Annotated in this window: 206 protein-coding genes and 3 pseudogenes (1 of these 209 cut by a window edge); 116 read left to right on the top strand and 93 right to left on the bottom strand. The window is 72.5% G+C overall.

All coding sequences use genetic code 11. The features are described 5' to 3' along the window. Positions 1-1,011, top strand: partial view of an NAD(P)/FAD-dependent oxidoreductase gene (locus tag FB558_RS24050; protein WP_142058998.1) — the 3' portion only. Its footprint begins 126 nt before the window's first position; 1,011 of the gene's 1,137 nt are visible here — the last part of the coding sequence; the start codon falls outside the window, past its left edge; it ends in the stop codon at positions 1,009-1,011. Between the two features lie 27 nt (positions 1,012-1,038). Here the strand turns inward: FB558_RS24050 and FB558_RS24045 are convergent, their stop codons facing one another. Continuing rightward, positions 1,039-1,461, bottom strand: a complete 423-nt coding sequence (locus tag FB558_RS24045; protein ID WP_142057099.1) for a hypothetical protein — start codon at positions 1,459-1,461, stop codon at positions 1,039-1,041. Positions 1,462-1,628: 167 nt separating this feature from the next. Between FB558_RS24045 and FB558_RS24040 the strand changes: the two genes are divergently transcribed. Both FB558_RS24040 and FB558_RS24035 read left to right on the top strand, forming a co-directional pair. Next, complete coding sequence (locus tag FB558_RS24040) at positions 1,629-1,907, top strand: DUF4212 domain-containing protein (protein ID WP_142057097.1); 279 nt, start codon at positions 1,629-1,631, stop codon at positions 1,905-1,907. After that, positions 1,904-3,664, top strand: a complete 1,761-nt coding sequence (locus tag FB558_RS24035) for a sodium:solute symporter family protein (RefSeq protein ID WP_142057096.1) — start codon at positions 1,904-1,906, stop codon at positions 3,662-3,664. The genes FB558_RS24040 and FB558_RS24035 overlap by 4 nt, the downstream gene beginning before the upstream one ends. A 41-nt stretch (positions 3,665-3,705) precedes the next feature. Here FB558_RS24035 and FB558_RS24030 read toward each other — a convergent pair whose 3' ends face one another. The 6 genes from FB558_RS24030 to FB558_RS24005 all read right to left on the bottom strand — a co-directional run bounded on the left by FB558_RS24030 (position 3,706) and on the right by FB558_RS24005 (position 11,007). Further along, entirely contained in the window at positions 3,706-4,965 is a 1,260-nt protein-coding gene (locus FB558_RS24030; RefSeq protein WP_142057093.1) for a M20 family metallo-hydrolase, read from the bottom strand. A gap of 446 nt (positions 4,966-5,411) precedes the next feature. Continuing rightward, positions 5,412-7,097 (bottom strand): DUF4091 domain-containing protein, encoded by a 1,686-nt coding sequence (locus FB558_RS24025; RefSeq protein WP_142057091.1) that lies wholly within the window; start codon positions 7,095-7,097, stop codon positions 5,412-5,414. A gap of 6 nt (positions 7,098-7,103) precedes the next feature. Beyond that, positions 7,104-7,913 carry a carbohydrate ABC transporter permease gene (locus tag FB558_RS24020; protein WP_142057089.1) on the bottom strand — a complete coding sequence of 270 codons (810 nt, stop codon included), beginning with the start codon at positions 7,911-7,913 and terminating at the stop codon, positions 7,104-7,106. Positions 7,914-7,922: 9 nt separating this feature from the next. Continuing rightward, entirely contained in the window at positions 7,923-8,879 is a 957-nt protein-coding gene (locus FB558_RS24015) for a carbohydrate ABC transporter permease (protein WP_211366804.1), read from the bottom strand. Next, positions 8,879-10,120, bottom strand: a complete 1,242-nt coding sequence (locus FB558_RS24010) for an extracellular solute-binding protein (RefSeq protein ID WP_142057087.1) — start codon at positions 10,118-10,120, stop codon at positions 8,879-8,881. The genes FB558_RS24015 and FB558_RS24010 overlap by 1 nt, the downstream gene beginning before the upstream one ends. A gap of 35 nt (positions 10,121-10,155) precedes the next feature. After that, positions 10,156-11,007 (bottom strand): phytanoyl-CoA dioxygenase family protein, encoded by an 852-nt coding sequence (locus FB558_RS24005; RefSeq protein WP_142057085.1) that lies wholly within the window; start codon positions 11,005-11,007, stop codon positions 10,156-10,158. A 40-nt stretch (positions 11,008-11,047) separates the two neighbouring features. On the opposite strand from FB558_RS24005, the gene FB558_RS24000 reads away from it, so the two are divergent. The 7 genes from FB558_RS24000 to FB558_RS23970 all read left to right on the top strand — a co-directional run bounded on the left by FB558_RS24000 (position 11,048) and on the right by FB558_RS23970 (position 16,429). After that, positions 11,048-11,923, top strand: a complete 876-nt coding sequence (locus FB558_RS24000) for a helix-turn-helix domain-containing protein (RefSeq protein ID WP_170231504.1) — start codon at positions 11,048-11,050, stop codon at positions 11,921-11,923. Between the two features lie 83 nt (positions 11,924-12,006). Next, positions 12,007-12,414 (top strand): RidA family protein, encoded by a 408-nt coding sequence (locus FB558_RS23995; protein ID WP_142057081.1) that lies wholly within the window; start codon positions 12,007-12,009, stop codon positions 12,412-12,414. A gap of 60 nt (positions 12,415-12,474) precedes the next feature. Then, on the top strand, positions 12,475-12,801 hold the full coding sequence (locus FB558_RS23990) for a PASTA domain-containing protein (protein ID WP_142057079.1): 327 nt from the start codon (positions 12,475-12,477) through the stop codon (positions 12,799-12,801). A 97-nt stretch (positions 12,802-12,898) separates the two neighbouring features. After that, a complete protein-coding gene (locus FB558_RS23985) occupies positions 12,899-13,279 on the top strand; it encodes a HisA/HisF-related TIM barrel protein (protein ID WP_211366803.1) in 381 nt (126 codons plus the stop codon). Positions 13,280-13,294: 15 nt separating this feature from the next. After that, entirely contained in the window at positions 13,295-14,953 is a 1,659-nt protein-coding gene (locus FB558_RS23980) for a DUF4127 family protein (protein WP_211366802.1), read from the top strand. Between the two features lie 209 nt (positions 14,954-15,162). Beyond that, positions 15,163-16,065, top strand: coding sequence for a LysR family transcriptional regulator (locus FB558_RS23975; protein WP_142057076.1), 903 nt, complete (start codon positions 15,163-15,165; stop codon positions 16,063-16,065). A 133-nt stretch (positions 16,066-16,198) separates the two neighbouring features. Then, entirely contained in the window at positions 16,199-16,429 is a 231-nt protein-coding gene (locus FB558_RS23970) for a hypothetical protein (RefSeq protein WP_142057074.1), read from the top strand. A 217-nt stretch (positions 16,430-16,646) separates the two neighbouring features. On the opposite strand, the gene FB558_RS23965 is transcribed toward FB558_RS23970, so the two are convergent. Next, a complete protein-coding gene (locus FB558_RS23965; protein ID WP_142057072.1) occupies positions 16,647-17,114 on the bottom strand; it encodes a hypothetical protein in 468 nt (155 codons plus the stop codon). Between FB558_RS23965 and FB558_RS23960 the strand changes: the two genes are divergently transcribed. Further along, positions 17,095-17,472, top strand: a complete 378-nt coding sequence (locus FB558_RS23960) for a phytanoyl-CoA dioxygenase family protein (RefSeq protein ID WP_142057070.1) — start codon at positions 17,095-17,097, stop codon at positions 17,470-17,472. The genes FB558_RS23965 and FB558_RS23960 overlap by 20 nt on opposite strands. Before the next feature lie 27 nt (positions 17,473-17,499). Here the strand turns inward: FB558_RS23960 and FB558_RS23955 are convergent, their stop codons facing one another. Together FB558_RS23955 and FB558_RS23950 are read right to left on the bottom strand one after the other, a co-directional pair. Continuing rightward, positions 17,500-17,901 carry a hypothetical protein gene (locus tag FB558_RS23955; RefSeq protein ID WP_142057068.1) on the bottom strand — a complete coding sequence of 134 codons (402 nt, stop codon included), beginning with the start codon at positions 17,899-17,901 and terminating at the stop codon, positions 17,500-17,502. Between the two features lie 77 nt (positions 17,902-17,978). Then, positions 17,979-18,287 carry a substrate-binding domain-containing protein gene (locus FB558_RS23950; RefSeq protein ID WP_281288693.1) on the bottom strand — a complete coding sequence of 103 codons (309 nt, stop codon included), beginning with the start codon at positions 18,285-18,287 and terminating at the stop codon, positions 17,979-17,981. Between FB558_RS23950 and FB558_RS45275 the strand changes: the two genes are divergently transcribed. The 4 genes from FB558_RS45275 (at position 18,194) to FB558_RS23935 (ending at position 20,890) form a co-directional block, all read left to right on the top strand. Continuing rightward, the gene (locus FB558_RS45275; RefSeq protein ID WP_142057064.1) at positions 18,194-18,568 is read left to right on the top strand and encodes an SDR family oxidoreductase; all 375 of its coding nucleotides are present in this window, start codon (positions 18,194-18,196) and stop codon (positions 18,566-18,568) included. The genes FB558_RS23950 and FB558_RS45275 overlap by 94 nt on opposite strands. A gap of 451 nt (positions 18,569-19,019) precedes the next feature. Then, on the top strand, positions 19,020-19,142 hold the full coding sequence (locus tag FB558_RS45270; protein WP_281288673.1) for a hypothetical protein: 123 nt from the start codon (positions 19,020-19,022) through the stop codon (positions 19,140-19,142). 122 nt (positions 19,143-19,264) lie between these two features. Further along, positions 19,265-19,792 carry an RraA family protein gene (locus FB558_RS23940; protein ID WP_142057062.1) on the top strand — a complete coding sequence of 176 codons (528 nt, stop codon included), beginning with the start codon at positions 19,265-19,267 and terminating at the stop codon, positions 19,790-19,792. A gap of 243 nt (positions 19,793-20,035) precedes the next feature. After that, positions 20,036-20,890 carry an isocitrate lyase/PEP mutase family protein gene (locus tag FB558_RS23935; RefSeq protein ID WP_142057060.1) on the top strand — a complete coding sequence of 285 codons (855 nt, stop codon included), beginning with the start codon at positions 20,036-20,038 and terminating at the stop codon, positions 20,888-20,890. 60 nt (positions 20,891-20,950) lie between these two features. On the opposite strand, the gene FB558_RS23930 is transcribed toward FB558_RS23935, so the two are convergent. Beyond that, positions 20,951-21,979 (bottom strand): LacI family DNA-binding transcriptional regulator, encoded by a 1,029-nt coding sequence (locus FB558_RS23930; RefSeq protein ID WP_142057058.1) that lies wholly within the window; start codon positions 21,977-21,979, stop codon positions 20,951-20,953. A gap of 124 nt (positions 21,980-22,103) precedes the next feature. Between FB558_RS23930 and FB558_RS23925 the strand changes: the two genes are divergently transcribed. The 5 genes from FB558_RS23925 to FB558_RS23905 are packed head-to-tail and all read left to right on the top strand — an operon-like array spanning position 22,104 to position 26,890. Continuing rightward, a complete protein-coding gene (locus FB558_RS23925; RefSeq protein ID WP_170231501.1) occupies positions 22,104-22,643 on the top strand; it encodes a TRAP transporter small permease in 540 nt (179 codons plus the stop codon). After that, positions 22,640-23,914 carry a TRAP transporter large permease gene (locus FB558_RS23920; protein ID WP_142057053.1) on the top strand — a complete coding sequence of 425 codons (1,275 nt, stop codon included), beginning with the start codon at positions 22,640-22,642 and terminating at the stop codon, positions 23,912-23,914. Before FB558_RS23925 ends, FB558_RS23920 begins: the two co-directional genes overlap by 4 nt. Further along, positions 23,911-24,810: a shikimate dehydrogenase gene (locus FB558_RS23915; protein WP_211366801.1), complete on the top strand. Its 900-nt coding sequence runs from the start codon at positions 23,911-23,913 to the stop codon at positions 24,808-24,810. The genes FB558_RS23920 and FB558_RS23915 overlap by 4 nt, the downstream gene beginning before the upstream one ends. Before the next feature lie 2 nt (positions 24,811-24,812). Then, positions 24,813-25,835, top strand: a complete 1,023-nt coding sequence (locus FB558_RS23910; protein ID WP_170231500.1) for a DctP family TRAP transporter solute-binding subunit — start codon at positions 24,813-24,815, stop codon at positions 25,833-25,835. Continuing rightward, positions 25,832-26,890, top strand: a complete 1,059-nt coding sequence (locus FB558_RS23905; protein WP_142057050.1) for a phosphotriesterase family protein — start codon at positions 25,832-25,834, stop codon at positions 26,888-26,890. The genes FB558_RS23910 and FB558_RS23905 overlap by 4 nt, the downstream gene beginning before the upstream one ends. Here the strand turns inward: FB558_RS23905 and FB558_RS43375 are convergent. Continuing rightward, on the bottom strand, positions 26,859-27,140 hold the full coding sequence (locus FB558_RS43375; protein WP_170231499.1) for a hypothetical protein: 282 nt from the start codon (positions 27,138-27,140) through the stop codon (positions 26,859-26,861). The genes FB558_RS23905 and FB558_RS43375 overlap by 32 nt on opposite strands. A gap of 111 nt (positions 27,141-27,251) precedes the next feature. Here FB558_RS43375 and FB558_RS43370 point away from each other — a divergent pair, with 111 nt between their 5' ends. From FB558_RS43370 to FB558_RS23880, 5 genes are all read left to right on the top strand, one after another. Beyond that, positions 27,252-27,452: a helix-turn-helix domain-containing protein gene (locus FB558_RS43370; protein ID WP_170231498.1), complete on the top strand. Its 201-nt coding sequence runs from the start codon at positions 27,252-27,254 to the stop codon at positions 27,450-27,452. Positions 27,453-27,675: 223 nt separating this feature from the next. Further along, the gene (locus FB558_RS23895; protein ID WP_142057046.1) at positions 27,676-28,893 is read left to right on the top strand and encodes an erythromycin esterase family protein; all 1,218 of its coding nucleotides are present in this window, start codon (positions 27,676-27,678) and stop codon (positions 28,891-28,893) included. Positions 28,894-29,016: 123 nt separating this feature from the next. Beyond that, entirely contained in the window at positions 29,017-29,661 is a 645-nt protein-coding gene (locus FB558_RS23890) for a dihydrofolate reductase family protein (RefSeq protein ID WP_142057044.1), read from the top strand. Positions 29,662-29,695: 34 nt separating this feature from the next. Next, positions 29,696-30,493, top strand: coding sequence for a thymidylate synthase (locus FB558_RS23885; RefSeq protein WP_142057042.1), 798 nt, complete (start codon positions 29,696-29,698; stop codon positions 30,491-30,493). Continuing rightward, on the top strand, positions 30,490-30,963 hold the full coding sequence (locus FB558_RS23880; protein WP_142057040.1) for a dihydrofolate reductase: 474 nt from the start codon (positions 30,490-30,492) through the stop codon (positions 30,961-30,963). The genes FB558_RS23885 and FB558_RS23880 overlap by 4 nt, the downstream gene beginning before the upstream one ends. Here the strand turns inward: FB558_RS23880 and FB558_RS23875 are convergent. Then, complete coding sequence (locus FB558_RS23875) at positions 30,939-31,544, bottom strand: TOPRIM nucleotidyl transferase/hydrolase domain-containing protein (RefSeq protein WP_142057038.1); 606 nt, start codon at positions 31,542-31,544, stop codon at positions 30,939-30,941. The genes FB558_RS23880 and FB558_RS23875 overlap by 25 nt on opposite strands. Positions 31,545-31,611: 67 nt before the next feature. Here FB558_RS23875 and FB558_RS23870 point away from each other — a divergent pair, with 67 nt between their 5' ends. Beyond that, the gene (locus tag FB558_RS23870; protein WP_142057036.1) at positions 31,612-32,637 is read left to right on the top strand and encodes an aldo/keto reductase; all 1,026 of its coding nucleotides are present in this window, start codon (positions 31,612-31,614) and stop codon (positions 32,635-32,637) included. Positions 32,638-32,680: 43 nt separating this feature from the next. Here FB558_RS23870 and nhaA read toward each other — a convergent pair whose 3' ends face one another. From nhaA to FB558_RS23845, 5 genes are all read right to left on the bottom strand, one after another. Beyond that, positions 32,681-33,928 (bottom strand): Na+/H+ antiporter NhaA, encoded by a 1,248-nt coding sequence (gene nhaA, locus FB558_RS23865; RefSeq protein ID WP_142058989.1) that lies wholly within the window; start codon positions 33,926-33,928, stop codon positions 32,681-32,683. 1,160 nt (positions 33,929-35,088) lie between these two features. Continuing rightward, positions 35,089-35,427, bottom strand: a complete 339-nt coding sequence (locus FB558_RS23860; protein ID WP_142057034.1) for a hypothetical protein — start codon at positions 35,425-35,427, stop codon at positions 35,089-35,091. Between the two features lie 89 nt (positions 35,428-35,516). Then, positions 35,517-37,181, bottom strand: coding sequence for a CocE/NonD family hydrolase (locus FB558_RS23855; protein ID WP_142057032.1), 1,665 nt, complete (start codon positions 37,179-37,181; stop codon positions 35,517-35,519). A 101-nt stretch (positions 37,182-37,282) separates the two neighbouring features. Next, positions 37,283-37,885, bottom strand: coding sequence for a nucleotidyltransferase domain-containing protein (locus tag FB558_RS23850; protein ID WP_142057030.1), 603 nt, complete (start codon positions 37,883-37,885; stop codon positions 37,283-37,285). A 194-nt stretch (positions 37,886-38,079) separates the two neighbouring features. Beyond that, complete coding sequence (locus tag FB558_RS23845) at positions 38,080-39,096, bottom strand: AraC family transcriptional regulator (RefSeq protein ID WP_142057028.1); 1,017 nt, start codon at positions 39,094-39,096, stop codon at positions 38,080-38,082. 75 nt (positions 39,097-39,171) lie between these two features. Here FB558_RS23845 and FB558_RS23840 point away from each other — a divergent pair, with 75 nt between their 5' ends. Next, positions 39,172-39,819, top strand: coding sequence for a maleylpyruvate isomerase N-terminal domain-containing protein (locus tag FB558_RS23840; protein WP_142057026.1), 648 nt, complete (start codon positions 39,172-39,174; stop codon positions 39,817-39,819). A 9-nt stretch (positions 39,820-39,828) separates the two neighbouring features. Here the strand turns inward: FB558_RS23840 and FB558_RS23835 are convergent, their stop codons facing one another. After that, positions 39,829-40,452, bottom strand: a complete 624-nt coding sequence (locus FB558_RS23835) for a TetR/AcrR family transcriptional regulator (RefSeq protein ID WP_142057024.1) — start codon at positions 40,450-40,452, stop codon at positions 39,829-39,831. A 45-nt stretch (positions 40,453-40,497) separates the two neighbouring features. Here FB558_RS23835 and FB558_RS45265 point away from each other — a divergent pair, with 45 nt between their 5' ends. From FB558_RS45265 to FB558_RS23810, 5 genes are all read left to right on the top strand, one after another. Further along, entirely contained in the window at positions 40,498-40,626 is a 129-nt protein-coding gene (locus FB558_RS45265) for a hypothetical protein (protein ID WP_281288672.1), read from the top strand. Next, complete coding sequence (locus FB558_RS23825; protein ID WP_211366800.1) at positions 40,626-41,108, top strand: pyridoxamine 5'-phosphate oxidase family protein; 483 nt, start codon at positions 40,626-40,628, stop codon at positions 41,106-41,108. The genes FB558_RS45265 and FB558_RS23825 overlap by 1 nt, the downstream gene beginning before the upstream one ends. Continuing rightward, a complete protein-coding gene (locus FB558_RS23820; protein ID WP_142057022.1) occupies positions 41,105-41,776 on the top strand; it encodes a DsbA family oxidoreductase in 672 nt (223 codons plus the stop codon). Before FB558_RS23825 ends, FB558_RS23820 begins: the two co-directional genes overlap by 4 nt. Next, the gene (locus FB558_RS23815) at positions 41,773-42,450 is read left to right on the top strand and encodes an MBL fold metallo-hydrolase (RefSeq protein ID WP_142057020.1); all 678 of its coding nucleotides are present in this window, start codon (positions 41,773-41,775) and stop codon (positions 42,448-42,450) included. Before FB558_RS23820 ends, FB558_RS23815 begins: the two co-directional genes overlap by 4 nt. 87 nt (positions 42,451-42,537) lie before the next feature. Next, entirely contained in the window at positions 42,538-45,702 is a 3,165-nt protein-coding gene (locus FB558_RS23810; protein ID WP_211366799.1) for a bifunctional cytochrome P450/NADPH--P450 reductase, read from the top strand. 20 nt (positions 45,703-45,722) lie between these two features. Here the strand turns inward: FB558_RS23810 and FB558_RS23805 are convergent, their stop codons facing one another. After that, a complete protein-coding gene (locus FB558_RS23805; RefSeq protein WP_142057018.1) occupies positions 45,723-46,484 on the bottom strand; it encodes an SDR family NAD(P)-dependent oxidoreductase in 762 nt (253 codons plus the stop codon). Here FB558_RS23805 and FB558_RS23800 point away from each other — a divergent pair. Beyond that, complete coding sequence (locus FB558_RS23800) at positions 46,483-46,896, top strand: MerR family transcriptional regulator (protein WP_211366798.1); 414 nt, start codon at positions 46,483-46,485, stop codon at positions 46,894-46,896. The genes FB558_RS23805 and FB558_RS23800 overlap by 2 nt on opposite strands. 139 nt (positions 46,897-47,035) lie before the next feature. Here FB558_RS23800 and FB558_RS23795 read toward each other — a convergent pair whose 3' ends face one another. After that, complete coding sequence (locus FB558_RS23795) at positions 47,036-47,380, bottom strand: YrdB family protein (protein WP_170231497.1); 345 nt, start codon at positions 47,378-47,380, stop codon at positions 47,036-47,038. Between the two features lie 73 nt (positions 47,381-47,453). Beyond that, positions 47,454-48,446 carry an iron-siderophore ABC transporter substrate-binding protein gene (locus FB558_RS23790; RefSeq protein ID WP_142057013.1) on the bottom strand — a complete coding sequence of 331 codons (993 nt, stop codon included), beginning with the start codon at positions 48,444-48,446 and terminating at the stop codon, positions 47,454-47,456. A 157-nt stretch (positions 48,447-48,603) separates the two neighbouring features. Here FB558_RS23790 and FB558_RS23785 point away from each other — a divergent pair, with 157 nt between their 5' ends. After that, a complete protein-coding gene (locus FB558_RS23785) occupies positions 48,604-48,912 on the top strand; it encodes a hypothetical protein (protein WP_142057011.1) in 309 nt (102 codons plus the stop codon). After that, positions 48,909-49,607, top strand: a complete 699-nt coding sequence (locus FB558_RS23780; RefSeq protein ID WP_142057009.1) for a hypothetical protein — start codon at positions 48,909-48,911, stop codon at positions 49,605-49,607. Before FB558_RS23785 ends, FB558_RS23780 begins: the two co-directional genes overlap by 4 nt. Here the strand turns inward: FB558_RS23780 and FB558_RS23775 are convergent. Next, the gene (locus FB558_RS23775) at positions 49,538-50,743 is read right to left on the bottom strand and encodes an FAD-dependent monooxygenase (protein WP_170231496.1); all 1,206 of its coding nucleotides are present in this window, start codon (positions 50,741-50,743) and stop codon (positions 49,538-49,540) included. The genes FB558_RS23780 and FB558_RS23775 overlap by 70 nt on opposite strands. Before the next feature lie 71 nt (positions 50,744-50,814). Here FB558_RS23775 and FB558_RS23770 point away from each other — a divergent pair, with 71 nt between their 5' ends. Next, positions 50,815-51,387 carry a TetR family transcriptional regulator gene (locus FB558_RS23770; protein ID WP_142057006.1) on the top strand — a complete coding sequence of 191 codons (573 nt, stop codon included), beginning with the start codon at positions 50,815-50,817 and terminating at the stop codon, positions 51,385-51,387. Positions 51,388-51,399: 12 nt separating this feature from the next. On the opposite strand, the gene FB558_RS23765 is transcribed toward FB558_RS23770, so the two are convergent. Both FB558_RS23765 and FB558_RS23760 read right to left on the bottom strand, forming a co-directional pair. Next, positions 51,400-52,326 carry an aminoglycoside phosphotransferase family protein gene (locus tag FB558_RS23765; protein WP_170231495.1) on the bottom strand — a complete coding sequence of 309 codons (927 nt, stop codon included), beginning with the start codon at positions 52,324-52,326 and terminating at the stop codon, positions 51,400-51,402. 91 nt (positions 52,327-52,417) lie between these two features. Beyond that, the gene (locus tag FB558_RS23760) at positions 52,418-52,627 is read right to left on the bottom strand and encodes a hypothetical protein (protein ID WP_142057002.1); all 210 of its coding nucleotides are present in this window, start codon (positions 52,625-52,627) and stop codon (positions 52,418-52,420) included. A gap of 206 nt (positions 52,628-52,833) precedes the next feature. Here FB558_RS23760 and FB558_RS23755 point away from each other — a divergent pair, with 206 nt between their 5' ends. After that, entirely contained in the window at positions 52,834-53,256 is a 423-nt protein-coding gene (locus FB558_RS23755) for a hypothetical protein (RefSeq protein ID WP_142057000.1), read from the top strand. Here FB558_RS23755 and FB558_RS23750 read toward each other — a convergent pair. Then, positions 53,241-53,531: a DUF1540 domain-containing protein gene (locus tag FB558_RS23750; RefSeq protein ID WP_142056998.1), complete on the bottom strand. Its 291-nt coding sequence runs from the start codon at positions 53,529-53,531 to the stop codon at positions 53,241-53,243. The genes FB558_RS23755 and FB558_RS23750 overlap by 16 nt on opposite strands. 243 nt (positions 53,532-53,774) lie before the next feature. On the opposite strand from FB558_RS23750, the gene FB558_RS23745 reads away from it, so the two are divergent. Continuing rightward, on the top strand, positions 53,775-54,776 hold the full coding sequence (locus FB558_RS23745; protein ID WP_425468093.1) for an NAD(P)H-dependent flavin oxidoreductase: 1,002 nt from the start codon (positions 53,775-53,777) through the stop codon (positions 54,774-54,776). On the opposite strand, the gene FB558_RS23740 is transcribed toward FB558_RS23745, so the two are convergent. From FB558_RS23740 to FB558_RS23730, 3 genes are read right to left on the bottom strand one after another with little or no spacing between them, the layout of a single operon-like run. Beyond that, positions 54,764-55,567, bottom strand: coding sequence for an enoyl-CoA hydratase/isomerase family protein (locus FB558_RS23740; RefSeq protein ID WP_142056994.1), 804 nt, complete (start codon positions 55,565-55,567; stop codon positions 54,764-54,766). The two genes, FB558_RS23745 and FB558_RS23740, sit on opposite strands and share 13 nt — an antisense overlap. Positions 55,568-55,609: 42 nt before the next feature. Then, the gene (locus FB558_RS23735) at positions 55,610-56,344 is read right to left on the bottom strand and encodes an SDR family NAD(P)-dependent oxidoreductase (protein WP_142056992.1); all 735 of its coding nucleotides are present in this window, start codon (positions 56,342-56,344) and stop codon (positions 55,610-55,612) included. 10 nt (positions 56,345-56,354) lie between these two features. Then, a complete protein-coding gene (locus tag FB558_RS23730) occupies positions 56,355-56,606 on the bottom strand; it encodes an acyl-CoA dehydrogenase family protein (RefSeq protein WP_142056990.1) in 252 nt (83 codons plus the stop codon). A 109-nt stretch (positions 56,607-56,715) separates the two neighbouring features. On the opposite strand from FB558_RS23730, the gene FB558_RS23725 reads away from it, so the two are divergent. The 3 genes from FB558_RS23725 (at position 56,716) to FB558_RS23715 (ending at position 60,554) form a co-directional block, all read left to right on the top strand. Next, positions 56,716-57,330, top strand: coding sequence for a TetR/AcrR family transcriptional regulator (locus tag FB558_RS23725; RefSeq protein ID WP_142056988.1), 615 nt, complete (start codon positions 56,716-56,718; stop codon positions 57,328-57,330). A gap of 65 nt (positions 57,331-57,395) precedes the next feature. Beyond that, positions 57,396-58,181 (top strand): nucleotidyltransferase domain-containing protein, encoded by a 786-nt coding sequence (locus FB558_RS23720; RefSeq protein WP_142056985.1) that lies wholly within the window; start codon positions 57,396-57,398, stop codon positions 58,179-58,181. A gap of 42 nt (positions 58,182-58,223) precedes the next feature. Then, positions 58,224-60,554: a penicillin acylase family protein gene (locus tag FB558_RS23715; protein WP_142056983.1), complete on the top strand. Its 2,331-nt coding sequence runs from the start codon at positions 58,224-58,226 to the stop codon at positions 60,552-60,554. Positions 60,555-60,582: 28 nt separating this feature from the next. On the opposite strand, the gene FB558_RS23710 is transcribed toward FB558_RS23715, so the two are convergent. After that, positions 60,583-61,332, bottom strand: coding sequence for a FadR/GntR family transcriptional regulator (locus FB558_RS23710; protein WP_170231494.1), 750 nt, complete (start codon positions 61,330-61,332; stop codon positions 60,583-60,585). A 24-nt stretch (positions 61,333-61,356) separates the two neighbouring features. On the opposite strand from FB558_RS23710, the gene FB558_RS23705 reads away from it, so the two are divergent. From FB558_RS23705 to FB558_RS23675, 7 genes are read left to right on the top strand one after another with little or no spacing between them, the layout of a single operon-like run. Continuing rightward, positions 61,357-62,484 carry an LLM class flavin-dependent oxidoreductase gene (locus FB558_RS23705; protein WP_211366797.1) on the top strand — a complete coding sequence of 376 codons (1,128 nt, stop codon included), beginning with the start codon at positions 61,357-61,359 and terminating at the stop codon, positions 62,482-62,484. Further along, positions 62,481-63,689 carry a M20 family metallopeptidase gene (locus FB558_RS23700; RefSeq protein ID WP_142056979.1) on the top strand — a complete coding sequence of 403 codons (1,209 nt, stop codon included), beginning with the start codon at positions 62,481-62,483 and terminating at the stop codon, positions 63,687-63,689. The genes FB558_RS23705 and FB558_RS23700 overlap by 4 nt, the downstream gene beginning before the upstream one ends. Continuing rightward, the gene (locus FB558_RS23695) at positions 63,686-64,996 is read left to right on the top strand and encodes an MFS transporter (RefSeq protein ID WP_142056977.1); all 1,311 of its coding nucleotides are present in this window, start codon (positions 63,686-63,688) and stop codon (positions 64,994-64,996) included. Before FB558_RS23700 ends, FB558_RS23695 begins: the two co-directional genes overlap by 4 nt. Positions 64,997-65,000: 4 nt before the next feature. After that, positions 65,001-65,864: an FAD binding domain-containing protein gene (locus FB558_RS23690; protein WP_281288671.1), complete on the top strand. Its 864-nt coding sequence runs from the start codon at positions 65,001-65,003 to the stop codon at positions 65,862-65,864. Continuing rightward, positions 65,855-66,325, top strand: a complete 471-nt coding sequence (locus tag FB558_RS23685) for a (2Fe-2S)-binding protein (protein WP_142056975.1) — start codon at positions 65,855-65,857, stop codon at positions 66,323-66,325. The genes FB558_RS23690 and FB558_RS23685 overlap by 10 nt, the downstream gene beginning before the upstream one ends. Then, the gene (gene pucD / locus FB558_RS23680; RefSeq protein WP_142056973.1) at positions 66,322-68,583 is read left to right on the top strand and encodes a xanthine dehydrogenase subunit D; all 2,262 of its coding nucleotides are present in this window, start codon (positions 66,322-66,324) and stop codon (positions 68,581-68,583) included. Before FB558_RS23685 ends, pucD begins: the two co-directional genes overlap by 4 nt. Continuing rightward, positions 68,580-69,599: an asparaginase gene (locus FB558_RS23675; protein ID WP_142056971.1), complete on the top strand. Its 1,020-nt coding sequence runs from the start codon at positions 68,580-68,582 to the stop codon at positions 69,597-69,599. Before pucD ends, FB558_RS23675 begins: the two co-directional genes overlap by 4 nt. Positions 69,600-69,939: 340 nt before the next feature. On the opposite strand, the gene FB558_RS23670 is transcribed toward FB558_RS23675, so the two are convergent. Beyond that, positions 69,940-72,135 carry a hypothetical protein gene (locus tag FB558_RS23670; protein ID WP_142056969.1) on the bottom strand — a complete coding sequence of 732 codons (2,196 nt, stop codon included), beginning with the start codon at positions 72,133-72,135 and terminating at the stop codon, positions 69,940-69,942. A gap of 287 nt (positions 72,136-72,422) precedes the next feature. Between FB558_RS23670 and FB558_RS23665 the strand changes: the two genes are divergently transcribed. Next, positions 72,423-73,325, top strand: a complete 903-nt coding sequence (locus FB558_RS23665) for an NADP-dependent oxidoreductase (protein WP_142056967.1) — start codon at positions 72,423-72,425, stop codon at positions 73,323-73,325. 29 nt (positions 73,326-73,354) lie between these two features. Here FB558_RS23665 and FB558_RS23660 read toward each other — a convergent pair whose 3' ends face one another. From FB558_RS23660 to FB558_RS23645, 4 genes are read right to left on the bottom strand one after another with little or no spacing between them, the layout of a single operon-like run. After that, the gene (locus FB558_RS23660) at positions 73,355-74,860 is read right to left on the bottom strand and encodes a tripartite tricarboxylate transporter permease (RefSeq protein WP_142056965.1); all 1,506 of its coding nucleotides are present in this window, start codon (positions 74,858-74,860) and stop codon (positions 73,355-73,357) included. A gap of 4 nt (positions 74,861-74,864) precedes the next feature. Beyond that, positions 74,865-75,425 (bottom strand): tripartite tricarboxylate transporter TctB family protein, encoded by a 561-nt coding sequence (locus tag FB558_RS23655; RefSeq protein ID WP_170231493.1) that lies wholly within the window; start codon positions 75,423-75,425, stop codon positions 74,865-74,867. Continuing rightward, positions 75,422-76,405, bottom strand: coding sequence for a tripartite tricarboxylate transporter substrate binding protein (locus FB558_RS23650; RefSeq protein WP_142056962.1), 984 nt, complete (start codon positions 76,403-76,405; stop codon positions 75,422-75,424). Before FB558_RS23650 ends, FB558_RS23655 begins: the two co-directional genes overlap by 4 nt. Next, positions 76,402-77,682 carry a CaiB/BaiF CoA transferase family protein gene (locus FB558_RS23645; protein ID WP_246106712.1) on the bottom strand — a complete coding sequence of 427 codons (1,281 nt, stop codon included), beginning with the start codon at positions 77,680-77,682 and terminating at the stop codon, positions 76,402-76,404. Before FB558_RS23645 ends, FB558_RS23650 begins: the two co-directional genes overlap by 4 nt. Before the next feature lie 125 nt (positions 77,683-77,807). Here FB558_RS23645 and FB558_RS23640 point away from each other — a divergent pair, with 125 nt between their 5' ends. Genes FB558_RS23640 through FB558_RS23630 form a run of 3 tightly spaced genes read left to right on the top strand, consistent with a single transcriptional unit; the run spans position 77,808 to position 80,351 of the window. Next, positions 77,808-78,539 carry a GntR family transcriptional regulator gene (locus tag FB558_RS23640; RefSeq protein WP_246106711.1) on the top strand — a complete coding sequence of 244 codons (732 nt, stop codon included), beginning with the start codon at positions 77,808-77,810 and terminating at the stop codon, positions 78,537-78,539. A gap of 26 nt (positions 78,540-78,565) precedes the next feature. Continuing rightward, positions 78,566-80,011 carry an Nramp family divalent metal transporter gene (locus FB558_RS23635; RefSeq protein WP_142056960.1) on the top strand — a complete coding sequence of 482 codons (1,446 nt, stop codon included), beginning with the start codon at positions 78,566-78,568 and terminating at the stop codon, positions 80,009-80,011. A 19-nt stretch (positions 80,012-80,030) separates the two neighbouring features. Continuing rightward, on the top strand, positions 80,031-80,351 hold the full coding sequence (locus FB558_RS23630) for a hypothetical protein (RefSeq protein ID WP_142056958.1): 321 nt from the start codon (positions 80,031-80,033) through the stop codon (positions 80,349-80,351). A gap of 54 nt (positions 80,352-80,405) precedes the next feature. Here the strand turns inward: FB558_RS23630 and FB558_RS23625 are convergent, their stop codons facing one another. The 7 genes from FB558_RS23625 to FB558_RS23595 are packed head-to-tail and all read right to left on the bottom strand — an operon-like array spanning position 80,406 to position 86,184. Continuing rightward, positions 80,406-80,825, bottom strand: coding sequence for an NUDIX hydrolase (locus FB558_RS23625; RefSeq protein ID WP_211366796.1), 420 nt, complete (start codon positions 80,823-80,825; stop codon positions 80,406-80,408). 33 nt (positions 80,826-80,858) lie between these two features. Further along, positions 80,859-81,647, bottom strand: coding sequence for an SDR family oxidoreductase (locus FB558_RS23620; RefSeq protein ID WP_142056954.1), 789 nt, complete (start codon positions 81,645-81,647; stop codon positions 80,859-80,861). A gap of 22 nt (positions 81,648-81,669) precedes the next feature. Continuing rightward, positions 81,670-82,419, bottom strand: a complete 750-nt coding sequence (locus FB558_RS23615) for an IclR family transcriptional regulator (protein ID WP_142056952.1) — start codon at positions 82,417-82,419, stop codon at positions 81,670-81,672. 34 nt (positions 82,420-82,453) lie between these two features. After that, entirely contained in the window at positions 82,454-83,284 is an 831-nt protein-coding gene (gene kduI, locus FB558_RS23610) for a 5-dehydro-4-deoxy-D-glucuronate isomerase (RefSeq protein ID WP_142056949.1), read from the bottom strand. A 13-nt stretch (positions 83,285-83,297) separates the two neighbouring features. After that, positions 83,298-84,602, bottom strand: coding sequence for a TRAP transporter large permease (locus FB558_RS23605; protein WP_142056947.1), 1,305 nt, complete (start codon positions 84,600-84,602; stop codon positions 83,298-83,300). A gap of 15 nt (positions 84,603-84,617) precedes the next feature. Then, positions 84,618-85,121, bottom strand: coding sequence for a TRAP transporter small permease (locus FB558_RS23600; RefSeq protein ID WP_142056945.1), 504 nt, complete (start codon positions 85,119-85,121; stop codon positions 84,618-84,620). A 13-nt stretch (positions 85,122-85,134) separates the two neighbouring features. Then, positions 85,135-86,184, bottom strand: a complete 1,050-nt coding sequence (locus FB558_RS23595) for a TRAP transporter substrate-binding protein (protein WP_142056943.1) — start codon at positions 86,182-86,184, stop codon at positions 85,135-85,137. Between the two features lie 217 nt (positions 86,185-86,401). Here FB558_RS23595 and FB558_RS23590 point away from each other — a divergent pair, with 217 nt between their 5' ends. The 5 genes from FB558_RS23590 (at position 86,402) to FB558_RS45260 (ending at position 92,745) form a co-directional block, all read left to right on the top strand. Beyond that, positions 86,402-87,367: a bile acid:sodium symporter family protein gene (locus FB558_RS23590; protein WP_142056941.1), complete on the top strand. Its 966-nt coding sequence runs from the start codon at positions 86,402-86,404 to the stop codon at positions 87,365-87,367. A gap of 229 nt (positions 87,368-87,596) precedes the next feature. Next, complete coding sequence (locus tag FB558_RS23585; protein WP_142056939.1) at positions 87,597-88,286, top strand: ABC transporter ATP-binding protein; 690 nt, start codon at positions 87,597-87,599, stop codon at positions 88,284-88,286. Beyond that, positions 88,283-89,500: an ABC transporter permease gene (locus FB558_RS23580; protein ID WP_142056937.1), complete on the top strand. Its 1,218-nt coding sequence runs from the start codon at positions 88,283-88,285 to the stop codon at positions 89,498-89,500. The genes FB558_RS23585 and FB558_RS23580 overlap by 4 nt, the downstream gene beginning before the upstream one ends. 35 nt (positions 89,501-89,535) lie before the next feature. Next, positions 89,536-91,191, top strand: coding sequence for a biotin/lipoyl-binding protein (locus FB558_RS23575; RefSeq protein ID WP_142056935.1), 1,656 nt, complete (start codon positions 89,536-89,538; stop codon positions 91,189-91,191). Positions 91,192-91,257: 66 nt separating this feature from the next. Continuing rightward, entirely contained in the window at positions 91,258-92,745 is a 1,488-nt protein-coding gene (locus FB558_RS45260; RefSeq protein ID WP_142056933.1) for a glycosyltransferase family 39 protein, read from the top strand. Between the two features lie 6 nt (positions 92,746-92,751). Here FB558_RS45260 and FB558_RS23565 read toward each other — a convergent pair whose 3' ends face one another. After that, the gene (locus FB558_RS23565; protein WP_211366795.1) at positions 92,752-93,276 is read right to left on the bottom strand and encodes a hypothetical protein; all 525 of its coding nucleotides are present in this window, start codon (positions 93,274-93,276) and stop codon (positions 92,752-92,754) included. An 18-nt stretch (positions 93,277-93,294) separates the two neighbouring features. Next, positions 93,295-93,765: a hypothetical protein gene (locus tag FB558_RS23560; protein WP_142056930.1), complete on the bottom strand. Its 471-nt coding sequence runs from the start codon at positions 93,763-93,765 to the stop codon at positions 93,295-93,297. Positions 93,766-93,774: 9 nt separating this feature from the next. Between FB558_RS23560 and FB558_RS23555 the strand changes: the two genes are divergently transcribed. After that, positions 93,775-94,842, top strand: a complete 1,068-nt coding sequence (locus tag FB558_RS23555) for a LacI family DNA-binding transcriptional regulator (RefSeq protein WP_211366794.1) — start codon at positions 93,775-93,777, stop codon at positions 94,840-94,842. Positions 94,843-96,066: 1,224 nt separating this feature from the next. Here FB558_RS23555 and FB558_RS23550 read toward each other — a convergent pair. Further along, on the bottom strand, positions 96,067-96,672 hold the full coding sequence (locus FB558_RS23550; RefSeq protein WP_142056928.1) for a hypothetical protein: 606 nt from the start codon (positions 96,670-96,672) through the stop codon (positions 96,067-96,069). A 162-nt stretch (positions 96,673-96,834) separates the two neighbouring features. Then, positions 96,835-97,848: a hypothetical protein gene (locus FB558_RS44690; protein ID WP_246106710.1), complete on the bottom strand. Its 1,014-nt coding sequence runs from the start codon at positions 97,846-97,848 to the stop codon at positions 96,835-96,837. 43 nt (positions 97,849-97,891) lie between these two features. On the opposite strand from FB558_RS44690, the gene FB558_RS44685 reads away from it, so the two are divergent. The 5 genes from FB558_RS44685 to FB558_RS23520 are packed head-to-tail and all read left to right on the top strand — an operon-like array spanning position 97,892 to position 101,731. Continuing rightward, positions 97,892-98,353 carry a cupin domain-containing protein gene (locus FB558_RS44685; RefSeq protein ID WP_246106709.1) on the top strand — a complete coding sequence of 154 codons (462 nt, stop codon included), beginning with the start codon at positions 97,892-97,894 and terminating at the stop codon, positions 98,351-98,353. 49 nt (positions 98,354-98,402) lie between these two features. After that, positions 98,403-99,227 (top strand): PhzF family phenazine biosynthesis protein, encoded by an 825-nt coding sequence (locus tag FB558_RS23535; RefSeq protein ID WP_142056926.1) that lies wholly within the window; start codon positions 98,403-98,405, stop codon positions 99,225-99,227. Between the two features lie 40 nt (positions 99,228-99,267). Continuing rightward, positions 99,268-100,458 carry a Tm-1-like ATP-binding domain-containing protein gene (locus FB558_RS23530; protein ID WP_142056924.1) on the top strand — a complete coding sequence of 397 codons (1,191 nt, stop codon included), beginning with the start codon at positions 99,268-99,270 and terminating at the stop codon, positions 100,456-100,458. Next, on the top strand, positions 100,455-101,285 hold the full coding sequence (locus tag FB558_RS23525; RefSeq protein WP_281288670.1) for a phosphoenolpyruvate hydrolase family protein: 831 nt from the start codon (positions 100,455-100,457) through the stop codon (positions 101,283-101,285). Before FB558_RS23530 ends, FB558_RS23525 begins: the two co-directional genes overlap by 4 nt. Positions 101,286-101,293: 8 nt before the next feature. Beyond that, on the top strand, positions 101,294-101,731 hold the full coding sequence (locus FB558_RS23520; protein WP_142056922.1) for an SRPBCC family protein: 438 nt from the start codon (positions 101,294-101,296) through the stop codon (positions 101,729-101,731). Positions 101,732-101,745: 14 nt separating this feature from the next. Here FB558_RS23520 and FB558_RS23515 read toward each other — a convergent pair whose 3' ends face one another. From FB558_RS23515 to FB558_RS23485, 7 genes are read right to left on the bottom strand one after another with little or no spacing between them, the layout of a single operon-like run. Continuing rightward, on the bottom strand, positions 101,746-103,284 hold the full coding sequence (locus FB558_RS23515; protein ID WP_142056920.1) for an acyl-CoA carboxylase subunit beta: 1,539 nt from the start codon (positions 103,282-103,284) through the stop codon (positions 101,746-101,748). Next, entirely contained in the window at positions 103,281-104,123 is an 843-nt protein-coding gene (locus FB558_RS23510) for an enoyl-CoA hydratase-related protein (RefSeq protein WP_142056918.1), read from the bottom strand. The genes FB558_RS23515 and FB558_RS23510 overlap by 4 nt, the downstream gene beginning before the upstream one ends. Positions 104,124-104,149: 26 nt before the next feature. Beyond that, positions 104,150-105,049 carry an ABC transporter permease gene (locus FB558_RS23505; protein WP_142056916.1) on the bottom strand — a complete coding sequence of 300 codons (900 nt, stop codon included), beginning with the start codon at positions 105,047-105,049 and terminating at the stop codon, positions 104,150-104,152. Positions 105,050-105,058: 9 nt separating this feature from the next. Continuing rightward, complete coding sequence (locus FB558_RS23500) at positions 105,059-106,045, bottom strand: ABC transporter permease (RefSeq protein WP_142056914.1); 987 nt, start codon at positions 106,043-106,045, stop codon at positions 105,059-105,061. Further along, positions 106,042-107,568: an ABC transporter substrate-binding protein gene (locus FB558_RS23495; protein ID WP_170231492.1), complete on the bottom strand. Its 1,527-nt coding sequence runs from the start codon at positions 107,566-107,568 to the stop codon at positions 106,042-106,044. Before FB558_RS23495 ends, FB558_RS23500 begins: the two co-directional genes overlap by 4 nt. Beyond that, positions 107,565-108,542, bottom strand: a complete 978-nt coding sequence (locus tag FB558_RS23490) for an ABC transporter ATP-binding protein (RefSeq protein WP_142056910.1) — start codon at positions 108,540-108,542, stop codon at positions 107,565-107,567. Before FB558_RS23490 ends, FB558_RS23495 begins: the two co-directional genes overlap by 4 nt. Next, positions 108,542-109,537, bottom strand: coding sequence for an ABC transporter ATP-binding protein (locus FB558_RS23485; RefSeq protein WP_211366791.1), 996 nt, complete (start codon positions 109,535-109,537; stop codon positions 108,542-108,544). Before FB558_RS23485 ends, FB558_RS23490 begins: the two co-directional genes overlap by 1 nt. A 140-nt stretch (positions 109,538-109,677) precedes the next feature. Here FB558_RS23485 and FB558_RS23480 point away from each other — a divergent pair, with 140 nt between their 5' ends. The 8 genes from FB558_RS23480 to FB558_RS23445 are packed head-to-tail and all read left to right on the top strand — an operon-like array spanning position 109,678 to position 116,920. Continuing rightward, positions 109,678-110,340 (top strand): TetR/AcrR family transcriptional regulator, encoded by a 663-nt coding sequence (locus tag FB558_RS23480; protein ID WP_142056905.1) that lies wholly within the window; start codon positions 109,678-109,680, stop codon positions 110,338-110,340. Beyond that, positions 110,337-111,674: an acetyl-CoA carboxylase biotin carboxylase subunit gene (locus FB558_RS23475; protein ID WP_142056903.1), complete on the top strand. Its 1,338-nt coding sequence runs from the start codon at positions 110,337-110,339 to the stop codon at positions 111,672-111,674. Before FB558_RS23480 ends, FB558_RS23475 begins: the two co-directional genes overlap by 4 nt. 8 nt (positions 111,675-111,682) lie before the next feature. Further along, positions 111,683-111,907 carry a biotin/lipoyl-binding carrier protein gene (locus FB558_RS23470; RefSeq protein WP_198961651.1) on the top strand — a complete coding sequence of 75 codons (225 nt, stop codon included), beginning with the start codon at positions 111,683-111,685 and terminating at the stop codon, positions 111,905-111,907. 22 nt (positions 111,908-111,929) lie between these two features. Beyond that, positions 111,930-113,126, top strand: coding sequence for a CaiB/BaiF CoA transferase family protein (locus FB558_RS23465; protein ID WP_142056899.1), 1,197 nt, complete (start codon positions 111,930-111,932; stop codon positions 113,124-113,126). Beyond that, on the top strand, positions 113,123-114,151 hold the full coding sequence (locus FB558_RS23460; RefSeq protein ID WP_142056897.1) for a phosphotransferase family protein: 1,029 nt from the start codon (positions 113,123-113,125) through the stop codon (positions 114,149-114,151). The genes FB558_RS23465 and FB558_RS23460 overlap by 4 nt, the downstream gene beginning before the upstream one ends. After that, positions 114,151-114,906, top strand: a complete 756-nt coding sequence (locus FB558_RS23455; protein ID WP_142056895.1) for an SDR family oxidoreductase — start codon at positions 114,151-114,153, stop codon at positions 114,904-114,906. The genes FB558_RS23460 and FB558_RS23455 overlap by 1 nt, the downstream gene beginning before the upstream one ends. A 5-nt stretch (positions 114,907-114,911) precedes the next feature. After that, the gene (locus FB558_RS23450) at positions 114,912-115,697 is read left to right on the top strand and encodes an SDR family oxidoreductase (RefSeq protein ID WP_142056893.1); all 786 of its coding nucleotides are present in this window, start codon (positions 114,912-114,914) and stop codon (positions 115,695-115,697) included. Then, positions 115,697-116,920: an acyl-CoA dehydrogenase family protein gene (locus FB558_RS23445; protein ID WP_142056891.1), complete on the top strand. Its 1,224-nt coding sequence runs from the start codon at positions 115,697-115,699 to the stop codon at positions 116,918-116,920. The genes FB558_RS23450 and FB558_RS23445 overlap by 1 nt, the downstream gene beginning before the upstream one ends. Before the next feature lie 15 nt (positions 116,921-116,935). Here FB558_RS23445 and FB558_RS23440 read toward each other — a convergent pair whose 3' ends face one another. After that, positions 116,936-117,310 carry a sigma-70 RNA polymerase sigma factor region 4 domain-containing protein gene (locus FB558_RS23440; RefSeq protein ID WP_246106708.1) on the bottom strand — a complete coding sequence of 125 codons (375 nt, stop codon included), beginning with the start codon at positions 117,308-117,310 and terminating at the stop codon, positions 116,936-116,938. Further along, entirely contained in the window at positions 117,307-119,274 is a 1,968-nt protein-coding gene (locus tag FB558_RS23435) for a M13 family metallopeptidase (protein WP_142056889.1), read from the bottom strand. Before FB558_RS23435 ends, FB558_RS23440 begins: the two co-directional genes overlap by 4 nt. A 96-nt stretch (positions 119,275-119,370) precedes the next feature. Between FB558_RS23435 and FB558_RS44005 the strand changes: the two genes are divergently transcribed. After that, entirely contained in the window at positions 119,371-119,580 is a 210-nt protein-coding gene (locus tag FB558_RS44005) for a dodecin (protein WP_142056887.1), read from the top strand. A 175-nt stretch (positions 119,581-119,755) separates the two neighbouring features. Here the strand turns inward: FB558_RS44005 and FB558_RS44000 are convergent, their stop codons facing one another. The 4 genes from FB558_RS44000 to FB558_RS23415 all read right to left on the bottom strand — a co-directional run bounded on the left by FB558_RS44000 (position 119,756) and on the right by FB558_RS23415 (position 122,390). After that, positions 119,756-119,893 carry a hypothetical protein gene (locus FB558_RS44000; protein WP_211366790.1) on the bottom strand — a complete coding sequence of 46 codons (138 nt, stop codon included), beginning with the start codon at positions 119,891-119,893 and terminating at the stop codon, positions 119,756-119,758. A 93-nt stretch (positions 119,894-119,986) separates the two neighbouring features. Beyond that, positions 119,987-120,694 (bottom strand): UPF0158 family protein, encoded by a 708-nt coding sequence (locus tag FB558_RS23425; protein ID WP_142056885.1) that lies wholly within the window; start codon positions 120,692-120,694, stop codon positions 119,987-119,989. Beyond that, positions 120,694-121,479 (bottom strand): aminotransferase class IV, encoded by a 786-nt coding sequence (locus FB558_RS23420; protein ID WP_142056883.1) that lies wholly within the window; start codon positions 121,477-121,479, stop codon positions 120,694-120,696. Before FB558_RS23420 ends, FB558_RS23425 begins: the two co-directional genes overlap by 1 nt. 11 nt (positions 121,480-121,490) lie before the next feature. Continuing rightward, positions 121,491-122,390, bottom strand: coding sequence for a TIGR03564 family F420-dependent LLM class oxidoreductase (locus FB558_RS23415; protein ID WP_211366789.1), 900 nt, complete (start codon positions 122,388-122,390; stop codon positions 121,491-121,493). A gap of 88 nt (positions 122,391-122,478) precedes the next feature. Between FB558_RS23415 and FB558_RS23410 the strand changes: the two genes are divergently transcribed. Together FB558_RS23410 and FB558_RS23405 are read left to right on the top strand one after the other, a co-directional pair. Then, on the top strand, positions 122,479-123,519 hold the full coding sequence (locus FB558_RS23410) for a hypothetical protein (protein WP_142056879.1): 1,041 nt from the start codon (positions 122,479-122,481) through the stop codon (positions 123,517-123,519). A gap of 346 nt (positions 123,520-123,865) precedes the next feature. Next, positions 123,866-124,315, top strand: a complete 450-nt coding sequence (locus FB558_RS23405; RefSeq protein WP_142056877.1) for a hypothetical protein — start codon at positions 123,866-123,868, stop codon at positions 124,313-124,315. 913 nt (positions 124,316-125,228) lie between these two features. Here FB558_RS23405 and FB558_RS23400 read toward each other — a convergent pair. Beyond that, positions 125,229-126,242 carry an ABC transporter substrate-binding protein gene (locus tag FB558_RS23400; RefSeq protein WP_142056875.1) on the bottom strand — a complete coding sequence of 338 codons (1,014 nt, stop codon included), beginning with the start codon at positions 126,240-126,242 and terminating at the stop codon, positions 125,229-125,231. A gap of 81 nt (positions 126,243-126,323) precedes the next feature. Between FB558_RS23400 and FB558_RS23395 the strand changes: the two genes are divergently transcribed. After that, positions 126,324-128,579: a WYL domain-containing protein gene (locus FB558_RS23395; protein ID WP_246106707.1), complete on the top strand. Its 2,256-nt coding sequence runs from the start codon at positions 126,324-126,326 to the stop codon at positions 128,577-128,579. A 6-nt stretch (positions 128,580-128,585) separates the two neighbouring features. Here the strand turns inward: FB558_RS23395 and FB558_RS23390 are convergent, their stop codons facing one another. From FB558_RS23390 to FB558_RS23375, 4 genes are all read right to left on the bottom strand, one after another. After that, the gene (locus FB558_RS23390; RefSeq protein ID WP_142056873.1) at positions 128,586-129,851 is read right to left on the bottom strand and encodes an FAD-binding oxidoreductase; all 1,266 of its coding nucleotides are present in this window, start codon (positions 129,849-129,851) and stop codon (positions 128,586-128,588) included. A 119-nt stretch (positions 129,852-129,970) separates the two neighbouring features. Beyond that, positions 129,971-130,549, bottom strand: coding sequence for a GNAT family N-acetyltransferase (locus FB558_RS23385; RefSeq protein WP_246106706.1), 579 nt, complete (start codon positions 130,547-130,549; stop codon positions 129,971-129,973). Continuing rightward, positions 130,546-131,892 (bottom strand): DUF2786 domain-containing protein, encoded by a 1,347-nt coding sequence (locus tag FB558_RS23380; protein WP_170231490.1) that lies wholly within the window; start codon positions 131,890-131,892, stop codon positions 130,546-130,548. The genes FB558_RS23385 and FB558_RS23380 overlap by 4 nt, the downstream gene beginning before the upstream one ends. A 337-nt stretch (positions 131,893-132,229) precedes the next feature. After that, the gene (locus FB558_RS23375) at positions 132,230-133,801 is read right to left on the bottom strand and encodes a Na+/H+ antiporter NhaC family protein (protein ID WP_142056870.1); all 1,572 of its coding nucleotides are present in this window, start codon (positions 133,799-133,801) and stop codon (positions 132,230-132,232) included. A gap of 117 nt (positions 133,802-133,918) precedes the next feature. Between FB558_RS23375 and FB558_RS23370 the strand changes: the two genes are divergently transcribed. Then, complete coding sequence (locus FB558_RS23370) at positions 133,919-134,290, top strand: hypothetical protein (RefSeq protein WP_142056868.1); 372 nt, start codon at positions 133,919-133,921, stop codon at positions 134,288-134,290. A gap of 19 nt (positions 134,291-134,309) precedes the next feature. Here FB558_RS23370 and FB558_RS23365 read toward each other — a convergent pair whose 3' ends face one another. From FB558_RS23365 to FB558_RS43365, 9 genes are all read right to left on the bottom strand, one after another. Further along, the gene (locus tag FB558_RS23365; RefSeq protein ID WP_142056866.1) at positions 134,310-135,491 is read right to left on the bottom strand and encodes a TIGR02679 family protein; all 1,182 of its coding nucleotides are present in this window, start codon (positions 135,489-135,491) and stop codon (positions 134,310-134,312) included. Then, positions 135,488-139,558, bottom strand: coding sequence for a TIGR02680 family protein (locus tag FB558_RS23360; RefSeq protein WP_142056864.1), 4,071 nt, complete (start codon positions 139,556-139,558; stop codon positions 135,488-135,490). The genes FB558_RS23365 and FB558_RS23360 overlap by 4 nt, the downstream gene beginning before the upstream one ends. After that, positions 139,555-140,772, bottom strand: a complete 1,218-nt coding sequence (locus FB558_RS23355; protein ID WP_142056862.1) for a TIGR02678 family protein — start codon at positions 140,770-140,772, stop codon at positions 139,555-139,557. The genes FB558_RS23360 and FB558_RS23355 overlap by 4 nt, the downstream gene beginning before the upstream one ends. After that, positions 140,769-142,301, bottom strand: a complete 1,533-nt coding sequence (locus FB558_RS23350) for a TIGR02677 family protein (protein WP_142056859.1) — start codon at positions 142,299-142,301, stop codon at positions 140,769-140,771. The genes FB558_RS23355 and FB558_RS23350 overlap by 4 nt, the downstream gene beginning before the upstream one ends. A gap of 483 nt (positions 142,302-142,784) precedes the next feature. Beyond that, the gene (locus tag FB558_RS23345) at positions 142,785-143,201 is read right to left on the bottom strand and encodes a hypothetical protein (protein ID WP_142056857.1); all 417 of its coding nucleotides are present in this window, start codon (positions 143,199-143,201) and stop codon (positions 142,785-142,787) included. A 14-nt stretch (positions 143,202-143,215) separates the two neighbouring features. Beyond that, on the bottom strand, positions 143,216-143,977 hold the full coding sequence (locus FB558_RS23340) for a hypothetical protein (protein WP_142056855.1): 762 nt from the start codon (positions 143,975-143,977) through the stop codon (positions 143,216-143,218). A gap of 212 nt (positions 143,978-144,189) precedes the next feature. After that, positions 144,190-146,199, bottom strand: a complete 2,010-nt coding sequence (locus FB558_RS23335; protein ID WP_142056853.1) for a hypothetical protein — start codon at positions 146,197-146,199, stop codon at positions 144,190-144,192. Next, on the bottom strand, positions 146,192-147,010 hold the full coding sequence (locus FB558_RS23330; RefSeq protein WP_142056851.1) for a hypothetical protein: 819 nt from the start codon (positions 147,008-147,010) through the stop codon (positions 146,192-146,194). Before FB558_RS23330 ends, FB558_RS23335 begins: the two co-directional genes overlap by 8 nt. A gap of 42 nt (positions 147,011-147,052) precedes the next feature. Then, entirely contained in the window at positions 147,053-147,763 is a 711-nt protein-coding gene (locus FB558_RS43365; protein ID WP_170231489.1) for a Crp/Fnr family transcriptional regulator, read from the bottom strand. Positions 147,764-147,993: 230 nt separating this feature from the next. Between FB558_RS43365 and FB558_RS43360 the strand changes: the two genes are divergently transcribed. The 7 genes from FB558_RS43360 (at position 147,994) to FB558_RS45765 (ending at position 163,232) form a co-directional block, all read left to right on the top strand. Further along, positions 147,994-148,527, top strand: a complete 534-nt coding sequence (locus FB558_RS43360) for a hypothetical protein (RefSeq protein ID WP_170231488.1) — start codon at positions 147,994-147,996, stop codon at positions 148,525-148,527. A 40-nt stretch (positions 148,528-148,567) separates the two neighbouring features. Then, positions 148,568-148,999, top strand: coding sequence for a hypothetical protein (locus tag FB558_RS23320; protein ID WP_142056847.1), 432 nt, complete (start codon positions 148,568-148,570; stop codon positions 148,997-148,999). A 238-nt stretch (positions 149,000-149,237) separates the two neighbouring features. Beyond that, a complete protein-coding gene (gene mads7, locus FB558_RS23315) occupies positions 149,238-154,661 on the top strand; it encodes a methylation-associated defense system protein MAD7 (protein ID WP_142056845.1) in 5,424 nt (1,807 codons plus the stop codon). Next, positions 154,661-160,036: a helicase HerA domain-containing protein gene (locus tag FB558_RS43995; RefSeq protein WP_211366788.1), complete on the top strand. Its 5,376-nt coding sequence runs from the start codon at positions 154,661-154,663 to the stop codon at positions 160,034-160,036. The genes mads7 and FB558_RS43995 overlap by 1 nt, the downstream gene beginning before the upstream one ends. A gap of 201 nt (positions 160,037-160,237) precedes the next feature. Then, positions 160,238-161,449: a hypothetical protein gene (locus FB558_RS23305; protein ID WP_211366787.1), complete on the top strand. Its 1,212-nt coding sequence runs from the start codon at positions 160,238-160,240 to the stop codon at positions 161,447-161,449. 110 nt (positions 161,450-161,559) lie between these two features. Continuing rightward, positions 161,560-162,657 (top strand): DNA cytosine methyltransferase, encoded by a 1,098-nt coding sequence (locus FB558_RS23300; RefSeq protein WP_142056843.1) that lies wholly within the window; start codon positions 161,560-161,562, stop codon positions 162,655-162,657. Between the two features lie 2 nt (positions 162,658-162,659). Further along, a complete protein-coding gene (locus FB558_RS45765; protein ID WP_142056841.1) occupies positions 162,660-163,232 on the top strand; it encodes a very short patch repair endonuclease in 573 nt (190 codons plus the stop codon). Positions 163,233-163,279: 47 nt separating this feature from the next. Here the strand turns inward: FB558_RS45765 and FB558_RS23290 are convergent, their stop codons facing one another. Both FB558_RS23290 and FB558_RS23285 read right to left on the bottom strand, forming a co-directional pair. Then, positions 163,280-168,643: a DEAD/DEAH box helicase gene (locus FB558_RS23290; RefSeq protein WP_142056839.1), complete on the bottom strand. Its 5,364-nt coding sequence runs from the start codon at positions 168,641-168,643 to the stop codon at positions 163,280-163,282. A 14-nt stretch (positions 168,644-168,657) separates the two neighbouring features. Next, positions 168,658-171,750 carry a hypothetical protein gene (locus FB558_RS23285; protein ID WP_142056837.1) on the bottom strand — a complete coding sequence of 1,031 codons (3,093 nt, stop codon included), beginning with the start codon at positions 171,748-171,750 and terminating at the stop codon, positions 168,658-168,660. A 398-nt stretch (positions 171,751-172,148) separates the two neighbouring features. Between FB558_RS23285 and FB558_RS23280 the strand changes: the two genes are divergently transcribed. Together FB558_RS23280 and FB558_RS23275 are read left to right on the top strand one after the other, a co-directional pair. Further along, positions 172,149-173,291 carry a helix-turn-helix domain-containing protein gene (locus FB558_RS23280; RefSeq protein WP_211366786.1) on the top strand — a complete coding sequence of 381 codons (1,143 nt, stop codon included), beginning with the start codon at positions 172,149-172,151 and terminating at the stop codon, positions 173,289-173,291. Next, complete coding sequence (locus tag FB558_RS23275; protein ID WP_142056833.1) at positions 173,291-173,761, top strand: flavoprotein; 471 nt, start codon at positions 173,291-173,293, stop codon at positions 173,759-173,761. The genes FB558_RS23280 and FB558_RS23275 overlap by 1 nt, the downstream gene beginning before the upstream one ends. A gap of 257 nt (positions 173,762-174,018) precedes the next feature. Here the strand turns inward: FB558_RS23275 and FB558_RS23270 are convergent, their stop codons facing one another. Then, positions 174,019-174,804 (bottom strand): DUF4352 domain-containing protein, encoded by a 786-nt coding sequence (locus FB558_RS23270; protein WP_142056831.1) that lies wholly within the window; start codon positions 174,802-174,804, stop codon positions 174,019-174,021. A 171-nt stretch (positions 174,805-174,975) separates the two neighbouring features. Here FB558_RS23270 and FB558_RS23265 point away from each other — a divergent pair, with 171 nt between their 5' ends. Beyond that, entirely contained in the window at positions 174,976-177,186 is a 2,211-nt protein-coding gene (locus FB558_RS23265) for a DEAD/DEAH box helicase (RefSeq protein WP_142056829.1), read from the top strand. Positions 177,187-177,381: 195 nt separating this feature from the next. Here FB558_RS23265 and FB558_RS23260 read toward each other — a convergent pair. Then, positions 177,382-178,176, bottom strand: a pseudogene (locus tag FB558_RS23260) (transposase family protein); the annotation flags it as partial. Positions 178,177-178,293: 117 nt separating this feature from the next. Then, a complete protein-coding gene (locus FB558_RS23255) occupies positions 178,294-178,959 on the bottom strand; it encodes a class I SAM-dependent methyltransferase (RefSeq protein WP_142056827.1) in 666 nt (221 codons plus the stop codon). A 28-nt stretch (positions 178,960-178,987) separates the two neighbouring features. Here FB558_RS23255 and FB558_RS23250 point away from each other — a divergent pair. From FB558_RS23250 to FB558_RS23215, 9 genes and pseudogenes are all read left to right on the top strand, one after another. Further along, a pseudogene (locus FB558_RS23250) lies at positions 178,988-179,368 on the top strand (ARPP-1 family domain-containing protein); the annotation flags it as partial. Continuing rightward, on the top strand, positions 179,365-180,576 hold the full coding sequence (locus FB558_RS23245; RefSeq protein WP_211366785.1) for an ADP-ribosylglycohydrolase family protein: 1,212 nt from the start codon (positions 179,365-179,367) through the stop codon (positions 180,574-180,576). The pseudogene FB558_RS23250 and the gene FB558_RS23245, both read left to right, overlap by 4 nt. Further along, positions 180,573-180,776: a protein-tyrosine phosphatase family protein gene (locus FB558_RS43990; protein WP_211366784.1), complete on the top strand. Its 204-nt coding sequence runs from the start codon at positions 180,573-180,575 to the stop codon at positions 180,774-180,776. Before FB558_RS23245 ends, FB558_RS43990 begins: the two co-directional genes overlap by 4 nt. A gap of 281 nt (positions 180,777-181,057) precedes the next feature. Next, a complete protein-coding gene (locus tag FB558_RS23240; RefSeq protein WP_142056823.1) occupies positions 181,058-181,477 on the top strand; it encodes a DUF1810 domain-containing protein in 420 nt (139 codons plus the stop codon). A 367-nt stretch (positions 181,478-181,844) separates the two neighbouring features. After that, positions 181,845-182,720 carry a thermonuclease family protein gene (locus FB558_RS23235; protein ID WP_142056820.1) on the top strand — a complete coding sequence of 292 codons (876 nt, stop codon included), beginning with the start codon at positions 181,845-181,847 and terminating at the stop codon, positions 182,718-182,720. 274 nt (positions 182,721-182,994) lie between these two features. Next, complete coding sequence (locus tag FB558_RS23230) at positions 182,995-183,552, top strand: hypothetical protein (protein WP_142056818.1); 558 nt, start codon at positions 182,995-182,997, stop codon at positions 183,550-183,552. Then, on the top strand, positions 183,542-184,015 hold the full coding sequence (locus FB558_RS23225) for a hypothetical protein (RefSeq protein WP_142056816.1): 474 nt from the start codon (positions 183,542-183,544) through the stop codon (positions 184,013-184,015). Before FB558_RS23230 ends, FB558_RS23225 begins: the two co-directional genes overlap by 11 nt. Positions 184,016-184,471: 456 nt before the next feature. Further along, positions 184,472-184,813: a hypothetical protein gene (locus FB558_RS23220; RefSeq protein ID WP_142056814.1), complete on the top strand. Its 342-nt coding sequence runs from the start codon at positions 184,472-184,474 to the stop codon at positions 184,811-184,813. Positions 184,814-184,962: 149 nt separating this feature from the next. Next, positions 184,963-185,259, top strand: a complete 297-nt coding sequence (locus FB558_RS23215) for a hypothetical protein (protein WP_142056812.1) — start codon at positions 184,963-184,965, stop codon at positions 185,257-185,259. A 570-nt stretch (positions 185,260-185,829) separates the two neighbouring features. Here FB558_RS23215 and FB558_RS23210 read toward each other — a convergent pair. The 3 genes from FB558_RS23210 to FB558_RS23200 are packed head-to-tail and all read right to left on the bottom strand — an operon-like array spanning position 185,830 to position 188,982. After that, positions 185,830-186,297 carry a SixA phosphatase family protein gene (locus FB558_RS23210; protein ID WP_246106705.1) on the bottom strand — a complete coding sequence of 156 codons (468 nt, stop codon included), beginning with the start codon at positions 186,295-186,297 and terminating at the stop codon, positions 185,830-185,832. Between the two features lie 28 nt (positions 186,298-186,325). Beyond that, positions 186,326-187,261, bottom strand: coding sequence for an alpha/beta hydrolase (locus tag FB558_RS23205; protein ID WP_142056810.1), 936 nt, complete (start codon positions 187,259-187,261; stop codon positions 186,326-186,328). 5 nt (positions 187,262-187,266) lie between these two features. Beyond that, a complete protein-coding gene (locus FB558_RS23200; RefSeq protein ID WP_281288669.1) occupies positions 187,267-188,982 on the bottom strand; it encodes a flavin-containing monooxygenase in 1,716 nt (571 codons plus the stop codon). 339 nt (positions 188,983-189,321) lie between these two features. Here FB558_RS23200 and FB558_RS23195 point away from each other — a divergent pair, with 339 nt between their 5' ends. Together FB558_RS23195 and FB558_RS23190 are read left to right on the top strand one after the other, a co-directional pair. Then, on the top strand, positions 189,322-190,128 hold the full coding sequence (locus FB558_RS23195) for an SAM-dependent methyltransferase (protein ID WP_142056808.1): 807 nt from the start codon (positions 189,322-189,324) through the stop codon (positions 190,126-190,128). Positions 190,129-190,212: 84 nt separating this feature from the next. Further along, entirely contained in the window at positions 190,213-193,284 is a 3,072-nt protein-coding gene (locus tag FB558_RS23190; RefSeq protein ID WP_142056806.1) for a DEAD/DEAH box helicase, read from the top strand. A 410-nt stretch (positions 193,285-193,694) separates the two neighbouring features. Here FB558_RS23190 and FB558_RS23185 read toward each other — a convergent pair whose 3' ends face one another. The 6 genes from FB558_RS23185 to FB558_RS23160 all read right to left on the bottom strand — a co-directional run bounded on the left by FB558_RS23185 (position 193,695) and on the right by FB558_RS23160 (position 200,205). After that, a complete protein-coding gene (locus tag FB558_RS23185) occupies positions 193,695-194,861 on the bottom strand; it encodes a mandelate racemase/muconate lactonizing enzyme family protein (protein WP_142056804.1) in 1,167 nt (388 codons plus the stop codon). Next, positions 194,858-195,937, bottom strand: a complete 1,080-nt coding sequence (locus FB558_RS23180) for a tartrate dehydrogenase (RefSeq protein WP_142056802.1) — start codon at positions 195,935-195,937, stop codon at positions 194,858-194,860. Before FB558_RS23180 ends, FB558_RS23185 begins: the two co-directional genes overlap by 4 nt. A 91-nt stretch (positions 195,938-196,028) precedes the next feature. Beyond that, positions 196,029-196,496, bottom strand: a complete 468-nt coding sequence (locus FB558_RS23175; RefSeq protein ID WP_142056801.1) for a tripartite tricarboxylate transporter TctB family protein — start codon at positions 196,494-196,496, stop codon at positions 196,029-196,031. Position 196,497: 1 nt separating this feature from the next. Then, complete coding sequence (locus tag FB558_RS23170; RefSeq protein ID WP_142056799.1) at positions 196,498-198,039, bottom strand: tripartite tricarboxylate transporter permease; 1,542 nt, start codon at positions 198,037-198,039, stop codon at positions 196,498-196,500. A gap of 30 nt (positions 198,040-198,069) precedes the next feature. Then, positions 198,070-199,041 (bottom strand): tripartite tricarboxylate transporter substrate binding protein, encoded by a 972-nt coding sequence (locus FB558_RS23165; RefSeq protein ID WP_142056797.1) that lies wholly within the window; start codon positions 199,039-199,041, stop codon positions 198,070-198,072. Positions 199,042-199,107: 66 nt separating this feature from the next. Continuing rightward, complete coding sequence (locus FB558_RS23160; protein WP_142056795.1) at positions 199,108-200,205, bottom strand: tartrate dehydrogenase; 1,098 nt, start codon at positions 200,203-200,205, stop codon at positions 199,108-199,110. A gap of 186 nt (positions 200,206-200,391) precedes the next feature. Here FB558_RS23160 and FB558_RS23155 point away from each other — a divergent pair, with 186 nt between their 5' ends. The 4 genes from FB558_RS23155 to FB558_RS23140 all read left to right on the top strand — a co-directional run bounded on the left by FB558_RS23155 (position 200,392) and on the right by FB558_RS23140 (position 204,912). Further along, on the top strand, positions 200,392-201,297 hold the full coding sequence (locus FB558_RS23155) for a LysR family transcriptional regulator (protein ID WP_142056793.1): 906 nt from the start codon (positions 200,392-200,394) through the stop codon (positions 201,295-201,297). A gap of 116 nt (positions 201,298-201,413) precedes the next feature. After that, entirely contained in the window at positions 201,414-203,780 is a 2,367-nt protein-coding gene (locus FB558_RS23150; protein ID WP_142056791.1) for a DEAD/DEAH box helicase, read from the top strand. A gap of 69 nt (positions 203,781-203,849) precedes the next feature. Beyond that, a complete protein-coding gene (locus FB558_RS23145; protein ID WP_142056789.1) occupies positions 203,850-204,452 on the top strand; it encodes a DUF3558 family protein in 603 nt (200 codons plus the stop codon). A 124-nt stretch (positions 204,453-204,576) separates the two neighbouring features. Further along, on the top strand, positions 204,577-204,912 hold the full coding sequence (locus tag FB558_RS23140) for a hypothetical protein (RefSeq protein WP_142056787.1): 336 nt from the start codon (positions 204,577-204,579) through the stop codon (positions 204,910-204,912). A gap of 389 nt (positions 204,913-205,301) precedes the next feature. On the opposite strand, the gene FB558_RS23135 is transcribed toward FB558_RS23140, so the two are convergent. Further along, a complete protein-coding gene (locus FB558_RS23135) occupies positions 205,302-205,859 on the bottom strand; it encodes a pyridoxamine 5'-phosphate oxidase family protein (protein WP_246106704.1) in 558 nt (185 codons plus the stop codon). Between the two features lie 123 nt (positions 205,860-205,982). On the opposite strand from FB558_RS23135, the gene FB558_RS23130 reads away from it, so the two are divergent. The 3 genes from FB558_RS23130 (at position 205,983) to FB558_RS23120 (ending at position 208,931) form a co-directional block, all read left to right on the top strand. Next, the gene (locus tag FB558_RS23130; RefSeq protein WP_142056783.1) at positions 205,983-207,266 is read left to right on the top strand and encodes a TerD family protein; all 1,284 of its coding nucleotides are present in this window, start codon (positions 205,983-205,985) and stop codon (positions 207,264-207,266) included. A gap of 634 nt (positions 207,267-207,900) precedes the next feature. Beyond that, positions 207,901-208,482 carry a DUF3558 domain-containing protein gene (locus FB558_RS43355; protein WP_170231486.1) on the top strand — a complete coding sequence of 194 codons (582 nt, stop codon included), beginning with the start codon at positions 207,901-207,903 and terminating at the stop codon, positions 208,480-208,482. 113 nt (positions 208,483-208,595) lie between these two features. Beyond that, positions 208,596-208,931: a hypothetical protein gene (locus FB558_RS23120; RefSeq protein WP_142056779.1), complete on the top strand. Its 336-nt coding sequence runs from the start codon at positions 208,596-208,598 to the stop codon at positions 208,929-208,931. A gap of 4 nt (positions 208,932-208,935) precedes the next feature. On the opposite strand, the gene FB558_RS23115 is transcribed toward FB558_RS23120, so the two are convergent. After that, positions 208,936-209,604: a FadR/GntR family transcriptional regulator gene (locus tag FB558_RS23115; protein WP_142056777.1), complete on the bottom strand. Its 669-nt coding sequence runs from the start codon at positions 209,602-209,604 to the stop codon at positions 208,936-208,938. 48 nt (positions 209,605-209,652) lie between these two features. Here FB558_RS23115 and FB558_RS23110 point away from each other — a divergent pair, with 48 nt between their 5' ends. The 3 genes from FB558_RS23110 (at position 209,653) to FB558_RS23100 (ending at position 212,544) form a co-directional block, all read left to right on the top strand. After that, positions 209,653-210,903, top strand: coding sequence for an MFS transporter (locus FB558_RS23110; RefSeq protein ID WP_142056775.1), 1,251 nt, complete (start codon positions 209,653-209,655; stop codon positions 210,901-210,903). A 271-nt stretch (positions 210,904-211,174) separates the two neighbouring features. Continuing rightward, a complete protein-coding gene (locus FB558_RS23105) occupies positions 211,175-212,026 on the top strand; it encodes an alpha/beta fold hydrolase (RefSeq protein ID WP_246106831.1) in 852 nt (283 codons plus the stop codon). Positions 212,027-212,070: 44 nt separating this feature from the next. Continuing rightward, complete coding sequence (locus tag FB558_RS23100; RefSeq protein WP_142056771.1) at positions 212,071-212,544, top strand: GNAT family N-acetyltransferase; 474 nt, start codon at positions 212,071-212,073, stop codon at positions 212,542-212,544. Between the two features lie 3 nt (positions 212,545-212,547). Here the strand turns inward: FB558_RS23100 and FB558_RS23095 are convergent, their stop codons facing one another. After that, the gene (locus tag FB558_RS23095) at positions 212,548-213,618 is read right to left on the bottom strand and encodes a LacI family DNA-binding transcriptional regulator (protein WP_142056769.1); all 1,071 of its coding nucleotides are present in this window, start codon (positions 213,616-213,618) and stop codon (positions 212,548-212,550) included. A 132-nt stretch (positions 213,619-213,750) separates the two neighbouring features. Here FB558_RS23095 and FB558_RS23090 point away from each other — a divergent pair, with 132 nt between their 5' ends. From FB558_RS23090 to FB558_RS23065, 6 genes are read left to right on the top strand one after another with little or no spacing between them, the layout of a single operon-like run. Then, complete coding sequence (locus FB558_RS23090; protein ID WP_142056767.1) at positions 213,751-215,805, top strand: hydantoinase/oxoprolinase family protein; 2,055 nt, start codon at positions 213,751-213,753, stop codon at positions 215,803-215,805. Next, positions 215,802-217,451, top strand: a complete 1,650-nt coding sequence (locus FB558_RS23085; RefSeq protein ID WP_142056765.1) for a hydantoinase B/oxoprolinase family protein — start codon at positions 215,802-215,804, stop codon at positions 217,449-217,451. Before FB558_RS23090 ends, FB558_RS23085 begins: the two co-directional genes overlap by 4 nt. Continuing rightward, complete coding sequence (locus FB558_RS23080; RefSeq protein ID WP_142056763.1) at positions 217,448-218,482, top strand: Gfo/Idh/MocA family protein; 1,035 nt, start codon at positions 217,448-217,450, stop codon at positions 218,480-218,482. The genes FB558_RS23085 and FB558_RS23080 overlap by 4 nt, the downstream gene beginning before the upstream one ends. 32 nt (positions 218,483-218,514) lie before the next feature. After that, positions 218,515-219,639 (top strand): NAD(P)/FAD-dependent oxidoreductase, encoded by a 1,125-nt coding sequence (locus FB558_RS23075; protein WP_142056761.1) that lies wholly within the window; start codon positions 218,515-218,517, stop codon positions 219,637-219,639. A gap of 53 nt (positions 219,640-219,692) precedes the next feature. Further along, positions 219,693-221,030 carry an MFS transporter gene (locus FB558_RS23070; RefSeq protein WP_142056759.1) on the top strand — a complete coding sequence of 446 codons (1,338 nt, stop codon included), beginning with the start codon at positions 219,693-219,695 and terminating at the stop codon, positions 221,028-221,030. Further along, positions 221,030-222,622, top strand: a complete 1,593-nt coding sequence (locus FB558_RS23065) for a gamma-glutamyltransferase (protein WP_142056757.1) — start codon at positions 221,030-221,032, stop codon at positions 222,620-222,622. The genes FB558_RS23070 and FB558_RS23065 overlap by 1 nt, the downstream gene beginning before the upstream one ends. Before the next feature lie 5 nt (positions 222,623-222,627). On the opposite strand, the gene FB558_RS23060 is transcribed toward FB558_RS23065, so the two are convergent. Further along, positions 222,628-223,815: a PTS fructose transporter subunit IIC gene (locus tag FB558_RS23060; protein ID WP_142056755.1), complete on the bottom strand. Its 1,188-nt coding sequence runs from the start codon at positions 223,813-223,815 to the stop codon at positions 222,628-222,630. A 47-nt stretch (positions 223,816-223,862) separates the two neighbouring features. Next, positions 223,863-225,236, bottom strand: coding sequence for an MFS transporter (locus FB558_RS23055; RefSeq protein WP_142056753.1), 1,374 nt, complete (start codon positions 225,234-225,236; stop codon positions 223,863-223,865). A 202-nt stretch (positions 225,237-225,438) separates the two neighbouring features. Between FB558_RS23055 and FB558_RS23050 the strand changes: the two genes are divergently transcribed. Then, the gene (locus FB558_RS23050; protein WP_142056751.1) at positions 225,439-226,953 is read left to right on the top strand and encodes an MFS transporter; all 1,515 of its coding nucleotides are present in this window, start codon (positions 225,439-225,441) and stop codon (positions 226,951-226,953) included. Positions 226,954-227,003: 50 nt separating this feature from the next. Here the strand turns inward: FB558_RS23050 and FB558_RS45760 are convergent. Further along, positions 227,004-227,252, bottom strand: a pseudogene (locus tag FB558_RS45760) (IS1096 element passenger TnpR family protein); the annotation flags it as partial. Between the two features lie 219 nt (positions 227,253-227,471). Between FB558_RS45760 and FB558_RS23040 the strand changes: the two are divergent. Both FB558_RS23040 and FB558_RS23035 read left to right on the top strand, forming a co-directional pair. Beyond that, positions 227,472-230,045 (top strand): AAA domain-containing protein, encoded by a 2,574-nt coding sequence (locus FB558_RS23040; protein WP_142056749.1) that lies wholly within the window; start codon positions 227,472-227,474, stop codon positions 230,043-230,045. A 224-nt stretch (positions 230,046-230,269) separates the two neighbouring features. Further along, positions 230,270-230,686 (top strand): YeeE/YedE thiosulfate transporter family protein (locus FB558_RS23035; protein WP_170231485.1); only part of this gene is annotated, 417 nt, incomplete at its 3' end.

Below are 230,686 nucleotides of genomic sequence, written 5' to 3'. Positions count from 1 at the left end.
CGGATGCGCAACCACCAGCTCGCCACCGGCCAGCGGCTGCGCGCCCTGACGCTGCGTGACCTGCTCAGGGGCACCGGTGTCCGGCTGGTCGTCGACCAGGTCAGCCGCATCGACCCCGGACAGCGACAGGTGGAGCTGGCGAGCGGCGCCGAGCCGATCGGTTACGACCTGCTGGTGTACGCGCTGGGCAGCCAGGCCGATCTGGACGCCGTCCCCGGTGCGGCCGAGCACGCCGTCGCCGTCGCCGACGCGGAGCGGGCAGCCCGCCTGCACGAGCGGATTCGCACCGGATCAACGGTCGCCGTGGTCGGCGGCGGGCTGACCGGCATCGAGGCCGCCACCGAGCTGGCCGAGACCTACCCGGACCGGACGGTGCGGCTGGTCACCGGTGACACGCTGGGCCCCGCGCTGTCCGAGCCCGGCCAGGCTCACCTGTACCGCGCCTTCGACCGCCTCGGCATCCGGCTCCACGAGCACGCGCCGGTCGCCAAGGTCGCAGCGGACGGCCTGCTGCTCGACAGCGGTGAGCAGGTCGGCGCCGACGTGGTGGTGTGGACCACCGGATTCCGGGTGCCGCAGCTGGCGCGCGAGGCCGGGCTGGCCGTCGGGGACAACGGGCGCATGCTCGTGGACGGCACGATGCGATCGGTGTCGCATCCCGACGTCTACGCCATCGGGGATGCAGCGGCCGCCCACAACCCCGATGGGCGGGAGCTGCGCATGGGCTGCGGGCCGGGAGGCCTGGCTGCCGCGTGCGCCGTCCGCGCCATCGGCGACCGACTGGCCGGCCGCACCCCGCGGCAGCTGCGCGTCGAGATCGACGGTCAGTGCATCAGCCTCGGTCGCGGGGACGGGCTCGTCCAGTACGCCAAGAACGACAGGCCGTACGGGCCGATGCTCACCGGCCGCCCGGCCGCGATCGTCAAGGAGGCCATCGTCCGCGGGGCCGGCGGCTTCGGCCTACGCCACCCGAGCCTCGCCCTCGTCGCCGGCAGCCGCGCGTTGACCTGAGGACGCCGCGCACCCGCTCATGGCCGGTCAGCCGGCCGCACGCCCGGCCTTGGAGGCGCGGAACAGGGTGCGGGCGGCGCTGCCGGCGAGGACGCCTCCGCCGACGGTCATGACGAGGCCGGGGCCGGGAACCCAGCCCGCGAAGCCGACCAGGCCGGCGAGGTGCACGACCTGCCAGAGCGGGAGGGCGATGGCCACGACGGCCAGCACCGCAGCGTGGAGTGCGGCGAGCCGATGGGACCGGATGGCGGCGCCGGCCAGGCCGAGCACCGCCGCGTACATCGTCCACAGGCCCGCTCCGCGGATGCCGGACACGTTGCCCGCACCTGTCGCCAGCCAGGGCAGGAAGGCCCCGACGAGGATCAGCAGCGCCGCGACGAGCAGGCGCCTGCTCGCGGGGCTGCGGCGCGTTCTCCCGCGGCCTGCCTGCTGTGGGCCCACCTGCGCCATCCGGCGACCCTAGATGCCGTGACCGCGCGCGTCCACGCCCCCGCTGTCCGTGGCCGGATCGTTGCTCCGTGCCCGATCCGTGTCCTTCGCGGTGTTGACGCCGTGTGCGTGCATCTGCACGCTACCTGTGATCCAGGTCAACCTGTCGGTGATCTCCGGAGGAGCGTGTGGACGCAACGCAGCGTAGAGACTACTGGCGACGCAATCTGCGCCTGATGAGCGTCCTCCTGGCGATCTGGGCGCTCGTGTCGTTCGGGGCGGGCATCGTCTTCGTCGAGCCGCTCAACCAGATCGTGGTGCTCGGGTTCCCGCTCGGGTTCTGGTTCGCCCAGCAGGGCTCCATCGTGATCTTCGTGATCCTCATCGCCGTCTACGTCTGGCGGATGGACAAGCTCGATGCCGAGTACGGGATCGACGAGTACGAGGAGGAGGTCCACCACCCGTGACCCAGATCCAGATCTGGACCCTCGTCTTCGTCGTCATCACCTTCGGCATCTACATCTACATCGCGTACGCGAGCCGGGTGTCGAACACGGCCGGCTTCTACATCGCAGGTGGTGGCATTCCCGCGCCGGCCAACGGCGCGGCGATCGCGGCCGACTGGATGAGCGCCGCGTCCTTCATCTCCATGGCCGGCATCATCGCGTTCACCGGCAACGGCTATGCCGGGTCCGTGTACCTGATGGGCTGGACCGGCGGCTACGTGCTGCTGGCGCTGCTGCTGGCGCCGTACCTGCGGAAGTTCGGCAAGTACACGATCCCGGACTTCGTCGGGGACCGGTACTCCGAGTCGGCACGGCTGGTCGCGGTCGTAGCGGCGGTCGTCATCTCGTTCGTCTACGTCGCCGGGCAGATGTCCGGCGTCGGCCTGGTGTTCCAGCGCTTCCTCGGGGTCGGCACCGTCACGGGCGTCATCATCGGCATGGTCATCGTCTTCTTCTACGCCGTGCTGGGCGGCATGAAGGGGATCACCTGGACGCAGGTGGCGCAGTACACCGTGCTGATCATCGCCTACCTGATCCCCACCGTCGCGATCTCGGTGCAGGTCACCGGGATGCCGGTGCCGCAGATCGGGTTCGGCCAGATCCTCGCCGAGCTCGACGGACTGCAGCGGGACCTCGGGTTCGAGGCGTACACCGAGGCGTTCACCCAGACCAACATGCTCAACATGTTCCTGATCACCGCGGCCCTGATGTTCGGCACCGCCGGACTCCCGCACGTGATCGTGCGCTTCTACACCGCCGCCAGCGTGCGCGCCGCCCGGTACTCGGCGCTGTGGGCGCTGTTCTTCATCGCCCTGCTCTACACCTCGGCCCCGGCCATCGGCGCGTTCAGCAAGCTGAACTTCATCGACCAGATCGCCGGGACCGGCCTCGACGCCACCCCGGGCTGGTTCAACACGTGGCGGGACGTCGGGCTCATCACGGTGGACGACGCGAACGGCAACGGCCTCATCGACTACGGCCCCGACGCCGGTGAGGTGACCGTCAACAACGACATCATCGTGCTCGCCGCGCCGGAGATCGCCGGCCTCCCGGCGCCGGTGGTCGGTCTGGTCGCGGCCGGTGCACTGGCCGCGGCGCTCTCGACGGCCTCGGGCCTGCTCCTCGTCATCTCGTCCTCCGTGGCGAACGACCTGTACTACAAGCGGATCAACCCGCACGCGACGGAGGAGCGCCAGCTGCTCGTCGGGCGGATCGCGATGGGCGCGGCGATCGTCGTGGCCGGTTACCTGGGCATCAACCCGCCGGGGTTCGTCGCCCAGGTGGTGGCACTGGCCTTCGGCCTGGCGTGCGCGAGCTTCTTCCCGATCCTGGTGCTGGGCATCTTCTGGAAGGGGACGACGGCGAGGGGGGCCACGGCAGGCCTGGCAGCGGGACTCATCACCACGATGGCCTACATGCTGTGGACCATCGACATCTACGGCGACGGCGACGGCATCCTCGGCATCCCGGAGACCGGCTTCGGCACGGTGGGCATGCTGATCAACTTTGCGGTCACCATCATCGTCTCGCTGTTCACCCCCAAGCCGTCCGCGGCGATGCAGGAGCTCGTCGAGGAGATCCGCTACCCCGGCAAGAGCCGGCTGGTCGCCGCGCACGCCGAGGGGCACCTCGAGGAGGCAGCCGCGGAGGAGGGGATCATCGACGCGCCTCCGTCGGATCGCGACGAGCCTCCGTCGGACCGGCCAGGGCGCAGCTGACGGGCGAGACGCGCGGATCGGGGGTCGCACGTCGAGCCGGCTCACGCAGAGCGATCGAGCGCGATCAAGGTTTCGGTGTGCACCCGCACCCCGGTGAGGATGTCGTCGAGTTCCGTCCACTCCTCGGGGCAGTGGCTGCGACCCTCCCGTGAGGGTATGAAGATCATGCCCATCGGGCACAGCCGGGCGATGTGCACGGCGTCGTGGGTCGCGCCGCTGGGGATCGCCTCCCAGCCGATGCCGAGTGCGTCGGTGATCGAGGTGATGGTCTGCTGGACGTCGGCGTGCGCCGGGACGCGGTCGTTGTCGACCGACCAGCGCAGGTCGGCGTCGACGCCGAACTCCCCGGCCTGCTCGGTGATCTTCTGCGCCAGCCGCCGCTGCGCGTCGGACAGCCATCCGACGTCGACGCTGCGCATCTCGGCCTGCATGCGGACCCGGGCCGGGACGACGTTCGGCGATCCCGGCTCCGCGTCGAGCCGGGAGGTGGTGGCGACCCCGTGCACTGGCGCTCCGCAGCCCTCCTGGCGCACGGCGAGGACCGCGGCGGCCGCGGCGGCGAGGGCGTCTCGGCGGACGGTCATCGGAGTGGTGCCGGCGTGGTCGGCCCGGCCGATGAAGTCCGCGACGAGCCGTCGGATCCCGGCGATGGCGGTCACGACGCCGATCGCGCTGCCGTGCTCCTCCAGAACCGGGCCCTGTTCGATGTGGAGCTCGAGGTAGCGGTGCAGGCCGTTCGTGGTGAAGTCGCCGGCGGCGCCGAGCACGGCGGAGGGATCGAGCCCGAAGCCGGTGTAGCGGTCGCCGAGCCGGACGCCCTCGTGGTCGACCCGGTCCAGGTGCGCGCGGGTCAGCTCACCGGCGAGGGCCCGGCTGCCCAGGCAGCTGAGCCCGAAGTCGTTGGACTCCTCGCCGAGGAAGTCGACCACGAGCAGGTCGCGTTCGAGGCGGATGCCGTTCTCGCGCATCAGGCGGACCGCTTCGAGCGCGCCGAGCACTCCGACGACGCCGTCGAACCGGCCGCCGGACTCGACGGTGTCGGTGTGCGACCCGGTCATCAGCGCGGGCGCGGACGGGTCCCGGCCGGGGAGCACCCCGATCAGGTTGCCCGCACCGTCGGCGTGCACGTCCAGGCCGGCGCTGCGCATGCGCGCACGCACCCAGTCGCGGGCGGACCGGTAGGGCTCGGAGAACACCGTGCGGGTCCAGCCGCCGCTCTCGGGGGCACGGATGGTGGCCAACTCGGTGAGATCGTCCTTCAGTCGCTCCGCGACCGGGTTCAGGGCATCGGGGCCTGCCATGTGTGCCGTCCTTCGTGGGGTCACGTGGTCCGTCGGCCGGACCGGTCACCGGGTGCCGCGGACGAGGAACCGGCCGCGCCCGTCGGCGCCGACGTACTTCCCGTCCCGGGCGACGTGGCTCCGGGCAGGGTCCGGCCTTCGTGCGGGGTCCCGGCATACCGGACCAGAGAGACGTGGAGCGGTCAAGGGGCGTTCGGGATCGCCCCGTCGGGCTCAGGTGCCCGGACGTCCACTGGCCTCTGGCGTCGACGCGATGGACTCCTCCCTGTACGACGACCTCGCCGAGCGCTACATGGTTCGACCTGCCGAACTACTTCGCGACCGCGCGAGTCACCTTCCGCTGTTCAGGGCGGGGCGTCCGACAGATCGTCGGGCGGCTCGTGCGGTGGCCTCGAGATGTCCTCGGCGCACCGGAAGCGGTGCCGTCGAACGGCCGGAAGCAGCACTCAGGTGCGCGTCCCGTACAGCTCGTGGAGGATGCGGGCGTCGACGGCCAGCCGGGACTCGAGGTAGTGCTCCGGCTCGTAGCTGAAGGCGTCGTAGCGCAGCCCACCGTCCTGGTCGACGTAGGACCGCGCCGTCCCGGCATCGGTGAGCTCGCGCAGCAGCTGCAGTGCGCGGTGGTCGTCCATCGCCTGCGTGAAGACCCGGTAGCGCAGGGACAGCAGCGGGTGGCCGTCCGCGCCGGGATAGACGATGAAGGGATCGCCCGCCGGGAACGCCCCTCCACCGCAGGTGTCCCGGAAGGGGTCGATGCGACGCGTGGAGTCCTGCGCCAGCCAGAAGTTGAACCCCCAGTGCAGGAACCCCGGCGCGCCGGCGACGAAGAGCTGGCGCCCCAGCACCCGGTTGCGCAACGAGGGCAGGCCGATGAACCGGTTGGCGACGTCGCGGTTCTGCGTGACGCAGTGGTAGACCCACGGGCTCGTGCCGGCCTCCAGGAACGGCGTGACGTGGTTGGTGGCGACGATCGGCGTCTGCACGACCCCGTCGCGCACGAACGAGAAGTCGCTCAGCGCGTCGGCGACGGTGGCACCGTGCAGCAGGTCCTCGACGACGGCGCGGGCGCGGCGGTAGTCCTCGAGCATCTCGGCGCGGGGCTCGTCACTGATGTGGAAGAAGACGTCCCCGTCCCAGTGGGCGGCGAGGTAGCGGCGCAGGTCCGGGATCAGCTGCTCGAGGAGGGCCCGGTAGCTGGGGTCGGTCGCCGGCACGTGCCAGCCGAACCGCCGCTCGGTCCCCTCGGAGGTCTCGACGTAGATGGCCGGTGTCGCCCGGGCGCCCCACTGCGTGAACAGGTGGGCGATCTCGAGGGTGCGGATGCCGTGCCGTTCGCACATCCGCAGCCAGCGCTCCAGCCGGTCGTACGTGAACCGGTAGCCGTCGCCGTCTTCGGTGATCTCGATCAGCTGGACCGGGGTGCGGGTGACCCCGACGGCGGTGTCGAGGGGCGGCGTCCACACCGGCGTCAGCAGGGAGTTGGCGCGCATCCGGGCCGCGGCCGCGACGTAGTTGTCGAGCAGTCGCCAGTGCTCCTCGCCGAACACCTCCACCCCGTACTGGTCGGCCAGGCAGTCGGCGTGCAGCCAGTGCGCGTTCACGATGTCCAGCTCGGGCAGGGCCACCGGGTGGACCGCCACCCCGAGCGCGACGCGGTGCAGCAGCCGGCCGTCGTGATCGCTCAGGACCCGCAGGACCACCTCGTGCACGCCGGCCAGGCCTGGGTCGTCCACCCGGACGTCGATCCAGATCGCCCGCCAGTAGCCGATCGCGGGAGGGATCGCCTCCCCGGCGGGGAGGGGCCGCAGCAGGTCCGGGTAGAGGCCGGGGGTGTCGCGCAGGTAGCCCGGGTCGTGCCCGTCGAAGGCCAGCAGCGTCGCCGGTACGAGCTCCACCGCGCTGAGCTCGACGTGGTCGGCCAGGGGCCCCTCGACCTCGATGCGGATCGGCGGCACCGCGCGGAGGCTCTCGGCGGCGGGTGGGAGGAAGGCGATCTGGGCGGAGAGGGTCTCACCGAGGAAGCCGGAGAGCGCGTGCCCCGGCGCGGCAGCCCGGGGGCGTTCGTCGGGGAAGACCTTCTCCAGGCTGTCGAGGGTCAGGAACGTCCAGTCCGGACGCGAGGCGACGGGCACGTGCGGTCATCCTTTCAGGCCGACCGAGGCGACGCCCCGGACGAACTGTCGTTGGAGCAGGACGTAGACGAGGAACGGGACCAGGAACGAGACGGTGGCGCCGGCCATGACGAGGCCGTACTCGGTCACGAACTGGCCCTGCAGGCGGGCGGCGGCCAGCGTCACGGTCTGCATGCTCTCGTCGGAGATGACGACGAGGGGCCAGAGGAAGTCGTTCCAGGTCGTGACGAAGGTGAACACGGTCAGCGCGATGAGCACGGGTCGGATCAACGGGAGGATGATCGAGACGAAGACCCGCATGTCCCGCGCCCCGTCGATCCGGGCGGCCTCGAGGAGCTCGTCCGGAACGCTCGACATGAACTGCCTGATCAGGAACACGCCGAAGGCGTTGATGATCGGCAGGATCAGCGCGATCTGCGTGTTGAGCAGTCCGAGGTCCCGCACGATGGTGAACAGCGGGATGATCGTGACCTGGACCGGGACCATCATGGTCGCGAGGTAGAGCCAGAAGAGCACCTCCGAGCCCGGGAAGGGCTTCTTCGCGAACGCGAACGCGGCGAGCGAGCTGACCACCAGGTTGGCGACGCAGGCGAGGACGACCACGACGATGCTGGTGATCAACGCCCGCCCGAACCCGTAGTCGGTGAACAGGCGCACGAAGTTGTCCAGCCGGAGCCGTTCCGGGTCGAACGCCAGTGACACGGTTTCGGACTGCTGCACGCCCGTCACCAGCATGAAGACGAACGGCAGCAAGGCGACGGCGACGAGCACGAGCAGGGCGAGGTTCGTCGCCGCACCGAGGGATCTCCTGAGCATCGTCGCCTCCTACTTCCGGGCCAGGAGGCGCCGTTGGACCAGCGATGCGGTCAGCACGATCGCGAAGAGGACCATCGCCATCGCCGAGGCGTAGCCCATCTGCATGTTGCTGAACGCCGAGGAGTAGATCGCCATCACGAGGGTGACGGTGCCGCCGCCCGGTCCGCCGCCGGTCATCGTGTAGACGAGGTCGAAGACCTGGAACGACCAGATCGTGCCGAGGATGACCACCAGGACGGTCACGGGTCGCAGCGAGGGAACGGTGATGCTCCAGAACTGCCGCAAGGGCCCGGCGCCGTCCAGTGTGGATGCCTCGTAGAGGTCCTCGGGGACGTCGAGCATGCCGGCGTAGTAGATCACCAGGAAGTAGCCGATGTTCTTCCACACGGTCACCAGCGCGACGACGAGCAGCGCCGTGCCCGGCCTGCCCAGCCAGTTCACCGGGTCGATCCCGACGACGCCCAGGACGGCGTTGACCAGCCCGTCGTCCGCGCCGACCAGGTAGCGCCAGACGCTGCCGATGATCACCATCGATGCGATGACCGGGATGAAGAGGGCCGAGCGCACGAACGCGCCGAACCGGTTGCGGGTGCGGCGCGCGAGCACCGCGGCGATGACGAGGGCCAGCGCCGTCTGCAGCGGCACCGAGATGACCGTGTACAGGAAGGTCTGCCAGAGCGCTGTGCGGAAGGACCCGTCCTGGAGCAGGTAGACGTAGTTGTCGAGGCCGACCCACGACGGTGAGCCGAGGAGCGAGAAGTCCGTCAGGCTGTAGTAGGCCGACATGACGATGGGCGCGACGACCACGACGACCAGGACGAGCAGGCTCGGCGCCACGTACCCCAGGCCCGTGAACGAGCGGTTCGAGTGGGGGCGGACGTCCATCCGCTCCCGCGCGCCACCCCGGCCCGTGGGCGGCCGGTCCGCCGGTCGCCGCCACGGCGCGGGCTTCGCGGAGGTCGCCATCAGCGCTGTGCCAATCGCAGCGCGCGGTCGCCGTCGGCCGCGGCGTCGGCCAACGCCTGCTCCGGGGTCTTCTGCCCGAGCAGCATCTGCTGCAGGTTGGTGAGCAGCGAGTTGTAGACGGCCGGGCTGCCCGCGACGATCGGCAGGTTGTGCATGAGGTCGTCCTGGGCGTAGACGCTCCGGAACTCCGGCGGCGCGACGTACTCCTCGTCGGTGCTCAGCGGCGGGTACTGCGCGAGCTCGTGGAACTGCTCCATCTGCGGCGGTGAGGTGATGTAGACGGCCAGGTCCGTGCACAGCTGCTTGTCCGCGCACTCGTCCAGCACCACCAGCGAGTCGGTCGCCACGAACGTCCCGCGGCGCTCGCCCTCGAGGCTCGCGACGAAGCCGAGGTCGAAGTCCTCCCGGTCGAAGGTCGCGTACTTGGCGTCGGAGGAGAACAGGAACGCGCTCTCGCCACGCAGGAAGGCGGACTCGGCGTCGTCGGCGATCAGGCTCGTCACCGAGGCCGGCATGGCGCCCGTCTCCTGCAGCCGCAGGAGGTAGGTCGCGGCGGCGACGCCCTCGGGCGAGTGGAAGGCGGTCGCCGAGCCGTCCTCGGTGAAGAGCGACCCACCGGCCTGCCACAGGAACGGGAAGAAGTTCTCGTTGAGCATGCCGCGGTGGTGCCCCCACGGCTGCACCAGCGGGGTGGTGCCGGCGGCGCGCAGCCGCTCGCAGGCGGCGAGGAACTCGTCCCACGTGGCGGGTGGCTCGTCGACTCCGGCGGCCGCGAGCAGGTCGGCGTTGTAGTAGAGGACCCGGACGCCGCCGACGACGAAGGGGATGGCCACCTGCTCACCGTCGACCACGCCCCGTTCCAGGTAGAGGTAGTCCGGAGGGCCGGCCGCGTCGAGGTGGTCGCCGAAGGGCACGATGGCGCCGTGGACGAGGTAGTCGCCCATCATGTCGGTGTACATCAACCCGACGTCGGGGCCCTCGCCGCCGCTGACACCCGTGAGGAACGCCGCCTCGTAGCTGTCCCACGGGATGATCCGGACGTTCACGTCCACGCCGTGCTGCTGCTCGAACCCCGCGAGGATCGGATCCCAGTCCGAGGCGTCGGTGATATCGGCCTGCGGTGGCAACCACAGGTCCAGGGCCTGGGGGTCCGCTCCTGCGGCGCTCCCCCCGCACGCGGTCAGGGTGGCGGCCGCGACGCCGGCCACGACACCGGTGACCACGGGTCGTCTGCGCTTCATGGTTCTCCCTTGAGCCACGAGTGCCGATGGAGGTGTTACAGACCGTCGCGGTCGTGCCAGTGCTCCTGCCAGCGCCAGTCGATCGGGTCGGTCAGGCGCTGGTAGCGGATGTCGGTGGACAGGCGCATCCGGCCGCGGTCGTCGACGTTGTCGAGTGCGGCGTGGATCAGGTGGGCCGAATGCACCATGACGTCGCCGACCTGGAAGTCGGTGACGAGCCAGCGGGCGCCGTACTCGTCCGCGAGGGAGGGCAGGTCGGCCGTCATCGACGCGGCTGGTCGCCGCAGGGTTCCCGCCGCCTCCTCGGCCATGACCGCGTGGTGCGTGCCCTCCAGGTACGCCAGCCCGCCCAGGCTGGTCGGGCAGTCGCCCAGCGGGATCCACATCGAGAGCACACGGTCCGTGCCCTCGCGCAGGTAGACGAGGTCGTAGTGCGCCTGCGTGGCGGTTCCGACGCCCCGTTCGCCCGGTCGGGTGTGGCGCAGGATCTTCCGCTTGTGCAGGTGCACCTCCCCGTCGAGGAACCAGCGGAACCACCCGCCCACCGACGGCGACGAGCACAATGCCTGGTACTCGGGGGAGGGGACGATCTCGGAGAAGAGGATCTTCCGGTACGACGCGAGGTCGACGGGGCCGCGGGAGGCGATGCCCTCGGCGGGCGCGGTGCCCTCCTGCAGCAGGCCGGTCCCGGCGAGCGCGGTGAAGTAGAAGTCCCGGAACGCCAGCACCTCGGCCCGCGGGAGCTGGTCCCGCAGCAGCAGGTAGCCCTGGGACCGGAGCCGGTGCCAGAGGGCCTCGCGGTCGTGGCGCTCGTGCTCGGGCGTCTCCCGGATGTGCCCGAGACGCTCGGGGGACTCGTCGAGCACGTATCCGTTGGAGGTCAGCATCGCCGCGACCGTATGGCGCCGGCCTGGCAGCATGGAATGGATGATCCGGGATCCGGACTTGGACTATCCGCCGGTCGTCCGCTGGTCGTCGTACCTGAACGTCGAGCGCGGCCTCCGCGACGGCGGACTGAGCTGCCGGGGCGCGGGCGAGCAGCAGGGAGGGCACATCCCGCGACCCCGGATGCGGTGCCTGTCGACGCACGGCCTGGTGTTCGTGAGCGCAGGCGGTGGCGTCTACGTCGACGGCGGGCACCCGGACGGGGTGGCGGTGCAGGCGCCGGCGGTCCTGTGGCTGTTCCCCGGTGTCGTCCACGGCTACAGCCCCGGTCCGGACGGCTGGACCGAGCACTGGGTCCTGTTCGAGGGAACCGCGTGCCGGGGGTTCGAGAACCTCGACGCGTGGTCGCGACAGGCACCGGTGGCCCGTGCCTCGGTCGACGCGTTCGACGCGATCCGCCCGGTGTTCTCCCGGCTGCGGCGCGTCCTCGCCGCACCGGGGCGGCGTGCACAGGCGGTGGCCGCCACGGCGGCCGGCTACCTCCTCGGCATCGCGATCGACGCCACGGCGCCGAGCCCCCGCGACGCCGCAGCCTCGGTCGTCGACACCACGCTCGCCTCCGCCTCGGCCCCCCTCTCGGTTGCCGAGCGCGCCCGGGAGCTGGGGATGAGCACAGAGGCGTTCCGCACGGCCGTGCGGGACGTGACCGGGCTCAGCCCGCACGAGCTCGTGATCCGGACGCGTCTGGAGCGCGCTCAGCAGCTGCTGGCGAAGACGACGATGGACGTCTCGGCGGTCGCTCGGCAGGTCGGGTACGACGATCCGGCCTACTTCTCCCGCCTCTTCCGCCGACGCGTCGGTGTGTCACCACGACGCTTTCGCGAGCAGGAGGCTCCGCGCGGTGCTTCCGGCGGATAGCGGGACAAAGGCACCGTGCTCGAACCCGAAACATAGCATCGTCATGCTATGTTTTACGGCGTCCGCGGAGAGAGGGGCAAGACATGACCGTCACGCTGGTGCATCCCGAAGGGGTCAACCGGGTCGACGTCCACCACCAGGTCGCCGACACACGGGGTTCGCGCACCGTGTACCTGGCCGGGCAGGTGGCCTGGGACACCGAGGGCAACCTCGTGGGCCGCGACGACGTCGCGGCGCAGGCCGAGAAGGCCTACCTCAACATCGCCGCCGCGCTGGACGCGGTCGGGGCGACGGTGGCCGACCTGGCCAAGGTCACCGTCTACATCGTCGACCTCGACGAGGCGAAGGCCGAGCAGTTCGTCGTCGGGCGCGAGCGGGCGGCCGCGACCCTGGGCGTCGAGCTCCAGCAGCCGAGCACCTGGATCGGGGTCACCTCGCTGGCCGCGCCGGGCTACCTCGTCGAGGTCGATGCCGTCGCCGTGCTGCCCTGAGCAGGCGCAGCGCGACCACACCCCGTGCGGACACGTCCCGGGCGGGCTGCGGGCCGAGCAATGGGCGGGATCGGCTTACTCTGGAGTATGGGACGACGAGAGGTACTCACCGTGGTCCCCGCACTGGTGGGACTCGCGGTCAGAGCGGCACAGGACGTGGCGTTGGACGCTCGGCTCCTGGCGGTCGACGAGGCCCCGCCGCACGCGCCGAGGGGCATCGGCGTCGTCACGGCGCAGGAACCGCCGCCGGGATGCTACGTGCCACCGGGCAGCCGGATCCGGATCTGGGTGGACACGGATCCCGACGACGGCGAGGGGAACGGCGGCAGGGGCGGGTCGCGAGTGCCCACCGGGCCGGTGACCGTCACCCCCGCCGGTAGCAAGTGACCGCACCGCGGCGGCGCGGAGGCGTGAGCGGCTCCGATCCCGCGATCCCCTCCCCGGCCTGCTGGCCGGGGCGTGGGCCCGTCGGAAGCACCTGCGGTTGGCCGACGCTCTCTACTTCGAGCTCGGGCGCCGGCTGGACGTTCCGGTGATCACTACTGACCAGCGGGTACTCGCCGACGTCTCCACCGAGCAGGAGGCCGTGGCGGCCGTCGAGGACGGCGCCGACCTGGTCGCCACCACCCTGTCCGGGTACACCGACCACTCGCCGCGCTCCGACGGCCCGGACCTGCCACTCCTGAGCCGCCTCGCGCGGCGCCTGTCCGTCCCGGTGATCGCCGAAGGCCGCTACCGCACGCCCGAGGACCTCACCCGGGCCTTCGCCGCCGGTGCACACGCCGTGGTGGTGGGCAACGCCGTCACCTCCCCGCTGTACCTGACCCGCAGGCTGGTGCGTTCCGTGCCGGGCCGCACCACCTGACCGAGAGGCTCCCCGATGATGCGGCGACACACCTTCCTCGCGGCCGGCCTGGCCGGGATCAGCACCGCGGTGCTGGCCCCGACGCTCGCCTGGGCCGCACCCCCGCAACGCCCCATCGCGGTGGTGCCGCTCGACGACCGGCCCGTCAACGTCTACTGCGCCGCGATTACCGCGGCGGTGGCCGGGCGGCAGGTCGTGTTCCCGCCGCGCGACGCGCTCGGCCGGTTCTTCCAGCCCGGCGACGGCGCCGCGGTCGCCCGGTGGCTCGCCGCGGCGGACACGCGCGAGTTTGTGATCTCGGTGAGCATGCTGGCCTACGGCGGGCTGATCGCGTCCCGCACGGCCGAGCCGACCCTCGACGCGGCCCGCGCGAACGTCGAGGCGATCCGCGCGCTGCGCCGGGCGAAGCCGGACGCCACCATCCTGGTCCACGACATGATCCAGCGGCTCGCGCTGACGTCGAAGGACCCGGAACTGTCCGAGTACATCACCTTGATCGTGCAGTGGACGAAGCTGTACGACCAGGTGGAGAACCTCGGCCAGGAGGAGCTGCGCGCCCAGCTGGACGAGGTGCGCGCGAAGATCCCGGACGCGATGCTCGACGACTACCTGGCGGCGCGCGGCCGCAACCACGAGATCAACACGCTGATGGTCGACTGGGTCGCCGACGGCACGATCACCCATCTGGTGCTGTCCGAGGACGACACCGCCCCGGTCGGGCTGGGCCGCGCCGAACGCGTCGAGCTCGAACGCAGGGTCGCGGAGCGGGGCATCGGTGACCGGGTGGAGATCTTTCCCGGTGCCGACGAGGTCGACGCGCTGCTGGTGGCGCGCCTGATCCCGGGCGAGGCCGCCCCGTCGTTCCGGCTCGACTACTCCGGCGTGCCCGGTGCACAGTGGACGGCCGAGCTGGAGGGGATCCCGTTCGAGGACAACATCCGCAGGCACGTCGCCACCGTCGGCGGCACCGTCGGCGACGGGGAGATCGTGCTCGCCGTCAACACACCGTCGGCCTCGCCCGAGCGGCGCGCCGCCGACGTCGACGCGTTCACCGCCAGGATCGCGACGCACCTCGCCGCCGGGACCCCCGTCATCGTGGTGGATCCCGTCTTCGTCGACCGCGCCGACCACGACCTGGTGGCCCGGCTGGAACGCGACGTGGAACTGCCGCGGCTGCTGTCGTACTCCGGCTGGAACACCGGCGGCAACGCGCTCGGCCTCGCGCTGTCCCACGGCGTCGCGCGCTGGGCGCTCCTGGGCGCCTCGGGCAGCGGGCTCGCGTGCCGGACGGATCTCGGGGAACCCGGGCGGGCGCACGCGGAGTACCTGCTCTACCGGTTCGTCAAGGACGACCCGTGGAAGAACGTCATCCAGAAGGACGCCTACGCCGAGGCGAGGGCGCGCGGCTGGAACCCGCTGTCCCTCACCGCCGAACAGAAGGTGTTCTTCGACGGTTGGGTGCGCGAGCGCCTCGTGCCCGTGACGAGGCAGTACTTCACCGACCACTTCGCCGGCCACGACCTGGTGCTGGGACGCCGGGGGAGCACCACTGTCACCGCCCGGCTCGACGACCTCGGCGAGGTGGTGGTGGAGCTGCCCTGGGATCGGCTGTTCGAGGTGACCCTCGAACCTCAGGTCACGCTGTCCGCCGCCGCGGTGTCGCCCTCTGGGTGAGTGACTCCGGCGCGGCGCGCGAGCGTCGGGCGGAGTGAGACGGTCCTCGGAGGCTTCCACCCGCGAGCCGACGCACCCGTCGTGCGCCGGCGCACCCCGTCGAGGTGGCGTCGGCCGAATCCGGGTGCGTGCGCCGGACGGCGTGCACAAGATCGATAACATGGTTGTTATGGTTCCGGGCGTCGGTGTTATGGCCTCGGGGGACGGGCGTGGAGCTTCGGGAGATCGAGATCTTCCTGACGTTGGCCGAGGAGCTGCACTTCGGTCGCACGGCGGAGCGGCTGCACGTGTCCCAGGCTCGGGTGAGTCAGGCGATCAGGACGCAGGAGCGCCGGATCGGTGCGGCGCTGTTCGACAGGAGCAGCCGCGTCGTGCGGCTGACCCCGCTCGGTGAGCAATTGCGTGCTGATCTGCGCGAGGGCTACGACGCGATCCGCACGGGCGTGGCGAGGGCCGCCGACGCGGCACGGGGTCTGACCGGCACCGTGCGGCTCGGTGTCATGGGCTCGGTCGGCCACGAGATCCGGGACGTGATCGAGGCGTTCGGCGGTCTGTACCCGGACTGCGCCGTGGCGGTCCGCGAGGTCCACTTCAGCGACCCCTTCACCGCTTTGCGCACCGGGGAGATGGACCTGGCGCTCCTGTGGCGCCCGGTGCGTGAACCGGATCTGGTCGAGGGACCCGTGCTGCTGACCGAGGGGCGCGTGCTCGCCGTCCCGGCCGGGCACGAGTTGGCCGGCCGGGCCTCCGTGTCGATGGAGGACCTCGCCGACCGGGTGGTCTTCGACCCCGGTCCGGGACTCCCCGGCTACTGGATCGAGTCCATGGTGCCCCGGCACACGCCCACGGGCCGGGCCGTTCCGCGCGGTCCCCGCGTCAGCACGTTCCACGAGGTTCTCACGGCGGTCGCCGTGGGCGAGTGCGTCACACCGCTGAACGAGCACGTCCCGCACTACTACTCCCACCCAGGAGTGGTCCTCCTGCCGGTCCGCGACGCTCCGCTCACCGAGTGGGCTCTGGTGTGGCGCGCGAACGGGCTGCCCTCGCGGGTCCGCGCCTTCGTCGACGTCGCCGCGGAGTTCGAACCCCGCAGATTCGGCCAGAGCAGATAACTCCTGTGTTATCGATCGGGCGTGCAGATTCGCATTGATCGGACCGGGTGCGCAGGGGAGGGTTGAGCTCGTTCCGTCGGCTGACAATCCGCGCCGGACGACGATTCGACTCGCCTTTCCCCAGGAGATACTCGTGAACTGGAACAAGAACCTCCGACAGGTGCACCGCTGGACGGCCGTCGCCTTCACACTGACCGTCATCGTCACCTTCATCGCCTTGGCACTGCCGGAGCCGGTCGTCTGGTTGTCCTACGTGCCGTTGCTCCCGCTCGCGTTGCTCCTGGTCACCGGCCTGTACCTGTTCGCGCTGCCGTACCTCCGGCGGCGTGCGCGACGCACCGCTGCCGAGATCGGATCCCGGTGAGTCCGGTCGCGTGATGGCCGAACCGGTCCGCGGCATCGGTACCGTCGGCGCGCCGAAACTGCGGTGCGGGCCGAGGGAACGGAGCCGGCCGGCAAGATCACGGCGAGTTCTACCGCATCGCCCCGCCCAGGGCGAACAGCTCGACCTCGCGGCGATCGATCGATCCGAGATCGAGGTGAACGCCCCCGTCAGGGCGCACAGGTCGATCTCGCAACGATCACTGCCCACCTCGGCAACCGAGCGGCCGGGTGGCCGCCGGCTCGCGGAGCAGGGCGGCGCTGTCCTCGTCGGCGGGGAGGAACGTCTCCAGGGCGTCCTCGGAGTTTCGGCGCTGCTGTCCCCGGCCGCGGTCCGCGGCGCCCTCGACGGGCTCGCGACGCTGCTGGAGGAGCCCCGGGGCGCCGTCGTGCAGTACGAGTCGTGGGCCGCGGACCGTCTGGAGGGGCTGACCGGTGAGCAACGGATGGACCTGGTGCGCAAGTTCATGAACTTCACGGCCTACGACGCGCGGCTGCGGGCGATCGCGGAATCCGAGCGGCTGCTGACCCTGGTCCGCGGGCTGATCGGCGAGCACGACCTCGTGATGTTCCAGGACATGGCCCTGCTGAAGCCGCCCGGCGGCGGCCGGGAGAAGCCCCTGGCACCAGGACAACTCGTTCTTCCGGCTGGAGCCGGGCACGCCCATCGTCGGCGTGTGGATCGCGCTCGACGAGGCGACGCCGGAGAACGGGTGCCTGCACTTCCGTCCCGGTTCGCACCGGGAGGGGGCGCTCGTGCACTTCCGCCGCCGCGACTGGCAGCTGTGCGACGCCGACGTGATCGCCGACCACGCGGTGGGGCCGGGCCGCGACGTGATGGTGCCGCTGCCCCCGGGAGGCGCGATCTTCTTCGACGGGCTGGTCCACCTCGGCACGCCGGCGAACCGCACCGCCACCCGGCGCCGCGCCCTCCAGCTGCATTTCCACCCGGCATCCGCGGTGCGGACCACCGAGGAACGGCGCATGGAGATCTTCGGCAGCGAGGGCAAGGACGTCACCTGCTGACGGTGCCCGGCGCGTTGCGGTCGGCGACTACCGCGCGCCGGCGGATGCGAGGGAGCGATGACCGGCACCGGGCCGGTAGTTCGCCACGGTCGCGCCGAGACCGGCCACCACCGCGACGACCGCGCACCCCAGGTTCACCGCGGTGGACACGAACATGAGGGTGCCGTGCCCGAACGAGAGGTTCTCGACCAGGAACGGGTTGTTCGCGGTGATGAACGCGATCGTCGCCGCACCGAGCATCGCGGTCCAGCGCCACCCGACGGCGGTCAGGGCCGCGGCGACGAGCACGCACGCCGTGATCACCGAGACCGACAGGCCGAGGCCCAGGTAGATCATCTCGGCAGCGAAGGCCAGTGCGCTGCCGAGCAGGGCGAGTGCGGTGACGCGGGTGAGTACGGGCAGCCGGCCGAGCGGTGGCGAGTTCGTCACGTCGCGAACGGTAGGGACGTCGGGTGCCGCGGACCTCCGGGAAACACCCCAGCAGACCCCGACCCGTTCGGCGCCCCTCACCCCGGGGGTGGCGCGGTGGAGCCGCGCACGAGCAGCTCCGGCGGCGGGCGCCGGATCACCTCGTGGCGCGCCGGGCCGCTGGCGAGCTGACCGAGGACTGCGGCCACGGAGCGGCGGCCGCGTTCCCGCAGCGGCATCCGCACGACGGTCAGGGGCGGGGAGAGGTGGGCCGCGAAGAACACGTCGTGCACGGCGACGATCGACAGGTCGTGTGGGACGCGCAGCCCCGCCGCGCGCGCCGCCGTCATCGCGCCGACCGCCGCCAGCACGTTGCTCACCACGATGCCCGTGGGGCGGGCGGCCAGCAGCCGGGGCAGCGCACCACGGCCCGGACGGCATCCGCGTCAACTGCGTCGCCCCCGGCTCGGTGCGCACGGCGATGCTGGAGGACAGCGCCCGCCAGTTCGCCGGCGGCGACACCGAACGGGCGTTCGACGAGTGGGGCAGCAAGCACGTGATCGGACGGATCATCGAACCGCGGGAGGTGGCCGCCGCGATCGCCTTCCTCGCCTCGCCCGATGCCAGCGCGATCACCGGCACGACGCTGAGGGTCGACGGCGGGCTGACCGCGCGCCTGGCGGTGTGAGCCAGGCCGGTACCGGCCTCGTCTCGGGCACGCTCGGGGCGCGCCGGTGCTCACGCACTGCGAGGGCGGGCGTGGCGGCGTCGCGCAGATCGCGGCACTGGAGCGGGCCGGGGTGCCAGCCGGCGCGGTCGTCCTGTCGCACGTGGACTGGAGTGCAGACCTGGACCAGAACCAGGGCGGCCGTACGGCAATTTCTGCACGGCCGCGCGCCGACGCGATGTCGCCAAGGCGCACGCCGGTCAGGCCTCCGCCTCGGCGGTCTCCCCGGCGCCTCGGGCGCGACGTTGCCACGCCTCGAGGACGTGCCGGCGGAAAGTCCCGCCGACGTCATCACCGGTCCGCAGGGCGGCGACGAGGGGCCGGTGACTGTCGGCGACCTCAGCGAGGCGGTCGAAGTACACGCGGTTGGACACCCGGGTGTAGTTGCGCCCCGTTCATCGCCACCGCGCTGGTGGCGGCGGCAGGTGGGCAGCCCTGGCTGGTGGCCGGCTACCTGATGCTGTGCGCCCTGGTCACGGTGGTCGCGGTCGCGATCGTGGAGGCCCGCCGGGCCCGGGCCGCGGTGCACAGCTGATCCACTGATCCCGGGCGAGAGGAGATCGATCATGTCCACCAGCTCGACCGGTGCCGAAGGCGATGCAGAACGCTTCGTGACCATCCGGGAGCGGCTCTACACGCCGGTCGTCGGCGACCGAGATGGTGGTGGTCGGGCGCGCGATGCCGGTGCTCATCGCCGACGTGTTCGGGCCGCAGCGGCGGCCGTTCGGCCGGCTGACCGAGGCGCTCGACCAGCTCCGACCCGGCGAGGTCTACCTGGCCCGCAACGGCGACGCCGTGCCCGCCGCCGCATGGGGCGAGATCATGACGGTGACCGCGCGCGTGCGCGGGGCCGCGGGCGCCGTCGTCGACGGCCACCACCGTGACACCACCGGCATCCTCGAGCAGGACTGGCCGGTGTTCAGCCGGGGCGCCTACGCGCAGGACGCCGGGGTCCGCAAGGCGGTGCTGGACTACCGGGTCCCGATCGAGATCGGCGGGGTCGCCGTCGCACCCGGCGACCTGGTCTTCGGCGACCGGGACGGGGTGCTGGTCGTGCCCGCCGCCGTCGAGGACGAGGTGCTGGAACGGGCCCTGGAGAAGGTGAGCGCGGAGAACGTCGTCCGCCAGGCCATCGAGAACGGTATGAGCTCGACCGCCGCGTTCGCCGAGTTCGGCGTCCTGTGATGGAGATCCGCTCCGTGGCCGCCGCGGTCGTCGGGGCGAGCGTCGACCGGTCGATCCGCCGGCTCGAGAACCCGCGGCTGCTTCCGGGGCAGCCTGACGGAGCTCGGTGCCGACGCCTTCGCGACAGTCCCACGCCTTCCCCTTGCCGACGACGATGAGCTGCGACCCGGGCGCGGGTGATCGACGTTCCACAGGTCCTGTCCCGGGCTGCGTACGACCCGGGCGCGGACGAGGATCGTCGTCATGGTGTCGATGAGCGAGCGGCGTGCGAAGTTCCGCGAGCTGCACCGGTCCGGATGCTTCGTCATCCCGAACCCGTGGGACGTGGGGACGGCGCGGTACCTGCAGCACATGGGGTTCTCCGCGTTGGCCACGACGAGCGGGGGTTTCGCGTTCTCCCGTGGACTGCCCGACGGTGCCGTGGGGCGCGCGACGATGCTGGCGCACATACGCGAGATCGTCGAGGCGACGGACCTCCCGGTGAGCGCCGACTTCCACGCGGGCTACGGCAGCGATCCGGACGAGGTCGCGGACAGCGTGCGGCTGTGCGTGGAGACCGGAGTGGCCGGGCTGTCGATCGAGGATTCCACCGGCGACCCGGACCGGCCGCTGCTCGACCTCGACAACGCGGCCGAACGGGTCAGCGCGGCCCGCCGGGCGATCGACGAGACCGGGCAGGACGTCGTGCTCACCGGTCGGGCCGAGAACTTCTTCGTCGGCCGACCCGACCTCGACGACACGCTGGCTCGCCTCAGGGCCTACTCGGCGGCGGGCGCGGACTGCCTCTACGCGCCCGGCATCCGGACCCGCGAACAGATCACCGCCGTGGTCGAGGCCGTCGCCCCCAAGCCGGTCAACGTCGTCGTCGGGGGCGGTGCCGTCACCGTCGACGAGTACGCGGCGCTCGGTGTGCGCCGGATCAGCGTCGGCGGCACCCTCGCCCTGGCCGCGTGGGAGGCCGTCCACCAGGCGGTGTCCCGGCTGGCCGGGGACGGACGGTTCGACGGGTTTCCGTCGGCCCGCCCGAGCGTCGACCTCAACGGGTTGTTCCGGAGCCTCGACGGACGGCAACCCAGCAGGAGCCGGCCGGAACGATAGGGCGCGCCGAGAACACCAACGGGCAGCTCCGCCAGTACTTCCCGAAGGGGACTCCGCACCTCAGTTCTGCCGCGGGCCCGCAGGCGGCCGGTCGTCCGGACCGGTGCGGGGACCGGTCGATGCTCGCAGGACGAGCTGCGAGGGCAGGACGATCTCCGGCGTCGCCCCGTGGTCGCGCGGGTGGCCGAGCGACTCCAGCAGGATCTCCACCGCGGCCCGACCGACGTCGGAGTGGGCGCCGCCGAGCGTCGTGAGTGACGGCGTGCACAGATCGGCGGCGAAGATGTCGTCGAAGCCGACGACGCTGACGTCCCCGGGCACCCGGACCGAGCGGTCCGCAAGCCGGCGCAGCACGCCGATGGCGAGCAGGTCGTTGTGGGCCACGAACGCGGTGGCGCCGGTCCCGATCGCGGCGTCCGCGGCGGCTCCGCCGCTCTTCACCGTGGGGGTGTAGGGCCCGGTCCGCACCGCGCTCATGCCGGCCTCCGCCGCGGCGTCGCGGAGGGCGGTCCACCGGCTCGCGGCCATCCAGGAGTTGGGCGGGCCGGCGAGGTAGGTGAGCGAGGTGTGGCCGAGCGACGCCAGGTGGGCCACGATCTGGCGGCAGCCCTCCCACGGTTCGAGGACCGCGCTCGCGATGCCGGGCACCCGGCGGTTGATCAGGACGACGGGATGCGCGGCCGCGAGCTCGGCGAGCTCGTCGTCGGGTTGCCGGCTCGCGGCGAGCAGGAACCCGTCGACGGATCTCGTCAGGCGGCGGACCTGCTCGAGCTCCATCCGCGTGGACTCCTCGGCGTTGACGAGCACGAGCGTGTAGGCGGCGGCTTTGGCGCGCATCTCCGCGCCGCGGATCAGCTCGAAGAAGTGCGGGTTGGTGATGTCGGAGACCACCATCGCGATCGTCTGCGTCCGGTTCGAGGTCAACGCCCGTGCATGCGGGTTCGGCTCGTAGCCGAGCTCTCGGGCGGCCCTCAGCACCCGGTCCCTCGTCGCGTCGGTGATGCGGCCGGGCTTGCCGAACACGCGCGACACCGTGGAGGTCGCGACGCCCGCAACGCGCGCGACGTCGTAGATGGTCGGGTTTCCCACGTGCTCATCACAGTCCGATGACGCCTGTTTGGCAACCTTGGCAACCGCTTGCCGGCCCTCGACCTGCCGCTTACGGTCCGACCGGAACGAGATCGCTGGCAGTGGCGCCGGAAGGGCGGATCCGATGGGCCGAGACGACGGGAGTGCCCCCGCGCCCAGCAGATGGGCGCGGTGGGCGGCGCTCGCGACGCGGGTGGAGCTGGCGATCGGCGCCGTGGCCCTCGTGCTCGTCTTCCTGCTGGTGCTGGTGCAGGCCGCCCAGCGCTACCTGCCGCTGGCCGGGTGGCCGTGGACCGGGGAGCTCGCGCGTTTCTGCCTCGTGTGGCTCACCGTCAGCGTGGCCGGCGTCCTGGTGACCACCGACTCGCACATCGCCCTCCAACTGGTCGACGGCATCAGGAACCCGACGGTGCTGCGGGTCGTGCGGGTCGTCGCGGCCCTGACCGTCGCCGCCGTCGGCGCGGCCTTCGCCGTGGAGGCGTGGGACCTGATGGTCTCCCAGGGGCGCCTGCGGTCGCCGTCCTTGCGCATGCCGCTCACCTGGCTCTACCTGTTCCCGTTCCTCGGTTTCCTCAGCACGGCGGTTCGCGGTGTGGCCGCCGCGATCGGGTTCGCCCGGTCTGCCGAGGTCCCGGCGGCCGGGCACGGCGAGGCGAGGGCATGAGCCTGCTGCTGCTGAGCCTCGGGATCGTGCTGCTGCTCGTCCTGCGCGTCCCCGTGGCCTTCGCCTTCCTCGGCCCGTCGCTGGTCTACATGCTGTCGATCGGGCAGTCGGTCGGCATGAGCCTGCGGCTGATCGTCAACGCCACGGCGAGCTTCCCGTTGCTGGCCGTGCCGTTGTTCGTGCTGCTGGGTGTCCTCGCCAACCGCGGTGGGATCGCCGACATGCTCTTCGACTTCGCCCTCGCCGTGCTCGGGCGGGTCCGGGGCGGGCTCGGGTACGTCAGCGTCGGGGTGAGCCTCGGCTTCTCGTGGATGAGCGGCTCCGCGGTCGCCGACGCGGCCGCGCTCGGGAAGGTCCAGATCCCGGCGATGCTCCGCAACGGCTACCCGCTGCGGTTCGGCCTCGGCGTCACCGGTGCCGCGGCGCTGATCGCTCCCGTCATGCCGCCGAGCATCCCGGCGGTGATCTTCGCCGGGCTCGCGGCCGTGTCGACCGGTGCCCTGTTCGCGGCGTCGGTCGTCCCGGCGCTGCTCATGGCGCTCGGCCTGTGCATCGTGGTGTTCGTCCAGGTACGTCGCCTTCCCGGCATCGCGCCCGTGGACTTCTCGATGCAGCGGGTGCTCGCCACCGGCCGGCGCGTGATCGCCCCGCTCGGTGCGCCGGTGGTGATCCTCGGCGGGATCCTCGGCGGGTTCTTCACACCCACCGAGGCGGCCGCCGTCGGCGCCGCCTACATGCTCCTGCTCGGCTTCGCGTACCGGACGCTGCGGCTGCGGGACCTGGCGGGGGTGTTCGTCGAGACGGTCGTGACGACGGCCGCGATCATGCTGATCGTCGCGTCCGCCGCGCTGCTGGGCTTCATCCTGGCGCGGGAGCGGGTGCCGCAGCTGCTGACCGAGAGCATCTTCGGCTTCACCGCCGACCCGACGATGTTCCTGGTGATCACGGCCGTGCTGATGCTGATCCTCGGCACGGTCGTGGACGCCACCGCGGTGCTCGTGCTGGTGGTGCCGATCCTGCTGCCGATCAGCGCCGGGTTCGGCGTCGACCCGATCGTGCTCGGCGTCCTGATGATCGTCACCTTGATGATCGGTCTCCTGACCCCGCCGGTCGGCACCGTCCTCTACGTGCTGAGCTCGGTCGCCCGTACGAAGGTCAGCGAGGTGTTCCGCGGGTCGCTGCCGTTCGTCGTCCCGTTCCTGGTGATCGTCGTCCTGATCATCGCGTTCCCCGACGCGGTCCTCTGGCTGCCGAAGGCGCTGGGGCTGTGAGCGGTGACGCGGTGCGCCGCTCCTACCTGGCCGGGCTGCTCGGCCAGGGCATCGGCCCGTCGCTCACGCCGGAGCTGCACGAGCGCGAAGGCGCGCGGCAGGGGCTGCGCTACACCTACAGGACGGTGGAGCTGGCCGACTCCCGGCTCGACCGGGAGCACCTGCGCCTCCTGCTCGCGCACGCGGTGGAGCTCGGTTTCGACGGGCTGAACGTGACGTACCCCGTGAAGCACGTCATGGCCTCCGTCGTCGACGAGCTGGCACCCGATGCGGCCGCGATCGGGGCGATCAACACGATCCTCGTGTCGGACACGGGCACCCGCGGGCACAACACCGACGTCACCGGCTTCGCGGCCGCGATCGTGGACGGGCTCGCGGGCGCGGCCCTCGATCGGGTCGTGCTGGTGGGGGCGGGCGGGGCCGGCACCGCGGTGGCCCATGCCCTCGCCGGGATCGGCCTGCAGACGCTGTGGGTCGTCGACACCGACCCCGGCCGGGCGCAGCGGCTCGTCCGGTCCCTGCGCCACCTGCGGGACCTCGAGCTCGTGGCCGGCTCGCCCACCGATCTCCCCCGCCTCACCAGGGCGGCGTCCGGGCTGGTGAACGCCACGCCCGTGGGGATGGCCGCCCATCCCGGGTCGCCGGTCGACCCGGAGCTCCTCCGCGACGACCTCTGGGTCGCCGACATCGTCTACCGGCCGCTGCTCACCGAACTCGTGCGGGAGGCGTCCGCGCGGGGCTGCCGGGTCCTGACCGGGGCCGGGATGGCGGTCAACCAGGCCGCCGACACCTTCGAGCTGATCACCGGCCGTCCCGCCGACCGAACGGCCATGTCCCGGGACCTCGACGAGCTCGTCGCCGCCGAGGTCGGCTCGGCCACCCAACGAAGGGAATGATCATGTTCACGCAGCATCGACGCCGCGCGCTCGTCGCGATCCTCACCGTCCCGCTGTTCCTGGGTGCGGCCTGTGGTGGGGGCGGCGACTCCGCAGGGGACCAGGGTGGGGGCGGGAACGTGGAGCTGACCCTGGCCCACAGCTACAACGAGCAGCAGCCCCAACACCGCTGTGGCGCCCAGGTCATCGCGGACGAGGTCGCGGCGGCGAACGTGGGTCTCACGGTCCAGGTCTTCCCGAGCAGCCAGCTCGGCGGCGATGCCGACCGCATCCAGTCGGTGATCTCCGGCGACATCGACCTGGACATCCAGGGCGCGTCCGCGCTCGGCGCCGTGCACGAGCCCATGAGCGTCGTCGACGCCGCGTACGCCTTCGACGACGGCGAGCACCTCGCGCGCTTCTTCGGCAGCGACGCGTCGAAGCCGCTGACCGACGGGTTCGCCGAGGCCACCGGCGTCACCGCCCTCGGCGCCTGGTCGGCGGGCTCCCGGCAGTTCACCGCCAACCAGCCGATCCGCAGGCCGGAGGACCTGGCGAACCTCCGTCTGCGCTTCCCCAACTCGCCCCAGTTCCTGATGAACGCCGCCGCGCTGGGCGCCAACCCCACCGAGGTCGCGTACGAGGAGCTTTACCTGGCGTTGCAGCAGGGGATCGTCGACGGTCAGGAGAACCCGATCGTCAACATCGATGCGCTCAACCTCGCCGAGGTGCAGGACTACATCTCCCTCTCCCGGCACCAGGAGAACTCGAACCTGGTCCTCGTCGGGCCGCGGTGGAACGAGCTGGACCCGCAGCAGCAGGAGGCGCTGTCCCGGGCGGTCGACTCGGCCGTCGAGCAGGTGCCCGGGTGCGTCGAGCAGGACGAGCAGCAGATCCTCGAGAAGTGGCGGGCCGGCGGTCAGTTCCAGATCGTCGAGGACGTCGACGTGGCCGCGTTCCGGGCCAGGGTGGAGCCGTACCTGCGCGCCAACCTCAGCCCGGAGCAGCTCTCCGTCTACGAGGCGATCCGCGGATCGGCCGCATGACGTCCGCGCCGGGCGGCGCCGTCCCGACCTTCCGCGGGGCGGTCCGGCCGGCGGAGCTCGGACCGACCTTGATCCACGAGCACGTCTTCGTCGGTGATCCCGAGCTGGACCTCAACCACCCGCACCCCGAGTGGGATCCCGCCGAGGCGGTCGAGGGGGCGGTGGCCGCGCTGACCCGGCTGCACGAGCTCGGGATCCGCACGGTCGTGGATCTGACGGTGCTCGGCCTGGGACGTGACGTCGCCCGGATCGCCCGGGTGGCCGAGCGGGTCCCGGTGCACCTGGTCGCCGCCACCGGCTACTACACCTCGAACGTGCTGCCGCCGTTCTTCCGGACCCACGGTCCGGGCCGGCTCGTCGGCGGTCCCGATCCGCTCGTCGAGTACTTCGTGCGCGACATCGAGGACGGGATCGCCGGCACCGGCATCCGGGCCGGGATGATCAAGGTGGTCACCGACGAGGAGGGCATCACCGAGGACGTCGCCCGGGTGCTGGCAGCGGCCGCCGAGGCCCATCTGCGGACCGGTGTCACCGTGACCACGCACAGCCGCCCGGCTCTGCGGAACGGGCTGCAGCAGCTGGCGTTCCTCCGGGCGCGGGGCGTCCCGCCCGAACGGATCGTCATCGGTCACTCCGGGGACACCGAGGACCTGGCCTACCTGCGGCGGCTGATGGACGAGGGCGCGACGGCAGGCATGGACCGGTTCGGGATGGAGCACGTCCTCCCCGACGACCGCCGGGTCGCCACCGTCCTCGCGCTGCTGCGGCTCGGGTACTCCGACCGCATGGTGCTGTCCCACGACGCGGCGTGCTTCAGCCGGATGACCCCGCCGTCGTGGCGCGCGGTCCACGCGCCCCACTGGCACTACGAGAGCATCTCCCGCCGGATCCTGCCGATGCTGACCGCGGGAGGGGCGAGCGAGGACGACATCCGGCAGATGATGACGGCGAACCCGGCCCGGTTGCTCGCGCCGGCGACGCCGGTCGCGGGTGCGGAGACCGGAGTCGACCGGGCGGACGCAGCTATCCGACGTCACCACGGCGGGTCTTCATGACGTAGCGGGCTCCGCGGTGAGGTCGGTTCACGGCCTCCTTCACGAACCACCAGGCGTCCGCCTCCGTGTCGGACCAACCGTGCGACGACTTGCCACCGTCCAGGACGACCGTCCAGCGGTACCGGCCGGTTGCCTCGTCGAACGTCACGGAGCCCCGCTGTTGCGACTCGATCATGAGTCTTGCCTCGGCCTCGTCGGTTGCATCGCCCATCGCGAACCCCTCCGGGGTCTCGGTCATCCAGAACGCCACACTCCGAAGCGTATCGAACATTCGACAGTGTTCGACAGGGATAAACGGTATAGCGCGGTGAGTGACCGGGAACAACTACCAGAGACAGGAAGCTCTACCTACCGTCGAACGGTGCCCACCGGTCGCCGCCCGCTCATCACCACGCGTGAGCTGGCGCGGCACCTCCAGGTGCATCCCGAGACCGTCCGCGAGTGGGTGCGGGAAGGGCGGGTCACACCGGCCGCCACCACGCCCGGGGGACAGTTCCGCTTCGATCTCGATGACGTGCTCGCGCAGCTGGGACAGCCCAGGAAGCGTCCGGACGCGAACTGACGTCCGATCCTCGGCGTCAGGCCACTCAGCGCCGCGGACAGGGCGGGGTGAACCGAGCCGGCCTACTGCGGCACCGGCGACCGGCATCGGAGTCCTGCCCGAGCGCCGTGCCTGAGCCCCGACGACGATTCCGGCATGAACCCCGTTTTGAGGGTTCATCCTTGCCGTCCTGCTGAGATCGCGCGAAACCTTTCCTAGTTGGTTCAACGATACCGTCGAAGGCATGACTGCTGCTGTCACGGATGCCGCCCTCGTCGTCGACGCCGCCTCCGTCATGGGGTTGGTGCCGGCCCGGCCGCGGCTGCTCGCGCTCGGTGAGCCCACGCACGGCGAGGACGTCCTGCTCGACCTGCGCAACGACCTCTTCCGGCAGCTCGTCGAACAGGAGGGCTACCGGACGATCGCCATCGAGAGCGACTGCATGAGCGGCCTGCTCGTGGACGACTACGTCACCTCGGGCGCGGGCACGCTCGACGAGGTCGTGGAGCGCGGCTTCAGCCACGGGTTCGGCGGGTCCGCGGCCAACCGCGAGCTGGTGCGCTGGATGCGCGCGTACAACGACGGCCGGCACGTCTCGGAGCAGGTGCGCTTCGCCGGGTTCGACGGCCCGCTGGAGATCACCGGCGCCGCGAGCCCCCGGCAGGCCCTCACCGCGCTCCACGCCTACCTCGCCGCCCGGGGTGACGCCGACCTGCTTCCCTGCACCGCCGAGACGCTCGACGACCTGCTCGGCGCCGACGACCGGTGGACCGAGCCCGCCGCGATGATGGACCCGTCCCGGTCGGTGGGGTCGACGCCCGAGGTCGCACAGCTGCGGCTCCTCGCCGACGAGCTGGTGGCCGTGCTCGACGCGCAGACGCCGCACCTGATCGCGGCCTCCTCCCGGGAGGAATGGGACCGCGCGCGCACGTACGGCCGCACCGCGACCGGGCTGCTGCGCTACCACCTCTGGATGGCGGACACGTCACCGAGCCGCATGGTGCGGTTGCTGGGTGGGCGGTCCTCGATGATGGCCGCCAACCTGCTCGCCCTCGCCCAACGGGGCCCGACGCTGGTGCACGCCCACAACGCCCACCTGCAGCGGGACAAGAGCACGATGCAGATGTGGCAGGGCCCGGTGGAGTGGTGGAGCGCCGGGGCGATCGTCAGCGCCCGGCTGGGCGAGGGGTACGCGTTCCTGGCCACGGCCCTCGGCACGATCCGCCACCACGGGGTGGAGACGCCGCCCCCGGACACCGTCGAGGGGCTCCTCTACGCGCTCCCCGAGGACCGGTACCTCGTCGACGCCCGCCGGCTGGCCGCCGTCCTCGGCGGGGCGGCGCCCGCACCCCGCGTGTCACCCTGGTTCGGCTACGCCCCGCTGGACCCGGCGCGCCTGGCCGGCGTGGACGGGATCGCGTTCGTCAAGGACTCCACGCCCGGAACACCGCCCGGTGGCTGAGTCGCCTGCCGTGGTGATGTCGAGACGGCCGGGCCGGCTCCGACTGTCTTCCGGTGGCGCCGGAACCCGGTGCCGCCGTTGTCGGGACGATGCCGTCATCCCCACGAGCGCAGGAGGAACCGCGTGAGCCAGCTGTTGAAGGTCCAGAACTTCACCGTGTCGCGTGACGGGTTCGGTGCCGGTGAGCACCAGAGCCTCGAGAGGCCGTTCGGGCACGCCGACCCCGGGAAGCTGATCGCGTGGGCCGGCGCCACGGCGAGCTGGCCCAACCGCACCGAGCCCGGCGGGAGCCGCGGTCTCGACGACTACTTCACGCGGGACTTCGCCCACAACATCGGCGCCGAGATCATGGGCCGCAACAAGTTCGGCCCGCAGCGCGGCCCCTGGCGCGACCACGACTGGCGCGGCTGGTGGGGTGACCGGCCCCCGTTCCACACCCCGGTGTTCGTGCTGACCCACCACGAGCGTCCGTCGTTCACCCTGTCCGACACCACGTTCCACTTCGTCGGCGGTGATCCGGCCACGGTCCTCGAGCGGGCGCGGGAGGCCGCGCAGGGTGCGGACGTCCGGCTCGGCGGCGGCGCCACCACCATCCGGGAGTTCCTCGACGCCGACCTCGTCGACACCCTGCACGTGGCGGTCTCACCGGTGGAGCTGGGCTCCGGCGTGCGCCTCTGGGAGTCGCCCGACGAGCTGCGTGACCGGTTCCACCTCGAGGTCGTGCCCAGCCCGAGCGGCGTGACCCACCACCTGTTCTGGCGGAGGTGACGGGCGGATCCCGCGCTCGCTTAGGCTCGCGGGCATGCCGGACACGCAGTACGAAGACCTGCTCCGCCACGTGCTCGACACGGGCGCCCGCAAGGGGGACCGCACCGGCACCGGCACGCGCTCGATCTTCGGTCACCAGCTGCGCTACCGGCTGTCCGACGGGTTCCCGCTGATCACGACGAAGAAGGTCCACTTCCGCTCGGTGGCGTACGAGCTGCTGTGGTTCCTGCGCGGCGACGCGAACGTCACGTGGCTGCGGGAGCACGGCGTGACGATCTGGGACGAGTGGGCGGCACCGGACGGCGACCTCGGGCCGGTCTACGGGGTGCAGTGGCGGTCGTGGCCGACCCCGGACGGCGGGCACGTCGACCAGATCGGCGAGGTGCTGCGCGCGCTGCGCGAGGACCCCGACTCCCGGCGGATCATCGTCTCCGCGTGGAACGTGGCCGACATCCCGCGGATGGCGCTCCCGCCGTGCCACGCCTTCTTCCAGTTCTACGTCGCCGACGGCACGCTCTCCTGCCAGCTCTACCAGCGCAGCGCGGACCTGTTCCTCGGCGTGCCGTTCAACATCGCCAGCTACGCCCTGCTCACGCACATGATCGCCGCGCAGGTGGGCCTGGACGTCGGTGACTTCGTCTGGACCGGAGGCGACTGCCACGTCTACGACAACCACGAGGAGCAGGTCCGCACGCAGCTCGCACGGGAGGCGCGCCCGTTCCCCACGGTGAACCTCGAGCCGGCGGACAGCCTGTTCGACTACACCTTCGAGCACATCGTGCTCGACGGATACGACCCGCACCCCGCCATCAAGGCACCGGTGGCGGTGTGATCGGCGTCGAGTGGGCGCAGTCGGCGAACGGCGTCATCGGCCGCGACGGCGCGCTGCCCTGGCACCTGCCCGAGGACATGAAGCACTTCCGCACCCTGACCGCGGGTGCGACCGTGCTCATGGGCCGTCGCACCTGGGAGTCGCTCCCGCCGCGGTTCCGGCCGCTACCGGGCAGGCGCAACCTCGTCCTCTCGCGCACCCCGCAGCCGGGCGCGGAGGAGGAGGGCGCCGAGGTCTTCCCCGACCTGCGGCAGGCGCTCGCCGCGGTGTCCGGGGACGTCTGGGTGATGGGCGGCGCGGCGGTGTACCGGGCGGCGCTGCCGCTCGCGGACCGCATCGTCGTCACCGAGATCCGGGAGCACTTCGACGGCGACACCCACGCCCCCGAGGTCGGGCGCCCACCGGACTCGGTGGGGGAGTGGCAGGAGTCGACGACCGGGCTGCACTACCGGTTCCTGACCTGGGGCTGAGGGGCAACCGCCGCTCCGGGCGACAGGTGGGTCAGCAGCATGTCCAGCGGGCGCGGCACGCGATCGAGATCGAGCGCCGCGACGAGCGCGGCCGAGTAGCGGATCTTGCGACCGCTGCCCGAGCCCATGAACCGGCGCAGCTGGTCGTGGGTGTCGTTCCCGCGCCACGCGGGCTGCTTCTGCAGCGTGCGGAACGAGCCGAGCTCGCCATGGGCAGCGACGACCCGCTCGACCGCGTCGGTGCCGAGTACCCGGATCAGCTCGTCCTCCAGGTCGGCGACGCACACGAAGAACCCGAGCGCCTCCAGGTCGTCGCGGTCGAGGTCGGTGCCGAGACCGGCGCGTTCGAGTCCCCTCCGGAACCCGCGCTCCTCCCCGGCGTCGCACAGACCGGCCAGCCGGAGACCGCGACCGGACGGGCCGAACCGGCGCAGGTGGGCCCCGATGTTCGTGGCACCGCCCATGGCCACGAGGGCGATGCCTTCGGCCGCGAGGTCCCGGCCACGGCGCCTCGCCAGGGCGGCGACGGCCGACTCGTCACTGGCCCCCTCGACCAGGACCACGGTCCGCGTGTCGGTCACGGGTCCACCCTCGCACCGAACCCGGAGCGGTTCGACCCCGTTCCCGGGGAGGCGGCAGGATGGGCGCATGGAACATCGCACGCTCGGCGGGACCGGAACGATCGTGTCGTCCCAGTGCCTGGGCACCATGACGTTCGGTAACGAGAGCAGCGAGGAGGTGTCGCACGCGCAGCTGGACCGGTTCCTGGAACGGGGCGGCAACTTCGTCGACACCGCCAACGTCTACTCCCGAGGCCTCTCGGAGGAGATCGTCGGACGCTGGCTGAAGAAGCGTCCGGAGGCCCGCGACCAGGTCGTCGTCGCGACGAAGGCGCGCTTCGCGATGGGTGCCGGGGTCAACGACGTCGGACTGAGCCGCGTGGCGCTCTCCCGTGCGCTCGACGCGAGCCTCCGGCGGCTCCAGGTCGACTCGGTCGATCTCTACCAGGCGCACGCGTGGGACGGGTTGACCCCGCCGGAGGAGACGCTCCGCTTCCTCGACGACGCCGTGCGGGCCGGCAAGATCCGCTACGTCGGCGTGAGCAACTTCCTGGGCTGGCAGCTGCAGAAGGCCGCGATGCTCACCGGGTTCCTCGGCCTGGCGCCGATCGTCACCCTGCAGCCGCAGTACAACCTGCTGGTCCGCGAGATCGAGTTCGAGCTGACCGACGTCTGCGAGAACGAGAACATCGGAATCCTGCCGTGGTCGCCGCTGGCCGGGGGCTGGCTGACCGGCAAGTACCGCCGGGACGAGGTCCCCACGGGGGCCAGCCGGCTCGGCGACGACCCCGAGCGGGGCATGGAGGCCTACACGCCGCGCAACGCGCAGGAGCGCACCTGGCAGGTGATCGATGCGGTGGCCAAGGTCGCCGAGTCGCGCGGGGTGTCGATGGCGCAGGTGGCACTGGCCTGGACCGCGGACCGGCCCGGGGTGACGTCGGTGATCCTCGGTGCCCGCACCGTCGAGCAGCTCGACGACAACCTGGCCGCGTCGGACCTGCACCTGTCCGAGGAGGAGACGCAGCTGCTGGACGAGGCCAGCGAACCGATCGTCGGCGCCTACCCGTACGGGCAGCAGGGGCGGCAGCAACGCGCCAAGGGCCGCGAGCTCTGAGCGTTCCCGGCCGGGGCCCGGGGTCGTCCTCGGGAGCGCCGCCCTACCGGCGCTCCTGCTCCTCGTAGACGTCGGGGATGCCGTCCGCATCGGTGTCGCGCTCCTCCTCGGCGCAGATGCGGCGGTAGTGCCGGTTGCGGCTGCGCAGCACGACGGTCGCCAGCAGCGCGGCGAGCAGGGACCCGGTCAGGACACCGATCTTGACGTGCTCGTCGCGCTCGCTGCCTGCACCGAAGGCGAGCTCGCCGATCAGCAGGGACACGGTGAACCCGATGCCGGCGAGCAGGGCCAGCCCGAGGACGTCCCACCAGCTCAGCCCCTCGGCCAGCCGGGCACGGGTGAACCGCTGCACGAGCCAGGTGGCGCCGAACACGCCGATGGCCTTGCCCGCGACGAGCCCGGTGACGATGCCGAGCACCACCGGGTCGGAGATCGTGGTGCCCAGACCGCCTGCTCCGGACAGCGACACACCGGCCGCGAAGAAGGCGAAGACCGGCACGGCGACGCCGGCCGACAGCGGCCGGAAGACGTGCTCGAAGTGCTCGGCCAGGCCAGGCCCGGGGCCGGGCTTGCGCCGGATGACCGGCACGGCGAAGCCGAGCAGCACCCCGGCGACGGTGGCGTGCACCCCGGACTCGTGCACGAGCACCCAAGTGGCGACCGCCAGCGGCAGCAGCAGCCACCAGGACCGGACGCGCCGCTGCACCAGCAGCGCGAACAGCCCGAGCGGGACCAGCGCGAGCAGCAGCGGCACCGGCGCGAGCGAGTCGGTGTAGAACAGCGCGATGATCGCGATGGCCAGGAGGTCGTCGACGACGGCCAGGGTCAGCAGGAACGTGCGCAGCGCCGCCGGCAGGTGGGTGTTGATGATCGCGAGGACGGCGAGGGCGAACGCGATGTCGGTGGCGGTGGGGATCGCCCACCCCGACAGCGCGCCCCCCGGCGCCGACGCGTTGAACGCAATGTAGATCACCGCGGGGACCACCATCCCGCCGACGGCGGCCGCGACCGGCAGCGCCGCCTTCGCCGGGTCGCGCAGGTCCCCGGCGACGAACTCGCGCTTCAGCTCGAGCCCCGCCACGAAGAAGAAGATCGCCAGCAGGCCGTCGGCGGCCCACTGGGCGAGGGTGAGGTCCAGGTGCAGCGCGGCCGGCCCGAGGCGCAGCTCGCTCAGCGCCCGGTATCCGTCGCCCCACGGCGAGTTCGCCCAGGCGAGCGCGACCGCGGCAGCGATCACCAGCAGGACCCCACCGACCGTCTCGGCCCGGAGGATGTCGCTGATGCGCCGCATCTCGGGCCAGCTACGGCGGTCCAGCAGCGAACGGATGCGGGGTGGGCTCACGGTGGCTCCTCGGGAGGGGTCGGCAGCAGACCGCCGACCAGACTTCCCGGCACACCGGAACTGACACTATCGCGCGGTGGCCGCGCCGACGTTCACCGGGTCGTGCAGCGGCCGGTCCTCCGGCGCCCGAGCCCACGCCCCCCGTCTGCGCCCGCGCACCCCGTCGACGGGTCGCGCGCGACGAATCAGGGGGCGCGCCCGGACACGGGGGGCGTGAGCCCACCCGACCAGGCGCCGTGGTGGCGCCCCGTGCGGCGGGTTGGCGTGGGCGCGCCGTTCCCGGCTCGAGACCGCTGCCCCGCCCCCGTTCCAGGCATCACTTGCAGTCACCCGGCGCCCGGCCCACCCCCGGGTGGCGAGGGTGGCCGGGTGGGCACAACTACCGAGTGACGTGGTCGCCCTGACGGCCGTCCCCGACATGGCCCCGGCCGGTCCACGACGAGCCCGTCCCCGCCGGGTGCGGCTCCACCGGCTGTGGTGCCGTTCCCGAACCCCTTCGACACGGTCCTGCCCGACACCAGCAGATCACCCGGGCGCCCCGACCTCATGATCAGCAAGTCGGCGCGTTCGCGTGTTGAAAACGCCCGATAACGCGCCGACACCTCGATCATGACCGGGCGCAACGGGACCACCGCCAGGTGCGCACCCACCCAGCAGCGACGGACTCGTCCCGAACAGGCCTGGGCCATGCCGGGAACGGCCGCCCGGCCGGCCACGATATTCGGTAGTTGAGCCAACCAGGCCACCTCGCCGACGGGCAGGGACCGGGGAAGGCGGCGACTGCGGCGAAGACCCCGACGGGGCGGGAGGCGGTGGTCTCGAGTCGGGAACGGCGCGCCCACAGGGAGATCCCCTGACCACGTCGACACCATGGGTCTGAACACGCGGCCGAAGACCCATGACGTCGACCGCGTCGTGCACGGGCGCGTTCCGCGGAACGCGCGAACGGCCATGATCAGTGGAAGTGGTGTGAGGGCGACAGATCTGTCGCCCTCACACCACTTCTGGCGATCACCCGGCGAGAAGACCGGAAGGCGCGCCGGAGCAAGGACGGTGCTGCCTGTGCCGTCCCTGCTCCGATCCGCACCCGCCGGCTGATGTGCTCCCGGTCAGCCCGGGGCACCCTCCTGGGCCGCTCGCAGCGCGACCGGCGCGCCCGCCAGGTCCTCGTCGTTGCAGAGCAGCTTCACCTCGTAGTAGGGGGAGCCGTCGGCGTCGTCGTAGTCCAGGTGGATGGCGATGACGTCGACCGGCTCACCGAGCCACGACTCGACGCGGCGCAACCAGTCGGCGGCGCGTTCCAGCGCCGTCGGCAGGTCGTCGTCGCGGAACTGGACCGGCCGGAACGGCACGTCCTGGATCTGGTCCTGCAGATGGGCGGGGCGGGGCAGTTCGGCAGCCAGCCCGGCCTCGTCGAGTCGCAGGTCCACTCCCGTGTTCTCACTCACGTCCCCGAGTTTCCGCGATCGCAACCGGGTCAAACAAGCGCAACACCGCGCCGGGCCGGATTCCGGGACCAGCGGTTCGGTGAGCGGCCTCAGCGCAGGACGGGCAGGACCAGGTGCGACGGGTGCTCGGCGTCGTGGAACACCTCGAACCGGCAGGTGCGCCCGTCGGTCGCGGTCCCCAGCGGTTCACCCGTGCCGAGGTTGCGCGCGTAGCGGGGGAAGGCGCCGCCGCTCACCTGGACCCGCAGCCGGTGCCCGGCCGCGACGCGGTACGCCGTGGGGAACAGCTCGACGTCGACGGTGAGGACGCCGTCGTCGCCGACGGTGACGTCCGGTGCGGGGACCGTCCGCGGGTCGAGCCGGCGGATGCCGTCGACCACGTTGCGCGACACCCCGTCCGGATCGACGTCGCAGAGCCGCACGAACAGGTCGGCGTGCGCGAGCTCGGGGCGGACGTGGACGCGTGCCCGCACGGGTCCGACCACGTCGACGTCGGACGGGAGCGCGGGTCCGGTGAAGACGAGCACGTCGGAGCGCTCCTCGACGACGCGGTTGTCGGCCTGCTTGCCCGGCGGCTTCAGCAGCGGCCCGCCGACCGTGGGCGTCGGGTCGGCCGGGTCGTAGGTGAAGCGGCTGGGCTCGGGGTCGCCGGTCTCGGCCTCCTCGGTGAGCCCGCCGCCCGGCCGGAGGTGGTGGACGACGTCGCGGCTCTGCGGGGGCGGCCAGGAGTCGAACTCCAGCCAGGTGCCGGCTTGCTGCAGGTGCAGCCGCACCGGCGCGCCCTTCGGGGCCGGACCGCCGTGGAGGTGGTGGTCGAGCCAGGCGACGTCGCTGCGGACGAGCTCCCTGAGCTCGCCGGGCTCGCCGTGCAGCCACGGACCGACCGTGATCCGCGCCGGCACGCCCGCGGCCCGAAGGGCCTGGTAGTCGGTCAGCTGCCCGGCCGCGAAGAGGTCCCACCAGCCGGTCACCATGTTCACCGGGGGCATCCGCGTGAGGTCGGCGCCGTCGTGGTCGGCGACCGACCAGAAGTCGTCGCCGGGCTCGGCGTGCGTGACGAAGTCGCGCCAGAACGCGACCGGAGCACCGACGACGGTCGTGTCGGCGGCCTGCAGCGGCAGCCGGCGCAACGCGCGGCGCAGCCCGGCCTCCAGCCGCGGGTTCGGGATCGGTGCGGGAAGGCCGCCCGCCTCCTGCCTGCCGATCTGGCTGGACCACGTCAGCGCGTTGTGCAGCAGGGGAGCGCCGTGGTCGTAGAACGCGGTGGTGATCCTCGCCGCCGTGATGTGCGGCGACACCGATACCAGCGGCGGGTCGACGTAGGGCGCGACGGCCCACTGCGTGTGGCCGAAGTAGCTGCCACCGGTCATCGCGACGCGGCCGTCGCACCACGGCTGCTCCCGCAGCCACGCCACGGTGGCCAGGCCGTCCTCGTGCTCGGTGGTGAAGGGCCGGAAGTGGCCGCCGGACCCGAACGTCCCGCGGGTGGACTGGACGTAGACCTGGAAGCCGCGCCGGGCGTAGGGGGCCGCGAAGGCGTGCGCGACGAACCCGGTGCGGCCGTAGGGCAGCCGGATCAGGAGCACGGGCAGCGGACCGGCGGCGCGCCGCGGGCGGTAGAGGTCGCCGAGCAGCGACACCCCGTCGGGGAGGGGAACGGCGACGTCGCGGTCCACGGTGTACGCGGTCGCGCGCAGCGGGAGACCCAGCAGGGCGTCCGCGAGCAGTCCGCCCGCTCTGGCCAGCAAGCTCATGGTGCGACCTTCCCCGGGGGGCACCCGGTAACGCAATCACCGCCCGGCGCTTCCCGCCCGGTGGGTGCGCGTGCGCCGGTGCGTTCCGTCAGCGGCCGGTGCTACTGCAGCAGGACGAGCCAGGGATGGTCCGGCGTCGTGCCCGCGATCGCCTCCCGCAGCCACGCGCGTTCGGCCGGACCGAGGACCGGGAGGGCGGCGTGCAGGTCGACGACGTCCTTGGGCCGGCACGCCCTCGCCTTGTGGTGCAGCTGCACCTCCGGCGCCAGGAAGGGGATCCCGTCGGCGGACCTGCGGACGAGCTCGCGGACCGGGCGGCGGAGGCGGGGATCGCGTCGCGACACCCAGTCGGGCCCGTCCGACTCGTCGATCATCAGCTGGACGCGCCACGGGGACGCGGCGCCGGGCCGGCACCAGACGTCGTGGACGTGCGCCGGCAGCGGTTCGCCCTGCCTCCACGGCCGCAGCTGCCCGGGCGGGTCCGCGGCCCACAGCTCCCAGCCCGGAAGGGCACCGTGCGCGCCGAGGTGGTCGGACCGCAGGAGCCCGACGTCGATGTCGTCGTGAGGACGGATCGTGCGTCCCGTGGCCAGCTCGATCGCGAACCCGCCCGCGATCCACCACGGCCCCGGGAAGCGTGCGAAGTAGGTGGCGACCTCGCGGACGGTCGCCGGCTCCCACGGTCCCAGGTCTGCGGCCGCCACGAACCCGGATCCTGGTGCAGGAAGCCGACGTGCGTCGAGCAGTCGTCCCGTGTGTCCCGGGCTCGCGTCGCGGATCCGCTCGACCTGGTGCACGGCGGCCAGCAATCATCGAGGCCGGCGACCGGCCCTGCGAGCAGCCGCGCCACGTCGTCCAGATCGTCGGCCACCTCCCGACGCCAGCCGGACGACGGCTCTCAGTAGCGCTCCCGGTGGCCCCGTCGCAGATCCCTGGGGGTGTGACCGCTCCAACGGCGGACCGCACGTGTCAGCGCCGACTGCCCCGTCAGCCCGACCATCGCGGTGACCTGCGAGAAGGGGAGGTCGGTCTCGGTGATGAGCCGGTGGGCGGTGTCGCGGCGGACGTCGTCGAGGAGCGCGTCGAAGGTGGTGGACTCCGCGGCGAGGCGGCGTTGCAGCGTGCGCGGGTGGACGGTGAGCAGGCGGGCGATCGCGCCGAGGTGGACGGGCGCCGAGCCGAGGGAACGGGTCAGCAGCAGCCGGACCTGGTCGCTCGTGGTCTCCTCGGGGCGGGTGAAGCGGTCGGCGAGGTAGTCGAGGGTGATCTCCCGCAGTACCGGGTTCGCGCCGGGCAGCGCCGTGGCGAGCAGCTGGGTCGGCACGCGCAGGAGCGCGCCCGGCTGCGCGAAGCGCACGTCCGCGCCGAAGTGGTCGGTGTAGGCGGCGACGGGCGCGAGCGGCGGGTGCGGCAGGTGGGCGGAGCGCAGCCCGTAGGAGCCGCCGCGCAGCAGCACGATCGCCCGGTGGAACAGGCCGAGCGCGTGGTCGACGGCCTGCGGGGGCATGGGGTCCGGGCCGGCGTTCTCGTAGAGCAGGCCCACGACGCCCGGGGTGCGTTGCGGGTCGCGCACCTGCGCGACCCGGGAGCCGGGGCTGTGGGCGAACAGGAAGCGGGTGGCGCAGTCGAGGGCGTCCCCGAGCGTCGGGGAGTTCTCCACGGCGATCGCCAGCGGGCCGAGCACGCCGATGTCCTGCTGTGCGGCCAGGCGCAGGCCGAGGTCCGGGCAGTCCAGGTCGCGCGCGGCCGTCTCCAGCAGCCGGCCCGCGTGGCGCGAGGGGACCAACGCGTCGTCGTTGTCCAGCGCGTCGACCGGCACCCGTGCGCGCGCGAACAGCCCGTCCGCGTCGCCGCCCAGGCCGTGGACGAGCTGCGGGAGGCCGCGCAGTGCGGCGGCCCTGACCACGGAGCTCATGTGTCGGAAGGTAGGTCGTCGACGCGCGGCGGGGTTGGTGGGCACGCCCGGACCGCTCGCAGGACGATGGGAACCATGGACAGATCGACACCGGAGAGCCTCGACGGCGCGTTCCTCGACGGGGCCGCCGTCGCGGCGGAGCTGCTGCGGCACGCCGCGGTGCGGGACCGCTGGCCGGAGGGCAGCGCCCTGCCCGAGATGTCGGTCGGCGCACTCGCGTGCCACCTCTCGCGCCAGGTCGGGCGCGTCGCGCAGCTGCTCGGCAGGCCCTCGACGCTCCCGGTCCTCGCCTCGGTCGACGAGCACTACGCGCGCGCCGAGTGGGTCACCTCCCGCTCGCCCCACGATCCGGTCAACGACCGCAGCAGCGACGACGCGGAGGCGGAGCTCGGACACGCCCGGATGCTCGAACGGCTCGAGGGGGACACGTCGCGCGCGACCGAGCACCTGCGTTCCGGCACCGCGCAGGACGCGATCGACATCCCGTGGCAGGGCTGGGCCCTGCGCCGGGACCACTTCCTCCACACGCGCCTGCTCGAGATCGTCGTCCACACGACCGACCTCGCCGAGAGCCTGCAGCTGCCCGCCCCCGAGTTCCCGGGCCCGGCGTTCGCGCCGGTCCGCGACCTGCTCGTCCGTCTCGTCGTCCGCCGTCACGGCCAGGCCGCCGTGATCAGCACGTTGACCCGCGCCGAGCGGGCCCGGAACATCAGCGCCTTCTGAGGCCGCCGGTCAGGAGGCGAGCGCGAGCGTCGTGAGCTCCTGCGCGAGCCGGTCGCGGTCGCGGCCCTCGTCGCGCAGCCAGTACCGCACCTGCTCGGCCGCGAGGCCGGCCAGGAGCAGGTCGGCGCGCAGCTCGGCGCCCTCGACGCCGGCCGCGGTGAGGAGCACGACGAGGTGCCGGCGCCACAGGGCGTGCGCCCCGGTGCGCAGGCGCGCGCCCGGGGCACTGCTCTGGGACATCTGGACGAGATCGATCCGCTCGTCGACGTAGCGCAGGTAGGCCCACACGAACGCGCCGAGCCGCTCGGCCGGGGCGGCGCCGGGTCCCAGTGGCGGCGGTCCGCTGAGGAGTCGTTCCTGCAGCTCGCTCTCGTACCGGTCGAGCAGCGCGGCGGCGAGCCCGCCCTTGTCCCGGAACCTGCGGAACAACGTGCCCTTGCCGACGCCCGCCGCGGCCACGACGTCGTCCATCGTCACCGCGTCGACGCCGTGCGCGTCGAACAGCTGCTCCGCGGCGGCGAGGATCCGGGCCCGGTTGCGGGCCGCGTCGGCCCGCTCCGCGACCGCGCCGACGACCGGCAGCTCCCGTCTCGTTGACGAACCGGACTGCGGTCCGTTAGCGTCTTGTCGCATGAACCGGACCATAGTCCGATTCCGGGTCCAGTGCTTGGAGGATCAGTGACCCGCTTGCTGCACGTCACCGAGATCACCGCCATCCGCTTCCACCCGAACCTCGTCACCGCCGACGCGGGGACGGCCCGCTGCGCCGCCCACGCCGCGGCGCGTGACCTCGGCGCGAGGTTCTGATGCTCGAGCTCGACGACGGTCTGCGGCTCGTCCGCGAACACGGCTCGGCCGAGCACTGGCTGGCGGTGCTGGTCACCCGGCACGGCGCCGCCGCCCCCGCGGTGAGCGTGGTCAACGCCGGCGTGCTCGACCACCCGGTGACGGGTGCGCCGACCGTCGCGCTGGTGGCCCGGGGCGGGACCGCCAAGCTGGCCAACCTGCGGCGCACCCCCTCGGCGACGCTGGTGTTCCGCGCCGGCTGGGAGTGGGTTGCGGTCAGCGGACCCGCCGAGCTCGCCGGCCCGGACGACCCGCTCCCGGGTCTGGACCCCGCCGCGCTGCCCCGGCTGCTGCGCGACGTGTACGCCGCCGCGGGCGGTGTGCACGACGACCTGCGCTCCTACGACGCCGTCATGGCCGCGGAGCGGCGCACCGCGGTGCTCGTGACGCCGCGCCGCTTCACCACCAACTCGCCCGGCACCGAACACCTGGAGCACGGATGACGCACACGCCGCCCCCGCCCGGCACGATCCAGGTCTGGTCGGACCTGCTGTGCCCCTTCGCGACCGTCGCCCTGCACCGGCTGCGCGCCGCGCGCGACCGCCTCGGCGTCGACGTCCAGCTCGACCACCACGTCTTCGCGCTCGAGCTGTTCGACGGACCGCACCCGCGGCGCGGCACCGACACCGAGGCGGTGGGTCTCGGGCAGGTCGAACCCGGCGCGGAGCTGCGGGTGTGGACCGCGGCCGACGACCTCTACCCGCACACCGTGCTGCTGGCTGCCGAGGCCGTGCTGGCGGCGAAGGAGCAGGGCCTCGCCGCGTCCGAGGCGCTCGACGGCGGGCTGCGCCGGGCCTTCTGGACGCAGTCGCGCAGCATCAGCCACCGCGCCGTCATCCTCGACGTGGCGGGACGCGCCGGCCTGGATGTGCCGGCGCTGGCGGACGCCCTCGACGACGGTCGGCACCGCCGCCGGCTGTTCGACGACCACGCCGTCGCGGAGACCGACGCCATCGCCGGCAGCCCGACGTTCGTGCTCCCCGACGGCTCCGCGGTGACCAACCCGGGTATCGACGTGCACTGGCAGGGCGAGTGGGCCGTGGGCTTCCCCGTGGTCGACCGGTCCGACCCGGTCGAGGTCGCGGACCTCGTCCGCAGGGCAGCGGCGTGACGGTACGCCTGCGCCGGATCGTCGTCGGTCCGCTCGCCACGAACTGCTGGGTGCTGCACGCCGACGGCGACCGGCGAGCCCTCGTCGTCGATCCCGGGGACGAGCCCGACCGGGTGCGTGCCGCCGTCGCCGGCCTCGACGTCGTCGCGGTCGTGCTCACCCATGCGCACTGGGATCACGTCCTCGGGGCGGGTGCGGTCGGTGCACCCGTGCTCGCCCACGCCGACGACGGGCCGGTGTGGCCGCACGAGCTCGCCACGCTCGACCGGCTCGGGCACTGGGACGCCGGCACCGCCACCGCCGACCTGCGCGCCGCCGGCCACCCCTTGCGGCCCGAGGGGCCGCTGTGGGACGGCCGCGTCGACGACCACCTCGTCGACGGCCAGGTGCTCACCGTGGGACCACTGGCCGTCGACGTCCTGCACACGCCCGGGCACACCCCGGGAGGCGTCTCGCTGCACGTCGAGGGCCACGTGCTCACCGGTGACACGCTCTTCCCCGGCGGCCCGGGGCTCACCGGGTGGCCGCTGTCGGACTTCTCGACGATCATGGGATCGGTCCGGCGGCTGGCCGCGCTCCCCGCGGTCACGGCGGTCCACCCCGGCCACGGGCCATCCACCACGATCGGTGCCGAGCGGCCGCACCTCGACGACTGGGAGGACCGCGGCTGGTGATCCCGGCGGCGAGGCGTGTCGTCGCAAGGTAAATCGTTGTCGCGTCAGGGCAAGTTCGGGGTGGGGGCCCGCCGGATACTCGGGGATGTGTCCACCCCGCTGATCCCGCAGCCCCGCCCGCGGCCCCTCGTCGGCAACCTGCCCGACCTCGACGCCGAGAAGGGCATCTTCGGCCTGATGGAGCTGGCCGACGAGCACGGCCCGATCTACCGCCTGGACGTGCCGGGCGGCGACCTCGTCGTCGTCAGCTCCCAAGAGCTGGTCGACGAGCTGTGCGACGAGTCGCGGTTCGACAAGAAGCTGCACAACCCGCTGCGCAACGTGCGCGACTTCGCCGGTGACGGCCTGTTCACCGCCGAGACCGACGAGCCGAACTGGGGCGCCGCGCACCGCATCCTCATGCCGGCGTTCGGGCCCGCCGCGCTGCGGGAGATGTTCGACGGGATGACCGACATCGCCGAGCAGCTGCTGCTGAAGTGGGAGCGCCAGGGCACGGGGCAGCGCATCGACGTCAGCGACAACACCACTCGGCTGACGCTGGACACGATCGCGCTCTGCTCGTTCAGCTACCGCTTCAACAGCCTCTACAGCGACCAGATGCACCCGTTCGTCGGGGCGATGGTGCGCTCGCTCGTGGAGTCGGGGGAGCGGGGGCGGCGGCTGCCGCTGCAGAACCGCCTGATGCTGCGCACCCGCCACCAGTACGACGAGGACAAGCGGCTGATGTACGAGGTGGCCGACCAGATCATCGCCGACCGCAGGCGCCGTCCGCTGCCGGACGGGCAGCACGACATCCTCGACACGATGCTCGAGGCGGCCGACCCGCGCACCGGCGAGCGGCTCTCCGACGAGAACGTGCGCTACCAGCTCGTCACGTTCCTGATCGCCGGCCACGAGACGACCAGCGGCCTGCTGACCTTCACCCTCTACGAGCTGCTGCGGAACCCGGAGATCCTCGCCCGCGCCCGCGCGCACGTCGACGAGGTGCTCGGCGACCGCGCGCCCCGCTACGAGGACCTCGCCCGGCTGGGCTACCTCGACCAGGTCTTCAAGGAGAGCCTGCGGCTGTGGCCGACGGCGCCCGCGTTCGCCGTGCAGCCCTTCGAGGACACCGTGATCGGCGGGCGCTACCCGGTCAGCGCGGGCCAGACGCTGCTCGTGCTCATCCCGCAGCTGCACCGCGACCCCGCGGTGTGGGGCGAGCAGGCGGAGGCGTTCGACCCGGACCGCTTCGCCTTCGACCGCGCCGCCGCGCTGCCGCCGAACGCGTGGAAGCCGTTCGGCAACGGGCAGCGCTCCTGCATCGGGCGCGGGTTCGCCCTGCAGGAGGCGACGCTGTTCCTGGCCATGCTGCTGCAGCGCTTCGACATCACGGCCGCCGATCCGGACTACCGGCTGCACGTCAAGCAGACCCTGACGATGAAGCCCGACGGGCTGTACGTGCACGTCCGTCGCCGCGAGACCACGATCGTCCCCACCGCCCCGGCCGCGCGCCGCGTCGCCGACCCGGAGGCCGCGGCCGCGGCGGCGAACGGGATCCCGATCCGGGTGCTGTACGGGTCGAACGCCGGCACGTCCGAGGCGTTCGCCCAGCGGATCGCCAACGACGCGCGGCTGCGCGGGTACACCGCGACGCTCGACGGCCTCGACAGCGCCGCGGGGCACCTGCCCACCGAGGGCGCGGTCGTCGTCGTGACCTCCTCCTACGAGGGGCAGCCGCCCGACAACGCCCGCGCCTTCGTGCAGTGGGTGCAGAACCTGCCCGATGGCGCCCTCGACGGCGTCCGGTACGTCGTGTTCGGCAACGGCAACACGGACTGGGCCCGCACCTACCAGGCGGTCCCGAAGGCCATCGACGAGCACCTGGCGCGGGCCGGGGCGCGGCCGCTCCTCGCGCGCGGCGAGGCCAACGCCCGCGGCGACTTCTTCGGCGACTTCGAGGACTGGTACGCCGGGTTCTGGGAGCCCGTCGACGCCGAGTTCGGCCAGGCGACGCGGGAGCCCGCGCCGACGCCGCAGCTGGAGGTCGAGTTCGTCGGCGCCGTGCGCGACCCCATCCTGCGCCGGAACGGGCTGCAGCTCGGCACGGTCGTGGCCAACCGCGAGCTGGTCGACACCTCGGCACCGGGCGCGCGGTCCAAGCGGCACGTCGAGATCGCGCTGCCCGACGGCGCTGCCTACGAGGCGGGCGACTACCTGGTCGTCCTGCCGCTCAACCCGGCCGCGACCGTCGACCGCGCCCTGAACCGCTTCGACCTGGTCTACGACAGCAACGTCGTGATCCGCACCGGCGGCGGGCGCACCTTCCTACCCGTCGACACCCCGGTGACCGCGGGCGAGCTCCTGGCCAGCTACGTCGAGCTGGCCCAGCCGGCCACGCGCAAGCAGATCGAGCAGCTCGCCGACGCCACCGTCTGCCCGCCGGACAAGAAGGCCCTCGAAGCCCTCGCCGGCGACGTCGACGCCTACGCGGCGCAGGTGCTCGACAAGCGCGTCAGCGTCCTGGACCTGCTCGAGCGCTACCCGGCCTGCCAGCTCGCGTTCGCCAGCTTCCTCCAGCTGCTCGGTCCGCTCACCCCGCGCCAGTACTCGATCTCGTCGTCGCCGCGGTGGAGCCCCGACCACGTGACGCTCAGCATCGCGGTGGTCAGCGGCCCCGCGCTGTCCGGCCACGGCGTGCACGAGGGCGCGGCATCGACCTACCTCGCCCATGCCCGGCCCGGGACGAAGGTGGCCGTCACGGTCCGACCGTCCAACGTGGCCTTCCACCCGCCGCAGTCACCGGCCACGCCGATGGTGATGGTGTGCGCCGGCACCGGGATCGCCCCGTTCCGCGGGTTCCTGCAGGACCGGGCGCTGCGCGCGCAGGCCGACGGCGTGCCGCCCGCCCCCGCGCTGCTGTTCTTCGGCTGCGACCACCGGGACGTCGACTACCTCTACCGCGACGAGCTCGCCGCCTGGGCCGACGCCGGGATCGTCGAGGTGCACCCCGCCTTCTCCGCCGATCCGGTCGACGGCGTCCGCTACGTGCAGGACCGGCTCTGGGCCGACCGCGCCCGGGTGGTCGAGCTCGTCCGCGACGGCGCCGTGTTCTACGTCTGCGGCGACGGCAGGCGGATGGCCCCCGCGGTCTACGAGACCTGCACCCGGATCTACCGCGAGGCCACCGGGGCCACGGCGGAGGAGGCCGAGGCCTGGCTGGACGCGATGCAGCACGACCACGCCCGCTACGTCGCCGACGTGTTCGCCTGAGGTAGGCGCGACGCGGCAGGTCAGGCCACCGCGTAACCGCCGTCGACGCCGACGACCTGGCCGGTCACCCAGCTCGTCGGGTCGGCCAGGGCGCGGATCCAGGGCGCCACGTCCTCGGGCCGGCCCCGACGGCCCAGCGGGATGCGGGCCCGCTCGTCGGCCTCGAGCCGGGCGATCTCGTCGGAGGACAGACCCATGGCCGCGAGGGCCTCGCTCTCGGTGGGCCCTGGCGCGACCGCGTTGACCCGCACGCCGAGCCCGGCGAGCTCCAGGGCCCAGCTGCGGGTGAGCTGTTCGACCGCGGCCTTCGTCGCGCCGTAGACGCTGATGCCGGGAGCCGGCTTCGCCCCGAACGTGCTCGAGACGTTGACGATGCTGCCGCCGCCCGCGCGCAGGTGCGGGAGCGCGGCCTGGGTCAGCAGCACGGGCCCGAGGACGTTGGTCGTCCACATCGTCGTCGCGTCGTCGGGCGTGATGTCGCCCAGCGCGGCGGGCCGGCCCGTACCCGCGTTGTTGACCAGGACGTCGAGGCGCCCCCGTTCGGTGAGGGCCGCCTCGATGATCGTCGTGACGTCCTCTGGCCTGCCGACGTCGGCCACGTGGGCGCGGATGCCGGGGTGGTGGGACGCGGTGGCGGTGAGCGCGGCGGCCCGCCGTCCCACCACGAGGACATCCGCCCCGTGCTCGGCCAGGTCGACGGCCACCGCCCGGCCGATGCCCGACCCACCTCCGGTGACCACGACGGTGCGCTCGGCCCACCCGCTGTCGGAATCTTCGATCATGCCTTCGACGCTAGGTACTGACACGGGTGTCAAGGTCAAGGACGGAGACGGGCGGATGCTGATCGGCGAGCTCTCACGGCGGACCGGGGTGAGCCGGCGGTCCCTGCGCTACTACGAGCAGCACGGGTTGCTGCGGTCGCGGCGCAGCGCGAACGGGTGGCGCGAGTACGACGACGCCGCCGAGCGCCGGGCGCGTGCCGTCGCCGAGATGCTCGCGGCCGGCCTGACGCTCGAGGGCGTGAAGGAGCTCGAGCCGTGCCTCGACATGCACGACCTCGACGCCTGCGACGACCCGGGCTTCGCGCTGGAGACCTACCGCGCGCGGCTCGCCGTGGTCGAGGAGCGGTTGAGGGCGCTGCGGCACCACCGCGACGAGCTCGCACGACGTGTCGACGAGCTCGCCAGCCACTGACGGTATCCGGGCCGTCCCGGCCCAGCCATGATCACCGTCCGCGGCGAGACGGAGGAGGCTCCCACCGGACGAACGGCACTCTCGTCGGTACCTAGCCGGCGAACGTGCCGTTCGTCATGCGAATCCCGTTTCCCGGCGGTCACGCACGGGCGCTGCCCCGGGCCCGATCGAGCACGACGACCACCACGGCGACGACGCCGAGCGTCCAGCCCCATGCCGGCCGGTCGGCGAGTGCGAGAAGTACGGCTCCGACGAGGAAGACGCCGAGCTGGAAGGCGAACAAGCCCGGATCGGTGAGGCGGTTGCCCGAGGTCGGTGCGGCGAGCACCGCCCACAGCCCGATGACCGCCAGGGGCAGGAAGACCGCGAGCACCCACCGCCACGGCCCCACGCCGACGTGCCAGCCCCACACCCCGAACGCCGCCCAGGCTGCGAGCTCGACGGCGAACAGCACGACGTCGTTGACGGTCTTGGCCAGGGGCACCCGGGAAGTCTCGCCCATCCGCGTGGGGGAACCGGATCCGGCCACGCTCAGGCGGTGGTCCCGTGGTTCGCGGTCAGGGGGCCTCCGTGGCGGCGGCGAGCTCCGGGAGCGCGATGTCGAGGGCGTGGGGCAGGCTCAGCGGGCTGCCGAAGCCGAGGGCGCCGTTGAACTCGGAGGCGAAGGCGCCGGTGTAGTAGGTCCGGCCCTCCCGCACGACATCCAGCTGGGCGAACACCGGGTCGGCGAGCATGGTCTCCTCGTCGGCGCCGAGGACGACCAGGACGTCCTTGTCGAGGAGGCCGAACCGTTCCGAGCTGATCTCCCCGGTGTCGGGGGAGTTGACGAATCCGAGGTCGGTGAAGAACTGGGCCCGCAGATCGGTCCCCTCCAGCACGTACGCGCCGCCCGTGTTCCCCGAGCTGAGGAAGACCGAGATCGTCTTGCCCGCGAACGACGGGTGGGCGGCCGACGCCTCGGCGAAGCGGCCCTCCACCGACGCGACGAGCTGCTCGGCCTCCTCGGGCTTGCCCAGCGCCTGCCCGGTGATGCGGGTCTGCTCCTGCCAGGTGGCGGTGGTGCCCGCCGCGGGCTGCGCCACGGTGGGCGCGAGCTGCGACAGCTTGTCGTAGTCGGACTGCTCCATGAACGAGTAGACGCCCAGGATCAGGTCGGGCTGCAGCTCTGCGATCTTCTCGAGGTCGATCTCCTCGCCGCCGACCTTCTCCGGCGGGGGGCCGGTCATCTCCTCGCGGGCCCACGCGCGGCTGTCCTCGTCGAAGGCGCCGATGAAGTCGCGGACCCCGACCGGTTGGGCACCGAGTGCGAGCACGAAGTCGGCTTCGTTGAACCCCAGCGCCACGATCCGCTGGGGCGGCTGCTCGATCGTCGTTGCGCCGAAGGCGTGCTCGATCGTCACCGGAAAGCCCGGTGCGGCCGGCGGCGCGTCGGGCTCGGCGGGCGCGGTACCGCCCCCGCAGGCAGCCAGCACAGCGGCGGCCGCCGTGGCGGCGATCGCGGCGGACACGGCCCGGACCCGGCGCCACGAGCGGCGCGCAGGAGTCGTCATCGTCGTCTCGGCTTTCGGCAGGCGTGCCGAGGCGGGCCCGGGCACGGGGGAGCAGGTCAGGTGAGGCTTACCTGCGCGAGGGTGGGGCGTCAAGGCTGCTGCGCGGCGGTGCCGCGATCGTCACAGCAGCACAACCGCCCTGATCACCGAGCACGTCGTGCTGATCGACCAGGGGCGGATACTCCTCGACGAGGACGCCGACGCGCTGCGCGCCGCCGCGGTGACCGTGTCCGGCCCGGCGGGCGCCGTCGAGGCCTTCGTCGCCGGGCACACGCAGCTGCACCGCGAGGAACTGGCCGGGAGGCTGCGCGTCACGGTCGCAGGGGCCGGGGAGCAGCCGCCCGGCCTCGGGCTGGAGGCGCAGCCGGTGTCGCTGCAGCAGCTCGTCGTGCGCACCACCCAGCACGGCAACAGGACCAACGGGCAGCCGGTCACCGCCGGTTCCGGGGGAGGGGAGCTCCGATGAAGTGCCTTGTCGACGTCGCGCGCGTCCAGACCTCGAACTGGTTCCTGGTGCTCGGGCTGCCGCTGGCCGTCCTGCTGGCCGCGCTCGTGCTGAACGTGGCGACCTTCGCGATCATGGGGTTCGAGCCGCCGCCGGAGGGACGGATGACGGGTGCGCCGGCGGCGCTGTACGTCGCGATGGGCATCGCCCACCTGCAGGCGATGACGCAGGTGTTCCCGTTCGCGCTCGGGATGAGCGTCACGCGCCGGACCTTCTACGCCGCGACGGCGCTGGTGATCTGCGTGCAGGCGGCGGTGTACGGGATCGTCCTCGTGGTCCTCGGGCAGATCGAGCTCGCGACGAGCGGGTGGGGTCTGGGCATCGGGTTCTCCCGGCCGCCGTTCCTGCTCCAGGAGGGCGTCCTCACCCAATGGCTGGCCTACACCACGCCGATGTCGGCGGTCGCCGCGGCCGGCGTGCTGATGGGCGTGATCTTCAAGCGGTGGGGCCAGCTCGGGGTGTACGCCGCCATCATCGGCGGCGGCGCCCTGCTGACAGGGCTCGCGCAGCTCGTCACCTGGCAGGGGTGGTGGCCCGCGGTCGGGGCCTTCGTCGCGAGCCGGTCCGCCCTCGAACTGGCAGCGGGCTACCCGCTGCTGCTCGCGCTGCTGCTCGGCGGGGCTGGCTGGCTGGTGCTGCGGCGGACCACGGCCTGACGCCCGGCCCGGCCGAGCCCCGCCACCTGTTCCAGCAGCCGGCGGCGCAGGGACGCCGGCAGGTGGTGCACGACCTGGTCGCGCAGCATCCGGGACATCGGGGAGCGCAGGTGCGCGAGCTGCATCGACCGCCGGGTCTGCGCGAGCACCCGGGCGGCGGCGGGATGGCGTTCGTCGTGGTAGCTGTCCAGCAGCCGCTCGGGGGCCTCGCCGGTGACGACCGCCGCGAGCTTGCCGCCCAGGTCGAACGCGTCGTGCAGGCCGATGTTCAGTCCCTGCCCGCCCGCCGGGTTGTGGGTGTGCGCGGCGTCGCCCGCGAACAGCACGCGGCCGTGCCGGTAGTTCACCAGCTGACGGTGCCCGCTGCGCAGCACCGTCAGCCAGGTCGGGTCGCGCAGGAGCGGTCGGCCGGGGAAGACGCGGTCGACCTGGTGCTGGATGTCGGCGAGGGTGGGCTCCACCGCGGGCCCCGAGGTGGCGGGAGCCGTCACCGCCACCCGGAACGTGCCGTCGCGGAACGGCACGAGCACGCCGAAGCCGTGCGCCGACCAGATGAGCTGCAGTTCGGGATCCACGCCGTCGAGGGAGACGTCGGCGCCGTAGTAGGTCCAGGCTTCGCGGGCGCCGCGCACCGGAGGTTGCAGCAGGTGGCGCACCGTGCTGTGGGCCCCGTCCGCGGCGACCAGAAACCGCGCCCGCGCCCGGCGTCCGTCCGTGGTGGCCACGACGTGGTCCGACCCGGGCTCCACCGCGATCAGGCGCTCACCGCGGCTCGGGACCCCGCCGAGCTCGCGCAGCCGGCGTTCGAGGACCTCCTCGGTCTCGGCCTGCGGCAGGACCAACACGAACGGGAACGGCGTGTCCAGCTCGTCCATGCGCAGGTGGGCGGCCTTTCCGGGCCCGGTGACCAGGGCGATCTCGCGGACCACCCGCCCACGCGCGACGAGCTCCGCGCTCATGCCGCGCTGGTCGAGCAGCTCCAGCGTCCGGGCGTGCAACGTCAGCGCGCGGGAGCCGGGCTCCCGTTCGGCCCGGGCTTCCACCACCTCGCAGGCGATCCCGGAGCGGCGCAGCTCGCCCGCCACGGCCAGTCCGACCGGACCGGCGCCGACGACGAGGACGTCGAGGGTTTCCATGTCGATCTCCTTCATCCGATATGCTGGCACTCTAGACGCACTTGGCACCACGGTGCCAGTTTGGGGAGGCCATGTCGGGTTTGCGGGAACGCCGGAAGGAGCTGACCCGGCAGGCCGTCGAGGACGCGGCCCTGCAGCTCTACCGGGAGCGCGGGATCCACGAGACGACCATCGACGAGCTGTGCGAACGGGCAGGCGTCGCACGCCGCACCTTCTTCCGCTACTACGGCTCGAAGGAGGACGTGCTGCTGTCGCGGCTGCGGCTCGACATCGCCACGGTCGAGGAGATCTTCCGGCGGACGCCGGACGGCGAACCCGTCACCGCACTGCTGACGCGCGCGGCCGACGCCGTGGTGGCCGACCCGCCGGCGCTCGCCCGCTTCGCCGACGTCGTGCTCGCCGTTCCCGCGCTGCGTGCCCTCTACCTGGGCATGCTCGCGGAGTTCGAGGACGCGCTGCGGGACCTGGTCGCCCACCGGCTGCAGATCCCGCCCGACGGCGAACGCGCCCGGCTCCTCGCCGCCGCCGCGGTCACCGGCTACCGGGTCGGACTCGAAGCCTGGATGAGCATGCACCCCCGGCCCGAGCCCGGGCCCGTGCTGCGTCGCACCGTGGCGGCGCTGGTCGAGCCGCTGGCCGGGTAGCTCCCGGCCCGGTCACGCGGGAGGTGCGGCACCCAGCAGGTGGGAGATCCGGCGCGCCCGGCCCACGACGGCGGGGTGGTCGAGCCCGAACCCGCGCGGCGGACCGAGCCAGCGGCACAGCTGCCGCAGCCCCAGTAGGACCGCGCTGCGCCGGATGGTCGCGGCGTGGTCCGCAGGCAGCGGCCGGACGTGCTGGTAGCCGCGCAGCACCGCGGGAAGGAGGGTGACGGGCAGGGTCTCCCGGTCGTGCAGCAGGAAGTGGCCGAGGTCGAACAGCGGCTCGGCACCGCGGATCTCGCCGAGGTCGATGAGGCCGGTGTAGCGGCCGTCGGCGCAGAAGATCGGGGTGACGTCGAAGTCCCCGTGCGCCAGCGCCGCGCGGTCCGGTGGACAGGCGCGCTCCCGCTCGACGAGGCCGTGGAGTGACTCCAGGTCGCGGCCGCCGAACAGCGCCGCGAGGGCGCCCGGCCACGGCCGGGGCAGGTCCGAGGTGACGAAGGCGTCGTGGCGCGGGTACTCGGCGTGCAGGGGCCACCCCGGACCGCATCGCCGGACGAAGCCGTACCCGTCCACCGGCACGGTGCCCAGCAGGGCGAGGTCGCGACCCGCCTCCTCGGCGACGGTGACCGCGGCCACCGGGTTGCCGACCTCGGCCAGTGACGTTCCCGGCACCTCGGTCGTGATCAGCACGGAGCGGTCGATGCCGGCGACGAAGGGCTCGACGTGGACGACCTCGGCCACCCGCACGCCCAGGCCCCGCAGCCGATCGTGGAGATCCGCCTCGGTGCGCAGGTCGTCACCGGGCTCCTCCGCGACGCGCAGGTAGAAGGTGCCGGTTCCGCGGAACACCCGGTAGACCTGGGTGGAGACTCCGTCCGGGGTGCGGGCGAACGACGGCCTGCCGCCGAAGACCCGTTGCAACAATGCGGCCGTGGCCACGGCGTCGACGTCGGGCTTGCGGTTCAGGTCGTCCTCCCGGCCTCGTCCCGCGAACGCTAGCGGCGGCCGGCCGGGCCCGGTACCGGTTTGCCTACCCGGCCGTCCGGAAGCCCTTGTAGCCCTCCGCGGCGACCTCGTCGCAGATCGCCCGGTAGGCGCCGACCCCGCCGATGTAGGGCAGGAACACGCGGGGTTTGCCGGGCACGTTGGAGCCGAGGTACCAGGAGTTCGCGAGCGGGTAGAGGACGGCGGCGCCGCCCGTACGACCAGGGCGCGCGTGGGGCGCCTGCAGCTCGGTCACGCCCCCGTGATGATCGTCGAGTCGGCGCGTTCCCGGGCGGATTCCACCCGTCTTCGCGCCGACTCCGTGATCAAGGACGGAGCATGGACGACCGATACCGCGGATCCTGCCGCTGACGGGCCGGACCGAGACCTGCGTCATCGGAGTCTGGACACCCGGGCGGAGGTCAGGTTAGCGTCGCCTCAGTAGAAGCGAGGGAGGTCTACGTGGGCTTGCGACTCCCGATCGGGGACGTCACCGTGCTCCTGGGACCCGCGCTCGCCCGGCTCCGGGTGATGGCGCAGCTGGACGAGAGCAGCGGACGCGCGTCGGGGCGGGCATGCGTGGGCGTCCAGCGGCTGGTGGCGGGCCCCGAGGACACGGTCGCCGACCGGCTGGAGGCTCTCGCCTCCGCCGCTCGCGGTGACGCCGCGATCGTGCTCGTCGACCGCTTCACCGACGGGCTGGCGGCTCACGAGCGCGCGTCGCTGCTGCGCCGGCTGCACGCGGTGGCCGACGGCCGCGCGGTGCTCGTGAACGACCGCGACCCGGTGGCGGCGCTGGCGGCGGCCGACGGCGCGCTGCGCGTCGACCGGTCGGGCGGGCTCTCCTACGAGCCCGTCGCGGAGCTGGACTACCTGGCTTCGTAGGTCAGGCAGTCGGCCACGTCGGTGCCGGCGCCGACGTCCACCGACGGGGCGGTGCACTCGAGCTTGTCGTTGTAGCGGCAGTCGGAGCGGTGGCATGCGCCCACGAGGCCGGTGCGGTCGGTGCCCGCGCGGAAGGAGATCTCCACGAAGGTGCCGCAGTGGGCGTGGTCGCCGCCGATGGTGATGGCGCCGGCGTGGCAGCTGGAGGACTCGTTGTACGAGCAGCTCGTGGCCGAGCAGCTGTGCACCTGGGGCAGGTCCTGGACGGAAGTCATGGCGGCATTGTGGGGTGGTCGCGGTGGCGCCGCCAGGCAACAGAGGCTTGCTTCACCGGCGCCCAGTGTGGCCTGAGAAGCCACGCTGACCTGCGCTGATACCCATCCGGGCGATGGACGGCCGGATCGGGAATGCGGCCGATCCGGTGAATCCACCGCGGCGTCCCGGGTGATCGACACCACCCGTGCGGCGCGGTCGTCGACGTGGCACGGTCAGCGGGCCGTCGTCGGGAGGAACGCATGTTGCTGGACGCGCTGGAACGCCCGCTGGTACTCGGGCCCATGGCGGGCGGGCCCGGGACGCCCGAGCTGGCCGCGGCGGTCAGCGACGCCGGGGGCCTCGGGTTCCTGCCCGCCGGCTACCGCTCCGCCGCCGAGCTCGGCGAGCGGATCGCGCGGTACCGGGCGCTGACCGCCGCGCCGTTCGGCGTCAACCTCTTCCTGCCCGGGCCCGACCGCGCGCCCGATCTCACCGACTACCGGGCGCGCCTGGTGCCCGAGGCCCGCGCTCTGGGCGTCGAGCCCGGCGAGCCCCGCTGGAGCGACGACGAGTGGCCCGCCAAGCTCGCCCTGCTCCTCGACGACCCGGTGCCGGTCGTCAGCACCACGTTCGGCTGCCCGCCCGCCGACGCGGTCCGGGCGCTCCGCGGCGTCGGCTCGGTCGTGATCGCCACCGTGACCACGCCGGACGAGGCCGACGAGGCCGCGGCGGCGGGCGTCGACGCCCTGTGCGTCCAGGGCACGGAGGCCGGCGGGCACCAGGCCTCGTTCGACAACGACGAGGTGCGTACGATTCCGCTGCTCGACCTGCTCGCGCAGGTCCGGAACCGGGTCCCGCTGCCGCTCGTCGCGGCAGGCGGGATCATGCGCGCCGAGCACCTGCGTGCCGTCCTCGACGCCGGTGCCGTCGCCGGGCAGGCGGGCACGGCGTTCCTGCGGTGCCCGGAGGCGGGCACGAGACCGGCGCACCGCGACGCGCTCGTCGAGCTCACCGACACGGCCGTGACCAGGGCGTTCAGCGGGCGCTGGGCGCGGGGCCTGGTCAACCGCTTCCTCACCGACCACGACGCCGCGGCCCCGGCCGCCTACCCGCACGTCCACTACATGACGGCGCCGCTGCGGGCCACCGGCGCGGTCGACGTGCTCAACCTGTGGGCGGGCACCCGCCACGGGCTGGCGCGGGAGCGACCGGCGGCCGAGGTCGTGGCGGAGCTGACGGCGGAGCCGGGGGATCACTCGGCCTGAGCGGACGGGAAGCGCGGCTCCCGCTTCTCCCGCAGTGCCGCGACGCCCTCGAGGACGTCGGGTCCCATGAAGCAGAGCATCTCGTAGGCCGCGGACTGGTCGAAGGCCGGGCCTGCGGCGCGCAGCCAGCTGTTGAGGGCCCGTTTGGTGAGCCGGATCGCCTGCTGGGAACCGGTGGCGAGGACCTGCGCCACCCGCAGCGACTCCTCGAGCACCTGCTCGCGCGGCAGCGCCTTGGCCACCATCCCCAGCCGCTCGGCCTCGGCGCCGGTGAGCATCTCGCCGGTGAGCAGGTAGTAGCGGGCCTTCGCCATGCCGGCCAGCAGCGGCCAGATGATCGCGGCGTGGTCGCCCGCGGCGACGCCCAGCTTGACGTGGCCGTCGCCGAGCTTGGCGTCCTCGGCGCAGATCGCGACGTCGGCCAGCAGGGCCACCACGACGCCGGCCCCGACGGCGACGCCGTTGATGGCGGACACGATGGGCTTCTCGCAGTTGATGATGTTGTAGACGAGGTCGCTCATCTCGGTGAGCATGTGCGAGACGCGCTCGTGGTCGCCCGCCATGCGCTCGACCATCGCCAGGTCGCCGCCCGCGGAGAACGCCTTTCCCGCGCCGGTCACGACGGCGACGCGCGTCCGCGGGTCGGCGGAGACGTCCCGCCACACGCGGGCCAGCTCGCCGTGCAGCTGCTCGTCGGCGGCGTTGTACTTGTCGGGCCGGTCGATGGTGATCAGCAGGACGCCGTTGTCGTGGCGCTCGAAGCTCAGCTGCTGGTAGCCGTCCAGGCTCATGGCGGGCTCCTCGTGGGTGGGTCTGGTCCGGGCGCCGCCCGGTCAGCTCATGGTCAGACCGCCGCTGACGCTGACGGTCTGGCCGGTGATGTAGGCGGCCTCGTCGGAGGCGAGGAACGCGACCGCGTTGGCGACGTCGCCCGGCTCGGCGAGCCGCCGGAACGGGATCGCCTTGACCAGCGCCTCTCGCAGCCTCGGCCCGGCGAAGGAGGCGAACAGCGCGGTGTCGGCCGGGCCGGGGCACACGCAGTTGACGTTCACCTGCGCCCGTGCCATCTCCCGGGCGGTGGACTTGGTGAACGCGATGACGCCGCCCTTGGCCGCGGAGTACACGGCCTCGCCCGACGAGCCGACGCGGCCGGCGTCGGAGGCGATGTTGACGACCGCGCCGCGGCCCTGCGCGGCCATCAGCGGCAGCACGGCCTTCGACGTGTGGAGCACGCCGTAGAGGTTGATCGCGATGAGCCGGTCCCAGTCGGCGGGGTCGGAGTCGACGAACGGCCCCGCCTTGTCCCAGCCGGCGTTGTTGACCAGCACGTCGATCCGGCCGAACCGCTCGTGGGCCTGCGCGACCATCGCCGTCACCGACGCGCGGTCGGTGACGTCGGCGGGCAGGGCCACGCCGCCGACCGCCTCGGCGGTCTCGGCCGCGGTGGCCCCGTTGACGTCGGAGACGACGACCGCGGCCCCCTCCCCGGCGAGCTTCTCGGCGATGGCGCGGCCGATGCCCTGGCCGGCCCCGGTCACGATGGCGATCTTCCCGTCGAGCTTCCCCACGTTCCTCCTCCTACGGTGCGAGCTCGCGGCCCAGCTTCTGCTCGGTGACCACGCCGGCGGTGAGTCGGTCGGCGCCCGCGCCGCCCAGCGCGGTGGGCAGCTCGGGAGCGATCAGGCCGAGCCGCCCGATCTCGCGCCGCAGGTCCGGCTCGATCCGGCCGCTCGCCTCGCGGGCCCGGTAGCCCGGCAGCAGGTGGTCCTCGGCGACGGAGCGGGCCCGGTCGCGGAACTCGCGCTGCCTCGCGGTGAGTGCGAAGTCCATGGCCGCCTTCCGTCGACACCGACGTTGACCACGGTGACAAAATTCGACCCCAGGGTCAATAGTGCGGGTAGAAGTTTGACTTGCCGGTCAGATCCGCGACACTGGCCTGATGACGACGTCCGCGGGGGAGGCGGTCGGCCGCGTGCAGCGCAAGCGCGGGCGCCGGATCCAGCAGATCCTCACCACTGCCGCCGAGCTCTTCGGCGAGCGCGGGTACGACGGCGTCAGCCTCGAAGACGTGGCGGAGCGGCTGGACGTCACCAAGGGCTCGCTCTACTACTACTTCTCCAGCAAGGACGAGCTGGTCACCGCCGCCATCGAGACCCTGGGCAACGACTGGACCGACCGGCTCGAGCGGCTGCGCGCGGCGCAGGACGGGCCCCCGGCCGCGCGGCTCAGGGGGCTGATCCGCGCACACGTCGCGATCGCCGTCAACGAGTACCCGGCGGCACTGCGGCTGTTCCTGGTGCCCGGGACGTGGCCGCAGGCGCAGCGCACGCGGATCACGGCGTTGCGCCGACGGCACGACCAGGTGTTCCGGACCGTGCTCACCGAGGGCGTGGAGTCCGGCGACTTCGCCGTGGTCGGCATCGACGTGACACTGCAGGTGATGCACGCCGCGATGAGCCAGGCGCCGTTGTGGTGCGCCGAGGGTGCGCCGGGCGAGCGGGACCGGACCCTGGACGAGCTCGCGGACGCGCTGATGAAGCTCGTGGCCCGGTGATCGCGGCCGGCCCCGGCGGCGGCGGGGCGGTCCGGCCGGGACCGAGCACACCCGAGGAGGACGACGTGCGGGACCCGGACGAGGGCGTGGGTGCGGACGGCACGATCGTGACCGGCGCGGCGCGCCACCGGGTGCCGGCGGCGTTCGAGCCGGTGCTCGCGGCGGCGGTCGCGGCCCTCGGCGACGACGTCGAGCTCTACCTCTACGGGTCGGTGGCCACGGGGCGGGCCCGGCCGCCCGCCTCCGACGTCGACCTGCTCTCGGTCGGCCTGCCCGGCCCGGCGGCCGCCGAGCTGGGCAGGCTGCTCTCCGGCCGGTTCGCGGACCTCTGCCGCGGGGTCGAGATCGGGGCCGCCCAACCCGCGGACCTCGTCGGGCCCGCCGACGAGCCCTACGGCCTGCGGGTGTTCCTGCGCCACTACTGCGTGCGCCTGTCCGGCCCGCCCCGGCCCGACCCGCCGGCCTTCCCGGCCGACGTCCGGGCGGCACGCGGGTTCAACGGCGACATCGCCCAGCACGCGCAGCGGTGGCGCCAGGACCTGCGCGCCGGCGCGGACCCGGCCGCCCTCGCGCGCCGCGTCGGCCGCAAGAGCCTGCTCGCCCTGGCGTCGCTGGTGAGCGTGCGGGACGCGACCTGGACGACCGACCGCGCCCGTGCGGCCCGGCGGTGGTCGCAGGTCCGGCCCGCGATGTCCGGGGACCTGGAGGTGCTGCTGCGCTGGACCGACGGCGCCGACCTCCCGGCGGACCCCGGACGGGTGCAGCGCATGGTCGAGGGAGCCGTTGCCCGGATCGTCGAGGACTTCGCCACGACGGTCGGGCTCTGGCGGGCCCGGCCACCTGATCGGTGATCCAATTGGGGACATCGCACCGCATTGCCGAGGAGGATGTGCATGGCCGCCGTCCGGACGTCGTTCGTGCTGCCCGGGCTCACCGCGCCCGCCGAGATCGTCGTCGACCGCTGGGGCGTCCCGCACGTCTACGCCGCGAGCACCTACGACGCGTTCCGCGTGCAGGGTTTCAATGCGGCGCGCGACCGGCTCTGGCAGATCGACTTCTGGCGCCGCCGCGGGCTGGGCCTGCTCTCGGAGGTGCTGGGCGCCGAGCACGTCGAGCGCGACCGGGCCGCGCGGCTGTTCCTCTTCCGCGGCGACACCCGCGCCGACTGGCTCGCCTACGGCTCGGACACCAAGCGCGCCGCGACCGCGTTCGTCGAGGGCGTGAACGCGTTCGTGCAGCGGACGCGGGAGGACCCGGGGCTGCTGCCCGTCGAGTTCCGGGAGCTCGGCTACGAGCCCGCGTTCTGGCAACCGTCGGACGTCACCCGCATCCGCAGCCACGGGCTGTTCTACAACCTGCGTGACGAGGTCGCGCGGGCGCTGGTGCTGCGCGACCACCCCGCCGAGGTGGAGGAGCTGCGCAAGCGGCGGGAGCCGTCGCGGCCGCTGCAGGTGCCCGAGGGGCTGGACCTGGGCGTCATCCCGGACGACGTGCTGGCCGTCTACGACCTGGCGACGGTGCCGCCGGTGTTCGGGGCGGCCGCGGCACCCGGCGTGCTCCCGGAGGGCAGCAACAACTGGGTGCTCGCGGGGGAGCGCACCGCGACCGGGCGGCCGATCCTCGCCAACGACCCGCACCGGGCCACCGGGTCGCTGCCGGGACTGCGCTACCTGGCCCACCTGTCCGCCCCCGGGTTCGACGTCATCGGCGCGGGGGAGCCGGCGCTGCCGGGCATCTCCATCGGCCACAACGGCCGCATCGCGTTCGGGCTCACGATCTTCCCGATCGACCAGGAGGACCTCTACGTCTACGAGACGAACCCCGACGACCCGCTGGAGTACCGCTACCAGGGCCGCTGGGAGCCGATGCGGGTGGAGCGCGAGACGGTCCCCGTGCGCGACGGGACGCCGGTGGAGGTCGAGCTGCGGTTCACCCGGCACGGCCCGGTGATCCGCGAGGACCCGGACCGGCACACCGCCTTCGCCGTGCGCGCCGCCTGGCTGGAGCCGGGGATGGCGCCCTACCTGGGCAGCATGGACTACATGCGGGCCCGCGACCTGGACGAGTTCCAGGCCGCGATGAACCGGTGGGGCGCGCCGCCGGAGAACCAGGTCTACGCCGACCCGGGCGGCACCATCGCCTGGCAGGCGGGCGGGTTGACCCCCGTGCGGCCGAACTGGGACGGCACGCTGCCGGTGCCCGGGGACGGCCGCTACGAGTGGGCGGGCTTCCTGGACGCGGACGAGCTGCCCGGCTCGGTCGACCCGCCGCAGGGGTTCATCGCCACGGCCAACGAGCAGAACCTGCCCGCGGACTTCCCGCCGGAGCGCCACCTCACCTCCGACTGGTACGCGCCCTACCGGCGGTGGCGGATCGACGAGGTGCTCGCACCGGCGTCGGGGGTGACGCCGCAGGAGATGGTGGCGCTGCAGAGCGACTTCGTGAGCATCCCGGCGCGCCGGATCCTCGCCCGCGTCGCGACCCTCCCGCTGCCGCCCGACGTCGACGGGCTGGCGCTGCTGCAGGGTTGGGACGCGGACCTGCGACCCGACTCGGCCGCCGCTGCGCTGTTCGAGGTCTGGTACCGCCGCCACCTGCGGCCCGCCGTGCTGCGCCGGGCGCTCGGGCGGCTCGTCGCGCCCGACGCCGTGGCGGGCGTCGCGCGGCAGATCGCCGTCCGCGACGAGCTGAACGCCGACGCCCGCGTCGACCTCGACCTGTTCGAGACGCCGGGACAGCGGCTCGGGCCGGACCCGGAGCGCTTCCTGGCCGAGACCGTCGCCACCACGCTGGCCGCGGCGGTGGCCGAGCTCGAACAGCTGCTCGGCCCCGACCGCGCGGGCTGGAGCTGGGGCCGGCTGCACGTCGGCCGCATGGCCCACCCGCTCGCGGCACTGCTGCCCGGCGTGCCGCCCGAGCAGCTCGTCGCCGGCCCGCTCCCGCGCGGCGGCAGCGGCGACACCGTCGGCAACACCGCCTACGGCCCGGACTTCGTGCAGAGCGCGGGCTCGACGTTCCGGGTCGTCGTCGACGTGGGCGACTGGGACGGGTCGCTGGCGATGAACGCACCCGGCCAGTCGGGGCGGCTGGGCGATCCGCACGCCACCGACCTCTTCGCCCCCTGGGCCCGCGGCGAGGCCTTCCCGCTGCTCTACAGCCGCGAGCGGGTCGAGGCGGCGGCGGAGCAGGTGATCGTGCTGGAGCCGGGCGCGCCGGCGGGCTGATCCGTGCCCCGATCAGCGACGCCGACAACTAAACGAACGCGCGCACGCTCTCCGGCGCAATGATGTCGTCCCCCGGGGCCGCCACCGCCCGCACCTCCTGGTAAAAGATCCACAAGTGCTCAGCCACCGCCTGGCGGGCGGCGACCGGGGCGCGGCGGGCGATGGCGTCGACCATGAACCGGTGGTCGTCGGATCGCGTGCCGGAGTGGGGGAGGGCGAGGGTCCGCCGCCGGAACTCGACCATCTCGGGCACGAGCGGCTTGTACAGCCCGATCAGTACGACGTTGTGCGATGCGTTCATGATCGCTTCGTGCAGCGCCTCGTCGGTGTGCACGAGGGCGTCGAGGTCGTGCTCGTGGGCCTCGTCGTGCGCGATCCGGAGCCGGTTCAGCTCGCGTAGCTCGTCGTCGGTGGCGCGCGTGCAGGCCAGCCCGGCAGCAGTGGTTTCGAGACCGATGCGGGCCTCCAGCAGTTCGGTGAGCGCGAAGCCCTCGTCGAGGCTCCACCTCACGTACTGGGTGGTCGGATCGTCCGCGGGCGGTTCGCAGACGAACGTCCCCTTGCCCCGAACGACCTCGATGATCCCGAGCGTCGAGAGCTTGCGCAGCGCCTCCCGCAGGGACGTACGCCCGACGTTGAGCTGCTTCGCGAGCACCGGCTCGGACGGCAGCCGTTCGCCGGGTTTGAGGGCGCCGTTGGCGATCGTGGCGGTGATGCGTTCGGCGATCACATCGGGCACGGGCCGCCGCGTGAGCGGCTCGGACAGTCCGTCGGTCACCACCGCACGATAGCACCCTGTCTGTTGACACATGTCAGACAGCTGCTTAGCCTTCCGTCCACCTCGTGCCCGAATGGAGTCGATGGACCCGTGCAGACCGAGTTCTCATCCACGCCGATCGCCTTCGGCGTCCGCTTCCCGCCCTGCGGCTCCGCCCGCGCCGTCGCGGACGCCGTCGCACTGAGCGAGCGCAAAGGCTTCGACGTCGCGTGGATCGCCGACTCCCAGCTGCTGTGGCGTGACGTCTTCGCGACGATGGCGCTCGCGGCGACCGCGACCGAGCACATCACCCTCGCGTCCGCTGTCACGAACTTCGTCACCCGACACCCGAGCGTCGTCGCCTCGGCGGCGAACACGGTGAACGAGCTCGCGCCCGGTCGGGTGCTCCTCGGGGTCGGCACGGGCGACAGCTCGGTCAAGCCGCTCGGGATGCGCCCTAGCCGCCTGGCCGAGATGCGCGACGGCATCGCGATGGTGCGCACGCTGCTCGCCGACGAGGTCCAGGATTACGGCCAGCGCCGCGCGAAGCTGCGGGCGCCCGTGTCACCGGTGCCGGTGCACATCGCGGCCAGCGGACCGCGCTCGCTGCGCATGGCCGGTGAGGTCGCGGACGGCGTGCTGACCCTTGCCGGGATCTCACCCGAGACGATGTCCGGTACCCGGGACGCGGTCGCGGCGGGCGCGGCAGCCGCCGGCCGTGACATCACGGACCTCGCTTTCACCGTCGGGGCATTCTGCAAGATCACCGAGGACATCGAGCGGGATGCCGCGATCCTCAAACCCATCTGCCTGCACATGGCGAGCATCGGCGGGCAGGACTTCCTCCGGCTGGCGGGCATCGAGCTCCCGCCGCCGCCCGCGGTCCCCGAGGTCTACCCGGACATGGTGCACGCGGAGGACTGGGACCTCGCCGTCGCCCAGGCGGGTCGCTACGTCACCGACGAGATGGCGGTGCGGTTCTCGCAGACCTTCTGCCTCTTCGGCACGGTCGAGGAGGTCCTCTCCAGGATCCGGCGTGCGGTGGACGTCGGCGCGACCGGTTTCTACCTGCGTCACGTTGGCAACTACACGTTGCCGATCGAGCTTGTCGAGACGTTCGGCGACGAGGTCCTGCCGCACTTCTCCGCCGCGGTGTCCGGGGTGCGGCCGTGAGCGACCTCCTGCTGGAGTCGGCGGTGGACCTGGCGCGGATCCCGTCCGCGGTGCCGCCCGGAGCGAACACGCTGATCGAGCCGGACGACCCGCTCCTGGTCGACTACGTCCAGAAGCACCTGCGGCCACGGTTCGTTGGCGTCGGCTGCCGCGACGTCCTCGACCTGCCGCGCAACCAGTTCGCCGTCCGCTTCGGAACCGGTGCCGGGCCGTGCCTCGCGCTCGTTGCGTACACGCCGACGCAGCACCACAACCTCATGGCCGACCCGTGGTCCGGGCGGATTGCGACACCGCCGGGCATCGACGAGCCGTGCCTGTTCGGCCAGGGGATCACCCAGAACAAGGTGCACCAGGCCTGCCTGCTGAGCACCGCCGCGTGGCTGTCCCGAAGCGACCCGGAACTCGACGGCACGCTCCTGCTCTGCATCAACAACGAGGGGCGCAGTAGCCACGACTGCTCGAATGCACTGCTCGACGCGCTGCCGGTCCGGCCGGACCTGATGATCCAGCTCTTCCCGACCGCTTTCGCGATCTCGACGGGCAACCGCGGGCGGATCGACCTGCATGTCGATGTCTCCGGGCGGGCGAGCCACTCCTCGACGCCGCCCCCGGGCGGGGGCGTCATCGCGACCGCCCGCCAGGTGCTCAACCGGATCGACGCGCTCGACGCAGACGTCCGGCGCCGGGTACACCCCCGCCTCGGGCACGAGCACGCGGTGCCCTACCAGGTTGTGTTCGAGCCGCTCGCCCCGCACACCCTGCCCGCGTCGGCGCGCATCACGGTGGACCGCAGGTTGCTGCCTGGCACCGACCCGGACGGAACGGCCGATGAGCTGCGCCGCGCCCTGGAAGGGCTCGACGACCATTGCGAGGTCACGGTGCGCCCGGGCGTTCGCATGCTCCCCGCCGAGTTCCCCGCAGATCGCGCTGCCCTGCTCGAACCGCTGGAACGCGCGGTGGGCGCGTACCGCGGCAGCCCTGCGGCCCACACGACCTACGGCGGCACCTTCGACGCGGGCGGCCCGTCGGCGCGAGGCGTGCCGACGGTGATGTTCGGCGTCCCCGAGGAAGGCGACCTCCTCGGCGACGACTTCGTCCGCGTGTCGGACCTGCGCCTGCAGGACCGCATCGTCCAGGACATGGTCGCGACCTTCTTCGGCATCGAGCGCGCGGAAGTCCCATCCACCCGGAGGCTTCGTCCATGAGAACGTCCACAGATCAGGCGCGCCGCGTCCTGATCGCCAGCCTCGTCGGCAGCACCGTCGAGTGGTACGAGTTCTTCATCTACGGGACAGCGGCGTCGCTGCTGTTCGACGAGTTGTTCTTTCCAGACTTCGACCCGCTGGTCAGCGCGTTGCTGGCGCTCTCGACGTTCGCGATCGCCTTCGTCGCCCGGCCGATCGGCGGGGCCGTCTTCGGACACTTCGGCGACCGTATCGGCCGCAAGTCGATGCTCGTGATCACGCTGACGATGATGGGCGCGGCGACCTTCGCCATCGGGCTCCTGCCGACGTACGCGCAGATCGGCGTCGCGGCGCCGTTGCTGCTCGTCCTGCTTCGCCTCGTCCAAGGCTTCTCCCTCGGGGGCGAGTACGGCGGCGCTGTCCTGATGAGCATCGAGCACGCCGGGACCAACAAGCGCGGGTTCTTCGGGGCAGTGGTCAACACCGGCGCAGGCTGGGGCCTCCTGTTGGCCAACCTCGTGTTCCTCGCGGTCTCGCAACTGCCCGACGAGGCCTTTCGGACGTGGGGCTGGCGAGTGCCGTTCCTGCTCAGCGCCGTGCTGGTGGTGCTCGGCCTGGTGATCAGGCTGAAGCTGGACGAAAGTCCGGACTTCCAGGCCGTGAAGCAGTCCGGCGAGGTTCGCAAGGCACCCGTGGTGGAGGTGCTGCGGCGCCATGGCGGGCTCGTGGCGCTCGTCTGCCTGGCCTACCTCTCCGCGGGCGTCACGTTCTACGTCGGCACCGTCTTCTCGCTCTCGTACGGAACCGGCCGGGGCACCGGCCGCAGCACCCTGCTCGGGCTGGTGACCGCGGTCAACGTGCTGACGATCCTCGCGATCCCGTTCTTCGGCTGGCTGTCCGACCGCTACGACCGCAAGCGGATCTTCCTCGCCGGAATTGTGGGGATGGCCGCATTGTGCTGGGTCTGGTTCCCGCTGCTCGGCGCCGGCAGCACCGCATTGATGCTGCTCGGGTTCGTGATCCTCTTCATCCCGTACGCCGCCAACTACGGCGTCATGCCGGCGTTCTTCGCCCACGTCTTCCCCGCGCCGGTGCGCTATACGGGCCTGTCCATCGGGTACACGCTCGGCACCGTGCTGGGCAGCGGCCTCGCGCCGATCATCGCGACGTTCCTGCTGGGCACGACGGGCGGCTGGCCGGCCATCGCGTTCTACATGAGCGGTGTGGGCGTGCTGTCGTTCGTCGCTGCGTTGTTCCTGCACGAGCGCCACGGCGAGCCCGCTGTGGCCGGGAAGGCGGGCATCGCGCCCGCCGGAACGTCGAGCTGACGGCGTGGTTCGATTCCTGCGGCCCGGCTCCCTCGCCGAGGCGTGCGCGATGCGGGCGGAGCAGCCCGATGCGGTTCCGCTCGCGGGTGGCACCGACCTGCTCGTGCAGCTCAATCTCCGCCGGGAGCGGCCAGCCGCGCTACTCGACCTCAGCGGGGTGGCGGAGCTGGCGGAGTGGTCCCGCGAGGGGGACGGGTTCCGGATCGGCGCGGGCGTGCCGTTCACCCGGATCGTTGGCGAGATCGGCGAGCAGGTGCCGGCGCTCGCAGCGGCGGCGCGGACGATCGGTTCCGCGCAGATCCGCAATCGCGGGACCCTGGGTGGCAACCTCGGTACGGCCTCACCCGCGGGCGACGCGCTGCCGCCACTCGTCGCGACGGGTGGCGAGGTGGAACTCGTGTCGGTGCGAGGTCGCCGGACCGTGAGCGTCGAGGAGTTCTGCACCGGCCCGAAGACCAGCCTGCTGGCGCCCGACGAGCTGGTGGCGGAGGTGCGAGTGCCGGTGCGGCGAGGGCCGCAGCACTTCGCGAAGGTGGGCCCGCGAAACGCGATGGTGATCGCGGTCGCCGCCGTCGCCACGGCCGTGGACGCCCCGGGACGAGCGGTTCGAGTCGCGTTCGGCGCCGCAGGCCCACGACCGGCGCGGGCGCGCTCCGCAGAAGAGTTCGCCGCAGCGGCCCTGGACTGGGACCGGGGGCCGGTCGACCCGGGTGTGGCGGCTCGGTTCGGCGCTCTCGTGGCCGAATCCTGCGCACCGATCGACGACGTGCGCGCGACCGCCGCCTACCGCAGGCGGGCGGTAGCGGTGCTGGCCGCCCGATCACTGACCTGGACGTGGAACGAGTACCGGAGGGACATGTGCGCCTGAACTGCATGGTCAACGGTGAGCACCGCGAGGTGGACGGGCTCTGCGGTGCCGAGAGCCTGCTGTTCGCCCTCCGGGAGCACATGGGTCTGCCCGGCGCGAAGAACGCGTGCGAGCAGGGCGAGTGCGGTTCCTGCACGATCTACCTCGACGGCGCCGCGGTGTGTTCCTGCCTCGTCGCCGCCGGGCAGGCCGAGGGCCGCGAGGTCGTGACGGTCGAGGGACTCGCCGACGGGGAGGACCTGCATCCCGTCCAGGAGGCGTTCCTCGAAGCGGGTGCGGTGCAATGCGGCTTCTGCACGCCCGGGTTGGTCGTCGCGGTGCACGACCTGCTGGCCCGCACTCCTGAGCCGGACGACGCGACGATCCGGGAAGCGCTCGCGGGGAATCTCTGCCGGTGCACCGGCTACGAGAAGATCATCGACGCCGTACGGCTGGCGGCGACGCGGGTGGGGGCGTTGTGACGGCCGCTCCTGAGGTCCTGCGGGACACCGTCGGCAGCAGCCCCCGGCGACCCGATGGCGTGCCGAAGGTGCGCGGGGAGTTCGCCTACTCCTCGGACCTGCACGCCGAGGGGATGCTCTGGGCCGCGACGGTCCGCAGCCCGCACCCGCACGCGCGCATCCGCACCATCAGTACGAGCGTCGCCGGTGCCCTCGACGGCGTACGCGGCGTCCTGACAGCCCGCGACGTCCCCGGCCGCAACCGGTTCGGGCTCGAGACGCGCGACCAGCCGGTGCTCGCCGACGATGTCGTCCGCTTCCTGGGGGAGCCGGTCGCGGTCGTGGCGGCGGACCATCCCGACGTGGCGCGGCGTGCGGCTGCCGCCGTGGCCGTGGACTACGAGGTGCTCGACCCGCTGCTGGACCCCGAGGCCGCGCTGAGCGGTGCCGGGCCCCGGCTGCACGAGAACGGAAACGTCGTGGCGCACCGCCCGATCCGCAAGGGCGAGCCGGATCCCGTGGCCGAGGTCGTAGTCCGCGGGCGGTACGAGGTCGGGATGCAGGACCAGGCGTTCCTCGGCCCCGAGTCGTGCCTCGCGCTGCCCGTCGAGGACGGCGGCGTCGAGCTGTACTGCTCCACGCAGTGGCTGCACATCGACCAGGACCAGCTCGCCGGCGTCCTCGGGCTGCCCACGGAGAAGGTGCGCCTCGTCCTCTCGGGGGTCGGCGGCGCGTTCGGCGGGAAGGAGGACCTGTCGGTCCAGGCGCACGCGTGCCTGCTCGCGCTGCACACCGGACGCCCGGTGAAGATGGTCTACGACCGCGAGGAGTCGTTCGTCGGGCACGTGCACCGCCATCCCGCCTGGATGGAGTACGAGCACGGCGCCACCCGCGACGGGCGCCTCGTCTACGTGCGGGCCCGGATCCTGCTCGACGGCGGCGCGTACGCCTCCACCTCCCGCGCTGTGGCAGGGAACGCGGGGTGCTTCGCCGTGGGCCCCTACGAGGTGCCGAACGTGCACGTCGACAGCTACGCCGTCTACACCAACAACCCGCCGTGCGGCGCGATGCGCGGCTTCGGAGCCGTGCAGACCTGCTTCGGATACGAGTCGCAGATGGACAAGCTGGCCACCGCGCTCGGCATGCACCCGGTGGACCTGCGGCAGCGCAACGCCGTCCACACCGGCAGCGCGATGGCCACCGGGCAGCGGATCGACGGGCCGGCGCCGGTTGCGGAGCTCCTCTCCCGGGTGCGGGACGCACCGGTGCCGGCCGAGGACGACGATCGGCGCCCCGGCGGCACGGGCGGCACGACGCGCGGTGAGGGCGTCCGGCGGGGCATCGGGTACGGGGTGTCGGTCAAGAACGTGTGCAAGTCGCTCGGCTACGACGACTACGGCACAGCGCGCGTGCGGCTGTCGGTCAGCGGGGGAGTGCCGGTCGCGCAGGTGCACACCGCGGCTGCCGAGGTCGGCCAGGGACTCGTCACCGTGCAGGGCCAGATCGTGCGGACGGAACTGGGCATCGATTCCGTCGTCGTGCTCCCGGCCGACACGGACGTCGGCGACGCGGGCACGTCCTCGGCGTCTCGCCAGACGTGGATCTCCGGCGGCGCCGTCAGGGCCGCATGCGTCGCGGTGCGGCAGCGGGTGCTCGAGATGGCGGCCGCTGCCACGGGTGAACCCGCGGAGTCGTTGCGGCTCGAGCCGGGGGGAACGGTGGTCACCGGTAACGGGGAGATCCCCGTGGCCGCCGTGCTCGGCGACACCGCCGTAGACGAGACCCGGGAGTTCCGGCACCGGCAGACTTTCCCGCTGGACCCCGAGACCGGCCAGGGTGACGGGCACGTCGCCTTCGCGTTCGCCGCGCACCGCGCGATCGTCGACGTGGACGTCGATCTCGGCCTGGTCCGGGTCGTCGAGATCGCGTGCGCTCAGGATGTCGGGAAGGCGATCAACCCGGACGCGGTCGCCGGGCAGATGCACGGCGGGATCGCCCAGGGGCTCGGGTTGGCGCTGATGGAGGAGGTGCAGGTGGCTGACGGGCGGATCCGCAACCCGTCCCTCACCGACTACCTCATCCCTACAGCGCTCGACATGCCCGCAATCCGCCTGGACGTCCTGGAGATCCCGCGCGACGACTCGCCGTACGGCCTGACCGGGGTGGGTGAGCCGTCCCTCCTGTCGTGCCCGCCCGCGATCGTCGCGGCCGTCCGCGACGCCTGCGGGGTCGATCTCGTGCGGATCCCCGTACGGCCCGAAGCGATCGCCCAGCTGTGAAGGTCGCCGTCCTGGCCATGGGCGGCACGATCGCGTCCGCGGGCACCGGTGGGGTCACACCGAGGCTGTCGCCGGACGATCTCGTCGCGGCCGTGCCGCAGCTGCGCGACGTGGCCGCGATCGAGACGGCGTCGTTCCGGCAGGTGCCCTCCGGCGACCTGACGTTGACCGACGTGGCCGAGCTGGCAGTCGAGATCGGCCGGCGCCTCGCGGGCGGCGCCGACGGGATCGTCGTCACGCAGGGCACGGACACCATTGAGGAGACGGCCTTCGCGCTCGACTTGCTCCTCCCGGGGCCGCAGCCGGTGGTCGTCACCGGGGCGATGCGCAACCCCACCCTCCCAGGAGCTGACGGTCCCGCGAACCTCCTCGCCGCCGTGCAGGTCGCGGCGTGCCCGCAGGCCTCCCGGATGGGTGTGCTCGTCGTCGCGAACGACGAGGTCCACGCGGCGCGGTTCGTGCGCAAGACCGCGACGGCGAGCCCGGCCACCTTCCGGTCGGGCACGGTGGGGCCGGTGGGCTGGCTCGTCGAGGGCCGACCGCACATCGCGTTCCGCGTTCCGTCCCTGGGCATCGGAGAGTTGCCCGTCCCGGGTCCGATACCGCCGGTGGCCCTGCTGACCTCCGTCATCGGTGATGACGCCCGGCTGGTCCCCGAGTTGGAGCGACTCGGGTACGCCGGCCTGGTCATCGCCGGGTTCGGCGGCGGCCATGTCCCCGGGGCGGTCGCGCCGGTGCTGGCAGAGTCGGCGACCCACATCCCGGTGGTGCTGGCGTCGCGCGCGGGAAGTGGCGAGTTGCTCCGGACAACCTACGGGTTTCCCGGCGCCGAACGGGATCTGCTCGCCAGCGGGCTGATCTCCGCGGAGTTCCTGGACGCACCGAAGGCGCGGGTACTGCTGAGCCTGATCCTGGCGGGCGGCGCCGAACCAGGGGAGGTGCGCGCGGTGTTCGAGAAGGTGGGCGCCTCGGGATCCGGCCCTACTTCGCCACGGCGAGGAAGCAGTATTGGTTGACCCTGCACAGGCAGTCGTCCTCGGGCCGCACTCGCGCAGGTCGGACCGGGCATTGATGTCGTGCCGCCGGGCGGCCAGCCTCGGGCAACCACGTCCATCGGGCCGCTCGGGTCGAGCCCGTGCACAGCGCCGACCGGCCCGCGGCGTCGGCCAGCGACACGAGGAAGGCGGGCCCGATCCCACGTTCAGCACCCGCTCGCCCGGGCGCGCACGGAGCTGCGCGAGCACCGCGTCGCGCTGCTGGACGACGTCCGAAACGGAGTAGATGCGCTGGATGCGGCGGGCCGCGCTCGTCGAACCGGATCACCCCTGAGGACCGCGGGCCCGGGCTGCGGGTTGCTCAGTCGTCGACGGCCCGCGCCGCCCAGATGATCCGGCCCGTGGCGCCCGGGGTGGTGAACTGGGGGTTGGGGGCGGCGGCGGTGAAGGTCGCGGCCTGCCCGGGCGGCACGTCCAGCGGGTGCGTGGCGACGATCGTGCCGTCGGCGGAGACCTCGACCTTGCCGCGCGCGGGCGAGGTGCCGGAGTTGGTCACCGTGATCGTCACGGTGCAGGTCTCGGTGACGCAGCGCGTCTCGGGCTCCAGCGCGATCGCGACCTGCGGCCGTTCCTGCAGCCGCTGCGCGAGCGACTTCGGCGCCTCCGCGGCGCGGATCGAGGCCGCGGCCCCGTCGACGGTGCCCGCCTCCTCGGGCGGGACGCCGGACACCCGCACGGGTGCGCGTCCGTCGGCGGGGCCGACGTCGAGGGCGAGCGGCGGGTGCGGCGGGGCGGCGGCCACGGCCACCCGGCGGTCGCCGTCGACGAGCACGAGGGCGTCCTGCCCGTCGACCTGCAGCCGCTCGAGCGCCTCCCACGGCCGGGGCTGCCCGTCCGGTCGCAGGTCTGCGGCGAGTGCGTGCGGGTGCAGTTGCAGGACCGGGTCGATCTCCTGGATCTCGGTGAGCGGATCGGCCACCCAGACGTCGGCGAGGTCGTCGGCGCGGGCTGCGTGGTGGTAGAGCCACCACTCCTTGTTCCCGCGCAGCAGGGTGCCCGAGGCGTCCCGGACGAGCTCCGCGGTGGCGCTCCCGCCGTTCCGCGACAGGCTGCCCCGGGTGCCGGCCGCGGTGACCGTGAGGTCGAAGCGGATCTCTCCTCCGTCGAGAGCGGCCACCGTGCCCTGGTAGCGCGCGCCGCTCCACCCCTCCGCCTCGGTGGCGGCCGCGGTGACGAGCTCCCCGGGCTGCGTGCGGGCCAGCCACAGCGTCAGCGCCACGCCCGCGACGATCGCGACGAGGATGCCGACGAGCGTCAGCGGCCAGGCCCTGCGCCTGCGGCGCGGCGCCGCACCGGCGACGGCCTGCCCGGTGCCGGTGTCCGTGCCGGAGTGGGCCTTGCCTTCCGGGCTGGGAGGGGGCCAGGACTGCGTACCGCGGCCGCCCGGACGCTCGCCGGTCGTGAACGCCCACGCGCCGGAACCCTCCGATGCCGCGGTGGCGGTGGTGGTGGCGGCCGGATCCGGGTCGGTCGTGGCGCCGGTGCCCGGCTCGGCCTGCTCCCCGGGCGGCCGGATCTCCGCGGGGGCCCGGGTGCCGGTGTGCTGCGTGCCGGTGTGCTGGGGTCCGGCGTGCGGCGTCTCGCGCGGCGTCCGGGGGAGCGCGCCGGTGGCGGGTGGGGGAACGGTCCCCGCAGGCGGGGCCGCCGGGATCCGGCCCGTGGGTGCGACGGCGGGGACCTGCCCCGACCGCGCGTGCAGCGCCGGCATCGGGCCGGTCGCGTCGGCCTGCGTCACCGCGGGCGTGAACACGGACGGCGCCGGAGCGGCCGCGCCCGCCGGCGGGGGCCCGCCCTGCGGTGCGCCCGCCGGGGGCGGCCACGGCGGGCCGCCCGCGGGCCCGGGGTCGAACAGGCTCGCTGGGCCGGCTCCCGGCGGTGGCGGCGGTGGTGGTGGCGCTGGCGGTGGCGGGCCGGGGTGGGCGAGGTCCGGGTTGAACAGGTCCGCGGCGCCGTGGGACGCGCTCGCGCCCGGGTCGAGCACGGCGCGGCCGTGCGGATCGGGGCCGGGGTGGGGCGGGCCCGGGTCGAAGAGGTCGGCGGGCTCCGGGGGCGGGGGAGCGGCCGCCGGGACGGAGGGGAGCCCGGCGGTCGGCGCCCCGTCCGCAGGCGCCGGGATGGTGGGGATGCCCGTGGTCGGGGCCGCCTCGGCCGGCGAGCGGGGGACGTACGCGGACGGCTCGACCGGGTCGTCGGCGATCAGGGGGAGCCCCACGGTCGGCGGCGCGATCGGACCGGGCGGCAGGTCCGGTTCGTCCTCGGGGCGGTGCGCGACCGCCGGGCCGGCCGGTGCAGCGGGTCCGTCCGCGGTCCGTTCGGCGGCCTCCGGACCGGGTTCCTCCCGCAGGTCCATATCGGCCGGCAGCGGGCCCGTGGCGTCGGCCGGGAGGGTGACCGGGAGCGGGCCCGTGGCGTCCGCGCGCCCGATCGGGCGGGCGGCGCCGCTCTCGTCGGTCGTGGTGCCGCTGCCCCCGGACGGGTCAGTGCCACGTCCGGCCATCGGCTCTCCTCCCCCCATCGTTCGGACGCCCCGCGGCGGCGCCGTCCGCACCCTGGACGGCTCGGGCCATCCTGCCCAGCGCAGTGTGCGGCGGATCACAAAGCTGCGCCCTGGCGTGCCGATGCAGCTTCGCACGGGCGCGGGCGGCGTCCGGCGGACACCTCGGCGCGCGGCGCCCGGTGCCGCCTGCGCGCGACGAACGGCGCACGCCGCCGGTCCCTTGCGATGAGGTCCCCCGGTGATGTCCCCAGTAATGTCCCAGTGGCATCGGGGGGCGGAGGAGCGGGATGCGGGCGTACGGGTTCATCGACGCGGGCGGGCCGGAGAAGCTGACCGTCCTCGACGTCCCGGTGCCCGAGCCGGGCCCGGACGAGCTCCGGGTGCGGGTGCGGGCTGCGGGCGTGAACCCCGGCGACTGGCGGCTGCGCAACGGGGACTACGGCGTCCGGGGCCCCGCGGCGCTGGGCCGTGAGGTGGCAGGCACCGTCACGGCGCTCGGGCCGGGGGTCAGCGGGTTCGCGGTGGGTGACGAGGTCTTCGGCGGCTGCCCCGGCATGGTCGGCGGGTGGGCAGAGCAGGCGCTGGTCACGGCGTCGTTCACGGCGCAGCGGCCCGCGGGCGTGGCGCCGGAGGTCGCGGCGGCGCTCCCGGTCGCGGCGGGCACGGCGTACGACGCCCTGACCGCGCTGGACCTCCCCGCGGGCGCGGTGCTGCTGGTCAACGGCGCCGGCGGAGGCGTCGGGATCCCGGTCGTGCAGCTGGCGCGGGCCCGGGGCATCCGCGTCGTCGGGGTCGCCGGCCCGGGCAAGCACGACCTGCTCGCCGGGTTCGGGGCGATCCCGGTCGCCTACGGCGACGGGCTCCTGGACCGGGTTCGCGCCGTCGCGCCCGACGGCGTCGACGCGGCCTTCGACCTCGTCGGCGGCGAAGCGCTGCGCACCGTCGCACCGCTGGTGGCCGACCGCTCGCGCCTCCTGTCCGTGGCGGACAAGCCGCTGGTCCGCGAGCTCGGCGGCCGCGAGGTCGAGCGCGACCGCAGCACGGCGGTCCTCACCGAGCTGGCCCGGCTGGTCGCGGCAGGATCGTTGGACCCGCACGTCACGCAGGTCCGCCGCCTGGACGAGGCGGCGGCTGCCCTGGCCTGGGTGGAGGAGGGCCACGCGGTGGGCAAGGTGATCCTGACCCCCTGATCCGTGACGAACGGCACTCTCGTCTGTACCTAGCCGACGAGCGTGCCGTTCGTCGCCTTGGAGCGCTTCGCGCGGAACCGCGAGACGATCCCCGGGCCCACCAGCAGCAGCACCGCGAGCACCAGGACCGCGACGCAGAGCGGGCGGGTGAAGACGATCAGCAGGTCGCCGTCGCCGATCGAGCTGGTCTGCACCAGTGCCTTCTCGAACAGCGGCCCGAGCACGAGGCCCAGCACGAGCGGCGCGGTGGGGAAGCCGAGGCGCTTCATCGCGTAGCCGATCAGCCCGAAGACGAGCACGACCCACATGCTGAACGTGTTGTTGGAGATCGCATAGGCGCCCAGCAGGCTCGTGAACAGGATCAGCGGGTAGAGGTAGCCGTAGGGCACCCGCAGCAGCTGGGCGAACACCGGGGCGAGGGGCAGGTTGAGCACCAGCAGGATCAGGTTGCCGATGAAGAACGACGCGAGCAGGCCCCACACCAGCGCGGGCTGCTGCTCGAACAGCAGCGGCCCGGGCTGGATGCCGTAGATCGTGAACGCGCCGAGCAGCACGGCCGTGGTGGCGCCACCGGGCACGCCGAGCGTCAGCGTCGGCACGAAGTTGGCGTTGGCCGCCGCGTTGTTGGCGCTCTCCGGCGCGGCCACGCCCTCGATCGCCCCGCTGCCGAACTCGTCCTTGTGCTTCGAGACCCGCTTCTCGACGCCGTAGGCCATGAACGAGGCCAGCGTGGAGCCCGCGCCGGGCAGGCAGCCGAACAGGAACCCGACGCCGCTGCCGCGCAGGATCGCGCCGCCGGAGCGCTTCAGGTCGTCGCGGCTGATCATCAGCTCCCGGAAGCGGGCGCGGATCGGCGCGGCCGCGCCCTCGTGGATCTGGTGCAGCACCTCTCCCACCGCGAACAGCCCGATCATCACCTCGACGAACGGGATGCCCGAGAGCAGGTCGACCGAGCCGAAGGTGTAGCGGGAGACGCCGCTGCCGGTGTCGACGCCCACCATCGCGATGGCGAGCCCGACCACCGCCATCGTGGCGCCGAGCACCCGGTCCTCGCCGGAGAAGCTGACGATCGTGGCCAGCCCGAGCACCATCACGGCCAGCATCTCCGGTGGCCCGAAGCGCAGCGCGAACTCGGCGAACGGGGGAGCGAGCGCCATCAGCAGGGCCAACGAGATGATCGCCGCGACGAACGACCCGATCGCCGAGATCGACAGCGCGGCGCCCGCCCGTCCCCTGCGCGCCATCTGGTAGCCGTCGATGGTCGTGACGACGGTGGCCGCCTCACCCGGCGTCGAGATCAGGACCGAGGTGATCGTGCCGCCGTACTGGGCGCCGTAGTAGATCCCGGCGAGCATGATCAGCGCCGTCACCGGCTCGAGCCCGAGGGTCAGCGGCAGCAGGATCGCCACACCGGTGGTGGAACCCAGGCCGGGCAGCACGCCGATCACGGTGCCGAGCAGCACCCCGAGGAAGCACCACGCCAGGTTCTCGACCGAGAGCGCCGTCTCGAAGCCGAGCAGGAGGTTGTCGATCACTGGCTCACCACCCCAGCAGGTCGCCGAGCAGGCCGGTCGGGAGCGGCACGTCGAGGAACTCCTCGAAGACGCCGTAGCCGGCGGCCACCGCCACCACCGTGACGAGCAGCGCCACCAGCGGCGGGCGCCGCTCGACGACCGCGGAGACGAAGAGCACCAGCAGGCCGAAGGCGGGCAGGAACCCGAGCAGGGGCACCAGCAGCACGGTGACCGGCAGGGCGAGCACCACCATCCACAGCTGGCGGACGCGCTGGGCGTCGGTGCGCCCGAACACGTCCACCCCGCCGCCCGTCGGCGCGGCCCGGTCACCCGCCCGCATGCGCCGCAGCCGGACGAGCAGCTGCCCCGCGCTCAGCAGCAGGAGCAGCAGGCCCAGCACCATCGGGAGCAGGCCGGGACCGACCCGCCCCTCCTCGCCGAGGATGCCGTAGCCGAACGAGGTGACGAACACCGCCGCCCCGAGGGCCGCGAGGACCCCGAACGCGATCGCCTGCGGGCCCGGGCCCGCCGTCCCGAGCGGCTCGGGGCCCGTCGCCTCCGATGCCTCGGCTGCCGACCCGGTCACTGCTTCAGCGCCTCCTCCAGCAGCGTCCGGTTGCGTCCGAGGTACTCGACGAACTCCGGTCCGGCCGCGGTCACCGGCTGCAGGTAGCTCTCCTCGACGTAGGTGCGGTACTCCTCGGTCTCCAGCGCGCGCGTCATCGTGTCGATCCAGTACCGCTGCTGCTCCTCGTCGATGCCGCCCGGCGCGAGCACGCCGCGGAACTGCGCGAACGAGACCGGGATGCCCTGCTCGGTGGCCGTCGGGATCTCCTGCAGCGCGCCGTAGTCGTAGCGCTCCTCGGCGAACGCGCAGACGGCGCGCAGGTCGCCGGAGTCGAGCTGGCCGATCACCTCGCCCGGGTTGAGCGAGGCGATGTCGATCTGGCCGCCGAGGAGCGCGGCAATCAGCTCGCCGCCGGACTCGAACGCCACCCGGTCGAACTGCACGCCCGTCTCGTTCTCGGTGAGGCTCAGGACGATGTTGTCCAGCCCGGTCTGGCCGCTGATCCCGGCGACGACCCGCTGCCCGCGTGCGGCGTCGACCACGTCGGTGCAGCTCTGGTACGGCGCCGCGGCCGGCACGACGAGGAGCGTGTAGTCCTCCGCGATCTTCATGATCGGGGTGAAGTCCTCGTAGGTGAACTCGACCTGCCCGCCCGCCGGCAGCGCGAGCAGCGCGGTCTCGGTGGCGAGCAGGGTCTCGGCGTCGCCCTCGCGGCCGAGGAAGTAGGAGTAGCCGACGGCGCCCGAGCCGCCCTCCCGGTTCTCGACGGACACGGTGACGTCGGGCGCGGCCGCCTCGATGGCCGCCGCGACCGCCCGGCCCGCCCGGTCGCTGCCGCCGCCCGCGGAGAACGGCACGATCATCGTGACGTCGCCGTCGGGCTGCCAGCCCTGCGCCGCGTCGCCACCGCCGCCCTCTGCGCCGCCGCACCCCGCGAGCGCGAGCGCGCCGACGGCCGCGACCGCCAATGCGGTCCTGGTCGCTGCACCGTTCCTCATGCCGGGTCCTCCCTCTCGCTCGTGCCGGACGGATCGGGTGGCGCCGCCTCGCCGAGTGCGGCGGCGCCCTGGGCGGCGAGCGCGCGGATCTCACCGTCGGAGTAGCCGACGGCGCGCAGCGCGTCGGCCGTGCCCTCGCCCAGCAGTGGGCCGGCGGCGGCGCGGACGGCCGGGGTGCGTGAGAACCGCATCGGCGAGCCGAGCTGGCGCACCGCGCCCAGCACGGGGTGCTCGGCGTCCCAGAAGTACTCGCGCCGGTTGAGGTGCTCGTCGGTGAACACCTGGCCGTAGTCGGCGATCGGGGCGCACGGCACGCCGGCGTCGTCGAGGGCGCGCACCAGGTCGGCGCTGGTCCAGTTGCGGGTGACGTCCTCGATCTCGGCGATCAGGGCCTCCCGGTGCGCGTGGCGCCGGGACGCGTCGGCGTAGCGCTCGTCGCCCCGGAGGGCGCCGAGGCCGAGCACGTCGCACAGGCCCGACCAGGTCTTGGGGGTGACGGCGCCGAGGGTGACGTGGCCGTCGGAGGTGCGGACGGCCTGGTAGGGGGCGCTGGTCTGGTGGGCCGACCCCAGCGGGCGGCCGACCTCGCCGGTGGCGAAGTACTTCCCCGCCTCCCAGACGGCGAAGGACACGCCCGCCTCCAGCAGCGAGACGTCCACGTGCTGGCCGCGCCCGGTGCGGTCGCGCTCGCGCAGCGCGGCGGTGACGGCGAGCGCGACGTAGAGCGCACAGACCAGGTCGCAGATCGGCACCCCGATCTTCGTGGGCTCCCCGTCGGGGGTGCCGGTGATGCTCATCAGGCCGCCGCGGGCCTGCGCCATGATGTCGAGCCCGGGCAGGTGCGCGAGCGGACCGTCCTGGCCCCAGCCCGACGCCGAGGCGTAGACCAGCCGCGGGGCCGACTCGCGGAGGCTCTCGTAGTCGAGTCCGAGCTTGCGCATGGCGCCCGGCCGCAGGTTCTCCACCAGCACGTCGGCGTCGGCGGCCAGCCGCCGCAGCGCCTCCCGGCCCGCCTCGGACTTCAGGTCGAGGGCGACCGAGCGCTTGTTGCGGTTGAGGCGGGCGAACGGGGAGCTGTGCCCGTCGAGGAACGGGCCGGTCGTGCGGACGGGGTCGCCCGCGCCCGGCACCTCGATCTTGAGGACCGTGGCGCCCAGGTCGGCGAGCTGCATCGTGGCGAACGGCGCCGCCATGAAGGCGCCGACCTCCAGGACGGTGACGCCGGCGAGCGGGGCCGTCCCCCCGGAGTCCCCGATCGAGCCCTCGGAACCCAGCACACGCACCTCCGCAGTCTTGGCGACATCGACAAGCTGAACTACTGTCTACAGAAGTTCGTAGGCGCAGGACAAGGGTCACGGCGAAACTCGCTCGGACCCGGCGCTCGGGGGAGGTGCGCACGACGGTGTCCGACCAGCGCATCGAGGCCCCGCCGAGCATCACGGCGCTCGCCGCGTCCGCACTGCGCCGGATGATCCTCGCCGGGGAGCTGCGGCCCGGGGACCGCGTCGTGGAGAACCAGGTGGCCACCCGGCTCGGCGTCAGCAAGCCGCCGCTGCGGGAGGCCCTGCGGGTGCTCGAGCAGGAGGGCCTGGTCGTGCGGACGCCGCGCCGCGGCGTGGTGGTGACGCCGCTGACGCTGCACGACGTCTACGAGATCTGCACCCTGCGCCACGACCTCGAGCACCTCGCCGTCGACCTCGGGGTGCCCTGTCACGCGCCCGAGCGCATCGAGCGGTGCCGTGCGGCATACGCGGAACTGGAACGGGCCGCCGCGGACGGCGACGCCGCCGCCGTCACCGAACGGGGCTTCGCCTTCCACGTCGCCGTGGTCGGGCTGGCCGGGCACCGCAGGCTGGAGGAGGCCTACCGCTCCCTCGCCCTGCAGCTGCACCTGTGCATGGCCATGAACCGCCGCGCCCGGCGCAGCCACGAGACGCTCGCCGGGGACGCCCGGCGCCACCTGCGCATCCTGGAGCTGGTGGAGGCGGGCGACCCCGCGGCCGTCCACGACGAGCTCGCCCACCACGGCGACCGGACCTTCCTGCTCACGGCGGGGGAGAACTTCCCCGGCGGCTCGCCCGAGTCGCTGGCCTGGCTGGAGCAGGTGCGCAGGCAGGAAAGCACCCGTCCCTGACCCCTCGTCACCGCAAAGGAGCGGCAATGGCGAACCCGGCCGAGACCACCGGCTTCCTCACCTACCCCGAGCCCCCGGACAAGCTGCGCCGCAGGCTCACCCTCGTCACGGCGCTGTCGGTGCTGGGGCCCGGCGCGATCGTCGCCTCGGCCAACATCGGCTCCGGGGAGATGGTGTTCGCCGCGCGCGGCGGAGCGATCTTCGGCTACGCGCTGCTGTGGGCGTTCCTCGTCTCGGCGGCGGCGAAGGCGGCACTGGCCTACTCGTTCAACCGCTACACGGTCGTGGCGGGCGAGCACCCCATGGCGCGGTGGGCCACGCTGTTCCGCGGCCCGCGCGGCTGGTTCACCCTGCTCATGGGCGTGGTGTCGATCGCGGCCGTGCCGTCGTGGGTGGGCGGGCTCGGCGTGGGAATCGGCGACCTCATGGCCTCGCTCACCGCCGTCGGCACCGGGGCGCTGTGGGCCACCGGGCTGATCGTGCTGTCCGGGTTGCTGTCCTGGTTCGGCGGCTACCAGCGCCTGGAGCGCGCGCAGACGGTGATCGTCGGGTTCATGCTGCTGGCCATCGCGATCAGCGTGGTGGTGCTGCAGCCCGACTGGCTCGCCGCGCTGGCGGGGCTGCTGCCGAGCGTCCCGGAGTACAACGGCTGGGTCGCGGGCGCCTACCCCGACATCGCCGAGCGCTCCGAGTGGCTCGAGCTCGCCGTGTACCTGGGCGCCGTCGGCGGCGGCACCTACGACTACATCGGCTACGCGGGCATGCTGCGCGAGAAGCGCTGGGGAATGCTCGGCCGCGACGACCAGGCCGGGCTGGCCGAGCGGCTCGCGGCGCTGCCCCGCGGGGCCCGGCTGCCGCTGTCGGAGGACCCCGAGCAGGTCGCCCGCGGGCGGGCGTGGAGCCGCGCGCCGCTGGGCGACACGGTGCTGTCGTTCACCGCGATCGTCGTCTTCGCGTCCATGTTCATGATCAACGGCGCGTCCCTGCTCGCCGAACAGCAGCAGATCCCCGAGGGCAACGACACCCTCACCTACCAGGCCGGCTTCCTCACGGCCATCCACCCGACGCTGCAGTACCTCTACTACGTCGCCGTCTTCTTCGCGTTCTTCGGCTCGCTCTACGCGTTCTGGGAGCTCTACACCTACACCGCCTACGAGACCCTGTCCCCGGTGATCGGACGGCTGCGCCGCGCCGGGCCGCGCGTCCTGCGGCCATGGATGTACGGATACATCCTGGTCGCGAGCCTCGCGCTGGTGTTCACGGTCGGCGAGCTGGTGGTGATCGTGACGCCCGCGTCCGTGCTCGGCGGCCTGCTGGCCTCGGGGCTGTTCTGCCTCGCGATCCTGTGGACCGAGCACAAGGTCCTGCCGCCCGCCTACCGCCTCACGACGGCGGGCCGCTGGTGGGTGCTGCTGTCCGGGATCCTGCTGACGGTGCTGGGGGTGGTCTCGACGTGGCAGCTGTTCGCCTGACGTCGACGGGGGGAGCGTCGTGAGGCCCGGGAGCGCCGTCGCCACCGCCTGCCTCGCCGTGCTGTCGGTGTGGCGGTTCGTGGACGGGTCGCCGGTGTGGGCCGCGGTCTTCGCCGGGCTGGCGCTGCTGCAGCTCGGGTTCGCCCTGCGCGGGAGCGGGGCGTCCCGCGTCCCGGCGGCCGCCGACCCGGCCCGCCGCGGGTGGATCCGGATCGCCGTGGCCAACCTCGTGCTGGCCCTCGCCGCGGTGTTCTGGTTCCCGCCGCTGGCGCTGGTGCTCGCCGGGTTGGGCCTCTACGCGGCCCACCGGGCCCGGGCTCCGAAAGCGCGATCCGCATGACGAACGGCACTTTCGTCGACTAGGTACCGACGAAAGTGCCGTTCGTCCGGTGGTCTACCGCGCGCCGCCCGGGAGGCGGCGGGGGTCGGCGGACCACGTCGCGATGGACCTGCGATAGCCCTCCGGCAGCCGGAGGCGGTCGAGCTCGCGCGCCGTGAAGAGCCCGACCTCCACGTGCTCGTCGGAGAGCACCGGCTCGGCGTCGGGCCCGGGTGCGCAGCCGTAGGTCACCACGAAGACGTGCCGGTCGACCGTCGTGACGTGGTACAGCCACGCGTCGAGCAGCGGCCCGGCGCGCACGACCCGGCCCGTCTCCTCGGCGATCTCCCGGACGACGCACTGCTCGGGCGTCTCCCCGATCTCGATGCGCCCTCCGGGCAGCTCCCACTCGTCGCGGTCGTTGCGCAGCAGCAGCACCCGGTCGCCCGCGTCGAGCACGACGCCCTTGACCGAGACGGGGAAGGAGGGCGGCACGCCGCCATCCTCGGGCACCGGCTCCCGCGAACCTCAGCGGGCCAGCCAGCCGCCGTCGACCGGCAGGACCGCGCCGTGGACGTAGTCGGCGGCCTTCGAGCAGAGGAACAGGACCGCCCCGGCGATGTCGGACGCCTCGGCCCAGCGGCCCGCCGGGATGCGGTCGAGGATCGCGCGGCTGCGCTCGGCGTCCTGGCGCAGGTCGTGGGTGTTGTCGGTGGCGACGTAGCCGGGGGCCACGGCGTTGACGTTCACGCCTCGAGCGGCCCACTCGTTGGCCAGTGCCTTGGTCAGCCCGGCCACGGCGGACTTGGACGCGGTGTAGCCCGGCACCAGCACCCCGCCCTGGAAGCTGAGCATCGACGCGGTGTTGACGATCTTGCCGCTGCCGCGGCGGACCATGGTGGCACCGACCTCGCGCGACAGCACGAACGCGGCGCGCAGGTTCACCTCGAGGACCTGGTCGAAGTCGGCGTCGGGGTGCTGGTGGGCGGGGGAGCGGCGGATCGTGCCGGCGTTGTTGACGAGGATGTCGACGTCGCGGGCGGCGAGGTCGGCGGCCAGCGCGGCGACCTGCTCGCGCACGGCGAAGTCGGCCCGCAGCGGCACGAACGTCCGGCCCTTCGCCTCGACCGCGGCGCGGACCGGGCTGTCGCCGTCGGGCAGGTCGGAGCCGACGCCGATGACGTCGGCACCCGCCGCGGCGAGGCACTCCGCGATGGCGAGGCCGATGCCGCGGCGCGCCCCCGTCACCACGGCCAGCCGGCCGTCGAGACCGAACAGGCTCTCCGCGTAGGAGGCGGGGGTGGTCGCAGTCGTCATGGTGGTGGGGCTCTCCTACTCGTCAGGGTGTGTGACCGAGCGCGGCGGAGATCTTCTCGGCAGCCGCGATGGCGTACGGCGCCATCGCCGCCACCTGCTCGGGGGTGTGTTCGAGGGTGAGCGTGGAGATGCTCAACCCGTACTTGATCGTTCCGGTGTGGTCCCGGACGGGTGCCGCGACGCAGCGCACACCCGGCTCGTTCTCCTCGTCGTCCTCGGCGAAGCCGCGCTCGCGCACCGCAGCGGCGGCAGCGCGTAGCCCCTCGAGATCCCGGATGCTGTGTTCAGTGCGGGGCGGCACCCCGGTGCGGGCTGCGTAGCGGGCCAGCCCCTCGTCGGTGTAGCCGCTGAGCACGGTCTTCCCGATGCCCGAGGTGTGCATCGGAATCGCCAGCCCCACCCGCGACGGCATCCGGTAGGGCTTGTCGGAATCGGCGCGGATCAGGTAGATGATCTCGTCGCCGTTCGCGACGCCCACGTGCACCGTGCACTGAACCTGGGCCACGAGCTCGTCGACGATCGGCTGGGCGATCGCCGAGATGTCGATGCGCTGCAGCGCCCGCCCGGCGAGCGACAGGATCGTCGGCCCGGGCACGTAGGTGCCGTTGGAGCCGACCGAGACGAACCCCCGGTCCACGAGCGTGGAGAGGATCCGGTGCGTGGTGGCCTTGGCCAGCCCTGTCGCCTCCACCACGTCGGTGAACCGCGGGTGCTCCAGCACGGCGGAGAGCACGAGCAGGGTCTTCTCGCTCGCGTTCGTGGAGGGGGGCATGTCTCACCTGTCGTCCGGGCTCAGCGCATCCCCGTCAGCGCATCTCGGCGATGGGGACGCCGTCCATGTCGTCGAAGGACTGATTCTCCCCTGCCATGGCCCAGACGAAGCTGTAGCTGGCCGAGCCGAAGCCGCAGTGCACCGACCAGCTCGGCGAGATGACGGCCTGCCCGTCGGCGACCAGCAGGTGGCGGGTCTGCGACGGCTCACCCATGAGGTGCACGATCCGGGCGTCCGCCGGCAGGTCGAAGTAGAGGTAGGCCTCCATCCGCCGGTCGTGGGTGTGCGCGGGCATGGTGTTCCACATGCTGCCCTCGTGCAGGGTCGTCACCCCCATCACGACCTGGCAGCTGCGCACGCCGTTCTCGTGGATGTACTGGTTGAGGGTGCGGCGGTTGGACGTGACGCCGTCGCCGAGCTCGCGCACGTTCCCGGTACCGGCCTCGACGAACGTGGTCGGGTACGCGGTGTGCGCGGGCGCGGAGAAGAGGTAGAACCGCGCGGGTGCGGCGCCGTCGGCCGAGGTGAAGGTGACCTCGCGCGCCCCGCGCCCGACGTACAGGCACGATCCCGTGCCGACGTCGTACGTCGTGCCGTCGACGGTGATCGTGCCGCGGCCCCCGACGTTGACGATCCCGGCCTCGCGGTGGGAGAAGAAGAACTCGCTGCGGATCTCCGGGAAGGTCGGCAGCGCGACGGTGCGCGCCACGGGTTGCACGCCGGCGAGCACGACCCGGTCGTGGTGGGTGTACACCGCCTGGACCTCGTCGGCGACGAACAGGTCCTCGACGAGGTAGCGCCGCCGCAGCTCCGCGGTGTCCATCCCGGGGATCTGCTCGGGGCTGGTGGCGTAGCGCTGCTGCATGGGAGTCCTCTCTCTACAGAAGGCCGAGAAGGCCGGGGAGCCAGAGCGACATCCCCGGGGTGAAGATCACGATGATGAGCACGACGATGAGCGCGACGAAGAAGGGGATCAGGCGCCGGATCACGTCTTCGATGCCGAGGTCCGCCACTTTGGCGCCCACGAACAGGATCGGGCCGACCGGTGGCGTGATCGTGCCGATGCTGAGCGCGAACACGATCATCAGGCCGAAGTGCACCGGGTGGATCCCGAAGCTCTCGACGATCGGCAGGAAGATCGGGGTGAAGATCAGCACGGCCGGCGTGGGGTCCATGAAGCACCCGATCACCAGCAGCATGACCGCGATCAGCAGGAGGAGCATCACCGGGTTGCGGGTGAGGCTGAACATCGCCTCGGAGACCATCTGCGGGATCCGGGCGAACGACAGGACGAAGCCCATGATCGTCGAGACGCCGATCAGGAACATCACGACGGACGTGGTCCGCGTGGCGTCCATGAGGATGCCCGGCAGCTGCCGCACGGAGATCGCGCGGTAGAGGAACGACAGCAGCAGGGCGTAGAGCACCGCGATGCAGGACGCCTCGGTCGGGGTGAAGACCCCGGCGAGGATCCCGCCGATCACCACGACGATGAGCAGCAGTGCCGGCACCGCGTCCAGCAGCACCTTGAACGCCTGCGCGACGCCGAGCCGGTCGGTGACCTTGAGCTCGGGACGCTTGCGGGCGTAGAGGTGCACGATCGCCATGCAGACGACCGCCCACGCGATCCCGGGCAGGTACCCGGCCACGAACAGGGCCGCGACCGAGCTGCCCGACACCAGCGAGTAGACGATCATCAGGTTGCTCGGCGGGATGAGCATCCCCGACGGTGCCGACGCGATGTTCGTGGCGGCCGAGAAGCTGCGCTCGTAGCCGTCCTTGGCCTGCAGCGGCCCCATCGTCGAGCCGACGGCGGCCGCGGCCGCCACCCCCGAGCCGCTGACGGCCCCGAAGAGGGCGTTGGCCGCGACGTTCGTCTGGGCCAGCGATCCCGGCGCCTTGCCGACCAGCACCTTCGCGGCGTTGATCAACCGGAGGGCGATGCCGCCGTTGTTCATGATCACGCCGGCCAGCACGAAGAACGGGATGGCCAGCAGGGGGAACGAGTTGATCCCGCGGAAGATCTGCTGGGCCGAGGTGAGCACGCCGTCCTCGGTGCCGAGGATGACGAACATCGCCGCGAGCGAGGACAGTCCGACGGCGACGCTCACCGGCGCGCCGATGACGAGGAACGCGGCGATCCCGCCGAGCAGCAGGAGAGCGGCGAGTGCTCCGGGGTCCATGGGGCTCCTCCCTGCTCAGATGAGCTCGGGTTCGGTGTCCTCGACCGGGCGCTCGGCGCCGGTGAGGATCCGCACGAGGTGGTAGAGGGTGTAGAAGGCGATCAGGGCGCCGCTGATCGGCAGGGCCAGGTAGAGCGGGCCCACGGTGATCGGCAGGCCGGTGAGGTTCTGCCCCCACGCCAGCTGCGACACCAGGAACCCGCCCCACAGCAGGGCCAGCCCGGTGAAGGTGAGGATCGACAGCTGGACGACGACCGCGAACGCCATCTGGGCCGGCCGGGGCAGCCTGCGCATCGCCACGTCCACCGCGATGTGGCCGCGCTCGCCGAAGACGAGCGCGGAGCCGAACAGGCCCAGCCAGATGAACAGGTACTTGGCCAGCTCCTCGGACCACCCGCTCGGGCTGTCGAGGACCTGCCGGGTGAACACCTGCCACGAGACGTCGAGGACGAGCGCGGCGAACAGCACCACGCACACCAGGGTCAGCACGCGGTCCAGCGCGTTCTTCACTGCGGTCACGGTCGGTCCCCGGTCAGCCTGCGGCCGCGGCGGCGCGCACCTGCGCGTGGATCTCGCGGGTGACGTCGGTGGTCAGCTTCGAGTCGATCAGGGGGCGGAGCGCCTCGGCGAACGCCGCGGCGTCGACCTCGTTGAACTGCGCGCCCGCGTCCTTCGCGGCCTGCGTCGCGACGGCCACCTCGCGCTTCCAGAGCTCGGCCTCCTCCTCGATCGCGACGCCGAGCTCCTCCTCGAAGATCGCGCGGTGCTCCGGGGACAGGCCCTCCAGCACAGCCGGGTTGATGATCAGGTAGTCCGGGAACATGAGGTGCCGCGTGTAGCTGTAGTACGGAGCCACCTCGGCGTGCTTGAGGTTGGCGTAGATCAGCTCGTTGTTCTCGCCGCCCTCGATGACGCCGGACTGGATGGCCGTGTAGACCTCGCCCTGGCCCATGGGCGTGCCGCTGCCGCCCATCAGCCGCATCATCTCGATGTTCGTGTCGGACTCGATCACGCGGATCTTCATCCCGGCCAGGTCGGCGGGCGTCGTGATCGGGCGGTCGGCGTTGTAGACCGAGCGCACGCCGCCGTGGAACGCGCCGAGCACGCGGATGTTCTGGTCGTCCAGGGACGAGTACAGCTCGGAGACGATCGCGGGGTCGTTCGTCACCTGGCGCTGGTGGTCCTGCGAGTCGAAGGTGAACGGCAGGTTGAAGACCACGAAGTCGGGGTTGAAGTTCTCCAGCAGCGGACCGCCGACGTAGGCCATCTCGAGCGTGCCGGACTGGACGAGCTCGATCGTCTCCCGCTGGGCGCCGAGCGTCTCGTTCGGATAGACCTCGATGTCGTACGCGCCGCCGGTGCGCTCGCGCAACCGCTCGCCCATCGCCTCGAGGGCGATGAACTGCGGGTGGTTCTCCGGTTGGTTGAACGCCACCCGGAAGACCGTGTCCGCGGCCGTCGCCGCACCCCCACCGTCCTCGCCGACCGCGCCGGGCACCCCCGTACCCGCGCTGCACGCGCTGACCGCGAGCAGCGCCGCGCCGGCGACGGCCGCGAGCGCAGCTGCCTTCCCTCGTCTCATGCCGGACTCCCTCGTCGAAGCATCTGTGGAACTAGGTTCCGTGGTGCGGAACAAGCTAGCCGGGACCGGATCCCGGCGCGACAGCGGGGTGCGCGGTGCGTGATCGCGGGCGTCGCGCGACCGGGTGGTCGGGTGGCTGCGAGGGCTCCACCAGCGACTACGTATCGTCACGGCGAGCCGGGCGTCGGGCCGCGGCCGCGTGGAGGAGGGGCGAGCCGTGGGCCGTCTGCAACAGATCAGTGACCAGGCCGGCCGGTGGTTCCCACTGATCGTGCTCGTCGCCGGGGCGATCGCGATGGCGGTCCCCGGGGCGTTCGCCGGCTGGTCGGCCGCGGTGCCGTGGCTGCTCGCGCTGATCATGCTCGGGATGGGCCTGACGTTGCGGCCCGTCGACTTCGCCTACGTGGCGCGCCGCCCGATCGCGTTCGTCATCGGCGTGGTCGCCCAGTTCGTGATCATGCCCGGGATCGGGTGGCTGCTGGCGACGACGCTGCCGCTGAGCCCCGAGCTCGCCGTCGGCGTGATCCTCGTGGCCTGCTCCCCGGGCGGCACCGCGTCCAACGTGATGGTCTTCCTGGCCAAGGGCGACACCGCCCTGTCGGTGGCCATGACCTCGGCGTCGACGCTGCTCGCGCCGATCGTCACCCCGCTGCTGGTGCTGGCGCTCGCGGGCCGGTTCCTCCCGGTCCAGCCCGGTGCGCTGTTCGTGTCGATCCTGCAGATCGTGCTCATCCCGGTGCTGCTCGGGTTCCTGCTGCGGCGCTTCGCCGAGCGGCAGGTCGAGAAGGTCGTGCCTGCGCTGCCGCTGGTCTCCGTCGTCGGGATCACCGCCGTGGTGATGGCCGTCGTCGCAGGGAGCGCGGCGGCGCTGCTGGCGTCCGGGCTGGTCATCCTGGTCGCCGTCGTGCTGCACAACGTGCTGGGCCTGGGTCTCGGCTACCTGGCGGCCCGGCTGTGCGGGCTCGACGAGACCGCCCGGCGCGCCATCTCCATCGAGGTCGGGATGCAGAACTCGGGGCTGTCGGCGAGCCTCGCCACCACCCACTTCAACCCCGTCGCGGCACTGCCCGCCGCGGTGTTCTCGGTGTGGCACAACGTCAGCGGCTCGATCCTCGCCGGTTACTGGGCCCGGCGCCCGGCGGTCGGGCCGGTGCGCTCCGGCGTCGACGGCTCCCCGGAGTAGCGGCCCGGGCCGCCCCACCGCAGCCCCGCGACCACGCGCTGTGACCACGTGCCGTGCACGCCGGCCCGGTTCCGGGACGGTCGAGGCACCTCGATGGGGTGAACCCGGCCCCGGTCGACGTGGCTGCCGTCACCCGTGGCAGATTATGAGTACGGCGTACCCCGAATATCGATCCCTCGTTGGAGCGGTTGGGGTGGTCTGGGGGAGCACTGCCCTGTAGGGGGGAAGCATGATCGAGCTCAACGGCGTCACGAAGATCTACGGCAACGGATCGGTGAAGGTCCGTGCGCTCGGCCCGGTCGACCTCGTGGTGGAGGAAGGGGACCTCGTCGCGATCATGGGGCCGTCGGGCTCCGGCAAGAGCACCATGATGAACATCCTCGGGTGCCTGGACGTGCCCAGCAGCGGCCACTACAGCCTCGACGGGATCGACGTCAGCAAGCTGCGCGACAACAAGCTCGCCGGCATCCGCAACACCCGGATCGGCTTCGTCTTCCAGTCGTTCAACCTCATCGCGCGCACGTCCGCGCTGCGCAACGTCGAGCTGCCGCTCGTCTACGCGGGCATCCGCGGCGGCCGCAGGGCCCGCGCGCTGGCCGCGCTCGAACGGGTGGGGCTCGGCGAGCGGGCCCACCACATGCCCAACGAGCTGTCCGGCGGGCAGCAGCAGCGCGTCGCGGTCGCGCGGGCGCTCGTCACCGAGCCCGCGATGATCCTTGCCGACGAGCCCACCGGCAACCTGGACACCACCTCGACGGTCGAGATCATGAAGCTCCTCGTGGAGCTGAACGACTCCGGGCGCACCGTCGTGCTGATCACGCACGAGCCCGAGGTGGCGGAGTTCGCCAAGCGCGTGATCGAGCTGCGCGACGGCCAGATCGTGCGGGACGTGCGGCAGCAGCAGGTGATCCACGCATGATCCTCGAGACGGCGCGCATCGCGCTCCGCGGCCTGCGGGCCAACAAGCTCCGGTCGGCGCTCACCACGCTGGGCATCGTCATCGGGGTGGCGGCGGTCATCGTGCTCGTCGCGCTCGGCAACGGCATCCAGAGCGGGTTCAACGACATCTTCGGCTCGCTCGCCACGCAGATCACCGTCACCCAGTCCCAGGGCGGGGTGCCCGGCGGTGGTCGGGCGCGCGACCTCACCGAGAACGACCTCGACGCGCTCGTCGACCCCACCGACGCCCCCGACGTCCTCTCGGCCACCCCGGTCGTCGGCGGTGCCGCGCTGCTGCAGGTGGAGGGCGGCCTGCAGTACCGCACCTCGGTCACCGGCACCACGGCCGAGTACCTCGAGGTCAACGACCGCGACCTGGAGGCGGGGCGGGGCTTCGACGCGCAGGAGGCCCGCACCAACGCCAAGGTGGTCGTGCTCGGCCCCAACCCCGTCCAGGAGCTGTTCGGCGGCAACAACGCCGCGGCGCTGGGCAGCGAGATCCGCATCGGCAGCGCGGTGTTCCGCGTGATCGGCGTGGCCGAGTCCAACGGTCAGCAGGACGACGTCGCGATCATGCCGCTCGGCGCGGCACGCAGCTACCTCGTCGGTGGCGACGACGAGCTCGACACGATCATCGTGCGGGCCCGCTCGGCGGAGACGGTCAACGCCGCGGTCGAACAGATCACGGCGATCCTGACCGACCGGCACAACATCCGCGACCCCGCCGAACGCGACTTCGACGTGCAGGCCCTGCAGAGCCTGCTCGACCAGTCCTCGCAGTTCCTCACCTTCCTCACCCTGTTCACGGGGGCGGTCGCGGGGATCTCGCTGGTCGTGGGCAGCATCGGCGTCGCGAACATCATGCTGGTCACCGTCACCGAACGGACGCGGGAGATCGGCATCCGCAAGGCGATCGGGGCCCGCCCACGGGTGATCCTGGGCCAGTTCCTCCTCGAGTCGATCTTCCTCTCCGGGCTGGGCGGGCTGATGGGGATCGCGCTCGGCGTGGGGTTGTCGGTCACCGGTGCCCTCGTGCTGCCCCAGCTCATCCCGGACTTCCCGGCCCCCGTGGTCGATCCGGCGTCGGTCATCTTCTCGTTCACGATCAGCCTGGTCATCGGCCTCGTCGCCGGCGGCTACCCCGCCAACCGGGCTTCCCGGCTGCGTCCCATCGAGGCCCTCCGATACCAGTGACCCGCACCAGCGAAGTGATCAAGGCAGGAGTTCCCATGTCCCGAACGACCGGTCGGCGCCGCCGGGCGGCGTACGCGATCGGTGCGCTGGTGGCGCTGGCCACGACGGCGTGCACCGCGGAACCGCCGCCCCCGCCCACGCTGCGGGTGGACCGCGGCACGGTCGCCACCACTGTGTCGGCGTCCGGCACCCTGGTCGGGATCTCCGAGCAGAACCTCGGGTTCGCCGAGGGCGGGAAGCTCGTCGAGGTCCTCGTCGGGGTCGGGGCCCGGGTCGAGCCCGGCCAGGTGCTGGCCCGCGTCGACGACTTCGAGCTCCGCCAGACCCTCGAGCAGGAGCAGGCCCGGCTCGCCCAGCAGCAGGCGGAGCTGGACCGCGCCCGCGGCGGCAACTCCGTGAACGCCACCGGGCGCACGCTCGAGCAGGCCAAGGAGATCCTCGAGGCCACGGAGAAGCAGGCCAGCGAGACGAACGAGGCCAACCGCTCGGCCACCGACCGGGCCCGCAAGCAGCTCGACTTCGACCGCGAGGTCCTCGACCGCGCCGAGGACACGCTGCGGCGGACGAAGTCGGAGTGCCGAAGTGGCGACGACGAGGAGTCGCAGTCGGCGGCGGAATCGGAACCTCCTGCGACTAAGGAGAGCACGCCGACGGAGGAGCCTGACCGCGACTCGGACAACGACTCGGACAACGAGTCCGACGACGAGGACGGCGACCGTGTCCGCGGCGCCTCCTACATCGCCCAGACCACCCCGGCCTGCGACCGCATCGCGACCGAGGAGACCGCGGTCGAGAACGCGAAGCGCACGGTGCTGGCCTCGGAGACCGAGCTCGACGCGGCGAAGCACCGCGAGGACGTCGACGCCGCCAGCGGTCGGGTGTCGGTCGAGAACGCGAAGCAGAGCGTCGTCACCGCGGAGAACGACCGCGGGTCGGCGAGGAACGAGCAGCCCTCGGACATCAACGGGGCGGAGGCGCTGGTCCGCGAGGCGCAGGCCGCCGTGGCGATCGCCCAGCGCAACGTCGACAACACGGTGCTGACGGCGCCGGTCGCCGGTGTGGTGTCGGCGATCAACGGCAGGGTCGGCGAGTACCTCGGCGGCGCCTCCGGCACCACCCCGCTCGCCCCGGGCTCCACCGCGGCGCTGCCGGGCGCCACCAGCCTCGCGTCCGGCGGCGACAGCGGCGGCGGTGGCGGCACCGCCGCGCCGGGCGGCGGCGCGTTCATGGTGCTGAACAACGTCGACTCGTTCCAGCTCGTCGTCCCGTTCGAGGAGTCGGACGCTTCGCGCGTCGCGGTCAACCAGCCGGTCGAGGTCACGGTCGACGCGATCCCGGACCTGCGGGCCCCGGCCACCGTGCTGGCCATCGCGCCGTCCGGCGACCCGTCGTCGGGGATCGTGGAGTACTACGCCACGATCGTGCTCCGCGAGGGCAGCGACCCGCGCCTGCGCGACGGGCAGACGGCGCTGGCCGACGTCGCGGTCGAGTCGGTGGAGAACACGCTGCGCGTGCCGTCGGCGGCCGTGCGGCGCGACGGCGGCGGCACGGTGGTCGACGTGCGCGACTCGGAGGGCCAGCCCGTGCCCACGCCGTTCCAGGCCGGCACCGCGGGCGACGAGTACACCCAGGTGATCTCGGGCCTGCGGGAGGGCCAGGAGCTGCTGCTGCCCCAGCCGGCCGCCGGCTGACGGCCGTGAGTGGGAACGAGTGCTCCGGCACTCGTTCCCACTCACGAGGGGCGCTAGCGTCGGCGTGTGATCGCCGGTGCTCCGCCTCGCGGCGATGTGGCGTGGGGCGGGCTCGGTGCACTGGGCGCCGGCGTCGCGGCGCTCCTGCTCGCCACGGCGGGCCGCTACGGCTACCACCGCGACGAGCTGTACTTCCTGCGGGCCGGGCGGGAACCCGCGTTCGGCTACGTCGACCAGCCGCCGTTCACCCCGCTGCTCGCCCGCGCGATGGACGCACTGCTGCCCGGCTCGCTCACCGGGCTGCGCCTGCCCTCGGCGTTGGCCGCGGCGGCGGTGGTGCTGCTGACCGGGCTGATCGCCCGCGAGCTGGGCGGTGGCCGCGGGGCGCAGCTGCTGGCCGCGGCGAGCATGGCCGTGTCGGCGGTCCTGCTCGCCGTCGGGCACCTGCTCTCCACGGCGACGTTCGACCTCCTCGCCTGGACCGCCCTCACGTGGCTGCTCGTGCGCGCGCTGCGCGACGGGGGCGGGGCCTGGATCGCGACCGGCGCCGTCGCCGGTGTCGCACTGCAGAACAAGCTGCTGCCGCTGTTCCTGCTGGCCGGGATGTTCGTGGCCGTCCTCGCCGTCGGGCCGCGCACGGTGCTGCGCACGCGGTGGCCGTGGTTGGGTGCCCTGGTCGCGCTGGCGCTGTGGGCGCCGCACCTGGTGTGGCAGGTGGCGAACGGATTCCCGCAGCTCGCGCTGTCGGCGGCCATCGCCGGGGGCAGCTCGGGGACGAGCGAGCCCTGGTACGTGCTGCTGCCCTTCCAGCTGGTGCTGGTGAGCCCGCTGCTCGTGCCGGTGTGGGCGCTGGGGTGGTGGCGGCTCGCGCGCGATCCGGCGCTGCGCACCTGGCGCGCGTTCGCCGTGGCGTACGTGCTCGTGGCCGCGGTGTTCACGATCACCGGGGGCAAGCCGTACTACCTCGCCGGGTTCTTCCCGGTGCTGCTGGCGGCGGGCGCCCCGCCGGTGGTGGCCTGGGCCCGGCGGGGCGCTCGGCGCCTGCGGACGGGAGTGCTCGCGGCGGCGTTGGCGCTGAGCCTCGCGATGTCGTCGGTGCTCATGCTGCCGCTGGTACCGGAGGGGGAGCTGGCGGGCACGCCCGTCCCCGCCATCCACTACGACGCGGGGGAGACCGTCGGCTGGCCGGCGTTCGCCGCCACGCTGGCCGCGGTGCGCGAGCAGGTGCCCGCCGATGAGCGGGTGGCGGTGCTCACCGGCAACTACGGGCAGGCCGGCGCCGTCGACCGGTTCCTGCCCTCCCTCGCCCCCGCCCACAGCGGGCACAACGCCTACTGGGACTGGGGCCCGCCGCCCGACGACGCCGGCACGCTGATCGTGGTCGGGCTGCCGGAGGAACGGCTGCGCGCCTGGTTCGGGCAGGTCCGGCTCGCCGCCCGGATCGACAACGGGGTGGGGCTGGACAACGACGAGCAGGGCAGCCCGGTCTGGATCGTCGGCGAGCGCCTGCTCCCGTGGTCGCAGCTGTGGCCACAGCTGCGCAGGCTCGGCTGACGCTGCTCAGCCGATCGGCCCGCCGCCGGTCAAGGCGTTGAGCAGGAGCGTCACGCTGCCCTCGGCCCCGGTGCCGAAAGCGGTGGCCAGCGCGTACCCGATCGCGGCGTCGCGGGGTGTCACGGCGACGCCGGGCGCCCAGACGGCCATGAGCTCCACCGTCTCCGGCTCCAGCATCAGCTCGCCGAGGCCGGTGCCGTCCCGGGTGAGCCTGCTGCCGTCCTCGTCGCGGGGGTGCAGCCGGTAGTGGGTGCCGCCCACGGTGGCGTCCACGCGGAACGAGGACCGCGTGAAGCGGCCCCGGCCGGTCGCGAGCCCGGCGGGCACGCCGTCGACGGTGAGCGCGAGGTGCCGGGTGTCGCGCGTGCCGATCGGGACGTACGGGGTGACCTCCGCGTCCTCGTCGCGGCGCAGGTGCACCGCCGGGAACCCGTCACCCGCGACCTCGACACCACCGCGCTCGATGTCGGTGTGCACGATCACGGCGCCGTGCAGCGGGTCCTCGACGACGCAGGTCTGGATCAACGGCACGACCCGACCGTAGCCGGGTCAGGACCGCTCGCGGCGCCGCCACCAGCGCCGGGGCGGCTCGGGTTCGGGCTCGGGGGGCGCGGGCGCACCGGCCAGCGTCGCCGCCTGCCTGCTGAGGACCTCGAGGTTGGCCCGCACGTCGCTGTGCGCGGGGTCCAGCGCCACCTGCTCGGCCACCTCCGCCGCCTGCGAGACGGCGTCGGCGAACGCGGAGCGGGAGGCGTCGAGACGCTGGGCGATGCGCTTGGCCGGCTCCTCGCGCACCCGGAACCGCGCCGGTTCGATCGAGTCGCCGACGGTCGCGAGGCGGCGCACGGCGTCCAGCTCGGCGTCGAGGCGCTGGGCGATCTCGGCGAGCCAGCTGCGGGCGGGACCGGCCGGCAGCGCGCCCGTGATGCGGCGGAAGCGGGCCACCGAGTTCGCGCAGTCGCCGACGTAGCCGTTCCAGAAGCGGGACAGGCTCGGGGTCGGGTCGGACTGGCGCGGCACCGTGACAGGGTGCCCCATCCGGCATGGGCCGACAGCACCGGCGGGCCGGGTACCGTGCACCCGAGCAGGGGGGCGGCGATGGCGGGCACGGGCGGCGGGCGGCGAGCCCCGATCACCCTCGAGGACGTGGCGCGGGAGGCGGGCGTCTCGCGGGCCACCGCGTCGCGCGCGCTGATCGGCTCCGACACCGTTTCCACGCCGGCCCGCGAACGGGCGCGTGCGGTGGCCGCGCGCCTGGGCTACGCCCCGGACCCGCTCGCCCGCGCGCTCGCCGCCGGCACCGGCACCCGGCTGGTCGTCGCCGTGGCCGGTCCCGACCCCACCGTGCTCGACGACGCCTACACCGGCCGCGTCGTGAACGCCGCCGCCGCGGTGGGCGACCGGGCCGGGGTCGGCGTGTCGCTGCAGTGGCTCCCGCTCGACCGGCCCGCAGGCCTGGACCGGATCGCCGCCGATCGCAGCGTGCACGGGCTGGTGCTGGTCAACGCCACGAACGGCCTGCTGGCCCGCGTGCCGCGGTCGTTGCGGGGGAGGGTGGTGTCGATCGGCGTGGGGTCGCGCGACGTGCCGGCCGTCGACATCGACAACGCCGGGGGCGCCGCCACCATGGTCGCCCACCTGATCGGCACCGGACGGCGGCGCATCGCGATGATCACCGGACCGCGCTGGCTGCCGTGCACGTCACGGATGGTCGAGGCCTACCGCGCGACGCTGCGGGAGGCCGGGCTCCCGGCCCGGGTGGTGCCGGGTGGGTTCGCCGCCGAGGACGGCCTGGTCGGCGCCCGGCGGGCCCTGCGCCGCTGGCCGGACACCGACGCCGTCCTCGCCGTGTGCGACGCGGTGGCGCTCGGCGCGATCGCGGCGCTGCGCGAGCTGGGAGTGCGGGTGCCGGGCGACGTCGCCGTCACGGGGTTCGACGACGTGCCGATGGCGGCGTGGGGGGAGCCGGCGCTCACCACGGCCACCCACCCGGTGCGGACGATCGCGACGACGGCCGCCACGGCCGTGCTCGGTGGGGAAGCGGTGCCGCCCCAGACCTGGTACCCGTCGGAGCTGGTGCTGCGCGCGAGCGCCTAGCTTGACAGCCGGATTTCGTGACCACGGTGTCGGCGGTGGCCGGGGCCGCTCGGCCGGTTTTGCGGGTGAGCGGAACACCAGGGTTGTTCGATCTTGCATGGGCAGCTCTGGTGTTCCGTTCACCCGCAAAGGGGGCGGCTCGGCGCTGGTTCTCGTGGGAGTGGCTGTGGTGGGCGGGCCGTTCCCGGCTGGGGGCGAGCCGGCTCGCCCTCGTCCCGGCCTTCTACCGAGACGTGGGTGCGCGGGCGGCCGTCCCCGACGCGGGCCGGGCCGGTTCTGCACGAGAACGCCTCTGCCGGGTGTCACGCGTCTGGCTGTGGTGCCGTTCCGACCCTTGCCCCGGGTGTGATCAGCGAAAACGGGACCAGTAGTGCGGTGACCACATGCCGCTTCTGCTGATCATGGCCGTTCGCGCGTTCCGCGGAACGCGCCCGTGTACGACGCGGTCGACGTCATGGGTCTTCGGTCGCGGGTCGCAGGCCCATGGTGTCGACGTCGTCGGGATTCTCCTGTGGGCGGGCCGTTCCCGGCTCGAGACCGCTGCTTCTCGCCTTGGCCCGGGTCTTCGGCGCTGTCGGCGCCCCTGCCCTGCACCCTCCCGTTCGTGAGTGGTCGGGTTGGGTGAACTACCGGGTGTTGTGGCTGGGTGGGCGGCCGTTCCCGGCATGGCCCAGGCCTGTTCGGGACGAGTCCGTCGCTGCTGGGTGGGTGCGCACCTGGCGGTGGTCCCGTTGCGCCCGGTCATGATCGAGGGGTCGGCGCGTTATCGGGCGTTTTCAACACGGGAATGCGCCGACTTGCTGATCATGAGTCGTGGCCGCCCGGAAATGATCTGCTGGTGCTGGGTAGGACCGTGTCGAAGGGGTTCGGGAACGGCACCACAGCCGGATGAGTGGCACCCGGCGGGGACGGTCTCGTCGTGGAACCGGCCGGGGCCATGTCGGGGACGGCCGTCAGGGCGGCCACGTCATTCGGTGGTTGTGCCCACCCGGCCACCCTCGCCACCCGGGGGTGGGCCGGGCGCCGGGGTGACTGCAAGTGATGCCTGGAACGGGGGTGGGGCAGCGGTCTCGAGCCGGGAACGGCGCGCCCACGCCAACCCGCCGCACGGGGCGCCACCACGGGCCCCGGTCGGGCGTGTTCACGCCCCGAGCTTCCCGCGCGAGCCGTCGACGGGCGGTGGCCGCTGTCTGACGCAGTGGACGTTTCGGCTATCGCACCAGGTCAGGCGACCGAGCGCCGCAGCTGCGCGTTGCGGGCCTTCAGCTCGGTGTCCTTGTTGAGCGGGTCGTGCGCCTCGTCGGGTTCGACGGCCCCGGCCATGCCGACGGCGTTGAGCACGGCGAACATCTGGACGAGGTGGGCGATGCGGGCCTCGTGCTGGTCCACCGGACCCTGCGACTCGCCGACCATGGCCAGGGTGCGGTCGACCCACAGCACCTCGGCGTGCAGGTCGGCCCGCTGCAGCACGTCGACGATGCGCTGCCGCAGCTCGATGGGCTCGAGCCCGGTCCAGCTCGACATCGTGCCCGCGTCGGCGGGGAAGACGGTGCCGCGGTCCTTGAGGTGGACGAGCTCGACGGCGTAGGCGTGCCCGTACGCGCAGTAGCGACAGCCGTTGCGCAACGAGATGGTGGTGCAGGCCAGATGGGTGCGCAGCGGGCCGAGGACCCGCAGCGTGCGCTCGTAGCGGGGCATGTTGCGGGCGAACCAGCTGACGGCCCCGACAGCCCCCTGATCGGCCACGATGTGGGCCATCAGCCGTGGCGGGAACCCCCACAGCTGCCGGCCGAGACCTTCGAGCAGACGCACAGCGAGGCGGTCCGCCATGCCGCCTCCCATACCCGCCCCCTGACTCAGAGTGACTCAGATGTTACCCGCACGTGCAGATGCATGTGAGGCGGATTTCGGGCCGTTACGACGCAGTTGCAGTAGGTGAAATGGTGGCGATGATGTTGCTCCGAACGGCCGTACCGGTCCGGTCGACGCTGGTCAGCCGCCCGGATAGCGCGACCACCAGTGGCGGTCGGGCGCCTGCTGGTACTCGCTCCCGCCGGGCCGGTCCTCCACCTGCGCGACGAGGTCGCGGGCGAGCGTGTCCACCGCCCACGCCACCTCGAGGCGGGCGACGAGTTCCACGGGCAGCCGCTCCGCGCCGTGGACGGCCCCGAGGAGGGCACCGGCGAGCGGGCCGACGGCGCCCGGCACCGGGAGCTCGCGTGCGGCGTACAACGTGTCGGCGATGACCTCCGGGCCCGGGCAGCGGGCGGCGAGCGCGGCGCCACCGCGCAGCGCCGAGACCGCGGTGTGGTCGGGCGCGAGGCGGGCGAGCGGCATGCCGAGGTCGCGGGCGTCGTCGAGCACCGGGTCGGTGCTCGCGCGCAGCACGGCCGGCATCGTCGGTGCTCCCAGCGCCGCGCGCGCCAGGTCGACCGCGGTGAGCGTGGCGCGCACGGCGTCGGGGTCGCCGTGGGTGGTGGTGACGACCTCGGCGGTCCAGCCTGCGGGCGCGGCGACGGCGGCGAGCGGCAGCCGCGGCGAGAGCGCGTGGTGCCCGCCGCTGGTGGGTGCGGCGGGATCGGGTGCGATGTCCCGGCCGGCCTTCAGGGCCGCCACCACCGACGGCGCGTCGCCGCGGCGCTCGCGCAGCGCGGGAACGCGGTGCAGCCAGCCCGAGTGGTCGATCGAGCGGGGGATCGGGATCCCCTGCGCGCGGGCCCACCGCCGGTAGGCGAACCAGATCGCGAGCGGCGACGGCCCGATGCCCCGGTGGTCGGAGCGGACCAGCGCGCGGATCAGCCCCTCGGCCGTGAAGCACGCGAGCTGCGTGGTCGGCGTGCCGAGCAGGACGCCGGAGCCGGGCTGGTCGGGCCGCGTCAGCGCGTCGCCCAGCGCCAGGCCCAGCAGCAGCCCTCGCACCCGCGAGAGCCGCTCGGCCCGCCGGACGGCCGCACCGTCCGCGGGTTGCACCGTGAGCGCCACTGGCTCCGGGCTCGACGGACTCACGCCCCCGACATTAACCGAGGACCAGCGGGGCAGACTGCCGAACGTGACGCGCATCGAGGGGGAGCGGCTGGCTGAGCTGCTCGGGCTGGAACCGCTGCCCGACGAGGGCGGCCTCTTCCGCCGGACGCACCTGGACGCGCACTCGTCGGCGATCTACTACCTCCTGCTCGCGCCGGAGTTCTCCGCGCTGCACCGGCTGGGCGCCACCGAGACCTACCACTGGTACGCGGGTGCGCCGCTGCGGATGCTCCTGCTCGGCGCGGACGGGCAGGTGGACGAGCCGGTGCTCGGCCAGGACGTCGCGGCCGGGCAACGTCCGCAGGTCGTCGTCCCGGCGGGCACCTGGCAGGGCTCCAGCCCGGCGGGGGAGTTCTCGCTCGTCGGGACGACCACGGCGCCCCCGTTCGACTGGGCGCACTTCGAGCTCGGCGACCGGGCCCGGCTGACCGCCGCCCACCCCGGTGCGGCGGACCGGATCGCGGCGCTCACGCGCGCGGGCCACTGATCGCGGATTGGCCGTAGCCCCCGGGGTCGCGCCGGGCGAGGCTGCGGGCATGCGCTCCTTCGCCCAGGTCGACGTCTTCTCCGCCACCCCCTACCGCGGCAACCCGGTGGCCGTCGTGCTCGACGGCGACGGGCTGTCCACCGAGCAGATGCAGCGGTTCGCGCACTGGACGAACCTGTCGGAGACGACCTTCGTGTCGGCCCCGACGCAACCCGGTGCCGACTACCGCGTCCGCATCTTCACCCCGTCCCAGGAGCTCCCCTTCGCAGGCCACCCCACGCTCGGTACGTGCCACGCCTGGCTCGGGCGCCACCCCGAGCACCCGGTGGACACGGTCGTGCAGGAGTGCGGGGCCGGGCTGGTCACCATCCGGCGCTCGGGCGAGCGGCTGGCCTTCGCCGCGCCGCCGCTGCTGCGCGACGAGCCCGTGGACGACGCCCTGCAGGAGCGGATCGCGCGGGTACTGGGCGTCGACCGGTCCGCGATCCGCGATTGCCACCACCTCGACAACGGCCCGGGCTGGGTCGGTGTCCTGCTGGACAGCGCGCAGGCGGTGCTCGACGTCCGCCCGGAGCAGACTGAGCTCAAGATCGGCCTGGTCGGCCCGTACCCGGCCGGCTCGCCGCACGCCGTCGAGGTCCGGGCGTTCTTCCCGATGGGCCGGTCGACGGTCGAGGACCCGGTCACCGGCAGCCTCAACGCCGGGCTCGGGCTCTGGCTGCTGCGCACCGGCCGCGTCCAGGCCCCCTACATCGCCGCGCAGGGCACGGTGCTGGGGCGCGCCGGGCGCGTGCACGTCGACCGCGATGCCGACGGCACGATCTGGGTCGGCGGCGACGCGGTCACCTGCCTGCGCGGGGAGGTCGAGCTCTGAGGGACTCGCCACGGACCCGGCGGTGCGCTAGAACGATCAGATGGCCCTCGCCTACGTCATCGGCACCTTCGACACCAAGGGTGCCGAGCTGCGGTACGCGGCCGAGCTCCTCCGGGCGGCCGGGGCGGGGGTCGTCACCGTCGACGTGTCCACCCGGGAGCGGGACGCGTCCGCGGACGTCACCCCCGACGAGGTCGCGGCGCACCACCCCGACGGCGCGGACGCCGTGTTCACCGGCGACCGCGGCAGCGCCGTGGCCGGCATGGCGCTGGCCCTGGAGCGGTTCCTCGGAACCCGCGACGACGTGGGCGGCGTGCTCGGCCTGGGCGGTTCCGGCGGCACCGCGCTGGTCACGCCGGCGATGCGGGCGCTGCCGGTCGGCGTCGGGAAGATCATGGTCTCGACGGTGGCGTCCGGGAACGTCGCCGCGTACGTCGACGCGTCCGACATCGCGATGTGGCACTCGGTCACCGACGTCGCCGGGCTCAACCGCATCTCCCGGCGAGTCATCGGCAACGCCGCGCACGCGCTCGCCGGCATCGTCACGCACGAGGTCCCGGCAGGCGACGACCGGCCCGCGGTCGGCCTCACGATGTTCGGCGTCACCACGACCTGCGTCACCGCGGTCACCGAACGGCTCGGCGACGCGGTCGACCCGCTGGTCTTCCACGCCACCGGCACCGGCGGGCGCGCGATGGAGAAGCTGGTCGACGACGGCCTGGTCGGGTCGGTCCTGGACATCACCACCACCGAGGTGTGCGACATGGTCGTCGGCGGGGTGTTCCCGGCCACCGAGGACCGGCTCGGCGCCATCGCCCGCACCGGCGTGCCCTACGTCGGCTCCTGCGGGGCCCTCGACATGGTCAACTTCGCGGGCCGGGCCACCGTGCCCGAGAAGTTCGCCGACCGGAACCTCTACGAGCACAACCCGCAGATCACGCTGATGCGCACCACACCGGAGGAGTGCGTCGAGATCGCGCGGTTCCTGGCCCGCAAGCTCAACGCGTGCGAGGGCCCGGTGCGGTTCCTGCTCCCCAGCGGCGGGGTGTCCGCGCTGGACGCCCCCGGCCAGGCGTTCTGGGACCCCGAGGCCGACGAGGCGCTGTTCGCCACGCTCGAGGCCGAGGTGCGCCGGACCGATGCCCGCCGCGTCGAGCGGGTGCCGCACCACGTCAACGACCCCGAGTTCGCCGACGCGCTGGTGCGCGCCTGGTTGGAGGTATCGCAGTGAGGTTCGCGCGCGCTCAGCTCGTCGAGCGCTTCCAGGACATGGCCCGCCGCGGCGAGCCGATCATCGGCGGCGGCGCGGGCACCGGCCTGTCGGCCAAGTGCGAGGAGGCCGGTGGCATCGACCTCATCGTCATCTACAACTCCGGCCGCTACCGCATGGCCGGGCGCGGCTCGCTCGCCGGGCTGCTCGCCTACGGCAACGCCAACGACATCGTGGTCGAGATGGCCGCGGAGGTGCTGCCCGTCGTCGAGCGCACGCCGGTGCTGGCGGGCGTCAACGGCACCGACCCGTTCATGATCACTGACCGGTTCCTGCGCGAGCTGGCCGACCTCGGGTTCGCCGGCATCCAGAACTTCCCGACCGTCGGGCTGATCGACGGCGTGTTCCGGGCGAACCTCGAGGAGACCGGGATGGGCTACGGGCTGGAGGTCGACCTCGTCACCGCCGCCCGCGAGGCCGACCTGCTCACCACGCCGTACGTGTTCTCCGCTGAGGACGCCCGGGCCATGACCCGCGCCGGCGCCGACATCATCGTGTGCCACATGGGCCTGACCACGGGCGGCTCGATCGGCGCCGAGACCAGCAAGACCCTCGACGACTGCGTGGGCCTGATCGACGAGTGGGCGGGCGCGGCGCGCGAGGTGCGCGACGACGTGCTCGTGCTCTGCCACGGCGGCCCGATCGCGATGCCCGACGACGCCGCGCACGTGCTGGAGCGCACCACGCTGTGCCACGGCTTCTACGGCGCGTCCTCCATGGAACGCCTGCCCACCGAGAAGGCCCTGACCGAGCAGACCCGCGCCTTCAAGTCCCGCCTGACCCGATAGGAGTCCCCATGCCCCGCCCGTACGCCAGTGGTGTCGTACCCGCCTCCGCCGACGCCGTGTGGTCGCTGATGCGCGACTTCAACGGCCTTCCCGGGTGGCTGCCCGCCGTCAGCGCCAGCGAGCTCACCGAGGGCGGCTCCGGTGCCGAGGTCGGTGCGGTCCGCCGCCTGACGCTGGGCGACGGCGGCGTCGTGGTCGAGCGCCTGCTGGAGCTGCACGACGCCGAGCGGCGCTGCACCTACGAGATCCTCGAGAGCCCGTTCGCCGTGCGCCGCTACGTCTCGACGTTCCGGGTCGCCCCGGTCACGTCGTCGGGTGAGGCGTTCGTCGAGTGGTGGTCGGAGTACGACGCCGAGGGTGCCGACGAGGCCGGCCTGACGCAGACCTTCGCCGACGCGATCTACGGCGGCGGGATCACGGCGCTGGGTACGCACTTCGGCGCCTGAAGCCGGTCACCCGCTCATCCACGGAACCTCCAGCTCACCGGCCCCGGCGTCCGCAGCGGCGCGGCCAGGGACGCGAACTCGCACAGCAGCGGGCGGGTGTCGCGGGGGTCGATGATGTCCTGGATGTTGAACGCCTCGGCCGTGCGGAACGGGGAGCGGATGGCGTCCATCCGCTCCCAGATCTCGGCGAGCATCGCCTCGGGGTCGTCGGACGCCTCCAGATCGGCCCGGTACGCGGCCTCGATGCCGCCTTCGAGGGGGAGCGAGCCCCAGTCGGCCGAGGGCCACGCGTACCGGTACTGCACCCGCGACGCGTTGGTGTGGGCGGCGCCCGCCACCCCGAACACCTTGCGCAGGATCACCGAGCACCAGGGCACGCTCGCCTGGTAGACGGCGTTCAGCGCGCGCACGCCGAACCGCATCGTCGCGGCGCGCTCCGCCTCGACGCCGATCACGAAACCGGGCTGGTCGACGAGGTGCACGACCGGGAGGTGGAACGTCTCGGCGAGGTCGACGAACCACTCGATCTTGCGGGCGGAGGTGGCCGTCATGCCGCCGCCGTAGACCATCGGGTCGCCGGCGAGCACCGCGACCGGCCACCCGTCAAGGCGGGCGAGCCCGGTCACGGCCGAGCGCCCGTGCCCCTTGCCCAGCTCCAGGAACGAGCCCTGGTCGACGACGGCCTCGATGATCGGCCGGATCTTGTACGCGCGCCTGCGGTTGCGGGGGATCGCGCGGATCAGCCAGTCCTCGCGCCGGTCGGTGGCGTCCTCGCCGGGCACCCGTTCCGGCAGCTCGTGCACCGACGCCGGCAGGTAGGACAGGAACCGGCGGGCCCGATCGAAGGCGTCCTTCTCCGACTCGACGACGTCGGTGACCACCCCGTTGGTGCCGTGGATCTCGCTGCCGCCCAGCTCCTCCTTGGTGATGGGGGAACCGAGCCGGGCGACCAGCGGCGGTCCCGCCGCGAAGACCTGCGCGGCCCCGCGCACCATCACCGAGTAGTGGCTGGCGGCCACCCGGGCGGCGCCGAGCCCGGCCACCGGGCCGAGCGCCAGCGCGACGACCGGCACGGTGCCGAGGTTCGCCACCACCCACTCCCAGCCTGGGTTCGCCGGCACGTAGGTGCGACCGATCGCCTCCAGCGCCCGGATCGAGCCACCGCCGCCCGTGCCCTCGACGAGCCGGACCAGCGGCAGCCGCAGCTCGTGGGCGAGCTGCTCGGCCATGATCTGCTTCTCCCGGATCGACGCGTCCGAGGCCCCGCCGCGCACGGTGAAGTCGTCCCCGCCGACGACCACGGGCCGCCCGTCGAGCCGCCCGCGTCCGAACACGAAGTTGGCGGGCTGGAACCGGCCGTCCGGCAGCGGGCGACCGGCGATCGCGCCGATCTCCCGGAAGCTCCCCGCGTCGAGCAGCGCGTCGATCCGTTCGCGCACGGTGAGCCGTCCGGCGTCGTGCTGGCGGCGCACCTTCTCCGGCCCGCCCATCTCGCGGGCCTGCTGCTCGCGGCGGCGCAGCTCGTCGACCTCCGGCTGCCAGCTGTCGGTCATGACCCCTCCCTCACGCCTGCGCCGAAGACCGGCGCCCGCTTCTCCACGAACGCCTGCACGGCCTCCTTGTGGTCCGCGCTCACCCCGCACTCGAGGTGGCGGGGTACCTCGCGGTCCATCGCGTCGTCGAGGTCGCACCGCTGCGCGTCCAGCAGGTTGGCCTTCATCGCGGCGAGGGCCTGCCGCGGTCCGGCCGCCATGTCGGCGGCGGTCGACAGGGCGAACTCGGCGAGCGCGTCGGCCTCCACCACCCAGTCCAGGAGCCCGAGCTCGTGGGCGGCAGTCGCGTCGACCCGCTCGCCGAGGAACAGCAACCGGCGCGCCCGGCTGGGCCCGACGAGCCGGGAGAGCAGCCACGTCGTGCCGTAGTCGCCGGAGAGGCCGACCTTTCCGAAGGCCGTCGCGATGACCGTGTCCGGGCACCCGATCCGCAGGTCGCAGCCCAGCGCGAGCCCGAGCCCCGCGCCCGCCGCGGCGCCCGGCAGCGCCGCGACGGTCGGCTTCGCCATCGTGTGCAGCCGGCCCGTCGTGGCGCGCTGCATCGCCTGCTGGCGCCGCGCCCGCTCCTCCCGCGGCGCGCTCGTCCCGCCGCCTTCGCCGCCGCGAGCGGCGAACGCCTTGACGTCGCCGCCTGCGCAGAACGCGGCGCCGGCCCCGGTCAGCAGGACGGCACCGACGTCGTCGGCCACCTCCATGTCCGCGAGCACGGACGCGAGCGCGGCCAGCATGTCCGGCGAGAGGGCGTTGCGCCGCTCGGGCCGGTTGAGGACCACCACGCCGACCCCGCGCTCCACGCGGGCCAGCAGGTCGTCGGTCCCGGTGTCGATGGTGCGGTCCATGCCTCGGGGGCCTCCTGGGTTCGGGCTCATGCCGTCCTGCGGAACTTCGGGTCGATGGCGCGCTGCGCGACGTCACCGAGCACGGTGAAGGCGAGGGCGGTCGCCACGATGGCGATGCCGGGCGCCAGCATCTGCAGCGGTGCGTGGTAGATGAACGTGTAGGCGCGGGCGAGCATCGAGCCCCAGCTGGAGCCGGGCGGCTGCACGCCCAGGCCGAGGAAGCTCAGGCTCGCTTCCGCGATCAGGGCGTGCGACAGCAGCAGGCTCGCCTGCACCAGCACGGGCTGGATCGCGTTGGGCAGCAGGTGCCGCCGGACCAGGTACCCGCCCCGGCTGCCGAACGTGCGCGCGGCGTCGACGTAGGGCTCCTCCTTGACGGCGAGCACCTGGGCCCGCATCAACCGCGCCACCGACGGGGCGAACACGATGCCCACCGCGATCATCGAGTTGACGAGGCTGGGCTGCAGGGCCGCCGTGATCCCGATGGCGAGGATGATCGCGGGGAAGGACAGCAACGTGTCGATCACGCGCATCAGGGCCATGTCGACGGCGCCGCCGAGGTATCCCGCGGCCAGCCCGAGGGGGATCCCGATCCCGAGCGCCACGCCGACGGCGAGCACACTCGCCAGCAGCGAGGCCCGTGCCCCGTGCAGCAGCCTGCTGAGGATGTCGCGGCCGAGGTCGTCGCTGCCCAGCAGGTACCCGGGCGTCCCGGCGGGCTGCAGGATGACCTCGTAGTTCTGGGCGTTCGGGTCGTGCGGGGCGAGCCACGGGGCCAGCGCCGCGGCCGCGACCAGCACCAGCAGGAACACCGCGCAGGCGACCGCGCGCGGGTCGCGGGCGAGCCGGGACAGCACGCCGGCGGTGGCAGTGGGAGGCGGCGCGACGGCGGTGGTGGGGGCAGCGGGCCGGATCTCGACGGACATGGCCGCTCCTCACGCGATCCGGGGGTCGACGACCCGGTAGACGAGATCCACGAGCAGGTTCGTCGCCAGCACCAGCAACGCCGTGACCAGCACGATCCCCTGGATCACCGGGTAGTCGCGCTGCGTGGTGGACTGCACCACCAGCGATCCGATGCCGGGGATGGCGAAGAGGGCCTCGACCACGACCGTGGCGCCGAGGACCCGGCTCACCAGCAGGCCGATGATCGTGGCGAGCGGCAGCCCGGAGTTCTTCAGGGCGTGCCGCCAGATCCGGGTGCGCCGGGAGAGGCCCTTGGCCTGGTGGGTGCGCATGTAGTCGGACTGCAGCACCTCGATCATCGCGCTGCGCAGCTGCCGGCACACCTCCGCCGCGCCCACCGCGCCGAGCGCGATCGCGGGCAGCACCAGGTGCCACAGCGACCGCAGCGGGTCGTCGGTGAGCGGGACGAACCCGGTGGCGGGCAACCACTTGAGGGTGAGGGCGAACACCAGCACCAGCACCATGCCGAGCCAGAAGTTCGGCACCGCGATGCCCAGCGTCGCCGCCCCGGTGATCACCGAGTCGGAGCTGCGGCCCCGCCGCTGCGCCGCCGCGATCCCCAGCGGCACGCCGATACCCACCGCGACGACCAGCGATGCCGCGCCGAGCGTCAGCGTGGTCGGCAGCCGCTGCCCGATCAGGTCGAGGACCGGCTCGCCGGTGGCGAGCGACGTCCCGAGGTCCCCGGTGACCACGCCCCCGAGCCAGTCGACGTACTGCAGCAGGAACGGGCGGTCGAGCCCCAGCTGCTCGCGCAGCTGGGCCAGCCGTTCCGGGGTGGCGTTCTCGCCCGCGATGGCCTGGGCCGGGTCGCCGGGGATGAGGTGCAGCAGGGCGAACACGAGGAACGTCGCGAGCAGCAGCGTGGGGACCACCCCGGCGAGCCGCTTGCCCACCCCTCGCACCCCGGGAAGCTGCCGCCGGGTCCGGGGAGCGGCGGCCGACGTCGTCGTCATCGCGCGATCCTCACCGTCGTGAACTTCGGTTTGCCCAGCAGGCTCGGCTGGTAGCCGCTGACGTCGTCGCTGTAGACGGCGGCGCTCGCCGGGAAGAACAGGGGCACGAACAGCGCGTTGTCCGCGACGATCGCGGCGAGCCGGGCGAGCCCCTCCCGCCGCTGCGCGAGGTCCGTGCCGGTGTTGGCCGCGGCGAGCGCCTCGTCGATGCCCGGGGTGCCGACGTGACCGGTGTTGTAGTAGCCCTCCGCGGTGAACATCAGCTTGTAGGTCAGGGCGGGGTCGGGCCTGCCGGTCCAGGCCGACAGCATGGCCGGGAAGCGGCGCTCGTTGAAGAACTCGCTGCTGCCCTGGGTGAGCTCGGTCGGGATGAGGTCCACCCGGATCCCGACCTTGCCGAGCTGGTACTTGAGCACCTCGCCCAGCCGGATGCTGGTCGGGTCGGTGTACACGATCATCGGGAAGTCGACGCCGTCGGCGTGCCCGGCCTCGGCCAGCAGGCGGCGCGCCTGCTCCGGGTCGTAGGGGTAGGTGGGCACCAGCGGCTCGGGGTAGGCCCAGTGGGCCGAGGGCAGCGGCGTCCACCCGACCTCGCCGCGCCCGAAGTGCGCCACCTCCAGCAGCTGCTCGCGGTTGATCGCGAGGTTGAGCGCCCGCCGCACGCGCACGTCGTCGAACGGGGGTGCGGCGACGTCGAGGTAGACGATCTTCTGGTAGAGCTGCGGGCTGACGCTCGCGTCGAAGCCGGGGGACTCCTCCAGGTTGCCGATGTCCTGCGGCGGCGGGTCGAACGCGAAGTCCTGCTGGCCCGACCGCAGCGCGTTCACCGCCGTCGAGTCGTCGGTCATGATCGTGAAGGTGATCCCGTCGAGGTGGGGCAACCCCTGCTGCCAGTAGTCGCCGAACCGCTCGACCCGCACCCGCGCGCCGTTCTGCCACTCGACGAACCGCCATGGTCCGGTGCCCACCGGGTTGCGCTCGAACGCCTCCCCGTGCTGCTCGGCGGCGGTGGGGGAGACCATCATCCCGGCGCGGTCGGCGAGCGTCAGCAGCAGCGACGAGTCGGGCGCGGTGAGGTTGAGCCGGACCGTGTGCGCGTCGAGCACGTCGACGCCCGCGATCGCCTGGACGTCGGCCTGGATGTTGGACAGCTCGCCCTGCGCGCGCTCGATGTTGTACTTGACTGCTTCGGCGTCGAAGGGCGTGCCGTCGTGGAAGGTGACGCCGCGGCGCAGGTGCAGCACGAGGGCCGTCGGGTCGCTCTGGTCCCAGGACTCCGCCAACCCCGGCGCCGGCTCCAGCGTCTCCGGGGTGAACGAGACCAACGTGTCGTACATCGTGAACAGGACGCCGTGGTCGGAGCCGGAGTTGCCGCGCTGCGGGTCGAGCGAGGACGGGTTCGACGGCCAGGCGACCTCGAGCACGCCGGGTGTGGCGGCCGTGCCGGTCCCGGCACAGCCGGCGCTGACGATGGCGAGCACCATGCCCACGACGAGCACGGGGAGCCGGGAGAGGCGCGTCATGACCCGACCCCGGTGAGCGCGAGCACGTCGGCGTGGTGGCAGGCGACCCGGTGGCCCGGGCCCAGCTCCCGCCATGCGGGCACCTCCTCCGCGCAGCGCTGCGTGGCGTAGCGGCAGCGCGTCCGGAACCGGCAGCCCGACGGCGGGTGGACCGGGCTCGGGATGTCGCCCTGCAGGACGATCCGTTCGCGCCCGTCGTCGCCGCCGACCCGCGGCTGCGCCGACACGAGCGCCTCGGTGTAGGGGTGGCGGGGCCGCGTGACGAGCTGCTCGACCGGCCCGAGCTCCATCAACCGGCCCAGGTACATGACGGCGACCCGGTCGGCGATGTTGGCCACCACCGACAGGTCGTGGGTGATGAACAGGTAGGCCAGCCCCAGCTCGGACTGCAGCGTGGCCAGCAGCTCCAGGATCTCGGCCTGCAGCGCCACGTCGAGCGCCGACACCGCCTCGTCGCAGACGACGAGCGCCGGGTCCAGGACGAGCGCCCGGGCGATGTTGACCCGTTGCTTCTGCCCGCCGGACAGCTCGTGCGGGTAGCGCGCGCCCAGCTCGCGGGACAGCCCCACGAGGTCGAGCAGCTCCAGGGCACGGGCGCGACGGCGCTCCCGGTCACCGGTCCGGCGGATCGCGAGCGGCTCCTCGATGCTCGCCAGCACCCGCATCCGGGGGTCGAGCGCGGCGTGCGGGTCCTGGAACACCATCTGCAGGTGCGCCGACATCTCCCGGCCCGCTCGCCCCCGCAGGGTGACCAGGTCGGTGCCGCGCAGGCGCGCCGTGCCCGCGGTGGGCCGCACCAGGCGCATCAGGGCCCGTCCGAGCGTCGACTTCCCGGACCCGGACTCGCCGATCAGCCCCAGCGTCTCGCCCTCGTGCACCGCGAAGGAGACGCCGTCGACCGCCTTGACCCGCTCGTCGCGACGCCGGGTCGCGTAGGAGACGTACAGGTCCTCGACGTCGAGCAGGGGCGTCATCAGCGGGCTCCCGGGAGGTCGAGCTCGGCGGAGCGGCCGCACCGCACGAGGCGCGGCGAACCGCCGGGCAGCGCGGCGAGCTCGGGTCTGCGGTCGGCGCACTCGGTCGTGGCGTGGCCGCACCGGGGGTGGAACACGCACCCCGTCGGCACCGCGCTCGGGGCGGGGACGCGGCCCGGGATCGTGCGCAGGACCCGGTGCCGGTCCTCGATGCGGGGGATCGCCTGCAGCAGGCCGGAGGTGTAGGGGTGCTGCGGGGAGCGCAGGACGTCGTCGACCGCACCGGCCTCCACGGCCTCGCCCGCGTAGAGCGTGACCATCCGGTCGCACAGCTCGGCGACCACGCCCAGGTCGTGGGTGATGAACAGGACGGCGGTGCCGCGGTCGCGGGACAGCGCGCGCAGGAGCTCGAGGATCTGCGCCTGGATGGTGACGTCGACCGCGGTGGTGGGCTCGTCGGCGATGAGCAGCCGGGGTTCGCAGATGAGCGCGATCGCGATCATGACCCGCTGCCGCATGCCGCCCGAGAGCTGGTGGGGGTACTCGTCGAACCGGCGGTCCGGGAGCGGGATGCCGACGGCCTCGAGCATCTCGACGGCCGCGCGGCGGGCGGCGCGACGGGTCGTCCGCCGGTGGGCCCGCAGGGTCTCGGTGAGCTGCCGGCCCACGGTGAAGACCGGGTCCAGCGCGGTCATCGGCTCCTGGAAGACCATCCCGATCTGGTCCCCGCGCAGGCGGTTCCACTCCGCGGGCCGGAGCCCGAGCAGGTCGGTGCCCTCGAACCGGATGCTCCCGGTGATCTCGGCGGGTGGCCGGGGGACGAGCCCCATCACCGACAGCGCCGTGAGGGACTTGCCGCTGCCGCTCTCGCCCGCCATGCCGAGGATCTCGCCCTCGCCGATCGCGAACGACACGTCGCGCACCGCGGCGTTGCGACGGCCTGCGGCTGCGGGGAAGGACACGTGCAGGTGGTCGACCTCCAGCACCGGTGACACGTGGCCTGCCCCCTCCATTGCGGGACTGCGTGACGCCGACCACGGTAGGCAGTCCGTGAAAGTGACGTCAATATCGCTTTTTCCGCGGGCCGTGGTTACGCTCGCGTCGCACCACTGCGGCAGCGAAGGCGAGGTGGGACGTGACGGCGGGACGAGCTCTCCCGGTCGCCGATCCGCGGACCAAGAAGGGCCGGGGCTCGAAGGAGGCGCTGCTCCGCGCGGCGCGCGTGGTCTTCGGGAGGGACGGTTTCGCGGCCGCCCGGGTCAGCGACATCGCGGCCGAGGCGGGCATGTCCAACGGCGCCTTCTACCGCTACTACGTGGACAAGAACGCCGTCCTGATCGAGCTGGTCACGATGCTGCTGCAGCAGCTCTACGACGAGTCCCAGGCGCGGTGGAGCCCGCGGGACCCGGTCGACTCCGTCGTGGTGACCACCGAGCGGTACTTCCGCTTCTACGCGCGCAACGCCGACCTGTTCGGGGTGCTGCACGAGACGATGCAGACGCACCCGGAGATCGAGGCGATGCAGGCGGACAACCGCAAGGACTTCCACGAGCGCATCACGCGGATGATCCGGCGGGCCGTGGAGAAGGGGCTGATGCGCGCGGACGTCGACCCGGAGCTCGGCGCGGCGCTGCTCGGCGGCATGACCGAGCACTACGCCTACTACCGCTTCGTCCTGCACCGCTACCCCGAGCGCGACCTCGGTGACGTCAGCCGGGAGCTCGCCAAGGTCTGGGCCGTCGGGACCTTCAGCGAGCAGGCGCGCGGGGACATGGGATCCGGGGAGGGAGCACCGTGATCACGAGCCTGCTGGTGGCCAACCGCGGGGAGATCGCCCGCCGGGTGATCCGCACGGCGCGCGCGCTCGGCGTGCGCACGGTCGCGCTGCACGCCGGCGTCGACGCCGACCTCCCGCACGCCCGGGAGGCGGACGAGGTGGTCGCGCTCGCGGGCCCGGGCGCGTACCGCGACGTCGAGGCGGTGGTGGCGGCGGCCCGGACGTCGGGCGCGGAGGCGGTGCACCCCGGCTACGGCTTCCTCTCGGAGAGCCCCGCCCTGGCGCGTGCGTGCGCGAAGGAGGGGCTGCTGTGGGTGGGCCCCGACCCGGAGTCGATGGAGCTGCTGGCCGACAAGGTCGCCGCGCGCAACCACGTCGCCGCGCGCGGCGTGCCGGTGCTCCCCGGCACGGCCGACGCCGTGACGGGGGTGGACGAGGCGCTGGCCGCGGCACGGCGGCTCGGCTACCCGCTGATGGTCAAGGCGACCGCGGGGGGCGGCGGCATCGGGATGGGCGTGGCCGGCGACGACGCGCAGCTCGCGAAGGCCGTGACGACGGCGGGGTCGCGCGGGCGCGGCGCGTTCGGCGACGCGCGGGTGCTGCTCGAGCGCTACCTGCCGGGCGCGCGGCACGTGGAGGTGCAGGTGCTCGGGTTGCCCGACGGTTCGGTCGTCGGCTTCCCCGAGCGGGACTGCTCGGTGCAGCGGCGGCACCAGAAGGTGGTGGAGGAGACCCCGTCGCCCGCGGTGGACCCGCCGCTGCGGGCGCGGCTGCGCGCCGCGGCCGTCAGCGCCGCGGAGAGCGTGGGCTACCGCAATGCGGGCACGGTCGAGTTCCTGCTGCAGCCCGACACCGGTGAGTTCTTCTTCCTGGAGGTCAACACCCGGCTGCAGGTGGAGCACCCGATCACCGAGGAGGTGTGCGGGGTCGACCTCGTCGCGCTGCAGCTGCAGGTGGCGGCGGGCGCGGACGTCCGGGTGGAGCCGCCGCGGGCGCGGGGCCACGCGATGGAGTTCCGCGTGTGCGCCGAGGACCCGGTGCGCTTCCTGCCCGGTCCGGGCGCGGTGGCGGAGTGGGTCGAGCCGGCGGGACCGGGGATCCGGGTGGACTCCGGCTACGCGGCGGGCACGACCGTCACCCCGCACTTCGACCCGCTGCTCGCGAAGCTGGTCGTCAGCGGCGCGGACCGCGCGCAGGTGCTCGACCGGGCGCGGCGGGCGCTGGCGGGGTTCCGGGTGCGCGGGCCGAAGTGCAACCTGCCGTTCCTGGTGGAGGTGCTCGCCAGTCCCGAGTTCGCCTCGGGCGACTACGACACGGGGATCGTGGACCGGCTCGTCGCGTCGCGGCGGCCGTGATCGAGGAGGTGCAGCAGTTGGCCGAGATCCGAGCCGAGATGGTGGCGAACGTCTGGAAGCTGGTGGCAGCCGAGGGCAGCGCGGTCGACGTCGGGGACGAGATCTGCGTGCTGGAGTCGATGAAGATGGAGATCCCCGTCGTCGCCGAGACCGCAGGCGTCCTGGCCCGGATCGCCGTGGCCGAGGGCGACGCCGTGCAGGAGGGCGACCTCATCGCCGTCGTCGAGTCCTGAGGGGGCGCCGACCGTGACCGGAATGAGCGCCCTGGACGGGGTGCGCGTCCTCGAGATCGCGCACTACATCGCGGGCCCGCAGTGCTGCCAGATCCTCGCCGACCACGGCGCGGACGTCGTCAAGATCGAGCCGAGGACGGGCGAGCAGGGCCGCCGGTCCTGGCCGATGCACGAGGGCGACAGCCTCTACTTCGCCGCCAACAACCGGGGCAAACGCAGCGTCACGCTCGACCTGGCGCGCCCGCAGGGCCGGGAGGTGCTGCACGACCTCCTGCGCACGGCGGACGTGCTGGTCACCAACTACGCGCCCGGCGTGCCCGAGAAGCTCGGGTTCGGCGTGGACGACGTGCACGCGGTCAACGAGCGCACCGTGGTCGTGCACGTCACCGGGTTCGGGCGCACCGGCCCGAAGTCGGGGTGGGTCGCCTACGACGGGATCGTGCAGGCGATGAGCGGGCTGGCCGACATGACCGGCTCCCCGGACGGGCCGCCGACCGTCGCCGGGCCGTTCGTCGCCGACAACGTCGCCGCCCTGCAGGCCACCATCGCGGTGCTGCTCGGGCTCGCGGCGCGCGAGCGCACCGGCGTCGGGCAGCTCGTCGACGTCGGCATGCTCGACGGGCTGCTGCCGCTGCTCGGCCACCACGTCGCCGCGTCCGCGACCGGCCATGCGCCCACCCGGTTCGGCAGCGAGCTGCCCACCTCGTTCTGCGGGCTCTACCCCGCCGCGGACGGCTGGGTCTACCTCGCGCCCGTGACGCCGCGCATGTGGGCGCGGTTCAGCGCGATCCTCGGCCGTCCGGAGTGGGCGGAGCGGGAGGCCGCGGAGCCGCGCTGGCGGGTGCACCACCGGGCCGAGCTCAACCCCGTGGTCACGGCCTGGACGCGCGAGCGGACCACGGCCGAGATCGTCGCCGTCCTGCAGGACGCGGACGTGGTCTGCGGGCCCGTGCAGTCGGTGGGCGACGTACTGGCCGACGAGCACGTCCGCGAACGCGGGATGACCCACGACGTCGAGCTGGCGGGCGGGGCGACGGTGCCCATGGCCGGTCCCGCGCTGCGCCTGGCCGCAACCCCGGCCCGGCCCGGCGACCGGTCGCCTGCGCTGGGCGAGGACGAGGACGCCGTGCTCGCCGAGCTCGGCTACTCCGCCGCCGCCGTCGCCGGGCTGCGCTCGGCCGGGATCACCGGCGCGGCGGGCCCGGTGGACACCAGGTGACGGGGCGCGACCTGCCCGGCCTTGATCTCGGCCGTCTGCGGGCCCACCTCGACGCCGAGCGGCCGGGGATGGTGCGGGGCGAGCTGCGCGGGCACCTCGTCGCAGGCGGCAGGTCCAACCTGACCTACGAGGTCGGCGACGGGCACTCCACCTGGATCGTGCGCCGGCCCCCGCTCGGACACGTGCTGGCCACGGCGCACGACATGGCCCGCGAGCACCGCGTGATCACCGCGCTGCGTGACACCGCGGTGCCGGTGCCGCGGACGTTCGCCCTGTGCACGGACCCGGACGTCATCGGCGCGCCCTTCTACGTGATGGAGAAGGTCGAGGGCGTGCCGTACCGGACCGCCGACGAGCTCGCCCGGTTCGGCCCGGACGAGGTCCGCGCGATCGCCCTGCGGCTGGTCGACACCCTCGCCGAGCTCCACGCGGTGGATCCGGCCGGGGTGGGCCTGGGCGACTTCGGGCGTCCCGACGGGTACCTCGCGCGGCAGGTGAAGCGCTGGAAGCAGCAGCTCGACGCGTCGCGCAGCCGCGACCTCGCCGGCGCCGACGCGCTGCACCGGCGGCTCGCCGAGAGCGTGCCGGAGCAACAGCCCGCCGCGATCGTGCACGGCGACTACCGGCTCGACAACGTGCTCGTCGACGACGGGCAGGTCCGCGCGGTCCTGGACTGGGAGATGGCCACGATCGGCGACCCGCTGGCCGACGTCGGGCTGCTGCTGGTCTACCAGCGCCGCCACGAGCTCGGCGGCACCTTCGTCGGCGGCGTCGCGACCGCATCCGGGTTCCCGTCGCCGCAGGAGGTCGTGGCGCGCTACGCCGAGCGGAGCGGGCGGGACCTGTCGCGGCTGGGGTTCTACCTCGCGCTCGGCTACTTCAAGTCGGCCGTGATCTGCGAGGGCATCCACTACCGGTACCAGCAGGGGCAGACCGTGGGGGAGGGCTTCGACACCGTCGGGCGGGCCGTCGAACCGTTGCTGGCGGCCGGGCTGCAGAGCATCGACCAGGGAGGACGTCGCTAGTGGACACGACGAGGTTCGAGGGCAAGGCCGCGATCGTCACCGGCGCCAGCCGGGGCATCGGGCTCGCGATCGCGCAGCGGATCGTCGACGAGGGCGGGCGGGTGTGCCTCACCGCGCGCAAGCAGGAGGCGCTGGACCAGGCGGTCGCCGCGCTGGGCCCGGAACGGGCGATCGCGGTGGCGGGCAAGGGCGACGACACCGGGCACCAGGAGTCGGCGGTCGAGGCGACGCTGGAGGCGTTCGGCCGGATCGACTGCCTCGTGAACAACGCCGGGATCAACCCGGTGTACGGGCGGCTGATCGACCTCGACCTCGGCGCCGCGCGGAAGATCGTCGAGGTCAACTGCCTCGGCGCGCTGTCGTGGACGCAGCGGGCCTACCACCGCTGGATGGCCGAGCACGGCGGATCGGTGGTCAACGTCGCCTCGGTGGCCGGGCTCGGGTCGTCGCCGGGGATCGGGTTCTACGGCGCGAGCAAGGCGATGCTGATCAACATGACCCGGCAGCTGGCGGTCGAGCTCGGGCCGTCGGTGCGGGTCAACGCGGTCGCCCCGGCCGTCGTCAAGACCGACTTCGCCAAGGCGCTCTACGCCGAGGGCGAGGAGAAGGTCGCGCAGGCCTACCCGCTCAAGCGGCTCGGCGTGCCCGCGGACATCGGCAGCGCCGTGGCGTTCCTGCTGTCCGAGGACGCCTCCTGGATGACCGGGGAGCTCGTCGTGCTCGACGGCGGCGTCACGCTCACCCGCGAACGGTGACGGGCGTGGACCTCTCCGGGAAGGGCGTGGTCGTCACCGGTGCCGGGCGGGGGATCGGGCGGGCGATCGCGGACCTGTTCGCGACGCGCGGGGCTCGCGTCGTCGTCAACGACCTCGACGCCGAGGCGGCCGGATCGGTGGCGCGCGAGGTCGGCGGGCACGCCGTCCCGGGCGACGCCGCATCCGAGGCCGGGGTGGAGGCGCTGATCGCGGCGGCCCGGGACGCGGTCGGGGAGGTCGACGTCTTCTGCGCCAACGCCGGGATCGCCGGCGCGGGCGACGTCACCACCGGGGAGGACCGGTGGGCCGAGATGCTGGACGTGAACGTGATGGCGCACGTGCGCGCGGCGCGCCTGCTCGTCCCCGGCTGGGTGGAGCGCGGCGACGGGCGGTTCGTCGTCACCGCGTCGGCGGCCGGCCTGCTGACCTCGCTGGGCAGCGTGCAGTACGCGGTGACCAAGCACGCGGCCGTGGCGTTCGCCGAATGGCTCGCCGCCACCTACGGCGACCGCGGGCTCGCGGTGCACTGCATCTGCCCGCAGGGCGTCAACACGCGGATGCTCGCGAACGCCGGGAGCCGGCGGGGGATCCTCACCCGCGACACCGCGCTCGAGCCCGAGCAGGTCGCCGGCGCGCTGTGGGACGCGATGACGGCAGGCGAGTTCCTCGTGCTGCCGCACCCGCAGGTGCGCGACTACACAGTCCGTCGCGCCGCCGAGCACGAGCGGTGGCTCGCGGGCATGCGCAAGCTGCAACGTCGCCTCGACCACCCCGATCCTGAGGAGCAGTGATGGAGTTCGCCTTCGACGCCCGTACCGAGGAGCTGCGCGCGCAGCTGCTCACGTTCATGGACGAGGCCGTGTACCCGGCCGAACAGACCTTCCACGACCAGCTCGACGCGCTGGAGAACCCGTGGGCCTGGTCGACGGTCCCGGTCCTTGCGGAGCTGCGCGCGGCCGCGCGATCACGCGGGCTGTGGAACCTGTTCCTGCCCGGCGAGCACGGCGCAGGCCTCACCAACCTGCAGTACGCGCCGCTGGCGGAGATCACCGGGCGGTCCGGCATCGCTCCGGCCGCGATCAACTGCTCGGCCCCCGACACCGGCAACATGGAAGTGCTGTCGATGTTCGGTTCGGAGATGCAGCGCAAGGAGTGGCTCGACCCGCTGCTCGCGGGTGAGATCCGCTCGTCGTTCGCGATGACCGAGCCCGACGTCGCGTCGTCGGACGCCACCAACATCAGCACGCGGATCGAGCGCGACGGCGACGACTACGTCCTCAACGGCCGCAAGTGGTGGATCACCGGGGCGCTCAACCCGGACGCCGCGGTCTTCATCGTCATGGGCAAGTCCGACCCGGAGGCGGCGCGGCACCGACAGCAGTCGATGATCCTCGTCCCGCGCGACACCCCGGGGCTGACCATCAAGCGCGGGATGGAGGTCTTCGGCTACGACGACCGGGAGAAGGGCGGGCACGCGGAGCTGGAGCTCGCCGACGTGCGGGTGCCGGCGGCGAACCTGATCGGGCAGGAGGGCGACGGGTTCGCGATCGCCCAGGCACGGCTGGGCCCCGGCCGCATCCACCACTGCATGCGCGTGGTCGGCGTCGCGGAGCGGGCGCTGGAGCTGATGTGCGCCCGCGCGGCGCAGCGGGAGGCGTTCGGCAAGAAGTTGTCCGAGCAGGGCGTGATCCGGGACTGGATCGCCGAGGCCCGGGTGCGGATCGAGCAGCTGCGGCTGCTGACGCTCAAGGCCGCCTGGCTGATGGACACCGCGGGCAACAAGGGCGCGCACACCGAGATCCAGGCCATCAAGATCGCCGCGCCGCAGACGGTGGAGTGGATCGTGGACAAGGCCATCCAGGTGCACGGCGCGGGCGGGCTGTCCCAGGACTTCCCGCTGGCCAAGCTGTTCGCGAGCATCCGCACCCTGCGGTTCGCCGACGGGCCCGACGAGGTGCACAAGAACGCGCTCGCCCGCAACGAGCTGCGCCGCCAGGCGGAACGCCACGGCTGAGGCCGTGGCGCCGGGCTACTCCTTGAGCCAGGCGTACGCCGTCTGGCGGGAGATGTTGAGGGCCTTCGCCATCGCGCTCAGCTCCAGGCCCTGCTGTTTTCCGGCTGCCAGCAGCTCCTGCTGGCGGCCGCGCAGCTCCTCCAGGCGCTCGGCGACCTCCCGCATCTGCGCGAGCAGCGCCTCCGCCTCGGGCCCGGCACCGCTGCGGCTGCGACCGGCCCCGGGGCGGGGGTAGCGGCGGACCTCGTCGGCGTCCCACCGCTTGCGCCCCTGTTCGTCCGGCTCCGGGAGCGGGGCCGGGGCCTGCCCGCGCGAGACGTAGCCGAGCCACGTCGCGGGCTTCACGCCCCAGGCCGCCGCGCACTCGGCGCTGCTCCAGGTCTGCGTCACCAGATGCGCACCCGCTGCTCCGGCGCCCGGAACAGCGCGTCGTCGGGCTGCACGTCGAACGCCTCGTGGAACGCGTCGAGGTTGGCGACGACGGCGTTGCAGCGCAGGTCCGGCGGCGAGTGCGGGTCGATGGTCAGCCGGCGGACCGCCTCGGCCTCGCGCGTGACCGCCCGCCACACCTGCGCCCAGCCGATCAGCACGCGCTGCAGTCCGGTGAAGCCGTCGAGCACGGGCGCCTCGGCGCCGTCCAGCGCGATCTCGTAGGCCTTGATCGCGATCGTCAGGCCGCCGAGGTCGCCGATGTTCTCCCCGACGGTGAGCGCGCCGTTGACCGTGTGGTCGGGCAGCCCGGCGGGGGAGAGGGCGTCGTACTGGGCGATCAGGGCCTGGGAGCGGCGGTCGAACTCGGCGCGGTCGCCCGCCTCCCACCAGTCGGTCATGGTGCCGTCGCCGTCGTACTTCGAGCCCTGGTCGTCGAAGCCGTGCCCGATCTCGTGGCCGATCACGGCGCCGATCCCGCCGTAGTTGGCGGCGTCGTCGGCCTCGGGGTCGAAGAACGGCGGCTGCAGGATCGCGGCCGGGAACACGATCTCGTTCAGGCGCGGGTGGTAGTAGGCGTTGACGGTCTGCGGCGTCATCAGCCACTCGTCGCGGTCGACAGGGCCGCCGACCTTGGCGAGCTGGAAGTCGGTGTACCAGGAGGCGGCGCGCAGCGCGTTGCCGAGCAGGTCGTCGGCGCGGATCTCCAGCGCCGAGTAGTCCTTCCAGCGGTCCGGGTAGCCGATCTTGGGCGTGAACTTCGCGAGCTTCGCCAGCGCCCGTTCCCGCGTGGCCGGGCTCATCCAGTCCAGCTCCGAGATGCTTCGCCGGTAGGCCTCGACGAGGTGGGCGACGAGCTCGACCATCCGCTCCTTCGCCGCCGCCGGGAAGTGCCGCTCGACGTAGAGCGCGCCGACGGCCTCACCGAGCGCGCCCTCGACGACCGAGACCCCGCGCTTCCACCGCTCCCGCAGCTGCGGCGTGCCCGACAGGGTGCGGCCGTAGAACGCGAAGTCCTCCTCGACGATCGCCTCGGTGAGGTGGTCGGCGCACGCCGAGGCGGTGCGGATGGCGAGCCACTCCTTCCACTGCGCGAGCGGCCGCTCGGCCCACAGCTTCGCGGCCGCCGCCACGAAGCTCGGCTGCCGCACGATGACCTCGTCGAACGCACCGGCGGGGGCGTCGAACGCCGCGAGCCACGGTTCCCAGTCGAACTCCGGCGCGTTCTCCCGCAGCGCGGGCAGCGTCATCAGCGTGTAGGTCTTCTCGGCGTCGCGGTTGGTGACGCGGTCCCACGAGACGGCCGCGAGCGCGGTCTCCAGCTCCATCACGCGGTCGGCGAGCCCGGCCGGGTCGGGCAGGCCGACCAGCTCGGCCAGCCGGGCGAGGTGCGCGACGTAGGCGGCGCGGGTCTCGGCGTGGGCGTCCTCGCGGTAGTAGGACTCGTCGGGCAGCCCGAGCCCGGACTGCTCGAGCTGCACGAGGTAGCGCTCGGCGTTCTTCGGGTCGGTGCTGACGAACGCGGCGGCCAGCGCCGCGCGCCCCTCCCGCTGCCTGCGCCCGAGCACGGCGGCCAGCGCCGCCTTGTCGCCCGCGGCCGCGACCTGGTCGAGCAGCGGCTGCAGCGGGGTGGTGCCGAGCGCCTCGATCCGCTCGACGTCCATGAAGGAGGCGTACAGGTCGGCGATCTTGCGGGCGTCGGTGCCGGGCTCGCCGTCGGCCTGCTCCACGATCGCGCGCACGTCCTCCTCGGCCCGGTCGCGCAGCGCGCGGAACGCGCCGTCCTGCGCCCGGTCGTCGGGGATCACGTGGGTGCTCAGCCAGCGGCCGTTGACGTGGCCGAACAGGTCGTCCTGCGGGCGGATGGCGGGGTCGACCCACCGGAGGTCCAGGCCGGAGTGCGCCGGGCGCGTCGAGGTGGTCACGCCCCCATCCTGCCCGTCGCCACCCGGGCCGCGCACACGCCTCGCGACGTCGGCCTGTACCCGGCGCCGCGGGGCCACCCGTGGTTCGCTCGGGTCATGGACCACGTGTACCGCGTCACAGAGATCGTCGGCAGCAGCTCCACCAGCCTCGACGAGGCCATCCGCCACGGCATCGACCGCGCCACGCAGACCTTGCGCAACGTGGACTGGTTCGAGGTCACCGAGATCCGCGGGGCCGTGCAGGAGGAGCGGGTGAGCTACTTCCAGGTCGGGATGAAGGTGGGGTTCCGGCTCGACGAGGGCTGAGCCGGTGCGGTGGCGCCCGGTGGAGGCGGCGGCGGCGCCGGGGAAGCCGTCGCGGAACGGGTTGGCTCCGGACGGAGGAGCCGCGCAGGGCGCAAAACCGCACCCAGGCCGAGGTCGAGAAGCTGAGTCGGGAGTTGGACGACGTGAGCCGGCAACGAGCGCTGGTGCTGCGGTATCAAGAGCCGCTGGTCCGGCCGTACTCGGCGAAGCGGCGGACGTCTGCTCCACCGACCGCCGGATTCGCGACGACGTGTTCATGCTCCACCGCGCTGAGCAGCGAGCCCTCGGCGAGCTCGTCATCATCGAGGGGCACGATGCTGAGGGGCGAACACGTGCGACGGGCCGGACGGACGGCACGTTCGTTCGATAGAGCGGTACGAATGTGCCGTTCGTTCCACTCGGGGCCTCAGGGCGCCGGGCGCGGTCGTCGCGGAGCCACCGCGATCCCCGCGTCCGCCAGCCAGGCCCGTGCCCGGCCGCGCAGGTGCTCGTCGGAGAAGACATGGAACTCGTGGATGCGGTCGTGATCGGCGAGGACGTCCCTGAACCGCCGGAACGCGCCTCGGCCACGGATCGCCTCCTCCAGGCGCTCGGCCAGCCTGCCGTCGACCCGGGTCCGGATGAACTCCTGCATGTCGAGGTAGCCGTCGTGGGAGCCGCTGTCGATGTACAGCCAGCGGTCCTCGTCTTCTTCTTCTTCTTCTTCTTCGGTCGTCTCCATACCGGTCGTGGCGTAGTCGAAGGTGTACTCGGGCCACGCCTCGCCGGTCTGCAGGTCGAGCCGCCCGCCCTCGGAGTCCTCGAACACCATGATGAGCTGCTCGAGGTCGATGGGCACGGGCCGCAGCTCGCGGGTGGAGCGGCCCTCGAGCTGGTCGGCGAGCTCGTCATCACCCGTCCAGCCCCGTGCGCGCAGCCGCGCGGCGCAGTCGGCGGCGAGCTCGGCCGCCCCGTCGACCTGGTCGGCGAGGGCGGCGACCAGGCCGTCCCCGATCATCTGCAGCGCGCCGGCCTCGGCGAGCAGCCGCCCGTCGCGCACGAGTGCGACGAGGGTGGCCCCGTCGCCCAGGCGGAGCGCGCCTCGCAGCTCCCCGAGCTGCTCCCGATCGATCATCAGCTCGCCGCGGTCCGCTCGTCGATGTAGCGGCGCAGGGCCTCGGCGGCCGCCGCCGTCACCGGGCCGGGAACGGCCGGCAGCGCGCGGCCGTCGATCGCGGACACCGGCTGCACCTCGCGCGTGGTCGAGGCCAGGAACGCCTCGTCCAGCCCGGTGAGCTCGTCGCGGGCGAGGCCGCGCTCGCTCGCCCCCGTGAGTGCGAGGACGTGGCGGCGGGTGATCGAGTCGAGGATGTGGTCCGCCAGCGGCGGGGTGTGCAGGGCGCCGCCCCTTACGTAGAAGAACGCCGAGGTCGGCGCCTCGAGCACCCGGCCGTCCGGCGTCACCAGGAGCGCCTCGTCCGCGCCCGCCTCGCGCGCGAGCCGGGACGCGAGCATGTTGGCCGCGTAGGACAGCGACTTGACCGCGTCGAGCACGCGCGTCGGGGCGTACTCGACGGTGCCCAGCGTCACGGACTCGCCTCTCTCGGGGAGCGGGGCGAGCACGGCCACCCGACGCCCGCCGCGGGTGATCAGCAACCGGATCGTGCCGTCGACGGCGCCCGCCTTCGCGAGCAGCGCGTCGACCTCGGCCCGGGCAGCCCCGAGGTCGAACTCCAGCCGCACGTTCGCCGCCGAACGCAGCAGGCGGGCGAGGTGCTCGTCCCAGGCGAAGGGGCGCCCGGCGTAGAGGCGCGCGACCTCGAACACGCCGTCCCCGCGCAGCAGCCCCTCGTCGGTGACCGGGATCGTCATCTCCTCGGCCCGGCCGATGGTGCCGTTCACCGATGCCAGCTCGTCCACGGACGGCAAGCCTACGGACGGCAGTGCAGCAGCAGCGCGCGGCTGCGGGCCTGCAGCTCCGAGGGCCCGAAGGGGGAGCCGACGAACTCGTCGACGCCCGCTGCGCGCATCTCCTCGATCCGCGCGGCGACCTGCGACTCGGTGCCGATCAGCGCCGCGTCCTCGGGCCCGGCCCAGCCCTCGCGGTCGAGCATCGCGCGGTAGGAGGGCAGCTTCCCGTAGATCGCGAAGTCCTCGGCCGCCTGCGCGCGGGCTGCCGCGGCGTCGTCGGTGACGCAGATCGGCAGCGCGCCGATCACCTCCACCGGACGGTCGCCTGCGGCCTCGCGCAGCCCGGGGCCGGTGTGCTCGGCCAGCGTGCGGGGCCCGGTCATCCATGTGATCGTGCCGGCCGTGCGGCGCCCGGCGAGGCGCAGCATCTGCGGGCCGAGGGCGGCGACGTACACCGGGGGCGTCGGGGCGTCCGAGATCGTGAGCCGCCCGCGCGTGCTGGTGAACTCACCCGTGGCGTCGGCGGCGTCGCCGGAGAGCAGAGGCAGGAGCCCGTCGAGGAACTCGGACATGCGGCGCACGGGCCGCTCCCACGACATGCCCCAGACGTTCTCGACGACCATCTTGTGGCTCAGCCCGAGCCCCAGCAGCAGCCGCCCACCGGAGATCAGGTTGACGGTCAGGGCGCGCTGGGCCAGCTGCATCGGGTGCTGCACCTGGATCGGCAGCACGCCCGTGCCGACCTCGATGCCCTCGACCTCGCGGAGGGCGACGGCCAGGGTCGTCAGCAGGTCGGGGTCCTGGGGGAGCTGCGAGGTCCACGCGCGGGTGAAGCCCTCGTCGCGCAGGCGCCCCAGGCGCTCGACGTAGCGGTCCACGGGGGAGCGGCCCCCGAGGAAGGTCAGGACGCTGATCCGCATCTGCGCCACTCTGCCACGGCGTTCACAGGTGCGAACGAAATCGCGCGTTCCGCCCCGCGGACGGGTGGGGCCGGACCATCCTGCGCCGATGACGACCTACGCCTACGACACCAGCACCCATCAGCTCCTCGCGGTGTGGGACACCGGCATGGGAGCCGGCGCCCACACCGTCGCGCGGCTGAACGCCGCCACCCAGGAGACGGTCGGCCTGCACCTGGCCCAGGCCCTGACCCGGATGTCGGAAGCGGTGTGGTTGAGCTACGTCCGACCGGAGATCTTCGACCTTCCGGTGTCGGCGGCCGTCCAGGCGATGCGTCGCCCGCACCTCCCGGAGGCAGGCCTGGTGCGCGTGGAGATGCACCCGGTCGTGGACAGCGCGCACCGGGTCGGACGGGAGCTGCGCGAGGTGGGCAGCGCCGGTGTCACCCGAGCGGTGATCGCGGACGTCGAGGAGGAGATGGCTGCCGCCGGGAACGCCGAGCGCGGCGATCTCTCGGCCCGCGCACGCCAGGCGGTGATGCTCACCCGGGTCGCGCCGTCGCCGGCGCAGATCGTGGAGGCCGACCGGATGCTGCACGAGGTGCCGATGTGCAGCCCGAGGCTCTACACGGACGTCGAGCCCGCGGCCGCGGGCGTCGCCGCGATCCACTGGTTCCTGGCGGCGGTCTCCGTCATGGAACGCCTCGCCGACACCACCGGCGAGGGCGCCCTCGACAAGGCCGAACAGGTGGAGTACTTCGATTCGGCGGTCGCCCACACCGTTGTGCGGATGGTGGCCGGCGGGCGGCCGGACCGGACGCCGCTGGCCATCGCGCAGGAGCTGCTGCAGATGGCGGTCATGGCGTCGCGAGGTCTGCTCATCGCCCCGAACGAGCCGGTCCAGGACGGCCCCTGCTTCACCGCGCTGGACCCCGCGCGCCCCGCCCGCTGCCTGTTGGACGGCCTCGTCGGTGGGATCCAGGCGCTGGCGGCGCTGCACGCCACCCATCTCGAATGTGGTTTCGACCCGGGGTGCGACGAGGTGGAGTGGATGGAGCACGCGCGCACCCACTTCGATGAGGCGGTCCGTCAGGAGGCCGCAGCACGGGCACCGGAGCGGATGGCTGAGCTGGTAGTGGCGACGGCGTGAGGCTCCCCGCAGCCGAGCGCCCCCACCGGCGGCGAGGGTGTCGGGCACGGCGTCGTAGCCCTGGAACCGCAGGAATCCACGAGCTCGTGAGAGGTGATCCGGCCGTCGCGCTGGCGCAGTGGTGTTCACAATCGCAAACGTTTTCGGTCGAACGCACCCCGAGTCGACGACCTCCTGCTAATGTTGGTGCTGCGCTCGAGGCCTACTGGCGATCCGTTGATGCGACGAGCGCGGTGTAAATGGGGGGATGCTGATGCGCCGATGGTCGATGCGTTTAGTGTGGTGGCGCGTATCGGTTGCGGCCTTCGTGGGAACAGTTGCAACGGCTGCCTGCACGATGCCTGTCGTGGCGCCCGCTGTGACCCCGGCGATGGCTGAGTATTCGGTTGCCGAATTGCGACCTGCTCGTGCGGACGATGCCGTTCGAGCGTGTCGTGCGACAAATATCAACGAGGCTGCGAGGGAAGCAGATGTGCCGGCCGAGTATGTGGATGGGTACTTCATGCCGGTGCCGACTGCCGCCGACCCAATCGAACTGCTCTGCGGAAACGGAAAGACGACCGGGGCGGTGCACATCGAGGTCAAGCACGATGTTCCGAACTGGAGTGATGCGCTCAACTGCATGGGGAACGCCATCGTTAACGGGAAGCCCGCTCCAGGGAGGGGGCGAACTGAGTATGTCTGGCGGTTCGGGGAGAAAGTGATGGTGGTGGTCGTAGGCGAGTATAGTGTGATCACCGCTTATCCTACCGATGGTCTCGAAGAAACTTGGATCGAATGCTCGGCAGCGGCGTGATTGCGCGAGGTCTCAATGGTTGAGCGCCTTGTGGAGGGGGTGTTGGTGAAGTGGGCTCCTCCTCGTGAGAGTCTCCGAAGCGCGGTGCCACTGCGCCGAGACCATCCGGGGATGGTCGTCTCCGTCGGTCCTCGACATGTCCTCGTCGATTGGGTCCGTCGGCAGCACACGCTTGCAGAGCAAAGCGTCTTCGAAGCTGAGTGGCTCGCAGTAATAGATCGTGACGAGTTCGACGAACTTGCGCGACAAGTGCACGAGTCGGACCTCGCCGATGGTGGAGACCCCGCCGTGGATGAGCGGTTTCTCGATCCGAGCTAGGACTCCCGTCTGCGCTCCTGGAGGGACGTATAGAAGGGTGGGTACCGGATGCGGTTCTGGTTGGCAGCGTGCGCGTCCGCCGTTAGTGTTTTCGGATTCGCGGTAGCTCCACCGGCGTTGGGGGTGGGTTGGGCGGTGGCGGAGTCCGGACCGAGGATATCCGTAGATAGATCAATTGATCCTGACGGGTTTCTGCTCAATCCTGCTTATCGACGATCCGCAGCGGAGTTGCCGCCGGTGTGCGTCGGTGCGGAGGATGAGCATCCAGAGGTGGGTCTGGCGCGGGTTGCGATCCGGAACGAGTGTCCGGGCTCTGAGCGGGTCAAGGTCATCGTTGCTTTCTGGTTCGACAGTGCCTGCCTGATCGTCCCTCCGAGAGGTGTTCGCGAGTACGAGTACGCCAACTCTGCGAGGTTCGATGGACTGGAGGCATGCTGACGGTCGGCCGGCGTCAGGCGGACACGACGAGAGGTGGTCCGTGACTGACGCCGGAGATCATCCTGGGATGATCGATTCGTCCCGTCGCCCACGTAAGAGATGGTCGACCGGGTGGGCTCGGACAGCGATCGACCGCGGTGAGCTCGCGCAAGCGCACTCAGCGCGGCCCGAGCCCCGTCCACTGGTCGACGAGCGTGTCGAGCACGGCGTCGTAGCCCTGGAACCCGTACGACCCCACCGACTCCTGCGAGTTGATCCGCACGACCCGGCGCGCCTGCACGGCCGGCAGCGTCGGCCAGAGCGGCGAGCCCTCCAGTTCCGCGACCGCGGCCTCGCCTGCAGGGCCGGTGTTCGTCATGACCACGATCGTGTCGCCGGTGACCTGCCCCAGGCTCTCCGGGCTGATCAGCACGAACTCGCCGTCGCCGTAGGGCTCGCCGCTGATCGAGCTCACGTCCGGGACGATGCGGGCGCCGGCCTCGGCGAGCCAGCGCGCGACGGATGATCCCGTCGGCTGGTAGACGCGGAACTGCTGGCCGCCGATGCCCAGGACGATCGACACGGCCCCGATGTCGCCGAGCTCGGCCAGCCGCGCCGCCCGGCGCTCGTCGAACGCGCTGATCACGGCGTCGGCCTCGGCCTCCCGCCCCATCGCGGCCGCGATCGCCCGGAGGCTCGCCGCGGCGTCGGTGAAGTCGACGTCGACGGCGACGGTGGGCGCGATCCCCGACAGGGCCGCGTACTGCTCCTCGATGCCCCCGGTCCAGCCGATCAGCAGGTCCGGCTCCAGCGCCGCGACGGCCTCCAGGTTCACGTCGTCGGCGCCGCCCCCGGTGGGGACCACGGTCACGTCCCGCGCCTGCTCGGCCACGAGCGCCGGGAACGGCGTGCCGATGATGCTCTCGGCGGTCAGCGCCCCGACCGGCGTGACGCCGAGCGCGAGCAGGTGCGGCAGCGCGCCCCGCCGGTCGAGCGCGAGCACGCGGGTCGGCGCCACCGGCACCTCGGCCGTGCCGAGGGGGTGCGTGACGGTGCGGGTCGCCGGCGCGGCGGGCCCGTCCGCGGGGCCGGAGGAGCAGGCGGTGAGCAGCCCGGCGGCGCCGAGGAGGGCGAGGAACTCGCGGCGGGTCGCGCTGGTGACGACGGGCCGGGCGAGCACGGTCGGGAACATGAGCGAGAGATTAAGTAAGGCTGGCCTTGCTTGTCGAGGGTGGATGTCGAGGCGGATGTGGGCCGTGGTGCGATCGCGGTCGTGTCGCTCGCCACCCACCTCGCCGCCCTCGATCCGTCCCGGTTGACGCAGCTCCTCGAGCAGCGGCCCGACGTCCTGGCCGAGCCGGTACCGCGCACGTTCGACGAGCTCGCGCAGCGGTTGAACGGTGTCGACTCGCTGTCGCAGGCGCTGCAGCGGGTGAACCGTGACGAGCTCGCCGTCGCCCGGGTCGTCGCGGTGCTGGGGGAGATGGAGCCCGCCGCGCTCGCGTCACGGTTGCAGGCGCCGCAGGCGCGGGTCCGGGAGGTGGTCGGCGCGCTGTGCGCCCGCGGCCTGGCGTGGGACGTCGGCGGGCGGGTCGGCCTGCCGCCGCGCCTCGCGGAGCACCTCGGAGCGGAGTTCGGCCCGCTCCGGCCGCTCGCGGTCATCGCGCGGAACTCCCACGTCGAGCACCTGCGGACCGCCGTAGCCGGGCTCGGAGCCGATCCGGATGGGCTGCGCAAGCCCGAGCTGATCGCGCGGCTCGAGGCGCTGCTGACCGACCCCGAGACCGTCGCCCGGGCCGTTCGCGACCGGTCGCCCGCGGCGCGGCGGCACCTCGCGGGCATGGCGAGCGGGGAGATCTACTTCGGCGGGTTCGGCCGGCAGGCCGGTCCCACCGCCGAGCTGGTCCGCGCGGGCCTGCTCCTCGACGGGCCGTCCCACCGGCAGGAACTTCCGCGCGAGGTGGCCGTCCTGATCCACCTCGACGACGTGCCCGGCATGACCGGACCACCGTCGCTCCCGCCGGCGGACGATGCCGCCGAGGACGGCCGGGCGGCCGCCGAGGCCGGGCTGCGCGCGCTCACCCTGCTCCTCGACGAGGCGCGCCACCGCCCGCTCGCCCGGATCAAGAAGGGCGGCGTCGGCGCGCGCGAACGGACGCGGCTCGGCAAGCGGCTGGGGCTGGCCGAGATCGCCCTGTGGATCGACGTCGCCGCCGCGACCGGCCTGCTCGCGCAGACCCCGGGCGGCTACGCCCCCACCGACGCCTACGACACCTGGCGCGAGGCCGACCCCGGCGTCCGCTGGGCGCGCAGCCTGCTCGCCTGGTTCGCCCTCGACGTGGCCCCGACCAGCCGCGAGACCGACGACGGCGAGGTCGCCCCGCCCGTGCCGATGGTCTCCGGCGCGGGACTGCTGCGCCGGGCTCTGCTGCGGGCCGCCGCGGGCGGGCGGTCGCTGCGGGCGGCGACCGAGCAGATCGACTGGTTCTGCCCGCTCCACCCCTACGACGACGTGGGGCGTTCGCGGAAACTCGCGGCGGCGCGGCTCGAGGCGGAGCTCCTCGGGGTCGTCGCCGCGGACCGGCTGACGGAGCTCGGGGAACACCTCGTCGCCGTGGCGGGCCGCCCCGACGCCGCGGACGAGCTGGCGCGCCGGTGTGCCGACCTGCTGCCGGCCGCGCGTGGGCTGCTCGTGCTCCAGCCCGACCTCACCGCGGTGGTGTCGGGCCAGACGGGCGCCGCCGCCGCTCGCCTGCTCGCCGCCGCGGCCGTCGCGGAGGCGCCCGGTGAGGCCACCACCTGGCGGTTCACCCCGGACAGCGTCCGGAGCGCGCTCGACGACGGCTGGACGGCCGGCGAGTTGCGGGCCGGGCTCGTCGCGGCGTGCGATCGCCCGCTGCCGCAGCCCCTGGACTACCTGATCGGCGATGTCGCCCGCCGGCACGGGGCGGTGCGCGTACGCGAGGTGCACACGTGCGTCACCGGCACGGAGGCGGAGATCAGCGAGATCTTCCACACCCGCTCGTTGCGGTCTCTGCACCTGCGCCGGCTCGCGCCGACGGTGCTCACCACTGCGGCCGACGTCACCGACGTGCTGTCCGTGCTGCGCGCGGCCGGCTTCGCGCCGATCCCGGAGGACGCCGACGGCGTCGTTGTCCTGCCGGAGCGCACCGGGGACCAGGTGCCGCACGCCCCGGCGCCGCGGGCCAGGGCCCGGGTGGCTGCGGCGGACCTGGCCGCCCGGCTGCTCACCGACGCCCCGGAGCCGCCCCCGGCCGGCGCGGCGCAGGTCGAGCTCGCCCGCCTCGACACCGGGCTCGACGCGGCCGAGGTGGCGCTGCTCGCCGACGCCCTCGACCACGACCGCGACGTGCGGATCGGCTACCGGAACCAGGCCGGCAACCGCACGGTCCGGGAGATCCGGCCGCAGCAGCTGTACGGGAGGTGGCTGCACGCGTGGTGCCACCTGCGTTCCGCGGAACGCGAGTTCACCGTCTCGAGCATCGAGTCGGTGAGCCCGGTGGGCTGACCGCCGCTACGGCAGCGGCGGGATGTTGTGGTTGCGGTGGAACAGGTTGCCCGGGTCGTAGGCCCGCTTGACCTCCCGCAGCCGCCGGAAGTTGTCCGGCGTGAACGCGGTGTGCGTGCGCGTGGTGTCGTGCAGGAAGTTGAGGAACGTGCCGCCGGTGGCGGAGGCGGTGATCGCTGACGCGGCGGGCGCCGGAGCGGCGATCTTCATGACGAACCGGGCGTCGCGGTGGCCGACCGGTCCCGGGTCGTCGTGCGACGGGCGCGCGATCGCGCCGCCCCACTGCTTGACCTCGACGGTGGCACCGCTCTCGACGACCGCCGTGATCGTCGCCGGCGAGAGCTCGTCGTACATGGCGAACGTGATCGGCGGCGTGCCCCCGATCGTCGGCACCTCCGAGTAGCGCATCGCGCGGAGGGAGCTCGTGACCGGCGTGCCGGCGGCGTCGAGCAGCGGCTGCAGGGCCGCCCGCCCGTCGTCCCCCGCGTACACGGCGCGGACGACCAGCGAGTCCGCGCTGACGACCAGCGAGACCGAGAGCTCGTCGGGCAGCTCGTCGCCGTGGGCGGCGAGGTAGCGCAGCGCGGGCGCGGCGGCGTCGGCCGGGAACTCGGCGGTGCCGCCGTAGACGCGCGGGACCGGGTGCAGCGCCAGCTCGAGCGAGGTGACGACGCCGAAGTTGCCGCTGCCCCCGCGGATCGCCCAGAACAGGTCGGCGTGCCGGTGCCGGTCGGCGACGACGAGCCGGCCGTCGGCGGTGACCAGCTCGGCCTTCACCAGGCTGTCGGCGGCGAACCCGTACTTGCGCGACAGCCAGGACAGCCCGCCGCCGAGCGTGTAGCCGACGACGCCGACCGACGGGGTGTCCCCGGACAGCGGCGCGAGCCCGAACGGCTCGGCGGCCGCGACGACCTCGCTCCACCGGGCGCCGGGCCCGACGCGGGCGGTGCGCCGGTCAGGGTCGACGAGCACCTGTGCCATCCGCGAGGTCCGCAGCAGCAGCCCGCCGTCGGTCCCGGCGACCGTGCCGTGGCCGGTGGAGAGCACGGTCAGGGGCAGGCCGCCGTGGCGGGCGGCGCGGACGGTGGCCTGGACGTCGGCCGCCGTCTCGGCGTCGACGACGGCGACCGGTGATCCGCGGAAGTCGGCGCGCTGCTGCTCGTACTCGTCGTCGCCGGGCAGGTGCACGGGGCCCTGCACCTGGGTCTCCAGCTGGTGCAGGGTCTGGCCGAGGCCCGGTGCCTCCGCCGTCCGCAGCGTCGGGATGCTCATCGCCGCCTCCTCGGTCCGTCTCGTTGCCGGTAGTGACCGGCGGCCGGACCGAAACGCATCGGTCGGACGAGAGGAGGCTGCTCGGAACGGGTGTCGTCGGCGTCCGCCTGCGGGCGGCCCTATGCCCGCCCGGGGTAGGGCGCTGTCAGCGTCCGGCGGAAGCCCCACAACCGCACCGAGGGCACCGGGCTCCAGTCGAGCTCGGGCGACCGGTGGAAGCCCAGACCCCGGTACAGCGCGTGCGCGGCGGTCATCTCCGGCAGCGACGACAGCACCAGCTCGGCGAGGCCCAGGCGGCGGGCGTCGGCCAGGCAGTGCTCGACCAGCGTGCGGGCGACACCACGGCGACGAGCCGCGGGGTGTACGGCCAGCATGCGGAACTCGCCCTGGTCGGGCCGGGTGGCCACCTCCCGCAGCCCGGAGCCCGGCGGGCACCAGGTGAGGGTGCCGAGCAGCCGGCCGTCGGGCTCGGCGGCCACCAGCACCGCCGCCTCGGCGGCGCGGCCGGCGGCGTCGCGCAGCGCAGCCTCGTAGTGGTCCGTGCTGCCGGGGCTCAGGAACCCGTCGGCGCGGTAGCCGGCCGCGCACAGCTCACCGGCCGCCGGGAGCTCGTGGGGCTGGGCGGGACGCACCTCGTAGCCGGAGGAGCGGCCCGTCTCGCCCCCGAGGCGGCCTGGCATCGGCCGCGACGGGCTCACGCGGACACCGCGGTGCGCTCGATGTTCAGGTCGGCGCGGTCGGCGGCCGCTCGCCCCGCCTGCCAGCCCGCGCCGTTGGTGATCGACACCGATTTCGCCACGGTGCGGTCGTACATCTCCTGGAAGGTCTCCTCGACCACGCGCGAGCGGTCGGCCAGCACCGGGAGCAGACGCTCGTCGGCCTGCGGCTCGGCCGCCGTGGTGGCCGCCTCCTGCAGCCGCTCGCCGATGCGGGTGGCGTAGGCGAGGAGGAAGGACTGCCGGAAGGACCGGGTGCGTGAGGTACCGGTGCGGCTGGTCTGGCTCCCCTCGGCGACCATCGCCCGCGTGGCCTGGACCAGCAGGGACGTGGCCAACAGCTCGGTGATGTCGAGATCGAGAGGGTCGCCGATCAGCGCGACGAAGCCGAGGTCGGGGTGGAAGACCGACCTGCACCGGTTGGCCGCGCCGATCGCGGCGACGAGCTGCGACTTCGCTTCGATGTAGGGAGCCTCGAGCCAGAGCCGGGTGGACGTCGCCGCCTGGGGCCGGTGCTCGTCGGCGTCCAGCAGGGCGCGTTCGAAGGCGTGCCGGTTCATCAGCTCCTGCGCCTTGGCCGAGAGCGCCTCGGCCTCCTCGGGGAACTGCGTGGACTCGGCCTTGGCCAGCAGCGCGCGCACCCGCGAGAGGACCTTCTGGTCGACGCCCGCGGCCGCCGTGGCGCGCTGCGTCGCGCTGCCGGGCGGGGGCAGGATCTGCGGCAGCCTCGGCAGCGTCACGAGCTCGGCGAGCAGGGTGATCGTCGCGAGGACGGCCCGTTCGACGGTGAGCCGGTGGCGCTGCGCCCACTGCGGCAGGTGCGGGCGGTCGCGCTCCCACCAGACGTCCGCGTCGAGCTGCCGGACCTGCGCGGCCCAGCGCTCGTGGACCGTCCGGGGAGCGTGCTGCGTGGTGTCGGCGGCGATCATGTCCACGAGCAGGCCGGCGACCACCGCATCGGCGCGGCGGCGGGTGATCTCCCAGAGGTCGGCCGGCAGCCAGCCGCCGCGCCACATGAACCCGAGCGTGCGCGTGAGGATCATGCTCGCGGCGGCACCGACCGCCTGCGGGTCGCGCGAGAAGTGGGTGCCGGCGAGCTCGGACGCGCAGGCCGACGCCTCGGCCGGGTCGCCGGTGCGGGCGACGGCGAGCAGCGTGCGCGCCAGCTGCTCGGCAGGTGGGAGCGGTGGCGGGCCGTCGTGCTCGCCGCACGGGCAACCGGGGCCGTGCGGCCGGTCGCCGAACTCGTGGCGCGGCGGGGTGGGGCCCCGCTGCTGGCGTGCGCGCTTCCTCGCCGCACGCTTCTCGCGGTTCCGCTTGCTCACCCGTGCCCCCATGCGCGTCGGAGTCGTGGCAGAAGGGTAGGGGCGGGCACCGACAAGCCGAGGGCGGTGGGGTCAGGCGCGGGGGTCTCCGCGGCCTGGTGATCGCGGCGAGACGTACCTGACGGTGGCAGCACCCACGCTCATGTACGCGCGGGGTTGATCAGCGCGGGCTGACCACGACGAGGCGCACACCACGGCCGTACCCGGCGCGCTCACGCACGCCTCGGAACGATCAGCTCGTGGTGATCATCGCGAGCCGTACGCGACGGGTAAACGATCTCCGGGTGCACCGCTCGACCGGGGCGCCCCGCAGACCGTGCACGCGTCGCGGTCGAGGTCAGCTCCCCGATCGCTCCCCGGGTCGGGCGGTCACCCGGGGCGAGCGCGCCCAGAGCACACCGACCGCGACGGCCAGCACCACCACCGCGACGAGCAGGCCCGCGGCACCGCTGCCGGTGACCCCCAGCGCGAGGTAGCCGACCGCCGAGGCACCCGCGGCCACCAGCGCGAACGGCAGTTGCGTCGTGACGTGGTCGACCAGGTGGATGCCCGAGCCGATCGAGGACAGGATCGTGGTGTCCGACAGCGGGGACGTGTGGTCGCCGAAGATCGCTCCGGCGAGCACGGCGCCGAACACGGGGACAAGGAGGCCGGGGTCGAGCGCCAGGGCGATCTCGGCGGCGATCGGCAGCAGCAGCCCGAACGTCCCGAACGTGCTGCCGATCGAGAAGGAGATGAACGAGGCCAACGCGAACAGCAGGACGGGCAGCACGGCCAGCGGCAGCGCAGCGTCGATCAACCCGGCCAGGTACTCGCCGATGCCGAGCTCGGAGATCACGCCGGCGGTGACCCAGGCGAGGAACAGCACCGCCGCGGCCATCAGCATCGACCGCAGGCCCGACACCGCCGCCCGGCCGACGAGGGCCCCAGGGGTGCGGCGCCGCAGCAGCGTTGCCGCCGAGAGCACGCAGGCGACGACGACACCGACGAACAGGGAGAAGATGACGTCGGTGTTGGCGAGGACCTCCATCGGGGAGAGCGGCCCGTCGGTGCCGGCGATGCCGATCCAGAGGGCGCACGCCACGGTCACGCCGGTGAACACCAGCACCGGCCAGAGCAGGTCGCCGACGCGGCCGTCGCCGCGCGCCTGCAGGTTCCGGTCGGCCTCGCCGGGCACGGGGCCGCGTGAGGAGTCGAACAGCACGCCGTCCTCGACCGCGAGCCGCTCGTGCCTGCGCATCGGGCCGAAGGCGAGGCTGAGGACCGCCGCCGCGACCGCCAGCAGGAGCGCCGTGATCGCGTACAGGTTCATCGGGATCGACTGCAGGAACGCCTCGTAACCGGAGATGCCGGTGACGCCGTTGGCGTCGAGGATGCCCGTCATCGTGGCTGCGATGAACGCGGCCCACCCCGAGATCGGCACCAGGATGATCACCGGCGCGGCGGTCGAGTCCACCAGGTAGGACAGCTTCGCGCGGGAGATGCGGTGCTGGTCGGTGATGGACCGGCTGACGTTGCCGCCGACCAGCGAGCTGAACGCGTCGTCGAAGAAGATCACGATGCCCAGGACCACCGGCACCAGCTGGGCCTGCACCCGCGTCCGGACCTTCGTGATAGCCCAGGACGCGAACGCCACGAGGCCACCGGAGACGTAGATGAACGACGTCAGCACGCCCAGGAGCAGGACGACACCGAGGATGTACACCTCCTCCGCCACCGCCCCGTCGTCGATGACGAGCCCGGCGGCGACGTCGAACACGAAGGCGCCTGCGACCAGGACGTTCCCCTGGGTGTAGAGGAGCGCCCCGAGGACGATGCCCAGTGCCAGGGAGATCAGGATCCGGCGGGTGGCGATGGCGCACGCGATGGTGACGAGCGGCGGGAGCAGGGACAGCAGCGACGGTTCCAACGGATCTCCTCGTCATTGGGGAGCGTGTGGAAGCACTGGTCTTGTCTGATGGTCAGCCAAAGGTGTGACGGGGGTCAATGCCGGGACGCACCGGTGATGACGCGTAAGTTGGTGCGCATGACCAGGCTGACCGTCGTGATCGGTGCGGTGCTCGTGGTCCTGGGTGTCGTCGCCTACGTCATGACCGCCGCGGCGAGCGTGACCGCACTCATCCCGACCTTCGTCGGTGTCCTGCTGCTCCTCTGCGCCGCCGCGGCGCGGAAGCCGGCGTGGCATCGCCATGGCATCCACGCCGCGCTCGTCGTCGCCCTGGTCGGTGCGTTGGGGACGTTGATGAACGTGGTTCGGATCGGCGAGGTGTTCGCCGGCACGGCGGAACGTCCGGCGGCGGTCGTCGTCAGCACGCTGATGTTCGTGCTGCTCGTCGGCTACCTCGTGATGGGCATCCGGTCCTTCGTCGCCGCGCGACGGGCGAACACCTCCGGCTGACTTCCGCGGGGAATCGGACTCATACGATCCCGTCGAGCAGGTCGGACAACACGGCTTCCTCGTGCACGGCGATCCGGTGGTGCCGCATCGCCGCGCCCAACTCGGCGTCCCACTCCGGCTCCACCGGGGCACCGGTGAGTGGGAGCGTGGCGCCCGCGAGCCCGCGTTCGTAGTCGGCGCCTGTCATCCGCCACGGTGTCACCCCGGCCACTGCCCTGAGGCGGTTGGCGATCGCCACGCCCGCCCAGTCGAAGTCTCCGTGATAGCGCAGCTCCGCGCCCTGCAGGGCGGCGAGCACGTCCAGGACGACGAGCGCGGGCTGCCCGCTCGTGCACACCACGGGTGTGCGGCCGCCGCGCTCGGCCACCGCCTCCAGGACGCGGGGGTTCTCGCACACCAGCACGACCTCGGGTACGCGCAGCGAGCACCGGCGCAGGTCCCACGCGGTGAGGTGCACCGGGTCACCGGCGTCGGCGGCGAGGCCGAGCCGGGCGGCGACCGATCCGGTGTGGCCGCGCAAGCCGAGGGTGAGGCAGGTGGCCGAGACGAGGTCGACCCGGACACCGGAGCGTTCCCACAGGTCGCGGCGCCCCGATGTGGTGGTGGGTACCGGTTCGCCTGCGTGGACCGCCAGGGCGCGGAGCACCAGCGCGGCCGCCGTGGTGCCGTCGTCGAGTGCGTGCGCGTGACCCCCGGCTGCCACGGCCAGCTCGGTGCGCGACAGCGCGGGCCCGGGCAGGCGCACCAGCGCGGCGGCCGCCGTGCGGACCGCCGCCGCCGCATCCGTGGCCCGGGTGAGAACTCCGGATCGGCGGACGTCCTCGAGCCAGACCTCCAGCCAGGGGCGCCCTGCGAGCAGCGTGCGGGCCAGCTCGACGGGCGCCTCTCGCTGCACCGCGTGCCGGGCCCGTTCCCCGGGCCGGTCGCGCAGCGCCGCACCGGTGACGTGCTCGACCACGGCGACCAGTCCGCCGACCCCGGACCGTGCCGCGAGGTCGGCGTCGAGGTCGGCGAGATCGATGGCGACCCGCTCGCGGGTGACGGATCGTCCCAGCAGCCCGGCGACGGCGTGGCGCTCCTCGCGGCTGAGCCCACCCACCACGACCCGCCCCTCGGCGCGCAGGCCACGGGACTCCAGCCGCTCGCGCAGCACCTCCCAGACCCGGCGCAGTGCGGGGTCGTCGAGCCAGTCGACGGTCATCCGATCGCGTGCAGGCGCTGGCCGTCCCACGTGTGCCGGTACTGGGCGATCCCACGTTCGTTCGGGTCGCGCAGCGCTTCGTAGATCGCCAGCGATGGCACGGTGGCGTGGTCGCCCCACAGCCGCTCGCTGGTGATGACGAAGTCCAGGTCGAGCTGCACGAGCAGACCGAACAGCAGCGGGTGGGTCCGGATGTCGATCTTCGGAAAGGCGTCGTCGAGCAGCACGAACCGAGGCGAGTGCGGGGCCGCGCCGGCCAGCGAGCTGAAGTGCGCCGCCGCCGCGGCGAACAGCGGCAGGTAGCAGACGACCTTCTGCTCACCCTGCGACAACGGCGATCGCCGGTGCAGGTCGTGCCAGGTGCCGGTGGTCTCGGGGCGGGTGTAGCGGATGAGGAAGGCGAACCAGCGGCGGTAGTCCAGCGCGCGCGTGAGGTGCTCGGTGTAGGAGTCCTCGGGGGCGTCGGCGCGGGAGGCCTCGATCAACCGGTGCAGCGCGTCCCGCAGCTCGCGGCGCTCGCCGGGCAGCAGCGCCCCGACGGGCCGGCCGAGCAGCTCGACGGCACGGCGGGCGTCGCCGGACACGTCGTCGCGCAGCGTCCACCGCAGCTGCACCTGGATGCCCTGGCTGGTGCTGACCCCGCGCAGCTGGTTGTTCATCTCGGTGACCAGCTCCTCGGCCTCCAGCCGTCGCGACCGCAACGACTCGCCGAGGTCACCGAGGATGTGCTCCTCGAACAGCCGCCGTTCCCGCTCGGTGAGCAGGTCGGCGTCGCGGGCGACAGCGGCGGTCAGCCGCTCGGCGAGCACCCCGATCGGGTGCTCGCCCGCGTCGTCGCGACCGATCACGGCGAGCGCCACACCCTCGTCGACGACGCGCGGATCGACATCACCGGCGGGGCCGCTGGCCGCCTCCTGCCAGGCCGCGAAGACCGCGGTGGTGGTGCCGGGCCGGCTGGGAGCAGGCAGGGCCGCGAAGCGGCGGGCCAACGCGAGTACCGCCGCCGGTACCGGGCTGCCCGCGCTGAATCCCCTGGCGACTCCGAGTGTCGCGGCGACCTCGTCCACCTCGGTGGGCGTGGGTGCCGCCCGCACGACGCCGGCCCGATCGTCACCCGACTCGAGCAGGCCGGGGACCTCGCTGAGGGCGGCGATCGCCGCGACCGCCGCCGCCAGCACGGGTTCGTGCTCGGCGAGCCGACCCTCGGCGTCGCGGAGCGCCTGCTCGGCCGCGCCGCCCGCGGTGAGCAGCGCCTCGATGCGGGTACCGAGCTCACCCTCGCGGCGTCGCAGCCGGGCGTCGCTCTGCTCGGCGAGCTCGATGCGGTGGCGGATCTCCCGGAGCGGGGCGTCGATGGTCACTTCCAGCTCGTCGGCGGCCGCTCGCGCCTCCGCGGCGCGGCCCTCGGCCTCGGCGGCCTCCCGCGCCGTGTCGTCGGCCTCTGCGAGCAGAATCTCGTAGGCGGAGGCGTCGTCGGCCCAGCGGAGCAACCGGGTGGCCAACGCATTCCCGCGCTCCAGGTGGGCGGCGAGCGCGGTGTCGAGAGCCCGCAGCGCCTCTCGGCGGGAGGCCAGCGACCCCGCCTCCGTCGGGAGACCATGCCCCGCGGCGATCTCGTGCAGCTCGCGACGCTTCCCGGTTTCGACCGATCGGGCGCGAGTGGCCGTCTCCTCCGCCTCGGACGCGATGCGCTCGACGCGCTCGGCGGCGCGCGTGCGCTCCTCCAGCCGGGTCCAGGCCGCGATCAGCTCGTCGGTGGGCGGTGCCGTGGCGAGCCATCCCTCGACGGCGCGAGCGGACTCCGCCGCCGCCTGTTCGGCGAGTGCGGCCGACTCCCGGGCTTCCGTGTGCACGGCGATCAGCGTGTCGAGCTCGGCCAGCCGGCGCACCCGTTCGGCCGCTCGTGCGGTGGCACCGATGTACTGGGCAGCCCGTTTGGTGGCGCGGCCCGTGAGCGGTCCGAGCCGCCAGCCGCCGTCTACCGCGACGACGGCGTCCGCCGGCGGCTCGGCGCCCGCATGCGGGACGACGGCGACGCGGGCCAGGACGCCGGCCACGACATCGGCGCTGACCGGGCCCGCATCCGGCGGGTCAGGCACCACGAGGGCGGCGAGCGTCGGTCCGGCGACCGCGGGTCCGGCGGGCAGCACCGTGTCGTTGCGCGCGGCGTCGAGCACGGCGCCGTCGGCGCGCACCCAGGCGTCGAGCAGGCCGGACGCCTCCAGCGCCGCCTCCACGCCGGCACGCTTCGCATCCTCGAGGCCCTCGGTGAAGTCGATCAGACGCCACAGCGGTGCACCGTCGGCGGTGTCGCGCGGGGAGCGTGCCCAGGTGGGATCGGCAGGCGCGGGGTCGGCCTCGGCGAGGATCCCGGCGCGCCGGCGACCGGCCTCGTCCAGCGCGCGCTCGGCTGCCGTGCGGTTCGCGGCGGCGCCGGCCCGCTCTGCCCGCAGCCGTTCCCGTACCGGCTCGGCCGCGGCCCGTGCGGCGGCCGGGACCGCGGCGACCGCCTCGGCCGTCAGCTCGCCGGGCAGCTCGAAGCCGATGGCCTCCGGCGCCGCCCGCCAGCCGTCCAGCGCCGCGGAGTAGGCCGACTCGGCGCGTTCGGCGCTACCGCGGGCGTCGGCGAGCCTGCCGCGCTCGGCCTCGGCCTGCTGCTCTGCCGTGGCCGCGGCCGCCTCGGCGCGTTCCCGCTCGGCGGCGGCCTTGTCGAACGCGCTGAGCGCCTCCTCCACGACCTGCACGGCGGCGCGCAGCTCGCCGAGCGCTGGCCGCACGGCGTCGATCGAGGCCCTGTGCCGGTCGGTCGCGTCGACCAGGGCGTGGGCGTCGGCGGCCTCCGACAGCGAGGGCTCGTGAAGCGCGGGGGCGATCACCGGCACGGCGCGCGCGCCCACGCGGGACAGCTCGGCGGCGTGCCCGCCGGCTGCGCCCGCGAACCCGCGCAGATCCCTGCCCAGCTGATCGGCGTCGGTGCGGACCCGGGCGCCGGACTGCTCGGCGCGGTGCCGGGCCGATGCCGCGGCCGCTGCGGCGCGTTCCGCGGCCAGCTGGCGTTCGGTGGCCAGCGATCGGCGGCCGGCCAGCTCGCGCTCCGTGCGCATCAGCGGGTCGGCACGCAGCTCGGCGAGCCGCGCGTTGATCTTCGACCGCTCGAGCCCGGCCTCGGCCCGCTCTCCCTGGGCGGACTCCCGCTCCGAGACGATCTCCGACAGCTGCGCGGCACACCGATCCACCTCGCGGGCCCGCCGGGTGCGCTCGGAATGGGAGGCGGCCACCTCGGATCCACGCGCGCGCAGCACCTCGCGGGCGTAGTCGGCGTACACGCGGGCGAACGCCGCGACGCCGTCGGCACTGCGCCGCTGCCGATCGAGCTGCTCGCCGAACGCCGCGAGCTCGTCGAACGTGTCGCCTGCGGACCGGACGGCGTCGTCGTCGATCTGCGGCAGCGCCTGGACGAGCTGCTCGGCGAGGCGGGCCGGCTCGATGTCCTCGCCGACCTGCGGCTGGCGCAGCCAGTACAGCAGCCGCAGCAGCTCGTCGTACTGCAGCGGTTCCAGCCCGAACAGTGTGCGTCCGACGTGCTGCTTGTAGGCCCGCGGTGAGTCGAAGAAGTGCCCGCCGCGCTCCTCGACCGCCGCCCGCAGCCGCTCGCGGGCGAGCGGGCCGGCGTCGTCCTCCAGCGTCAGGTCCTCGCCGACGCGTCCGGGCACCGTGAAGTACCAGGCCGTCGCCTGGCGCGCGGACTGCGACGCCCGTACGCCGATGCCGCAGGTGAAGGACTCGTCGGAGGTGGCGAACTCGACCCACAGGTACCCGGCGCGGTTCTGCCCGGAGTACCCGTCGAGCATGAGCCACAGCAGGCTGGTGTGGTGCCGCCCGGATGCGGTCATGCGGGCCTTGTCCCCGTCGAGGACGAACGGCAGCAGCATCTCGAGCGTCTTCGACTTGCCGGCGCCGTTCGAGCCGCGCAGCAGCAGCCGCCCCTCGGCGAACTCGAAGACCTGGTCGTCGTACTGCCAGACGTTGAGCACGCCCGCGCGGGAGAGGTGGAAACGGCCGCTCATCCGTCCTCCTCGAACAGTGACGGCTGCCCGCCGCCTGCCGGTTCGGCCAGCGTGGCCGAGACGGCGTACCTGGCCGCGGCGGCGTGGACCAGCCACCCGCCGTCGGGCTCGACCCGCACCAGCCCGAAGTCGACGAGCACCTGCCGGGCCTCGGCGACGGCGGCCTCCGCGTTCTCCCGGTGCTCCCGTTTCAGCCCGGCGCCCCACTCGGCCAGTACCTCGGCCGACACCCCCTCGACCAGCCCTGGATCGGCCCGCCGCCACACCCGCTCGGGCGCCGCGGATTCCCGGGCGCTCGGGCGGAGCCGGGTGACCAGCGCGTCGAGGAGCAGCAGCGCCAGGTGCCGGCCGGAGCCGCCCGCCGGGAACTCGACGTCGGTGAGCTCACCGGTCGGGTCGATCGCGAGCGCGCCCTCGGCGCGGAGCTCGACCTGCAGCCCGAGCCGGTCGGCGAACCACTCACGCTCCCGGTTGCGGCCACGCCGCCACCACTCGGCCTGCTCCTCGGTGAGCGTGTCGACCGACAGGACCGGCGACTCGACGAGGCGGCGGCGCACCGCGACCCGGGCCCCACCGGCCGCCGACGGGAGCGCGGCACGGTCGATCAGCTCGTCCGGCCCGCCCGAGCCGGCGACGACGGCGGAGACGAGCAGCCCGAGCCGGTCGCGGCGGACGTCGAGCAGCGAGGCGGCGCGCTGGTCGGCCCAGTGTTCGAGGTCGCCGTCGCGCTCGTGCAGCACGCCGAGGTCGACCAGCGCGGACATCGCCGCGTAGAGGGCGCGGCGGTCGGCGATGGCGTCGAGGTCGACGTCCAGGCCGGCGTCGACGGCCGCCGACCGGACCTGCGCCACCAGCTCGTCGACCAGGAGCTGTGACTTGCCGCGACCGAGTGCGGCCACCGTGAGGCAGAGCAGCGCGTACATGCGCGGCGTGAACGGCTTGCCGCCGCGTCGGCGCAGCGGGCGGGTGGCGTCGCGCCCGAGTCCGGTCTTGAACAGCCGCGCCGCGCCCGGATCAACGACCAGGCGGTAGCCGAAGCCGTCGGCGAACAGTCGCTCGAGCTCTCCACGGTGGCGCCGGACGAGCCGCAAGTCGTCGGATCCCGGCCCGTCGGCGTGCAGCAGCGGCGTGCGCAACAGCGCGCGAGCGGCGCGCCGGCGCTCGGCGACAGCCTGGACGTCCTCGGCCGGTGCCGGCCGCTCGACGCGGCTCATCCCGTCTCCTGCCGCTGGTACTCGACCGGCTGGACGGTGAGCGCGAGGTCGTGGAGTTCGAGCCGGCCGGCCGGGCTGACGACCGTGGTGCCGGCCCCCGGCGCGCGGCGGACCGACAGCTCCCAGTCGCCGACCGCGGCTCGTGCGATGTCGCCCTCGGCGAGCGGGCGCCCGCGGCCGACGAGCGCCCGGGCGTAGAGGTCGAGCAACACGGTGCGGGCGTCGTCGGAGAGCCGGATCGTGCCGAGCCGCCCGGGGTGGGAACCGATCTCGGCGAGCGCAGCCGCCTGCCGCTGCTCCGCACGTGCCCGCTCGGCGATCCGGGCAGCCTTCGCTGCCGCGTAGTCCTCCCGCCTGCCGGCCCGGCCGCGGACGGTGCGGGCGCCGGTGCGGCGCAGGGCGAGCGGGACGTCGGCGACCGGGGTGCGCCACCACGAGGCGGTGGGCGGGATCGGGTCACCGTCGTCGTCGGCGACGAAGGCGAGGTGACGGCACGAGTAGAGGCCGAAGGCGGCGGCCCACAGCGCGTGCGCCGTGTCGTCGTCGGCCTCGGCGAACCATCCGGCGAGCGTGAGCAGGTCGGAGTACCGGCTCTGTTCGCGGCCGCCGGTGGCGATGCGACGCAGGTTGACCAGCAGCGCGCGCATCGCGTCGGTGGCCAGGCGGCGGACCCCCGCCGCGTCCGAGTCGCGCCCGGCACCGCCGATGAACCAGGCGTGCAGGCTCGGCCAGTCGGCCGGATCCAGCCCGGCGCTGCGCCGTGCGACCTCGCCGTCGACGCCGCGGAGCCGCTGCCCGGTGTTGGCCCGCGTGCACAGGGCGGGGACATTCGGCTCGACCCGCTGCAGCACATCGGCGATCTGCGGCATGTGGCGGGCGATCTCGTCGACGAAGCGTTGCAGGTAGTCGAGCAGCGCCGTCTTGAACACCGCGAACTCGGCTCTGTCGAGGTCGTAGCGCACCAGCACCTGCGACAGGTACGTGTAGAAGTCGCGGGTGGACGAGACGAGCCGCTCGAACTGGGCGAAGACGGTGACGATGTCGCGGGCGAGCGCCTCGGGAGCGGCGGACCCGATCGCGCTCCGGTCGAGGTCGGCCAGCGCCGAGAGCCCGTCGAGGATGCCGCCGAGCATCTCGGTGGACACCTCGCGGGCCGACTCGGTGTGGCCCAGCAGCTCCTCGACGAACCGGTGGACCAGCTCGCCCCGCTGGGTGAGCTGGTAGCGGGCCCGGTTCTGGAGGTACTCCCGCAGGCTCCTGGCCTCGGTCTCCCGCGGGCTGCGCGCGAGGTTGCCGTGCTCGACGAGGTAGGACAGCCGGTCGTCGACCGTGTCCTGCTCGAGCTCGATGCCCTGCTCGGCGACCCGCGTGCCGACTTCCGACGCCGACTGGTCGGAGAGGAGGCCCGCGATCTCCCCGGTGAACGTCCGCATGATCGCCACGTAGGTGGTGGACTCCTCGCCGGTGGCGTAGCGCAGCGCCTCGAGCCGCACGCGCTCGGTGTGCGTGAGGGAGGCCGGCGGGGTCATGGCGGGGAGGCTAGCGAGGGACACCGACAGGACCGGTGAGCCCTGCCGGATCAAGCGCCGGGGTCAAGGGCATGACCCACCTTGCGCAGGACTGTTCGGGTCTTTTCCTCGCCGTCTGGGCCGGCAGCAGGTGCCGGTCCCCGGTACGGGTGTAATGGACCTCCCGATCCATGTCTGTCTCCCGCGGGCATATCGCGCTCGTCACCGATGTTCGGTCGGCGGACGCGCATCACGCCGTAGGCCAGCCGTGGGGGCTCCCAGCCGTGCTCGATGCCCTCGACCGGTCCCTACGCCTCCGTATGGGGTGTATCCGTCGACGAACATCCGCTGGTCGCCCGTGATCACTTACCCGAACTCCCCGTCCGGGTCCTCCCGACGTGACCGGGACATCGAGAGCGCGCAGATCGACGGAGGCGGAAAGCTCAAGCTGGGCCCGGGATGATCGCCACGATGAGCACGCAAGCAAGCGGCGGCGGGACCCCTTCACCGGGCCGATGTGATCGTCGTGTCCCGCCCGGACTGGATGCTCACACCTCTACGGACGTTCGCCGTCTGGGTGAGGGGGCCAGTTCCCACCCGGGCGGTCGGCGAATCTGCGGCGACGAGCTCGCGCACCGCCGCAACCAGGTCCGGATCAGATCGGAGCTGCGCGCGCAGCGTCCCGCGCCACTCGGCTTCGAGCTCCGCGGCCCGTTGCTCGCGCTCAGCCGGGTCGGTCGAGGTCATCGCCTCCGCCGATTCGTCCAGCTGATCGGCGACCACCGCTTCCTCGTCCGGCAGACCCTGCCCCAGGGTGCGAGACCAGCGGTCCCGCATCGCGTCCCACGCGGTGGTGCCGATTGCCCTGATGATCACGCCAGCTGCGGCCGACGCGGTGGCGCGAATCATGTCCTCGTCCATGTGTCCTCCTCAAGTCAGATGCCGTCGACGAGCCCCGGTGGCGGGATGCGTGGGCCGTCCTTCGGTCGTTCGGAGCTCCCGTTCCTCGGAACGGTCACGGGCGCGACAACGACAGGTGCAGGCTTGCCGGTCAGCTGTTCGAACAACGCATCGGCGAAGTAGCGGCGATCGACGGGAGCTCGCTTGACGCTGTCCGTCTTCATCCACTCGGTCACGTGGTCGATCAGTTGCTGGGTTCGGATCTCCCGCTCCTGGAAAGCGCGATCGGCGGCGTCCTTCGCAACCCTCTCCTCACGGGCGATCGCGGCCGCCTCGGCGCGCTCGGGTGTGCTCAACAGTCCCGCGACGTGGTCCACCCGTCGTGTCTCGATCTCCTCGCGCAGCGCTTCGGTGTGCCACGACCAGACCATGTCGCGCAGCTCGGCGTGCTGCTCGCGCAGCGCACGTGGGGGACAGACATGGACGCCCTCGAACCGGATGTTCATGCCGTCGACTGTCGGAGGGCGCTGCTGGTAGGCGTTGGCGAGATCGTGGGTCACCGCCGCGCGGACGTCGGCGATCTGCTCCGTGCTGAACCGGTGCTGGAGCCCCATGAGGTGCTCGTCGAGGCGAAGCCGGATGTCGAGATCGCCCTGCAGGTCGGTGAGGCCCGAGCATGCGACGGCTTCCGGCTGCACGACCGTGCATCCGAACACCGCTCGGATGAGGAAGTCGTCGGCGGGGTCGGTCGTCGGGACCCAGGTGGTTGAGACGATCCGCCGGTAGCGGACGCTCACGATGCTCACCCAGGTGGCCCGGACGAAGTCGGGCTCGGTCCCCCGCAAGCGGCTCGGATCCCGGTACGTCACGTACCGGTCGTCGGTCACCAGGACGAGGACGCAGCCGGGTGGGACGGCCGGCAGCAGAGCAGGATTGCGCCACGGTCGCCACCAGCGGCGCTCGGGAGGCGGCAGCGGACGCTCGTCCACGACCGGGAATCTCTCGTTGCTCATGCCGCAGCCTCCGCGGTGCTGTCGTCCGGACCAGTCGCCGGCCAGAGCGGTATACCGAGATCACGGCACACCCACGCCCACTCCGATGCGCTGAGATGCGCCTGTAGCGCGTCGCCGAGCTCGGCAAACGGTGCATCTCGCTCGGCAGGCTGCAGCGCGTTGTGCGCGTCGCGCAATGCATCGAGCGCATCAGCCCGGTGCGGCCAGCTGCGTAGGACTTCTGCCCACAATGCTCCGAGACGACGACTTTCGTCTGGGATATGACGCAAGACGTGTGGCGTCACGCGCACGCCATAGGAGAGCTCGGCCGTGAGAAGCGCGCACACTGTATCGATTGCGCGTCCGATTCTGCTCTCGGTAGCAGCGTCTAACTGCAGGACTTGTTTCAACTGCCAGTCAAGGATCGACAGAAGGAGACGCATCCGGCTGTCGTCGGGATCGATCCGGACGAGTGCGACGAATTGCTTTCGGCTGGCATTGGCCACTGCGGCGTTCCCGAGGCAGAGGTACCAGAGGTAGCTGAGTGCCTCGACAGGGAAGCTCCGGCCGAGCGTCTGGCCGAACGCCATCGCCGCGGCGACCTGGAGACGCGGGCTGTTGTGCAGCCACCCGACAGCGATTCGGAGTGCGTCCTCGGCCTGCTCCGCACACAGCGCCGAAACTGTCGCCGCGGCGGCCATCCGATGCGGCAGCGAGGGGTCGTTCGCCCAGGCCTCGAGCACGGAGCGCGCGTCGACGGGATCGACCCGGAAGAAGGCCGCCATGCCGGTGGCGAGCGCCTGCTCGTCGTCCAGGTCGCTGATCATGTCCGGCCGCTGCAGCAGCCAATCGTGTACCGGCGCCCACAGCTCTCGTCCATGGTGGTGTTGCAGCTCGGCAAGCACGAGTTCGGGGGACATGGCATCGCTCAACACCACCTTGCGGCCGGAGGTTCCGGATTGCGATGTGACCGTGACCCACGTCGAGCGATTCGATCTGGACAGCGCGGCGTCCTCGGTGTAGTCGCGGGTCCACGGGCTCTGACAGCCGTGTTCGTCCACCAGTTCGCGGAGCCGGTCGAGGTGTCTCTCGTAGCTTCGCTCGTCAGCGTCTGGCAGGAACGCAGCGGTGACGACCGAAAGCAAGCAGTGCATATCCTTGATCTGCGAGACCCGGTTGCGCAGCTCCGCCTGCTTCTCATGATCGAAGTGCTTCATGGCCGCGTGCGGCCCTTCCTGATCCAGGGTGCGGAGGAAGTTCGGCATGTCGCTCAGCCGACATCCGTCCGCACTCTGCCGTAGCCGGGACAGGGTTTCCTCGTCATCGTGGAGTCGGCCGTCTAGGTGTCGGTCGAGGATCCTCCGGCCCGGTATCCGCTGCCACGCCACGGCGAGGTCGTGAGCAGACACAGCGGCGGAGCTGCTGGTCATCACGAGGACGGCACCGCGCTCGACGAGGCGCGAGCGGAGTCGGTCGAGACTGAATCTCAACTGCTCGGTCGTGACGTCACCGGGGTCGTAGGCCGTGAGCAGGTAGCGGGTGCCCCGATCGAACTCGTGACTACTCAGCATCGCCGTTGTCGCGCCGGGTTCCAGCTCGACGATGGGTCCCTCTCCGAGGATGTCGGGCGGCGCTGACCTACTGAGCAGCGCGAGAGCTCCGCACCGGCGGCCGGTCCCGGCGGGCCCTGTCAAGACGACGATGCGCCGGCGCCGCAGCTGTTCTGTGGCGGTGACCACCGCTTCCTGACCGAGGAAGTACTGCAGCTCCCTTCGGAGATCGTCGTCACCGACGATCCTCGTCGCGGCCCCGCTCCCGTCGATGCTCGTGCCGAACGCGAAGCCGCCGGCTGCGTAGACTGTCCCGTTGAAGACCGTGGAGTAACGCGCGGCCCGCTCTCGGAGGGCTTCGAAGCCAGGCTCGGGTCCGGCGTCCTCCGCCGTCGATGACGGCGGAGGGTGATCGCGCCCCGGGTCGCTCGCCTCCGCTGACCCGTCACCGGGTCGCTCGTCGTCCTCGTCAGCCATGTCTCGGTCCGAAGTGCATCGTGTTCGTGTGCACAGGAGAGTGGAAGGCGGCACTGGTGACGGTGTTGTTCGTGCCGCTCACGTTGGAGACGTTGCTGTTCGGTCCGACGGCGTTGCCGATGGTGTCCCGACCGGACTGGGCGACCGAGGAGTGCGTCGCGTCGACCCGTTGGCGCACGCTGTCGGCCTGCTCGTCCGGTTCCGTGTCGGGGGCCTCTACCGGGATCCGCCCGGCATCGACACCGGGAACCATGACCCACGCTGTCGCGCCGATCCGTGGGACCCGAACCTCCCGGAACTGATCCGGCCGCACGACGGCGTGCCCCTGCTGCACGATGTCGCGGTACAGGGCAGCAGACAGCGCGACGACGACCCGCGCTTCGTCGATCTTCTGCAGAGCCGCACGGACCGCAGGCGCGTCTGCGATCCGGGTGACGTCGACGGGCCCCCAGCCGGCGAACCCCTTGGCTCCCGGGGCGACCATGCCGTGGTTGATCGCCATTCGAGCGCGCAGATGCAGCGCGTCGCGCTCGTGGAGCCTGCGGAACTGCTCGTCGAGCGCGAGCGGGAACGCGCCGACGGCGAGCGGTTCGTTCTCGCCGAGTGGGAGCACCGCGAGCTCCCCGTCCCCGCCGTCCTGCAGTTGCCAGTCCAGCCGTCGCAGCCCGACCTCGGCAGCTGCCGAGGCAAGTGCCTCGGCGAGGCCCTGCTGCGCGGCTTCCTGCGTCGGCATGTCGAGCTTGCTGTAGTTCTCCAGATCGACCGTGATGCACGTCCGGCGGACGAGGGCGGGTTGCGTGGAGTCGTTCATGCGGCGATCGTCGCCGCGATCGGCGTGCGGAACTCCGGAGAACTACGGGTTGTCGCGATCCCAGTCCGCGAACTCGGCCAAGCCGGCCAGATCGACGATCAGCACCGCGCGGTAGCGGCGCTCGATGTAGCCGTGGTGTGCGAGGCTGCGCAGTGCGTTCTCGGCGGTGTTGAGGGCCATCCCGACGATCGAGGCGATGTCACGCTGGCTGAGCTCGACGCGGATCGGCTGCTCGTTACCCGAGCCGATCTCGTGGGCAAGATCCGCGAGAACCCGGGCCACACGGGCCGTCGCCCGTCGTGATACGAAGTCGACCCGCCGCCGGTTCGCCCAGTCCAGCCGGTGCGCCTGGGTCCGTACCAGCTCCCACGCCGCCGTCGGATACGTCGTCAGGACGTTCGTCAAGGCGCTCGCCGTGATCACTCCTGCCGTGACTCGTGTCATCGCGACCACCGTTGCACTACGCGGCTCACCGGTGAGTGCGGCCAGTTCTCCGACGATGTCGCCACGACGTCGCACCGCCAACATCGCGTCGATCCCGCTGCTGTCGATGACGTGGACGGCCACGTCGCCGGCGAGGATCAGGTAGGCATGTCGGTCGGTCGCACCTTGGCGAAGGAGCGCGTCCGCCGGTGCGAAACGGCGGACGTGAGCCTGTGCGAGCAGGGCGTCGCGGGGCGCGGGCAGTAGCCGGGCCAAGAGGCTCCCGGCCGGCCAGTTGATAGTTGACCTTCGCACTTCGACATCGTCCACAGCCGCCCCAAGCCCACCCACCCTCGTGAGCTCACCCTGGCACAGTCGGTCGGCGTCGCGCGGGCGTTTCGATGGATCGATGACGACATCGTGGGTACGTGAGGCGAGTGGTGCCCTGGTCCCAGCGTTCGCAATCGTGAACAAGTTCTTCCGTTCGCCCACGAATCGGGTACGAGCCGTGCTCTCCTCGGCAGCGAGGAGGCGGTCAGGCCTTCGGAAGGGCGGAGGGCATGTTCTCGCGGATCGCGGCCGTGCTGCTGGCAGTGCTGCTGACTGCAGTCGTGACGCCAGGGTTGGCATCTGCCGACGTCCCGCTGGGTCCCGCAATCTACACGCCGTGTCCGGCTGGAACGGCCGGAGGTCCGAGCTACCGGGGCGCGGCAGCGCCATACCGATGCTACTCGGCAGTCGTAGATCCGCTCGGGAACACGGTCATCCTCCGGGAGGGACAGTCGGACGGATCTGGTGAGAGCGGATTCGGCTGGCTGCACGCCCTCTACGATCACAACGTCAGCGACACGGCGGTAGAGCGCGTCGTCAGCAGCGCGTACCCGATCAGTGCCCCGAAGGGCCGCGTGCGGTACATCGCGGAGTTGCGCGTCGAGGGTCGCGGGGTCATGGCGATCTGGGTCGAGGTCGATCGCAGCCCTTCGGACAAGGCCCCTGATCAGGAGCCGTTCGGCGTGCTCACCGCTTACTGCAAGGTCCCGAGCAAGGCGAATCTGGAGAACAAGTGTCCTGCCTGGGTCAACGACTCCCTCTGATTCGCGCTCCCGGCCTCGGCGCCGTTGATATCGTCCTCGCGTGGACGCCGCAGAGGTGCAGGTTCTCGCTGAGTTGGTACAGCAGACCTACGCCCCGGAGCGCCTCGAGACGGGCGTGCGCGAGGCGACCATCGTCGAGCTCGCTGACGGATCGCGCGCCGTGGCGCTCCCGCGGAGTCAGATGTTCGAGCCCTACCGCAGCTTGCACCTGGTCGCCGCGGCAGCCCTCGACACCACCCTCGTCATCACGTTCCGCTGGGACGACGGCCACGACGACGGGACGATCTTCGTGATGCCCCTCGACGGGCGAGACGTCACGCTCGATCTCACTGACGAGCGCGCGGTGACCACGTTCCTCGCCCACCATCTCGAGTTCACCCTCGGCGGGCCGCGGGAGAGTTGGGAAGCGGCGCGGAGCACCCCTTTCAGCCGCCGCCTCACCGTGGTGCGCCCGTGGGGTGCGGCGGAGTAGCGCAGAGTGCTGCACGGCGAGGAAGCGCGGCGTAACGCAGCGTCGTCCCTCACCGACTCCTGAATCAGCACGGGCAGGGGGACGGCCGTCACACGCGGACCGCCGCGCCTTCCTGCGACACTCCGGCGCCCCCAGCCGCCGGTGGCAGACGGGATGCGATGACGAACGACGAGGCCGGTGCGCCCCCGGCCGACGGCACAGCCCTGCACGTCCGCGCCCCCGGACGGGAGGCCGGCTGATGGCCAGGTTGCACGTCCTCGCCGACTGGCACGGTCCGGGTGAGGAGAAGGCGGCACGCCGGCTGGCCGAGAGCCTGCCCGAGCAGTGGGACGTCGTCGCCGGACGGAGCGTGCCGAGCGGGATGGGCACGGCCGATCTCGACCTGGTGGTGGTCGGCGAGCGCGCGGTGTTCGTGTGCGAGGAGAAGGCGTGGGGGCCGCACGTCATCACCGGGGAGGTGTCCTGGTACGTCAAAGGCGAGCCCCGACACAACCCGGTCGCCCAGGTCAACCACGCCGCGAAGGTGCTCGCCGGACGGCTGAAGAAGAAGGTGCCGGGCTGGCCGCAGGCGCTGCGGCAGCTGCCGAAGCACGCCCGTCCGGTCTTCGCCCACGTCGTGCTCTCCTACGACGACGTGACGGTGGACGACACCGCCGACCTCGGCGAGCACGTGGTGCTCCGGCTCGCCGACGCCGCGACCGTCCTCACCGCCCTGGACGCCGGCTTCCCTCCGGGAATGGGACAGGTGCGGCAGGCGCTGATCACCTTCCTGCTCGGGTTGCCGCATCCCGACCCCGGGAAGTTGCCGCCGCACATCATGCAGTACGAGGTGCTGGCCGAGCTGCCTCCGCAGGAGAACTCCCGCGTGTTCTCGGCACGCACCCCTGCGGGGGAGCAGGCGCTGCTGACGTGCGTGCCGATCGACGGGGTCGACGACCCGGACCAGGCCAGGAGGCTGGCCCGGCGCGAGCACGACGCGTTGGTCGCGCTGGCCGCGAAGGAGCGCACCGGCCGGGTCCAGGGGTGGTTCGACTGGGACGGCTACCGCGTCACACCGGTGATCGTCGAGGAGCGCGCCAGCCTCGGCCGGCTCGCCCACGCCGCACGCCCGCAGCACGACGCCAGCGGCCGGGTGCCGCCGCGCCAGGGCGTCCCGGTCGTCCGCGACGCCTTCGCCGCGCTGGCCGACGTCCACGAGCTCGAGATCACCCACCGGGCCCTGCAGCTGCGCAGCGTCGAGGTGACCCCGGACGGCCGGGTGCGGTTCCGCGACTTCGGACGCGCCCACCTGCCGTCGGCGGCCACCATCGCCCCGTCCCTCGACGACGACCACCCTTCGGCCGGCTTCCGCCCGCCGGGCGTGCCGCTGGCCTTCCACCAGCCCGCCGACGACGTCTACAGCCTGGCGATGTGCCTGGTGCAGTGGCTGCACGGCGACGCGAGCGACCTGCCCGACCACGATGTCGCGCGGCAGCGCGCCGCCGCGTACCCCGAGGCCGGGCACGTGCTGGCCCGCTGCCTGTCGCCCGACGCCGGGGAGCGCCTCACCGCCACGCAGGCGGTGGAGGCGCTGCGTCCCCCGCCCGAGCCGGTCCCGGACCAGGAGCTGGCCGAGGGCGCGGTGCTCGCGAGCCGCTTCCGGCTGGTGCGCCGGCTCGGCGAAGGCGCCTGGGCCACGACCTGGCTCGCCTACGACGAGAACCTCGACAAGCACCGCACGCTGAAGTTCCTGCGGCCCGACCGTGTGTCCCCGGAGCAGGTCAAGGCCGAGTTCGAGAACGCCTGGCCGCTGCGCAGCCTGCACTGCGCGCGCATGGACGACCGCCTGCCGCACCCGGAGCCCGGCGTCCTGGTGCAGGAGTACGTCCCCGGCCAGACGCTGCACGACCTGGTCGCGGGGAGCCGGCTGCTGGAGCGCGAGGAGGCCCGGCGGATTGCGGTCGATGTCCTCAACGGCCTGGCCGACGCCCACGCCCAGTCGCTGTACCACCGCGACGTCAGCCCCAACAACATCATCGTCCGGGACGACGGCCGCGCGGTGCTGATCGACTTCGGGCTGGCGGCGAAGGCGGACGCCGCCCAGTCGGCCGTGGGCTCGCCGCCGTACACGGCGCCGGAGGTGTGGGCGCGCCGGCAGTGGTCGCCGTCTGCGGACATCTACAGCGCCGCGGCCTCGGTGCTGCAGGCGATGCTTGGTCGGCTCCCGTACGCGGGCGCGGGGCTCGACGAGCGGCGCACGCTCGTCCCGCCCTCGGCCGAGCACGTCCAGCGCTTCGGGCGCGCGCTGCTGGACGCGCTGTACTCGGCCGTCGCCTACGAGCCGGGGGAGCGGCCGCGGGACGCCGCGGCGTTCGCGCAGGTCGTGCTGCGGGCGAGCGACACGGTCGTCGCGTCGGGGCGCCGCGTCGTCAACCCGACGGTCGACGCGCTGCGCGGGCTGTACCGCCACAGCGCGATCGGCAACGCCGGCAACCGCGGCCTGGACGACGGGTTCGCCCGCGACACCTACGCCACCACGCGCCTCGACGCCGAACTCCTGCCCGCCATCGTCGACGGACGGCTCGACGTCGTCGTCCTGTCCGGCAACCCGGGCGACGGCAAGACCTCGTTCCTGGTGCGCGTCGGCGCCGCCCTGGACGAGGCCGGTGCCACCGTGTTGCACGAAGACGCCGCGGGGTGGCGCAAGCGCCTCGGCGGGCGGACCTACGCGGCGGTCTACGACGCGTCCGAGTCGCACGGGAAACTCTCGTCGGACGCTCTGATCAGTCAGGCCGTCGACGAGCCCGGCCCGCGCACGGTGCTGCTGGCCGCCAACGACGGCCGGATCGCGCAGTTCTGCGCCGAGCACGGCGAGCGCTACCCGGAGCTCACCGCCGAGCTCGACCGGCAGCTGCGCGGCGGTGCCCCCGCGGAACCGGACGCCCGGGTGGTGCTCGTCGACCTCAAGCGGCGCGCGCTCGCCCTGCCCGACCTCGACGGTCCCGCGCTGGGCGCCAGCATCCTGTCCTCGCTGACGTCCCTGCACCGCTGGGAGGTCTGCCAGGGCTGCGAGGCCCGCGACGTCTGCCCGATGCGGGCCAACGCCGACCAGCTGCGCTCCGGCCGCGCCCGCCGCGCGGTGTCCGAGCTGCTGCTCACCAGCCACCTGCGGAGGCGCCGCCGGGCCACCGTCCGCGACCTGCGGTCCGCCTTCGGCTGGCTCCTCACCGGCGACACCTCCTGCGAGACCGTGCACGCCGACGTCGAGCAGGGCCTCGACCCGGCGGCCGGACGCCGCGCCTTCGACCTCGCGTTCGCCGCCGAGAGCGGTGACTACCTGGTGCGCGAGTGGGCCGACCTCGACCCGGCCGTCCTGCCCGCACCCGGCGCCGCCCGCGCCGCGCGCAACCGACGCGATCTGGTGCCCGACCTCGCGTCCCTCGACACGGCCGCGATGACCGGGCTGAAGCGCTCGCTGTTCTTCGGTGCCCTGGGACGGGGCCGGTGCGCGCGCCGAGGTGCGCAGCTACCGCTACCTCGACGCCTACCTGGAGGCCCTCGGCGATCCCGCCGCGGCGCTGCCGCGGATGCTGCTCGGGGTGTCGCGGGTGCTGGCCTTCGTCGGCTACCCGGAGGAGGACCGGCTCGCGCTGCGCGATCGCGTGTTCGACGACCCGGCGGTCCGGTCGATCGTCGTGATCAAGGAGCTGCCTGCGGACGAGTTCGCGCTGCGCGCCGCCACCGCGGAGGCGCCGTACGTCGAGTCCTTCCCCGACCAGCTGGAGCTGCGGCACCGCTCCGGGGCCCGGCTGCGGATCACCCTCGACACCGCCGAGCTGCTGTTCCGCTCCGCGGACGGCGAGGTGCTGGGCGACGTCGCGTCGGCCGCGCTGCGCCAGGAGATCGAGGGCTTCGGCAACCGGCTGCGGCTGGAGCCGGCGCGGACCGTCCGCATCGTCGACGGCTCCGGCAGCTCGCTGGTCGCGGGTGTCGCTCCTGGTGGCGTGATCGAGCGGAGGTCGAAGTGAGCATCCCGCTGCCCGCGCCGCTGCGGACCTACCAGTACCGGCCGCTCACGGTGTTCTCCCTGCTGGACACCGACACCGACCGCGTGCTGCCGCAGCTGTTCGAGATGTGCGTGAAGGGCGGCCGGTCCAGCCGTTCGCGGACGGACGCGGCCGACTTCGCCGGCTACCGCGACGCGATGCTGGCGGCTGGGCACGTCCGCGGCTTCACCACCGACGACGACCTCGCCCTGCTGGACGGCTGGCTGCGCTCGTGCGTGGTCGACATGGGCCGGGCCGGGCGGGGCAAGAAGGGCGGTGAGCAGATGCTGGCCGTCGCGCCGCTGACGCTCGCGGCCTACCGCGCAGGACTGCCGAAGGAACGCACCCGGCACCGGGGCGTCGACGACGTCGTCTACGGCCTGCTGCTCGCGGAGCTGGAGCGCCGCGGCGCCGAGCCGAGCGGCGCGGGTTCGGCCCGCGCACAGCTGCGGGAGCTGGTCACGCGGACCGTCGGCCGTGGCCTCGCGATCGGACCCGAGCCGCGGTGGGAGCCGCAGCTGGCCGACGCGGACCGGCTCGACATCGGGGCGCTGCTGGAGTTCCGGTTCGTCGAGGGCTTCGCGATGGCCGACGCCCGCGAGATCGACGCGGCGTCGCCCGACGGCCCGCTCCCGGGTGTGGCCGCGGACCTCGGCGCGATCCTGCTCGCCCACCTGCGCGCCTACGGCGAGCGGCTGCCCGTGCCGTCGCTGATGTCGAGCTTCGCCGCGCTGCTCGCGCTGGGCGTCTTCACGTTCAGCCTGCGTGCCGACGCCGCGGCCCGCGAGCTGCTGCGCACCGGCGAGCGGCCCGCCGACATGGCGACCGGGCCCGCCCCGGCGTCCCCGGTCGAGATCTACTGCGACTTCACCGGCGACCTCGGCTCCGAGTCCGACCGCATGTCGCGGCGCTGCGTCGAGCGCGACCTCGACCGGGTCCGCCTGGCGTTCCGCGACCGCATGGCGTTCGTCGTCGTCGAGCAGGCGCTGCCCCGGATCCCGGGAGAGAACGAGCGCATGGCCGGCCTGAGCCGCGCCGACCAGCTCGTGCACCTGGCGTCGCTGCGCGAGCACCGCCGCGTCGAGACCTACGCGATGGGCCGGATCGACGACATCGTCGCCGAGGCCACCGCGTCGGGCGAGGCCTCGGAGCCGGAGCTGGAGTTCCTGCAGCGGGTGCAGGCGAGCGAGGACGGCGAGCTCGACAAGCTGCTCGACGTCCTGGAGCACGTGAACCAGAGCAGGGCCGTCAGGAACGCCGTCAGCTGGTTCTGGTCCGTCGGCGGGCTGGAGAAGCCGTACGGCGTCCTGCGCGGGTCGACGCGCAGCCGGCGCTCGTGGCGCTACGCCCCCACCGACGAGCTGCTCACCGCCCTGCTGCTCGCCGTGTTCGTGGAGCCCGACGGCGTCAGCACCCGCTCGACGATGCCGCTGCGCGAGGTGCTCGACGCGCTGCGGCACCGCTTCGGGATCCTCATCGACTCCCCGCCCGCGTTCCTCGACGGCGCGGAGGCCCGGGCTGCGGCCACCGCGAACCTCGACGCGTTCACGCTGCGGCTGCAGCTGCTCGGCTGCTTCGACAGCCTCTCCGACGACTTCTCCGTGCAGGTCGTCCGCCACCCACTCGGAGACTCCTGATGGCCGCGCCGACCCTGACCCCGCCGACGGCCCAGCCGCACCTGCCGGAGCAGGTGGTCGCAGTGCTCGCCCGGCTGCTCGCCGCCCGGCTCGACGAGCACGGCGCCGGGCACTGCCTGCGCGTCGACAGCGTCCGGCGCGGGGACGCGGCCCGGCTCGCCACGGCCGTGTCCGCGCTGCTCCCGCCCGGTTCCACGGACGTGCACGTGCTCGCCGACCACCCCGGGCAGGTGGACGGTGCGCTGACCGTCCCGGCCGAGCGCGCGATCGAGCTGCGCAACCGCAAGCAGCGCCGGCTCGTGCTGCTGGTGCCCGTCGGCAGCGGTGTCGCGGCCAGCTCGCTGGACAACAGCTTCGCCCGGATCGACATCACCGCCCTGCTCGCCGAGGCGGGGGAGCAGCTGCTGGGGGAGCTGGCCGGCACCGACGTCGCCGACGGGGTGCGGCGCGTCGCCCGGGAGCTGGGGCGCAGCCGGCCCGTCGAGGCCTGGGCGCGCTACCTCGCGACCGTCGCCGACGACCCGACCTGGACGACCGCGGGCGCCGCGCTCTGGGTCGTCGGGCTGGTCCCCGACCTCGGCGGCCCCGACCTCGTCGGCCGCCTCGCGCGCAACGTCGCCTGCGTGCGGGCGATCTCCCGCCCGAGCCGTGCGGTCGCGTCGGTGGCCGACCGGCTGACCACGGCGGAGCTGCAGGAGGGCGACGCGCGCGACCGGATCACGCGGTACCTCTCGCGCCCGGACGTCGACCTGTCGGACGCGGCGTCGTGGGCGGCGCCGCTCGCGGAGCCGCCCGCCGCACTCGCCTTCGAGCACTGGCCGCTCGTCGAGCGGCGCCCCGTCGACCTGACCAGCCTCCGGCTCGACCCGTTCCTCAAGGACGACGGCACGCTGCGCCCGGGTACGCGCCTGCACCAGGAGAACGCGGGCGACCTTCCGTACGTCGAGACGGGGGAGGGCTCGCCCGGCTCCGTCACGCTGACCTGGCGGACCGACCCGGTGAAGACCGACGCCGTCGACCGCTGGTTGCTCGAGGCACTGCCGCCGGAAGACCTGCGCGAGCTGGACACCGAGCCCCTGGCGAAGCAGACCGTGAAGGGAGACAAGACCCGCGGCACCCTCCGCCTCGACATCGCCGAGGAGGACCTCGCCGACGGGGCGCTGCTCGTCGTCCGGCTGACGGCGCTGGACGCCAACGGCCAGCGCGTCCTGCTGGAGAACGGCGACGAGGCCGTCGACGAGAGCCAGCAGTTCGCCGTCCGCTGGGAGGACGATCCGCTGCCCACCTCGGGCCGCCGTGCGTCCAGCCGTTCGCTGGCACAGGCGCGGCTCGAGGCGGCCCTGGAGGGGCAGGACGACCACCGCGAGAGCGCGCCGCAGTGGGCGGGCGGCAATTTCGAGCTGCGCCTCGGCGGGCGGCGCACGGTCCAGCTCGCTCTGAGCCCCGCACTCGTCGACCTGCAGCGGCGCTCGCTCGCCGAACGCGGTCGGGTGATGGCGTGGGAGGCGGACGGCCGGCTCGGCGAGGTGCTCGACTCGTCCGCGTTCACCCCGCTGGACGGGATCCTGCCGCCCACGTTCGCCGAGCGGCGTCGGCACCTGTTCGGACGGCTGGCCGCACGCAAGCCCCGTGACGTGGTCGAGGCGATTGCGTGGGACGACGAGATGCGTCAGGAGGTGATCAGCTACTGCCAATCCTACCGGCGGGCGCTGGACTCCACGGTGCACCCGGACATCCGCAGCGGGCTGCTCGCCCTCGACACGGTGCGGCTGTCGGTCGACACCGTCGGGCACCCGCCGATCGCCGCGACGCTCGTGCTGCCGCTGCACCCGATGCGGCTGGCCTGGGCGGCCGAGCTGGACGCCACGCTCACCCGTTGGGCCGGCGAGCTGGCGGACGTCGGCCGGGCGACCGCGCGGCGGCGCCAGTCCGTGGACGCCCGACTCGTCCGCCGGGTCACGCCCGCGAACCTGCCGTTCGCCGTGCGCGGCGTGGACGGCCTGCCGTTCGTCTACGTCCGGGAGGCGACGCTCGGCACCGGCGTCTACCTGCACGCCGCCGAGGCCGAGCCGGGCGCCGCGGTGCAGGCCGTCTTCGAGGTGCTCGGCCTGGACCGCCGCGACGTGCCGGCCGATCTTCCGCCGTCCGCCGTCGCCGAGCGGGTGGCGGCCTACCGCGCCGCCAACCCCGGTCAGGACGCGCTGCGCGTACTCGCCTACAACGCCGGCTCAGGGGAGCTCCTGGCGCGGGCGCTGGCCGAGTCGGTGCTCACCGAGACCGACGACGAGGACGGCCTCGCGACCCCGCCGGCCCGGCTCGACCTCACCGCGTACAGCCGCCGGCCCTCGTTCACCGACCCCGTCCCGGCCCTGACCGACCTGCAGCGCACCGTGGCGTCGCAGGAGGTCCGCGGCAGCCGGTCGCACCTCGTCCCGCCGCTCGGGGTGAGCGTGCGCCCGCACGAGCGGCTCGCCACCGACACCGGCGCCGCGCACCTCGGCGTCGTGTCCGACCTGGCGGTCACCGAGCTGCGGGTCGACGGCACGGGCGCGGTAGACGCGGCAGCGTCGTTCCGGAACCTGCTGACCCCCGCCCCGACCCGCCGCGCGGCCGAGGCGCCGGTGTGGCGCACCGCCCCGGCGCTGCGCACGCGCAACCGCGAGGGCGCCGCCGACGTCGTCGAGGCGCACCGCGCCTACCAGACCGCCCTCGGCGCGGCGCTCGAGCAGGGCGAGGGGCTGCCCGCGCTGACCGCCACCCTCGGCGCGGGCGAGCTGGCGTCCCTGCGCACCGCCCACGACCGCGCCGACTGGGTGCTGACCCTCGACCGCAACCTCGGCCTGGACGTCTACACCAGCGGTCCCGAGTACATCCTCGACTACGCCCCCGACTTCCTCGACGGCCTCGGCCCCCGCCTGACCGTCACCACGGCCCACCGTGGCGAGGTCGAGCGGCTGCTCGCCGACGCGATGGGCGGGCTCGACCTGATGGCCGAGGAGAACTCGGTCCGCTCGGTGCTCGACCACCTGCAGGTGGTGTCCGGCCGCCTGGCCCTGCGCCTCGTCGCCCGGTCGAGCCTGGCCACCGAGGCCGTCGGGCTGGCCGTGCTGATGGCGCACCTGCGCGGGCGCGGCGAGCTGGACGGCACGATCGTGGTGCCCGTGGACGCCCACCAGGAGGTCTTCGGCGACCACCGCTCGGGCGACGCGGGCGTGCGGCGGTGCGACGTGCTGCTCGTCCGGACGACGGCGCGGACGGTGCGGATCGACTGCGTGGAGGTCAAGACCCGCCGGGCCACCGCCCTGCCGATGGCGCTCGTGGACGACATGGTCGACCAGCTCGACGCCACCGTCGACATGCTGCACAGCACCTTCTTCCGCACCGACCCCCCGCGCATCGACGCGGAGTTGCAGCGCGCCCGGCTCGGCGGGATCCTGCGGCACCACGCCGACCGGGCCCTCGCCATGGGGCTGCTGGACGACCGGCGGCGGACCGATGTCGAACGGCTGGTCGAGCGGATCGAGGACGGGGCGCTCGTGCCGGAGATCGCGCGGCGCGGGTACGTCGTGAACCTCGGGGATCGGGCCGGGCTGCCGAGCGAGCACCGGGGGGTGCCGATCTACGTCCTGTCCGCCACGGATGTCGGAGCGGCCGGGTTCACGCCGAGTCGGCGGGAGAAGCGGGCAGTCGAGCCGGTCGCCGAGCGGCGGCCGTCGCCGCGGCCGCGGGTGGTTCCGGCCGCACCGGGTCCCGGGACGGGAACGGAAGCGCGGGATGCGGCACGTCCGTCGGCTGACATCGATGCCCCGGGAGCCGAGCCGTCGGACTGGGCGGGCCCCGCAGACCCGCGGCCGGCCCCGGACAGGCGCGGCTCGGCGTCCCGGGTCTCGGACACGACGCCACTGCCCGCGGTGCGGCCCTCGGCGGCATCGACTGGCGCCTCGGACAGTGCGGGGATGCCGCCGTCCGGCCCCGGACGGGCGATCTCCGCCGCGGCCGCGGCGGACCAGCCGCCTGGCGCGTCGAATGCCGCGGCGGTTCGGCCGCCGCAGCCGCCGTCGGGAGCGTCTCCCGCCGGTCGGCCCGCTGAGGACCGGCAAGCCGGGCCTATCGCCGATCCGCCCCGACCCTCCCGGCCCAGCACCGGTTGGGCTTCCGCTGACCAGCTCTCCGGAATTCGGCCGAGCGCCGCCGCGGTTCCGCCTCGGCCGTCCCCGCAGTCCCCACACGGCATTGATCGGGCGCCCGCCGGCCGGTCTTCCACAGATCGGCAGGCCGGCAGACCGAGTGCCGTCCCACCGCGGCCGTCGCCGCACCCCCGAGAGTCTGCGTCGGACTCCGGCACCGAGACGGCGCTGCCGCAGGTGGTCGATGTCGTCCTGGGCCAGGACCGGCACGCCGCCGACGTCCGCTGGCGGATCAGCACCGCCGGCAGCCCGCACCTGTTCGTGCTCGGCATCCCCGGGCAGGGCAAGTCGGTGACGACCCGCCGGATCCTGAACTCGTTCGCCGAACAGGGCCTGCCCGCCCTCGTCCTGGACTTCCACGGCGACATGGCCGCCGCCCCCGCCGGCGGTGCCGCGGTCCTCGACGCTTCTCAAGGCCTCCCGATCTCCCCGTTCGAGCTCGACAACCCCCGTCGCTACCGCGAGACGGCGTGGGAGCTGTCGGAAGTGATCGGCTACGTCTGCGGACTGGGGGAGATCCAGCGCAACGCGGTCTACGAGGGCGTCCGCGCGGTGTACGAGAAGCACGGCTACGGCGGCCTCACCGCCCCGACTGGCCGCCCGACGATGGACGAGCTCGCCGCCGCCGTCGCCGAGGTCGAAGGCACCGGCCGTGGCCGCAACGTCGTCGCTCGCATCCGCCCGCTGAGCGACTTCGGCCTCTTCACCGACGACCCAGGCGAGACCTTCGCCGACCTCCTGCGGCGAGGCCTCGTCCTCGACATCCACAACCTGATGGAGCAGGTCCAGATCGCAGCCGGCGCGTTCGTGCTGCGGAAGGTCTACCGGGAGATGTTCCGGTGGGGCCAGACCGGCCGGCTCCGCCTGGCCGTCGTCCTCGACGAGGCCCACCGCCTGGCCCGTGACGTGACCCTCCCGAAGATCATGAAGGAGGGGCGCAAGTACGGCGTCGCCGTGGTCGTCGCGAGCCAGGGGGTGGACGACTTCCACAAGGACGTGCTGAGCAATGCCGGCACCAAGGTCGCGTTCCGGTGCAACTACCCGCAGAGCCGGACGGTGGCTGGGTTCCTGCGGGGGAGGGATGGGCAGGACATGTCGGCTGCGTTGGAGCAGTTGGCGGTGGGGCAGGCCTACGTGTCGACGCCGGAGCAGGCGGCGGCGCGGAAGGTGTTTATGGCGAAGGACTGAGCCCGACGCAGGCTCGGCCATAATATCGAGCAACTAGCCGACCTGGAGGACGCGTGACGAAGGCGCGGGCCGCAACGAACTCATACTCTTTGGGGCGACTGGCGAGCCATCCCCGGCGAAAAGTAGGTAGTCAGCTCGCCCGTAAAACCGGATTGGAAGCGCCCCCTTTGGTGATAACGACTTGATGGCGAAGGATGTCCCGTGGACGAGTACATCGCAGATCGGGCTTACGCGCCTGTCTACCGGGTCATGAAGGAGCGCGCAGGCTTGGCCGAGCGGCTGTCGGCGGCCGTCGAGAGCGCTGGCGGTCAGGTACTCTATGCAAGCAGGACTGACCGCGCGCCGGTCTACTTCGGAATCGAGACGCCCGGCGGTGAACGCCTCGGCCTGGTCGTTTACCCGTTCACGGCGAATCAGGTCCTGACGAAGAACCGTCCTGTGGACGAGCACCGCCTCCAAATTCGGTACGGCGGTCAACAGTCCTGGACCGAGCGCGCCCATCCCGTAGGGCGTGACCTGGCTGGCGTCGACACGACCCTCGTGTTGGGCGTGCATATCAACATCGACCTGTTCATCGGCCTCGATCCCCAGCTGTACGACCCGTTCCCGATGGGCATCTCGGTGGAGTTCAAGCAGTCCCAGGTCGAGGCCGCGCTGGACAGCGAGCACGGCTGGCACGTGTTCGAGCGCGACAACATCGGCGGCACCCGCCGGGACGCCCCGAGAGCGCGCGACGGCCTAGAGACAATCGTGCTGTTCCGCCCTGAGCGGCTGCTCGACTACGTCCGGCTCGAGCGCACCGCGAGTGATCTCGAGCTGGACCCGTCGTTGCGCTTCACCGCCGCCGTCGACGCCACCCAGCCCGCGCTGCCTGAAGCCAAGACGGTGCCGACCCTGCATGACCTCGAGCAGCAGTTCGACATGAGCAGCGTCGAGATCCTTGAGGTGATCAAGCAGCGGAACAGGCTCGCGGTCGCTGTTCGCGGCGGGGTCGCCGAGCACCACCTCGCGAAGCGCCTCGACGCGCAGGTTGGCGTGGCGGAGGTGGCGTCGCTGGACGAGGACGGCCGCCATGACTTCGACGTGACCCTGGCGGACGGGCGCGTGGTGCGGGTCGAGTGCAAGAACTGCTCGCCGCAGCGCTACGCCAACGGCGACATGAAGGTCGAAGTCCAGAAGACCCGGGCCACCCAGAACGACCCGGCCGGGCGGCTCTACCGTCCCGACCAGTTCGACGTCGTCGCCGCTTGCGTCTACGGCCCGACCGGCGTCTGGACCTTCCGCTACCGCCGCGCCGACCTGCTCGACCGCCACCCCAAGTTCTCTGACCGGCTCGCACCCCTACAGCGCGTCACCAATGCTTGGGTCGACACTCTTGAACAGGCGATGGCTGAGCCCTCGTCAGCCTCCTGACGCCGTCCAGCGATCTCAGCCTCGATGCCGTCGGACCCAGCCGTGGACAACCCGACGCCTGCACGGTGTGGCGATGCGGTGCGCCGCTGCGAGCATGGGACGATGCCTGTGTGGAGTTCCGCGGTCAGGCCATCTCGCTCTTCTCGGGTGCCGGTGGGCTGGACCTCGGCGCCCATGAAGCCGGCTTCGCCGTCCGGGCCGCGGTCGAGCACGACCGCGACGCGGCTGCGACGATGGAGAAGAACTTTGACACCCTGACCCGCCCGGTCATCCAGGAAGACATCCTCGACGTCTCCACCGAGCAGATCCTCGCCGCGGCGAATATGAAGTCTGGGGAGCCGGACCTGCTCATCGGCGGCCCTCCGTGCACTCCGTTTTCGAAGTCGGGGTTCTGGCTGGACTGGAAGCGCGACGGCCTAGACCCCGACGCCAGCCTCCTGCAGTCCTACACCAAGGTGCTGCGCGAGGCGCAGCCTCGGATGTTCATCCTCGAGAACGTCTACGCGCTGACCTTCAAGAACAAGGCCAGCAGCGACCCGTTCAACCGGCTAATGCGCGAGATCAAAGAAGCCGGCTACACCGCGTTCCCGCTCGTGCTCAACGCCGCCGACTTCGGCGTCCCCCAGGCCCGCCCGCGGCTGTTCGTCATGGGCGTCCGCGAGGGCCTGACCCTGCACCCGCACCCACAGCCGACTCACAACGGCAAGTGGGAACGACGCGCTACCGGCACCGCCGACACCCGACCACACGTCACGACCAGCCAGGCCCTCGCCAGCGTCGTGGCCGAGCCCGAGCCGACCGAGACTGTCGCCGGCCGCTACGGCCACCTCCTGCCCGAGATCCCCCCGGGTGACAACTACCTGTACTACACCGAGAAGCGCGGCCATCCCGACCCACAGTTCGGGTGGCGCAAGAGATACTGGTCGTTCCTGCTCAAGCTCGACCCGGCCCGCCCCTCGCCCACGATCCAGGCCCAGCCCGGCCCCTACGTCGGGCCGTTCCACTGGGAGAACCGACGTCTGCGGGTGCCCGAACTCAAGCGGCTGTTCACCTTCCCCGACACCTTCGAGCTGACCGGGTCGCGCAACGCCATCCAGTCCCAGCTCGGCAACTCCGTCCCGCCCTACCTCGCCTACAAGGTCGTCAAGGCCATCGTCGGTGAGGACGATCCCGACGAGATCATGGGCGAGACCACCGTGTTCGAGTAGCGATGCCCGAGACCTGGTCCAGCACGACCGCGGGCAGGCACCTCAGCGGCCGGCGCAAGACCGGCACCGGCCCGGAGCTACTCCTCCGTAAGGCACTCCACGCCGCTGGCGCGCGATTCCGCCTCCACCGACGGATTGCGAAGGGCTGCACCCCCGACATCGTGATGCCAGGCCGGAATATCGCCGTCTTCGTCGATGGCTGCTACTGGCACTCCTGCCCCGCCCACGGCCGCAAGACACCCTTCACCGGCCCGAACGCGCTCCTATGGGAACAGAAGATGGCGCGCAACCGCGAACGTGATGTCCGCTCGTCCGCGCTCGCTACTGAGGCCGGCTGGACAGTGGTCCGAATGTGGGAGTGCAGCATCCGAGCCGACCCAGCATCTGCGGCCAGCTCCGCTCTCGCCGGCGAGTCAACCGCCCCGAGCGGTACCGCTACCCCCGCCCCACGAACTGACCCGCCCGGGCAGCTTGCCTCGTCGAATTCGCCTCATCAGAATAAGGGCGTCTGGAGCGCAGCTTCATACGCGGCCCAACATCGGCGCCCGACGTGGGCAACAGACAGTGCTCGATGAGCCTTGTGCCGCGCGGCACCCACTGGCAGCAGCCGGCACGGAACTCTCTAGCCGAGAACTCGACGAAGCACTGCAAGCGGACGCCGGTCCAGCTCATACGGGTCCGTCCACTGCAGGGACGACGACTTGAGCTGGTCGGCGGCTCGTTTTCCGATCTCGCGCTGCGCTTCCGTCATCAGATGAGGCTCCCGTCGCCAGAGCGGATGGCCGATTGCAAGAGCGCGTCCGTCTCCTTCGTTCATGAGGACCGGTACGCCGTCGAGGATTCGGCGTTTCAGGCCGAACTCGTAGCCGTCGTCAAGTAGTCCGTCTGTGAGATGCATGCCCCGCTCGAGCCATCGTGCGAGCGACGGCGTCTCACCGGCGGCCAGCGCCAGCATATCGAGAGCTAGCCGCCAGTCGAGGGCGCCGTGCAGGCGTCGGTTGTCGTACGACCGCAGGCAGTCCGGGCAGGAGGCGGTGCAGATCTGATGGTCGCTGCTGCCCCACTGCTCATCGAGCAATTGCCGCGTCGACGTGAGGATGTCGCTGAAGGCCCGTGCATGACCGATCTCCGCGGCGTAGCCTGCCCCGTTCTCGAGCGCGTCTGCCACGAAGATGTCGTACGTAGGGCTATCATGCCGTCGGGCGGCTCGGAGCCCGACCACGAGTTCTTGCGGATCGACGTCAAGCTCTACCTGGCAGGCCCTTCGGATAGCCTCGGCAAATGACCAGAAAGCAGCCTTCCCTGCTGGCAGCTGCTGAGGTGTCGAGGGCACAACGCCACCCGGAACATCAATTCCGGCCAGTTCGATGAGTAGGACGTCCGTCGTCCGGACCTCCCCGATCGCCGCTGGCTCCCGGTCCGTGCCGTTTGGAATGTGCCAGGTGTTGGGAGGGTAGCGAGACGGATCCGGCACGATGACGGAGCCGTCGGTCAATGTCCTTAGCGGAAACAATGCCGCGCGATTGTCGTTCACCTGGACCACTTCGGCCTGCTCGAATGTCCGGAGGCATAGTGCCGCGACCTCCTCGACACTCGTGGGCGGACTCGCCATGGCTACCACAGGTAGGGCGGCGCCAGGGCTGAACTCGTTCTCGTCGTTGTAGTCCTTGGCGTTGTACGTGGTGCGGAAGCCGAGCGGCTGGAACATCTCGAACCTCGTCAGAGGCCCATGGCAAGACTCGCAGGTGTCTCCGGAGGGTCTGATCAGCACGGCTCCGCAATCCAGACACCGGCCGACCTGGAGAGCCTGTCCGAGCGGATCCTTCGCTTCTGCACGGTGGCCCTTGATGTCGTACGCGGCGAAGCCGGCCGCGACGTGCAGGACACCGTCCCGTACGACCTGCGCTCCGGGCGCGAACGCTGAGACCGCCATGTCCAGTGACCGGTCGGCGATCTCCGCCGTGTCGAGGTCTGACCGCCGCCTCACTTGCTTCCCGTAGAGGGACCTCACACGCGTGGGGAAGCCGAACATCGGGAGGACGCCGGCTGCAGCAAGAAGCTCACTCAGCTGATCTGGACGGTGCGACGTTCTGTCCACTGCGGCATCCACCGCCCCTACAAGGCGCGTGCGAGCCCAGTCGCGGAGGCGAGCGATCCCGCTCCTGGAGAGGCCCGTGTAGCTGCAAAGCCTGTCGACTACGCGGTCGACCTGCGGCGCAGAACTAAGCCACGTAGCCACCTCCTCGCGGTAGCCCGGCCAGTCGACAGTCGGCCCGAACGAACCGTGGATCGCCTGAGGCGCCCAGGCAGGTGGCCGCGTACAGGCCAGGAAAGCCTGCCGGAGTAGCTCGGCTGCGACCACTCGGCGAACGATCTGCTCGCGTTCGAGGTCGAGGAACGGCTGTGGCGGGATGTCTCCGGTGATACGGCTCGTGTTGTTGAAGTAGAAGTCGTCATGCGTCCGGTCACGGCAGACGGTGACGGCATAGGAGAAGGCCTGCCCGGCACGACCGGCCCGCCCCACCCGCTGCTGGTAGTTGAAGCGCTGCGGTGGCATGTTGGCCATCAGGGTGGAGCGCAAGGACCCGATGTCGACGCCGACCTCCATGGTCGTCGTCACGCTGAGGACATCGAGGCCACAGGTGACCACATTCTCCCGAGGCTCGGGCAACAGCACGCCTCGGAACCAACGTTGGCGACGGCGCTGCTCGTCCAAGGGCTTCGTCTGCCCGGTGAGCTCGGCAACAGCGAGGCGGCGGGGTTCAAGCTGCGCAAGCCAGGCATAGTAGTCGTCCGACAAGCCATCGAGGCTGTCTTCGACGAGCCCTGTACCGCGGCATCCGCGGTTCGCGCAGGCGTCGCCAGAACGGTGCAGGTGTCGATAGGAGCACGACGGGCATCGCCATACTCGTCCCGCCGCTGGGACGATGACGAGCGGGGCCCTTCCTGTCTGGATCTGGAGCAGCCAGTCGGAGGCGACCGAGAACAGAAGCTCTTCGCTCGCCCACTCGACCAGCTCGTCCTTATCGACGCCGAGCTGCTCGCTCACTCTGTCGAGGTACAGACGAACGACCTGGGGGATCCTTGGCCGAGCATCGGCGTACTCAGCGCCGACGTATCGCCGTGCGGACCCCAGGATGCGAATGCATGAGCTGAGGATCTCGTTTGCGCGCTCTCGATCGACCGGAGCGGGGCGCTCCCGGATCGTCGCCGGGGCGACATACCCGAGTCCGGCGGACTCGATGTCTCGGCCTGCGCGGTCGAACAGCGCGGCTGCGAGGCCGAGATTGAGCCTGTCCGCGTAGATGGGCCGAGCCACTGCGAGGTCGCCGGGGGTGAGGCGCGTCCAGAGACCCTTCTCGGGTGGGTCGTAGGCCGCGTACCAGGGCGAGCCATCCGGCGTCCGTGCCATCGAAGGGGCTGGACCAGCTGGAGGCACACCAAGAGCCACGAGCCGTCCGCTCACCCGCTCGCGGAGGGACGCTAGGCTGGTCGGCGCCGATGTGCTCGACCCCTCGGCCTTTGCCTGGTCCAGGCGCGCCTGTTCCTCGGCGGTCAGATCGACGTACTGCTGCTTCGTCACGAGACCGAGCAGATCCGGCCAGCGCCGAACCGTCTCCTCCAGGACCTGCCGCTCGTCATCGCTCAACGAGGTCGGGTCAACGGACGACTTACGAAGGACCTCAATGGGATCTGGACCGGCCTCGTTCAGCGACTGTCTGACGAGCTGACGAAGAAGGTCGCGGTAGTGGTTGCGCGCCACCCCGGCCGCAGTCCGTGCCGCGTCGTCACGGCTGTCCGTGAATACGATCGTCTTTCCGTCCGACGGCGCGTCTCCCATCGAGCGGACGATCTGCGACAGGAAGACCTGCGTCGACTGTGCAAGGCCGGAGGTGTGCGCGCGGATAGGTGTCCGAACCTCGCCCCGCCAGTAGATCTCGAGCTCGCGGTTGAAGCCCTTTTGCGCGCAGGCGGGGCATACCTCCGGGAGCGCCGGCGGAACATCGCTGCTGGCGTCAGGAACTCCTCCGTACGTCATGATCCACCCAGCCGTGCTGAAGGGATCGGCGGCGAGCAGACCCGTCCGCGGATCGAGAGACGCTCGCGTGAACGAGAAGTTGGCCGGCCTTGTCCGTGACGGAACCTGATGGCTCCACTCGAGGTCTGCGCGCACAGGCTTCTGCCCAGGCCAGAACCACATGTAGTCGCCGTACCTCCGTCGGAAGACCGGCTGCTGCTCCATGGCCGGCACTTCGACCGAACTCGGCCCCAGCACCCATCCTGGGCCACCATCATCGTGTCCAAGAATGTCGACCACGAAGCCACCGAGGCTGACATCGCCGCATTCGAAGCAATAGAGGAGGTCGAGAACGCGGGACCCGCAGTCAGGGCAGGTCGACGCGGGCACGTCGAGTAGCCTTCCGACCGTGCGGTCGGAGTCGTCCGGGTTGCCACCGGGACAGGCTGCGTTCGAGCAGGCCCAGATCCCCCGGACCGTCCTTGCGAACATGTGCGCCCGAAGTGGGATGGTCGTTTCGCGCGTCGTCGGGTCACTGGCGATTCGAGCAAGGACTGCTTCGAGCGCACGCTCGTCGTCTGGGCCGCCGTCCCCGTCAGGAAACAGGCGCTGCGATATCGCTTTGAGCGGTGTGGCGCGGTAGCGCTCCTCCTTCTTGGAGTAGCAGGCCTGCGCGATGGCGAGCGAGAGTTCCGGTCCGCTCGCAAACCACGCACCTGTCGCAGCTGCCTCGAGGACGTCTCGCCGTGTGAGGGTCGGCGGACTGCCGATCGCGCGGGGCTCGCCGCTCGTGATGTGGAAGGAGTCCCTTGCCGCGCCGAAGAAGCCCTCCAGGTAGGCGCGGCTGGCGTCTCCTTCATCGAGCGAGGCGCTCGTCGCGATGATGCGAACCTTGGGGCTGTCCGCCTCCAGGCCGAGGCGAGCTAGGAGGTTACGCAGGATCATCGCGACCTCGCTGCCCTGAGTACCGCGGTATAGGTGCAGCTCGTCGACTACGAGTGTGAGAACGTTGTCGGCGTTCTCGCTGAGCCAGGAACGGGTCCGCTCAAAGAGCGCGGTGTCCGCCTCACGCATGAGCAGCGCGTTCAACATGGAGTAGTTGGTGACCAGAATGTCCGGCGGGCTGACCCGCATGTCCCAGCGCACCATCATCTCGTGCAGCCGCGGGTCGGAGAACTGGGCGAGGTTCTCGGCTCCATACCCCGCGGCCTGGAGATCGTCGAACTCGCGGGCGATAGTCCGAAGCTGCTCTGCTACGCGTGCAGCTTCGTCGGATGTCCCCTGCGGTTGGGCAACGCCACCGAGTGTCGCGGAGGTGTACCGCCCGAACCAGAGCTGCGACTCGGGCCGTCGCTCCGCGATTCGCCGGACGGCTCGCCGGAGCCGCACGACCTGGTCCTCGACGAGCGCGTTCGTCGGATACAAGACGATCGCACGCACGGCAGCAGGGCGGCCCGTGCCCCTCATCGGCTGCCAGCGGTTCGCGTTGACTGGACGCCACCAGTCGTTGATCGCTGTGGGGGTGCCCCAGCCGAGTGACTCGTCGACGAGCCTCAGGAGTAGAGGCAGAAGGAAACTCTCGGTCTTCCCGGACCCGGTTCCTGAGGTCACGACGACGTTCGGACGGTGGACACCGCTTGTCAATGAGTATCGGACTGCCTCTGCCTGATGTCTACGCAGGAGGATGGGCTGGTCGTCATCAGTGAACGCACCAAACAGAGCGCGGCCAACGACCTCGGCCGCCACGTCAGAGATCCCTGCCTCACGAGTCACGTCGAGCAACGGGACAGTCGCGTCATAGGGCATCACCGGCTCGAGGAGCGGATCGGCGAAGAGCCGCCCTTGCCGCTCGAGCAGCTTACGGCGCTCTGCCATCAGGTCATCGCTGCGAAGCCAGAATGCTGTGTCGAAGTAGCGCAGGTACGCATCGCGGATGGCCAAGTTGACGCCGTAGGGGTTCGACGACATGCGTTTCGTACCTTTCAGCTGACGAGCAGGGTCGACATGTAGTCGGCGAACTCGGGAGTCACATCGTGGTAGATCAGAGCTCGACGCTTGGTCGACTTGCCTGGAAGCCGCCCGCTGTTCATCACCGCCGCCCGGCCGTAGAGGCCGGGAAGATCGGAGCCGAGCGCGACCGCGAGCTGGCCTGCTGCGGGATAGAACCCGAGGAGCGAACGACCAAGTCGCTGCGCTTCGAGGTGCTTGACGAGCTGTGCTGTCCCCAGGGCGCCCTGGTGGAGCTCGACATCTGCCGGCGAGCGGAAGTAGTAGGCAGTTCGGAACACCGACTCGAGCCGGTAGGCTCCGGGGGAAGCAGCAGTCTGAACCTGCTCCCAGTAGGCGGCGTCAACGTTGAACCGCTCGATCCGGCGGGCGCCGGATAGTGGCACGCGCGGGAGCGCCTTCTCTACCTCGCTCAGCTTGGGAAGCGCGCGTACAAGGCCCATGGCCGCGTCGCCGACCAAAGACGCATGTGTCCGCATCGGAAGTGTCGTCTGCACCTGTGCAATGAGCTGTCTGACCTGTTCTTCGCCGAGTCCTTCGATGAACCAGGTGAGTGGCCCACCGGGGTTCTCCGCATAGGTGAACTTGCCGCCGAAGTCGATGACCGCTTCCTCGACCTGCGTCTGGGCGGCAGCGGACCAGGCGCCGGAGAGAAAGTACGTCTCGTCGGTGGCCTCGACGACGCACGCCGGCGCGATCGACCAGGCTGTGGGCTCAAGGCGGTCAGATCGGCTCACGTCGATGTGGCCGAGCATCTCGAGGCTGCGTTTGAAAGCGTCGGCGCCGAGCAGCGAGGAGTCCACCTGGGCGACGATCTTGTCTAGCGAGGAGGCGGTACCGCCACCGACGTGTACTAGAGCGTCCAGCGCGGTGTCGTGCGTGATCGACTCCGCTCTGGCCTCACTGAGGTTGTCGAGCTTGACGTGCTCCTCGACCTCAAGTGTTGCAGTTCGCAGCCTGCGGGCCCGCCGCGGCCATGCGGGATACCGCTTGACGATCCCGCATTGCGTACATTCGCCGGACAGCATCGGCGCCGTCGGTCGACCGGCCGGCGTCGGCGGAAGTTTGATCCGATGAGCGCCGGTCACCACGCATGACGTCGGGTCGGGGCTGGCGATGACGATCGGGACGGCTGCTGGGCGCGGCGGGCGGTTCGCAGACCACCAGATCTTTCCGAGACCCTGGAGCGGCTCGATGGGCTGTCGGCCGACAGTCGCCGGAGGCTTACATCCCCTCGCGGAATGTGGGTTCGCACCCGGAGTAGCTCTCAACGCACCCAGCGGGACGCTGAGATCGTAGCCCTGCTTCGCCGCGGTGCCCCAGGTCCAGCTGTCTGGGCTGTCCGAGGATCGAAGCCGCAGGACCGAACGTTGCAAGGAGCGTCCGCCCCCGGACAGGACGGTCTCGTACTCGCCGTCCTCGAGCTCGAGATCCTCGAGAGCAACGAGAAGTACGCCTCGTTCGCTGTGCCAAGTCCGTGGCTCGTCAGCCTCGCCAGACTCAATGTCCAGGCGCGCAAGCGAGAGGTCAAGCCGACCCTCGACCTGTGAAACAGCCCGGATCTCTGGCGGCGAGAGGCTCGACCATTTGCGCAGGTTTCCGGGAAGCTTCAAACCGCCCGCGATGCTCAACTGTGACGAGATGACGGGGACCAGCGCGTTGAGGTCGGGGTGTTGAGGCGTGACAGTGGGCGCAGCGAGAATCTGTACCGCGGTGAACAGCACCCAGCCGTCCGGAAGACCACGGATCCGGCTCTCCTCCTTGAACCCCGGCCTCGCCGTCAGCGTCAACAGTTGCTCGACCTGCTTCAGCTGGGGCCCTTCGGTCTTGACCAGTACCAAGAAGTCCTCGCCGAGCTGGACGCGCTCCACCTCGACGAAGGCATTGGTCTGCTCGTCGCGTCGGAGAACGACGACCCGTCGCGGATGCCTCCGGGCCTCCAGGCCACTCGCAGGGTCGCTGAGGTGCAGTACGCCTTCGATGAACGAGCCGGGATCGATGCTCGCTGGAGGGCGCGGGATCGCACCGCCCGTGGACGGCAGCATCTCAAGCTTTGGCCGGCCAGCAGCGCTCTCGACCACCAGCTCGTCCGGAACGGACTTGCCGATCGACGCGAGGAAAGAGAGTTGCAGATCCGACCGAGGGAAGGTCTTCAGTCGAGCGATCAGGCGGATCGACCCGCGCCGTGCCGCCTGGTCATCATGCTCGGTGTTGAGCGAACGTCCCTCCCAGGCTGCCAGTTCATTAGAAGCGACCTCGGCGATGCGTTCCTGAGTGCCCGGCCGTTGCCAGAGGTTCTGCAAGTTTTTACTTGCAGGAGATGGGACCTGCTGAATCCACGTGTCCAACATTCGCTGCATGTCCGTCGGTGGGACATCGCTGCCGGGAGCGAGACCGAACTGCCGGAACATTTGCTCCAGATGGCGCCGGTCGGCTGCTCGGATGAGAGCTTGCGAGAGGGGGAGGCCGATATATCTATGCGTTACCGCATAGGCAGTCGGAATGCCGTAACGCCCGTCGGTGATGGTCAGCCAGTCGTTAAGGCTGCGCCAGAGCTGCTCGGCTGAAGCCATATAGGCGGTCTGCAGCCTCTCTTTCGGCCTTTCGTCGATGACTCCAAGGATCGCCGCCAACCGCGGATAGTAGGCGTTGACGGCAGCATTTGAATCGCTCCCCATGGCCTCCGCGGCGAGGGTGAATGCCGCTAGTAGTGCGACCGTCGGTGGAGGTGAGGTCGCGCTGTCGTCACGCGGTCTGATTGCGACCGCATGTCGCCAGCGCCTCAAGTGCTGCAGATGGGACCAAAAGATCTCCCACTGCGCCCCTCCGAGGCCAAGTGTCGCCCGCACCGCCTGTACAAGCTCGCCATGGGCGTCGTCGGCGCTGACCTTGAGACGGCTTGAGACCTTCGCCATGACCGCGTCGTCCATGTCGAGGTAGACAGGCTGCCCGGCCTGCTCCTCGGTGAACACAGTTTCGGAGATCGCAGCATTCCATGCCAGGTATTGGTCCCACGCCCCCGCCGCCATTGGCCCGACCACTTCCTTCCTCGGGTTCGCGCCGATCATCTACCGCCGGCCTGTACCCGTAGACGTGTCGATCTAGGTTTGGCTCCTGTTACAAAAGGCCACATCCTGCTGGCGAACCGGCTAGATGGCTGCGGCAGAGAGGGTAGTGGCGCTAGGCCTTTCGGGCTACGCGTAGCGCTGAGGTCTGCTGGCAGGTCACGACGCTGGCTAGCGGCCGGATCGCGACACTGAAGTATCCTCAACATGATTGGATGTGCGATCTTGCGACGTATGGGCAGATGCAGCGGCTGACTACCCCGGAGACGGCTGCAACTCACCCTTCGCACCAGGTCGATGTGAGCGGTGTTCTCCGGTCGGGCGGCGCGTCCAGGCGTTGTGCTCGCCTATCGAGCGCGGAAAGCGAACGGTTCACTCTCGTCCTGTGCGACGATCACATGGTGACCGAACCGATCGGCCGGCGCATCGCCCTGCACCGCCGCCGTCGCGGCCTGGCCCAGGCCGCTGTAGCCGGCCTCGTCGGCCGCTCGGAGTCGTGGCTGTCCCAGGTCGAGCGTGGCCTGCGCACCGTCGACAACTACACGGTCCTCCGCGATCTCGCCCGGGTGTTGCGCGTCGACATCGGCACCTTGACCGGGATCGGTGGCCAGCCGAGCGAGCCCGGGCGCGAACCGTTCGATGCCGACGTCGCTGCGATCGAGCGAGCCCTGCTCGTCGGCGCGCAGGCCGAGCCGGGTGTCGATGCCTCGACAGCCGTTAGCGACCTGCATCGCGCCTATCAGGCAGCCCGCTACGACGAGGTGCTCCCTGCGCTGCCCAGCCTGATCGCAGCCCTTGACGGACAGGCGCCCGCGCTGTGCGCGGCCGGCTACACCGTCGTTGCAAAGACGCTGACGAAGATCGGTTCTTCCGACCTCGCGTTGATCGCAGCTGATCGGGCATGGGCGGCGGCGCGGAGGAGCGGCGACCCGGCCGATCTTGGCATGGCCGTCTACCAGGTCGTGTGCGCGCTGCTTCCCACGCCTCGTGCTGCGCTCGCCGAGGAACTCGCGGTCACGACCGCTGATGAGCTGACGGGCGACGATCCGGCTGTGTGCAGCGTCGCCGGTGCGCTCTGGCTCATCGCCGCGGTCGCCGCGGCCTGCCGGATCGATGGCGCGGTTGCCGAGGAGCGCCTCGGTCGGGCCGAGCAACTCGCCGAGCACCTCGGCGAGGACGCCAATCACCGCTGGACCGCGTTCGGACCGACCAACGTGGCCATCCACCGGGTCTCCGTCGCCGTCGAGCTCGGCGACGCTCCGGCTGCGCTGGCCGCAGCAGAGGGCGTCGACCTCGATCGCCTGCCGGAGGGTCTGCACAGTAGGCGGGTGCAGGTCCAACTCGACATCGCTTGGGCCCAGGCGCAGCGACGGCGGGACGCCGAGGCCCTCGTCGCGCTGCTGGAAGTCGAGCGCGCGGCTCCCCAGGTCACCCGGCGCAACGCCGTCGCGCGCGACACCATTCGGCAGCTGCTCGCCCGGGCCCGCGGCACGAGCGGCGCCGCCGTTCGCGGGCTCGCGCACCGAGCCGGGGTCGCCGTCTGATGCTGACGCTCGTCGTGTGCGGTGCACCTCTCGCGACGCGGGCCGGCGAGGTGGCCGACGCCCTGCGCGAGCGCTGGAGCGTGTCGGTCGTCGTCACCGAGGCGGCGAGTCAGTGGTACGCGGAGCCGTCCGAGCACGACCGGCCTCGACCAGAGCTCGTCGTCGCGTGTCCGCTGACGTTCAACACGGCGAACAAGGTCGCGGCGGGGATCATGGACACCAGCGCGGCGGGCGCGCTCTGCGATGCACTCGGGGCCGGTGTTCCCGTCGTGGCCGTGCCGATGGTCAACAACCGGCTCTGGGGGCACCCGGTGTGGGCGTCGACCCTGCGGACGCTCGCCGGCGCGGGTGTCCGCTTCGTCGACCCGCGGTCGGGGCGGGTTGGCGACCCCGTGCCCGTGCAATCGGGCACGGGGCCGGAGGTCGTCGCCGCGTTCGATCCTGCGTGGGTCGTCGCCGCCCTCGGCTGAACCCGCACATTTGTGCGGGTCGCACTCGCGTGCGACGCGCAGGCTCCGATCATCGGTGTGCTTGCGCCGTGATCAGCCTTGTCCTCGCCGAGGGAGACCCGCAGGTCTGGCAGCGACTGCTCCGCGAGCACGTCCCACGGCCGGACGGCCGGTGTGCGCTGTGCTCGCTGGGAGCGGGTCATGGCAGACCGCACTGGCCGTGCCGCTTGCACGTCGTCGCCGCATCCGCGGCAGCACTCGCACGCGAAGCCGGCCGGTCAGCGCGCGAGTGAGACGAGCGCTCCGCCCGAGAACATCGACTCGTGCAGCTCGATGGCGGCCGGGGAGAGACCCTCCGGGACGTCGAAGACGAGCACGCCCTCGACGCTGTTGCCCGGGTTGATGGGCGTGAAGAACGACTCGCTGTCCGGCACGTTCATCATCGCCGCCGAGCTGTCGGCCTCGAACTCGCGGCCCTGTGCGTCGAGCAGCGTCTGGTTGGCGCCCAGGAACGTCGCGGCCTCGGTGCCGGTGTTCCGCACGGTGACGTGCACCAGCACATACTCGCCCTGCGCCTCCCTACGCAGGAAGCTCTCGCCCAGCGCCTGCACGCCGGACTTCACGTCGGTGACGGTGAAGGCGAACGAGCCGTCCTGCACCTCGTCACCGATGCCGGCAGGGGTCGCCACCGCGGAGTCGGGCTGAGCGTCGTATGCCGTCGTCGCCCTCGGAGCGCTGGTCTCCACGTTCGAGACCGCGGCGCTGAAGGCCGCCGCGTACAGGAGGCAGATCAGGAGGCCGATCACTGCGCAGACGAGGCCGGCGATCGTCAGGCCCTTGTTCGTCGCCCGGCCGCTGCGCACCCGGGAGAGGCCGAGGCCCGCGAACACCAGTGCCAGCAGCACCAGCGGCCAGGCGTTCACCCCGATCAGCGGGATGAACGAGAACAGCAACCCGATGAGACCGAGCACGAAGCCCGCCGTCCCGAAGCCGTTCTGCGGCGGCGGGGGCGGCGGGTAGTACCCGGGGCCGGGCGGCGGGTACTGGGGCATGTACTGGGTCACGGGGTGCCTTCCGCATCGTCCGAACTGCTCGAGCACCCGCTTCGGTTCCCGTCGCCCGTTCGTTGACGATCTCCTCGTTGCCCCGTTCGGGTAGTCGGCCGGACACCCTGTGACGTTCCTGGCGGCGCTACCGATCAATCGGTCGGATCACGACGGGACGGGAGCGATCGGGTGCAGGACGAACGCGAGGCCGCGCGGGGCAAGGTCGGCGCCGCGGCCAGGGCGACGATCGCCGCCGTCCGCGACTTCGCGGAGCGGGCGGGCGTCCTGCTCAGCGCGCCGCAGGTCCTCCGCGACAGCGTGCGCCACCAGATCGAGATCCTCAACGGGGACCAGGTCGCCGCGCGCCTGCGCGAGATGCCGCTCGCGGCGCTCAAGGAGGTCGCCGGGCGAGGCGTGCGGTTCGGGGCGCTGGAGCAGCACGGCTTCCGGACCGTCGCCGACGTCCTGAACGCCCCGGACCACCGGCTCCAGCAGGTGCCGGGCGTCGGCCAGACGACGGTGGTGGAGGTCCGGCGCGCGGCGCGCACTGTCGCCGTGCAGGTGCACCGCGACGCCCGGTTCCGCTTCGACCCCGACCGCCGCGACCCCGCCCAGACCCAGCTGCTCGCGACCCTCGCCGCAGTGCGGTCGGCGGACGCCGCGGCGTCCGCGCTGCACGGGCCGCTCCAGGCGTTCCGCACGCAGGTCACGCCGTTGGTGGCGGAGGCGGAACGGGCGGGCAGCCGCTGGAAGATGGCCTTCTCCTGGCGGTCGAAGAAGGACTCGGCGCTCGACGCGCTCGCCCAGCTCGGTGCGATCCTCGCCGACCCGCGCGTCCGTGCGCTGCAGCAGACGGTCCACGTCCGGGAGCAGGCGGTCGACCCGCGCAGCTACGACCCGCGGCAGCTCTGGGACGACTACCTGGCCGACGCGGCGTCGGTCAACGCGGTGCTGTCGACGGTCGGCGGCACGGGCACGGCGGAGGACGAGGAGGCGGCGGGCGGGTTCGTCCCGGAGGAGCTGCGGCAGCAGATCAATGCCGTCCCGCTCGACACCTCGAAGCTGACTTCGACCCTGCGTGGCTACCAGGTCTTCGGCGCCCAGTACGCGATCCACCAGGAACGCTCGATGCTCGGCGACGAGATGGGCCTCGGGAAGACGATCCAGGCGCTCGCCGTGTTCGCGCACCTCGCGGCGAAGGGGCAGCGGCGGTTCCTCGTCGTGTGCCCGGCGAGCGTGCAGATCAACTGGCTGAACGAGACGGCGAAGCACAGCGTGCTGTCCGCGCACAGCCTGCACGGTGCCGACCGCGACGCGATCGGCCGCCGCTGGCTGCGGGAGGGCGGGGTCGCCGTCACGACGTTCGGGACGCTCGCGCGGCTGCCGGCCGACGTGCGCGAGGCCGACGTCGCGATGCTCGTCGTCGACGAGGCGCATTACGCGAAGAACCCGGACGCGGCGCGGTCGCAGGCGGTGGCGGCGGCCGTCCGGCGCTCGCAGCGGACGTTGTTCCTGACGGGCACGCCGATGGAGAACCGCGTCGAGGAGTTCCGCACGCTCGTCAACTACCTGCAGCCGGCGGTCGCGCGCAGCGTGAATGCGACGGACGCGGTCGCCGGCGCGAAGGCGTTCCGACGGGCCGTGGCGCCGGTCTACCTGCGGCGCAACCAGGCCGACGTGCTGACGGAGCTGCCGGACAAGATCGAGACCGAGTCGTGGGTGCAGCTCAGCGACACCGACCGGGCGCGGTACGAGGCAGCGGTCTCGCAGCGGAACCTGATGGCGATGCGCCGAGCACCATTCGTCACCCCGAGCTCGGCGAAGCTCGAACGGCTCAAGGACATCGTCGAGGAGGCCTCCCAGGACGGGATGAAGGTCGTCGTCTTCTCCTACTTCCTCGACACGCTCCAGCTGGTGGGTGAGGCGGTCGGCGACGCCGTGGTCGGGACGATCACCGGGGCGGTGCCGCCGCCGGTGCGGCAGGGGATCGTCGACGAGTTCACGAAGCGCGCCGGGCACGCGGTACTGCTCGGGCAGATCGAGGCCGGCGGGGTCGGGATCAACATCCAGGCGGCGTCGGTCGTCGTCCTCACCGAGCCGCAGTGGAAGCCGAGCACCGAGGAACAGGCGATCGCCCGTGCGCACCGGATGGGGCAGGTGCGCACCGTGCAGGTCCACCGGCTGTTGGCCAAGGACTGCAGCGACGAACGGATCAGGGAGATCCAGCAGGGCAAGCGGCTGCTGTTCGACGAGTTCGCGCGCAAGAGCGAGGCCAAGGACGCCGACCGGCGGGCGGTGGACACCGCCGAGCACCGGCCGGAGGTGCTCGATGACGAGTCGGTGCCGGTGAGCCAGCGGGTTCTGGCTGCGGAGCGGCATCGGCTGGGGCTCGACGGTTGAGCGGGTCGGATCTCTCGACGTCGGCGCTCGCGCGGACGTCCGATGAGGAGTAGCTGAACCAGATGGCTGCCCGGCTTGCGATCCGTCGCTGACCGCCACTACGAGCGCGCAGTGTTGCGGCTGAGCTGTACCTGGTGACGGCACCCGCGTGCGCAACACGGGGCTCGGCTCAGTGAGCCTTTGCCAGCCTGATCCTGCGCTGGCGATCATGAGGGTCTGAACTGCGGCGATGAGCCGGTGGGCGGTGTTCGGGCTGGAGCGGATCTTCCGCAGGACCCGCCAGTTCTTCAGCTCGGCGTTGGCCCGCTCGCCGGGTCCACGGCGGCGGGCGTGGGCGGTGTTGACGTCCTTCTGGTTCCGGGACAGGCGCCGGTAGCGGCCGGTGCCCAGATCCTTCCGACGGCGCCGCTGCGGAACCGCGACCGTCGGCCCGGCGCCCTGATAGGCGGTGTCGGCCGCCGCGGGGATCTCGTGGGTGGCCAGCGCGTCGATGATCCCGTGCTCACGGGCAGCGCCCATGTCATGTCTCGCGCCGGGCAGCGGCGGCGAGATCCACACCAGCCGGCCGATCGGGTCGGCGACGACCTGCACGTTCAGCCCGTGGGCCTTGTGCTTGCCGGAGTAGGAGGCCCGGTCATAGCCCGATGTCATGCCTACCCGGTCGATGCGCAGCAGGGTGCCGTCGAGGATCACGAACGCCTTGCGGCGGGCGACCTCGATCGCCTGGGCCAGGGTGGGAGCCATCGCGGCGAGCAGTTCGAGCGCCTCACGGATGTACCGGTACACCGTCGAGGTCCCGATGCGGAAGCCGCAGGCCAGGTCGGCGTAGGTCTCGCCCTTACGCAGGTGCGCGACCACGAGCAGGGCCTGCCGGCCGGGCGAGAGCTTCCGCCACCGGGTTCGGCGCTGGTTGCGCTGCGCTCGCAGCGCATCGGAGAGCACGCCGAGGGCGCGGCTGGACACGGTCATCCCGGACGGGTAGGACAGCACGTTGAAGCTCCTGGTGGGACGTGTTGATCTAGGCAATCGCCCGTCTACCAGGAGATTCACCCATGCGAGGTCACGCCACGCTGCACACCGCTGACTGCCCGCCCAGGTCGGCAAAATTCATTCGTTACTTCTGGCGTCATGGCGCGCCAGCAGGTATCCGGCGGGGGGCTTGCCTGGCGCCGGAGCAACGATTCGCAGGCGTCCGAGCTCGGCGAAGTCGTGCTCGCGCAGTCGGTCGGCGAGCGCGTCGAGGGTCCACAGATACGCCGGTGAGGCTCTGTGGTCGTACGGGACCCAACCGTTGGCGTCTGCGGTGTCGGTGATCTGCACACCGATCAGCAGGGGTCCGCCCGGCTCTACCACTCGGGCGAACTCGGTCAGGACGCGCGGAAGCAGGTCCGGCGGCGTGTGGATCAACGAGAAGTGCGCCAGGATGCCCGCGATCGACTCGTCCCCTGCGTCGAGATGGAGCATAGAACCGACCTCGTAGCGCAGGTCGGGACGATACCGGCGGGCGATCGCGACCATGGCCGGTGACAGATCGATCCCGTAAGCCCGGATACCGACTCGATCCAGGTGATCGGTCCACTGTCCGGGACCGCAACCCGCATCGACCACAGCACCCACCGACCCACCGGCGCGGACGAGGTCGGCGAAGGCGTTGATCATCCCTGCTGACAGCGCATCGATGACTTGGTCGCCCTGTCGCACCATGTCGTCGTACAACTCGGCGACCTCGTCGTAGTCTCGGCGGGTCCGATCCAACGCTTCGTTCTCACTCACCCGCCGGACTCTAGGGAACAGGTCGGACGTACTGTTGGATTCCACCCGCAGCGTGGACGACGCCGCGGCCGCGCTGGTGCGGGGCCTGCAGCCGCTGCCCTTCCAGAGCGGGGTGATGATCGGGGTCGGTGGGTGGCCGGTGCTGCTGGAGGTCTACGACTCCCCGCTGACGCTCGCGCAGGTCTGGGACGCGCTGCTGCATGCCGCCGCGGTCGACACAGTCGGCATGCCCGCCGTCACGACGCCCGGCAGGAGGGCCCGGCGGTTCGCGCGGGAGGTCACGAGCGTTCCGCTGAACGCGGGTGGGCGCGGCGCCACGGCGGACACGCGGGTCTCGGCGCTCGGTTGGCGCGGACGGGCCGTGCAGACCGTCGCCATCAACCTGCGGCACGAGTTGGTGACGGCGTGAACCTGGACCGCGCCGTCGGTGTCCTGCTCGGCGCCGCCGCGGGCGACGCGCTCGGCGTGCCGTACGAGTACGGCAGCCGGCCGCTGCCCGGCCCGGGCGAACAGGCCCACATGCTCGGCGGCGGGCTCGGTGGCTACGCGCCCGGGCAATGGAGCGACGACACCGAGATGGCGTGCGTGATCGCGGAGGTCGCGGCGGCCGGCGCGGACCTGCGTGACGAGGCCGCGCTGGACCGGGTCGCCGTCGGCTTCCTGCGCTGGTACGCCGACGGTCCCGCGGACATCGGCATGCAGACCAGCGCCGTCCTCGGACCGCTGCACGGGACCGACGAAGCCGGCGCCGCCGCCCGCATGCGCGCCCGCGCTGCGGAGCTGCACGCCCGGACCGGGCGGACCGCGGGGAACGGGTCCCTGATGCGTACCGCTCCCGTCGCGCTGGCGCACCTCGGCGATCCCGATGCGATCGCGGCTGCCGCGCATGCCGTCAGCGGGTTGACCCACCACGACCCGCAGGCGGGCGAGGCGTGCGTGCTGTGGTGCCTCGCGATCGACCACGCCGTGCGCACCGGCGAGCTCGACGTGCGGGTCGGGCTCGGGCGCGTCGGTCCGGGATGGAGCGCGCTGCTCGACGAGGCCGAGTGTGCGACGCCGGACCGGTTCGCTGCGTCGAACGGGTGGGTGGTCGCCGCGTTGCAGGGCGCGTGGTCGGCGGTGGTCCACGGCGGCGGGCTGCAGACCGGTCTACAGGCTGCCGTCCGGGGTGGCGGGGACACGGACACCGTCGCGGCGATCGCAGGCGCGCTGCTCGGTGCCGCGTACGGCGGCAGCGCCGTTCCGGGGCGATGGCGGCGGATGCTGCACGGCTGGCCCGGGCTTCGCTCCCGCGACCTGACCCGGCTCGCGATCCTGGCGGCGCAGCGCGGCCGGCCCGACCGTGACGGTTGGCCGAGCGCGCCGACGCTCGACACCTACCCGGGCTCGTCACGGCGGGTCGTCCCGCACCCCGACGACCCGGGCGTGCTGCTCGGCGCGGTCGGTGCGCTGCGCCCCGGCGTCGCCGACGCGGTCGTCAGCCTGTGCCGCCTCGGGGCAGAGGAGGCCCCGCGTGCGGGGTCCCGGCGAGCGACCACGTCGAGGTGTGGCTCATCGACCGAGAGGACGCGAACCTCGACCTGGCGGGCGTGCTGGCCGACGCGGCGTCCGTCGTGAAGGACCTCCGGGACGAGGGGAAGACCGTGTTCCTGCACTGCGCCTACGCCCAGACGCGCACGCCGGTCGTCGCCGCGGCCTACGGCGCGCTGATCACCGGTTCGGCCCCGGAGGACGCGCTGCGGCGGGTGAGCGCAGTGCTGCCCACGGCCGACCCGCGCCCTTCGATCGTCGCGGCGTTGCGGGCGATGGCCGAGTGAGCGCAGTAGCTCCTCGACCGCCGTCCACGCCGGCGTAGCCCGCTCCTCGGAATCGACGACGGCGAGATCGAGCAGCGCCGGCCGCGGCCCCTCCCGCGCGCCGTCCCTCACCACCAGGGATGGCGTCGGACCCGTCGCCGGCGCCCTCCTCGGCGCCGGGTGCGTCGTCGCGGTCTGCCGAGCTCGCATCGATGCTGGAGCATCTGAAGCTGACTGTGCGAACGTGACGCGCTGCGACCCCGACGACCGCGGCGCGGACGTGACGATGGGAGACCGAGCAGATGAACGACCCGTACGACCTCGCACGGTTCGTCGACGCCCAGGACAGCACCTACGAGCAGGCTCTGTCCGAGCTGCGCCGCGGTCGCAAGACCGGTCACTGGATGTGGTTCGTCTTCCCACAGATCGAAGGCCTCGGATACAGCCCGATGGCGCAGCAGTATGCGATCTCCGGACTCGACGAGGCCCGTGCCTACCTGGCGCACCCGGTCCTCGGGCCACGGCTGGTCGAGTGCGCGAGGGTCGTCGCCGGCACCACCGGCCGAAGCGCGTACGAGATCTTCGGCTCGCCCGACGACCTGAAGCTGCTCTCATCGATGACGCTGTTCGCCCGGGCGGCTTCGGACACGGCGGAGTTCCAGCATGTGCTGGACCGCTACTTCGACGGGAAGCCCGACGAGCGGACGCTCGAGCGGTTGTGAGCAGCACCGGGTACGAAGCCGCCCCGTTGGCCGCCATCGCCAGGACCGGGTCCTCGGTGAGCCGGGCGAGTCGCGGTCGCCTTCGTGCTCGACGGCGCTGGTGGTCGGAGCGCGGGCTCGGGCGAGCCCCTTCCCCTGATCAGGGCTCGGCGCGACTTCGTGGCTGTCGACGGTTGGACGACCGATAGCCGTCTGCTGATCGGCATGCAGCGCGCCGCTTCCCACTCGGACTCGGAGAGCCCGGGAGCTCGGCAACGAGCTTGCCGACCTTGTGGCAGAGGCTCTGCGTGCGGCCGGGGGTAACGGCTGATGAGCATTCAACGATCTTTCGCCGGACGAGGTGGCCAGTGGCTGATGGGACGGACGCGTGCGCAAGTGGATCATTCCCGCCGTTGTGGCTGCGCTGGTCGTCGGCGGTCTCAGTGGAGGCGGCGACGACGAGGACGTCGCGCTGAGCAGTGACGAGGCCGCAGCTCCCGCCACGGGCGCTGCCGTCGCCGCCCGTCCACCAGCGGACGAGGCCGATCTGATGGTGACGAAGATCGTCGACGGCGACACGATCCAGCTCAGCGACGGCCGCAAGGTCCGCGTGCTCGGTATCGATGCACCGGACAGGGGTGAGTGCGGCTACGAGGAGGCGCGCGAGTTCGCCCGCGCCAGGCTGCTCGACGAGAAGGTCACGGTCGCCGCCGACGCCGCTCAGGACTCCGTGGATCAGTACGGGCGATCGTTGCTCTACGTGGCGCGTTGGGGAGTGGACTACTCCCACGCCGCCGTTGTTGCCGGTCTGGCAACTGCCACGATCTCCGCCACGAATCCCGTCGAGAAGGCCGAGACCCGCCAGATGGTCGAGGACACGGCGAGGGCGCTGAAGCTCGGGATCTGGGGTGAGCCGTGTACTCCGACTCCGGCGCCGACCACTACGAGGAGCTCTCAGCCGCGTCCGTCCGACACGAACGGCGAGGTCGCGTCGGACGTGCCGGCCCGGCCCGTCCCGACCCAGGCACCGCGCACGACCCCACCGCGTAGCCCGTCGCCCCGACCGGAACCCGCCCGAGAGCCAGTGCCGGCTCCGCGACCGAGCGGCTGTCACCCGAGCTACGAACCGTGTGTTCCGGACGTGCCGACGGACCTCGACTGCGGGGACATCGGCTACAGGGTGAAGGTTGTGGGAGACGACGAGTACCGGCTCGACGGCGACGACAACGACGGAAAAGGCTGTGAACGCTACCCGCCCGAGTAGCACCGACCAACGAGAAGCAGCTCGAGCTTCGGAACTCGGCCGGTAGTCCCCGGAACGCCCGACAAGCCCCGGTGTGCGCACCGCGCGGCTCCGATTCGAGGGCGTGCTGGTCGTCGTTTGCTGACGGCCGGGAGCCGAGGGCGCGCGCCTCGTCCAGCCGGCGACGAATGTCTTGAGCCGTTCGCGTGGTCGCCCACCGAGCCTGTGACGCCGTGCGCCCGAGAACCGATCAAGGCATGGGACGTCGGGGTGGATCGGACGAACGGAACATCGGATGACAGCAGAGTGGGGCACCGCACGGCCGCCGCGGGGAAGCATCGCGCTGCCGGCGCTACGCAGGCCGTCCACGCAACCGCCCGCGGGCGTCTCGGCGAAACCGAGCAGCGCCGAGGTAGCAGCCGCCGGGCGGGCGGCGGTGACCCGGGCGGTCGAGTACCGCGGCGGCACAGTGCGGGAGGTCCGCAACGGCCGCCGGACCGAGCTTCTGGTCCAGACGCCGACCGGACGGTGGCGGGTCCGGGTGCTCACCCGGCGCCGGGGCGACTGGCAGACCAGCATCCGCGAGGGTGCCAACCCGGCGCCGCGGGCGAACGCCGTGTGGGCGTTCGTCGACCTCGCCAACGGCGCGACCAGGTATTACGTCGCGCCGGAGCCGTGGGTCGTGAACGACATCCGCACGGAGCACGAGGACTACCTGGCACGCAACGGCGGGCAGCGAGTGGTGACGAAGGACTCGGAGCACCACGGGATCAAGACAGCCAGGGTGGAGTGCTGGCTGGGGCGGTGGGACCTGCTCGGGCTGGCGGACCCCGAGGACGCAGATGCGGGGTGACGTCGGCGCCGTGATGACCGCTCTCGCTGAACACCGCCCGGTCTTCCACTCCGAAGCGGACTTCCAGCACGCCCTCGCCTGGCAGCTGCAGAAAGCCGATCCGGCTGCTCGTATCCGCCTGGAGACCCGGCCCGGGCGTGGGACACGCCTGGACGTTCTCGTCACCAGTGACGGGATACGGACGGCGATCGAGCTGAAGTACCTGGTCCGCCGCTTCCAGGGTGTGCTCGATGGCGAGCAGTTCGACCTGCCCGACCAGTCCGCCCACGACATCAGCCACTACGACGTGATCAAGGACGTGGCGCGGACTGAGTCCTTCGTCGCCGAGGGCTTCGCCGACATTGGCCTGGTCGTCGTGTTGACAAACGACCCGGCGTACTGGCGTGCCGGACGCGCCACCGAGACGATCGACGCGCAGCTGCGCCTCCACGAGGGCCGCGTGCTCGAGGGTGCGCTGGGCTGAGGGGAGCGGGCCGGAAGCGGGACGACCAAGGGGCGGGAGGACGCGCTGGTGCTGGCCGGCCGGTACGACTGCCGTTGGCAGGACTACGCCGTAGTGGGCGACAGCCTCGGCCGTGACCATCAGTGGCGCTTTCTCGACCTGGAGGTGGCCGGCGTGGGAGCGCCGATCGATCGACCCCTCCACACCGCGAACGTCGGTCCTCTCCCCTCGAGCTACTGCTGCCCGTGACCTCGCCGCGGCCACGGCTTGCCGTCGCGCCTGCGGTGCAGGCATGCGAGCGTTCACGATCGCAAACGATTACAACAGAATGCTGTGCGTCACGAGTCCTCGCTGCTACTCTCGCTCGGGTCGCGAAATTCATGCGCTCCCGAAACTGACATTCGGGACAATGTTGTCACGTCGGAAGGATCGGGTGGAGTGCGTCGAGCTCGGATGATGGCCATAGGCGCTACGGCTGTGTCTGCAGTCCTGCTGCTCGTTGTGGTCCTTGGTGTGTCATCGACCTCCGGTACCGCTGCCGCTGGCGCGCTGCGCCCGACTCGCGCCGACGATGCGGTTCGGGCGTGTGGTGTCACTCAGGTCGACAACGTGAAGAAGATTGCCGATGTCCCGGCCGAGTATCAGGACGGATACTTCATGTCCATCCCGACTGCAGTCGGCGGTCCTGTTGTGCTGCTTTGCGGTAACGGCACCTCGACCGGAGCGGTGCACATCGAGGTCAAGCATGACGTCCCGAACTGGGCGGATGCGCTGAACTGCATCGAGAACGCCATGGTTCACGGCAAGCCGACAGTCTAGCCGACCGCGTGCAGTACGATTGGCAGTTTGGTGGCAAATTGATGGTCGTAGTCGACGGTGACTACAGCCTCATTACTGCGTTTCCGGCGGATGGCTTGGAGGAGACGTGGATCGAGTGTTCAGTAGCGGCGTGATGTCGAGGTGGCTGAATGAGTGACTGGGTCGAAGTAGGCGTCCTGGTGAAATGGACGCCTGACAATGAGATCGTCAGGAAGTCGGTACCGCTGCGGCCTGACCACCCAGGCATTGTCGTGGGTTGCGGGCCGCGTCACATCCTGGTCGACTGGGTTCGGCGCCGACATACGCGCGCCGAGCAAAGCGTTTTCGAGGCTGACTGGCTCACGCTGATCGATCAAGCTGAGTTCGAGCGCCTAGCGCGGATTGTGCACGAACTGGACGTTGCTGATGGTGGCGATCCGAGAATGGATGAACGTTTCAAGGTATGAGCTAGCTGGCCAATTTCTGCACATCGGAGGGTGCTGTGAGAAGCTGCCGTCAGCTGCGCAACGCAGGTCTCGTTCTGGCGTTGGCGTTAGCGCTTCTCGTGCCACCCGGGGGAATGGGTCCCGCGGCCGTTGCTGACTCTGGGGGCAGGATCGTCGTAGATAGGTCGGTCGATCCTGACGGGTACATTCTCGACAGGGCTAGTCGCATGTTGGCGTCCGAGTTGCCTCCAGCATGTGTCAGCGCGCACGACGAGCATCCTCCGGTGGGGCTGGCTCGAGTCCGAATTCGTAATGATTGCCCGGCCTCGCAGCGCGTGAAGGTTTACATCGCATTCTGGTTCGATAGCTCTTGCTTGAATGTCTCTCCGAACGGGAACCGCGAGTACGAGTACGCCAACTCTGCCCGGTTCGACGGGCTGACGGCGTGCTGAGTCGCTTAGCTCAGTGGGTACAGTTGTGGCGACTCGTCAGTTCCTTCTGTCTGGTCGAGTGTTGGGTGCACCGAGACGATCAAAGAGGCCGCACGATCGTTGTGTCGTCGGGTCTCGGGTGTCCTCGTTGGTCATCCTGTCAGGACCCGCGCGGCGTCGCGTGGTCGACCACGTTCGCCCGGCCGGACGCGGTGTCCGCCCAGGACCCGCCGAACTCGACCACCGCGATCGCCGACGTCTTCATCTCCAGCTCCTCACCGGTCAGGGCGGCGACGAGTTCGGCGACCCCGGGGTTGTGGCCCACGAGGAGCGCTGAGCCCACGTCGTCCGGCAGCCCGCGCACGACCGTGAGCAGCGTGTCGACCGACGCCCCGTACACCCGGTCGTCGAACACCGCGGCGGGCGGCTCGTCGAGCTCGGCCGCGATCAGCCGCCACGACTGGCGGGTGCGGGTTGCGGGCGAGCAGACCACCGCGTCCAGGTGGCCGATCCGCTCGCGGATCCACCGTCCGGCGGCGGGGGCGTCCCGCCGGCCACGCGCGTTCAGCGGCCGTTCCGGGTCGGGCACGCCGTCCGGCCACGCGGATTTCGCGTGCCGGACGATCACGAGCCGGCGGGAGTCCCGGCTTCCCTGGTCAGCCGAGATGGGAACGCAGCTCCTCTCCCATCTCGGCGATCAGGGTGCGGCCGTCGCCGAGCACGCCGGCCATCCAGAAGAAGCCGTGGATGATGCCGGAGTACGACTTGATGCTCACCTTGACGCCGGCCTCCTGCAGCCGTTCGGCGTACGCCTTGCCCTCGTCGCGCAGCGGGTCGAACTCGGCGGTGATGACCATCGCCGGGGGCAGGCCGCTGAGGTCGGAGGCGTGCAGCGGCGCGGCATAGGGGTTCGTCCCGTCCTCCGGCGATCGGAGGTAGTGGTCCCAGAACCACTCCATGCTGCCCCGCGTCAGCAGGTAGCCGTCGGCGTTGTCGCGGTAGGACGCGAACGTCGTGCCCCGGGCCGGCGCCGTCACCGGGTAGATCAGCAGTTGGTAGGCGAGTCGCGGTCCGCTGCGGTCCCTGGCCATCAGGGCGACCGCGGCCGCGAGGTTCCCGCCGGCGCTGTCGCCGCCGACGCCCACCTTGGCCGGGTCGGCACCCAGCTCGCCCGCGTGCTCGGTGAGCCAGCTGGTGGCCGCGTAGCAGTCCTCGACGGGGCCCGGGAACTTCGTCTCCGGGCTGAGCCGGTACTGCGTCGACGCGACGACGCACCGCGAGGCGTTGGCCAGCGCCCGGCACGGCTTGTCGACGACCTCGATGTTCCCGACCACCCAGCCACCGCCGTGGAAGTAGATCAACAGTGGCAGCGGCGTGCCCGGTTCCGGGTGGTACACGCGGACGGGGAGCTCTCCGGCCGGACCGGGAACGAGGATGTCCCGGATCTCCGCGACCGGCTCGGGCTCGCCCTGCAGGTCCCGGAACGCCCCGATCGCGTCCCGTGCCTGCGGCACGCTCATCTCGTTGAACGGCGGCACCCCCTGGGCCTCGAACTGCTCGAGGAGGGCCTGCACGTCGGGCTTCAGCGGCATCTCCGTCACCCCACGATCTGCTGTGCCGGCTCGGCCGACGGGCGAGCTTGTGGGGGTGATCCGGCATCCGCCTCCCCGCGCCTGCCCAGCGCGAACCCTTCGTAGCCGTTCGCCGCGATGCGATCGCACGTCTCCCGGTAGGTCCCGAGGCCGCCGAGGTAGGGGTAGAGCGTGCGGCGCTTCCCCGGGATGTTCGCCCCCACCCACCAGGAGTTTGCCCGCGGCAGGAGCGTCGCGTCGCCGACCTCGGTGTGGTGGGCGACCCAGTCGTCCTCCGCCTCGGGCAACGGCTCGATCCGGTCGAGGTCGTGCTCGCGCATGTACCGGACGCAGTCGGCCACCCAGTCGACGTGCTGCTCGATCGCGGCGGTCATGTTCGTGAGGACCGACGGGCTCTGCGGGCCCGTGAGCGTGAACAGGTTCGGGAAACCGCGGGTCGCCAGCCCGAGGTAGGTCCGCGGCCCTTCCGCCCACTTCTCGGTGAGCGGCACCCCGTCGCGACCGTGGATGCCCATCGCGAACAACGCGCCGGTCATCGCGTCGAAACCGGTCGCGTAGATGATGCTGTCGACCTCGTACTCGGCGTCGCGCGTCCGCACCCCGGTGGGCGTGATCGACTCGATCGGCGAGCGCCGGACGTCGACCAGCTCCACGTTCTCGCGGTTGAACGCCTCGTAGTAGCCGTGCTCGAGCGGCGGGCGCTTCGTGAAGAACGGGTGGTCCTTGGGTGCGAGGAGCTCGGCGACGTCGGGGTCGCGCACGGTCTCCCGGATCTTGGACCGGATGAACTCCGAGGCCGTCTCGTTCGACTGCTCGTCGAGCAGGATGTCGTTGAAGGTCTCCGCGCCGATCCGGAAGCCGCCCTTCCCCCAGGCGTCCTCGTAGACGCGGCGGCGCTCCTCCGGGCTGACCTCCATCGCCGAGCGCTCCGGGACGTCGTAGGGCAACCCCAGGTTCGACTCCCGCATCCGCTGCCAGAGCTCCTTGTAGGTCTCCTTCGTCTTGCGCACGTACTCCTCGTCGAGCGGCCGGTTCCAGCCCGGGATGTCGTAGTTGGGGGTGCGCTGGAACACGTACATGTGGGCGACCTGGTCGGCGATCTCGGGCACGATCTGCACCGAGGTCGCGCCGGTCCCGATCACCGCCACCCGCTGCCCGGTGAAGTCGACGCCCTCGTGCGGCCACCGGCCGGTGTGGTACGACGCGCCCTCGAAGCTCTCGCGGCCCGGGAACTCGGGCAGGTTGGTGACCGAGAGGCAGCCGACCGCGGTGATCAGGAACTGCGCCGTCGTCCGGCTGCCGTCGTCCGTGCGGATCTCCCAGCGGTCCGCCGCCTCGTCGTACTCCGCCGCGGTGACGCGGGTGTCGAACCGGATGTCCTTGCGCAGATCGAACCGGTCGGCGACGTGCCGGAGGTAGCTGAGGATCTCGGGCTGCGCCGCGTAGCGCTCGCTCCAGGTCCAGTCCTCGAGCAGTTCCTCGGAGAAGTGGTCCGAGAACACGTAGTAGATGCTCTCGCTGTCACAGCGCGCGCCGGGGTAGCGGTTCCAGTACCAGGTGCCCCCGACGTCGCCCGCGGCGTCGAACACCCGCACCGAGAGGCCGAGCTCGCGCAGGCGGTGCAGCATGTACAACCCGGAGAACCCGGCCCCGACGACGACCGCGTCGAACTCGTCGACCCGGGACTCCGAAGCTTGCGTGGACTTCGACGTAGCGGTCACACCCGACTCCCTTGTCCGACGAACCTGTGCGGGCCACGCGCGACGGGCGGCAGCGCCGTGCTGCGGGCCCGTCCTCAGGATGGGCCACCGCGGCCGTCCTCGCGAGCGATGCAGCGAATCCGTCCGAACTCGTGTCGGCGCAGGCGTGCCGCGAGGGACCACCTCGACCGGACGGACCAACCGGGCTCGTCGCCGAGGAGCAGTTCGGGCTCCCAGCGGGTTGGCCCCCGCTCACTGGCGCAGCTCAGTGCTCGGATGCACACGCGATCCGGCGGCCGCACCTCGTTAAGCTCGACGACCGAGGGCAGTTCTGGGCACTGGGCATGAAGGAGCATCGGCATGACGGAACCGTCATCGACCATCGATACGACCACGCCGCAGTCGCCGCGAGTATGGAACTACTGGCTGGGTGGCAAGGACAACTACGAGGTCGACCGGCAGGTGGGCGACGAGGTCATCGCGATGACACCCCAACTGCCGAAGCTCGCCAGGGAGTCACGGCGCTTCCTCGTTCGCGCGGTGGAGTACCTCACCGGGGAGGTGGGCATCCGGCAGTTCCTGGACGTCGGGACCGGACTGCCGACGGCGGACAACACCCACCAGGTCGCGCAGCGCGTCGCCCCCGAGTCGAAGATCGTGTACGTCGACAACGACCCGGTCGTCCTCGCCCACGCCCGCGCCCTGCTGGTGGGAACGCCGGAGGGCGTCACCAAGTACCTCGACGAAGACCTGTACGAGCCGCAGAAGATTGTCCGTGAGGCCCGGGAGGTCCTTGATTTCAACCAGCCCGTCGCCGTGATGCTGATGGGCATTCTGGGCCACGTGGCCGATTGGGCGCAGGCGAAGGCCATTGTTCGGGAACTGCTCAGCGATCTGCCCTCGGGAAGCTATCTGACGACCTGCGACAGCACGAACGTGCACGACCCGGAAGCGATGAACCGGGCGGCGAGCATCTACAACGCGTCCGCGAGCCCGCTGATCCACCTGCGCCAGCCGTGGCATTTCACGGAGCTGGTCACCGAGCTCGGCCTGGAAGCCGTCCCGCCGGGTGTGGTGCCGGTGACGCAGTGGGGGGTTGCCGAGGATCAACTCGTTCCGCGGCCGGAGGTGATCGACGAGTACGGGGTCGTCGCGCGGAAGCCCTGATCCTCGTACAGCCGGACGGGAGGGGCTGTGTGACGTTCCGGGCCGCTCGAGCGATCAACGCTCGACGACGATCGAGAGGCCCCGTTGACCACACCGCTCCCCGAAGGCGTCTACGAGTCTCTGCGCACTGCCGGCCTCGACGCGGCGCTGACGCAGCTCTCCGACCTCAGCCCCCGGTTCGCTCGGATCGAGGATGCGGACGCCCCGCACGTGTTGGCCCGCCATGTCTCGACCGCGGTCGAGCGAGCGCTGGGTCAGGAGGCGGATGCCGGCCGCCGGCTCGAGCTCGTCAACGACCTCCTCGCCCGGGTCGCCGAGCACGACGAGCAGGTCGGTGCCGCCGAGCACCTCGTGGTCCTCACCCGGGAAGCGGCGCCGGGCGTCCACCGGCTCGAACGGCCGGTCACCCCGCTCTCCTCGGCTGCGCTGATCACCAATGCCCCCGAGGAGCCGTCGCTCAGCGCCGAACTGCGGGCCGAGCTGGGGTCCGCGGACCGGGTGGACCTGCTGTGCGCGTTCGTGCGTTGGCACGGCTTGCGGGTGCTCGAGGAGCAGTTGGACGGGCTGCGCCGCCGCGGGGTGCCGTTCCGCGTCATCACGACGACCTACGTCGGGGCGACGGAGCAGCGGGCGGTCGACGCGCTGGTGCGGCGGTTCGGCGCGCAGGTCAAGGTCAGCTACGAGACCCGGACGACGCGCCTGCACGCCAAGGCCTGGCTGTTCCACCGCAACACCGGGTTCGACACCGCGTTCGTCGGCAGCAGCAACCTGTCCCGCTCCGCACTGGTGGACGGGCTGGAGTGGAACGTGCGGCTGTCGTCGGTGGCGACACCGGACCTCGTCCGCAAGTTCGCCGGCACGTTCGACAGCTACTGGAACGACCCCGGCTTCCTCGACTACGACCCCGACGACGCCGCTGCGGCGCAGCGCCTCCGTGAAGCACTGGGACGCGACCAGATCAACGCGCCGTCCCTGGTGTCCGGCCTCGAGGTACGGCCCTACGCGCACCAGACGCAGATCTTGGAAGGGCTCGAGTCGGAGCGGGTGGTGCACGGCCGGCACCGCAACCTCGTCGTGGCCGCGACGGGAACGGGCAAGACGGTCGTCGCGGCGTTGGACTACGCCCGGCTGCGCGCGAGCCTCCCGCGGGATCGGCTGCTGTTCGTCGCGCATCGCAAGGAGATCCTCGAGCAGTCGCGGCGGACCTACCTTGAAGTGCTCGCCGACGGGACGTTCGGCGAGATGTACGTGCAGGGCGAGCGCCCGGATCGGTGGGAGCACGTGTTCGCGAGCGTGCAGTCGCTCGCCGCGTACGGGGTCGACCACATCCCGCCCGACCACTTCGACGTCGTGGTCGTGGACGAGTTCCACCACGCGCAGGCGCCCACCTACCGGCGGCTGATCGAGCACCTGCAGCCCCGGGAGCTACTCGGTCTCACCGCCACTCCGGAGCGGAGCGACGGTGTGGACGTCCGCACGTTCTTCGACGGCCGCACGGCCTACGAGTTGCGGCTGTGGGACGCGCTGCGCGACGACCTGCTGGTTCCGTTCCACTACTTCGGTGTCGCCGACGACGTCGATCTGCAGCGCATCGAGTGGAAGCGCGGCTCCTACGACACGAGCGCGCTCGACGCTGTCTACACGGGCAACGACGCGCGCGCCGCGAAGATCATCCGGGAGACGACGGACAAGGTCACCGACGTGCGGGCGATGCGTGCGCTGGGCTTTTGCGTTTCCGTGGCCCATGCCCGCTACATGGCCGAGGTCTTCACCCGTGCCGGGATCCCCAGCCTGGCGGTCTCCGGGGAGACATCGCCCGTCGAGCGGGCCGGCGCCCTGCAGAAGCTGCGCAACCTCGAGGTGAACTGCCTTTTCGCCGCCGACCTCTTCAACGAGGGCCTCGACCTCCCGCAGGTCGACACGGTGCTGTTCCTCCGCCCGACGCAGAGCGCGACGATCTTCCTGCAGCAGCTCGGCCGCGGTCTGCGCCGCGCGCGGGGCAAGGCGGTGCTGACGGCGCTCGATTTCATCGGTCAGCACCGCCGTGAGTTCCGCTTCGACGTCCGCTACCGCGCCCTCACCGGCAGCAGCCGGCGTGGGCTCGAGCGCGACATCGAGCAGGGGTTCCCGTTCCTGCCGTCGGGATCGCAGCTGGTGCTCGACACGGTCGCCGAGAAGATCGTCCTCGACAACGTGCGCCAGCAGCTCCGGCTGACCCGACGCGAGCTCGTCGCCGACATCCGTTCACACGGCGACCTGGGGCTCGCGCGGTACCTCGAGGAGTCGGGGCGCGAGCTGTCCGAGGTCTACAAGCACGGCGCGTGGACGGCGCTGCGCCGCGAGGCCGGACTGCCGGCGCCTCCAGCCGGACCGGACGAGACCGCGCTGCTCAAGCGGACTGTCGCGCTCGCGCACGTCGACGACCTCGAGCGCGCCGCGGCGTACGCCGCCCTGGCCGATCCCACCGGCCCGGGCTACGAGGAGTTGACCGATCGTGAGCAGTGCCTGGCGCGGATGCTGTTCTTCCTGCTCTGGCCTGACCGGGGCGGGCACGAGTCCTACGCCGACGGCCTGACGCACCTGCGGCGGCACCCGGCGGTGTGCGCGGAGATCCGGGAGCTCGTCGTGCTGGGCGCGGATCGCGCCCGGCACGTTCCGCGTCCGCTGGGGGAGGGTTTGCTGCACGTACCGCTGCAGAGCCACGTCCACTACCGGCGTGAGGAAGTGCTCGCCGCGCTCGGGTGGGCCTCGATGACCACGAAGGCGCGCGGGCACGCGCAGGGCGTCGCCTGGGCGCCGGAGACGCGGACGGACGCGCTGCTGGTCAACCTCCGCAAGACCGAGCGCGACTTCTCACCCACGACCATGTACCGCGACTTCGCGATCAGCCCGGAGCTGTTCCACTGGGAATCGCAGAACAGCACCGCGATCGCGTCGCCCACCGGCCAGCGCTACCTGCACCACCGGGAGCGGAACACGCACATCGCGCTCTTCGTCCGCGAGTCGCCCAACGACGACCTCGGACCGGCGCCGTTCCTGTGCCTCGGCTTGTGCTCCTACGAGGAGCACTCCGGTGAGCGCCCCATCGCGATCACCTGGCGGTTGCGGCGGCCGATGCCGGGGGAGACGTTCCGGTCGGCGAGCGTCGTCGCGTAACGGGCCCGCTCCTCAAGGCCGAGAGTTCGAGCTGACTACACATCAGTGCCGTGACCACGAACGTTGACCGTGACGCAGGCCTGCGCGGCAGGATCGTCTCGGGGCACCGGCACACATCCCATGGACTCCGCACACACGACGCATCGTGTGTGCGGAGCCCGCGAGGTGTGTGCGGTGTCTGCGGGCTCGGCTGGCACCGGAGGTGGCCGGTCGCAGATCAGTGCGATCCGCACGTGGTGGCTGCGTCGGCAGCGCTGATGTGCGGCTCGCGGCGATCACGAGACGATGATCGGTGCGAGAAGTAGGCCAGCGCTCCGGGCGGGCGCTGATGTGCGGGTCGGATCGATCAGCGGGGCCGCTGTCGCTGTGGTGAGCGCTTGCCCTGCTTGTTGCGGTGGCTGATCCGCACCTCAGCCCGCCAGGTCGGTCATCAGCGCGTACAGGTCGGCCTTGCCCTCGAACCCGATGCCGGGCAGGTCCGGCATCGTGATGTACCCGTCCTCGACGCTGACACCGTCGGGGAACCCGCCGAAGGGCTGGAAGAGGTCCGGGTAGGACTCGTTCCCGCCCAGGCCGAGGCCCGCGGCGATGTTGAGCGACATCTGGTGCCCGCCGTGCGGGATGCAGCGGGTCGGCGACCAGTCGTGCTCGCGGAGCATGTCGAGGGTGCGCAGGTACTCGACGAGCCCGTAGCTCAGCGCGCAGTCGAACTGCAGCCAGTCCTTGTCCCGGCGCAGCCCGCCGTAGCGGACGAGGTTGCGGGCGTCCTGCATCGAGAACAGGTCCTCGCCCGTCGCGAGCGGCGGGTCGTAGGCGGCCGCGACCTCGGCCTGGAGCTCGAAGTCGAGCGGGTCGCCCGGCTCCTCGTACCAGAACAGGTCGTACGGGGCGAGGGCCTCGGCGTAGCGCAGGGCGGTGTCCCGGTCGAACCGGCCGTTGGCGTCGACGGCGAGGCGCTGACCGGGCCCGAGGACGTCGAGGACGGCCTCGATCCGTCGCCGGTCGGTGTCGAGGTCGGCGCCACCGATCTTCTTCTTCACGACCGTGTACCCGCGGTCGGTGTAGCTGCGCATCTCGTCCTGCAGCGCCCTGAGGTCCTGGCCCGGGTGGTAGTAGCCGCCCGCGGCGTAGACGAAGATCCGCCGGTCGGGCTCGCCGTTCCCGTACCGCTGCGCGAGCAGCTGGAACAGCGGTTTGCCCTCGATCTTCGCGACGGCGTCCCACACCGCCATGTCGATCGTGCCGACGGCGACCGAGCGCTCGCCGTGCCCGCCGGGCTTCTCGTTGCGCATCATCGCCGCCCACACGGCGGCGGGGTCGAGGTTGTCCCCGGTGTCGTCGAGCAAGGTCGCCGGATCGGCCTCGAGCACCCGGGGGATGAAGCGCTCGCGCATCATCGACCCCTGGCCGTAGCGGCCGTTGGAGTTGAACCCGTACCCGACGACCGGCCTGCCGTCCCGGACGACATCGGTGACGACGGCGACGAGGCTGAGCGTCATCCGGCTGAAGTCGATGTAGGCGTTGCGGATCGGGGAGCTGATCGGGAACGTCCGCTCGCGGATGTCGACGATCTTCATCGGGCCGCCACCTCCTGGTCGAGGGCCTTGAGGAGTTCGGCGGTCATCTCCTGCGTCGACGCGGTCCCGCCCAGGTCGCGGGTGCGCACCCCGGTCTCGGCGAGGACGTGGGAGACCGCGCCCATCACCGCGGTTGCGGCGTCGGCGTGGCCGAGGTGTTCGAGCATCATCGCCCCGGCCCAGACCTGGCCGATCGGGTTGGCGCGCCCGGTGCCGGCGATGTCGGGGGCGGAGCCGTGGACCGGCTCGAACATCGACGGGAACTCGCGTTCGGGGTTGAGGTTGGCCGACGGCGCGAACCCGATGCTGCCGATGATCGCCGCCCCGAGGTCGGTGAGGATGTCGCCGAAGAGGTTCGAGGCGACGACGACGTCGAACCGCGTCGGGTCGAGGACGAACAGCGCCGCGAGGGCGTCGATGTGGTAGTCGCTCGTCTTCACATCGGGGTGCTCGGCGCCGAGCTCGCGGAAGATCTCGTCCCAGAACGGCATCGAGTGGATGATCCCGTTGGACTTCGTGGCCGAGGCGAGCCGGCTCTTCCGGCTGCGGGCGAGGTCGAAGGCGTAGCGCATCACCCGTTCGACGCCGCGGCGGGTGAAGACCGACTCCTGGATCGCCGCCTCCTGCGGGGTGCCGCGGTAGAGGCGCCCGCCGACCTCGGAGTACTCGCCCTCGTTGTTCTCCCGGACGACGACGAAGTCGAGGCCGCCCGCGGGGACCTCACGCAGCGGGCTCTCGACACCGGGCAGGAGCGTGACGGGCCGGAGGTTGACGTACTGGCGGAACGCCCGGCGGATCGGGATGAGCAGCCCCCACAGCGAGACGTGGTCGGGCACGCCCGGGTAGCCGACGGCGCCGAGGAAGATCTGGTCGTGCTCACGCAGGACGTCCAGCCCGTTCTCGGGCATCATCCGCCCGGTGCGGGCGTAGTACTCGCACGACCACTCGAGCTCGCTCCACTCGAACCGGATCCCGAAGCGGCTCCCGGCGCGCTCGAGGACGTCCACGGCGGCGGGGACGACCTCGGTGCCGATGCCGTCGCCGGGGATGGTGGCGATCCGGTAACTCGTGTCCATGGGTGTCTCCTCGGGGCAGGTGGGCACGCCGACGCCGGCGCGCGAGGGCGGCCGCGGCGGCGTCGCGTCGGCGGTCGGTGGGTCGGTCCGCTCAGAACTCCAGTTCGGGCAGGCGGACGTAGAGCACCTCGGTGAAGGTCAGGTAGAAGGCGGTGACGACGACGACCGCGACGACGACGTCGAGGAGGACGGCCCGCGGGGTCGGCCGCTCGGTGCGCATGAGCACCGCCATGAGGACGAAGAAGACGATCCCGCCGACGAGGTAACCCAGGTACGGCAGGGCCGCGACCCATGCGGCGAGGAGCGCGACGGCGAGGACGAGCCCGCGCACCGGCAACCGCTCCTCCACCTCGGAGTCGCGGCCGACCGGCCGCCGCAGCAGCCCGAGGACGAGCAGGACGAGCCCGAGGACCCCCAGGACGATGATGACCGGGTCGGCGAACGTCCCCCCGTGCTGGGTGGTGTAGCTGCGCTGGGACCAGAAGACGGCGGCGACGGCGACGGTCAGGACGGCGACGGCAAGGTTGATCTTGTCGTCGGTCGTGGCGGGTCTGGCCATGTCAGTCCTTCCTCGACGTCTCGGCGGGCACGGCGCCGGCCGGAGGGGTCCGGCGCCCTCGCCGGGCCCGCACGAACGGCCAGACGAGCGAGGCGACCGTGAGGGCGATGAGGACGAGGCTGAGCGGGCGGTTGAAGAACGTCAGCCACGGCTGCGGCTCGCCCTGTGCGGTGAGCATGCCCTGGACGAGCCCGGTCTCGGCGATCGAGCCGAGGATGAGGCCCAGGACGATCGGCGCGGCGCTGATGCCCGCCAGCGACAGGAAGTAGGCCAGTACGCCGAGGACGAGCATGATGACGACGTCGACGACGGAGGTGCGCACCGCGTAGGCGCCGACGATCGTCAGCACCGTGATGCCGGGCGCGAGGTACCGGGCCGGCATCGCGACGACGCCGCGCTGGAGGGCGCGACCGCCGATGAGGCCGACCGGGACCATCATGATCGCGGAGACGGCCAGTGCGATCGCGAAGGTGTAGACGAGGTCGCCGGAGGTGCTGAACAGCTCGGCGCCGGGACGCAGCCCGTGCAGGAGCAGGACGCCGATGATGATGGCGTCCGGCGGGGTGCCGGGCACGCCGAGCGTCAGGGTCGGGATCATCCCGCCACCGACCGTGGCGTTGTTCGCGGACTCGGCGGCGACCACGCCGTCGACCTCGCCCTTGCCGTAGGTCTCCGGGTGCTTCGAGGACCGCTTCGCCTCGTTGTAGGCGACGAGGTTGGCGATGCTGCCGCCCGCGCCGGGCAGGATGCCGGTGACGGTGCCGATGACGCTCGAGCGGACGAGGTTGACCGGCTTCGAGAAGATCAGCCGGATCATCGGCCACAGCTTCTCGCGGTGCGCGCCCTCGTCGAGCATCTGCGCGTCGCGACCCTTGCGGGCGACGAGCCGGATCACCTCCGGGATCGTGAAGAGCCCGACCATGGCGGGCACGAGCGGGATGCCGCCCTGGAGCATCGGCTCCCCGAAGGTGAACCGGACCTCCCCGCCCACCGGAGCGACGCCGATGGTGGCGAGCAGCAGGCCGAGGACACCGCCGATGAGGCCCTTGACGATCGACCCGGAGGCCATCGAGATGATGATCGTCAGGCCGAAGATCGCGATCCAGAAGTACTCCTGGGGACCGAACCGCAGCGAGAGGTCGGCGAGCGGCGGCGCGAGGAAGATGAGGGCGACGACGCCGATGAGGCCGCCGACGAGCGAGCCCATCGTCGCGCCGACGACGGCCAGCTCGCTCTTGCCCTTCTTCGTCATCTGGTAGCCCTCGAGGGCCGTCGCGACCGACGACGGCGTTCCCGGTGCGTTGACCAGGATGGCGGTGAACGATCCGCCGTAGATGGCGCCCATGTAGAAGGCGCCGAGGAGCACGAGGGCCCGGGTGGGCTCCATGACGAAGGTGAACGGGACGAGCAGCGCCAGCCCCATCGTCGCGCTGAGGCCGGGCATGGCCCCGATGGCCATTCCCGCGGCGGTGCCGACGAGAACGAGCAGCAGCATCGACGGTGCCAGGTTCGCGAGGACACCGCTGCCGAGGAGGTCGAACATGGGACTTCCCTTCCGCGCGGCCGGGGGCCGTCAGAGCATGCCGAGGCGCTCGAAGAGGCCCTGGTAGACCGCCTTGCGCTCCTGGGTGAACGCGGCGGCCTCCGCGGGGCCCATGTTCTCCAGGACGAACAGCTGCTCCTTGAACTGCTCGGCGAGCGCCGGGTCCTCGTTGATCTTCGCGAACGCGGCGGCGAGCTTCTCGACGATCGCGTCGGGGGTCTCCGGCGGGACGGCCACGCCGCGGTAGGCGCCTTCGACGAGGTCGATGCCCTGCTGGGTGAAGGTCGGGTGGTCCTCGAGGCCCGCCATCGGCTCCTCGGTGGCGACGCCGAGGACGCGGATCTGGTCACCGAGCTGGCTGATCATCGGCGTGTACGTCATGAGCGCGTCGACGTGCCCGCCGAGCAGCGCAGGCACCGCGGCGCCGGTCCCGGAGAACGGCGTGTAGGTCGTCTCGATGCCCGCCTCGTCGTTGAGCAGGAGGGTGCCGATGTGGTTGGCGCTGAAGTCGCCGGAGCCACCGACGGACATCGCGCCGGGGCGCGCCTTCGCCGCGGCGATGAAGTCGTCGAGCGTCCGGTACTCGCTGTCGGCGCGGACGGCGAGGATGTTCGGCGTCGACTGGAAGATGTAGACCTGCTTGAGCTCCTCGGTCTCGTAGCCGGCGTCCTCGCGCATCATCGGCTGGAGGATGATGTGGGGCAGGTTGTGGCCCATGATCGTGTAGCCGTCGGGCCGCGTGCGGGTCAGCTCCGACCACGCGAGCGCGCCGCCGGCGCCCGGCTGGTAGGAGATCGACACCTCGGTTCCGAGGGCGTCCTGGAGCGGCTTCTGCTGCAGGCGGGCGGTGAGGTCGGATTCGCCCCCCGCATCGAAGGCGATGACGTAGTCGATCGGCCGCTCGGGATAGGCGGCGGGGTCGTCACCACCGCCGATGCCACCGCAGGCCGCGATCAGGGCGCTGGCGGCGAGGACGGGGACGAGCTTGGCGAAGCGCTTCATCGGATCCTCCGTTGGATCGGTGCGTCGCGTGGTTCTGCAGTGCTGTTGGCGGTGCTGTCGGGCGGCTTATCGGGCGACGGCGGGCTCGCGCAGGGCTGCGACCAGCGCCGATGTGACGTCCTCGGTCGTGGCCGACCCGCCGAGGTCCGCCGTCAGGACGCCCGCTGCGGTGGTGGCGTCGATCGCGGCGCGCACGGCGTCGGCGACCTCGGGATGGCCGAGGTGGTCGAGCATCATCGCGCCGCTGGCGACCGCGCCGATCGGGTTGGCGACACCGCGCCCGGCGATGTCGGGAGCCGAGCCGTGGACGGGCTCGAACATCGAGGGGTAGCGGCGCTCGGGGTTGAGGTTCGCGCTCGCGGCGATCCCGAGGCTGCCGGCGAGGGCGCTGCCGAGGTCGGAGAGGATGTCGGCGTTGAGGTTCGAGGCGACCACCACGGAAAGGCTCTCCGGGGCGAGGACGAACCGGGCGGCCATCGCGTCGACGAGGACGGACTCGGTCTCGACGTCGGGGTAGTCGGCGGCGACGCGGCGGAAGACGTCGTCCCACAGGACCATGCCGTACTGCTGGGCGTTGGACTTCGTCACGCTCGCGACCTTCTTGCGGTCGCGGGTGCGGGCCAGCTCGAACGAGAACCGCATGATCCGCTCGCAGCCCGTCTCGGTGAACAGCGAGCTCTGGACGGCGACCTCGCCGCCCTCGCGGGCGGAGAAGTTGCGCCCGCCGAGCCCGGCGTACTCGCCCTCGCTGTTCTCGCGGACGACCACCCAGTCGAGGTCGGCGGAATCGGCCTTGCGGAGCGGGGAGGTCACCCCGGGGTGGAAGACGACCGGGCGGACGTTCGCCCACTGGTCGAAGCCCTGGCAGATCGCCAGGCGCAGCCCCCACAGGCTCACGTGGTCGGGCACGCCGGGCCAGCCGACCGCGCCGAAGTAGATCGCGTCGAAGCCTTCGAGGGTCTGCAGGCCGTCGGCAGGCATCATCCGGCCGGTCCGGCCGTAGTGGTCCGAGCCCCAGGGGAGCTCGGTCCACTCGAGCGCGAAGTCCTCGCCGGACACGCGGGCGGCCGCGTCGAGGACGGCGCGGCCGGCGTCCACGACCTCGCGGCCGACGCCGTCGCCCGGGATCGTCGCGATGCGGTAGGTGCGTGCGGTGCTGGGCATCGTGTCTCCGGTTCGGGATCGGGCGGTCAGGAACGGAGTGAACCGGTGGCGGCACGGCTGTGTCCAAGACCAACATCCGATGTCATCGATAAGTGGCACCTATCCGTTGGCGTCCGGCACGCCGACGTCGTCGCCACGAAGGTCGAATCGCATAGGTTGCACCGCACCAAGCGGTAACGTGCCGGTGTGGACGTCCGGCAGCTCCAGTACTTCCTCGCCGTCGTCGACGAAGGCGGTGTCCATCCCGCCGCGGAGAAGCTCTTCGTCGCCCAGCCGTCGGTCTCGCAGTCACTGCAGTCGCTCCAGCGCGACCTCGGCGCCGAGCTGTTCACCCGGACCGGCCGCCGGCTGCAGCTGACCGCCGCGGGCGAGGCGCTCATCGCCCCGGCCCGCCAGGTCCTGCACTGGATGGAGCTCTCCCGCGCCCATGTCGAGGCGGTCAACGGGCTGCGGACCGGGCGGCTCGTCCTCGCGACGATGCCGTCGCAGGCCGTCGACCCGCTGCCGTCGGTCATCGACCGGTTCGTGCGCAGGTACCCGATGGTGCAGATCTCGATCCGCGCGGCCGGGACGCCGCAGACGGTGATGTCGCTCGTGCGCTCCGGCGGCGTCGAGCTCGGGATCATGGCCGTGACGGCCACGCCGGACGCCGAGGACCTCGTCGTGCACCCGCTGACCCGGCAGGGCTTCATCGTCGTCTCCTGCCGGGAGGCGAACCTGCCCGCCCGCGGCCCGCTGACCTACGACCAGCTCGAGGGCCAGCGGCTCATCATCGGCCAGCCCGGCACCGGGATGCGCCGGGTGGCGGACCAGGTCATCGCGACGAACCGGTCGACGATCGCCGTCGTCGAGACCGAGCACCGGGAGGCGGTCCTGCCGATGGTGATCAACGGCACCGGGATAGCGATCATGGCCGAGGCGTGGCGGGCGCTGGCCCGCGAGGCCGGGCTCGTGGTCCACGACCTCGTCACCGACGAGCGGCTGGAGGCCTCGGTCGTCCACCGCGACGTCGACCTCTCGCCGGCTGCGCGGGCGTTCCTCCTCTTCGCCGCGCCCGCCGCCGCACCTGCGCACTCGAAAGTCGACCCGTAGCGGGCGCAGGCATCCCGGGGCATCCTCGTCGCTCTCACCGAACGCCATCCGGGTCGGGGAAGTGTCCCGAATCCGGGCTCGGCTGTGATCCAGGATTCTGGTGGAATGGCCACGCGATGAATTCGGGCAGCCGCGACGACCTCGAACGAGAGGTGGTGCGGCTGCGTGGCGAGAACGCCCGGCTGCTCCGGCTGCTCGAGCTCACCCCGCAGCAGGCGGGCCCACCTGCGCCCGCGCAGACCGGGCTGTTCCACGAGCCGCCCGGTCCGGTCCATGCACAGTCGTCGTCGCAGGAGAAGGTCCGGTTCTTCCGCGCCCTGTTCGCATCCCGCCGCGACGTGTACGCCGTGCGGTGGGAGAACGCGCGGACCGGTCGGTCGGGCTGGGTTCCCGCCGTCGAGGGCGGTTGGCGCAAAGGCACGAGGCGGCCCTATCTGCCGTTGACCGACCAGGCGGTGACCGCGCATCTGACTGGGGACGCGCACATCGGGTTCTACCCGCTCTGCGACGGCGACCGCTGCCACTGGCTCGCCGCGGACTTCGACGGCGACTCGGCCATGCTCGACGCGTTGTCCTACGTCAAGGCGGCACGGGCCGTCGGCGTCCCGGCGGCGCTCGAGGTGTCGCGCTCCGGGGTCGGCGCGCACGTGTGGATATTCTTCGCGGACGCCGTGCCCGCCGCGACCGCCCGGACGCTCGGCAGCGGGCTGCTGCGCGAGGCGATCTCGCTTCGTGGCCGCATGAACCTGACGAGCTACGACCGGCTGTTCCCCGCGCAGGACGTGCTGCCGACATCGGGAATCGGCAACCTGATCGCCGCGCCGCTGCAGGGCCGGTCGCGACGTGAGGACCGAACCACTGTGTTCCTCGACCTCGGCACCCTCGAACCGCACGAGGACCAGTGGGCGTACCTGTCGAGCCTGCAGCGGATGTCGCCGAGAGAGGTCGATCGGATCGCTCGGCAGGTCGGTGCCGTGCAGGTCGGCCGCGCCGTCGAACGGTTGCAGCCGCCGACCGCCACCCGGATGAAGCCGCGCCCGCCTGCCGTGGTCCGGGCCGTCCTCACCGCCGGTGTCAGCGTGCCGACGGCCGATCTCACGCCGGCATTGCTCGCCACGCTCAAGCACGCGGCCTCGATGCCCAACCCGGCCTTCTATGACCGGCAGCGCCGGCGGTTCTCCACGTGGGGCATCCCGCGGTTCCTGCTGAGCTACGACGAGACGCTCACCGGTGAGCTGGTGCTTCCGCGCGGAACTGCCGATCTCGTGGCGACAACGGTGGAGGAAGCAGGCAGCCGGCTCGAGGTCGCCGATGAACGGAGCCAGGGTGGACCCCAGCAGTTCGCCTTCACCACGGTGCTGCGTGACGAGCAGGTCACCGCGGTCGACGCGCTGGTCGGGCACGACCTCGGTGTCCTGGTCGCCCCGCCGGGAGCAGGTAAGACGGTCATCGCGTGCGCCGTGATCGCCCGGCACGCGGTGTCGACGCTCGTGCTCGTCGATCGCAAGGCCCTCGCCGACCAGTGGCGCGCCCGCCTGCAGGAACACCTCGGCGTGACGGCGGGTCAGCTGGGCGGTGGACGCGCGCGGATGCGCGGCACCGTCGACGTCGTGACGCTGCAGACGCTCGCGCGACGCGACGACATCGCCGCGATCGCCGCCGGGTATGGGCTGGTCGTCGTGGACGAGTGCCACCACATCCCGGCCGCGGCGTTCGAGAACGCGGTCCGGCAGATCGGTGCCCGCCGCTGGCTCGGCCTCACGGCCACGCCCTATCGGCGTGACCAGCTGGACGACCTGATGACCCTGCAGCTCGGACCCGTCCGGCACACGCTCACCGCGCCCGAACCCGGCACTCTCGCCGCCGCGGACGCCGGAACCCCGGATCGGCTGCTCGTCGTGCACGCGACGGACTACGTCTACCGCGGCGTCGCCGACCCGGCCGCGCCCGGCGGCATGGCCGCGATCTACAGCGACCTCGCCGGCGACGTACGACGAACCCGACAAGTGGCCGACGACGTCGTGGACGCGCTCGGCCGGGGTCGGCACTGCCTGGTCTTGACACAGCGGAAGGCGCACCTCGACGCCCTTGCCGAGTTGCTGCGGAACGCCGGCTACGACCCGGTGACGCTGCGGGGCGGCATGGGCGCCCGGTCGCGCGAGGCTGCGCTGGCGCGGATGCGCCCGGACGAGGGGCCGCTCGTGGCCGTCGCCACGGTGTCGTACGTCGGTGAGGGATTCGACTGCCCGGCGCTCGACACGCTGTTCCTCGCCACTCCGATCGCGTTCAAGGGGCGGCTCGTGCAGTGCGTGGGTCGGGTGCTGCGGCCGTACCCCGGGAAGTCGACGGCTGAGGTGCACGACTACCACGACGTCGGCACCGGCGTGCTGGCGTCGTCGTTGGCGAAGCGGGCGCCGGGCTACATCGGCCTCGGGTTTCCCGATCCGCGGAACCTGCGACCGGTGCCTCCGCCTTCTGGCTGACTCGGGGGAGTACCCGCCGGCTGCAGGGACCGGGCGGAACGACGACCTGAGCATGATCAGCCCGCTACGGTGCTCATCGTGCGATGGGTCGGGGCAGCGGTTCTGGCCGTGCTGGCCGTGCTGGCTTCCGCGTGCTCGCCCGAGAGCCCGGCTCCGTCGGCCCCACCGACGTCCACGGAGGTGCGGCCGGACGGGGTGGTCGAGCTGCCACCTCGGCCACGCGAGGTGCGGCTCGACGGGGTGAATCCGTGCTCACTGCTGACGGAGGGGCAGCGGGCGAGGCTGGGGTTGGATGGGCGGCCCGTGTTGTCACAAGCACCGGTGGGCCTCTATCCGGGCGGGGATGTCGTTGCTTGCGACATCCGCGGGTTCGAGCCTCGGGCGGTGGCGGCAGGCATCAGCTTAGTGACGACGGTGGGCGTCGAGCGGTTTACCTCGGGGGACTTGGCGGCAGAGATCCGACGCACCGCCATCCACGGGTTTCCGGCAGTGGTGGCGGTCCCGACGAGGCTCACCAACTACTGCACGGTGATCGTGGACGTGGCTGTCGGTCAGCTCGTCGACGTGCAGTTTCGGGACGGCGGGCGAACGCCGCCGATTCCGCAGGGGCAGCTGTGCCGAGACGCAGAAGCCGTCGCGGCCGACGTGATGATGACCTTGCTCGACCGCTGAGCTGCGCGGCCACGCCTCCACGAGAGCGTTCCCGATCGCAAACGATGTGTCTTCGGTGACCCGCTGATCCGCGCGGCTGGGCATACCGTCTGATCGATTGGTGTCCCTCCGGAGGAGAGTGTCGATGCCTGGTCAGTTCCCGTCCGCTGCCCTGCGGATCGAGCCTTCTGCCATTCCAGCCGTTCGCGCCCCGATCGACGTCAGCCTCGTCGAGCTGTCGCTCCATCTTCGGCGGCTCAGCCAGGAGGCCTACCTGCCCGAACCGTGGCTCGGCGATCCGGTGAGCGCCGAGGTCGCGAACTCCTACAACCTCCGCGTGATGGACGCGGCCGACGGGCCTTACGCGGCGATGGTCGCCTTCGAGGCCGAGCTGGTGAAGATTCGCGACTCGCTGCAGTTGATGGAGGACCACTACCGCCGCACCGAGGGCGACAACACCGCGCTGTGGGGGCGGGCCTGAACGGCGTGGTCCGACCGGCATCGCGCGTTCCGGAACGTGTGCGCCCTTCAGCATGCGGTCGGGGACGGAAGCCCGTCGACGGGATGTACTGCAGCCGTGTCTCCCATGTGACGAGTCTCCTCCATCACCTTCGCCGTCTCGCTCATCTCGATCGGGTTGGGGGAGTACCTCGACTCGCAGACCGCTCCGGGCGCAGGTGCGAACATCGGAGCGGGCTTCCTGGTGATGCTGGGCTGGGGAATCGCAGTTCTCGGAGTCGCGATCGTGGTTCGCGCGGTCGTCGGCGACCTCGCCCGGGATCGGCCGGCCGTGACCGGTACGACCAGAACGAATAGGAGATCGCGCGTTGGGTGCGTTCCGCGGAACGCGCCCGACGGCGCCGGGCAGCGTCAGCCGCTCGTCGTCGGCGCGAGGTCGAACCTGGTCGCGCCGTACGGCTCCGCCGTGCCCAGCGCGAACACCGTCGACGGGACGACCCGGTACACGTGCCATGGCGGCGGGCCCGCGGAAGGCGCGCTGAACTCGGCCGTCACGCCATCGTCGGTGGCACTCGCCGGCCAGCCGTGAGCGGCGTAGGCGGCGGCGACCGTCTCGATCACGCCGGTGTCGACGACCCGTTCCGCCGATCCCTCGACGACGAGGTCGAAGGCGTTGGTGGCCACACTGACGGCGCAGCGCGGGTCGCGGGCGATGTTGCGCGACTTGCGGGTGCCGGGGCCCGAGGTGAAGTACCAGACGCCGTCGACGCTGATCACCCCGAGCGGCCGCACGTGCGGCGAACCGTCCGGGTTGGTGGTCGTCAACCAGTGCGTGTGGTGCGCCGGGACGCCCGCTCCGGGGGCCTGGCTCGGCTGCGCGTGGAGCGCCTCGTGGACGCGGGCCCATGCGATGGTTGGCGTCCCGTATCCGTCGAGGTTGCGCTCGGACGTCGGTTCGTGGGTCGGCACGGCCGCCCTCCTTCCTGCCGGATCAACCGGCGTGGCGTGGAGTAACAGACCGCCATGGCGGTCCGGACTCATCGCTCCTCGCCTGGCAGGATCTGGGGCCGGATCGACACCGATGGAGGACGCGTGCCGGAGCTGCCCAAGGGTTCGAAGACCACGCTCGGCGCCACCCGGTACGTCGTGGACGTCGGCACCGCGCCGTCGTCGGCCGGGGCGGTGGACGTCACGGCGGTCCTGCTGGGCGCGGACGGGAAGGTCCGCAGCGACGAGGACCTCGTCTTCTACAACAACCCCAGCCACGACGGCGTCGAGCTGGACGCGGGCGGCGCGATCACCGTCGACCTCGCGAAGGTGCCCGGCGACGTGGACCGCGTGCTCGTCGCGGGCAGCACCGAGGCGCAGGGGGCGCGCTTCTCCGACGTGCGCGACCTCGTCGTCACGGTGCGCGGCGACGACGGCCGGGCGCTGCGCTTCGAGCCGCCCGGGCTGGCGGCCGAGACCGTGCTGCAGATGGTGGCCTTCTACCGGCGGGCGGGCGGGTGGAAGCTCGACGCGATCGGCCAGGGCTACGACCAGGGCCTCGCGGCGTTCGCGGTGGACCACGGCATCGACGTGGCCGACGAACCCGCACCGCCCCCGGCTCCCGCGCCCGCCAGGGCTCCCGCCGTGAACATGCAGAAGGTCTCGGTGGTCCTCACCAAGGACTCGCCCGACAAGACCGCGCGCATCGACCTGCGCAAGAGCCGCGGCGAGCCCGGCTGGGTGCTCACCGTCGGCCTGGAGTGGGACGGGCGCGGCGCCAAGTACGACCGCGACGGCAAGGTCACGAAGTACGGCCGCGGCGACCTGGACGTCTACTTCCTCTGCCGCAACGAGGAGACCGGCGACTACGTCGTGATCAGCGGGGAGCGCGGGCACCAGGGCGACCTCGACGTCTGGCCGTTCATCCGCCACGGCGGCGACAGCCAGGGCCCGGGCCGCGGCAACGCGCCCGCCGCCGAGCAGGTGCACGTGCGCCCGACGGAGAACGGCGACCTGCTGGTCAACGTCTACCAGAGCGTCGACAACGGCGGCGGTGCCATCGACACGTTCGGCCGCCCGCGGGTCGTCATCCGCTACGGCCGCGCCGGCGCGGACGGGCTCCCTGGTCCGGACGCCGACGAGATCGTCGCCCACGTCGGCAACAGCAAGAACTCGTTCTGGGCGACCGTCGCCCACATCGACGTCCGCGACGGCGTGCTCACGGTCGACGGCGAGACCCGCTACAGCAGGGCCTTCGACGAACGCATGCCGCTGCTCACGACGTCCGGCACCTGGGTGCGGGCGGCGAAGGGCGGGCCGCGCGGCCAGAGCAAAAAGCGCAAGGGGCAGGGGCTCGACCGCTACAGCGGTCGCTGCCCCGACCGCTGAAACGACATTTTCGACGACCGCTCTCACGACCGCTCTCACGGCCGAGGCACCGGTCCGGCGTCGCGAGGCCGGGCGCGTTGCGGGGGCGGCGCGCGCAGGCGATCGGTGATCGGACGGCTCGCGCACACGTGTGGGCGCACGCTCCCCGTCGAGCGGGAGCATGAACCGAGAAGGAGCGTGCGCGAGCCGGCCGCGCGGCGGATCAAGATCGCCGGTTGAGTGCACTCACGGTCGGTCAGGCAGCAGTGGGTGCACTCGAACGCCGATCACCGCACCTTCGGCGTGCGCCGGTGGCCCTGCTCGGTCGGACGTTTCGCCGGTGGAAGCCGATGACGACTCGGACACGGAGCGAGCCCGCACCCGGCGGAGGAGCATCGGAACGGGCCCGCTTCCGGTGATCGTCCCGATCCGCACGCAAGGGCTGCCGGCACGGCGCTACTGGACGGCTCGGACGGATCATTGCCGGCTGATCGGCGCGAGCCGCACGTCAGGGCTGCGCGTACGACCCTCGTGCGCGACTCGGGTCGATCACCCGTGGTCGGGATGTCGCCGGCGCCCATGCGCCGTGCCGTGCGGGTCGCGCAGTTCGCGGAATCGATGTCCCCGGCGTGATCGGGCCGCTACCGTCCTCGTCGTGCGACGGGTGGGGGGCGCGGTGCTGGCCGTGCTGGTCGGGGTGCTGGTCGCGGCCTGCGGTGTGGAGGAGCCGCCGGCGCCCGCCCCGCCGCCTGAGCAGGGGCAGGTCGAGTTGCCGCCGCGGCCGCGGGAGGTGCGGCTGGACGGGGTCGACCCGTGTTCGTTGTTGACCGAGGAGCAGCGGGCGGAGTTGGGGTTGGACGCTCGCCCGGTGTCGACACAAAGCCCGGTGAGTTTGTATGAAGGCGCCGAGGTGCCGCTTTGCACGATCGGCGGGTTCACGCCCAGAGCGGTGACGGCGGGCGTGAGCCTCGTGACTAGCGTGGGGATCGAGAGGTTCACCTCGGGTCAGCTGGCAGCTGAGATCCGACCAACCGTTGTGCGCGGCTTTCCGGCGGTGTTGGCGATCCCGACCCGGTTCGCGGACTACTGCACAGTTGTCGTCGACGTGGCGCCGGGTCAACTGCTGGACGTGCAGTTCGCGACCGGTGGACGGCAGCCGCCCATTCCTCAGCCCCAGTTGTGCGAGGACGCAGAGGTCGTCGCGGCGGAGGTGATGATGACCCTGCTGGCGCGCTGAGCCGCTTCGGAGTCAAGGCGTTCACGATTGCGAACGATTCGGTCGTATCCGGCCTTCGGAGTTCGACGTGGCCTTACGCTCGGATCGACCTGGTGCCCGTCTGAGGAGGGCGCATGCCCGGACAGTTCCCACCCGCCACTCTGCGGATCGAGCTGTCATCGATCCCGACGGTTCGCGCGGCGTTCGATGATGCGCTCGCTGAGCTTAGGCCCCATCTTGTCCGACTTCGGCAGGACGGCTACATCCCCGAACCCTGGCTCGGCGACCCCATCAGCGCCGAGGTCGCCGGCACCTACAACCGCAAGGTGATGGACGCCCCCGACGGCCCGTACGCCGCGATGGTCGCCCTGGAGGCGGAGTTGCTCCGGATCCGGGATGCGCTCCAGGCGATGGAGGACGACTACCGACGCACCGAGGGCGAGAACGCCGCGCTGTGGGGGCGGGCCTGAGCCGTCACTGCCGGTCGAGCAGCCGGTTGAGAAAGTCCCCGGCCTCCCGCGCCGCCCGCTCCACGTCCTGCGCCGCGATCGCCTCCACCAGCCCGTCGTGGGAGATCTCGTCCTGCTTGTCCAGGCCGTCCGGCATCGTGGTGGCGACGCTGCGGGCGACCACCTCGGCCACCCCGCGGTAGAGCTCGGCGAGCAGCGCGTTGTGCGCGCACTGGACGACCACCTGGTGGAACGCGGTGTCGGTGCGGACGGCGCGCTCCACGTCCTGGTCGTGCACGGCGGCGTTGCGCTCGGCCAGCGCTGCGTGCAGGGCGGCAAGGTCGTCGTCGGTGCGGCGGGCGGCGGCGAGGCGGGCGGCGTCGACCTCCAGCACGCGACGGACCTCCAGCGCCTCCCGCAGCTCGGGGCCGCACAGCTTGCGCAGCGCCCCGGACAGCTCGGTGGTGGCGCGCACGAACGTGCCGTCGCCCTGGCGCACCTCCAGCAGGCCGGCGTGGGCGAGGGCGCGCACGGCTTCCCGGACGGTGTTGCGCCCGACGTCGAGGGCGGCGGCGAGCTCCGTCTCCGGCGGGATGCGGCCGCCGACCGGCCACTCGCCGGAGGCGATCGTGGCCCGCAGCTGGTCGATGACCTGCTCGACCAGTCCGGTGCGGCGAGGTGTGATCAGAGGCACCGGCGCATCCCATCATCCGAACATCCTACGTATGCGACCATAGCTGAAATGGGGACGGAGCGGGTGACGTCGGCGCGGGCCGACACGGAGGCCTTGGTCGGTATCGGCGCAGCGGAAGCCGTGCAGCGCGCCCGGCACACCGCGCTGCTGGGTACGCCGCTGCTGGTCGTCGGGGTCGCGCTGGCCGCCATGAACCTGCGTCCCGCGGTCACGAGCATGGCCGCGGTGCTCGGAGAGGTGCGTGCCGACCTGGGCGCGTCCGCGCTCTGGGCCAGCATGCTCACCGCCGTCCCCACCCTCTGCTTCGGGCTCGCGGCGCTGGCCGCCCCCGCCCTCGGACGCCGATTCGGGATGGCGCGCGCGGTCGGGCTGTCGCTGGCCGTGCTCACCGTCGGGCTGCTGCTGCGGGTGCTGGACGGGCCGTGGGTCGTGCTCGGCGGCACGCTCGTCGCCACCGCCGGGATCGCGATCGGCAACGTGCTGATCCCGGTGGTGGTCAAGGAGTCCTTCCCCGGGCAGGTCGGCCGCGTCACCGGCATCTACACCGCGTCCCTCGCCGCGGGTGGGGGGCTCGCCGCCGCGCTGACGCCGCCGCTGGAGCAGCTGCTCGGCGGGTGGCGCGGGGCGGTGGCCGCGTGGGCCGCGCTGGCGCTGGCCGCGCTGGTGCTGTGGGGGCGCGCCGCGCGCCACGAACCGGCCGGGGCCACCGTCGGGGGCGCTGCGCCGGCCCGCCGCAACCTCATGCGCAGCCCGCTGGCCTGGGCGGTCACCGGCTTCTTCGGGCTGCAGGCGCTGTTCGCCTACGTGACGATGGGCTGGCTGGCCGAGCTGTTCGTCAGCGGGGGCATCGCGCGCACCGAGGCCGGGCTGATGCTCGCGGTGATCAACCTCATCGGCATCCCGATCAGCCTGATCCTGCCGCCGATCGTGCTGGCCCGGCGCTCGCAGTCGGGGTGGATCAGCGGCCTGGCCTCGGTCAGCATGATCGGCGTGTTCGGGCTGATCCTCGCCCCGAACGCCGCACCGTGGGCGTGGACGCTCCTGCTCGGCATCGGGATGGGGGTGTTCCCGCTGGGGCTCGGGGTGATCGCGCTGCGCACCCGCAACGCCGCGGACACCGCGAGCCTCTCCGCGATGGCGCAGAGCATCGGCTACCTCCTCAGCTCGGTCGGCCCGCTCCTGTTCGGTGTGCTGCACGGCGCCACCGGCGGCTGGGCGGTCTCGCTGTGGATGCTGGTCGTGGTGCTGGCGTTCGAGATCGTGCTGGGCTGGGTCGTCGGCCGGCCGCGGTACGTCTGACCCGGGCGGCGGCTGTGAACCGCGGCCGCGGACCGCACAGATCGGATGGAGGCCGCACCCACTGCCCGCGATGTGTGCCGAGTCCACGGGGTGTGTGCCGTCGAGGTCCGGGCGGCGCCGTGGCCGGTGAAGATCAGTCCGAACAGCGCATCATCGCTGCGCCAGGGACATCGGCGTACCGGTCACGGTGATCACGACGCCCCCTCCGCTCGTCGGGACGGGCGGACCCGGCGAGCGTGTGTGGTCACCGCACTAGGCTCCGGCGGTGCTGATGCCCGAGGAGACCACGGTCGGACCGGTGGGGCTGGGTGCGCGCTCGTGGCGCGGTGGCCGCGGGCGGCCGGTGCTGGTGGTGCACGGCCTGTCGTCCAACGCCCGGCTGTGGGACGGCGTCGCCGCGCGGCTCGCCGAGGCCGGTCACCCGGTGGTGGCCGTGGACCTGCGGGGCCACGGCTCGTCCGCGGACGTGCCGGACACCGACACCGAGGACCTCGACGCGGCCCCGACCGACCCCACGCGCGTGGCGTCGGAGGACCTCGCGGCGGTCTGCGCGGACCTCGGGTGGACCGCGCCGGTGGTCGCGGGGCACGCATGGGGCGGCAACGTCGCGCTCCAGCTCGCCGCCGACCGTCCCGGGCTCGTGCACGGGCTCGCGCTCGTCGACGGGGGGTGGTTGCACCTCGGTGACCAGTTCCGCGACCTCGACGCGGCGTGGTCGGTGCTGGCACCGCCGCGGTTCGACGGCGTGCCCCTGACGGCGGTGCGCGCCGGCCTGCGCGCCGGGCACCCGGACTGGTCGCCCGACGCGGTCGAGGGCGCCCTGGGCAACCTCCGCGAGCGGGCCGACGGCAGCGTGACGCCGCGCCTGGAACGCGAGCGCCACCGCGCGATCATCGGCAGCATGCTCCGGCACCGGCCGCGGGGCCTCTACCCGCTGGTGCGCTGCCCCGTGCTGCTGCTCGCGGCCACCGGCGACGCCACGCCGGCGCGCAAGCGCGAGCAGCTCACCGAGGCGGCCGAGGCCCTGGCGCACGCGGAGCTCGTGGAGTTCCACGGTGGCGATCACGATCTCCACGCGCACCGGCCGGAGCGGGTCGCCGAGGAGATCGCCCGGCTGGCCTGACCGCGCGGCCCCCGCGACGCGGCCCGCGGTGCCATGATCGGGCCGTGGCTTCCCCCGACATCCTCGTGCGCGCCGTCGAACGCGAGGACCTCGACCGATGGCTCCCGCTCTGGGACGGCTACAACGCCTTCTACGGGCGCTCCGGTCCGACGGCGCTGCCCCGGAACGTCACCGAGGTGACGTGGCAGCGGTTCTTCGACGCCTACGAGCCGGTCCACGCGCTGGTCGCGGAGCGGGCGGGGGAGCTGCACGGGCTCGCGCACTACCTCTTCCACCGCAGCACGACCGCGATCGCGCCCAACTGCTACCTGCAGGACCTGTTCACCAGCCCGGCCGCGCGCGGGCAGGGCGTGGGCCGGGCGCTGATCGCCGGGGTCACCGAGCGGGCCCGCGCCGGCGGGGCGCAGGGGGTCTACTGGCACACGCACGAGTCCAACCAGCGCGCACGCGTGCTCTACGACGCGGTGGCCGACCGGCCCGGCTTCATCGTCTACAGCCGGTCCGTGGCGCCGGACTGAGCGTCAGACGGGTCCGGTCGACCCGCGGACGACCAGCTTCGCCCGCAGCTGCACGTGGTTCGTGCGGCGCTCGCGGCCGCCGGTGATCCGGTCGAGCAGCTGCTGGCCTGCTCGCGTGCCGAGCTCGTAGGTCGGCTGCTCCACGATGGTCAGTTCGGGGCGGACGAGCGTGGTCCACGGCTCGTCGTCGAACCCGATCAACGACAGCTGCTCGGGCATGCGGAGCCCGCGGTCCTGGGCGGCGCGGAACGCGCCGGTGGCCAGCACGTTGTCGGTGCACAGCACGGCGGTCGGCGGGTCGTCCAGGTCGAGCAGGCGCGTGGTCGCGTCGTAGGCGGAGTCCCGGTCGTAGCGCGCGGAGCCGATCAGGTGCTCGTCGACCTCCAGACCGGCGGCGCCGAGCGCGCCCAGGTAGCCGCGCAGCCGCATCGCGCTCGGGAACGCGCCCCCGGGCCGGTCGTCCGCGGCGAGCAGGGCGGGCAGCTGCTCGCCCGCTTCGGTGACCACGCCGATCCGGCGGTGGCCGAGCTCGAGCAGGTGCGTCACCGCCTCGGCGGCGGCGTGCTCGTTGTCGATGGTGATGCTGTCGGCGTCCGCCGCGCCGGTGACCTGCCGGTCCAGGAGCACGATCGGCACGCCGAGCTCGATGGCGTGCTCGAGGTGGGCGCCTTCTGCGGGCTGCGCGGCGGCGACGATCACGCCGTCGACGCGCTTCTCCGACATCACGGTGAGCGCGCGTTGCTCGGCCACGAGCGCGCCCGCGGTGTTGGCCAGCAGGACCTCGAAGCCCGCAGGCTGGACCACGTCGGTGATGCCGCGCAGGGCGATGGCGAAGAAGGGGTTGGCGACGTCGGTGACCACCACGCCGATCGTCTGCGTGCTGCCGGTGATCATGCTGCGGGCCAGGCCGTTGGTCCGGTACCCCAGCTCGGCCGCGGCGGTGAGCACCCGTTCGCGGGTGCCGGCGCGGACCTGCCCGTAGCCGCCGAGCGCCCGGCCCGCGGTGGCCGTGGAGACCCCCGCCGCCCGCGCCACGTCGATCAGCGACGGCGAGGGCGGCTGGCGAGTCGTCATGGCAGCCCCCCGGCCGGTCCCGCTCGCGAAGCGATCCTCGCGACGTCTTGACGCAGCCTACCCGCTACTGAGAACCTTCTCGCCAGCTCCACTGAGAAGGTTCTCAATCCCGGACGACGGCAGGTTCCAGGAATGACACTCCGCATCGGCGTCGACACCGGTGGCACGTTCACCGACGTCTGCGCACTGGACGAGCGGTCCGGCCGCCTCCACGTGCGCAAGGTGTCCAGCACCCCCGACGACCCCGGCCGCGCCGTCGTCGACGGCGTCTCCCGCATCCTCGAGGACGTGGGCCGCGACCTGGGCGAGGTCGGCTACTTCGCGCACGGCACCACGGTCGGGACGAACGCCCTGCTCACCGGCCGCGGTGCCCGCACCGGCCTGCTGACCACGGCGGGGTTCCGCGACCTGCTGGAACTCGGGCGCGGCCGGCGGCCCTCGCTGTACGACCTGCAGGCCGACAAGCCCGCCGCGCTCGTGGACCGCGACCGGCGGCTGGAGGTCGGCGAGCGCGTCCGCCACGACGGGCGGGTCGAGCAGGGGATCGACCCCGCACAGGTCCGCGAGCTCGCCCGGAGGCTGCGCGAGCAGCGCGTCGAGGCGGTGGCGGTGTGCTTCCTCTACAGCTTCGTGCACCCAGAGCACGAGCAGGTCGTCGAGCGGATCCTCGCCGAGGAGCTGCCCGGCGTGTACGTCTCGGTCTCCTCAGCGGTGCTGCCGGAGTTCCGCGAGTACGAGCGGCTGTCCACGGTGGTGGTCAACGCCTACATCGGTCCGGTGGTCGCCCGCTACCTCGCCCGCCTGCGCACCCGGCTCTCCGAGCTCGGGCTGGGCGCGGTGCCGCACGTCACGCAGTCCAACGGCGGCATCATCCCGTTCGAGGCGGCCGAGCGGATGCCCTCGCGGATGATCCTCTCCGGCCCCAGCACCGGGGTGGTCGGTGCCGCGGAGATCGCCAGGGCGGCCGGTCACCCGAACGTCATCACGTTCGACGTCGGCGGCACCTCCTCGGACGTCTCGCTGGTGCAGGACGGCGTTCCCAAGGTCACCAGCGGCACCGAGATCGACGGCAGGCCCGTGCGGGCCCCGATGCTGGACATCCACACCGTCGGCGCGGGCGGCGGGTCGATCGCCTGGATCGACGCGGGCGGCGCGCTCAAGGTCGGCCCGGCGAGCGCGGGCGCCGATCCCGGGCCCGCGTGCTACGGGCGCGGCAGCGAGCCGACCGTCACCGACGCCAACGTCGTGCTGCAGGTGCTCAACCCGGAGTACCTGCTCGACGGCCAGATGCGGATCGACGCCGACGCGGCGCACAGGGCGGTGGCCGGCGTGGCCGGGCCGCTCGGACTGGACGTGCTCGACGCGGCCCAGGGGATCGTCCGGGTGATCACCGCGAACATGGCCCGCGCCATCCGCGTCATCTCCGTGCAGCGCGGCTACGACCCGCGCGACTACGTGCTCGTGCCCTTCGGCGGGGCCGGACCGCTGCACGCCGTCCGCCTGGCCCGGGAGCTGGGGATGCGCACCGTGCTGGTGCCCGAGACGCCTGGCGCCCAGTGCGCCGCCGGCCTGCTCATGACCGACATCAGGGCCGATTTCCTGCGCACCCGCATCGTCCCGCTGGGCGGCGACGCCACGCGGACCGCGGTGGCCGAGGTGTTCGCCGAGCTGGCCGCCTCGGCGACGGACTGGCTGGCCGAGGAAGACGTCCCCGCCGAGCGGCGCCGGATCGAACGCTGGGCCGAGGTGCGCTACGCCGGGCAGAACTACGAGCTGCCGGTGCAGGTGCCCGACGGCGACATCACCGCGGCCACCGTCGACCAGCTGGTGAAGCGGTTCGCCGTCGAGCACGAGCGGATGTACGGCTACTCCGCGCACGAGGAGGAGGTCCAGGTCGTCACGTTCCGGCTGCGCGCTGTCGGCGAGGTGGCGCGGGCCGAGCTGCACCGCGCCCCGCTCGGCGACGCCGACGCCTCGGCCGCGGTGCGGGCGACGCGCCGGGTCTACCTGCCCGAGAGCGGTGGGCACACCGAGTGCCCGGTGTACGACCGGAGGCGCCTTGCGCCCGGGCACCGGGTCGAGGGTCCTGCGGTGGTCGAGCAGATGGACACCACCACCCTGCTGCTGCCCGGGGACGTCGCGACCGTGGACGAGCTGCGCAACCTGATCGTGGAGGTGGGGCGATGACCCCCGAGGTGCCGACCGTGGAGGACCCGGTGCTGATCGAGGTGATCGGTTCGGCGCTGTCGTCCGTCGTGGAGGAGATGGGCGAGACGCTCGTGCGCGCCGCCTACTCCACCAACATCAAGGAACGCCGGGACTGCACAGCATCGGTGTTCGACGCCCGCGGCCGCATGCTCGCCCAGGACGAGGGCGGCTCGCCGCTGCACCTCGGCTCGCTCATGGGCATCGTGGACGAGATCACCCGCCGCTTCCCGGTGGAGACCATCGAGGACGGCGACGCCTTCATCGGCAACGACCCGTTCAACGGCGGCGGTTCGCACCTGCCCGACATCGTGCTGGTCTCGCCGGTCTTCGTCGACGGCGAGATCACGGCCTGGGTGGCCAACCTCGCCCACCACGCCGACTTCGGCGACCGCGGGCACGCGCACATCTTCCAGGAGGGACTGCGGATCCCGCCGGTGCGGCTGATGCGCCGCGGTGAGCTGCAGACCGACCTGTTCGAGCTGATCCTGCTCAACTGCCAGGTGCCGCACGAGCGCAAGGCCGACCTGCGCGCCCAGATCGCGGCGAACCGGCTCGCCTGCACCCGGTTCGCCGAGCTGTGCGACCGGTACGGGCGCGCCACCCTGGTCGCGGCCGGTGAGGCGTTGTTGGACTACACCGAGCGGCGCACCCGCGCGGCGATCGCGACGGTGCCGGACGGGCGCTACGAGTACACCGACCTTTTCGACTGCCCCGAGCTGGACGAGGAGCTCGAGCTCGGGGTCACCGTCACGGTGCGCGGCGACGAGGTCGCGTTCGACTTCACCGCGCCCGCGCAGGTCCGGGCCAGCGTCAACGTGGTGTGGACCGCGTTGCACGCGGCCGTCTACTACGCGCTGAAGACGCTGGTCGACCCGGACATCGTCGCCAACGCCGGGCTGCACCGGCCGGTCACGATCACCGCGCCCCGCGGTTCCGTCCTGGACTGCGTGGAGCCCGCCGCGGTCAACGGCCGCAGTGAGACCTGCCAGCGGGTGGTCGACCTGATCCACGGCGCGCTGGCGGGCGCGGTCCCGGAGACGGTGACCGCGGCGAGCAACGGCGCGAACACGGGCGTGCACTTCTCCGGTGTGGACGCGCGCAGCGGCCGCTACTTCGTCTACCTGGAGACGATCGGCGGTGGGTGCGGCGCCCGGTTCGGCAAGGACGGCATGGACGGCGTCCAGGTGCACATGACCAACACCAGCAACCTGCCGGTGGAGGCGCTGGAGACCGAGTATCCGCTGGTCGTGGAGGAGTACGCGCTCATCGACGACTCCGGCGGCACCGGGCGCACCCGCGGTGGGATGGGCATCCGCCGCACGGTCCGGGTGGAGGAACGCGACGTGCACTTCTGGCTCGACACGTCGCGGCAGCGCTCGCAGCCGTGGGGGTTGGCCGGCGGCGGGCCGGGCGCGTCGGCCGGGGTGGAGCTCTCCGACGGCGCGCAGCCGATCGACCACGGCTACACCCGCCTGCAGCCCGGCGACCGCGTCTCGGTGAGCACGGCCGGGGCCGGCGGCTACGGCCCACCGGCCGAGCGGGACCCCGAACGGGTCCGCCGGGACGTCGCCGAGGGCCGGATCTCGGCGGAGACGGCGCGGACCACGTACGGGAGCGGCTCGTGAGGCCCCTGCGGACCGCGGTGATCGGCTTCGGGGTCTCGGGGCGGATCTTCCACGCCCCGTTCCTCGCCTGCGACGAGGCGTACTCGCTCGACCACGTCGTGACCGGGGACCCGGGGCGGGCCCGGCAGGCGCGGCAGGCGCACCCGGGAGCGACGGTCCTGGCCGGCGCGGGCGAGCTGTTCGCCCGGGCGGGCGAGCTCGACCTCGTGGTCGTCGCCACCCCGCCGCAGACCCACGTCGCGCTGGCCACCGCGGCGCTCGACCACGGCCTGCACGTCGTCGTGGACAAGCCGTTCGCGCCGACGATCGCGCAGGCCGCCGCCCTGGTCGAGCACGCCCGCGCGGCGGGCCGCCTCCTGACGGTGTTCCAGAACCGCCGCTTCGACGGCGACTTCCGGACGCTGCGCCGCCTCGTCGAGGACGGGGCACTGGGCGACGTGCACACGTTCGAGTCCCGCTTCGAGTGGTGGAAACCCCAGGGCTTCCGCGGCTGGAAGGCCACGACCCCCGTCGCCGACGGCGGCGGGATCCTTTTCGACCTCGGCACCCACCTGATCGACCAGGCCCGCGTGCTGCTCGGGCCGGTCGAGGACGTGTGGGCGGACGTCGTGCGCCGGGCGCCCGGCCCCGAGAGCGACGGCGACGACGACACCCTGGTCGTCCTGCGGCACGCGAACGGCGCCCGGTCGCGGCTGTTCATGTCCGGGCTGGCGGCGGCGCCTGCCCCGCGGTTCCACGTGCTCGGCTCGCGGGCCGGCGTCACGATGTGGGGCCTCGACCCGCAGGAGGCCGCGCTGGCCGCGGGCGGATGGCCGAGCGACCCGGACTTCGGCCGCGCGCCGCAGGCGAACCGCGCCACGATCGGTGTCCCCCGCGACACCCGGGCCGTCGAGCTCGAGCGCGGCGACTACGGGCGGTTCTACCGCTTGCTCGCCGCCGCGCTCGCGGGCGAGGGCGAGCTCCCCGTCGACCCGCAGGACGCCGTCGACGTCCTGGCGATCATCGAGCGGGCCCACGGTCTGCGCCACTGACACCACACGCACGAAGAGAAGGTGGATACCCCATGTCCCGAACCCAGCGACCGCCCGAGCGCGTCGTCGTGGTGGGAGGCGGCATCATCGGCGTCTCGACGGCCACCCACCTGCAGCGCGGCGGCGCCTCGGTCGTGCTGGTGACCGAGGGGGAGCTCGGTGACGGCGCCTCCGGCCGGTCGCTGGCCTGGCTGAACTCCGCGGGCACCCGGTCGCGCGACTACCACGCGCTGCGGATGGCCGGGATCGACCGCTACCGCACCCTGCTCGCCGCCGATCCCGGTCGGGACTGGCTGCGCTTCGACGGCGGCCTGCACTGGACGGCCCCCGGGCAGCGCGCGCAGGTCGAGGACCGGCACCGGCACGAGGTGGCGCACGGCTACGACTCGTGGCCGGCCGGGCCCCGGGAGGCCGGCGCGCGGGTGCCCGGCGTCGACCCCGCGGCGATCCCCGAGATCGCCGTGCACAACCCCGGCGAGGGCTGGGTGTCGCTGCCACACCTGATCGAGCACCTCGTCGGGGAGTTCACCCGCCTCGGCGGGGAGGTGGTCCGCCAGGCCGGTCGGGCGAGCGTCGTGGCGCGCGACAGCGCCGCGCACGGCGTCACCACCACCGCGGGCCACCGGTTCGACGCCGACGTCGTGGTCGTGGCCTGCGGGGCGGCCACACCGTCCGTGGTGGCCGAACACGGCGTGCACATCCCGGACCGCTCGCCGCTGTCGATGCTCGTGCTCACCGAACCCGCGCGGACCCGGGTGCGGGCGGTGCTGAACACGCCGCGGGTGGCGATGCGGCCCCACCCCGGCGGCGCGTACGCGCTCGACCACAGCTGGTACGAGGACCGGATCGTCGAGTCGGCCGGCGGCTGCACCATCGACGAGTCGGTGGTCAAGGAGCTCGTGGCCGAGGCGTCGCACGTGCTGGCGGGCGACGAGGAGCTGAGTGCCGCCTCGTGGAAGCTGGGCCGCAAACCCATCCCGGGCGACGGGGAGCCGGTGTTCGGCGAGCTCACGGAGCTGCCCGGCTGCGTCGTCGCGTTCACCCACTCCGGCGCCACCCTCGGGCTCGTCGCGGGTGAGCTCCTGTCCCACGAAATCCTCAGCGGTGCCCGGCACCCGATGCTCGCGGCCTTCCGCCCCGAGCGCTTCCGCCGCTGATCCCCCATCCCCTGACGGCGGCCAGTGCCGGCCCCGGTGCCAAGGAGAAGCCCGTGACCACGAACGACACCCAGGCGAGCGCGCCTGCGGGGGGACCGGACCTGCGCGCGCGGCGCAAGGTCATCCTGTCCGCGATGCTCGGCAACGTCGTCGAGTACTACGACTTCAGCCTCTACGGGACGCTGGCGGTGATCATCTCCCACCAGTTCTTCCCCAGCGGCGACACCATGGTCGGGCTGATGTCGGCCTACGCCGGTGTCGTGTTGGCCTACGCGCTGCGGCCGCTGGCCGGGATGGTGCTGGGCCCGCTGGCGGACCTCAAGGGCCGCCGCTTCGTGCTCATCCTGACGATCGTGGTGATGAGCGTGGGCACCGCGGGCATCGGGTTGCTGCCCACGTACGCGGCCATCGGTGTGGCGGCCCCCGTCCTGATCCTGTTCTTCCGGATGCTGCAGGGCATCGGGGCGAGCGTCGAGTACACGACTGCGGCGAACTTCATCTTCGAGCACGAGCGGGGCAACCGGCGCAACTACCTCGCCGGCCTGAGCGTGGCGTCCACGTCGGTCGGCCCGCTGCTGGCCACGCTGGTGTCCTTCGCGGTCATCTCGGCGATGCCGACGGAGGCGTTCGAGTCGTGGGGCTGGCGCATCCCGTTCCTGTTCGCCATCCCGATGGCGCTGGTCGGTGTCTACATCCGCAGGCACGTCGACGAGACGCCGGAGTTCAAGCAGATGGCGGCCCTCGCCGAGCAGAACCAGGTCGTGCAGACGCCGTTCCGCACGGCGGTCCGCGAGCACTGGGGTGCCATGCTCCGCGCGATCGGGCTCGGCGCGGGGCAGCGGGTCGGCTCGTTCGTCATCCAGGCCTACTTCGTGACCGCGATGATCAACGCGGGGTTCGCGGCGTCGAACGCCCTGCTGGCGTCCCTGCTCACCTACGCGATCGGCCCGGTCCCGGCGGTGTGGGGCGGCAAGCTCGCCGACCGCTACGGCGGCCGGGTCCCGCTGATCGTCGGCTACGGGGTGTTCGTGCTGGTCACCGTGCCCACGTTCATGGCGATCGGCTCCGGGTCGCTCACGCTCGCCGTGATCGCGGTCGTGGTGTTCACCTTCATCAACAACTTCGTCGGGGCCCCGCTCACGACCGCCTACGTGATGAGCTTCCCGCCCGAGGTGCGGGCGAGCGCCTCGGCGCTGAACTACAACATCGGCACCACCGCCCTCGGGTCGACGGCCGGGCTGATCGCCGTGTGGCTCTTCGGCCTGACCGGGACGAACACGGCCTTCGGCTGGTACATGACGGCCATCTGCATCCTCTCGATCCTGGTGGCGATCTTCGCGATGCCCCCTGCCGTGGACGAGCACCGGCGCGCGGCCGTCGCGGAGAGCTGATGGACCGCCAGGCGGTCGCCGAGCTGTCCCGGCAGGCCCGGTACGGGCCGAAGGGCCCGGTCGCGGGCGAGCGGGGCGCCGTGGTGACCTCGCACCCGCTCGCCACCCGAGCCGGCCTCGACGCGTTGCGCGAGGGCGGGACGGCGGCGGACGCGGCACTGGCCGCGGCGGCCACCCAGCTGGTCGTCGAGCCGCACATGACCGCGCTGACCGGTGGTCTCGAGCTGCTGTACCGGGACGGCCGGACCGGCGAGGCGAGCTACCTCAACGGCAACGTGGCGGCGCCGCTCGCGCCGCTGGCCGGGTTCACCGGGGCCGACCTGGTCACCGGCCGAGGTGTCCCGGTTCCCGGCTGGTGGCCCGCCTTCCGGGCGGCCCACGACCGGTTCGGGACGCTGCCGCGGGCGCGCCTGCTGCAGCCGGGGATCGAGCTGGCCCGCGACGGCTTCGCGGTCAACCCGTACCTGTTCGGCGAGATGTACGCCGGCCGGGCCGAGCTGGGCGCGCACGAGCAGGCGCGTGAGGCGTTCCTGCCGGGCGGCTGCCTGGTGGGGCCGGGGGAGACCCTGCGCCAGGCGCGGGTCGCACGCACCCTGGAGCGGCTGCGCGACGAGGACATGGACTACTACGTCGGCGACTTCGCGCGCGCGTTCAGCGCCGAGTGCGCCCGCGGCGGTGGGGTGATCACCGTCGGCGACTTCCAGGCCTACCGGGCGAGGTGGTCCGAGCCGCTGCGCGGCACCTACCGCGGGGCGGAGATCGTCGCCGCCGCGCCGCCGGACGACGGCGGCTGCCAGCTCATCGAGGCCCTGAACCTGCTGGAGCTGTTCGACCTCGCTGCGTGGGGCCCGGCGCACGGGTCCGTGGAGACGCTCGACCTACTGGTGGCCGTGCACAACGAGGTCTACTACGCCCCGCCGCGCACCGCGGCCACCGACGTCGAGGCCCTGCTGAGCAAGGAGCACGCGGCACGGCGCGTGGCCCGGCTGGGCGCAGGGCTCGCCCGGGCGGCCGCACCCGCGCCCGGCACGATCCACATCACGGTGGTCGACGAGCACCGCAACACCGCCTCGCTCACGCACTCGCACATGGCGTCGCCGTGGGTGAACGGCCTTTTCGCCGAGGGCTTCCAGCTCTCCGGTGGGGGATCGTTCTTCCAGCGCGGCATGCCGTGGCCGGGGGAGCGGGCCACCGTGTACCTCGCACCGAACATCGTGCTGCGCGACGGGGTTCCGGTGGTGGCGTCCGGATCACCGTCGGTGTCCCTGGTGGCGTGCGTGCTGCAGAACCTCGTGCACCTGCTGGACTTCGACCTGCCCGTCGACGAGGTCGTGGCGCTGCCGCGGTTCGGGGTCCGACCGCACGAGCCGGCCGGCGGCTGGTTGCCCGGGGTGACCCTGGAGCACGGATTCTCCCCGGCCGTCGACCGCGAGTTCCGCCGCAGGTGCGCCGCGCGCGGGCTGTGGCTCAAGGACCTGGGCCCGTGGCACTCGCTGACCGGCAACTTCGAGGCCGTCACGCTCGATGCCGGCGCGGGCGTGCTCCGGTCCTGCGCCGACCCGCGCCGCAACGGCGCCGCCGAGGCGTATTGACGGCGCTACGGCGCCGGGCCGGCCGTCACCCCGGCCGACGCGTCCTCGACGGCGCCCCCGCGCCGCACCGACTTGAGGGCGATGACGAGGGCGGCGGAGACGGCCGTGCCGGCGATGACGGCGAGGAGGTGGCCGACGGGGCCACCGATCAGCCCGATCACGAAGACGCCGCCGTGCGGGGCGAGCAGGCTGCTGCCCACGGCGATGGAGAGGGCTCCGGCCACCGACGAGCCCGCCATCAGCGACGGGATGACGCGCAGGGGGTCCGATGCGGCGAACGGGATGGCGCCCTCGGTGACGAAGGAGGCGCCGAGCAGCCAGGCGGCCCGGCCGTTGTCCCGCTCGATCCCGGTGAACAGGCGGGGGCGGAGGGTGCTGGCGAGGGCCATCGCGAGCGGCGGGGTCATCCCCGCGGCCATGACGGCGGCCATGATGACCGGCGCGGTCTCCGAGCCGGTGGTCAGGCCCGCGACGCCGAAGGCGTAGGCCGCCTTGTTGACCGGCCCGCCCATGTCCACCGCCATCATCAGCCCGACGATCGCGCCGAGCGCGATGGCGTTGCCACCGGAGAGGCTGTTCAGCCAGCTCGTGAGCCCGCTCGTGGCGGCCGCGAGCGGCGCGCCCACGACCACCCACATGAGGGCGCCGGTGATCAGCGTGCTGACCAGCGGCAGCACCAGCACCGGCTTGGTGCCGGCCACGGCGCGCGGCGGTCGCCACCGCGTGAGCTGGTACACGACGGCGCCTGCGAGCAGGCCGGCGACGAGGCCGCCGAGGTAGCCGGCGCCGGTCACGACGGCGACGGCCCCACCGACGAACCCGGACACCAGGGCCGGGCGCCCGGCGACGGCGTAGGCGATGAACCCGCCGAGGACCGGTACGAGGAAGTCGAACGCGAGCCCGCCGAGCTGGAACAGCAGCGCGGCCCAGCCGGATGTCGTGGTCGCGTCGAAGCCCTCGGTGACCGGTGGCGCCTCGCTGATCCGGTGGCCGCCGAGCGCGTAGCCGAGCGCGATCAGCAGGCCGCCCGCGGTGACGAACGGGATCACGTAGCTCACGCCGCTCGTCAGCCAGCCGCGGATCTTCGCCGCGGTGCCGGCACCGGCGGCGGTGGGCGGTTGCGGGCTTCGGGACGCGGCGAGGTCGCCCTCCGCGTCCTGGTCGGTGTTCGTGGTCACGGTGAGGAGCTCCATGCGTCCCACCTCCCTGCTGGATGTGTGATGGCGGCGCTGAGTTCGGGTCAGGCCGCGAGGGGTTCGAGGCCCGGGTGCGGGCGTCGCACGTCGGTGCGTTCGGCGAGCGCCGCGCCGAGGTCGGCCAGGCTGTTGCCGTGCCCGCGGGCGGCGTGGCCCAGGCGTGTGGTGGCCAGCCGGGCCATGGCTCCCGCGGGTGCGACGAGGCGCCGGGCGTACCCCGTCCTGGACGGCGCCGGTCCGACGTGCCCGGCGAACACGGCGCCCACCGCGACGAGCGCCGCGACGATCAGGAACGCCACGTGCAGGCCCACGGCGTCGGCGACGATCCCCAGCAGCGGCGGCCCGCCGAGCAGCCCGGTGTACCCGACCGTGGACGCGAGCGCGACGCCCGCCGAACCGGCGAGGGTGCCCGCTCGGGCGATCGCCACCGGGAAGACGTTGGCGAGCCCCAACCCGACCAGCACGAATCCTGCGATCACGACCTCGACGAGCGGCACCGTCGCCACCGCGAGGGCGCCGGCGGTGGCGAGCACGGCACCGCCGCCGACGAGGCGGGTGGCGCCGACGGTGCGCAGCAGCCGGTTGCCGGCCAGCCGGCCGCACGCCATCGCGAGCGAGAACCCGGCGTAGCCCGCGGCCGCCACGGCCGTGGGAGCGCCGAGCGACTCGCGCAGGTGCAACGCGCCCCAGTCGGTGACGGCGCCCTCGCCGAAGGCCGTGCAGCCCGCGATCACGCCCAGCAGGAGGACGGTGCCGCGGGCGCCGCGCGGACCGTCCGCGGGGTCGGCGCCTGCGACCTGCTGCTCGACGTCGCGGGCACGGAGCGTCGGGGCGATCGCCGCGGTCACGACCAGCCCGACGACCCCGACGCCGGTGAGGTGCACCGCCGTCGGCACCGTCGAGGCGACCAGCCCGCCGACCGCGGCACCCGCGAGCCCGCCGAAGCTGAAGCCCGCGTGCAACGACGGCAGCATCGGCCGGCCCGCGGCGCGCTCGACCTGGACGCCCACCGCGTTGGCCGCCACGTTGGCGGTGCCCGTCGCGGCGCCGAACAGCACGAGCGCGACCCCGAGCTCGATCGCGGAGGAGGACAGGCCGGGCAGCACGAGGGTGCTGCTGGCCAGGACGGCAGCGACCGAACTGACGAGCCCGGCGCCGTAGCGGGCGCAGAGCGCGCCCGTCAGCTGCATGCTCGCGAGCGCGCCGAGCGAGATGCACAACAGCGCGAGCCCCAGCGTCGACGGATCGGCGGCGAGCGCGGCGGCGACGTCCGGGATCCGCGCCGCCCAGCTGCCGAACACGGCACCGACGAGGGCGAAGAGCACCGTGGCGGCCACGCGGTACTGCGGGACGGACGGGGTCTGCGGGTACTCGCGCCGCCCGGGGCGGAGGCGTGCGAGACCGGGGGCGAGCGGCATGGGCGTGTTCAACCTCGGGGAGTCGGACGGTTCGGTCGGACGGGGATCGATTCAGGGATCGATTCAGATGAGGTGCGAGCAGCTCGGCCGCACCCGCGCCTCAACACACCCCGGGCGGCGGCCCATTCCGACGAGGGGCGCGTCTGTGACGACCGGCACCGGTCGTTGACCTGTAGTGGAGTTCAACCCGGAAGCTGGTGCCATGACGCACTCCGAGAGCGTGCCGCGGGCCGGCGCGCGGCAGTGGCTGGGCCTGGCCGTGCTCGCTCTCCCCCTCCTGGTGCTCGCGCTCGACGTCAGCGTGCTGTACCTGGCCGCCCCCGCGTTGGCGGCCGACCTGCAACCGAGCGCCACCCAGCAGCTCTGGATCCTCGACGTCTACGGCTTCCTCATCGCGGGCTTCCTGGTGACGATGGGCTCGGTCGGCGACCGCATCGGGCGCCGCAAGCTGCTGCTGACCGGCGGGGCGATGTTCGCCGTGGCGTCCGTGGTCGCGGCCTACGCGCCGACGGCCGAGACGTTGATCCTCGCCCGCGCGCTGCTGGGCATCGCGGGCGCGACGCTCATGCCCTCGACGCTGGCGCTGATCAGCACGATGTTCCGGGACCCGGCCCAGCGGACCACCGCGATCGCGATCTGGATGACGACGTTCTCCGCCGGGGTCGCGCTCGGCCCGATCGTGGGCGGCCTGCTGCTCGCGAACTTCTGGTGGGGGTCGGTGTTCCTGCTCGGCGTCCCGGTGATGCTGGTGCTGCTCGTGCTCGGGCCGGTCCTGCTGCCCGAGCACCGCGACCCCTCCGGGGTGCGCGGCGTCGACGTGGTCAGCATCGCGCTCTCGCTCGCGGCGATGCTGCCCCTGGCCTACGGCGTCAAGGAGACCGCCGCGCACGGGCCCGGGCTCGTGCCTTCGGCGGCGGTGCTGGTCGGGCTCGCGGCGGGGTGGACGTTCGTGCGCCGCCAGCGGCGGATGGCCGACCCGATGCTCGACGTCACGCTGTTCGCCCGGCGGGAGTTCGTCGCGGCCGTGAGCCTCATCCTGCTCGGGCTGCTCGCGCTCAACGGGCTGTTCTACCTGCTCCCGCAGTTCCTGCAGCTCGTGAGCGGCGCGGACGCGCTGGAGGCGGGGCTGTGGATGCTCCCCGTCGCGGCGGCGACCGTGGTGGGGTCGCTGCTGACGCCGCGGCTGGCGCAGCGGGTCGGCCGGACCCGGCTGCTGGCGGTGGGGGCCGCCGTGTCACTGCTGGGCTGCATCGCGATCACCCGGGTCGACGCGGCTGTCTCGCCCGGGCTGCTGGTCGTGCTGGTGGCGCTCACGGTGCTCGGCGTCGTGCCGACCGGCGTACTGGGAACGGACCTGGTCCTGGGCTCGGTGCCGCCCGAGCGGGCCGGTTCGGCGTCGGCGGTCTCGGAGACGGCGGGGGAGCTGGGGGTCGCGCTGGGGGTGGCGGCCGCCGGTTCCGTGGTGACGGCGGTGTACGGCGCCCGGCTCGCGGCCGAGCTGCCCGCCGGCGTGCCGGCCGCGGCCCGCGAGGGGCTGGCTCCGGCGCTCGTCGCCGCGGAGTCGCTGCCCGCACCGGCGGCGACCGAGCTCGTCGACGCCGCGCGAACGGCGTTCACCTCGGCGTTCGCCGCCGTTGGCTGGTACGCCGCGGCCGTGCTGGCGCTCGTCGTGGTGCTGACCCTCACCGTGCTGCGCGACCGTCCCGCGCCGCGGTGACGGACGCCGCGCGAGGTCAGGGCCAGGTGCGCAGGGCCGTGGCTGTCGGTCCAGCCGAACGCGGCCTGCAGGACGGGGTGCAGCTCGTCGAGGAACATGTCGGAGGCGAGCTCCAGGCGGCGCCACAGCGGCGGCTTCGTCCCGCCGAGGTCGACGCGGACGCGGTAGGTGACGACGTCCGGGCGGCGGTCCCGCCGGGGCGACGGCTCGGACGGCTGCAGGCCGGCGAGGTGGTTCTCGAACCGCCTCAGCAGCTCCGCCTGCTCCGGTCCGAGTCCCGACGACCGCGATCGCGCCACGCACCGAGGGTCGGGGTGGGAACCGTCGCGCCGGCACGGGCCTGTGGACGGCCGTCGCACCGCGGTCGGGACCGCTCGGTGAGCGGTGTGACGGTGCTGTCACGGCGAACGACGTCCTCGCCCCGCCCTCACGCGCGCAAGCTCACCCGGTCAGCCCCGTGATCGCCACGTCGAACTTGGTTCAATCACCAGGAGGGGGAAGCGGCGAGCGGGGGGCTGATGGCCGCGGAGTGGGCGGCGCACGTCATCGAAGCGGTCGAGCAGTCGGCCGCGCAGGGGGAAGGGCCGGGCCGGCCGGCGGCGTGGTCGGATCTGGGCGTCGCGGTCCCGGACGGCGACGACGGGCAGCTCGCCGTGCACCTGCGCGGCGACGGCCGGGAGAACATGCTGCTCTCGCCGTGCCTGTCGGGGGAGCAGGGGCCGGAGCACGAGCCGGCGTACCCGGTCGAGGAGCTGCGCGCCGAGGACGGCGTCGTGCGCCTGCGGCCGCCGCCCGGGCTGTCGCCGCGCAGCCGCCGGCTGTGGGCCCGGTCGCCGTCCGCGCGGTTCCTCCACGAGGCGCTGCGGGACGGGCTGCGTGCCGCGGGTCCCGCAGCGCTCGCGGAGGCGCTGGCGCAGCGGCGGCTCGCCGGGGCGCCGACCTCGCGCGCCGAGGCCGACGGGTTGCCCGAGGAGCAGGTCGAGGCGTTCCGCGCCTGCCTCAGCCCCGGCGTCCGCCTGGTCTGGGCGCCGCCGGGCACGGGCGCCACGCAGGTGCTGGCGCGGGCGGTCGAGGCGCTGGCGGGCGAGGGGAAGCGGGTGCTGCTCGTCGCGACGGCCGACACCGCGGTCGACGACGTGCTGCACGCCGCCGTCCGGCGCATGGCACCGGCGGCCGGCACCGCGGTGCGGGTCGGACCCCCGGCGCGCCGGGAGATCGGCATCGACCTGCAGCTCGAACGGCTCGCGGCGCCCGCGTCGCGGGAGGTGGACGAGGAGCGCGCCTCGGTCGCCACCGCGCTGCGGCAGGTCGAGGAGGTGGACGAGGAGGTCGAGCGGCTGCGGGCGGAGCTGGGCGAGCACGACGAGCAGGCCTACCGCGCGGCGGTGGCGCGCATCGACGCCGAACGCGTGCTCGACGAGCTCGGCCCACGCCTCGAGGAGGCGCAGGACGCGGCCGAGACGGCCCGCCGCGCCGCCGTCACCGCGGCCACCGCGCTGCGGGAGGCGCTCGCCGCCCGTGCCGAGCTCGACCCGGTGCGCGACGCCCTCGAGGACGAGCGCCGCGCCCAGGCCGCTCTCGACGTGATCGCGCAGCGCCAGGAGGCGTTGCGGCGCCACCGCGCCGAGCTGTTCGCCGAGGACCGGGCGAGCCGGTGGCGGGCGCGCCGGCAGCACCGGCGTGAGGTCGACGCGGCCATCGCGGAGCTGCAGCGCTACAACGCCGCCGCGGCGGAGGGGCGGCGGCGCTGGCTGGATCTGCAGCTGCACGCGCGTGCGGTGATCGGGGAGCGCAGCCGGGCCGACGTCGACGCGGTGGACCGGCGGAGCGCGGCGGCCGAGGTCGCGATGGCCGCCGCCGACGAGGGCTACCGCCGGGCTCGCGACGCACTGGCCGCCCTGCGCGCCGCCCACTCGGAGGCCGAGGCGATCGGCCTGCCCACGGCCGCCGACTGGAGCCTCGTCGTGGGCAGCGAGTCCCGGGGGCTGCCCGGCAAGCACGCGCGCCTGCAGGAGCTGCTCACCGGTCAGGACGACGCCGACGCGCTGCGCGACGCGCTCTCGGCCCGGCACCGCGAGCTCGTCGAGCAGGCTCGCGGGCTGCGCGCCGTCGCCGTCGCCCGGATCGTGGGGGAGGCGAGCGTGGTCGCCACGACGCTCGCCCGCTCCCGGATCCACCCCGCGCTCACCGGTGCGTCGTTCGACGCCGTGCTCGTCCACGGGGCGGGCAGCGCGGCGCTGGCGGAGGTCCTGCTCGTGCTGCGCCGGGCCACGACCACGGCGGTCCTCGTCGGCGACTTCCTGGAGTGCGGGCCCGAGCAGGCCGGGGGCGTCGATCCGGAGCTGCAGGCGTGGACGGGCGCCAGCTGTTTCGCGCACGTGGGCATCGCGACGCCCGCCGACGCCGCCGCCGAGCCGGGGTGCGTGGCGCTGACCCACCAGTCCCGCTTCGGCGCCGCGCTGCGCCGGCTGGCGAACGAGGCGGGCTACGAGCGGCTGCGCGCCGCCGAGGAGCTGCCCGACGCGGAACCGCAGCCGGACACCGAGGTCGTGCTGATCGACCTCGCCACGGTCCCGGACGCCACGGCGGACCGCCTCGGAACCGCGTTGCCGCGCGTGCTCGCGGCGCTGCACGCGCCCGACGGGCCGGTCGCCGTCGTGGCCCCGTGCGCCCCGCGGGCCGAGGCCGTGCGCGACACGGTGCGCGACCACGGCGGGGCCCGCGACGTCGCCGTGGGCACCGTGCGCGACCTGCAGGGCCGGGAGTTCCCGACCGTGGTGGTCGACCTCGTGGACGGCGCGGGCCCCGGGTTCGGCCCGGCGGTCGCGCTGGCGGGCCGCCGGCTCTACCTCCTCGCGGACGGGACGGCCGTCCGAGCGGCGGAGACCGGCGCCCTGCGGGTGCTGCGCGACGGCGTCGAGCGGGGCGAGGTGCACACGTGGAGCGCCGCGGCCCTGCTGGGGGAGGCCGATCCGCCGCCGGGGCCCGCCGACACCTTCGCGGAGCTCGGCTCCCGGCTGCGGGAGCCGGACATCCCGGAGCAGCGCGAGGGAACCGAGATCCGCATGACGAACGGCACTTTCGTCGGTTAGGTACCGACGAAAAGTGCCGTTCGTCGAAGGGGTGCCTTCCGCGCAGGCGCGGGGCCGGAAGCCGGTGTGATCGCGCGGACGGTGCGCGGGCCGGGGTGCGCGGGCTAGCCTCGTCGCGTGTTCCTCACGCGTCGGCGCCACGTCGACCACTGCACGCAGCGCGCGGCGGCCTGTCGTCCCTGACGACCGCCGCCCGTCCGTCCCTGCGTCCTCGAGGTCTCCCTGTGGCCACCGCCGCCCCCGCGCGTTCCGTCTTCGCGCCCGCGCCCACCTGCGCCGTCCCGCCCGTCCCCGATCCCGCCGCCGCGGTCCAGTGGCGTCCGCTCGCCGCGATCGGCGTGCTGGGGGCGGCGTTGATCGCCTACGTCGGTCTCGCGCACGGCGCCCGCCAGGCCGTGCTGCTCGCGCTCGGCGTCGGGCTCGGCGTCGCGCTGTTCCACTCACGCTTCGGCTTCACCTCCGCGTGGCGCCAGCTCGTCGCCGTCGGCAACGGGGCGGGGCTGCGCGCGCACGCCGTGCTGCTCGGCACCACGGCCACGCTGTTCGCGCTGATCATCGGCACCGGCACCGGCCTGTTCGGGTCCGAGCCGGCGCCGTCGGGCGGGCCGCTGGGCGTCGGGTTGCTGCTCGGCGCGTTCCTG

This window comes from Pseudonocardia kunmingensis (genome assembly GCF_006716445.1).
Classification (GTDB): Bacteria; Actinomycetota; Actinomycetes; order Mycobacteriales; family Pseudonocardiaceae; genus Pseudonocardia; species Pseudonocardia kunmingensis.
The sequence above is the reverse complement of the archived record's forward strand: the minus strand, read 5'-3'. Positions and strand labels throughout refer to the sequence as shown.

Coding starts and splice junctions, on each gene's coding strand:
- FB558_RS24045 (WP_142057099.1), bottom strand. CDS start 1,461: ATGGCGCAGGTGGGCCCACAGCAGGCAGGCCGCGGGAGAACGCGCCGC.
- FB558_RS24030 (WP_142057093.1), bottom strand. CDS start 4,965: ATGGCAGGCCCCGATGCCCTGAACCCGGTCGCGGAGCGACTGAAGGAC.
- FB558_RS24020 (WP_142057089.1), bottom strand. CDS start 7,913: ATGCTCAGGAGATCCCTCGGTGCGGCGACGAACCTCGCCCTGCTCGTG.
- FB558_RS24015 (WP_211366804.1), bottom strand. CDS start 8,879: ATGGCGACCTCCGCGAAGCCCGCGCCGTGGCGGCGACCGGCGGACCGG.
- FB558_RS24010 (WP_142057087.1), bottom strand. CDS start 10,120: ATGAAGCGCAGACGACCCGTGGTCACCGGTGTCGTGGCCGGCGTCGCG.
- FB558_RS24005 (WP_142057085.1), bottom strand. CDS start 11,007: ATGCTGACCTCCAACGGATACGTGCTCGACGAGTCCCCCGAGCGTCTC.
- FB558_RS24000 (WP_170231504.1), top strand. CDS start 11,048: ATGATCCGGGATCCGGACTTGGACTATCCGCCGGTCGTCCGCTGGTCG.
- FB558_RS23995 (WP_142057081.1), top strand. CDS start 12,007: ATGACCGTCACGCTGGTGCATCCCGAAGGGGTCAACCGGGTCGACGTC.
- FB558_RS23990 (WP_142057079.1), top strand. CDS start 12,475: ATGGGCGGGATCGGCTTACTCTGGAGTATGGGACGACGAGAGGTACTC.
- FB558_RS23980 (WP_211366802.1), top strand. CDS start 13,295: ATGATGCGGCGACACACCTTCCTCGCGGCCGGCCTGGCCGGGATCAGC.
- FB558_RS23965 (WP_142057072.1), bottom strand. CDS start 17,114: ATGGGCGTGCCCGGCTCCAGCCGGAAGAACGAGTTGTCCTGGTGCCAG.
- FB558_RS23940 (WP_142057062.1), top strand. CDS start 19,265: ATGGTGGTGGTCGGGCGCGCGATGCCGGTGCTCATCGCCGACGTGTTC.
- FB558_RS23935 (WP_142057060.1), top strand. CDS start 20,036: ATGGTGTCGATGAGCGAGCGGCGTGCGAAGTTCCGCGAGCTGCACCGG.
- FB558_RS23925 (WP_170231501.1), top strand. CDS start 22,104: ATGGGCCGAGACGACGGGAGTGCCCCCGCGCCCAGCAGATGGGCGCGG.
- FB558_RS23920 (WP_142057053.1), top strand. CDS start 22,640: ATGAGCCTGCTGCTGCTGAGCCTCGGGATCGTGCTGCTGCTCGTCCTG.
- FB558_RS23910 (WP_170231500.1), top strand. CDS start 24,813: ATGTTCACGCAGCATCGACGCCGCGCGCTCGTCGCGATCCTCACCGTC.
- FB558_RS23905 (WP_142057050.1), top strand. CDS start 25,832: ATGACGTCCGCGCCGGGCGGCGCCGTCCCGACCTTCCGCGGGGCGGTC.
- FB558_RS23895 (WP_142057046.1), top strand. CDS start 27,676: ATGACTGCTGCTGTCACGGATGCCGCCCTCGTCGTCGACGCCGCCTCC.
- FB558_RS23885 (WP_142057042.1), top strand. CDS start 29,696: ATGCCGGACACGCAGTACGAAGACCTGCTCCGCCACGTGCTCGACACG.
- FB558_RS23870 (WP_142057036.1), top strand. CDS start 31,612: ATGGAACATCGCACGCTCGGCGGGACCGGAACGATCGTGTCGTCCCAG.
- nhaA (WP_142058989.1), bottom strand. CDS start 33,928: ATGCGGCGCATCAGCGACATCCTCCGGGCCGAGACGGTCGGTGGGGTC.
- FB558_RS23855 (WP_142057032.1), bottom strand. CDS start 37,181: ATGAGCTTGCTGGCCAGAGCGGGCGGACTGCTCGCGGACGCCCTGCTG.
- FB558_RS23845 (WP_142057028.1), bottom strand. CDS start 39,096: ATGAGCTCCGTGGTCAGGGCCGCCGCACTGCGCGGCCTCCCGCAGCTC.
- FB558_RS23840 (WP_142057026.1), top strand. CDS start 39,172: ATGGACAGATCGACACCGGAGAGCCTCGACGGCGCGTTCCTCGACGGG.
- FB558_RS23835 (WP_142057024.1), bottom strand. CDS start 40,452: ATGCGACAAGACGCTAACGGACCGCAGTCCGGTTCGTCAACGAGACGG.
- FB558_RS23825 (WP_211366800.1), top strand. CDS start 40,626: ATGCTCGAGCTCGACGACGGTCTGCGGCTCGTCCGCGAACACGGCTCG.
- FB558_RS23820 (WP_142057022.1), top strand. CDS start 41,105: ATGACGCACACGCCGCCCCCGCCCGGCACGATCCAGGTCTGGTCGGAC.
- FB558_RS23800 (WP_211366798.1), top strand. CDS start 46,483: ATGCCTTCGACGCTAGGTACTGACACGGGTGTCAAGGTCAAGGACGGA.
- FB558_RS23805 (WP_142057018.1), bottom strand. CDS start 46,484: ATGATCGAAGATTCCGACAGCGGGTGGGCCGAGCGCACCGTCGTGGTC.
- FB558_RS23790 (WP_142057013.1), bottom strand. CDS start 48,446: ATGACGACTCCTGCGCGCCGCTCGTGGCGCCGGGTCCGGGCCGTGTCC.
- FB558_RS23780 (WP_142057009.1), top strand. CDS start 48,909: ATGAAGTGCCTTGTCGACGTCGCGCGCGTCCAGACCTCGAACTGGTTC.
- FB558_RS23775 (WP_170231496.1), bottom strand. CDS start 50,743: ATGGAAACCCTCGACGTCCTCGTCGTCGGCGCCGGTCCGGTCGGACTG.
- FB558_RS23770 (WP_142057006.1), top strand. CDS start 50,815: ATGTCGGGTTTGCGGGAACGCCGGAAGGAGCTGACCCGGCAGGCCGTC.
- FB558_RS23750 (WP_142056998.1), bottom strand. CDS start 53,531: ATGACTTCCGTCCAGGACCTGCCCCAGGTGCACAGCTGCTCGGCCACG.
- FB558_RS23740 (WP_142056994.1), bottom strand. CDS start 55,567: ATGAGCCTGGACGGCTACCAGCAGCTGAGCTTCGAGCGCCACGACAAC.
- FB558_RS23730 (WP_142056990.1), bottom strand. CDS start 56,606: ATGGACTTCGCACTCACCGCGAGGCAGCGCGAGTTCCGCGACCGGGCC.
- FB558_RS23725 (WP_142056988.1), top strand. CDS start 56,716: ATGACGACGTCCGCGGGGGAGGCGGTCGGCCGCGTGCAGCGCAAGCGC.
- FB558_RS23715 (WP_142056983.1), top strand. CDS start 58,224: ATGGCCGCCGTCCGGACGTCGTTCGTGCTGCCCGGGCTCACCGCGCCC.
- FB558_RS23695 (WP_142056977.1), top strand. CDS start 63,686: ATGAGAACGTCCACAGATCAGGCGCGCCGCGTCCTGATCGCCAGCCTC.
- FB558_RS23670 (WP_142056969.1), bottom strand. CDS start 72,135: ATGGCCGGACGTGGCACTGACCCGTCCGGGGGCAGCGGCACCACGACC.
- FB558_RS23665 (WP_142056967.1), top strand. CDS start 72,423: ATGCGGGCGTACGGGTTCATCGACGCGGGCGGGCCGGAGAAGCTGACC.
- FB558_RS23650 (WP_142056962.1), bottom strand. CDS start 76,405: ATGAGGAACGGTGCAGCGACCAGGACCGCATTGGCGGTCGCGGCCGTC.
- FB558_RS23635 (WP_142056960.1), top strand. CDS start 78,566: ATGGCGAACCCGGCCGAGACCACCGGCTTCCTCACCTACCCCGAGCCC.
- FB558_RS23620 (WP_142056954.1), bottom strand. CDS start 81,647: ATGACGACTGCGACCACCCCCGCCTCCTACGCGGAGAGCCTGTTCGGT.
- FB558_RS23615 (WP_142056952.1), bottom strand. CDS start 82,419: ATGCCCCCCTCCACGAACGCGAGCGAGAAGACCCTGCTCGTGCTCTCC.
- kduI (WP_142056949.1), bottom strand. CDS start 83,284: ATGCAGCAGCGCTACGCCACCAGCCCCGAGCAGATCCCCGGGATGGAC.
- FB558_RS23605 (WP_142056947.1), bottom strand. CDS start 84,602: ATGGACCCCGGAGCACTCGCCGCTCTCCTGCTGCTCGGCGGGATCGCC.
- FB558_RS23595 (WP_142056943.1), bottom strand. CDS start 86,184: ATGAGACGAGGGAAGGCAGCTGCGCTCGCGGCCGTCGCCGGCGCGGCG.
- FB558_RS23585 (WP_142056939.1), top strand. CDS start 87,597: ATGATCGAGCTCAACGGCGTCACGAAGATCTACGGCAACGGATCGGTG.
- FB558_RS23580 (WP_142056937.1), top strand. CDS start 88,283: ATGATCCTCGAGACGGCGCGCATCGCGCTCCGCGGCCTGCGGGCCAAC.
- FB558_RS23575 (WP_142056935.1), top strand. CDS start 89,536: ATGTCCCGAACGACCGGTCGGCGCCGCCGGGCGGCGTACGCGATCGGT.
- FB558_RS23550 (WP_142056928.1), bottom strand. CDS start 96,672: ATGGCGGACCGCCTCGCTGTGCGTCTGCTCGAAGGTCTCGGCCGGCAG.
- FB558_RS23535 (WP_142056926.1), top strand. CDS start 98,403: ATGCGCTCCTTCGCCCAGGTCGACGTCTTCTCCGCCACCCCCTACCGC.
- FB558_RS23530 (WP_142056924.1), top strand. CDS start 99,268: ATGGCCCTCGCCTACGTCATCGGCACCTTCGACACCAAGGGTGCCGAG.
- FB558_RS23520 (WP_142056922.1), top strand. CDS start 101,294: ATGCCCCGCCCGTACGCCAGTGGTGTCGTACCCGCCTCCGCCGACGCC.
- FB558_RS23515 (WP_142056920.1), bottom strand. CDS start 103,284: ATGACCGACAGCTGGCAGCCGGAGGTCGACGAGCTGCGCCGCCGCGAG.
- FB558_RS23510 (WP_142056918.1), bottom strand. CDS start 104,123: ATGGACCGCACCATCGACACCGGGACCGACGACCTGCTGGCCCGCGTG.
- FB558_RS23505 (WP_142056916.1), bottom strand. CDS start 105,049: ATGTCCGTCGAGATCCGGCCCGCTGCCCCCACCACCGCCGTCGCGCCG.
- FB558_RS23500 (WP_142056914.1), bottom strand. CDS start 106,045: ATGACGACGACGTCGGCCGCCGCTCCCCGGACCCGGCGGCAGCTTCCC.
- FB558_RS23495 (WP_170231492.1), bottom strand. CDS start 107,568: ATGACGCGCCTCTCCCGGCTCCCCGTGCTCGTCGTGGGCATGGTGCTC.
- FB558_RS23490 (WP_142056910.1), bottom strand. CDS start 108,542: ATGACGCCCCTGCTCGACGTCGAGGACCTGTACGTCTCCTACGCGACC.
- FB558_RS23465 (WP_142056899.1), top strand. CDS start 111,930: ATGAGCGCCCTGGACGGGGTGCGCGTCCTCGAGATCGCGCACTACATC.
- FB558_RS23445 (WP_142056891.1), top strand. CDS start 115,697: ATGGAGTTCGCCTTCGACGCCCGTACCGAGGAGCTGCGCGCGCAGCTG.
- FB558_RS44005 (WP_142056887.1), top strand. CDS start 119,371: ATGGACCACGTGTACCGCGTCACAGAGATCGTCGGCAGCAGCTCCACC.
- FB558_RS23425 (WP_142056885.1), bottom strand. CDS start 120,694: ATGATCGATCGGGAGCAGCTCGGGGAGCTGCGAGGCGCGCTCCGCCTG.
- FB558_RS23415 (WP_211366789.1), bottom strand. CDS start 122,390: ATGCGGATCAGCGTCCTGACCTTCCTCGGGGGCCGCTCCCCCGTGGAC.
- FB558_RS23410 (WP_142056879.1), top strand. CDS start 122,479: ATGACGACCTACGCCTACGACACCAGCACCCATCAGCTCCTCGCGGTG.
- FB558_RS23400 (WP_142056875.1), bottom strand. CDS start 126,242: ATGTTCCCGACCGTGCTCGCCCGGCCCGTCGTCACCAGCGCGACCCGC.
- FB558_RS23390 (WP_142056873.1), bottom strand. CDS start 129,851: ATGAGCATCCCGACGCTGCGGACGGCGGAGGCACCGGGCCTCGGCCAG.
- FB558_RS23370 (WP_142056868.1), top strand. CDS start 133,919: ATGACCAGGCTGACCGTCGTGATCGGTGCGGTGCTCGTGGTCCTGGGT.
- FB558_RS23365 (WP_142056866.1), bottom strand. CDS start 135,491: ATGACCGTCGACTGGCTCGACGACCCCGCACTGCGCCGGGTCTGGGAG.
- FB558_RS23360 (WP_142056864.1), bottom strand. CDS start 139,558: ATGAGCGGCCGTTTCCACCTCTCCCGCGCGGGCGTGCTCAACGTCTGG.
- FB558_RS23355 (WP_142056862.1), bottom strand. CDS start 140,772: ATGAGCCGCGTCGAGCGGCCGGCACCGGCCGAGGACGTCCAGGCTGTC.
- FB558_RS23350 (WP_142056859.1), bottom strand. CDS start 142,301: ATGACCCCGCCGGCCTCCCTCACGCACACCGAGCGCGTGCGGCTCGAG.
- FB558_RS23345 (WP_142056857.1), bottom strand. CDS start 143,201: ATGGACGAGGACATGATTCGCGCCACCGCGTCGGCCGCAGCTGGCGTG.
- FB558_RS23335 (WP_142056853.1), bottom strand. CDS start 146,199: ATGGCTGACGAGGACGACGAGCGACCCGGTGACGGGTCAGCGGAGGCG.
- FB558_RS23330 (WP_142056851.1), bottom strand. CDS start 147,010: ATGAACGACTCCACGCAACCCGCCCTCGTCCGCCGGACGTGCATCACG.
- FB558_RS43360 (WP_170231488.1), top strand. CDS start 147,994: ATGTTCTCGCGGATCGCGGCCGTGCTGCTGGCAGTGCTGCTGACTGCA.
- mads7 (WP_142056845.1), top strand. CDS start 149,238: ATGGCCAGGTTGCACGTCCTCGCCGACTGGCACGGTCCGGGTGAGGAG.
- FB558_RS43995 (WP_211366788.1), top strand. CDS start 154,661: ATGGCCGCGCCGACCCTGACCCCGCCGACGGCCCAGCCGCACCTGCCG.
- FB558_RS45765 (WP_142056841.1), top strand. CDS start 162,660: ATGCCCGAGACCTGGTCCAGCACGACCGCGGGCAGGCACCTCAGCGGC.
- FB558_RS23290 (WP_142056839.1), bottom strand. CDS start 168,643: ATGTCGTCGAACCCCTACGGCGTCAACTTGGCCATCCGCGATGCGTAC.
- FB558_RS23285 (WP_142056837.1), bottom strand. CDS start 171,750: ATGATCGGCGCGAACCCGAGGAAGGAAGTGGTCGGGCCAATGGCGGCG.
- FB558_RS23275 (WP_142056833.1), top strand. CDS start 173,291: ATGCTGACGCTCGTCGTGTGCGGTGCACCTCTCGCGACGCGGGCCGGC.
- FB558_RS23240 (WP_142056823.1), top strand. CDS start 181,058: ATGAACGACCCGTACGACCTCGCACGGTTCGTCGACGCCCAGGACAGC.
- FB558_RS23230 (WP_142056818.1), top strand. CDS start 182,995: ATGACAGCAGAGTGGGGCACCGCACGGCCGCCGCGGGGAAGCATCGCG.
- FB558_RS23225 (WP_142056816.1), top strand. CDS start 183,542: ATGCGGGGTGACGTCGGCGCCGTGATGACCGCTCTCGCTGAACACCGC.
- FB558_RS23215 (WP_142056812.1), top strand. CDS start 184,963: ATGAGTGACTGGGTCGAAGTAGGCGTCCTGGTGAAATGGACGCCTGAC.
- FB558_RS23205 (WP_142056810.1), bottom strand. CDS start 187,261: ATGCCGCTGAAGCCCGACGTGCAGGCCCTCCTCGAGCAGTTCGAGGCC.
- FB558_RS23195 (WP_142056808.1), top strand. CDS start 189,322: ATGACGGAACCGTCATCGACCATCGATACGACCACGCCGCAGTCGCCG.
- FB558_RS23185 (WP_142056804.1), bottom strand. CDS start 194,861: ATGAAGATCGTCGACATCCGCGAGCGGACGTTCCCGATCAGCTCCCCG.
- FB558_RS23180 (WP_142056802.1), bottom strand. CDS start 195,937: ATGGACACGAGTTACCGGATCGCCACCATCCCCGGCGACGGCATCGGC.
- FB558_RS23175 (WP_142056801.1), bottom strand. CDS start 196,496: ATGGCCAGACCCGCCACGACCGACGACAAGATCAACCTTGCCGTCGCC.
- FB558_RS23170 (WP_142056799.1), bottom strand. CDS start 198,039: ATGTTCGACCTCCTCGGCAGCGGTGTCCTCGCGAACCTGGCACCGTCG.
- FB558_RS23165 (WP_142056797.1), bottom strand. CDS start 199,041: ATGAAGCGCTTCGCCAAGCTCGTCCCCGTCCTCGCCGCCAGCGCCCTG.
- FB558_RS23160 (WP_142056795.1), bottom strand. CDS start 200,205: ATGCCCAGCACCGCACGCACCTACCGCATCGCGACGATCCCGGGCGAC.
- FB558_RS23150 (WP_142056791.1), top strand. CDS start 201,414: ATGAATTCGGGCAGCCGCGACGACCTCGAACGAGAGGTGGTGCGGCTG.
- FB558_RS23140 (WP_142056787.1), top strand. CDS start 204,577: ATGCCTGGTCAGTTCCCGTCCGCTGCCCTGCGGATCGAGCCTTCTGCC.
- FB558_RS23120 (WP_142056779.1), top strand. CDS start 208,596: ATGCCCGGACAGTTCCCACCCGCCACTCTGCGGATCGAGCTGTCATCG.
- FB558_RS23110 (WP_142056775.1), top strand. CDS start 209,653: ATGGGGACGGAGCGGGTGACGTCGGCGCGGGCCGACACGGAGGCCTTG.
- FB558_RS23105 (WP_246106831.1), top strand. CDS start 211,175: ATGCCCGAGGAGACCACGGTCGGACCGGTGGGGCTGGGTGCGCGCTCG.
- FB558_RS23095 (WP_142056769.1), bottom strand. CDS start 213,618: ATGACGACTCGCCAGCCGCCCTCGCCGTCGCTGATCGACGTGGCGCGG.
- FB558_RS23090 (WP_142056767.1), top strand. CDS start 213,751: ATGACACTCCGCATCGGCGTCGACACCGGTGGCACGTTCACCGACGTC.
- FB558_RS23085 (WP_142056765.1), top strand. CDS start 215,802: ATGACCCCCGAGGTGCCGACCGTGGAGGACCCGGTGCTGATCGAGGTG.
- FB558_RS23075 (WP_142056761.1), top strand. CDS start 218,515: ATGTCCCGAACCCAGCGACCGCCCGAGCGCGTCGTCGTGGTGGGAGGC.
- FB558_RS23065 (WP_142056757.1), top strand. CDS start 221,030: ATGGACCGCCAGGCGGTCGCCGAGCTGTCCCGGCAGGCCCGGTACGGG.
- FB558_RS23060 (WP_142056755.1), bottom strand. CDS start 223,815: ATGGAGCTCCTCACCGTGACCACGAACACCGACCAGGACGCGGAGGGC.
- FB558_RS23055 (WP_142056753.1), bottom strand. CDS start 225,236: ATGCCGCTCGCCCCCGGTCTCGCACGCCTCCGCCCCGGGCGGCGCGAG.
- FB558_RS23050 (WP_142056751.1), top strand. CDS start 225,439: ATGACGCACTCCGAGAGCGTGCCGCGGGCCGGCGCGCGGCAGTGGCTG.
- FB558_RS23040 (WP_142056749.1), top strand. CDS start 227,472: ATGGCCGCGGAGTGGGCGGCGCACGTCATCGAAGCGGTCGAGCAGTCG.